Origin of the sequence: Arthrobacter humicola (assembly GCF_022803015.1) — a bacterium.
Taxonomy (GTDB): Bacteria; Actinomycetota; Actinomycetes; order Actinomycetales; family Micrococcaceae; genus Arthrobacter; species Arthrobacter humicola_A.
Window position 1 is genome coordinate 167,632 of sequence record NZ_JAFKON010000002.1, and the last position, 230,686, is coordinate 398,317.

Here is a 230,686-nt window from a genome sequence, read left to right on the forward strand (position 1 = left end):
GGTGTCATGCAATGCCCGGCCGCCGGAACGGAGGCAGGGCGCAGCACAGACTTCAATAGCTTAGTGCATGCGGGCCGGAATCCGCGATTCCGTGCCTCCACCGTACGGCCCCGCGGCCTGGCCGGGAAGAGCGCCGGCCGCCATGTGGATAACCGCCACACGGCCAGCGGTCAGTCGGGGGGCGCATCGGCTGTGCCATGATCTGAAAATGCACACCAACCCCTCGTCAGCCGTGCCGCCGCCGCTCCGCCGCAGCCGTCTCCGCTTCGCCGCCATGGTGCTGTTGGGGCTGCTCGCCGCCGGGGCGGCCGGAATGTCAGGGCACTGGGTGCAGGCTCCCACGATTGGCTGGTGCGCCGCCGCCTTGACCTACGTCGTCTGGGTCTGGCTGGTTATCGGCCGCCTCGACCCTGCGGACACCCGGTTGCACGCCACAACGGAAGACCCGGCCCGGAGCACGACGGACCTGCTTATCCTGGCCGCCAACGCCGCCAGCCTGGCGGCGGCGGGAGCGGTCATCGTGGATTCGCACAACAACACTGACACCCTCTCCAGGATTGCCGGCGGGCTGCTCGCGGTAGTCTCGGTGGCGCTGTCCTGGACCCTGGTCCAGACGCTGTTCACACTGCGGTACGCGGAGCTGTACTACGGCACGGGCACGAGGGCAGGCTCCCGGGTGGGCGGCATCGACTTCAACCAGAGCAGCCCGCCGCAGTACACAGATTTCGCCTACTTAGCCACAAGTCTGGGCATGACATACCAGGTATCGGACACCGCGCTGCAGAACCATGGCATCCGGGCCGAGGCCCTCAAGCACAGCCTGCTCTCGTACCTCTTTGGGACCATCATTCTGGCAACCACCATCAACCTCGTAGTCGGCGTCGCCGCGTAGGGCGCCGCAAGCGTCAGGCCGCCGTCCGGAAGAACGTCCGGGTCACCGCGGTCAGCCGGTGCGGGTCCTCGACGCCGCAGAGCTCGCGTGCCGAGTGCATCGACAGCAGGGCGACGCCGACGTCGACCGTCCGGATTCCCAGCCGGGTGGCGGTCAGCGGGCCGATCGTCGACCCGCACGGCATCACGTTGTTGGAGACGAATTCCTGGTAAGGAATACCGGCGTCGGTGCACAGCCGGGCCCAGAGCGCGGCGCCGGCGGCGTCGGTGGCATAGCGCTGGTTGGCATTGATCTTCAGCAGCGGGCCACCGTTGAGGACCGGCCGGTTGGCGGGATCGTGCCGCTCGGGATAGTTCGGGTGCACGGCGTGGCCGGCGTCCGCGGAGACGCAGAACGACGCCGCGAAGGCCTGCCGCCGCTGGCTTGCAGAGGCGCCGAGTCCGTCCGAGATCCGCACGAGGACATCTTCGAGGATGGGTCCGCACGCCCCGGAGCGGGACGCCGAGCCGACTTCCTCGTGGTCGAAGGCGGCCAACACGGCAATCGGCGCACCGTCCGGCACGGGCGTGCCGGCGTGCGCCACCAGCGCCGTGAGCCCGGCGTGCGTCGCGGAGAGGTTGTCGAGCCGGCCGGAGGCGAAGAATTCGCCCCTGGCGCCGAACACCGCCGGGGCCTGGGTGTCTGCGATGACGACGTCGTACCCGCCGATCTGCGCCGGATCCACCTCGGCATCGGCAACGCGGTCCGCGAGGAGTCCGAGCAGGTCCTCGCCGGCTGGGTCGCCCAGGCCAAAGACCGGATTCATGTGCTGCTGCTTGTCCAGGGCCAGGCCCTCATTGACGGCCCGGTCCAGGTGGATGGCGAGCTGCGGGAAGCGCAGCAGCGGGCCGGTGGCCGTGAGGTGCTGCGTGCCGTCGCGCATGACGAGCCGGCCGGCGAGCTGGAGTTCGCGGTCCAGCCAGGAGTTCAGGAGGGGTCCGCCATAGACCTCGACGCCGGCCTGCAGCCAGCCGAACTTGCCGGTGGTGGGCTTCGGCTTGAGTTTGAAGGAGGGCGAGTCCGTGTGCGCGCCAAGGATGTTGAAACCGGTGGTCGGTCCGGCGCCTGCCGGGACCACCCAGGCGATGAGGGCGCCGTCGCGGATCACGTAGAACTTGCCGGCGGCGGCCGCGGGCTCCGGCCAGGGCTGCAGTTCGTCCAGACCGGTGAAGCCCGCCGTGTCCAGCCGGCGCGCGGCCTCGTGGACGGCGTGGAAGCTCGACGGCGACGCGCTGACGTACGCGCCGAGGTCCTGGATGTGCTCTGCGGCAGTGCTCGGTGTGGGCATGGCTCCGAGTCTAGCCCGGCCCGCACGGGCCCCGGGGGCCGGGGTGCCGGGCGACGCCGCGCCTAGACGGTGACGTTGAGACCGGCGGCGTAGCCCGCGGCCACCGAGCCGGTGATGGTGGCCAGCTGGTAGATGCCGCCGTCGTTGCCGAACACGTTGTCGGACTTCAGCGTGGTGCGGGGGAAGTTCTGCGCGCTGGATTCGTACCCGGCCGACGCGTAAACCTGCTTGCATGCGGCCTCGGTCAGCGCGATCTGTGACACCGCCAGGACCTGGCCGGCCGCCGTCGCATTGTTCATGGACTCGAACACTTCGAAGTGGATGTGCGGCCAGCGGCCGTTGTAGGCGCCGGGGTAGATGGTCTTGAACGTCACCTGGCCGTTCGCGTCGGCCTCCTGGACGCCGCGGAGGTAGTTCTCGTTCTGAAGCCCGGAATCGTACATGGAGTATTTGCCCTCGCGGTCACAGTGCCAGGCGTACACCGCGGCACCGGCCAGCGGGGTGCAGCCGTTGGCGTTGTCCAGAAGGGTCAGCGTGACGGTCAGCGGTACGCCCTCGGCTGTGCTGGTGGAGGTCCCGAAGCTGGAGGTGATGTCCTGACGGACCACGCCGGATGCCTCGAGGACGTTGGGTCCGTTGGAACCGTCACCGGGGTAGGGGCCGGCGGTTTCCTGCGGGATTTCGACCCCGCACTCGGCGATCGCCCGGGTCAGCGTCGGAGTGGCCGAGGCCGACGTCGCCGCGGCCGAGGGCGCAGCGGCTGTTGCCGCCGGGGTCCCGGCGGCCGACGTCGAACTGCTGCCGGTGCCGCTGGTGCCGCCCGGGCTGCAGGCCGCAAGGGCTGCGGCCGTTCCCGCGCCGAGGAACATGCCCAGCGATCGGCGGCTGACGAGGGTGGAGAGATCGAATTCCAGGCCGCGGTCGTGGTTGGGGTGCGGCTCGTGCGGGGGCTGCGGCATTTTTGTCATGACCCCATCGAACCCGGCAGCGCTATGGGCTGGCTAGTCCCTTCCTGTGACGCGGCTGTGCTCCGGCACGCAGGCACATGCCCTCCCCTCGGCCCGGGGACTGGGCATGTCCCCCCGGCACGCATGGATATGCCCTCCCCTCGCGCCGGGCAGTGGACATGATGGCGCTATGTCCAGTGGTGGGCGCAGGGGGAGGGCATGTCCGGCGGTGCGGGACCGCCGCGGGGGCTTTCCGGGGCTACGACACCGGGCGGGCGCCCACCGTGGCGTCTTCAGCGCCAGGCTCGGCGTCAACCGGGGTGGCGTCGGCAGGAGCCTCGCCGGCACCTGTTGCGGGAACAGCGGCCTTGGCACCGTTCCTGCGGTAGCGGATGACCCCGATCCCCACGACGACGGCGGCGAGAGCCAGCGAGAGCAGCAGCGATTCCCGTGTGGATTCCAGGATCACCATGCCGATCAGCAGGGCCACGATGCTCACGATCGACACCCAGGTCAGGTACGGGAAGAGCCACATTTTCAGCTGGAGGTCCTTGGCGGCGGCGCCCATGCGGCGGCGCAGGATCAGCTGGGAGGTCGCGATGACGAGCCACACGAACAGCGCGATGGCGCCGGAGGTGTTGACCAGGAACAGGAAGACCGTGTCCGGGGCGACGTAGTTCAGTCCGACGGTGACGAAGCCGACCACGGTGGAGGCCAGTACCGCGGCAGCGGGCACGCCGCGCTTGGAAATCCGCATCCACGACTTGGGGGCGTCGCCGCGGCGGGACAGCGAGAACAGCATGCGGCTGGCGGTGTAGAGCCCGGAGTTCAGGCAGGAGAGCACCGAGGTCAGGACCACAATGTCCATGATGGTTCCGGCGCCGGGGATGCCGAACAGCTCAATGACGGCGACGTAGGGGCTCTTGGCGACGGAAGCGGAGTTCCAGGGCAGCAGGGTGACCACAATGGCGATGGAGCCGATGTAGAACACGAGGATGCGCCAGACGGTGGACTTCACGGCCTTCTTGACCGCATCGACCGGGTTCTCGGATTCGCCGGCGGCGATGGTGGCAATTTCCGCGCCGAAGAACGAGAACACCACCACGAGGATGCCGGCCAGGACGGCGCCGGGGCCGTTGGGCATGAACCCGCCGTTGCCGATCAGGTTGTCCAGGCCGGGCGCCGGAACGCCGGGGATGAGGCCCAGGATGGCGGCGACGCCGAAGAGCAGGAAGAGCACGATTGCCGCGACCTTGATGGAAGCGAACCAGAACTCGAATTCGCCGAACGACTTAACGGACCCGAGGTTGGTCAGCGTCAGCAGCACCATCAGGGCAAGCGCCCACACCCACTGGTCAATGCCGGGGACCCAGCGGTGCATGATCGCTGCCCCAGCCGTTGCCTCGATGCCGAGGACAATGATCCAGAACCATGCGTAGAGCCAGCCGATGCTGAACCCGGCCCAGCGGCCCAGGGCCTTGTCCGCGTAGGTGGAAAATGAGCCGGTTTCCGGGTTGGCCGCGGCCATCTCGCCCAGCATCCGCATGACGAGGATGACGACGAGTCCCGCCGCGGCATAGGCAACCAGGATGCCGGGGCCGGCCTGCTGGATCGCCGCACCCGAACCGACAAACAGTCCGGCGCCGATCACGCCGGCGATGGCAATCATGGACAGATGCCTGGGTTTCAGGGATTTTGAAAGCTGCTGGTCAGCGGGCATGGAAGCGCCGTCCTTCGTGGGGGGTTCAGGCCCGCTCGTTGCCGGCACGGAATCGAATCCATGCTGTGCGGCGGACCACAATGTCGTTTCACACTAGACCGCGCGGCGGACCGTCCGTCTTGTGCAGTCCCACAAATGACGGCGCGTCAGACCGGGCCATCACCCAACGCGAGGGCCACGGAGTCAACCAAAGTTGCCTCACGGGCAATTCGGCAATGTGCCTGAAACCACTGCTTCAGGTACTACCTGCCGGTAACCTGCCTTGCGGCGGCCGGGGGGCGGCCGTCAGTAGTCCGCGTTGCTGGGCACCACGAGGCCGGTCTCATATGCGTACACCACGGCCTGGACGCGGTCGCGGAGGTGGAGCTTGGTCAGGATCCGGCGCACATGCGTCTTGACGGTGGCCTCGGACAGGAAGTACCGGTGCGCGATTTCGGCGTTGGAGAGTCCCTCCGCCATCGCCCCGAGCATCTCGTTTTCGCGGGGTGTCAGGTCCTCCAGCAACGGATCCCGCGCCGGGCGTGCGGGGCTGCCGGCCTGCTGGCCGCCCTCGTCCGCCCCGGCGTGCTGGCCGGCGGCGCCGCCTGTCCCTGCAGGATCCATGCCGCCGGCACCACGGACATAGGTCTCCAGCAGCCGCTGCGTAACACGGGGTGCCACCACGGCGTCGCCGCTGGCCACCACCCGCACCGCGCTGACCAGTTCTGCCGGCGCCACGTCCTTGAGCAGGAACGCAGAGGCCCCTGCCCGCAGTGCTGCAAAGGCGTATTCATCGAGGTCAAAGGTGGTCAGGATGATGATTTTGGCGTCGGAGCCCGAGGCGGCGATCGCCCGGGTGGCCTCGATCCCGTCCAGCACCGGCATCCGCACATCCATCAGGACGACGTCGGGCGCGAGCTCCCAGACGTGGCGGACCGCTTCGGCGCCGTTGGACGCCTCGCCCACGATGCACAAATCGTCTTCACCCTCCAGGATGAGGCGGAAACCCATCCGTAGCAGCGGCTGGTCATCCACCAGCAGGACGCGTACCGGCGTGTTGTCGGACATTGTTCCCCCTTGATTCCGTGGCATTCTCGCCGTTGCAGTTCAGTTCCGCGTGCACGCGCCAGCCGCGGTCACCGGCGCGCCCGGCGTACACGGTGCCAGCGTAGATCCTGGCCCGCTCCCGCATCCCGGCTATTCCATGCCCGGTGCCGAAGGAGTCCAGTGCGTCAGGCTTCGCCTGCGCGCCGGTCCCGGGAGCCCCCGGGTCAACGGTGCCCCTGCCGTCGTCGAGCACTTCAATGGTGACGCGGGAGCCGTTCCGGACAATGCTGACCTCCACCCGGCTGAGCGCGCGGCCGTAGCGCAGCACGTTGGTCAGCGACTCCTGCACAATTCTGTAGACGGTCAGCTGAAACGCCGCATCGTCGGGCAGGGACGGGCCGGTGTGCGTGTAGTGCAGCGGCAGTCCCGCGGTGCGGAAGCCCTCGAGCAGTTTGGCCAGGCTGCCCCCGGCCACCAGCGGCTCGCGCGGGGCATGTCCCGTGGCGGCGTCCTCGCGCAGCACGCCAAGGACGCGCCGCATGTCGGCCAGCGCGGTGCGTCCGGTCCGGGAGAGTTCGGCCAGGACGCCGGCGGCGCGCTCCGGATCCTTCTTGACCACGACGGAGGCGCCGTCCGACAGGCTGATCATGACCGTCAGCGAGTGCGCCACGACGTCGTGCATTTCGCGCGCGATCCGGTTCCGTTCCGTGACCGAGCCCAGCTGCTGGGCCCGGGCGGCCCAGGCAGCGATCTCGTGCTCGTGCTCGCGCCGCTGCCGCACCGAGATACCGATCCCCGTGGCGATCACATTCGAGAGCGCGATGCCGATGCCCGCCGCGATGCCCGTCAGCAGCTGGAAATTCTCCGGTGTGCGGACGGCCATGTCCGGGAGCCGGCCGTCCAGCGGGCCGACGGCCAGCAGGAAGTACAGGAGCAGCAGCGGGGCGGTGGTCAGGGCCAGGGCGGCGAGGGCGAACCGCCGGGTGCGGACGACGGCGACGGCGTACAGCGAAAACCAGAGCCCGGCGGAGACGTTGGACCCCCAGGGATGCAGGAAGGTGACCGCCAGTTCCAGGGCCCCCACAACCGCCGCCACCCGCACCGGATACGCCCGCCGGAAGAGCAGGACCGGCGCGGCCGCGGCGAGCAACACGGCCACCGGCCAGTCGCCGTGGATGACCGATTCGACCGCCGTGGGCGTGACCAGGACCAGATAGCAGAGCACCACCAGGACGTCCATGACCCGAGGATTGGCCAGCAGGTAGCGCCGGAGCCGGCCGCGGCGGCGGGCCGTGAGTTCAGCAAGGGACGCGTCGGCCGGTCCGGCCGGCGCGTCCCTGACAGGTACCGCATCGATCATGCTCTGAGCCTAGACTCTGGGGCCCGTGGCGCCGGCCTAGACGTCCCGCCTCTTGAGCAGGACGGCGGCCAGGAGCACCGGGATGACAACCCAGGCGCCCAGCACCAGGGCGGCCTGCCAGGCTTCGAGGGTGTCCGGGAGGTGCTCCACCGCGGTCAGCGGATCCACGGTGTTGCCGGGCAGGTACTTGCGGGCCTCCACGAAGAAGTCGCCCGGAATGAGCTGGAAGGCGATGGGTGCCACGAAGAACAGGCCCACCAGGCTCATGATGCCGCCCGCCGAGTTGCGGATCAGCGTGCCCAGCGCCATGCCGATGGCCGCGACCGCCGCCACGTAAATGCTGTTGACAAGGAGCAGCTTGACCGACTGCGGGCTGCCCAGGTCCAGGCCCAGGCCGTAGTTGTCCAGGATCGGCACGGATACGAATCCGGCGGCCAGGGTGGATGCGGCGGTGACGACGAAGGAGGTCACCACCACCACCACGAGCTTGGCCGCGAAGGCGGGGATGCGTTTGGGCACCGCCGCGAACGTGGACCGGGCCATGCCCGTGGTGAACTCGGAGCTCATCAGCAGCACGCCGAGGGAGCCCAGGATCAGCTGGGCGAACGCGATGCCGGAGGTGGGCACGCTGACGGCGATGTCGCCGCCCTGGGCCGCGAGCCTGGCGCCGACCTCCGGGTCCCGGGCAGCGGCCTCGGAGAACTGGCCCGTCCCCCAGGCCGAAAGCGCCCCGAACCCCACCATGACCACCACTGTGGAGCCAAGCAGGATCAGAGTGGAGAGCAGGGTGCGGAACTTGATGAATTCGGAGTTGAGGACCCGCAGGAAGCTGGGGCCGGGACCGGAACTGCTGCCGTTTCCGGACCGCTGTGCGTCGGCGCCGCGGCGCGAGGGCGTGGATTCAACGGTTGTGGAGCTCATGGCTTAGTTGCCTCCGGCTTCGACGGGAACGGCGCCCGTGGTGATCAGCGAGTGGTATTCGACTTCATCCTTGGTCAGTTCCATGTAGGCCTCCTCGAGGCTGGCCTGCAGCGGGGTGAGTTCGTAGATCATGACGTGGTTCTCCAGCGCCGCAGTGGCGATCTGGCGCGGGTCCAGGCCTGTGACTTCGAGGAGTTCGCGCTCCTGGACCTCCACCGAGACCCCGGTCCCGGCCAGCAGCTGCATGAGCCGGTCCGGCTGGTCGGTGCGGACCCGCGTCCGGCCCTGGCCCTTGCCGGTGATGATCTCCTGGATCGGGGCGTCCGCAATGATCCTCCCGCGGCCGATCACGATCAGGTGGTCCGCCGTGACGGCCATCTCGCTCATGAGGTGGCTGGAGAGGAAGACCGTGCGGCCCTCGGAGGCCAGGTATTTCACCAGGTTGCGGACCCACACCACGCCCTCCGGGTCAAGGCCGTTGACGGGCTCGTCCAGGATGACGGTCTGCGGGTCGCCCAGGAGGGCGGCGGCGATGCCCAGCCGCTGGCCCATGCCGAGCGAGAAGCCGCCGACCTTCTTCCTGGCCACCTCGGCCAGTCCGGTCATCTCAATGACTTCGTGGACCCGTTTCTTCGGGATGCTGTGGGTCGCCGCCATGGCCAGCAGGTGGTTGTAGGCGGAGCGGCTCGTGTGGACTGCCTTGGCATCGAGCAGGGCGCCGACGTCGCGCAGCGGTGCGGCGTGCCCGGTCAGCGGGGACCCGTTGACGGTCACCGAGCCCGACGTCGGCCGGTCCAGCCCCATGATCATGCGCATCGTGGTGGATTTTCCGGCCCCGTTCGGACCCAGGAAGCCGGTGACCCGGCCGGCTTCGACGGTGAAGTTGACGCCGGCGACGGCGGTCTTGTCGCCGTAAACCTTGGTCAGGCCTCGTGCTTCGATCATGGAAGCGTTCCTTTGCGTAGCGGGAGATGATCCGGGGCACCGCAGTCACGGGCCCGTCTGCACACCACGCTACCGAGGCAAGCTGCGTATTTCGCCGGTCTCAGGGATGATTCAGGGGCTAATCAGGGTAGTCCGGGAGGATGACAGGGGTTTGGACGACGGGGTCGGGCGACAGGGTTCAGCCGAGGGGCGAATAGTAGGTCAGCGCGCCGGGGCGGACCGTGAATTCCACCCGCCGCACCCCGGGCACGACCTCTCCGTCGACGGCGAGGACCATGGGCCCGTTCCCGGGTTCCACCGTGATCCGGTCCGTTTCGCTCAGATGGGTAATCCCGGACGTGGCCACGGTGCCCGTGAGCACGGCCCAGAGCAGCCGCAAGCGGGCGAACGGCTCATCGGCGGTGATCATCCGCAGATCCAGGACGCCGTCCGCGAGTACCGGGCGAACCAGCGGCGCGTGGTCGCGGGGGTAATAGCGGCCGCGGCCGATGTACAGGATCCAGAGCCGGTGCCGCACCCCGTTGACGATCAGCGTGGTGGGGGTGCCGGCCGCGAAGGTCCGGAGCATGGCCACCACTCCGGCCAGGGGTTTGCCCAGTGCCGGCTGGAGCTGCTCCCGCCGGCGGACCAGGTTCGGGTAGAGGCCGATGCTGGCCGTGTTGAGCATGATCAGCTCGAGGTGCTCCGGGCTGTCGGGGAGCCCGCGCTCGACACTCACGTGGCCGACGTCGGCGACGGCGGCCTCGCCGCGCGACGCCGCCTGCACGGCGTCCGCCAGGGTGGGGGTTCCGGCGTCGCGGGCGAAATGGTTCAGCGTGCCGCCGGGGAGCACCAGCAGCGGGAGGGAACGTTCGACGGCGGCGGCCGCCGCGGCGCCCACGGTCCCGTCGCCGCCCCAGACGCCCAGGGCCGCAATGCCCGGCCGGGTCGCGACCTGGGCGATGCCCGCGTCGACGGACTCATCGGGCCCGATTTCCTTTATATACGCCTTAGGGAATACTTTTTGCAGGGCGTCGGCAGTCTCGTCAGCATAGGACCCGCCGAGTGTGTTGACCGCGATGCCGAGCCCCTGGCCGTCCGGGAGTTCCGCGGCCGGGGCAGCGCCGCGGCGGGTTTCCGGGAACGGTGGCCGGACGGGCCACCACTTCCGCGTCACCATGGCCGCGCCGGCGCCGATCGCGGACCCGAACAGCACATCCGAGGGCCAGTGGGCCCCGGTGTGGACCCGGGAGTAGGCCACTCCGGCCGCGAGGGGGGCAAGCGCCGCACCGAGGGCCGGGCGGACCATGCCGACCCCGAGTGCGAAAGCCACCGCGGAGGCGGAGTGTCCCGACGGCATCGACGAACTCGTCGGCTGCGGGTTCACGAAGCGGAAGACCGGAAGGTGTTCGGGCAGGGGGCGGGCCCGGGGCAGGAGGGTCTTGAACACGACGTTGGTCACCGCCGAGGCGGCGCCTTGCGCGATGAGTCCGTGCACTGCTGCCCGGCGCGTCTTGCCGGGCACCAGGGCCATGGCTCCGGCAACGCCGAACCAGAGTTTGCCCTTGTTGGCGGCGGCGGACAGACGGCGGAAGAAGTCGTCATGGCCTCCTCCCGGCAGATTGGAGACGGCGCCCACCAGTTTGCGGTCGAATTTCGACAGGCGGCCGGGGGCCTTCCTCAGCATGGTTCGCATTGGACCACCATACTGCTACCTCGCGGGCAGCGGCTTCGCGGCTCCGGCCAGGACCAGCGCCACCACAATCGGAATCCCGATCGCCAGCAGGGCGGTCCTGATACCGGTCACATCGCCCAGGTAGCCCAACAGGGGCGGCCCGGCGAGGAATGCAATGTACCCCAGCGTGGACACGACGGACACCCGGGCGGCCGCCTTCCTGGGGTCGTCCGCCGCGGCGGACATCCCGATCGGGAACGCGAGGGCGGCCCCCACGCCCCACAGCACGGCACCGGCCGCGGCCAGCCAGATGGTGCCGGCGAACACGAAGAGGCAGAGGCCCGCCGTTGCCGCTGCCATGCTGGCGCGCAGCACGGCCACGCGGCCGTAGACATCGATCGCGCGGCCACCAAAGAAGCGCATGGCCGTCATGGCCAGCACGAAGGCGGCGAACTGGAGCGCCCCCGTGGATTGTTCAGCGCCCAGGCCGTCAACCGAGGCCTTGGCAATCCAGTCGTTGCCGGCGCCTTCAGTCAGGGTGGCGCCGAGGACGACGACGCCGATCAGCAGGGTGCGGCCGTCCCGCCAGGCCGAACCGCCCTTGCCGTGCTCCGCGTCCCCTGGAGCGGGTGCCTCGGCAGGCAGATGGGGCAGGAAATACCGGGGGGCCACCGTGGTCAGTACGGCGACGACGGCGGCGATGACCAGCAGGTGCTCCGGGAGCCCGACCCCCAGGGTGGACAGTCCGGCCCCGATCAGGGCGCCGACGAACGCGCCGCCGCTGAAGGCTGCGTGGAACTGCGGCATGATGGTGCGCCCGAGCCGGTGTTCGACGTCGGCACCTTCAATGTTCTGCGAAACATCCCACAAGCCGACGCCGATGCCGAAGAAGAACAGGGCCATCGCCGTCCCCGGGACGGAGGCCGCCATCAGGGACAGCGCCACGCCGACGCCGGCCGCCGCTGCCACCAGTCCGGCGCCGCGGACGGTGTTGGCGGTGCCGATCCGGCCGACGACGAACCCGGCCGTCGGCAGGGCGATCAGCGAACCGACCGCCAAGCACAGCAGCAGGGTTCCCATCTGGCCCGCGGTGATGTGCAGGATCTCCGTCACCGCGGGGATCCGGGCTGCCCAACTGGCGAAGACCAATCCATTGATCCCGAAGACAAGGAACGTCGCCCCGGTGGCAGCCTTCAGCTGCGGAACGGTTGCGGTACTGGTCATACGATCACTGCTTCCACCGAATGTTGGGCGAGTTGGTCAAGTTCTTCAGGGCTGAACGGCCGGTCGGTCACGATGGCGTCCACGGCGTCCAGGGAGGCGACGAGGGCTACGGCGCTGGCGTTCCATTTGGCTCCGGCACAGGCGACAATCACCCGGGCCGCGGATTCCAGGCCGGCGCGCTTTACGGCAGCGTCGTCGAGGTCGTGGGCCAACAGCCCGTCCTTGAGATTCAGGGCGCAGGGCGTGACGACGGCGGCGTCGAAGCGCAGCGAGCGGATGTTGGATTCCGTCATGGGACCGCGGAAGGAAAGTTCACCGGGGACGAGGCTGCCGCCGGGCATCAGGAGCTCGGGGCGGCGCCCGGCCGGAGCATCGTCCGGGGACAGCGCGGTGACGGCCCGCAGCGACATCGGCATGATCGTCATCTCACGCTGGCGCAACTGGCGGGCGATCTCCGTGGCCGTGGTGCCGCTGTCCAGCCAGACGTGTCCGCGGTCCGGAAGCATGGCCGCCACCCCGGCAGCGATCCGCACCTTGGCGGTGTGGTCCTCCAGCTCGCGTTGGCCGTATTCCGGGTTTTCACCGCCGAAAACCAGGCTCCTGGCTCCGCCGTGGACCCGTCGCAGCACGCCGTGCAGGGCCAGGATGTCGAGGTCGCGTCGGACGGTCGCACCGGAGGCGCCGCAGGCGGCGATGAGCTCCTCCACCGTCACGTGCTCCCGGTCGCGCAGCAGTCCGCCGATCAGGCGGTGCCGCTCATCAGTGTTCATGCTCAAATGCTAGCGGTTTGTGATCATTTAATCATTTATTGCGCAAATGCACGGCTGCGCGGGGTCACGTGGCGCCCATAATCCCCTCGGGACCGGCGCCAAGTGACCCCGCGCTGCTTGGGTTAGCGGGCACGCTCGACGCGCTTTTCGTCCCAGACCGGTTCGGCGGACTCGTAGACCCTGCCGTCGGAGCCGAAGACCAGGAAGCGGTCGAAGGTGCGGGCGAACCAGCGGTCGTGGGTGACCGCCAGGACGGTGCCTTCGAAGTGGTCGATCGCCCGTTCCAGGGCCTCGGCCGAGTGCAGGTCCAGGTTGTCCGTGGGCTCGTCGAGCAGCAGCAGCGTGGCGCCGGAGAGCTGCAGCAGCAGGATCTGGAACCGGGCCTGCTGGCCGCCGGAGAGGGATTCGTACTTCTGCTCGGACTGCCCCGCCAGCCCATAGCCGTCCAGCGCCCCGGCGGCGGCTTCGCGGCCCATGCCCGAGCGGTGCTCGTCGCCCCGGTGCAGGATTTCGAGCAGGGTCTTGCCCAGCAGGTCGGGCCGGACATGGGTCTGGGCGAAGAAGCCGGGCCGGATCCTGGCGCCGAGTTTCACGGTGCCCTCGTGCGGCACCTCCGCGATCTCGACGTCGGACACCGGCAGGTGCTCCCGCTCCGGATCCGTGCCGCCGGTGGCGAGCAGGCGCAGGAAGTGGCTCTTGCCCGAACCGTTGGAGCCGAGGACGCCCACCCGGTCGCCGAACCAGATCTCGGTGGAGAACGGCTTCATCAGGCCGGTCAGTTCCAGTTTCTCCGCCACGACGGCCCGCTTGGCGGTGCGACCGCCCTTGAGCCGCATCTGCACGTTCTGCTCGATCGGCAGGGCCTCGGGCGGGCCGGCCTCGAGGAACTTCGCGAGCCGGGTCTGCGCCGCGTGATAGCGGTTGGCCATGTCGGAACGGAACGCGGCCTTGTTCTTGTACATGTTGACGAGTTCCTTGAGCTTGACGTGCTCCTCGTCCCAGCGTTTGCGCAGCTCTTCGAAGCGCGCGTTCCGGTCGGCCCGGGCCTCGACGTAGGAGCCGAAGCCGCCGCCGTGGATCCACGCGCCGGCGCCGTTGATGCCCGGTTCCAGGGTGACGATGCGGCCGGCGGCGTTGTTGAGCAGTTCACGGTCGTGGCTGATGAAGAACACGGTCTTCTTCGACTCATTCAGCTTGGCCTCGAGCCAGCGCTTGCCCGGAACATCGAGGTAGTTGTCCGGCTCGTCCAGGAGCAGCAGTTCGTCGGGGCCGGCGAAGAGGGCCTCGAGGACCAGACGCTTCTGCTCGCCGCCGGAGAGGCTCGACGCCGGGCGGTGCTGCGCCCGGTCGAACGGCAGGCCGAGGGCGGCCATGCAGACCTCGTCCCAGACGGTCTCGACGTCGTAGCCGCCGGCATCCCCCCAGTCCACGATCGCCTGGGCATAGGCCATCTGGGTGGGCTCGTCGTCGTGCTCCAGCATGGCGAGCTCTGCCTCATCGACGGTACGCGCGGCGGCGGCCAGGGCAGGCGGGGCGGCGGAGACCAGCAGGTCGCGGACCGTGGACTCGTCCCGGACCTGGCCCACGAACTGGCGCATGATGCCCATGTTGCCGGACCGGCCGATCACGCCTTCGTCCGGGACGAGGTCGCCGGAAATGATCCGGAACAGCGTGGTCTTGCCGGTCCCGTTGGGCCCGATCAGCGCTGTCTTGGTGCCGTCCGGGACCTTGAAGGTCACCCCGTTGAGCAGCTGGGTGCCGTCGGAGAGGAAGTAGTCGATGCCGGATACGTCAATATGAGCCACGCGTTCAATCTTCCCACGGCCGGACCGGCCGTGGCCCGGGCGCCTGGCTGTTTACCAGGAGGTCCGGTCGGAGCCCTGCCCAGGGCCGCACCGCCTCCACGGCGGCGCCCACGGTGAAGACTGTAGCGTCCTCGAACGGATGGCCCACGATCTGCACACCCGTGGGGATGCCGCAGTCGGCCATGCCGCTCGGCACGGCAAGGACGGGGCAGCGGTTGCTGATGTTGAAGGGCGCCGTCATGTGCCCCTGCCAGTAGTGCCCGAGCCGCTGGCCCCCGGCGTCGATCCCGTCAAGGTACATGCCGTCCGCATCCAGGGCGGCCACGGCCGAGGCCGGACAGAGAAGGGCGTCGAAGCCGGACATCGCCGCGGCAAGCTCGGCCTGGATGCGGGTTTCCGCCTGGATGCCGTCGACGAACCGGTTTTCCGCGGCGGCTTTCCGGGCGTCGGCCATGAACCGCCGTGTGTACGGGGCCAGCAGCTCGGGAGACTCTGCGGTCGCGTCCTCCATAGCCGGCCCGAGGAGGTAGCCGAAATGTGTGAACATAGTCCGGCTGATGTCCTCGGTGGTCCAGGGCAGCTCGATCTCTTCCACCACGGCGCCGGCATCACGCAGGGCCGCTGCCACGCCGCGCGTATTGGCCTCAACATCAGCGGCGACGGGATAGTTCCCCAGCCGGATGCAGAGAGCGATGCGCATGCCGGCCACTGCCGAGCCGGCGTCAGCACCCGGCGGGCAGGACAGCGCCGGACTCCCGGCGAGGGAGCTGTGGTCGCCCGGATGACGGCCCGCCATAACGTTCGCCAGCAGGGCTGCGTCCGCCACGGTCCGTGCCATTGGGCCGTCGCCGCGGTAGTGGTCCGCGGAGAGCGGGGCCAGGCCGGGAATCCTTCCGTAGGGTGCCTTGTAGCCGACGGTCCCGGTGAACGACGCCGGCAAACGGGTTGACCCGGCGATGTCGGAGGCGGTGGCGAGCGGCGCCAGCCCGGCGGCCAGTGCCGCCCCGGAACCGCCGGAGGAGCCGCCCGGGGAATACTGCCGGTTCCAGGGATTGCGCGTGACCCCCCACAGGGGACTGTGGGTGACGGTTGCGCAGCTGTATTCGGGCGTGGTGGTGCGGGCATGGATGATGCCGCCGGCACGCCGGATTCGGTCGATGACGGGATGGTCCGCGTGCGCGAGCTCCCCCTTGCGGGCTACGAGCCCCTGCGAAAGGGTGCGTCCCCGGAGCCCGTGCTTTTCCTTGGCGGCCACCGGCAGCCCCAGCAGGGGTGTGAGGTCCCGCCCCCGCGCATACCGTGCGGCGGCCTGCCGTGCTGCCGGGACCGCCTCTTCGAACAGGGTTTCCGTCAGGGCGTTGATTCCGCCGTTGACGGCCTCGGTCCTGGTGATCACCGCTTCCATGAGCTCCACCGGCGAGAGCTCCCGGGAGCGGAAGAGCCGCAGGGCCGTGCCGGCGTCGAGGTAGTGCAGCTCGGTCATGCCCGGGCCGCTGCCGGCTGGGAGGAGGCTTCGGCGAGGGCGCCGGCAACCAGCTCCCGGGCTACCCCGGTGAGCATGTCCACGCCGGCAACCATGTCCTCGTCGGTGCTGAATTCCCGTTCGCAGTGCGAGACGCCGTCCACGCTGGGGATGAAGAGCATGACCGACGGCGCCACCGTGTTCATGGCAACGGAGTCGTGGCCGGCCATGGTCTGGATCCGCCGCGCGGAAAGGCCCAGGTTCGCAGCCACCTTGTCCGCGAGTTCAAGCCCGCCTTCGGGGAAGCGGCGGATCGGCCGGATGTCGAAGTCCTTAACATTGACTTTGATGTCGTGTTCGCGTGCCAGCGCATCGATGTCCTCGATAAGTTTGGCGCGGGCCGCCTTTACGATGTCCGGATCGCCGGAGCGGAGGTCGGCGACGAGGTGGACCCTGCGGGCCACCACAATGGGCGAGTTCGGTTCGAGGGTCAGCTGGCCCACGGATGAGACGAGGGCCTCCTCGGCGAACTCAGCGGTGACGTCGTGCACCATAAGAATGATCTTGGAGGCTGCCACCAGGGCGTCGTGCCGGTCTGCCATGGCCGTCGCTCCGGTGTGCGACTGTTCGCCCAGCACTTCGATGTCCAGTTTCTGGGTGTACCAGCTGCTGTCCACCAGCCCGATGGAGATGCCCTCGCGTTCCAGGATCCTGCCCTGCTCGATGTGGATCTCGGCGTAGCCGGCCGCCTCGGGCCCGTCAGACGTGCCGAGGTACCCGATGCCGTCCAACGCCTCACGGACTGTGATGCCTTGCAGGTCCGCCACATCCAGCATCTGTTCCCGCTGCAGGAGTCCCGCAAACACCGAACTTCCCATGATGCTCGGCGCGAACCGGCCGCCCTCCTCGTTGAACCAGTTCACCACCGCCAGGTTGAACCGCTGCGCGGCCCCGCCCTCCGCAACCTCGGCGTCCAGACGCCGGGCCGCGTGCAGGGCGGCGACGACACCGTACGCGCCGTCGAACCGGCCCCCGAGCGGCTGGCTGTCCAGATGGGATCCGATCAGCACATAGGGCGCCCCCGGCGTCCACTCCAGCAGCCCGAACATGTTGCCGATCCCGTCCACCCGGAGTTCCCATCCGGCCTCACGCACCCACCCAGCGAACCAGTGGCGTGTCTGCGCGTCCTCCGGGGTTGCGGCCTGGCGGTCGACGCCATTGTCGGGGGTGGCGCCGATGGTGGCCACGTGGTGGAAGTCTTCGAGGAAAGCTGCTGAAGTCATGGGAAATCCTTTGTAGGTTGCGGTGGAGAGGGTGGGGCTGCGGGCTTAGCCCATGCGGCCGCGCGTCTCGGGAACCTTGGTGAAGAGCACCAGGAGGAGCACGACGGCGGCGGCTGCGGCCATGTAGAAACCGGGCGCGTGAGGCACTCCGGTGCCGCCGACGAGGGCGGTCCCGATGAACGGTGCGGTGCCGCCGAAGAGCGCGTAGGCGCCGTTGTAGCTGATTGCCGCCGACGTGAAGCGGGTGCGGGTGGTGAAGATTTCAACGAAGAAGGTGTAGCAGCCTCCGCCGTAGATACAGAGCGCCACCACGAAAAGGGACTGGCCCAGGAGGGCGAGAGGGAGGCTTCCGCTGGTCACCAGCATGAAGCTCGGCACTGAAAGCAGGGCCAGCGCGGCTGAACCGGCGATGAGCATTGGCTTGCGGCCGAAGCGGTCGCCCAGCCGGCCACCGAGAGGAAGCAGGACGGCGTAAAGGGCGAGGGCGGCGGCGTTGACCAGGAGGGACTGCTCACGGCTCAAGTGGCCCGTGGTCTGGACATACGAGACGAAATAGGCCGAGAGGAAGTAGAAGCCCATTGCGGTGAGGCCCATGACAAAGATGACCTGGACCATGCGGAGCCGGTTTTCGCGGAAGGCTTCGCGGACCGGGCTGAATTCCTTGGTCCGGGCAGCCTTGGCCTCATTGAATGCATCGCTTTCCACCGTCCGGCTGCGGATCCAAACGCCGAAGAGGGCGAGCGGCAGGGCGAGCAGGAACGGCAGGCGCCAGCCCCACGCCATGAAGGCCTCGTTGGGCATTGACTGGCTCAGGATGAGGATCATCGAACCGGCGACGACAGAGGGCAGCGCAGTGGCGGCGATGGTGATATTGAGCCAGAACCCGCGGCGGCTGACCGGGGCATGCTCGAAGACAAACGATGGCGCTCCCACCGATTCGCCGCCGGCGGAGAAGCCCTGGATCAGCCGGCAGAGGACCAGCAAAACGGGTGCCCAGGCGCCGATCTGGCCGTAGGTCGGCAGCAGCCCCATCAGGGCGGTGGCCCCGCCGATGGCGACGAGCGTGATGGTCAGGACCCGGCGGCGGCCGATCCGGTCGCCAAGCGCGCCGAAGAACAGGCCGCCGACGGGACGGACTACGAAGGCGACGCCGAAGGTGGCGAACGTCGCAAGCATGGCCGTGACCGGGTCGCTGCCGGGGAAGAACAGTTGGGAGAAGATGACCGCGGTGAGGCCGTAGAGGGTGAAATCGTAGAATTCAATGAACTGCCCGATGCTGCCCCCTGTGAGGACTCGCTTCTGCATCTTGGTGATGCCAAAGGGGCCGGACCGCGAAGTGTCCTTGTCCAGGGCCGGGGCAGACGCTGTGGTCTGGGAAGCGGACGCCGGCTGGTCCGTGATGTCGTTGATCGTCATGACAGCCACGCTAGAGGCGCCGTGTTTCCGAAGTTCCCTGCCGTGTTACGGACCCGGGAAATGAAATCTGCTGATGTTGCCGCCGTGTTGCCGGCAAGGCACGGCCCGGACATAAGTCGGACACCTGGGGCGTGAATCGGAACCATTGAATCTCCTTTGATCAACATGGTTGTCGCGCTTCGGGACTCGGCCAAGGGCCGTCATTGCGCGGGATTTGCCATTGGACTCCCGCCGGCACCACCGCACTGGACCAACTGTGTGTGATCCGGTTCACATCTGTCCAATTGATTGTTTTGGCCGAATCGATAGATTTTACCGATGCCAATTACGCCGGATTCCGCAGTCATCGTCGCCGAGAAGCCAGCGGAATTCCCCGTGCTACTGCCGGGCGGCACCGTAGAGACGGATGCAGGTCTCCTCAAAGGCCAGTGCCCGACGGGTGGGTTGCACCCCCTCGGGGCGGACCAGCATCACCTCGATCGGCGGGAAGTCGTCCGTCAGGGTCAGGGCCACCACCCTGCCGCCGGAATACGTCAGGTCGCTGTGGAGCCGCTGGTTCAGCACTGCGTACCCGTGCCCCTTCGCCACAAACGAGCGGACCGTCTCATACCCGGCAAAGCGGTGCCGGACGTTCGGAACGACGCCCGCGATCGCGTACAGCTGCTCGTAGTAGTCCCGGCTATGCGGGAGATCCAGCACCACCGCGGGTTCGCCGTCCAGATCCTTCAGCGCGATGCTCCGCTCAGGCCGGGATGCCGCAGGGTGTTCAGCATGGACCAGCACATGAGGGGGCACCCGCTCGAGGACCGTGTGTGTAAAGCCCCGGCCCAGGCCGAGACCATACATCAGCGCGACATCGCATTGCCCTTCGAGGAGGGCGGTCTGCAGGCTCGCCAGATCGGCCTCCAGAAAGGAGACCTCGACCCCCGGATGCTGAACTTCGAAGGTCTGCAGGATTGCGGGAAGCCTGAAGGGTGCCAGCGGCGAAAACACGCCCACCTTGAGCTCTCCGACCAGGCTTGTCGCAAGCCCCCGGGCCGACTCGTACAGCGAATCCGCATGCTCCAGCAGCACCTTGATGTCCTGGGCAAGCTGCCGGCCGGACGGCGTCAGCCGCAGGCCGCGGGTCCTGAGCCGGACAAACAGCTGAGTCGACAAGCTTGCTTCTAGCTGGGCCATGGCCGTGGACAGGGTGGACTGGGTCACGAGCAGCCTTTCGGCGGCCGACGTCATGTTTTCGAGCTCGGCCACCACCGCGAAATACCGCAGCTGGGTCAAGGTAAAGGGCTTCGCCATTCGTCAATGCTCGCATTCTGCGCGGATCCGCGCTCACAGGCCCCGGAGCCGGTGCAGGAGAAGTGCGACGTGCAGCGAGGTCCGGGATTCTGGGTCGTCGAGGTCCACGCCGAGGAGCTCCTCCAGTTTGGCCAGCCGCGCATAGAGCGTAGGACGGCTCAGGTAGCCGCTGCGGGCCATCGCCGCTTTGTTGCCCCCGGACTCGAGGTACCGGCCCAGCAGCTCCAGGTGCCCGCCGCCGTCCCGGGCGTCGGCCTGCAGGACACCCTCCAGTTCTGACTCCGCGAACTGCTGCACGCGCGGATCCTTGCGCAGCAGGGCCAGCAGCCCCCGAAGCCGGACGTCCGTCGCCCGGTAGAACGGCTTCCGATCACCCCGCAGCGTCGCCGCGGTTTCGGCGACGTGGGCGGCTTCGTCAATGCCCGCCGCCGCTTCGAGCAAGGAACCCCTCAGGCGCCCCACGCCGATGCTCCATGTCGCCTCCGCCGGATTGCCGGCCCAGCCTCTGCCGGGGCGGTCTCCGCCGAAGGGTGGCACGGGCCGCATGTCGCTGCCCGCGAGGGCATCGGCGAGACGCTGGAGGGTCGGATCCTCCAATTGCTTCGCAGGAATGGCCAGGATCATGCCCACCGATCCGGACCGGATGCTCGCGGTCAAAGCGCTGCCTGACACGGCTTTGAGGGCCCTGGCGAGCTGCTCCAGCAGGGCACGTTCCTCCTGTTGCCCGGCCAGTGGATCGATGCCGCCTCCCGCTGCCCCAGCTGAGGGGCCATAGGCTGGTCCGCCGCTCCGGAACACAACCGGCAGGTAGAACGGCGACCGCCTGAGTCCCAGCGCCGCGGCGCGGGCCTCCGCCTCGTCCTCGCCCAGCCCGCGGGGCTGACGCAGGGCGTTGAGAAGCCCCGCCTGCGCCTGGTGGCTCAGCTCTCGCCGGTCCCGTTCGGCGAGCCGGTTGATCGCCAGGGTCTGGGCCGCACGTTCCAGCACCATGGCCGCCGCGCCGTCGTCGTCGAGGGGGACCGGCACCACCAGCCGCCCCCAGACGTTCCCGCGCACGCCAACCGGCGTCTGCAGCCAGGCCTCGGGCCCGGCGCGGCTCGTCTCGGGCGGCGACGGCGTGGTCCGCGACCGCCGCTCCCAGTCCTCCAGCAGTTCGGTGGTCCGCAGCGGCCGGGCCGAGTATGCGAGAACGAGGTGCGAGAGGTCCTCCAGGACCACCGGGGCGCCGATCATGACCGCTGCCTGCTCCACGACCTGCCCGGTCCCGGCGCTTTCCAGGCTCAGCACCGTGAAGGCTTCGTGGACGTCGCGGGCGCGTTCCACCCGTTCCAGCTGCTCGGCGACGATGATCCGGTGCACAATTTCGGTGATCTGGACGAACCGCACCCGGCGTTCCACCACGATCACGGGCATGGCCGCGGCCAGTGCGGCCCCGCGCAGCGCTTCCATACTGCGCTTCCTATCGCCGACGAGTTCAACAATCAGGCCGGACGCTGCCGCCTTTTCCAAGGATCTGATGAACGACGCCGTAAGCCCGGGTTCCTTTTCCAGCTCCAGTCCCGTGGTGAGCACCAACTCCCCGCCCGACAGCAGCCCGGAAATGTCGAGCAATTCGCTCACGTGGACCCAGCGCACGGGGTTGTCGAGGGCCCCGGCGCCGCCGAGCAGGAGCGGAGCGGCCTCGCGGAGAACGGGAAGGTCAAGGATCGAGCCGACGGTGGGCAACATTTACACAGTGTAAACCAACCTCCAATTCTCCTTACACACTGGCACTTATGGTGCCGTCTCCCGGTGGGGACACTGGAGGCAACGAACCCCAATACCGCATGAGGAGAAACCTTGAACATCATCGAGCACTGGATCAACGGCAGCTACGTCCCCGCCGGGGCGCGCACGGCCCCGGTGACCAATCCGGCCACGGGCAAGGTCACCGGCCAGGTTTCCCTGGCGAGCCAGGACGAGAGCCACGCCGCCATTGCCGCCGCCAAGGCCGCGTTCCCCGCGTGGCGCGACACCTCGATTGCCCGCCGCACCCAGGTCCTCTTCGCCTTTCGCGAACTGCTCAACTCCCGCAAAGGCGAACTCGCCGCCATCATCACCTCCGAGCACGGAAAAGTCCTGGACGATGCCCTCGGGGAAGTCACCCGGGGCCAGGAGGTCGTCGAGTTCGCCTGCGGCATCCCCCATCTGCTCAAGGGCAGCTACACCGAGAACGCGTCGACCAACGTGGACGTCCATTCCATCCGCCAGGCCCTGGGGCCGGTCGCAGTCATCAGCCCGTTCAACTTCCCGGCCATGGTGCCGATGTGGTTCTTCCCGCTTGCCATCGCCGCCGGCAACACGGTCGTCGTCAAGCCCAGCGAAAAGGACCCCACGGCCGTGAACTGGATGGCCGAACTCTGGAAAGAAGCCGGCCTGCCGGACGGCGTCTTCAACGTCCTGCACGGCGACAAGGTGGCCGTTGACGCCTTGCTCAACCACCCGGACATCAAAGCCGTCTCCTTCGTCGGCTCCACCCCGATCGCCAAGTACGTCTATCAGACCGCGACGGCCAACGGAAAGCGCGTCCAGGCCCTTGGCGGAGCAAAGAACCACATGATCGTGCTGCCCGACGCCGATCTTGACCTGGCCGCCGACGCCGCCATCAATGCCGGATTCGGATCGGCGGGCGAACGGTGCATGGCCATCTCTGCCTTGCTCGCGGTGGGCGAAATCGCTGATGAACTGGTGGACAAGATTGCCCAACGTGCGGCTTCCCTGCGCACCGGCGACGGGCTGCGCGGCTGCGACATGGGCCCGCTGGTGACGGCCCAGCACCGGGACAAGGTTGCCGGCTACATTGATGCCGGCGAAGCTGCCGGGGCCCAACTCGTCGTCGACGGCCGCAACATCGCCGCCGACGCGGAAGGTGACGGGTTCTTCGTCGGACCCACGCTTTTCGACAAGGTGACTCCGGACATGTCCATCTATCAGGACGAGATCTTCGGTCCGGTCCTGTCCGTGCTTCGCGTTGACAGCTACGACGAGGCGCTCGAGATGATCAACGGCAACCCATACGGCAACGGCACCGCCATCTTCACCAACGACGGCGGCGCGGCGCGGCGCTTCGAGAACGAAGTGGAGGTGGGCATGGTGGGCATCAACGTCCCCGTTCCGGTCCCCATGGCCTACTACTCCTTCGGCGGCTGGAAAAACTCGCTGTTCGGGGATACCCACGCCCACGGCGCCGAGGGCGTCGGTTTCTTCACCCGCGGCAAGGCGGTCACCTCCCGCTGGCTGGATCCAAGCCACGGCGGCATCAACCTCGGCTTCCCGCAGAACGCCTAAGCCACCCGAATCCGAAAGGCAGCTGTCATGACCTCGACCCTTGAAAACGTAACCCTCCCGCAGCAGGAGGCCGCCGAGTGCGCCCGCCGCGCCTATGAACTGGACCGCAAGCACGTCTTCCACTCCTGGTCCGCCCAGGACCTCATCGATCCCATGGTCATCTCCGCGGCCGAGGGCTCCCACGTCTGGGACGGCGACGGCAACAAGTACCTGGACTTCTCCTCGCAGCTGGTCAACACTAACATCGGCCACCAGCACCCCGCCGTCGTGTCCGCCATCGCAGCACAGGCCACCAAGCTGTGCACGATCGCCCCGAGTTACGTCAACGACGCGCGCTCCGAAGCTGCACGCCTGATTGCCGGGCGCACCCCCGGCGAACTAAACAAGATCTTCTTCACCAACGGCGGGGCCGACGCCAACGAGCACGCCATCCGCATGGCCCGTCTGCACACGGGCCGCCACAAGGTGCTCTCCGCCTACCGTTCGTACCACGGCGGCACCCAGCTGGCAATCAACGTCACCGGCGACCCCCGGCGCTGGCCCAGCGACACCGCCAGCACCGGCACCGTCCACTTCTTCCCGCCGTACCTGTACCGCACCGCCTTCCATTCCACCACCGAGGAGGAGGAAAGCCAGCGCGCCCTCGAACACTTGGAACAGCTGATCAGCTTCGAAGGCCCGTCCACCATCGCCGCCCTCATCCTGGAAAGCATCCCGGGCACGGCCGGGATCTACGTGCCGCCTCCGGGATACCTGCAGGGCGTCCGCGAGCTCTGCACCCGGCACGGCATCGTCTTCATCGCCGACGAAGTTATGTCCGGCTTCGGCCGCACCGGAACCTGGTTCGCCGTCGAGCACTTCGACGTCGTTCCGGACCTGCTGACCTTCGCCAAGGGCGTGAACTCCGGCTATGTTCCGATGGGCGGAGTGGCAATCAGTCCGGAGATCGCAGCCACGTTCGGCAAGCGTGTCTACCCCGGCGGCCTGACCTATTCTGGCCACCCGCTCGCGGCGGCTGCCGCCGTCGCGACCATCAACGCGATGGAGAATGAACAGATCGTCCAGCACGCGGCAGCCCTCGGCGAGAAGGTAATCGGCCCGGCCCTGCGTGGATTCACCGAGCGCCACCGCTCCGTTGGTGAAGTCCGCGGCAAGGGCGTCTTCTGGGCGATCGAACTCGTCAAGGACCGGAAGACCCGCGAGCCCCTGGCCCCGTACGGCGGCTCAAGCCCGGAAATGAACCAGCTGGTGGCGGCCTGCAAGTCCCGCGGGCTGCTCCCGTTCGCGAACTTCAACCGAATCCATGTTGTCCCGCCGTGCAACACCAGCGTGGAAGACACCCAGAAGGGCTTGGCGGTACTGGACGCCGTGTTGGACATCGCGGACGGCTTTGCCGCCTGAGGCGCTCCCGCACTCTTGACATCGAAAGACGGATGCTCCCCCGCACAACGCGGGGGAGCATCCGCCATTTCGGCGCAGAATTTCCGGCGACTCGGACTTTTCCCGTCCGCTCAGCCGGCCCGGGTCAGGAACTCCTTGAGCAGCGGCCCGGACGTGGTGGCCCCGAGTCCGCCGTCCTCGACGAACACGGCGACGGCGAGGTCACCGTGCACGGACACGATCCAGGCGTGGGTCTTGGGCGGGGTGTCGTTGCCGAACTCGGCCGTTCCGGTCTTCGCCCCGACGGGCTCGCCCGGGACGGAGGCCAGGAACCCGGCATGTCCGCTGGTGACGACGGCCCGCATCATGTCAGCCAGCGCCGCGGCTTCCGCTGCAGTCACCGGCTTTTCGACGGCCGTGGCCGGTGCGGGGCCCGACGGTGTCGCGTCACCAGAGGCCGGGGCAGCCGGCGACGTGCCGGCGGTAGCCGTTCCTGTGGGGGCGGCGCCTTGGGCATCTGGAGGACTGGCGCCCTCGTTCGGATTCAATACCAGCTGGGCGGCCACCGGGGCTCCCTTGGCCACCGAGCCGGCCATGACGGCGGCGGCCAGGGGGGACAGGAGCACTTTGCCCTGGCCGATCATGGAGGCGGCATGTTCGGTTCCTTCGGCATCCCCGGGGACGGAGCCGAGGAATGCGGCCGCGCCGAGCGCGGGTGCTTCAACTGCCACGCCCAGCGAGGTCGCGGCGGATTCGAGCTGTGCCTGGGTGACGGTGTCGCGGGCGTTGATGAACGCGGTGTTGCAGGAGTGCGCAAAGGCGTCGCGCAGCGTCACGGACCCCAGGGAGGACTCAGGGTATCCCTCGGCGTTCTTGAAGGTGCGGCCGTCCACCGTGAGGGTGGGCGGGCAGTCCACCTTGGAGTCGGGCGTCATGCCGTTGCGGAACATGGCCAGGGAATCGACCATCTTGAAGATCGATCCAGGGGCATACTGTCCCAGCATCGCGGTGTCGTAGCCGTTGCTGCCCGGCCCGGAGGCGGCTGCCAGGACGGCGCCGCTGGAGGGCCGGAGCGCCACAATGGCCGACGCCGGGCCGACCTTGCCGAGGACGTCTTCCGCGAGCTGCTGCAGCTTCGGGTCCAGGGTGGTTTTCAGCGGGGTGCCTTCTTTTATCTCAGTTTGAAAAAGTACGCGGCGTCCCGCATTGGGCAGAGCCTGCTTCTCTGCGGCGGTGAGGCCTGCCTTCTCGGCGAAGACCTGAATGCCGTCGCTGCCGCGAAGCTGCGCGTCGTATTGCTGTTGCAGGCCACCGGTGCCCGTGGTGTCCCCGGCTTTGAGTACCCCGTTCGATTTTTCGATCTGTTCTGCATTCGCCTCCGCTGCGGTGCCCAGCAGGGCGCGGGCGAAGGTGCGGTTTGGTGCCAGCGGAAGGGAGTCCCGGATGGCGCGGGCGCCGGGAATCTCGCCGATCTGAGCATCGGTGATGGTCCGTCCTTCTTCACGCAAAGTGATGGCGGCAACGAACGCCTCGGGGCCGGCCGCCGCGACCTGCTGCCCGTACGCCGCCGAGTCGACCCCCACCAGTTGGGCAAGCTTGGTGGCGGAATCGGCGGCGTCTGCACCGCCGAGCGCCGGCTTGTCGATGCCAACATTGACCACGGGCCGGTACGTGACCAGCGGGACCCCGCCGGCGCCCAGGATGTCGGCGCGCGACGGCGAATGGGTTGCCGAGCCGACGAGCTCGCCTTCGGCCAGCTCGGGGACCAGGGTGGCCGGGTTCCAGACCGTCAGCCACTTGTCGCCAGACTTCTTGAACTCGGCGAAGGTGGTGTACTTCCACTCTTCGGAGCCGATCTTCCAGCGGTAGTTGAGCGGGACCGTGGCCTTATCGGCCTCCAGCGTCAGTTGGCCGCTTTCCACTGCAGGGCGGGCCGGGTCAAGCCCCTTGAATATTTCCTTGAGCTGGTCTTTAGCGGCACCGGAGTCCTTGCCCTCAAAGGCAACGGATCCGACGTCGAGCGCGGACACCGCGGAGGCGAGCTGTTTGGCAGCGCTTTCGGCGCCCTCACGGCCGTCGCCGCAGGCGACCAGCGAGCCGCCAAGAACAAGGCCCACAAGGGCCAGTGCAAGTTTTGATGAGTTCCCCATGACGCCCATTATGCCCCGGGCCACCGACAAGTCCGTTGTCACATAACACCGTCACTTAGCACCGTCACCCGCCCCCCGGCTTCACTTCGGGTGCCGGGAACGCCTAGGGCCGCCGGATGATCCTGCGCTGCGCTGCCACGGCGATCGCGGCGGTGCGGTTGTCCACGCCGAGTTTGCCGTAGATGTGCACCAGGTGCGTCTTGACCGTGGCCTCGGAAATGAACAGCTGCTTCGCGATCGCCCGGTTTCCCATCCCGGTGGCCAGCAATCCGAGCAACTGGACCTCGCGGGCGGACAGGGCAGGCTCCGGATTCCTGATCCGGCCCATCAGCCGGGCCGCGACCTCGGGGGCCAGCGCGGTGCCGCCGGCCGCGGCAGAGAGCACCGCCTGGCGGATCTGCTCGGGCGGGGCATCCTTGAGCATGTAGCCGCTGGCGCCGGCCTCGACGGCGGCCAGGATGTCGGCGTCGGAGTCATAGGTGGTCAGGATGAGCACCGGCGGCGGCGGCTCGCCGGCCTCTCCTGCCTTGATCCGGCCGGTGGCCGTGACGCCGTCCATGCCCGCGCCCATCTGCAGGTCCATGAGCACCACGTCCGCGGGCTCACCCAGGGTGTGGAGCCTGGCCAGTCCGGCCAGCGCGGCGCCGCCGTCGGCGGCCTCGGCCACCACCGTGATGCCCTCCAGATCACCCAGCATTGCCCGCAGACCGGCCCGGACCACCGGGTGGTCGTCCACCAGGAACACCCGGATGTTGTTCATTTCCGGTCCTCGCGGACCGGCGCCGGCGCGGCGTTGGAACCGGGCGCTTGGCCCAGTGGCAGCCGGATGGCCACCACGGTTCCCTCACCCGGGGCAGACTCGATGTCCAGCTGCCCGTGGAGGGCGGCCACGCGGTCCCGCAACGACGTCAGCCCATAGCCGGACCCGTCCGGACGGGCCGGCAAGGCCGAGGGGTCGAATCCGGCGCCGTCGTCGTAGATGTCCATGGCCACCTCCGGGCCCAGGAAGGAAAGGGTGACGACGGCGGTGCCCGCCTGCGCATGCGCCCGCACGTTGGCCAGGCTCGCCTGGGCGGCCCGGAGCAGGACCGTCTGGTGGGCGCCGGGGAGTTCCACCGGCACGCCTTCGACGTCGAGGCGGCACCGCAGCCCGGCACCCCGCGCCGCGGTCTCCGCTTCGGTCTTTTCGCACAGCCGGAGAAGTCCGGCCACGAGGGAGCCGTCCTCGAGATCGGGGGACTGCAGGGCCCGGACGAAGTTGCGGGCCTCTGCCAGGTTGGCGGCGGCCGTGTCCCGGACAATCCGCAGCCTGTCCCGTGCCACGGCGGGTTCGCCGTCGTCCAGGGCCTTCTCGGCCGCGCGCCCCATCAGCACGATGCTGGACAGGCCTTGGGCGAGAGTGTCATGGATTTCCCGGGCCAGCCGGGTGCGCTCGGCCAGGGTGCCGGCATTGTGCTGGGTCCGGGCGAGTTCGGCACGGGTGCGGCGCAGCTCTTCGGCCGCCAGCCGCTGGTTTTCCGCCTCCAGGAACAGCGCCCGGTAGGCCAGTCCGGTGACCACAGCGAAGGCTGCGCCGAAAACGGGCCCGAGCACCATGGGCAGCTGCAGCCCCACGCTGGCCGGATCCGCAGTGGCCAGATCGGGAGACGCGCTACCGCCGTTGTGGAACCAGAGCGCCGCAATAACAAACCCGGTACTCAATGCGATCGCCGGCAGCGCCAGCCGGCGCCGGAGCACGTGCAACTGCAGGAAGAACAGCGGGAAGGCCAGCCAGACGAAGTCGGCACTGGCCCAGACCAGCAGCAGCCAGAGGAGGCAGACGCCGCCCAGCCACCAGGCCGAGTAGGGCCGCGGATCGAACCGGGTCCGGCGGGCGGCGTGCCGTTTCTCCAGCACGGTGCCCACGAGGTAGAAGGCGGCGAGCAGCACGGCCAGCAACAGGGTGATCCACTCCTGCCCAGTGATGCCGCCGGCCAGGAGCCGGAGCAGCGCCACCAGGAGCAGCACCGCAAAGCCGACGTGCAGGCTCACGCGAAGGACGCGCAGAATGACGGCCGCCCCGGTGGGCTCCGGCGCGTGCGGTGCGCCGGCATGCCCGGCGCCGGCGTGCGGTGCGCCCCTGGGTCCTGTGCCGTTGTGGACCGTGTTGCCGGCGTCGCCCTCCATGCTTCCAGCGTAGTGCCGGTGCGGCGGGGCTCCTGCGGAAAACGGCCCGCCCCCGGCGGAATCAACCTTTTGGTTGATCGCAGGGCCGTCCGACCGGTGGCGGCGGTCCAACCGGGCGGCCGATGCCCTGGAGCCCGGCGGAGGGAAGGCTGGAAGCAACGCCACAAGCGCCTCAAACGACACCAAGAAGGACAACATGTATCTCGCCATCCGCGATATCCGCTTTGCCAAGGGACGGTTCGCCCTGATGGGCGCGGTCGTCGCCCTCATCACCCTCCTGCTCGTCATGCTTTCCGGGCTGACGGCCGGACTCGGAAACCAGTCGACGTCGGCCCTCGCCGCCCTCCCGGCCGACCAGCTGGTCTTCGGCGCCCCGGCCGGGAGCGCACCCAAGGCCTCGTTTACCGAATCCGAAGTCACGCGCGCCCAACAGAGCCTGTGGTCGGCGCGCGACGGCGTCGCCCGAGCCGACGCCGTCGGGATCAGCCAGAGCCGCTTCCAGGCACTCGGCGCCGAAGGCGTGCCGGCACGCACGGCAAGCGTTGCGGTCTTCGGCACCGAGCCCGGCGCAGGCCTGGCTCCTGCCCCGCTGACAGAGGGAACCATCGCCGTCGGAGCCGGACTGGCGGAGGACCTGGAGCTCAGCATCGGCAGCCACGCCTCGGTGGGCGGCGCCGACCTCGTTGTGACGGCCGTCGTGCCGGAGCAGTGGTATTCCCACACCGGCGTCGTGTGGACCACGCTGGCCGACTGGCAGAAGCTGGCCCATATCCAAGACGCGGACGCCGCGACGGTGCTGGCCGTGACATTCGACTCCACCGCCGGAACAGGGGTGGATCTCGGTGCCGCCAACACCGCCGCGGGAACCGTCAGCACCACGATCGACGGGTCCTTCCAGGCCCTCGGCTCCTACAAGAGCGAGAACGGCTCGCTGCTGCTCATGCAGGCCTTCCTCTACGGCATCTCAGCCCTCGTGATTGTTGCCTTCCTGACGGTCTGGACGGTCCAGCGCACCCGGGACATCGCCGTTCTGAAGGCACTGGGCGGGTCCGCCCGCTACATCCTCCGGGACGCCATGGCGCAGGCGGCCCTGGTCCTGCTGGCCGGCGCGGTGGCCGGGGGGCTGGCCGGTGTGGCCGGCGGAGTCCTCGCGTCGCAGGCGGCACCGTTCCTCCTCACGCCCTGGACAACGCTGCTGCCCATCGCCGGAATCGTGCTCCTGGGCCTGGCCGGCGCAGCCCTCGCGGTCCGCAGCGTCGCCCGCGTCGATCCGCTCATCGCCCTCGGCGGCAACTGAGCAGCCCCGGCCCGCCCCATATATTCCTAGAAAGGCATATCTCATGAACTCAACCCTGAACAACACCGCCCTGAACCTCGTCAACGTCACCCTGGAGTACCCGGACGGAGACGGCACCCTCAAGGCCCTGGACTCCGTGAGCCTCAAGGTGCACGCAGGCGAATTCGTGTCCCTGATCGGCCCCTCGGGGTCCGGCAAGTCGTCCCTGCTGGCCGTCGCCGCCACCCTGGTCCGGCCCACCGCCGGCCTGGTGGTGGTCGACGGCGAGGACGCCGGCGGATTGCCCGACTCCGGCCGCACCGCACTGCGGCGGGACAAGATCGGCATCATCTTCCAGCAGCCCAACCTCCTGCCCTCCCTCACCGCGGTGGAGCAGCTCGTGATCACCCAGCGCCTGCGCGGCGGGACAGCGCGGGCGGCCGGGGAACGCGCCGCGGCTCTGATGGACCTTGTCGGCCTCGGGCATGCCCTGGCGAAACGGCCGCACCAACTCTCCGGCGGACAGCGCCAGCGCGTCAACATTGCCCGGGCACTCATGGGCAACCCTGCCGTGCTGCTGGTGGACGAGCCGACGGCCGCCCTTGACCACCAGCGCAGCGAAGCGATCATCCGGCTGCTGCGGCAGGTCACCGACGAATTCAGCGTGGCAACGGTCATGGTCACCCACGACACCGATTTCGTGCCGCTCACCGACGCCGTCGCGAGCATGCGCGACGGACGGCTGTCCGCCAGGGTGGCGACGGCGGCCGCTGCGGCGCCGCGGCAGGGCTAGGGGCTAGGGGACCAGGTATCCGAGGTCCGGGACGCCGAGACCGAACATGTCCTTGAGGGCATGCCGGGCGGCGTGGAAGCCGGGCATGCCGGTGACGCCGGGACCGGGCGGGGTCGACGACGAGCACAAGTACACCCCTGGCAGCGGCGTCCGCCAGGGCACCGGGCTCAGCACCGGCCGCCGCAACATGCCCCAAAGGTCCATGCGGCCTGCGCCGAAGTCCCCACCGACGAAGTTCTCGTCGTACGCCGCCAGCCCTGCGGCCGTGGTCACCTTGAACTGCACCACCACATCCCGGAACCCGGGCGCGAAGCGCTCCAGTTGCGCCATGACCGCATCGCTCATGTCCGCGGTGGAACCGGCCGGAACGTGGCAATAGGTCCACAGGATGTGCCGGCCGGCCGGCGCGCGGCCGGCATCAAAACGCGAGGGCTGGGATACCAGCACGTAGGGCCGGTCCGGATGCCGTCCCGAGGCGACCAGGCGCTCCGCTTCGGCGGTTTCCGCCCTGGTGCCGCCCACGTGCACCGTCCCGGCATCGGCGAGGCTTTCCGCCGCCCACGGCACCGGGCCGGAGAGGATGAAATCGACCTTGCAGGAAGCGTTCCCGAAGCGGAAGGACGCCAGGGCGCTCCTATAGCGCGACGGGAGCCGGCCCTCCGCCAGGTGTAGCAGCGCGGGGGGCGCCACATCCAGCAGCGTGGCCCGGGCCGGCGGCAGCTCCGCGAGCGATGTGATCCGCCTGCCGGTCTCGACCACCCCGCCATGGGCCTCGATGTCAGCGGTCAGCGCCTGGGCAATCGCGGCCGATCCGCCGCGCGGAACCGGCCAGCCGCCGGCATGGCCCAGGGCGCCCAGCATCAGCCCGGCGCCGGCGGCGGTGATCGAGGGCAGCGGCGCCACGGTATGCGCGGCGACGCCGCTCAGCAGTGCGGGAGCCGGGTCCTGGCTGAACCTCGCATTCCACAGCGTCGAGCCTTGTTCGAGCGCCCGGAGGCCGAACGCGGCGGCGGCCAGGGGATCTGCCGGAATCCGCAGCAGCTGGTTCAGGGTGAGGTCCGCGACGCCCTCCACCCGCCGCACGAGGGGCTCCATGAGCTGGCGGTAGGCGGCGCCGTCCCGCCCGAGTTCCGCAACGGTGCGGTCCAGGGAACGATAGGCCAGCGCCGCGCGGCCGCCGTCGAGCGGGGATCCGTACGAGAGCTCGGGCACCTCCAGGGGCACGCGCCTGGACAGCTCGAACCGGCGGAAAAAGGGTGAGGCCAGAACCATGGGGTGCACGGCCGAACAGACGTCGTGGAAGTGGCCCGGTTCCATCAGTTCGGCGGTGCGCAGTCCGCCGCCGGGTGTGGCGGCCGCCTCGAACACGTGGACTTTGAGTCCGGCCCGCGCCATGGTCACCGCCGCGGCCAGCCCGTTGGGGCCGGAACCGACGACGGCGACGTCAGTCATGCGCTGTGGCTTTCCGCCACGGCACTCTTCCGCCACGGCACCAGGGACGCCGCGGGCCGGCGCAGATCAATCCGCAGCCAGTCCGGGGCACCGTCGAAGGGGCCGCCATGCGGATCATCGATGCGGTGGCGGCGGATCACGTCGCAGGACGGATCCCAGATGTCCCAGACGACACGGGCCATCAGGTATGCGGTGGCGAGCATGTGGGCAACCACGGCCAGGACGTAGTAGGGCATGTCGATGTTGTGCTGGGTCGAGCCGCCGCTGGTTGCCTGCCCCAGGTACATCCAGATGGCGCCCCAGTGCAGCGCTTCGATGGCTTGCCAGATGACGAAGTCACGCCAGCGGGGCCGGGCGAGGGCGATCAGGGGGATCAGCCACAACACGAACTGGGGGGAGTACACCTTGTTGGTCAGGATGAACGCGGCCACGATCAGGAACGCCAGCTGCGCGATCCTCGGCCGGCGGGGTGCCGTCAGTGCAAGGACCGCAATCAGGATGCAGGCCAGGAGAAACAGGTCCAGTGCCAGGGAGTTGATGGCCGCGGCCTCAAGCGGATTCCAGCCCAGCCGGGCGGCCACCAGGTTGTAGGCGAACCAGGGTGAGCTGTAGCCCGCCGGCCGCTCCTGCGTGAACTGGTAGAAGTACTTCCAGCCTTCCGGATTTGCCGCGGCTACCGGGACGTTGACCGCCAGCCAGGCCGCGGTTGCGGCACCGGCCGTGATCAGCAGCGCCCGGATACGCCCGCTCCGGAGCGCCAGCAGCAGGACGGCGCCGAGGATCAACAGCGGGTAGAGCTTGGTGGCCGTGCCCAGACCGATGAAGATCCCGGCGAGGACGAGCTTGTTCCGCGCAAAGAAGTACATGCCAAGAGCCAGCATGCACACGGCCCACATGTCCCAGTTAATGACGCCCGCCAGGACAATGCCGGGGGCGAGGGCAACCATCGCCGCGTCCCAGGACCGCCGGCGGTTCGTCCGTGCCGTGGCCAGCACGGTGATGATCCAGACGGCGGCGATCAGGGTGGCGTTGACGTCGAAGTAGCCAAGGACGCGGGGATCGTCGGTGCCGGCGCCGGGCACCAGAAGTGCGGTGGCACCCGCGATCAACCCCATCAGCACGGGGTACTCGAAGAGGCTTCCCGGGGTAATGAAGGGGAAGGCGCCATCGCCGAGGCCGCGGTTGCGGAACAGCTCCGGAAAGTCCGAGTAGCACGTGGCGTAGAACTGCCCGGGTGTTTCCCAGCCGTTGGTGCGGCAGAAGTTCTTGAGCAAGATCCCGGCCAGGGCGGCGAGGACAGTGAGGATCACCAGAACACGTTCCACCGTGAAGAATCCCGGCGAAACGATCCCGGGCGCCGAGCGGTGGCCCAAGGGACCGCCTACCAGTTCCGTGAAGTTTCGGAGAAAAGGGTCGCTGCGGCTCGGGATGACCAATCGGACCCGTTTGCGCTCCGGCGGCTTTGTCTCCTGCATGACCTTGAGCTTACCGGGGGACATTGACCCATGCCGCGCCGCGGTCTTCGCTGGCACGTCGTATCGGAGGCCGCCACAACGGCGGGCCATGAAGGGACGCTTAAAAAGGGGGAGCCCGTGCGGCGACGCACGGGCTCCCTGGGATCGGTTCCAATGTCAGTCATCAGGTCCTCCTTCGCTGCGGACAGTCCTGCCGGTAAGGGGCGTCGCCCCTGCACGGGATTAGTCCATGCGCCGGTGGCGGAAGTGTCCGGCCGTCAGCAGATCGGGGCGTCAGCGAATCAGGCCGGCCTGATGCATGGCGAGGAACGTGTCGTCCCGCCTTTGGTCCAGGAGTTGGCCGTTGAAGCGTGTCGACTCCCTGCGGGCCAGCTTTCGGAACAGGACCGTATAGAGCTTGTTCATCATGGTTCTTACCTCCCCTCGGGGACTCGATCGGCGTGCCCGGGTGGCGGGCAGGGCTGTGCGGTGGGCTGGAGCGGTGGTTGCGGTAGTCACAGGGACCTTTCGTTGGTGGGGGATTGCGCCGCCTGGGCTCAATGGGGCGACCTGGAGGCAGCAGGAATGGGCGGATGAAACGGGCGGCCGCATTTTGGGCGCGACAAATAGAGCCCTGGATGCAAGGAATTCGAATAGCCGGTTCCGGGCGTGGCAATTAGCCCGGAAATCCCCGGCCTTAATTTAGGCCGGAATTCCGGATAGGAAAAACTTATTCGATGGAGAATGGCCCCTGGACGCGGTAGCGCCGAAACCCCAACAAGAAGCTGGGTTCCGAACTATGGGGAGGCTGCGCAACCGCGTGGTTCCGCCTGATCAGGCTGCCGTCATTGGGCTTTCCGTTGAGGAAGGCCAACTGCCACGGGCCCCAAGCTGCATTGCCTGGGACGGGAACGCGGTCAGGAAACAGTCAGTCCGACATTTGGGCGCGGCTCAGCGAACGAGGCCGGGTTGGCGGTGGTGGAGTACATCCATCCGCTAGTCAAAGTAATCATCATTTTCCCAACCTCCTTTTCTGTTCTGCCGTGGCTCCGGCTGACTGGCCGGGCGACGCGCGCCGTGACCCCGGCAAGTCGCCTTGGGGTCAGAAATAAAAATACACTACGAATACGGCCGTTGCCTACCGAATTCATAAACTTTCTTTGACTTTGTTTTAAAAACCGGTTTTAGAGTCCCCAGCGCACGATTGCCGGTGTCTTCTTATCCCATCCCAGTGTGCAGACTTTGGCGGTCCCCAATACGAAATGCCGGCCCTCGCGGGGGTCCAACCCGAGCCACCGGGCGGTCAGGATGCGGGAGAAATGCCCGTGCGCGACGATCAGCACATTGTCCAGGCCCGATTCGAGCACCCGGGCCACGATCTTGTCCGCGCGGGCGGCGACGTCGTCGAGCGCTTCACCATTGGGCACGCCGTGCGTCCAGATCAGGTATTCGGGGTTGTCCTTGCGGATGAGGTCCGAGCTGATGCCCTCATAGTCGCCGTAGTCCCATTCCACCGCCAGCGGCTCCAACTGGGCGTCGGGGTAGCCGGCGAGTTCGGCGGTCCGGCGGGCGCGGCGCAGGGGTGAGGTCAGCACGAGGTCGAAGTCGACGGTCTCGAGCACCCTGCGCGCCTCCACGGCCTGCTGCTCGCCTTCCACCGTGAGGGGCATGTCCGTGAGACCGGTGTACTGCCCGCTCTTAGACCACTCTGTTTCACCGTGCCGCAGGATCCACAGTTGGGGGCGGGGGCCGTTGGATGGTGCGATCACTTAGGACTCCTCAGTGGTGGAAAGTTCGGCGCCGGCGGGCGCCGCCTCGGGCTGTGCCGCCCACCAGTCCCGCAGGCGGGATTCGGCGACGGCGGGATCGAGCGGGCCGTGCTCCATGCGTTCTTCCAACAGGAATTTGTAGGCGCGGCCCACCACGGGACCGGGCTTGAGGCCAAGCAGCGCCATAATCTGGCCGCCGTCCAGGTCCGGGCGGACGGCGTCGAGGGACTCCTGCTCCCGCAGCGCCGCAATCCTGTCCTCGAGGTCGTCGTAGGCGAAGGACAGCCGGTCCGCCTTGCGCTGGTTCCGGGTGGTGACGTCGGAGCGGGTGAGCCGGTGCAGGCGCTCCAGGAGGGGACCGGCGTCGGTGATGTAGCGGCGGACCGCGGAATCGCTCCAGCCGGCCTCACCGTAGCCGTAGAAGCGCATGTGCAGCTCCACCAGCCTGGCCACGGCCTTGATGGTGTCGTTGTCGAAGCGCAGCGCCTTCATGCGCTTGGCGGTCAGCTTGGCGCCCACCATGTCGTGGTGGCGGAAGCTCACTGCGCCGCCCGGTTCAAAGCGGCGCGTGGCCGGCTTGCCGACGTCGTGCATGAGGGCCGCGAACCGCAACACAAAGTCCGGGCCCGGAACCGGGCCGTCCGCCTTCGACTCCAGCGCTGCAGCCTGTTCCAGGACCTGCAGCGAGTGCTGGTAGACGTCCTTGTGGCGGTGGTGTTCATCGGATTCCAGGCGCAAGGCCGAGACTTCCGGAAGGACCAGGTCCGCGAGTCCGGTATCGACCAGCAGGTCCACCCCGGCCCGCGGCTGCGCGGCGCAGATGAGCTTGATCAGTTCATCTCGCACGCGTTCGGCCGAGATGATGCTGATCCGTTCCGCCATCCGGACCATGGCCTCGCGGACGTCGGCGTGCAGCGACACCCCCAGTTGCGCCGCGAACCTCGCGGCGCGCATCATGCGCAGGGGGTCGTCGGAGAAGGACGTTTCCGGCGGCCCGGGCGTGTTGAGGATCGAGGCGTGCAGGTCGCGGACGCCGCCGAAAGGATCGACGAGCTCCAGCATGGGCAACCGCAGGGCCATGGCGTTGATCGTGAAGTCCCGCCGCAGCAGGTCATCCGTCAGGGATGTTCCGAAAGCCACTATCGGCTTGCGGGACTCCGGATCGTAGGCGTCGGCCCTGTAGGTGGTGATTTCGATCTGGAAGTCGCCCTTGCGCATGCCGATGGTGCCGAAGGCTCGCCCGATCTCCCAGTAGTTGTCCGCCCATTTCTTGATCAGGGCAACCGTCTGGTCCGGAGTGGCGTCAGTGGTGAAGTCCAGGTCGGGCGAGACCCTGCCAAGAAAAAGGTCACGGACGGGCCCGCCCACGAGGGACAGCTCATGGCCGGCGTCAACGAAGCGCTGCCCGAGCTCCAGAACCACCGGATCCACCTGGAAAGAAACGGTGTGGGAGTCAGTCTTGTGATGTGCGTGCGCCATAGTTACTTAAGCTTGTCAGAAAACCGCGCCAGCACCACACCGGAACCCACAAGGATCCGGCGGGTTCGTCACGATTGCGCACGAACCGCTCAGGGCCGACTTTCCCGGCCGTCTACTTTCCGGCCATGTTTAGGTCATCAACAGCGGGCAAGAGTCGTTAGAGTGGACCTCATGGCCCATCCCGTACCGAGCGCTCCCGGCAGGAGGACAAACGCACCGTTGCCGTCGGCAATCGGTGCCAACGTCGCGCCTGTCCAGCACACGGGCCAGGCCTCCCTGCCCACCGTGGAGGAAATCTCCGCCGGCGGCGTCGTGGTGGACATGTCCGACGCCGACCTGCGGGTAGCGATCATCGCGCGCCTTAACCGCGGCGGACGTCTCGAGTGGTGCCTGCCGAAGGGCCACCCGGAAGGCAAGGAAAGCAACGAGGAAGCCGCGGTCCGCGAGATCGCCGAGGAAACCGGGATCGAAGGCAAGATCCTGGCACCGCTGGGAAGCATCGACTACTGGTTCACCGTGAGCGGGCACCGCGTCCACAAGACCGTGCACCACTACCTGTTGCGGGCCACCGGCGGGGAACTCACCATCGAAAACGATCCGGACAAGGAAGCCGTGGACGTGGCGTGGGTTCCGATCCAGGAGCTGGCGCGCAAGTTGTCCTTCCCCAACGAACGCCGCATCGCGGATCTGGCCAAAGAAGTCCTGCCGGAAGACCGCTGAAGGCCGCCGGTGCGGCCGGTCACGTCCACGGATAGCGACTAATGCCCCGCGCGGGTGAGACGATGAAGACGATGTCATCAGCCAAACCCGCCCCCGTACCCTCCGGCCCCGCCGATTCCAAAGCAGCCCAATCCGGAGAAGCCCGTTCCAGCGCCGTCATGGCCGCCGGAACCCTCGTTTCGCGTTTCCTGGGCTTCGCCAAGACCTGGATGCTGGCCGCCGCCCTGGGCCTGGGCTCGACGGTCAACGACACTTTCATCAACGCCAACAACCTTCCCAACCTGATCTTCCTGCTGGTGGCCGGCGGGGTGTTCAATGCTGTTCTGGTGCCGCAGATCATCAAAGCCAGCAAGGCGCCGGACAAGGGAGCGGACTACATCAGCCGGCTGCTGACGCTGGCGGTGCTGGTGCTGCTCGTTCTCACGCTGCTGGTCACGCTGCTGGCGCCGTCAGTCATTCAGCTGACCACCCAGGGCTACTCGCCGCAGCAGAAGGCCCTCGCGGTGTCGTTCGCGTTCTGGTGCCTTCCGCAGATCTTCTTCTACGGCCTGTACGCCCTGCTGACCCAGGTCCTCAACGCCCATGGGGCCTTTGGACCCGCGATGTGGGCGCCAATCATCAACAACGTCGTGGCGATCGCCGGGCTGGGCATGTTCATCGGCATCATGGGGGCCAACGCCACCAACCCGCACACGATCGACAACTGGGGCCCGTTCCAGACCATCCTCGTCGCCGGGTTCTCCACAATAGGCGTCGCCACCCAGACCGCCGTGCTGCTCATCCCCGTGTTCAGGCTCCGGCTCGGGCTGCGGCCGCGCTTCGGCTGGCGCGGGGTCGGTCTGGGCCATGCCGCGAAGCTGAGCGTCTGGACCCTGGCGACGGCCGCCGTCGGGCAGTTCGCCTTCCTTTACGTCATGCGCATCGCGACGATCCCGGGCGCGGAACGGCTCCGCCTTCAGCAGGCGGGGGACACCGCCGCGGCCGGCAACATTCCGGGCAACGCGGTGCTGGAGGTGGCCAGCCAGCTGTACCTGCTGCCGCACTCCATCATTGCCCTGTCCCTGGCCACCGTGCTGTTCAACCGGATGACCCGGGCGTCCCAGGACGGAGACCGGGCCGCCCTGCGAAACGCGCTCTCCCACGGGCTGCGGACCATGGCCGTGGCAACCGTTTTCGGCGCGCTGGCGCTCTTTGCGCTGGCCGGACCGCTGGGCATGTTCTTCTCGGGCGGGCAGCGCCAGGACGGCGTCATGCTGGCCCAAACCCTCACGATCCTGGCCCTCAGCACCCCGTTCATGAGCGCCAACTTCATGATGTCGCGGGTGTTCTACGCCAATGAGGACGCCCGGACGCCGTTCTTCATCCAGTTGGTCCTGGCGCTGGTCAACCTGGCGGCCGCGTTCGCGATCCAGTTCCTGCCGTTCGATCAGATCATTTTCGCCATCGCGATCCTCTACACGGCCGGCAATATCCTCTCCGTGATAGTCAGCGCGACCTTCCTGCGCCGGCTCCTGGGCCACCTCGACGGGCCCCGCATCGCCAGCTCCTACATCCGCATGGGGTATGCGGCCCTGGGTTCCGCCCTCGCCGGAGCTGTGGCGTTGTGGCTGCTGGGCAGCTACAACCCGGACGGCTACGCCTGGAGCGACCGGATCGCCGCCCTGGTGACAATCGTCGTCGTCGGTCCCGTCATGCTGGCCGCCTATTTCCTGCTGCTGAAGCTCTTCCGGGTCACCGAGCTGCAGGACCTCCTGGCGCCGCTCCTTGGGCGGCTCCGGCGCAGGGCCGCCGCAGGGCCCGGCACGGGGCCGCAGGCAGGCGGCGCGGCGGAGGTCCGGAGGGCACCGGAGCGGGCCACCGTCTCGGTGGATACGGGCCTGATTCCGCGAATTTCCGGCGAGTTCGACGCCGAGTCGTTCCGTGCCGGTCCCGACATCCGGGAAGAGGACTCGTTCCCTTACGGCCGTCCCGCGGGCCCGGAGGGCGGTTACCTGCCGGCAGAAGACCTCCCCAGCACCGCGCAGGGCGGCTTGGGCAAGGGCGATGTTCCCTTGCCGGGCCGCCGCACCTACCAGGGCCCGGCCGGCCACAACCCCTACTTCCCGTTTGGCGGGAAAAAGAAAAAATGATCCCGGCTCCGTTTCGAACTGCCGTGCTCACGCGGCCTGGACAGAGCATCGGCTAGGATCGAAGACTAACAAGGGAAGTTGCGGACCAGCGGTCAACCGGCTTACCGGAGGGCACACGGTCGCTCTCGGAGTGACCACGTCGGCAGGTCCCGGACAGTCTAGGAGGAGCCCGTGTCCCACCCGATCGATGTCGGATCAGTACTCGGTGGCCGCTACAAGGTCACTGCCACCGTACTGACCTCACATGACCAGGATCTGGTGCTGGACGGTGTGGACCAGGTGCTCAACCGCCCCGTGAGCATCCTCGTCGCAGGCCCGGGCAACGCCGATCAGGTGGCCCAGAGCGCCCGTGAAGTGGCCACGGGCGAACGCCCCGGCAACGTGCAGATCCTCGATCTTGGCGTCAGCGATGCCACCACGTACCTGATCACCAACCACACCTCGGCGGCGGATCTGCTGGATCTTGTAGTCTCTTCCAACCCGCCGTACGTCGAACCCTTCTTCACGGACACGCTGGGCAGCGAGATCTTTGGGCAGGCCCGCTCCCACGAACCCGAAACCTACGACGGGCTTTACGACGACGAGGAAGTCGACGCCGGGTACATCAACTATGGCCAGGCCCAGGGCGCAAACGCACAGCCGCCGGTTTCCCCGGCGGCGCCCCCCGCGGGAGTACCGTCGCGGCCCGCGGCCGCTCCTGCTGCCGCGGCAGGCGTCGCGGCAGCAGCCGGGGCGGCCGCCAGGGCACCCAAAGCCCCCACAACCGCACCGCAGGAGACGGCCGCGCATTCAACGGCGCCGCAGCCCGTCCAGAACGGCGGCGCGCCCCGCCAGGCCGAACCGGCAGCGCAGCAGCCGGCAACCGCCTCGGCACCAAAAGTTTCCTTGTGGTCCGACGACGACTACACCGGTGACGATCAGCACGGCGGAGAGCACCACGGCGGCGCAGCCACGGCTGCCGGAGTGGCTGCTGCCGGCTTCGACTCCGCGGATCGGGCTCCGGGCAACTTCCCCGCCTCCGCCCGTGCCGCCGTCGACCAGGATGAAGACGAGTACGAGTACGAAGACGAGGACGAGCCCAACCGGGAGCCGCGTTCCATGCGCTGGCTGGTGGGCGGGCTCCTGGCTGCCGTGCTGGTGGTGGGCCTGATCTTCGCGGTCACCAACCTTGGCAGCCTCTTCAAGAGCAGCCCGCAGACCAACGCCGCAACCTCCGCCTCCTCCAGCGCACCGGAACCGTCCACCGCGCAGCCGTCGTCGACCGCCACCGAGGCGCCGGCGGCCGGACCGCCCGTCATCGAAGACGTGACGCGACTCGGCAACTTCGATTTCGCCGGAAATTACGACTCCGACCTCGTCAAGACCTTTGACGGGAACGGCGCGAGCTTCTGGTCAGACATGGAATTCGCGACGGACGACTGGGGCGGACTCGCCTCCGAAGTTCCGCTCGTGGTCAAGCTGAAGGACCCTTCCAAGGTCTCCTCAGTCACTCTGAGCCAGTTGGGGGCCTCCGGGGGCAACATCAGCGTCTTCACCAATGACAAGCCGACCCTGGACGGTGCAAAGCAGATTGGCAGCAACAGCTTTACGTCACCGGACCTGACCATGCCGCTGTCTGAACCCGTCACGGCGCAGTACGTGATCGTGTCCATCAAGAAGCTTCCGAAGCTGGCCGCACCCAAGACCCGCTATGGGTACGGCCTGCGCCTGGCCGAAATCAAAGTCCAGTAGCGGCCCTGCGCGGCCGCCGTTGCGCTGTAAGGCTGCGGCGTAGGGCTCTGCAGCTGCGCTGTAAGGCCGCGGCTGCGCTCTAAGGCTGCGGTCGTGCGGCGGCGGTCGTGCCCGCCGGCGGGCCGGTAATCCTGGGTCGTCTCCGGCCCCGGCCCCGGCAAACCGGTACCCTGAGTAGTGGTGTTGCTCCGTGACGCCCATTTCGGCCGGAATATTCAATGCCCGGCAATAGTTGTGCCATGTGGCCGGCCATCGAGGCGGGCGCATCGACAAAGGAAGAGGTTCACCGTTCAGTGAGCAACGCAGAAAACACTGCCTCCGAAGTACGTGATGTCATCATCGTCGGCTCCGGCCCGGCGGGCTACACCGCAGCGGTGTACACGGCGCGCGCGAACCTGAAGCCGCTGCTCCTGGCAGGCTCGGTTACGGCCGGCGGCGAACTGATGAATACTACGGACGTGGAGAACTACCCAGGGTTCCCCGACGGCATCATGGGCCCGGACCTGATGGAGAACTTCGAGAAGCAGGCCGCCCGTTTCGGCACGGAGATCCAGTTTGAGGACGTCACCGATTTGGACCTCGACGGCGACGTCAAGACGGTCACCATCGGCACGGGGGAGACCTTTAAGGCCCGTTCTATCATTCTTTCCACCGGCTCGGCCTACCGCGAGCTCGGCTTGCAGAACGAGAAGAGGCTTTCGGGCCACGGTGTGAGCTGGTGTGCAACCTGCGACGGTTTCTTCTTCAAGGATCAGGACATTGCCGTTATCGGCGGCGGCGACTCCGCCATGGAAGAGGCCCTGTTCCTCACCAAGTTCGCCAAGTCCGTCACGGTGGTCCACCGCCGCGATGCCCTCCGCGCTTCAAAGATCATGGCTGACCGCGCCTTGGCCCACGAGAAGATCAACTTTGTGTGGAACACCGGTGTGGAAGACGTGTTGGGACAGGACAAAGTCACCGCATTGCGGTTGAAGAACCTGGTGGACGGCACGGAATCCGAACTGGCCGTAACCGGAGTGTTCGTGGCAATCGGAAACGATCCCCGCACCGATCTGGTTAAGGGCAAACTCGAGCTGACCGCAGAGGGAACCATCGCCGTGGACGGCCGCACCTCGAAGACCAGCGTCCAGGGCGTCTTCGCTGCCGGCGACGTCATTGATCCGACCTACCGCCAGGCCATCACCGCCTCCGGTTCCGGATGTGTGGCGGCCCTCGACGTCGAGCACTACCTCGCAGATTTCCACGCCTAATCGGCGCGCAGCAACCAACGGAAGAGAGACAAAGGTTATGAGCAACGCAAAAGACGTAACGGACGCCAGCTTCAGTACTGATGTACTGGCCTCCGAGAAGCCCGTCATTGTCGATTTCTGGGCCGAATGGTGCGGCCCCTGCCGCAAGCTGGGTCCGATTCTTGACGAGATTTCCGTCGAGTACAGCGAGAAGGTTGACGTGGTCAAGGTGAACGTTGACGACAACCCGGCCATCGCTGCCGAGTACGGCATCACCTCCATCCCTGCCGTCTACCTGTTCCAGGGCGGCGAGGTCAAGGGCACCGTGATCGGCGCCCGGCCCAAGCAGTTCTTCGAGAAGGAATTTGCGGACGTCCTGTCCTAGGCCGACCGAGAGTGGCCCGCGCTTCTGGCGGGGGCCACTTTTTTGTTGTGCTCCAAGGCCATCGGTCGGGAGTAGGACTAGGCGGACACACCATAGATCTGCCGTAACCGTTGTTGCAACCTTGGGTGGCTGTCTATCGGCATTGTTTTTTGCCTGCTGGCTGACAATTCTCTTGGCTGCTGCCGGCTTGTGGAATGGGCCATCATTCGGCCGGCGAACTGCTATTCGTGCTGACACGCACGGAAGGTGTTTGGCCGTTGCGCAGGGGACACCACCGCCTTGTTTCACGTGAAACATGGTGATCGCGACAACCCACTTAGCAGTTGCTGCGGTGTGTACCTGCGCTTGATAGAACGGCTTCCGGTTAGAACACCCACTCGATTTCCGTTGCCTTTGTGATCACCAACGAGACTGTCGCCCATATTCCACCGAAGCGCCATACGAAACGTCGCACAATGATGTTTTACGTGAAACATCCAATTCTCGCAGGGACGGTGAGGGGCTTTCGGGATGAGCCCGGCCGCCAAGTACACTCCATACACTCTTTACCCGTCGCGGGGGAGTCGAGGGTGGAGGTCGCATTCACACCAGGAGCTTGGTCTTCTGACGGGAAGGCATCCGCCGATACTGCCGTTAGGGCTGCGCAATAACCCCCGCTGCTGCGCCGAGATCGGGACGGACCAACGCCCGCCTGTCAGCGCAACACCCCGTGACTACTCCTGGTCGTCCGCCACGGGTTCGGGGAGGGGTCTGGGGGCTATCCGGTTCCGCGGCGAAATAGTCGACTAGGCGACTGATGACCACGACTGCGCTTGGCTGTCACAACGACACCTATTCGTCCACGTTTACCGCGAAAGGCGATCAGGGTTCACTCGTCATTACCGGCCGTAGCCAGCGGCCGGCCGGTTCAGACACTGTTTCACGTGAAACAGGTGTGTACGTCGCAGGCTGCCGAATTTTCCCGCCAACCTCCGGGCTCCCGACGTTTCACGTGAAACTGGAAGGCTCATCACGAGAGCGCCGAATACTTCCACCCACCGGCGCCGCACCAATGTTTCACGTGAAACGCCCTTGGTCCGAACCATAAATCGCAAATGAGGACGAAATGATAGTTGTCTCTTAGATAAACCAATGGGGCCGTCGGCTCAGCTTACCCATTTCCACGTGAATTGGGGCCGGTGTGACGGACGCAAAGATGCGCTCGATGGTCTGCGCCTCCCTGCTGGAAGGGCCAGGCACAACGTTGGCCGAGCGGCCCCAAGGACGGTGGCCCGTGCCCGTGGACGCCAACATTCCTCGCCCAACGCTCGATGCGGCACCGCCGGCTGCGACCACAGTTCCGCACAACAGACGGGATTTCGCGCAGACCACCGGATCCCACCCCGTCCCGGCATCTCCAGAACGCTCGGTTTCACGTGAAACATGTCAGCAGACCAGTAAAAGTCTCCAGCGAGGCAGACCCAGATTCACGTCCGTAGCCCACGATGGGGGAACCGCCGCCAGCCCCTTCAGGCCTCTGCGAGCCGCCGCGTGTGTGGACATGCGAACCTGGGTGCCTATGAAGCGGCGCGCCGTACGCCCCAGAACGGGCGGGGAACTTGCTTGAGCTCAGGCCGGAGCGTGGGGCAGAGTGCTCATGTGCGCTCTGCCCCACGCCTACGACCAAGGGCCTATGTTGTCTGATTTTAGAGCGAACCGACGAACAATTTCGGATCGCTGCGGCAGTCAGTCAGCGAATGAACACGCCCCGCCGCCGTTACCGCCGGCGCAGTTCCCGCACTCTGCGTGGCGTAGGACGCACGGACCGGACCTGCTTTCCATGGGGCAACCGACCAAACACAGGGCCCGGCCCTGAAGCGATTCCACCGGTTAGGCCCCCACTATATTCAATTCATGGCGCGTCTCAACAGTTGCTCCTCTGCGTCTCTGCGCCTCCGGTCCGCGTCCAATTCGCCTTGCCCGAGGCTCCGCTCGTCTTCCCCAGGGTTCCTGTCCATGGACCCTCCGGCGGCTGCCAGGGTCAAACGCGCAGTGCCTGTTCACAGTTCGTGGGCTGATCGGTTCATCAAACACCATCCCCGTTCGGCGCGCGGCATGATCATCTCCCAGCTGAACAATGCCCACGCTCTCCGCCCCGGGCCGCTTCGGTCTCAGGCACCACTCAAGCTACATTAAGCTTGCCCAAACTCCTGTGCTGGCTGCAGCCGGGCGCCCCTATTCCGCTCTAGAGGGGAGCGGATTGAGCCGGCTCCTGTATCCCCGAGGTGGGCCAATTCGATATTCGCGGAACAAGAAGATCGCGCGCCTGTTCTCATGAAGGCTTGTTCTCATCAAGGTTGGGACCCCTGCCCTGCCAGTCGCGGCGCAGCAGGTTCGACTCCATGGCGGCCAGACCAAGGACACCCAGGTCCAGCCACGAACCTGCCCCCGCCCCTGCAGGCGCCGCAACCGCCGCTGCCCTTTATGGATGTGCTTCGAGACCTCGGCATCTGTCCGCAAATCGCCACACTCATGGTGACACCGTGCATGCCTTCCGACTGTCAATACACGAGCCTTCACGACCGGCATCCTGGGCGCTAGGCGAAGGTCAGCGGCGGCCGATACAAGCGCATTCCCGGCCCGTCCAGCGGCCACAGAATCCGGAGCTCACTCGATATCCACGAGTTTCTCCACAGAAGTTATTCACACTGTTATCCACAGGTGCTGAGAGATTATTCACATGCCCTTTCCTAGTGGGCCGCCGAGGGCGGTCGCCCCTCCGAACTGGCTGTCTGACCAGCCACCCACCGTCCCAGAGACATGTCCTGGACCCCGATTAAGAACTCCGACTCGCAATCACGGCGGAGAGCGTATAGCGCCGAAAAATTAACCATAGAACGTCGATTTAGTAGATCTTTGCGAATGCTTCGACCATCGTCGCTGCACACCATGATCATGTTTCACGTGAAACGGACTGGGAACCCTGAAAGGATGTTCAGGGCCGTTGTCACGACAACAGCTCGCCCAAGAATCTGGCGACACGAACGGGCTGCAATCAGTCACTAATCCACAAAGTTATCCACAGCAATATCCACCGCTCTATCCACCGCCCCATCCACCGGCCGCTGGCTAAAATCCGAGCCGGAAACGGCCACACGAATCCCACCTGGATGCACCTTTGACCTGCGGTGAAGTGCTCTCCGGACGTGTCATACCAAGGCGGCCGGGAACTGCAAATCCATGTGGGGCGAACCAAACCCGTCGCGCGCCGAGACCGCCAGCGTGCCATTGCATCGCCCGACGCGCCGCCCGAAGCCAGCTTGTCCCACAGCGCCAGGCGGACCTCAAGAGAACCAGGGGAGCGGAGCCACTGGCCCAAGGAACCCTCCCGTCACACGTCCAGGGGATCGTTTTGCCGGGCCAAGATCCGACGACGGCACCCGCTCAATCGACGGGCTTTGCCGGGCAGCTTACATACTCTGAGCTCGGAGACCTTGGCGGGCCTCACGCCCTCGCAGGGCCTGTCTGGCCGATCATCTTTGCACGCCGGTCCGCGGGCCCGCTGTGTCCGTTGGCCGATGCAGACACGAAGAGGCTCGTCGACCGTGTGTTTGCCATGCGTTGTTTGCATTGGGACAGCACTGGTCCTGTTCCGACTGAAGCATTGCCGGTCAACTTGGGGATTCGCATGAGGGAGCCGCCGGACTGCAAAAAGCGGTCGGCCCGGTCGTGCCGGCACAGTTGACACGCGCAAGCACAAGTCCCGAACCCAATCAGACTGGCCCGGATGTCTGCCTTCCCTTCTTTGCGGTTTGAATCCCTCCGGTTGCTGCACCAACTTACGGGTCCGGCGCGGTCAGCGGATTGGATCCTAAAGGCAACTGCGCCCTGATGCCCGGGGGCGACGAACCTGGCCGCCCGAAACACGCTGGTCCGGGGGAGCGGACCCGGCCCGGGTAGCCGTGTAGTTGGACATGCAGCAGCTCGGCAGCTTCCCTCTGGTGTCGGCTGGATGCCCACACAAGAACCACCCCGACAGTTCCGGCCAGGCTGAATCCGCAGGGAAGGCGTGATTGACGCCTGGGACTGATCGGTACGACCCCGGCCCTACTTCACGTGGGCTCCGCTTCCCTTCTCGCGGGTGCGTCGCGTGGCCTGAGCTCCTGCTGGAGGACTCCTTCCAACCACTCTGCAGCAGGGTCAGCCGATGTGCAGCAGTACAGGACCTGCGCTGCACTCTCATCAAGCGGGTACCGGCAAGCCGGCAGGCGCCGGCAGCGGCAAAGTGTGGGGGGCCCCAGGTGTCCGGTGCGCGATTCCGGATGAGGGGTGCCGTGTCCGGGGTGCCGGGAAAGCCCCACACAGGGCCATCTCGGCCATTGGATAAGGCGTCCGCTCGCCGGAGGAAGCTGAAGAATGCGACAGGAACAGCACGCCCGCCGGGGCCCTCAGGGAGATCAGGCATGCCTCGCACACCGGCATGCCACATGGCGCATGGTTACGGCTGGATGCGGCGACGGGACTGCAGCAGTACGTTGGCGGTCATGGCACCCGGATACCGGGGTGGGGAGGATGCGTGTCAGGGCCCCGGTTCCGGTTGCCCGGGTCCCGGCAAACTGACGGGCACAATCAGTACTGAATGCCGAACCTAGGACGCGGGGGCAACCCAGTGAAAGGGGGGTGAACAGCAAACCGGCGGGGGAGTCGAAGGACGCAGACATCCGCAAAAGGGAGGCAACTCCGGTCAGCTTCCGCTGTCACAGTCCCACAAGAGGCCTCTGCCGCGCGATCGAGACCACCTACTTTCTGCGGCACCGACGCCAGATCACCCTCCCTATCACGGCCCGCGTCCATTCCCGCGCCAAGGTCGGCGTCCGGCCTCCACCGTCGCCCTCGTCCCGATCTGCACGCCAAGCTCGGCGTCAAGGTCTGCACCGTCGCCCTTGTCCCGACCTTCGTCCACGCCCGCATCGATACCTCTGTCCAGGGTCCGTTTCGAGGCGCGTGTCGGACACCGGCTTCAACCGTAACCACCGGAACGGCCTACAAATCCATCGCCGAACCCGACGAAGCACGTAGCTGACCAGCTTGCCGGCCTCTGCACGAACTCAGGGTTCACCCACTTCAATTTTCCTTCACGGAGGGTGCCTTCACGGCCCGTGATCCTAAGCAGCGGGAGAGTGCCGCGGGCCTCTGCCAGGAGCGGACAGTGCCGCATCAGGGCATCTCAAGGCGTGCAAGGCTTCAGCTGCGCTCCAGTCGGCTTCGCCTTCCCTCAGTCAACCACGCGGCCACACAACGCAGCAGCGGCGCCGTATGGCACTTTCAGCGGCGCACAGGAGCGGGTGACCCCGCAGAGACTGGCAACGGTACAACAGTCGCTCCGAGGTTCGGCTGTGGCTGCGGCGAGCTTGCACCGCCGCCAAGCAGCAGCCGCGCCGTAGTGAGTCGCTTCCCCTGCTTCGCACCGGCATGGATGAATGTGGTCGCATAGCGCACCCGCGGCCGGCCCGGCCGCCAGGAAAAGGTGGGCCATAGCTGCGGGCCGACCCCCTTCAAGGGGAGGCTGAACCGTCATGACGCAGACGGTGGACCCTTGGTCGAAACGACGGCATTCGCTCGGCATCCCAGTCCACCGGCATTGCCATGACCATGGACGGGGACGCAGTCCAGCTGCCGGAGTGACGACAGCGCATCGGTCTCCAGCCGGTGGCCGGATTCTTCTGCCCTTTTGCGTCCTCACCTGGGCGACCAGCCAGCAAGGCGTTCGATGGGGCAAGGCGCAGATTCGCGGCCCCGTTTCACGTGAAACATTGATGGACCACTCCATCTCAGCTGTTCATTGAGCTCTGGAAGGTGGCGAAGATGGCTGTCGCTGAAAAGCGCGATCGCAGCGGCATCGACAGGGAGGGGCCCCTTCCGCATAAAGGAGAACTGTATGTACAGCCGCCAATTCTCTCGGCGTAGCCGTTCCATGGAATCAGAAGCTCCACCGACGAAGCGCAACAGAGTGGACGGTACGGCCACCGGAAATCCATCGACTCCACAACAGGATACTCAGCAGGAAGCTCCGTCCCAGTCTGGGATACCGCCTGCCCAGTACCAGCCCGTCGTTCCGCACGTGTCCCTCGGTCTCGCCGAAGCAGTGCCGAGACTGACAATTTCTACAGAAGACTACGGCACTGCGTCGGTCCCACGCCCGCAGCCGCAACCCTCGAGAGCCCCGGGCCAGGACGAAAGCGAGAGAGTTACCCGGAGGTTCTCGGCGCCACCGGTGTCGCAGCTCCGTACTCGTAAACAGTGGCGAACGCCCGCAGCCGCGAACACGACAGCGCCGAACCCGACACCACCGAATCCGCCGGCACCGAATTGGCCGGCACCGGCAGCATCGGTAGAGATAAAAAAGGGAGGGTCTGTTTCACGTGAAACAGACCCTCCCGGAGAACTCAGCGAGTCGCGACCTAGCTTGGCGCTCCCGGCGTGAGGACATCCATGATGCGGTTCAGGTCCTCAACGCTGGCGAACTCAATGCTGACACGCCCCTTGCGGGCACCAAGCGAAATCTTGACATTAGTATCGAGGCGGTCAGACAGCGACGACGCCAGGTAGTCCAGTCGCTCGTGGCGCGCTCCCGCCCGCGGGATGTTGTTCTTGGCCGGCGAGGCGGGGCTCTGATACAGGGTCACGGCTTCTTCGGTCGCTCGGACCGACATGCCCTCTGAAACAATCTTCTGCGCCAGGCGTTCCATGGCCGCGGCGTCAGGAAGTGCCAGGAGTGCTCGGGCATGCCCTGCGGAGATGACATTTGCCGCGACCCGGCGCTGCACCAGCGGGGGCAGCTTCAGCAGGCGCAGGGTGTTGGAAACCTGGGGCCGCGAACGCCCGATCCGGTCCGCCAGCTGCTCGTGCGTGGTGCCGAAGTCCTCGAGCAGCTGCTGGTAGGCCGCCGCCTCTTCGAGCGGATTCAGCTGGCTGCGGTGCAGGTTCTCCAGCAGCGCGTCGCGAAGGAGGTCGTCATCGGTGGTGTCACGGACAATCGCCGGGATAGTTTCCAGGCCCGCGGCCTGTACTGCACGCCATCGTCGCTCACCCATGACGAGCTCATAGGGTTCGCCACCCTCTTCGGTTGAGGTACGGACCACAATTGGCTGGAGGACGCCAATTTCCCGCACGGAGTGCACCAGCTCCGCCATGTCATCTTCATCGAAGACCGAGCGGGGTTGCTTGCGGTTGGGGTGGATGTCAGTAACCGGGATTTCGGCAAACCTGACGCCGGGCACCTCGACGAGGTCAACAGTACCCTCGTCGCCGTGCTCGGGCGAGGAATCAAACGTCAGCTGTTCGCCGGCGTCGGACGCAGTCGCCTTGGCAGCAGCGGGGGCCGGCTTGGAAGCAGCCGACTTTCGGGCGGGAGCTTTCTTGGTGACGGCGGCAGCAGCGCTGCCGGTTTCAGTGGTGTCAACCGTGAGATCAGCGGAATCGTCGGCCTTGAACGGTGTGGACTTCGGCTCCTTGTCCCGTGCGGCAGTGGCGTCCGGGTGCGGCTCGGCGTCGGAGGTCTTTTTTCGGGCTTCAGGGAAGAAGAGGTCCACGGGCCGGGATGGGGCAGCGCCGTTTCCGGAGGCGTTTGCCGCGGCGGAACTTGGAATGAGTGCGCCAAGTCCACGGCCGAGGCCGCGTCGCTTATCGCTCATGGATAAATCCCTCCAGTGGAAGAGCCGGGATTCACCTGGCTCTGGTTAGTGCAATTCTTGAAAGATTCTAACGTTCCGCGATTTCCGCGGCGGCTTCCAGGTAGGACAGGGCACCGCTGGAAGAAGGATCATACGTCATGACAGTTTGCTGGTAGCTCGGCGCCTCGGAAATACGGACCGACCTCGGCACCACAGCGCCGAGCACCTGCTTCGGGAAGTGCTCCCGGACCTCGGCTGCCACCTGGGCGGCGAGGTTGGTGCGGCCGTCATACATGGTCAGCAAAATAGTGGAAACAACCAGGTCAGCGTTCAGGTGCTTCTGGATCATCTCGATGTTCTTCAGGAGCTGGCTGAGGCCTTCGAGGGCGTAGTACTCGCACTGGATCGGGATAAGGACTTCGCCTGCCGCACAGAACGCATTTACCGTCAGGAGCCCGAGGCTCGGCGGGCAGTCGATGAAGATGTAGTCCAGCCGCTCCTCGCCATTCTTGGCGCGCTCCTTGGAGTACACATCGATTGCGCGGCGCAACCGCTGCTCGCGGGCCACCAGGCTAACGAGTTCAATTTCGGCACCGGCAAGGTGGATGGTGGCGGGCGCACAGATCAGGTTGTCGATGTCGGGGCACGGGGCCACGACGTCCTTCAGCGGGACATCATTGATCAGCACATCGTAGATGCTGTCGACATCGGCGTGGTGCTCGATTCCCAGGGCGGTGGAAGCGTTGCCCTGGGGATCGATGTCGATGACGAGCACGTTCAGGCCAGCGGCCGCCAGCGCGGCGGCGATGTTCACGGTCGTCGTGGTCTTGCCGACGCCGCCCTTCTGGTTGGAAACGGTGAAGATCCGGGTTTTCTCCGGTTTGGGGAGCTGCCGGCCGAGCAACCGCTCGCGGCGCTTGTTTTCGTGCGCGAGTTCGCGGGCGATGGGACTGGAATCATCGATGGAATCCAGCACGTTCCCCGTGTGCGGAAGGGATGTTTCACGTGAAACACCGGCCATCCCGGTCGTCTTCGCAACCGAAGCCGTGTGATTTCCGGAGTAGTCGAAAGCTACTGCAGGAGCCGTAAACGCCCGTGCGGACCCCAGGGACACAAACGGCGGGATCCGTTGTGTGGAGGCTTCGCTACTGCTCACTATGACACGCTCACTCTCATTCGGCTCTTACTGCCGGTTACTAGCCTAACCTCTTCCCCTCAGACTCCCCGGGCACCGGGGCCGGTGCTAGGTAATCTTTTGAGGCTTGTTCACTACGATTCGCACAACGGTGGTGGGTTCCTCAAGCAGGTCTTCGCCCACCACCACCACGGACGTCTGAATGCCGCCCAGTTTGCGGATAACCTTGGCGGCTTTTTCGATTTCCTCGCCGGCGCTGCGTCCCTTGATGGCGACGACTTCGCCCTTGCCGGCCAGGAGCGGAATGGTCAGCCCGGCGAGATTGGAAAGCGCGGATACGGCGCGGGCAGTCACGACGTCGGCGTTCACGAGTCCCACTGCGAGTTCCGCGCGGGTGCGCATGATCGTGACGTTCTCGAGGCCAAGATCATCCACTACCTCCTGGAGCCAGATGACGCGGCGCTCCAGTGGTTCGATCAGCGTCAGTTCCAGATCCGGCCGCGCAATGGCCAGGCACAGGCCAGGCAGGCCGGCGCCGCTGCCGACGTCGGCGACATGGCTTCCATGGGCAATCTGGCTCTCGATGACGGCGCAGTTAAGCACGTGCCGGCTCCAAAGCCGGGGCACCTCGCGGGGCCCGATCAGGCCCCGTTCGGTCCCGGACGTCGCCAGGTGCTCGACATAGCGTTTCGCCAGTTCCAGGCGGTCGCCGAAGATGGACTCTGCTGCCTTGAGTTCCGGGGCGGTAATTTCAACCATCAAGCTAGTCAACGGTTCAGTCTGCGGAGACAACGATGTGCCGGTCGGCGCCTTCGCCTTCGGACTCGCTCACGAGTCCCAAATCAGCGACGGCGTCGTGCACGATCTTGCGCTCGTAGGCGCTCATCGGAGCCAGGGCAACTGCCTCACCGGAATCCTTCACAGCAGCGACGGCGTCTTCAGCGATCTTCTGCAGGTCGCCGGCACGCTCGGCACGGTAGCCGTTGATATCCAGCACCAGCCGGGAGCGGTTCTCCGTCGCGGAGAGGACCGCGAGCCGCGTGAGCTCCTGGAGGGCCTCAAGGACTTCGCCGTCACGGCCCACCAGGCTGTCCAGCCCGGCGGCTTCCTCTTCGGCGACGATCGAGATGTACGTGCGGCCGTTGCGGACCTCGATGTCGATGTCGCCATCAATGTCCGCTATATCCAGCAGTTCCTCGAGGTAGTCCGCAGCGACGTCGCCTTCTTCTTCGAGGCGGCTGGCGGAAACACTCTTGCCGGTGCCGGCGTCCGCACCCTGTGGCGAGTCGTCGGCCGCGCTCAGGGCGTCGTCCCGGTCCTCGTCAAACTCGGCGGAAATAGCGTGTTCGGTGCTCTCGGCGGACATTACTTCCTCTTCCTGTTCTTACGTTGCGGCTGGACGCGCTGGGTCTTGGCTTCGACGGCGGCCGCGGCGGAGGCTTCGGCTGCCTCGGCGTCGACCTTCTTGCCGCCCAAAAGGGGCAGGGCGGGCAGGCCCTTGGCTGCCCGGCGCTCGGCGAGAGCCTTGGCCGCCGGAGATCCCGGCGTAGGCATCCGGCGGATCACGAAGAACTGCTGTCCCATGGTCCACAGGTTTGTGGTGGTCCAGTAGATCAGGACGCCGATGGGGAAGTTAATACCGCCCACACCGAAGACGACCGGCAGGATGTAGAGCATCATTTTCTGCTGGCGCATGAACGGGCTGGCCAGGGCCTCTTCGGACATGTTCTTGGCCATAATCTGCTTTTGCGTGATGAACTGCGAGGCCGTCATGGCCAGGATCATCACGATGGAGAGGATCCATACCGACATCTGGTTCCCGCCGCCGCCGTGGAGCAGGGAGGCGGAGAGCGGGGCACCGAAGATGGTGGATTCATCGAACTGCTTGACCTGTTCGGCGCTCATCGCGCCGATGCCATGCCCGCTGGATTTGGCCGAGCTGATGCCGGAGAGCACCTGGAAGAGCGCGAAGAAGAAGGGCATCTGGATCAGCATGGGCAGGCAGGCGGAGAACGGGTTGGTGCCGTGCTTCTTGTACAGCGCCATCTGTTCCTGCGCCATGGCCTGGCGGGAGAGCTGGTCCGTCTTGCCCTTGTACTTGTCCTGCATTTTCTTCAGGTCCGGCTGCAGCAGCTGCATCCCGCGCTGGGCCTTGATCTGCTTGACGAAGACGGGAATCAGGGCGGCGCGGATGACCAGCACCAGCCCGATGATGGCCAGGGTCCAGGTCCAGCCGCTGGCCGCCGACATGCCGATGGCGCTGAGTCCGTCATGGAAGCCGACCATGATGGCTGAGACCAGCCATTTGAACGGGGCCAAAATTGTTTCAAAGATGTCCATACGATTCCCTATTCGTCAGGCCGCAGAGCGGCCTTCTCCATCAGGCTGAGCAGCCAGGTAGATATCCGGATTGTTCAGCACAACAATTGTGGGGGTGCGGCCCGCCGGCCATTCCCGATGCCCGGCGGGGACATGGTCCACACCGCCGGGATTCCATGGATGGCAGCGCAACAGGCGCCTCGCTGCGAGCCAGCTTCCTTTCACCGCGCCGTGGACGGTGATCGCTTCAAGGGCATAGGCCGAGCAGCTGGGGAAAAAGCGGCATACCTGGCCGTAGAGCGGTGAGATCACCTTGCGGTACGCCAGGAGCAACAGGATGAGGACATTGCGCGGCAAGTTCCAGACTGCCCGGGCCAACCATGCTGCTGCGGATTTTGCAGGAGGGACGTCGGCGGCAGTTGAGTTACGCACGCGGGGTCCCTTCCTGTGTCGTCTCGTTAGAACCTCGTGAAGCAGCCTGCGAAAGGCGGTTGCCCAGCCTTTTCATGGTCGTCTCCAAAGCGGCGTCATAGTCGGCGAGCAGCTGGTCCCAGCTGGCTCCCGCCGCGGCGGGCAGGGCCCGGACCACAATGGCGAACCCGCTGCCGTATTTCTGCAACGACAAAGCACCGGCTTCTCTCAGTCTCCTCTTAACGAGGTTCCTGACAACAGCGTTCCCGACACTCTTGGAAACGATGAATCCGATCCGGCTTGGTTCATCGGCAGCGAGAGCTGCCGCATATAACACTACGTTCCGGCGTCCATTGCGGACACCGGAACGTACAGTTGTTGAAAAATCGGTTGATGTCCGCAGACGGTTCCTGGTGGCTAGCACCGTTCAACTCGCACAGGGATATGGACCGACGAGTCAGTTATTTAGGCCGACAGTTCGGTGCGGCCCTTGCCACGACGGGCTGCCAGGATGGCACGGCCGGCACGGGTACGCATACGAAGGCGGAAGCCGTGCTTCTTGGCTCGACGGCGGTTATTCGGCTGAAAAGTCCGCTTGCTCACGTTAGTTACTCCAGTGGATCAAAGGTGCGCCCACCCGATCAAGGGGAAGAACTGGCCGACGCTAAGTTTTGGTATGTGCCGCTTCCCTCGTATCTCACACGACGCGGGGCGTCAGGAAAGATGCAGATGAGGCGAAAAGCGTACACATGGGACTTCACAACGTTAGGGCTTGCCAACCTCCCGAGTCAAACCGGGGACCGCTCCGCAGGCTATCCCCAGCTGTGGCTAACTGCTCCCGCAGCCTGTGGATGAAGTGCGTCACGCGCCCCATTTCAGAACCACAACGGTGTAATTATCCACAGGACTGAACCCAGCTATCTTCTGGCGTTTTCATCCCCTACAGTGTCTCAGTAACCCCTTATCCACGGACTGTGCATAACCCTGTGGATTGAGCCGGCCGGTGGACAGCTCCGGACCGCGTGGATGCACGTAATGCAGGCCAGCAAGTTTGAGGAACTGATTGATGACAGTAGACGAAGCCAACCAAGCCAACACTGTCGGAAGTTCCTGGCGGCGGGTAGTGAGCCTCCTGGAGAACGACCACCGTGTCTCTCCCCGGCAGCGCGGCTTCGTCATCCTCGCCCAAGCGCAGGGGCTCATCGGTTCCACCCTGCTGGTGGCAGTTCCGAATGAGCTCACCCGCGAAGTGCTGCAGACCCAGGTCAAGGAAGCCCTTGACGACGCGCTCCGCAGCGTGTTCTCCGACGAAATCCGCTGCGCGATCGACGTCGACACGGATCTGGTGCCGCTGCACACAGAACCCGAACCCGCCGTCGAACTTTCCCTGGCCGCCGACCCGACCGTGGAGTTGAAGCCGCAGCCGATGCTGCCGAGCACCTCGCACGAATTCGGCCGGCTGAACCCGAAGTACGTCTTCGACACCTTCGTGATCGGTTCCTCCAACCGGTTCGCCCACGCAGCCGCCGTGGCAGTAGCCGAGGCGCCGGCAAAGGCCTACAACCCGCTGTTCATCTACGGCGACTCCGGACTCGGCAAGACCCACCTGCTTCACGCGATCGGCCACTACGCGCGCCGGCTCTACAGCGGGATCCGGGTCCGCTACGTCAATTCCGAGGAATTCACCAACGACTTCATCAACTCCATCCGCGACGATGAAGGCACCAGCTTCAAGACCACGTACCGCAACGTGGATGTGCTGCTGATCGACGACATCCAGTTCCTGGCCGGCAAGGACCGGACGCTGGAGGAGTTCTTCCACACGTTCAACGCCCTGCACAACAACAACAAGCAGGTGGTCATCACCTCGGACCAGCCGCCGAAACTGCTCGCCGGCTTCGAGGACCGGATGAAGTCGCGCTTCGAATGGGGCCTGCTGACCGACATCCAGCCGCCCGAACTCGAGACCCGCATCGCGATCCTCCGGAAGAAGGCCCTCAGCGAGGGCCTTTCCGCACCCGACGATGCGCTCGAATACATCGCCTCCAAGATTTCCAGCAACATCCGCGAACTTGAGGGAGCCCTTATCCGTGTCACGGCGTTCGCCAGCCTGAACCGGCAGCCGGTGGATGTGGCCCTGGCCGAGATGGTGCTCAAGGACCTGATCACCGACGACGGTGCCCAGGAAATCACCTCGGCGCAGATCCTCACCCAGACAGCCGACTACTTCAAGCTCAGCATGGAAGAACTCTGCAGCAAGTCGCGCACCCGCACACTGGTGACCGCCCGGCAGATCGCGATGTACCTGTGCCGGGAGCTGACAGACATGTCCCTGCCCAAGATCGGACAGGAGCTGGGCGGCCGCGACCACACCACCGTGATCCACGCCGACCGCAAGATCCGCGAACTCATGGCCGAGCGCCGGGTCATCTACAACCAGGTGACCGAGCTGACCAACCGGATCAAGCAACAGCAGCGCAATTCCTGAGCCATCGGCCGGCGCACTCTTACCTTATTAACAGGGCCCTGTGGACAACCCTGTGGATAGTTAAGGGGACAACCGCGGTTAATGGGCTTAAAACCCTTAAGGCGCCTGTGGATTGGCCAGTCGGCCAAAAATCTTGTCCCCATCCACACCCTGTTTAAAACCTGCTCCGCCCACAGTCCATGAACAGGGCTTAACCGCGGATTCGCACGGCAGGATCGAGTTATCCACAGTTTCCACAGCAGTTATTAACACTACTAATCCCAAGAAAATGAAATTCCCTCAAACAACAATCTCCTTCCGACCTCCGAGCAGCGCCCAGGCCCGTTCCGGACCGGCGCCGGAGACCGGCCCCGCGAACAACACCGATGTAACCCGGGGATGGGAGAAACGCTCACCTTGGGGCTAAGCTGTCTGCAGTGCGTCCGTCCCGGACATCTTTTGTGGTTCCTACGGGGCCATGGGGCCCGGGTGGGCGGACGATTCCCTTGTTGACGGAATTCGGCGTCCCTGCCGAGGTCCGCCGCAGCTTGAGCAGTTTCAGCGATTTTCAGCACTAACAGCAGCAATGAAAGGCGGCACCCTTCCGTGAAGTTCAGAGTCGAACGGGACGTCCTGGCAGAAGCCGTGACATGGACCGCCCGGTCGTTGTCTCCGCGGCCGCCCGTTCCCGTACTTTCGGGCCTGCTCCTGAAGGCTGAAGCCGGTACCGTCAGCCTGTCGAGTTTCGACTACGAGACCTCCGCAAGGCTCGAAATCCCCGCTGACATCAGCGCCGAGGGCACCATCCTGGTATCGGGACGCCTGCTCGCGGACATCTGCCGCAGCCTGCCGTCCGCCCCCGTCGAGGTCGAAACCGACGGCAACAAAGTGACGCTCACCTGCCGCCGAAGCAGCTTCCACCTGGCCACGATGCCCGAGGCCGAATACCCGCCGCTGCCGGCCCTGCCGACGATCAGTGGCACCGTGCCCGGCGATTCGTTCGCCCAGGCCGTCTCCCAGGTGATCATCGCGGCCAGCAAGGACGACACCCTGCCGATCCTGACCGGCGTGCGGATGGAAATCGAGGACGACCTCATCACCCTCCTGGCCACCGACCGGTACCGCCTGGCGATGCGTGAAGTCCCGTGGAAGCCTGCGACGCCGGGCATCTCCACGAGCGCTCTGGTCAAGGCCAAGACTCTCAACGAAGTGGCAAAGACCCTGGGCAGCAGCGGCGACATCAACATCGCCCTCGCCGACGACGACAGCCGGCTGATCGGCTTCGAGAGCGGCGGCCGGACCACCACCTCACTCCTGGTCGACGGCGACTACCCGAAGATCCGTTCGCTCTTCCCGGATTCGACCCCCATCCACGCCACCGTACAGACCCAGGAACTGGTCGAAGCCGTGCGCCGCGTCTCGCTCGTGGCCGAACGCAACACGCCTGTCCGGCTCGCTTTCACCCAGGGCCAGCTGCACCTGGACGCCGGCACCGGCGAGGACGCCCAGGCCTCCGAGGAGCTCGAAGCCCAGCTGTCCGGTGAAGACATCACCGTGGCCTTCAACCCGCACTACCTGATCGAGGGCCTGAGCGTCATCGAAACCAAGTTCGTGCGCTTCTCCTTCACCACCGCCCCCAAGCCGGCCATGATCACGGCCCAGCAGGACGCCGAGGGCGAGGACCAGGGCGACTACCGCTACCTCGTCATGCCCGTCCGGCTGCCCAACTAGCCCGTCACTGCCGTGCCCCGGACCTCCGGAGCACGGCACCTGCGGGCCATCACGGCCGTCCCCAACGAAGCACCCCAGCGCAGAAAAGAGTTCATCCCCGTGCACATCGGACTAATCGGCCTTGGAAAAATGGGCTTCAACATGCGTGAACGGCTGCGCAACGGCGGGATCGAGGTCACCGGGTTTGACCGCAACCCCGACGTTGCCGACGTCACCACCCTGGACGAACTCATCGCCGCCGTCCCGGCGCCGCGCCTGATCTGGGTCATGGTCCCCTCGGGCGAGATTACCGAGGCCGTGATCACCGAACTGGGCACCAAGCTCGACGCCGGTGACCTCGTGATCGACGGCGGCAACTCCCGGTTCACCGAAGACCAGAAGCACGGTGCCGCGCTGGCCGAAAAGGGAATCCGCTTTGCGGACTGCGGCGTGTCCGGCGGGGTCTGGGGCCTCCAGAACGGTTACGGCCTGATGGCGGGCGGCGATGCCGCGGACATCGAACGGGCACTCCCCGTCTTCGACGCGCTCCGTCCCGCAGGTGAGCGGGCCGACAGCTTTGTGCACGTCGGCGGCGTCGGCGCCGGCCACTACGCCAAAATGGTCCACAACGGGATCGAATATGGCCTGATGCAGGCTTACGCCGAGGGGTACGAGCTCCTGGCCGCCAAGGAGATCGTCGCCGATCTTCCCGGGACATTCCGGGCCTGGCAGAAGGGGACGGTTGTCCGCTCCTGGCTTCTGGACCTCATGGTCAAGGCCCTTGACGAGGATCCCGGACTGGAATCGATCTCCGACTACGTCGAGGATTCGGGCGAAGGCCGCTGGACCGTCGAGGAGGCCATTGCCAACGCGGTGCCGGCCCCGGCGATCACGGCTGCTTTGTTCGCCAGGTTCTCTTCCCGCGAGGACAATTCGCCGGCCATGAAGATGGTCTCGGCGCTGCGCCACCAGTTCGGCGGCCACGCGACCCGGCCGGCCAAATAATCCTGCCCCGGCCACTTGATCCTGCCTGTGAAGTCCTGAATCCCGCGTGTACCTAGAAAAACTCTCGCTCACCGATTTCCGCAGCTACGCCCAGGTCGATCTCAGCCTTGAGCCCGGAGTCACCGTCCTGGTGGGTTCCAACGGGATCGGCAAGACCAATCTGATGGAAGCGATCGGGTATCTGGCCACGCTCACCTCGCACCGGGTCAGCACGGACGCGCCGCTGTTGCGGTTTGGTGCCGAGCGGGCCATGATCCGGGCCAAGCTGGTCCGTGGAGAGCAGTCCACCGTGCTGGAGCTGGAAATCAACGCGGGCCGGGCCAACCGCGGACGGATCAACCGGAGCAACCCGGTCCGTGCCCGGGACCTGCTCGGGATCTGCCAGACGGTGCTCTTCGCGCCGGAGGACCTGGCGCTGGTCAAGGGCGATCCGTCCAGCCGCCGCCGGTTCCTGGATGAGCTCCTGGTCAGCCTCATGCCGCGGCACGCCGCGACCAGGAGCGACTATGACCGGGTCCTGAAGCAGCGCAACGCGCTGCTCAAGTCGGCCCGCGCCGGAAAATTCAGCACGGGCCACGAGGCAACGCTCGATGTCTGGGACCAGCACATGGCCCGGGCCGGGGCTGAGCTGCTGCACGCGCGCCTGGAGCTGGTGGACCGGCTGCAACCGCACCTGAAAAACGCCTACGCGCAGCTGACCGATGGCTCCAAGTTGGCCACTGCGGTGTACCGTTCCACGCTGCAGGACAGCCTGGACGACGACGGCGGCACCTCAAGACCAGCGGATTCCAGACCTGCGGACGGAACTGCTGCCGATGAGGCCGCGCCGGCGGAAGACCTGCGCCTGCTCTCCGTCGAGCAGCTCACCGACCGCTACATCCAGGCCTTCGCCGCAGCCCGGCGCAAGGAACTGGAACGGGGAATCTCGCTGGTCGGGCCACACCGCGACGAACTTGAGCTCGTGCTTGGGTCGGCGCCGGCCAAGGGCTACGCCTCCCACGGGGAAACCTGGTCCATGTGCCTGTCCCTGCGCCTGGCCTCCTACTACGTCATGCTCGACGATGCCCGCACGGGTGGCTCGCCCCCGATCCTGATTCTGGACGATGTCTTTGCCGAACTCGACGTCCAGCGGCGGCGTAAACTGGCGGCAATAGTATCCGGCGCCGAGCAAGTGCTGGTCACTGCCGCCGTCGAGGACGATATCCCGGCGGAGCTGACCGGACGGCGGGTGAAGGTCATCCCGGGAGGAATCGATGAGCAGGAAAATCGATGAATAAGGATACCGACGGCGGCCTGCAGCCCGGCCGTGACCCCGACGATATCGATGCCGCGCAGGCCGCCTTGAACCGGATGCGCGACGCCGCCGCGGCCCGGGGCGAAATCCGGCGGGCGGTCCCGCGCTCCGGTGCCGCCAGCCAAAAACCCGCCCGCGCGGCCCGGGGAACCCGCGGGTTCTCCCAATTCCACGGCACCGGCAGGGATCCGCTGGGCCTCGGAAAAGTCGTGGGACGCCTCGTGGCCGAACGCGGCTGGAGCTCGCCGGTGGCCGTCGGCTCCGTCATGGCGCAGTGGGCCGTGCTGGTGGGCCCGGAGATCTCGGCGCACTGCACTCCCGAGAGTTTTACCGACACCACCTTGCATGTGCGGACCGATTCCACGGCTTGGGCAACCCAGCTGCGGCTGCTCAGCAGCAGCCTGCTGGAAAAATTCCGGACCGAGCTTGGCGATGGCGTCGTCACCAGCATCCAGGTGCTCGGACCCGCCGCCCCGAGCTGGCGCAAGGGCCTCCGGACGGTCAACGGCCGGGGTCCCCGCGACACGTACGGATAGCCCCGGCCCCTGGCGGGCACCGGATCTGAAGCACTTCTTGCAAAAGCCCTTGAAAAATCCGCAAGCGGCGTGTAGGGCGCTTGAACCTCCCGGAGTCGTATAGGAACCCTAGGGCTGGACCCCGAATGCCTTGCAGGGGGAGCCAGCGCCCTCCCAGCGGCACTTTCCCGCCCGTTTGGCGCCCTGGAATGCAGGTTTGGCCCCTATAACACGATAGAATCGGTGTAGATAACTGGGCGCCGGTGAAGCGTTGACTGAGTCCGTTTCCGACGCAATTTCAGCGTGCGGCGGACGGGATCCCCAAGTCAACGGAAACACCCGGCGTCGTCAGTGACGTGCCTGTTGGCAGGAGCCTTTTCCACGGAAGGGGCAACCGCCGGCCTTCAACGAACATAGAGGAGTCGAAAGCGCCTGTGGCTAACGACAATGCAGAGATCCCGGCAGTGGAAGACGTAGCGGAAGCGGTGGAACAAGAGGCTGCGGCAGCGGCGCCGTCGGGGACCGCGACATCGCGCGAATACGGCGCCAGCGACATCACCGTACTTGAAGGCCTGGAAGCTGTCCGGAAACGTCCCGGCATGTACATCGGCTCCACCGGCCCCCGCGGGTTGCACCACCTCGTCTATGAAGTGGTGGACAACTCGGTGGACGAGGCCCTGGCCGGCTACTGCACGCACATCGAAATCGTGCTGCAGGCCGACGGCGGGGTCAAGGTGGTCGACAACGGCCGCGGCATCCCCGTGGACATGCACCCCACCGAGCACAAGCCCACCGTGGAAGTCGTCATGACGATCCTGCACGCCGGCGGCAAGTTCGGCGGCGGCGGATATGCCGTCTCCGGCGGCCTGCACGGCGTCGGCATTTCGGTGGTCAACGCACTCTCCAGCCGGGTCGACACAGAGGTCCGCCGCCAGGGACACGTCTGGCGGATGTCTTTCGCCGACGGCGGCAAGCCGCAAGGCGGCCTGATCCAGGGCGAGGAAACCACCGAGACCGGCACCACCCAGACGTTCTACCCCGATGCCAGCATCTTCGAGAGCACCGACTTCGACTTCGAAACACTGCGGGCCCGCTTCCAGCAGATGGCATTCCTCAACAAGGGCCTGCGCATCACGTTGACGGACGAGCGCCGCGCTCCGGGGGAATCGTCCGAGGACGACGACCTGGACCTGGACACCGTCCCCACCGAAGGTGAGATCGCCGCGGAATTCCACACAGTGGTCTACCAGTACGACGACGGCCTGCTGGACTACGTCAAGCACCTGAACTCCGGCAAGAAGGTTGATGTGGTCCACGAGGACGTCATCGCCTTCGAAACCGAGGACACGGAACGGCACATTGCCCTGGAAATGGCGATGCAGTGGACCAACGCGTACTCCGAAAGTGTCCACACCTACGCCAACACGATCAACACGCACGAGGGCGGCACCCACGAAGAGGGTTTCCGCGCCGCGATGACTTCACTCATCAACCGCTATGCGCGGGAGAAGAACATCATCAAGGAAAAGGAAGACAACCTCACCGGGGACGACATCCGCGAGGGCCTGACGGCAGTCATTTCCGTGAAGCTCTCGGAGCCGCAGTTCGAGGGCCAGACCAAGACCAAGCTCGGCAACTCCGAGGTCAAGGGCTTTGTCCAGCGCGTTGTCACCGACGGCCTGGGCGACTGGCTCGAGCGCAACCCCGGTCCCGCCCGGGACGTCATCCGCAAGGCGATCTCCGCAGCCCAGGCGCGCATGGCCGCCCGAAAGGCCCGGGACAACGCCCGCCGCAAGAGCCCGCTGGAATCCTTCGGCATGCCCGGCAAGCTGTCCGACTGCTCCTCGAAGAACCCGGAGAGGTGCGAGGTCTACATCGTGGAGGGTGACTCGGCCGGCGGTTCCGCCAAGCGCGGCCGCAACCCGGAGACCCAGGCCATCCTGCCGCTGCGCGGCAAGATCCTGAACGTCGAGCGTGCCCGGCTGGACAAGGCGCTCGGCAATGCCGAGGTCCAGTCCATGATCACCGCCTTCGGCACCGGCATTGGCGAGGACTTCGACATCGCGAAGCTGCGCTACCACAAGATCGTGCTCATGGCCGATGCCGACGTCGACGGCCAGCACATCACGACGCTGCTGATGACGCTGCTGTTCCGCTACATGCGCCCGCTGATCGAAAACGGCTACGTCTACCTCGCACAGCCGCCGCTGTACCGGATCAAGTGGTCCAATGCCCCGCACGACTACGTCTACAGCGACCGGGAACGCGACGCGAAGCTGGTCTCGGGCCAGGCCGCCGGCCGCCGCATCCCCAAGGACAACGGCATCCAACGCTACAAGGGCCTTGGTGAAATGGACTACACGGAACTGTGGGACACCACTATGGACCCGGACCACCGGACGCTGCTGCAGGTGACGATGGACGATGCCCTGGCGGCGGACCAGATCTTCTCGGTCCTGATGGGCGAGGACGTTGAATCGCGCCGAAACTTCATTCAGCAGAACGCCAAGGACGTTCGGTTCCTGGACATCTAGAGGGCAGCCAAGCCCCGAATATGCCCGGACTGATATATACCTGAAACGGAAAATATAGATAATGAGTGACGAAACACCAGAGGTGCCGGCCGGCTCCGAGCCCGTCCTTGAAGGCGCCATCCTCGATGGCGACGTACTGACCGACCGCGTCGAGCAGGTGGACCTGCAGACCGAAATGCAACGCTCCTACCTCGATTACGCCATGGCCGTGATCGTGGGCCGTGCCCTGCCGGATGTCCGCGACGGCCTCAAGCCCGTCCACCGCCGCGTGCTCTACGCGATGTTCGACGGCGGCTACCGCCCGGAACGCTCCTTCAACAAGTGTGCCCGCGTGGTGGGCGAAGTCATGGGCCAGTACCACCCGCACGGCGACACCGCTATCTACGACGCCCTGGTCCGCCTGATCCAGGACTGGACCATGCGCTACCCGCTGGCGCTGGGCCAGGGCAACTTCGGCTCGCCCGGCAACGACGGCGCCGCGGCTCCGCGGTATACCGAAACCAAGATGGCGCCGCTGGCCATGGAAATGGTCCGGGACATCGACGAGGAAACCGTCGACTTCCAGGACAACTACGACGGCAAGAACCAGGAACCGACCATCCTGCCGGCGCGGTTCCCGAACCTCCTGGTGAACGGGTCCTCCGGCATCGCCGTCGGCATGGCCACCAACATCCCGCCTCACAACCTCCGCGAGGTCGCTGACGGTGTGCAGTGGTACTTGGCCAACCCGACCGCCAGCCGCGAAGAGCTGCTCGAAGAGCTGATCCAGCGCGTCAAGGGACCGGACTTCCCGACCGGCGCCACGATTCTGGGCCACAAGGGCATCGAGGACGCCTACCGCACGGGCCGTGGCTCCATCACGATGCGCGCCGTGGTCAACGTCGAGGAACTCCAGGGCCGCACGTGCCTGGTGGTCACCGAGCTGCCTTACCAGGCCAACCCGGACAACCTGGCCATCAAGATCGCCGAACTCGTCAAGGACGGCAAGATCTCCGGCATCGCCGACCTCCGCGACGAGACCTCGGGCCGCACCGGCCAGCGACTGGTGATCGTGCTCAAGCGCGACGCCGTGGCCAAGGTGGTGCTGAACAACCTCTACAAGCACACCCAGCTGCAGGACAACTTCGCCGCCAACATGCTCGCGATCGTCGACGGGGTGCCGCGCACGCTCAGTCTCGATGCCTTCATCCGGCACTGGGTCACGCACCAGATGGACGTCATTGCCCGCCGCACCCGGTACCGGCTGCGGAAGGCGGAGGAGGAAGCGCACATCCTGCGGGCCCTTCTCAAGGCGCTGGATGCGCTCGATGAGGTCATTGCCCTGATCCGTGCGTCCACCACCACCGAAGCGGCCCGCGACGGGCTGATGGAGCTGCTGGACATCGACGACGTGCAGGCCCGGGCCATCCTGGACATGCAGCTGCGCCGGCTCGCTGCACTGGAACGCCAGAAGATCCAGGACAAGCACGCCGAACTTGAGGCCCTGATCGTCGAATACAACTCGATCCTGGCCTCGGAGGAGCGCCAGCGCGAGATCATCAGCACCGAACTCTCAGAGATCGTGGCCAAGCACGGCGATGACCGCCGCACCAAGGTCCTGCTGGGCTACGACGGCGACATGTCCATCGAGGATCTGATCCCCGAGGAGGAAATGGTCGTCACCATTACCCGCGGCGGCTACGTCAAGCGCACCCGCAGCGACAACTACCGCTCGCAGCAGCGCGGCGGCAAGGGCATCAAGGGCGCGCAGCTGCGCGGCGACGACGTCGTCGAACACTTCTTCGTCACCACCACCCACCACTGGCTGCTCTTCTTCACCAACCTGGGCCGGGTCTACCGCGCCAAGGCGTACGAGCTCGTGGAAGCCGGCCGCGACGCCAAGGGCCAGCACGTGGCAAACCTGATGGCGTTCCAGCCGGACGAGCACATCGCCCAGGTGCTGGACCTGCGCGACTACCAGCACGCCCCTTACCTGGTGCTCGCCACCAAACGCGGCCTCGTCAAAAAGACCCGTCTGGAGGACTACGACACCAACCGGTCCGCCGGCGTCATCGCCATCAACCTGCGCGACGGCGATGAGCTTGTCTCGGCCCAGCTGGTGTCCGAGACCGATGACCTCATGCTGGTCTCCCGCAAGGGCCAGTCCGTCCGCTTCACCGCGACGGACGATGCGCTGCGCCCGATGGGCCGTGCCACCTCGGGCGTGACCGGCATGAAGTTCCGCGAGGACGACGAACTGCTGGCGGCCGACGTCGTGCAGGACGGTTCGTTTGTCTTCATTGTCACCGAAGGCGGCTTCGCCAAGCGGACCGCAGTGGAGGAATACCGCCTCCAGGGCCGCGGCGGCCTTGGCATCAAGGTGGGCAAGTACCAGGAAGAACGTGGCCACCTCGTCGGAGCCCTCATTGTCAACGAGGAAGACGAAGTCCTGGTGGTCATGGAAGGCGGCAAGGTGGTCCGCTCGTCGGTCAGCGGCGTGCCGGCCAAGGGCCGCGACACCATGGGCGTGATCTTTGCCAAGCCGGACAAGAACGACCGCATCATCGCCGTCGCGCGCAACAGCGAACGCGGGCTCGAAGTCGAGGAACCGGCCGAAGGTCAAGATGCCGGTGAAGACACCGGTGAAAATGCCGGAGACCTGGCCGAAAATCGGGCATCCACGCCCGATGACGTAACGTTGGCTGAAGATGGCGGACTGCATGAGGAGTCCGCAGCGGCAGAATCAGTACCGGCCCCGGAGTCAGATGAGTCATCAGGCAATGCCGAGCTGGACGAAGACAATACCGGAGGTAACGAGTGAGTAATTCCGACTCATATCCCAAGCCGAGCAGCGGCGTGCCGAGCGGAGTGCGGCAGCCCGCCGCCGCACCACGCGTAGGCGCCCCCTCGCGTCCGCAGCAGCGCCCCGGGGTGTCCGGCGCAGCCACGGGAACGGGCCAGCGGCCCGCCGCACCCGGCCAGCGCCCCACGGTCCCCGGACAGCGCCCCGCCGTCCCGGGTCAGCGCCCCGCCCAGTCCGGCGGGCAAGGCACTGCCGGGCTGATCAAGCCCGCTCCCAAGGCCAAGGTGCGCCGTGCCAGGCTGCTGGTCAGCAAGGTTGACCCCTGGTCCGTGCTGAAAATGGCCTTCCTGCTCTCCGTGGCGCTGGGAATCGTCACCGTCGTGGCGGCGATCGTGCTCTGGACCGTCCTGGACCTGACCGGGATCTTTGACCAGGTGGACAGCCTGCTCGGGACCCTCGCCGGCTCCGAAGGCGGCGGCTTCGAGTTGAAGAAGGTGGCATCCTTGGGTCAGGTGGCCTCATTTGCCACCATCATCGCCGTAATCAATGTGGTGCTGCTGACGGCGCTGTCGATGCTTTCGGCGGTGCTCTACAACATTGCCGCGACGCTCGTCGGCGGCATCGGCGTGACCCTCACGGACGACTAATGCCCTTACTTTTCCGCGGATTCCCGCGGCAAAAGGCCTCGATTTGAGATCGGGCCGGGATGTGCTGTACAGTCATATCTCGGCCCGATGAGGCATCGGGGCGTATAGCTCAGGCGGTTAGAGCGCTTCGCTGATAACGAAGAGGTCCCAGGTTCAAGTCCTGGTACGCCCACGGAACCTGTACTGGTTCTGGCAGAGGTTAGTGAAGGTTCGTCCATGACAGAACCGGAACGGGGTGCATGTGAAGAAGTTGCTGGTTATCGCAGCCACGGTCGCAGGCGTCCTCCTCTACAGGAAAGTGCAGGAATCCGAAGCCCGGAAAGTGATCTGGAGCAATTCAACCGATACGGTTGACTAGCCCGGAACCCGGGGATGGAAGCTGGAAATCAGCTCTCCGGACCTAGGGTATGATTGTCGGGTTGCTTCTTATGGGGGCATGGCGCAATTGGTAGCGCACCTGCTTTGCAAGCAGGGGGTTCGGGGTTCGAGTCCCCGTGCCTCCACCATAGGAAAAGCCCCGGACAGCGGAAACGCTGTCCGGGGCTTTTTTCATGCCTTCCCCACTCACTCCTTCGGCTTGGCGTAGTCCGCCATCCCTTGCCAGTCGATATACACGTAGGGCTCGTCGCCGAGCACCCAGGCGTCGTGGCCCGGCGGAATCACACCGAAGTCGCCGGGCCCGAATTCGAGTTCTTCGCCGTCGTCCATGACGACTTTGATGCGGCCGGAAATCGTGTAGCCGGTATGGCTGGCCATGCAGCTGTCAGTTTTGGCGATCGGCTTGACGTGGTCTGACCACTTCCAGCCCGGAAGGAAGGTGGCCCGTCCAACCGGGCCGGCCTCGAGGTTGACGAGCTCCACCTGACCCATGCCCTCGGCAACGGGGCGCGTCTCTTCGGGATTGTCCAGGCTCTTGCGGATCATTGACGCCATGATGGTCTCCTTCTTCGATGATGGCGAGACCGGAACGTGAGACCGCGCCTTAAGGTTGGCACCGCGGTATGCACCCGTCAAGGAGCAGCGGCCGTAAGGGCCCCTGCTGTCCGTCCCATTAGTGTTGGAGCGTGAACTTCTTACTTGCGGCCGTAGGTGTGCTGGGTGTGGCCTCGTCGGGGCCCCTTATTGCCGCCACGCTGGGCGCCACGTCGGTCAGTGCCCTCGCCATCGCTTTCTGGCGCAACGCCATTGGAGCAGTCGTGATGGCCGGTCCGGTTGTGGTCCGCAACCCCCGTCAGTTCGGAAAGGTGACCGGAGCCGAGTTCCGCTGGTCGCTCGCCGCTGCCGTCGCCCTGGCCCTGCACTTCGCGTGTTTCATTACCTCCCTGCAGCTGACGTCGGTCGCGGCGGCGACTGCGCTGGTGTGCCTTCAGTCAGGCTGGATCGCGATCTTCCAGCTCTTCCGGGGAGTCCGGCTCCGCTGGCCGGTCCTGGTAGGGCTGGGGCTCGCCTTCGGCGGTGTGGTGACAATCACCGGTTTTGATATGGGCTCCTCGCCCGAGGCGCTTGTGGGCGATCTCCTGGCCGTCGCCGGCGGCGCCCTGGCGGGCATCTACACGCTCGCCGGAGGCAAGGCGCGGCAGAGCATGGGCACCGGCGTCTATACGACCCTGTGCTACGGCATGTGCGCCGCGATTGTGGCGGGGATGGCGCTGTTGGCCGGACAGCCGCTGGCAGGGTTCGAAGCCACCGGCTGGCTGGGGATCCTCGCCATTACCGTGTGCGCACAGCTGGTGGGGCACACCGCGTTCAACTATCTGCTGGCGACCATGAGCCCGCTGCTGGTGTCCATGATCATCCTGCTGGAAATCCCCGGAGCGGCGCTCCTGGCCGCAGCCTTCCTGGACGAGACGCTGCCGGCCGGGACCTACGTGGGGCTGGCGATGATCCTGGTGGGGCTCGCCGTCGTGGTCCTGGGGCAGCGAGGCTCACGCTCCGCCCGGAGAACGGGCGAGGGAGCCGGTGAAGAGCGGCTGGCGGAGCTCGGCACCGACTAGGCCGCTCCCGGCGGCCGCATCTCCCGGCGGCCGCGTGGCCGCCGCCATTGGCCGCTATTGGCCGCCGCGGCGGGCCGGCTGGGCAACGTTGACCGTGTGGATGGCACGGAGCAATTTCGCCGGGAAGTAGACCGAGAAGAAGACCACCATGGGCGCCTTCAGTGCCATCTTCTTGACGTTGTGGGCCTTGTAGGTGCGGTCAAAGCGCGTCACGTAGTAGCGGTAATCCCGCGGCGAGTCCTCCAGCCGCCGGGCCGACATGCCCGAGATCATCTGCGGCCAGTACTGGATCCGGAGCTCGTGGTCGGCCAGGTGCAGCGACAGATCAATGTCCTCGTGCATCTCGTCCCGCTCGTCGCGGCAGGCTTCTGTGCGGATGGTCTCCCAGGCCGAGCGGCGCAGTGCCATGTTGGACCCGAAGAGGAAATGATACTGGTGCTTGGCAAGCCTGAGCATCAGTTGGCGCATCTTGTCGTCGGCCTTGAGCCCGAACCGGCGCATGGGCATGTCGTAATAGACCACCGGACCCGTCGCAGCGTGCACAGACTCGTCGGCGAAGGCTTTCTGCACCTGCTCCACCCAGTCCGGTTCCAGCACGGAATCGGCGTCGATCCGGCCGAGGATATCGCCCGTGGCGTGGTCCAGACCGAAGTTGCGTGTGGGAATGAGCCCCTGGTCGCGGTCCTGGCTGAGCAGGATGATCGGGCTCTCCGGATACTCCAGTTGCATCTGCCGCACGATTTCCGCCGTGCGGTCCGTGGACAGGTTGTCCACCACAATGATTTCGTGGGCGGGCACCGACTGGTAGACCGCGGCGATCAGACACTGCCGGATGACGCTTTCCTCGTTGTACGCCGGGATGACGATAGACACAGCCGGCGGTGGAGCAAGGAGCAAGGCATCCTGGGGTGATCTATGGGGTGACATCACCACAAATTTAGCATCAAGCCTGGCGTTTGAAGCCGGACCGTGACGTGCCTGCGGAGCCCGCGTCAAACAAAAGGAGGGATCCCGCACTGTGGCGGAATCCCTCCTTGGGAGAGTGCAGGACACCTGCCGGCAGCCGGACTGCCCGGCGCAGGGTCTCGACTCAGCCGGCCTGTGCCGGCCAGGTTCTACTTGCCGGGCTTGTCTGTGCCGTTGTTCAGGCTGGCCGCGATGTTGCGTACGGCCGTTTTGGCGTCGGTGGCAACCTTGTCGGCGGCGTCAGCGGCGTTGCCGGCGGCGTCCTTGGCCGTTTCCGTGGCTTTGTCCGCCGCGGTGGTTGCGGAATCGGAAGCCTCCTTGGATGCCTCAGCCGCGGAGTCCGCTGCCGCTACAGTCGCGGAACCGGCCTTGTCGGCGGCGTCCTTCAGCGATTCGCCGGCCGGGGCGGCCGTGGGGGCGGGCTTTACCGGCGTCGGTACCTTCCAAGGGTCCTCCACCGGCCTGGACGCCCGCCAGGCGGCGACACCGGCTGCAACGGCGGCAGCGATGATGCCGAAGATCAGCAGGCCGCGGTGCTTGGGCTTCTGCTGCTTGGCGAGCTTGGCATTAGCCGTCTTGGTGACCTCGGTGGCGGCCGCTTTGATGTTCTTGCTGGCGTTCTTGTCTGCCTTCTTGGCGTGTCCCTTGACGGCCTGGGCCTGCGTCTGAACGCCGGTGACAACACCGGAATCAACAAGCTTCTGTGCGACGGCGTCCACGTGGGCCGGGGCGTTTTCCAACGTGCGGTGGACGACCACGGAAGCCTGCCCGATCTGGTCGGAAAGCCTGGGCAGGTACTCGACAACAACCCGGTCGCGTGCATTGGCGATGACCGGGGCTGCCTTGTCCACAGCTTCGTGCAGGCGCGGGGTCGCGCTGTCCGCGGCATCGTGGATCCTCGGCGCCAGCTGGGCCAGGCCATCCTGAAGGCGGGGAGTGACAGTGGCAACGCCGCCGGCCAGATTGTGGGCCGCCGACTTGAGGCCCTCCTGGATCTTGGGAGAGGCGGTGTCCAGTCCGTGCTGCAGGCGGGGAACAGCCCAGTTCACGGCAGCCTCAACCCGCGGGGCCGCCCAATCCTTGGCGCTGTCTACTCCGGTGCTTACTGACTGCTCCAGGTCACGGGCAATACGATCCGTTTTCTTCACAACTACCTCCCGATTAATGTGACGGTTCTGCAGTTAGCCTACGTGTCTATGAACGCACCGGCTATTCTTCAGGCCGATTTCCAGTGGATTTCACCCAGCGCGGAACTGACTGTGCGGCCCTATGCGGGCGGAGCCGTCATGGAAGAATGGGCCCTATGACTGCCAACGCAACCGCAAAAGCCACTATCCACACGAGCCTCGGCGACATCGTCGTCAACCTCTTTGGCAACCACGCGCCGAAGACCGTCGACAACTTCGTCGGGCTGGCCACCGGTGAGAAGGCCTGGACCCACCCGGAAACGGGCGAGGACAAGACCGGCACGCCGCTCTACAACGGCACCATCTTCCACCGCATCATCAAGGACTTCATGATCCAGGCCGGCGATCCCCTGGGCCGCGGCACCGGTGGACCGGGCTACAAATTCGACGATGAGATCCACCCGGAACTGACTTTCAACGAGCCGTACAAGCTGGCCATGGCCAACGCCGGCGTCCAGATGGGCCGCGGCACCAACGGTTCGCAGTTCTTCATCACCACCATCCCCACCGGCTGGCTGCAGGGCAAGCACAGCATCTTCGGTGAGGTCGCCGATGACGAATCCAAGAAGGTCGTCGACGCGATCGAAGGCGTCCGCACCGGCATGGGCGACCGCCCCGTCGAGGATGTCACCATCAACAGCATTGACATCGAAAAGCTCTAACCCACCACCATGAGCTACGGAATTCCGGCGGCAGAGCCGTCCGCAGAGGTCCCGGTATGCCCCAGACACCCGGACCGGCCCGCCTATGTGCGTTGCCAGCGGTGCGGGCGCCCTGCGTGCCCCGACTGCCAGCGGGCGGCCGCCGTCGGATTCCAATGCGTTGACTGTGTCAACGAAACCAAGCGCACGACGCCGGCCGTCAGGACCGTCTACGGCGGCGCCGTGACCGCCGGCAAACCCGTGGTCACTTACGTGATCATCGCGCTGTGTGCCCTTGTCTATGCGCTGCAGTGGATTGTCCCCAACGACGGGATTTACCAGCAACTGGCCTACGCTCCCGCCCTGACCGGCGTTGAACCGTGGCGGATGCTCACTTCGGCGTTCCTGCACTCGCAGGGATTCCTGCTCCACATCGTCCTGAACATGTACACGCTGTGGATATTCGGCCAGATCCTTGAGCCGCTGCTGGGCCACGCCCGCTTCCTGGCCATCTACCTGCTCTCGGCCGTCGGCGGCTCCGTCGGCTTCCTCCTGCTGACCCCGGTGTATCCGGTGAACGGCCCAGTGGGCCTCGTCGGCGCCTCCGGCGCCATCTTTGGCCTGTTCGGCGCCCTGCTGGTGGTCCAGCGCCAGCGCGGCGGCGAAGTCCGCCAGCTCCTGGTCCTTATTGCAATCAACGGCGTCATCGGCTTCATGGTCCCGCAGATCGCCTGGCAGGCCCATCTCGGCGGCCTCGTCACCGGCGCCCTGAGCGCCGCTGTCATTGCCTACACCCCCCGCGGCCCGCGGCAGACCCTGCTGCAGGCCATCGGCCTCGCCGTGGTCCTGGCCTTGGTGACCGCCGTGTCCGTCGTGCGGATGACCGGCGCCAGCGCTTAGCCCGCTCCTGCCGAAGCCCCGGCCGCAATCGCCCGCAATTCGGCCGCATTCGGCCGTAATTGAACGCATTTAGCGCCCGGCCCCCTTCACTCTTTACCAGTGTTTCTCTCGCTGGGGTTCCTTGGCTGTTCCCTCCATTTTATGGACCTTTCCCCCTGTACCCCCGGGCCGAGCCCCCGCACCTGAATTCACAGGTGCGGATCCGAGAGTTTTCCACAGCGGTTATCCACATTGTTAATAACTTACAAGCGTGTAGTTCACTGTGACGACCCGGCTCTGGCCGCCCGGGCTGGCGATTATCCAGCTTGCAGGCGATGCTGCCGACCTGATCTCCACACCTGTGGATAACTTCTGTGGGTTGCCCTGTGAGTAAGTGGACAACTTTGCCCGCGCAGGCCCTGTTGCCTGGCGCCGGGCGGCACCAGCCCTGTCCCGGCCCTATGCAGGCCCTGCGCCGCGGGCACTCCAGAGAGTACTCCACAGAACGGTGCCGCGGGCACGCCGGGGACCGGTACCTCAGGACCTCCAGGCGGCGCCGCGTCACCACGCCGCACTCCCAGCGCCGTCGCCCCCCACTGGCCCCGCCCGCGTCGGCGGCAGGTCACGACGGGCCGTGGGACGGCCGCGGTGCGTGTTTCAACAGGGTTATTCACAGTGTTAATAACTTGATGGTCTGAGCATCCGCGGGATTCAACCCGGCTCATGGCCCGGCAGAGGGGGTTGCGGCTCCTATCGACCGGCTGTTATCCCCAGCTGTGGATAACTTGTGGGTAGTGGCCTGTTGTTAAGTGGATAACTTGCTCGTTGCAGCTGTTGTCGGGACGGACAACAACGTCGGGCGGCCGGCTGGCCCCAAGGCGGCCCCGAGGCTGCCGTGAGCCGGCCGTGCGGCGGAACCGCGGTGCCATCCGCGGCCTGTTGCGGGGTCAGGGAACTTGTCCACAGGAAATCCACAGTGTTAATAACTTACAGCTGTGTAATTCAGGGTAGGCCGGGGATCTCATCAGTGGCATTGCGCCCCGCTGTGGCCGCTGAACCCGGCTGAACCGCATGAAGACCCGGAAACTTATAAACAGTGTGGATAAGTTTCCCCAGACTTGTGCACAGCTGTGGATAAGGAGGCGGGACCTCGCCGGGTCACCGTCGGGTCACTGCGACCAGACGCCCGATGACCCGCGCCGGTGGCTGTCCAGCAGATGGGTGTCCACCATTCCGATGGCCTCCATGAGCGCGAACATCGTGGTGGGCCCCACGAAGGCGAAGCCCTTCTTGCGCAGCGCCTTGGAAAGCGCGACGGACTCGGCCGAGGTAGTAGGGACCTCATCGAGGGAGTCCGGCCGGGGTGTGACGGCCGGCTGGAACGCCCATACGAAGTCAACCAGGCCGCCGTCGTCCCTCAACGCCAGAGTAGCGCGGGCATTGGTGATGGTTGCCTGGATCTTCAGCCGGTTCCGGACGATCCCGGCATCGAGCATGAGCCGCTCCACATCGGCGTCCGTGAAGCGGGCCACCAGTTCCGGGTCGAAGTCCTTGAACGCCGCGCGGAAAGCGGGCCGCTTACGCAGGATCGTCGCCCATGAAAGCCCCGCCTGGAATCCCTCGAGGCTGATGCGTTCGTAGAGGCCCTGTTCGTCCCGGACGGGCATGCCCCACTCGGAGTCGTAATACTCGCGCAGCATGGGATCCACGGAGGCCCACACAGGCCGCGCCAGTCCATCGTCGCCAATGGTCGAGCCGTTTACTGCCGGGGTCATCTGGATTCCTTCGCTGGGCCGGGATTAATGCTGTGGATTAACGGCGGCGGGCCGGCACACTGTGTGTACCGGCCCGTCAGGGATGTGCGCCGCGCCGGCCTGGTGTCAGGAACGCCAGCGTGTGGTCATCAGGAAGCCGATGATCGCGATTCCGAAGCCGGCGACGATGTTCAACGAGCCCCAAGCCTGAACCGGGAAGGCGCCCTCGGTGATGTAGAACGTGATGATCCACAGCAGGCCAATGATCATCAGGCCAAACATGACGGGCTTGAACCAGACCGGATTGGGTTTGTAGGCCTCCGCGGCAGAAGTCTGCGGGGCCACAGGGGCAGTCCTTTTACGCGGCTTCGACTCGGGCACTGATCCTCCTTGGCGGGCTGGAACAAGAGCGGCCAACGTGGCTTGGTATCCTGCAGGAAGCGAGCCCCTGCCGGCCAACGTGCTCTTGGTCGAGCTTGAATTCTTGTGTCGCACAATTCTAGCTGTAGTTCCGGCCACGCCGTGGACCCCCGCAACCGTCTTGGAGGAGAACCCGCAGTGCTGGAGTTGGAGCAGGGATCCGGCCGGACGGCCCGCAGCCGCCGCGGGCTGCTCCAGCGCACCATCCACGTCGCGGGCGAGCTGCTTCTGACCGCGGGCGTCATTGTCCTGCTCTTTGTGGCCTGGCAGTTGTGGTGGACGAATGTGGCCTCCGACGCCCGGCAGCGCGAGGCGGTGCACGACTTTGCCCGCGGGATTGGAACCGCCGCTCCCGCAGCGCCGCCTCTGCCGTCGTCGGCTGTTGCCCCGGAACCCGCCGTCGCGCCCTCGGCCATCGGCATCCTGTACGTTCCCCGTTTCGGCGCCGGATACACGCGTCCAATGGTTCAGGGAACCACTCCGGCGGTGTTGGACACTCTGGGCATCGGGCACTATCAGGGCACGGCCATGCCGGGGGCTGCGGGAAACTTCGCCGTGGCAGGGCACCGGCAGTCCCACGGCGCCGTCGTGGACCATATCGACGCCCTGGTGCCCGGGGACCGGATCTACGTCCAGACCCGTGAGGGCTACTATGTCTACGTGTTCCGGAACAGCCAGACAGTCCTTCCCTCGCGGACCGATGTGCTGTTGCCGGTGCCGATGCTGCCGGGCGCCGCGCCGACGCAGAGCTACCTGACCATGACGAGCTGCAACCCGCGGTTTGGCTCCGAGGAACGCTTTGTGGCCTACGCCCTGCTGGAGCGGTGGCAGTCTCTTTCGGCTGGACCGCCGGCTGAAATTTCCCGGGCGGCCCGCGCGGCCGGGGAAAGCTGACGAATGTATGGCTGGCTTTTCCGCCGCCTTCCCGGGCCCTTGTGGCTCAGGATTGCGACCGCGCTGGTGCTGGCGGCCGGAGCACTGGTATTGATGGTTCAGTTCCTTTTTCCCTGGCTGGCGCAATTCACCCAGTTAACAGATTCAACGATTGGTTCAGCAAGGCACCCATGAGCACAACCAAGATCCTGGTCGTAGACAACTACGACAGCTTTGTCTACACCCTGGTCGGCTATCTCCAGGAGCTCGGTGCGGAGACCACCGTAGTCCGCAACGACGACGTCACGCTTGCCGAGGCGATCGAAATGGCCGAGGCGAGGGACGGGGTCCTCATCTCTCCCGGTCCGGGGAATCCAGCCGGGGCCGGCGTCTGCATTGAGCTGATCAAGTGGTGCGGCAGCCACGACAAGCCCATGCTGGGTGTCTGCCTGGGGCACCAGGCGCTGGCGGAGGCCTACGGCGGAACCGTGACGCACGCTCCCGAACTGATGCACGGCAAGACTTCCCTCGTCGAACACCATGGAACCAGCGTCTTTGCGGGGCTCCCCTCGCCCCTCACGGCCACCCGCTACCATTCGCTGGCCGCTGTCCGCGAGAGCATCCCGGAGGTATTGGAGATCACCGCGGAGACGGGCACCGGTGTGGTGATGGGCCTGCAGCACCGTACCGCCCCGCTGTGCGGCGTCCAGTTCCACCCGGAATCCGTCCTGACCGAAGGCGGCTACCAGATGCTAGGCAACTGGCTGGAGTCACTGGGCATGGCGGGCGCTGCCGAACGGGCAGCAGACCTGAGCCCGCTCATCAAGCACTGACCCGCCAGGCGTTGAATGCGCCGGCGCGGCGGCAGCCGGCACCCTGGGTTTTTCCCGACTGGGTTAGGGGAACAGGCCGCCCAGGGCCGCGTCCTCTTTGGACGCGCTCTTGGTCGGCGTCGGCGTGGGCGTGGGCGTGGGCGACGGCGGGGGCGGCGGCGGAGCCGGTGCCTTCGCCACGGTCACGGTGATGGTCTTGCCCTGTTCGACGAGCGAATCCGCGGCATCGGCCTGGCCTGTCACCTTGCCCGGAGCCACCTGGGTGTTCTCCACTTCGGTGGCCTTGAGCACCAGGCCCTGTTCCTTCAGTTTCGCCTCCGCCTCCGCCAGCGGCAGCCCGATCAGCTGCGGCACAGCCACCTTGCCGGTGGAGACGACGATTTCGACCGCGTCCGCCACGGCCACAACCTGGCCCGGGGCCGGGTTGGTGGTGATGACAATGCCGACCGGAACCGTGGGGTTGTTGGACATCTTGGTGGTGAGGGCGCCAGTCAGCCCCGTTTGGTGGAGAAGATCGCGGGCTGCCGCCTCGGTCCGGCCGGGCAGGTCCGTCGGGATGGTAATCGCGCTGGGGCCCTCGGAGATGTTGAGGATGATGTCCGAGTTGGCGGCCATGGAACTCCCCGACGTCGGCACGGTGCCAATCGCGGTGCCTTTGGGAATGCTCTCGTGCTGCAGCCGTTGGAGCTGTGGCTTGAAACCTGCGTTGTACAGCCTTTGCAGGGCCTCTGATTCCGTCAGGGACGTGACAGTGGGAACCAGTACCTTGGTTGCCTGTGGCGGGGCCTGATTCATGAGGTTGTACAGCCAGAGGCCGCCGCCGGCCAGCACCAGCAGTGTGAGGACTACGAGCGTTGCGATCCAGGTGCGGCGGCGCGTCTTCTGGCGCGGGGTGTGCTCGCGTTCGACCGGCAGCGCCAGCGGCAGGCTGCCGGTGTCCGCAATGCCATAGAGTTCGGTGCCCGCCGGCTGCAGCACTTCCTCGTCGTCGGGTGCTTCTTCGGCGGGCCGCAGCCGGCCCCCGGGGGAATCGTCGAGGAACTTGGCACCGGTCAGGGAGAAAGCTGCCGTGGCCGCCAGGGGGTCGTGCCGGGGAACCTCGTTGGTGGGGTCGGTGGGGGCCTCGCTGGCGGAAGGCGCCGTGACCGGAACGCCGCTGCGCGCGGCCCGCAGGGCGCGGCGGAAGGCGGCGGCGTCCTGGAAACGGTCGGCGCGGTTCTTCTGCAGGGCCTTCATCAACACGCTGTCCAGCGCGGCGGAGACGTCGGGATTGAGGCTGCTGGCGGGCTCGGGGATCTCACGAACGTGCTGGTAGGCCACGGAGACGGGGCTGTCGCCGATGAACGGCGGCCGGCCGGTCAGCATCTCGTAGAGAAGGCATCCGGCGGAGTACAGGTCGCTGCGCGCGTCGACGGCTTCGCCCCGGGCCTGTTCCGGGGACAGGTACTGCGCCGTGCCGACGACGGCCTGCGTCTGCGTCATGGTGGCGGACGAATCCGCAATGGCGCGGGCGATTCCGAAGTCCATGACCTTGACGCTGTTTGAATCGGGGCAAAACATCACGTTGGCGGGCTTGATGTCGCGGTGCACGATCCCGGCCTTGTGGCTGTAATCGAGCGCGGACAGCACGCCCAGGGTGAAGTCGATCGCCTGGTCGATGGTGACGTCCTTGGCCCGCACCATGTCGCGGATGGTCTTGCCGGAAACGAACTCCATCACGATGTAGGGCACCCGGACGCTGTCGTCGTGGTCACCGGGGACCGCGTGGTCCCCGGTGTCGAAGACAGCCACGATCGAGGGGTGGTTGAGTGCCGCGACAGCCTGGGCCTCGCGCTTGAAGCGGGCCTGGAACTGCGGATCCCGGGCCAGGTCCGGGCGCAGCAGCTTGACGGCCACGGTACGTCCCAGCCGGGTATCGAGGCCGCGGAAAACATCCGCCATGCCGCCACGGCCGATCAGCTCACCCAGCTCATAGCGCCCGCTGAGGACGCGCTGCGTGTTCGCCGGGCGTTCCTCCCTGTGCGACGGAGTGCGGGGTGTATTGCTCATGATCGTTTAGGGTCCGGACTTGGTAGGTGACGGTGAAGGGGATGTGGCCGTGGCCTTGGCGAGGTGGTAGGTCACGACGCTTCCGGCGGTCACTTTGGACCCGGAAGGAGGCTGCGAGCTCACGAACGTGCCCGGATCTTCGTTCTTGTTCGTGGGACTGACGTCGGCTCCCTTGGCCCAGCGCAGCCCGGCGTCCTGGATGGCCTGCTGGGCTTCAGCCTCGCTGACGCCCGCCTTGATGGACGGGACCTCGACCATTTCCGGGCCCTTGGAGTAGCTGACGGTGATGGTGGTGCCCGGCTGGACCGCACCGGAGGGATCGATGTTGGTGACGGTGCCTGGCGTCGCGTCGTTGACGACCTCGACACCGGTGACTTGCAGCCCCTTGCCAATCAGCTCGTTGCGGACATCGTTGTACGGCCGCCCCAGGTAGGCATCCGGGATCAGGTTGACCGCTGCCGGGGTGGATTCGGTGGGTTTCGCGGAGCTGGGCGTGGGGGTGGGCGTCTCGGTCGGGGTAGCCGACGACGCCGACGGCGTGGCACTGCTCGGTTTCGCGATGCTGGACGTGGCACTGCTCGTGGCCGGACCCTGCGAGGGGAAGAGACTGCCGGCCTGGCTCAGGACCACACCGACCAGGACGAACACCACCAGCAGGATCAACGCAATCAGCGGCCAGGTCCACGGGCTTCGTCCGCGGCGCTTCGGCTCCTCCTCCGGCTCGTCGTAGTCTTCTTCCTCCTCTTCCTGCACCCAGCTTCGCTCGGCCGCCAGGGCGTCGGCGCGGTTGAGGGCGTTGCGGGCGCCGTAGCCGCTGGCTGCGGCAGCGCCGGCTGCCAGGCCGGCGGCTGCACCTGCACCGGCGGCGCCCACGACGGGCAGCGCGGACGTCGCCGACGTCGACTTGTCCTCCGCGGCGCTGGAGCCAATGACGCTGGTGGCCGCTGTGGGGACGTCGACGGGGGCCGTGATGGGCCCGGTGGCTGCCTCGAAAAGCAGCATGCCCGGTACGGCTGCGTGTGCGGCGGCGATATCACCGTTGCGGATGGCCTCGGCCGCCTCGGACAGCTTGATGGCGTCGGCCGGGCGGTTCTTCGGATCCTTGGCCAGCATGGACATCAGCAGGGCGCGGACGGGCCTGGGCAGTGTGTCCGGCAGCGGCGGAGGCGCGTCGTTGACCTGGGCCAGCGCGATGGCGATCTGGGATTCCCCGGAGAACGGCCGGTGGCCCGTGAGGCACTCGTAGCCGATCACGCCGAGGGAGTAGATGTCCGAGGCTCCAGTGGCAGTCTGCCCCGTGGCCTGTTCGGGTGCCAGGTACTGGGCGGTGCCCATCACCTGGCCGGTCTGGGTCAGCGGAACCTGGTCGGCCAGGCGGGCGATGCCGAAGTCGGTGACCTTGACGCGGCCGTCGGGGGTGATGAGCAGGTTCCCCGGCTTGACGTCGCGGTGCACGAGGCCCTGCGCGTGCGCGACGGCCAGGGCCCGCGCCGTCTGCGCGATCATCGAAAGCGTGCGGTCCGGGGACAGCACCTGTTCGTGCTCGATGATGCTGCTCAGCGGCTGCCCCGGAACCAGTTCCATGACCAGGTAGGCGGAACCCTCTTCCTCGCCGTAATCGAAGACGTTGGCGATGCCCACGTGGTTCAGCAGGGCGGTATGGCGTGCCTCGGCGCGGAAGCGCTGCAGGAATCCGGGGTCGCCCGTGTATTCCTCCTTGAGCACCTTGATGGCGACGATGCGGCCAAGGATCAGGTCTTTGGCTTTCCAGACTTCTCCCATGCCGCCGATCGCAATGCGCGTGGTCAGCTGGAATCTGCCGCCGAGGGTGATTCCCGAAGTAGGCCTCACTTATTCAACACCGCCTCAAAAATCTTCTTCGCGTTCGGACTGGTTAGATTTGCGCCAGTGGTGATGTCTACGCCTTCCATGACGATGGTGACGGCCACTTGCGGGTCATTTGCCGGGGCGAACCCGGTAAACCAAGAATTGTTCAGGCCGTTGCCGAGTTCTGCGGTACCGGTCTTGCCGGCCACCTGGACACCGGGCACGGCCGCACGGTGTGCGATGCCGTCGTCGACGACGCTGACCATCCACTCGTTGACCTGCCGTGCGATCTCCGGACTCGTGGCGGTGCGCAGGGCCTGGGGTTTCGGTTCGCTGATCGTCCGCAGGTCAGGGGCGCGTACGGCCTTGATCAGGTTCGGCTGCATCTGTACTCCGTCGTTGGCGATCGCCGCCGTCATGGTGTTGATCTGCAGCGGTGTGGCGCGGACGTCGCGCTGGCCGATCGAGGACTGCGCCAGCCCGGCGTCGTCCAGCGGTTCGCTCGGGAAGAAGCTTGGGGCGCTGTCCAGCTTGAGCTGGTCGCCGAAGTCCTGGCCGAAGCCGAATTTCTCCGCCTCGTCCCCGATGGCCTTCTGCCCCAGGTCCAGTGCGATACTGGCGAACGGTGTGTTGCAGGACTGCTGCAGGGCAAACGCGAACGACGCCGTCGTGCGCGTGTAGCAGTTGCCGCCCGCGTAGTTGGGCAGCTTGTAGTCGATGCCCGGGAAGGACATCTCGGCCGGGTTGGGCAGGTCGCTGTCCTTGTTGTACTTGCCCGATTTCAGCGCCGCAGATGTGTCAATGAGCTTGAACACCGATCCCGGTGCCAGCAGCTCGCCCGTGGGTCCAGAGACGTTCTGGTTCAGGTTGATCCCGGGGACCTGGTTCAGCTCGGTGTAATTGGCCTGTTCGGCGGCCGGGTCCTGGGTGGCAATCAGGTTGGGGTCATAGGACGGTTTGGACACCATGGCCAGGACCGCGCCGGTCTTCGGGTTGGTGACCACGATGTGCCCGCGAATGCCGTCCGGGATGAGGTCGTAGGCAAGCTTCTGGAGTTTGGGGTCCAGGGTCAGCTCCACGGACGCGCCCTTGGGCTGGTTGCCGAGGAACAACTGGCCCACCCGGTCCAGGAACTGCTGGTCCGAACTGCCGGCCAGGACATCGTTCATCGACTTCTCGAGTCCGGTGAGGCCGTAGTTCTTGGAGAAGTAGCCGGTGACGCCCGCGTAGAGCTCGGGCTGGGAGTAGGTCCGCTGGAATTTGCAGCTCTCCGTGGCGGGCACGGACTCTGCCACCGGGGTGCCGCCGACAATGATCGCACCGCGGTCGTTGCAGTAGTTCTGCAGGATGGCGCGCCTGTTCCAGGCGTTGGCCTTAAGCTCGTCGGCGCCAACCACCTGCACATAGCTGAGCGCGCCGAAGACCAGCACGAACATCGCGATGGCGGCAATCCATGAATTGCGGATGGCCTGGTTCACAGCTGTTTCACCGCCTCGGTGGGTGCGTCGGGACTGTTTCGGGGATCCGGCGCCGGTTTGGCAGGCAGCACGGGGAAGTTCTTGCGCGCACCGGGTTCCTGGCCGGGCGGCAGTGGCGTTGTATCCACCGGGCCGCGCGCGGAGTGCGAAATCATGAGCAGCAGACCCACAATGATCCAGTTCGCCAGGAGCGAGGACCCGCCGGCGGCGAGGAACGGCGTCGTAAGTCCGGTCAGCGGGATCAGGCGCGTCACGCCGCCGATCACCACAAAGCACTGCAGCGCGATCGCGAAGGAGAGCCCGGTGGCGAGCAGTTTGCCGAACGCGTCGCGGGTGCCCAGCGCGGCGCGGAAGCCCCGGGTGAACAGCAGCAGGTACATCAGGACGATCGCGAAGACGCCGATCAGGCCCAGTTCCTCACCAAAGGAGGCAATGATCATGTCGCTGTTGGCGAAGGGGACGAGGTTGGGCCGGCCCTGGCCGAGGCCGGTGCCGACCAGTCCGCCGTTGGCCATGCCGAACAAGCCCTCGACAATTTGAAGGCTGCCGCCGAACTGCCGGCCGTAGACCTCATCGGTGAACGCGTTGAGCCAGCCGTCGATCCGCAGGGCCACGTGCGAGAACACGCGGGCAGCGACGAAGCCGCCGACGGCAATCAACACAAGGCCGATGATCACCCAGCTGATGCGGCTCGTGGCGACGTAGATCATGACGAGGAACAGGCCGAAGAACAGGATCGAGGATCCGAGGTCACGCTGGAAGACCAGCACGCCGATGCTCACGAGCCAGGCGGTGATCATGGGGCCCATGTCCTTGAACCGTGGGAACTGCACCGGGCCGATCTTGCGGCCAGCCAGCAGGATCAGGTCCCGGTTCGACGACAGATAGCCGGCAAAGAAGATGGCCAGCGTGATCTTGGCGATTTCACCCGGCTGGAAGGTCATGGAACCGATCTTGATCCAGACGCTGGCACCCAGGACCTCTCCGGCGGAGATGCCGGGAACCAGCGGCAGGATGAGGAGCACGGCGCTGATGGCCAGGGAGATATAGGTGAAGCGGCGCAGGATCCGGTGGTCCTTGAGGAACCAAATGACCGCGATCGCGACCGCCATGGCCACCAGGGTCCAGCGCAGCTGGTTGTTGCCGGTGTCTTCGCCTACCCTGTCCAGCCGGTGGATCATGGCCAGGCCCAGCCCGTTAAGGGCGACCACGAGCGGAAGTATTACCGGGTCGGCATATTTTGCGCGGAGCCGCAGCACCACATGGAAGGCGAGGGCGGCCAACGCCAGGAGTCCGGACTGAAACCAGAAGTCGGTGTCGAACGCTTTTTGCCGGTCCACGCCCACGAGCGCCTGGGCACCAATCCCTACGGCGAGGGCGAGGACCAGGAGGACCAGCTCCACGTTTCGTCGTGGCCTGGGCACGGGGTCGATGGGTGTCATTTGGCCCCCTCGCAATTCGTAGTCGGGGTGGCGGATGGCGACGGCTTGGCCGCTCCAGGGGAGGCTGTGGCACTTGGCGACGCCGTGGAGCCCGGCTTGGCCGTGCTGCCGGGGGAGGGGGTGGCACCGGCGGCCGTCGCTGCGGGGGACGGGGTGAGGCATTCATCGGCCGGGGCGGTCGTGCCGGTGCGTTCCAGGTTTTTGACGATTCGCTGCGCGTCGTAGAGGTCGCGGGCGGGCACAGTCAGGCGCACCCGCTGCTGCGAAAATTCGGGAAGGTCGGACATCTTGATATCGGTTACCGCTTCGAGAGTGGAAAGCTGGATGGGCCCGAGACGCTGGGAGACGCCGTTGAAGATGGCCACATGCTGATCGTGTTCGCCGATGTAGTAGCGCGTCTGGGTCCAGGCGTAGCCAAGCCAGAGTCCGACGGCGAGCAGCGCGACGATCGCGGCGGCAATGGATACGGTGAGCCACCGGCGCGGCCGTCCGGCGGGCCTGAAGTCGTCGGCCTCCTCGCGGTCCTGTTCGGACTTGTGCGTGAGGACCGTGGCCGCGCGGCGGGCCACGGTGCGTCCGGCGATGGAAGGAATGGAACCTGATTCCGCCGCTGCGGCGGCGGCCCCGACAAGTTCGTGCGGGCGCATGGAGAGTTCTTCCCGCAGGACTTCGGCCGAGAGATGTTCACCCAGATGCGGGTCGGTGGTGGTCTCGGGCTCCTTGCCCTCGGCAGCCTTCTGTGCGGCGGCGCCCGGCGGCTTGCCGTCGGCCGGGGACCCTGGGGCGGGGTCGGCCGGCGGCGGCCCTGAGGCTCCTGCCGCGGTGGCCAGCGCGGCGGACCCGGTGTCTTGGGCGGAGTTGTCCTTCTTTACGGACCCGCCGGGGGTTTTCGCGGCACCAACGGTGCTGCCGGCCAGGGACCCGGCCAGGGTTCCGGCCGGGGCCGCGGGCGCTGACGTCCCGGCGGCCGCTGCGGGCGCGGGCACGACGTCGACGACGGCGGTCCGGACGTCATCACGGGTCGGCTCGGCAATGTCGAGTACCACCACGGTCACGTTGTCCGGGGCGCCGGCCTCCAGCGTGAGTTCAACCAGCAGTTCGGCGCATTCGCCCAGGTCCTTCGTCTCCCGGACGGTGCGCTCCACGACGTGGCCGGCCACATAGTTCAGGCCGTCCGAGCAGAGCAGCCATCGTTCCCCGGCCTGGACAGCCAGTGTGTCAAGATCCAGCTCCGGGCTGGCATCGACGTCCCCCAGCACGCGCATGAGGACGTTCTTGTGCGGATGCGTTTCGGCCTCTTCGGGGCGGAGCCGGCCCTCATCGATGAGCCGCTGGACAAAGGTGTGGTCGACGCTGACCTGTTCGAACTCGCCGTCACGCAGCCGGTAGGCCCGGGAGTCGCCGATGTGGGCGAAGTGGAGCTTTCCTTCGGCGAGGAGCAGGGCCGTCACCGTGGTACCCATCCCGGCAAGCTTGGGATTCATGTGGACCAGTTCGGACAGCAGGGAGTTGGCCGTCTGGATTTCGTCGGCGAGGACGGTGCCGGGGTCGCCGTCGTAGTCGTCATGGTCCAGATGGATCATGTCCAGGACGGTCGCGGCAGAGGCGACGTCGCCGCCGGCATGGCCACCCATGCCGTCGGCAACGACGGCGAGGTGCCGGCCGACGTAGGCGGAGTCGTCATTCTTGGCGCGTATGCGGCCGACGTCTGAGCGCGCGGCGTAGCGCATGATCAGCGGCCGCTTCGGGGCAGTTGTCTTGCCTTCGGCCCTGTCTGCGGGAAATTCCGGGGCAGCCACGGCTACGGCCTCAATTCGATGACCGTCTTGCCGATTCTCACGGGGACGCCCAGCTCCACCGGGAGGGCCCGGGTCAGCTGCTGGTCTGCCAGATACGTGCCATTAGTGGAGCCGAGGTCCTCGATGAACCAGCGGCTGCCCTGCGGGAACAGGCGGGCATGGCGGCCCGAGGCGTAGTCGTCCTCCAGGACCAGGGTGGCTTCCTGTGCCCGGCCCAGGAGGATGGGGCTCGCCGCGAGGGCGATGGTGGTGCCCTTCAACGGTCCCTCGGTCACGATCAGCTGGCGGGCCTGCTGTTTGACGGGGGCCGGCGGCGGTTCGGCAAGGGAAGGATTCTTGCGCACCTGGCGTGCCGTGGGGGCACCGGCCGCCGCCTTGCGGCCGATCATCAGGTCGCGGCGCATGGCCGAGACAATACTGAAGATCAGCACCCACAGGAGGATGAGGAACCCGAAACGCAGGGCCGTGATGGTCAATTCGCTCATGCGCGGCCGCCTGGGTGGGCGGGCAGTAGGCGGAAGATGATTTTGGTTCGTCCCATCATGATCGTGGCGCCGTCAGCAAGCTCCGAACTGCCTACGATCTTTTGGCCGTTGACGTAGCTGCCGTTCGTGGAGCCGAGATCGATCGCCTGAGCCGTGCCAGGCCCAGTCCGGATTTCCAGGTGGCGGCGCGAAACGCCGGTGTCGTCAATAAGGATGTCTGCTTCGGAGGACCGTCCGAGGACGATTGAGGGCGCGTTCAGCGAATAGCGCTGGCCGTCGATGTCCAGTACAGGCTGAAGCTGTGCAGGCTGGCGTGTCGGAGCCGCGGGTACATTGCCGTGAATACCCGGCTGAGCCGGGACGGAAGGGGCGGAGGCTTTCTCGGTCCGCGAGGTGATGTCGAAATTCCCGGCGCGGTGCTCCTCATCGCGGCGGAAACTGATCCGGACCGGGCCCTGGAGGGTGTACCCCTGGCTGCGGACATGGTTGATGACGACGTCGCACAGCTCCTCCGCGAGCGGTGTGCCCCATTCCTGGGCGCGCTGGAAGTCATCGCTGCTGAGGAGTACGTCAAAAACGTTAGGGGCCAGGGTGCGTCCCGCGGCAATCGTGATGGCCTTGTTGTCCACCTCGGTGCGGAGGCGGCTCGCGATCTCGACAGGCTCAACCTGGGCGCGGGAACCGGTGGAGAAGACTCCGCGGACGGCCTTTTCGATGCCGCGCTCGACTTTGTCCAGCAATCCCATGGTCCTTCTCCTTTCCTGGTGGCTGCGGGGCAGCGTTCGTTCCGGAACTCGGTTTCCAACTTTTGCGAGCCCGCGCTCAGCGGACACTCCTACATCAGATACTACTGGGCGTGTCTGGGAATGGCCTCAACGGACGCCGCCGGGGCGACGTCAAAATGAGTGCCCGCCGCGCCCTGACGTGCGCGGACACCGCCGCCGGGACGGCCGCGGCGGGGTCCCCGCGTGACGCCCGGCGGCGGGGCAAACGTGGCCGGCAAACGACCCCAATCAGGGGGCTCTGGGGCTCGATTGGTGTTTTCCGGCAGTTGTCCGTTATGCTTGATCTCGCTGCTTTTACGAGGTTGGCGGTCCGGGAAACCGGCCCTATCCGAGTGGAAGAAGTTGCGCGCGAGTGGCGGAACGGCAGACGCGCTGGCTTCAGGTGCCAGTGTCCGAAAGGGCGTGGGGGTTCAAATCCCCCCTCGCGCACGCAATCGAAAGAACCCCGGTCTTGGACCGGGGTTCTTTTGTTTAACCCACGCGGGAGAACCGGCGTCGGGGTTTTCCGGTTTCCCCACATTCGAAGGCTTCCTCCGGCGTGTTGCGCCGACCCGCCGGTGTGGTGCGGCGCCGGTCTGTCAAAAGTGGGGAAACTCCGCGGTGGACTACTGCTGCTGGACCGCTAGGCTGCCCGCAGCGCCCCGAGCCCGGCGAGAAGTGCCTCAAGTCCCAGCCGGAAAGCGACGTCGGCCGGTTTCTCATGGCCTTCCCCGGCCAGCCGCTGGACGGCGGCGGTGAAATGCGGTGTCGACGCGGCCATGGTGCCGGAATCGAAGATGTCCGCGGGTGCCGTGACGTCGTAGGCGGAGCCAAAGATGAACGATTCGATCGCGACAATGGCCGGGACAATGCGCTCCTGCGGAAAGCCTGCGCGGCTGAAACCGGCACTGACGGCCTCGTACATGGCCAGTGTCTTGGGCGCGTCGGTCACGGGCAGTACGGCAATGACGGGAATCAGCGGGGTGTGCTTGGAAAATACATCGCGGTAGCTCCAGGCCCAATCCCTCACGGCCTGTTCCCAGTCCCCGGCCTCGAAGGCGGTGACGTCCACGAACGAGGTCAAGTGGTCCTGGACGAGGACCAGCACGTCCCGTTTGGACGAGACATGGTTGTACAGCGCCGAGGGAGCCACGTTGAGGGTCCGCGCCAGGGCAGCCATGGTGAACCCGTCGTAGCCGCTCTTGCCAATCAGCTCCAGGGCCGCCACGGTGATGCCGTGCTGGTCCAGCACGGCCGCGGCGGGCCGTCCCGCGCGGCGGCGGGGCCCGGCGGCGGGGCCGTGCGCATCGGCGGGGGCGCTGGTTGCTGCCGTCATTCCGGCCCTTTCTTCTCTGCTTGGCTTCTCGGTTTGGCTGGCGGGTTGGGGGTGAGCCCGTTCTGCCCCTACTTTACGGGCGAAATTCATTAGGCGGAGGGTCTTCCCCGAAGCGTGTGGACCGTCTATCATTCTAAATGAACGTCATTCATTTTGTGGTCCGCATCACTCTAGCGGCCACGGGGAGGAACATCATGCTGGAACTTGACCGCGACGTCGTCATCGTAGGAGCCGGCCCGTCAGGCTTGACCGCCGCCCGCGAGCTGAAAAGGGCCGGACTCAGTGTGGCGGTGCTCGAGGCGCGGGACCGCGTGGGCGGCCGGACCTGGACCGACACGGTTGACGGGGCCATGCTCGAGATCGGCGGCCAGTGGGTCTCGCCGGACCAGACCGGGCTCCTGGGGCTCCTGGATGAGCTCGGACTGCAGACCTATTCCCGCTACCGCGACGGCGAATCCGTCTACATTGGCGCGGACGGCAAGCGCACCCTGTACACCGGTGACACCTTCCCGGTCAGCGAAACCACCGCCGTCGAAATGGACAAGCTCACGGCATTGCTGGACTCCCTGGCCGCGGAGATGGCTCCCGAGGAGCCGTGGGCCCACCCCAAGGCCCGCGAGCTGGACACCATCTCCTTTCACCACTGGCTGCGGCAGAACTCAACAGATGAGGAAGCCTGCAACAACATCGGCCTGTTCATCGCCGGCGGCATGCTGACCAAACCGGCCCACGCCTTCTCCGCCCTGCAGGCCGTCCTCATGGCTGCCTCGGCGGGGTCCTTCACCAACCTCACGGATGAGGACTTCATCCTGGACAAGCGGGTTGTCGGCGGGATGCAGCAGGTTTCGCTGCTGCAGGCCGCGGAACTGGGCGACGACGTCGTCCTCGGCAGCCCGGTCCGCACCATCAACTGGGCCGATGACGCGAGCGGCGGCTACCGTGTCACTGCTGTCTCCGACCGGGCCACGGTGAACGCACGTTTCGTCATCATGGCCGTGCCGCCGAACCTCTACACCCGGGTGTCCTTCAACCCGCCGTTGCCCCGCCGCCAGCACCAGATGCACCAGCACCAGTCACTTGGCCTGGTCATTAAGGTCCACGCCGTCTACAGCAGCCCGTTCTGGCGCGAAGACGGCCTGTCCGGAACCGCCTTCGGCGCCGGCGCCATTGTGCAGGAGGTCTACGACAACACCAACCACGAGGACCCGCGCGGCACTCTGGTGGGCTTTGTCTCGGATGAGAAGGCCGACGCCATGTTCGAGCTCAGCGCGGAGGACCGCCGCCGCACCATCCTCGAATCGATTGCGTCCTTCCTCGGCGAAAAGGCCCTGGAGCCCGAGGTCTACTACGAGTCCGACTGGGGTTCGGAGGAATGGACCAGGGGGGCCTACGCCGCCAGCTACGATCTTGGCGGACTGCACCGCTACGGCAAGGACCAGTTGACGCCGGTCGGACCGATCTACTGGTCCTGCTCGGACCTTGCGGCCGAGGGCTACCAGCATGTTGACGGCGCCGTCCGGATGGGGCAGCTCACGGCGGCCCGGATCGTCGCTGCTGCGGACCGCGCGTCCGTCGCCTCTTAGAAAATCCCAACAATTCAGTTGAATGCAGTCCAGATCAGTTAGGAGAGCGGCCAGATGCGTTACGTAGTGGGGTATTCAGCCAATGCCAGGGGCCATGATGCGGTCAATCTGGCCGTCTCCCTGGCGCTCGGGCGTGGAGCGAGCCTGGACCTTGTGCTGGTGGTGCCCGAAGTGCAGCAGTCCGGGCATGCCCTCGCACCGAAGGCGGGCTTCGAAAATCTGCTCACCGAGCAGGCCCAGGAGTGGCTCGACCAGGCCCTGGCGCTGGTTCCATCCAGTGTCCCGGCGCAGGCCCACATCCGCAGCCATGATTCCGACGCGCACGCACTGATCGAGGCGGCCGAGGAACTGGGCGCGGACATGCTCATCATCGGGGCCACCAGCACCGGGCTCTTCAAACGGTTCACGATCGGGTCGGTGGCCAGTGCACTGCTCCACGCCTCGCCCGTTCCGGTGGCCCTGGCACCGCACGGCTACCACCGCCAGGAGGCCTTGACCCGGATCAGCTGCGGGCTCGGAACCCGGGCCGGCGCGGAGAAGCTGCTCGAATTCGCCCTGGGCATGGCGGCGAACCGGGACGTGCCGCTGCGCGTGGTGTCGCTTCTGGCCCTCGACGGCGATGCGGCCGATTCAGCCGACGCGGCCCGGGAGTATGCGGCCAAGTGCCTTGCCGACGCACTGGCTGCCGGCGGGCCGGCAGTCCCGGGGGAGGCGAAGGCAGAGGTCCCGGGGGAGGCCAAGACGGAAGCCCAGGTAGAGGCGAAGACGGAAATCGTCGTCGCCCACGGGCGCAGCATCGAGGAAGCCGTGGACCGCCTGGACTGGGAAGACGGCGAGGTCCTGTTGATCGGATCCAGCCGGCTTGCCAAGGGCCGGTCCATCTTCCTCGGCAGCACAGCGGGCCGCATTCTGCGCGCCCTGCCGGTGCCGATGATCGTGGTCCCCAGCGACTATGAACTCAAGCACCTCAATCATTCAGCGTCGAGTGACACCCCCCGAGAGGCACAACAATGAGCGCAGACCATGCGATGTCCAAGCCGTCGCAGACAGGACAGCAGACAGGACAGCACACCGGATCGCAGACCGAACAGCAGCACGGACTGAGTGAAAAGGGCCTGAAAGCCGGATCGGTGGGGCTCATTGGCGCCGTCGTCATCGGCATTTCCTGTATCGCCCCGGCATACACCCTCACGGCCGCCCTGGGTCCCACCGTGGCCGAGGTCGGCGTGCAACTGCCGGCGATCTTCCTGGTGGGCTTTGTCCCCATGCTGCTGGTGGCCTTCGGCTACCGGGAGCTGAACAACGCAATGCCCGACGCCGGGACCTCCTTCACCTGGGCCTCGCGTGCGTTCGGACCCTGGATTGGCTGGATGGGCGGCTGGGGACTCATCGCCGCCACCATCATCGTGCTCTCGAACCTGGCCGCCGTCGCGGTGGACTTCTTCTACCTCATGCTGGCGCAGATCTTCGGCAATCCCGAACTCGCCGACCTCACTACCAACCTGCCGCTGAATATCGCGACCACGCTGGTGTTTATCGCCCTCGCGTGCTGGATCTCCTACCGCGGCATGGAAACCACCAAGACCGTCCAGTACGTTCTCGTGGGATTTCAGTTGCTGGTCCTCGCCTGGTTCTCGGTCTCAGCGTTCAGCCATGTCGCCAACGGAACCGCCTTTGACGCCACGGCCATCTCCCCGGACTGGTTTAACCCGTTCGCCGTGGGATCCTTCTCCGCCTTCGCCGCCGGCGTTTCGCTGTCCATCTTCATCTACTGGGGCTGGGACGTCACGCTGACCATGAACGAGGAGACCAAGAACCCGGAGAAAACGCCGGGACGTGCCGCCACCATCACCGTGCTGGTCATCGTGATCATCTACATGACGGTTGCACTGGCCACGCTGAGCTACGCCGGCGTCGGCGACACGGGGCTGGGCGCCGGAAATCCGGAGAACCAGGGCAGTATCTTCGCCGTCCTGGCGGGACCGGTGATGGGCCCGTTCGCCATCCTGATGTCCCTGGCCATCCTGAGCAGCTCCGCCGCGTCCCTGCAGTCCACATTTGTCTCGCCGGCGCGCACCCTGCTGTCCATGGGCCATTACCGGGCGCTGCCGCAGAAGTTCGGCAGGATCAGCCCCACATACAAGTCGCCGAGCTATGCCACGATCGCCTCGGCCGTCGCGGCCGCCGCGTTCTATGTCATCACCCGGACCACGTCGGAAAACGCACTGTGGGACACCATCACGGCCCTGGGCATGATGATCTGCTTCTACTACGGCATCACCGCGTTGGCCTGTGTCTGGTTTTTCCGCGCCGAGGCGTTCAGCGGAGCGAGGGCCTTCTTCTTCAAGTTCCTCGCGCCACTCCTGGGCGGCGTCATCCTGCTGGTCATGTTCGTCAAGACCGCCTACGACTCCATGGATCCCGCGTACGGATCAGGGTCGTCGATCGGCGGTGTGGGGCTGGTCTTCATCCTGGGCATGGGCGTCATCCTGCTGGGCGTGGTGCTCATGCTGGTCATGGCCAAGCTCCGCCCCGAGTTCTTCAGGGGCCAGGTCCTGACCCGCGGGCACTGAGCCCACTGCCGGTTCAGGGAAGATCCCGGGAAGGTCTCCGGCCGGCAGCCATTGGAAAGTAAGCACACTTACCAATAGGCTGTCCGGAGGGGGACCTTCCTCCGTCGGAACCAGAACGAGGTGAGAGCATGTCGGATGCCGAAAGCATCAGCAAGGTCACGGACATCATCAACGATTCGCACATCGGAATGTTCACCACCATCAATGAGGCAGGCGCGCTCGTCAGCCGGCCACTGGCCGTCCAGGAGGTCAAGGACGACGGCGACATGTGGTTTTTCACGTCGGCGACCACCTCTCAGGTGGCCCACATCCGCGCCAACCCGGCGGTGAACGTCTCCTTCGGCAAGCGCACCGAGTGGGTTTCGGTGGCCGGGACCGCTGAAGTGGTCACTGACCGGCAACTGATCCACGACATGTGGAATCAGGTGGTGGAGGCCTGGTTCCCGGACGGCCCGGACACCCCTGAGGTGGTCCTGCTCCACGTCGACTCGGACTCCGCCGAGTACTGGACCAGCCCGGGCGGCACGGCGGCGACCGTGTTGCAGTGGATCAAGTCCAAGGTGACCAACAGCCGGATGAGCGTCGGCGACAGCGGCACGGTCGAGCTGTAGCGCGCTGAACCGCGCCACCGTCCGGTCTCACCGGTGGATATAGCCGCTTGATATCACCGCTCCGTATGATCGCTCAGTATCACCGCTCTGGGCCGATGACGGCCGGTCGGGACCGGACTGCTCCTAGTCGGTGATTTTCAGGCCGGTGCCCCAGTTAAAGGTTGGATACGCAGGGCTAACCTGCAGCGCCATGACCAGCAGCATGAAGCCCTCGAGTTCGCGGGCGTGGCGCAGTCCGCCCACCTGGAGCGGACGCAGCCCGGCGGCTTCGGCGAAGACCGCAACCTCGTTGCGGGCCTCTTCGGAGTCCGAGGCGATGAAGACATCCATCGGCTGGCCACCGGCTTCCCCGGACCCGAGCGGGCCGGCGAAGGTGGTGTTGAAGGCTTTCACCACCCGTGCGCCCGGGAGCAGTGCGGCGATTTCCTCCGCCGCCGACGTCCCCGGGTCGACCACCAGCGAGTCGAAGGTTTCGGTGTCGATCGGATTGCTGATGTCCACCACCGTCTTGCCGCTGAGCGTGTCGCCGAAATGCGTGGCAACTTCCTTGGCCGGGCCGAAGTACAGCGCGAGGATGACGATGTCGCCCTCGGGAACCTCGCTCAGGCCGCCGGAGTTGGGGGTGCCGCCAAGTTCAGCAGCGAGCTTGGCGGCATTCTCCGGCGTCCGGTCCAGGATCTGGACGGAGCGCCCGGCGGCGACAGCCCGGGTCCCGATCGCCCGTGCCATGTTGCCGCTGCCGATGATCGTGATGTCAGTCATGATGGAACCTTTCCAAGGTGGCCGCGAACTGCCGGATCGGCAATTCCGGGGAATCAGCCGTGCGCGTGGTCCGGGCCACGCGGCCCGGCGGCGCTGACGCCGGCCGCGCGTTCGGCGGCAGCCAGGGCATGTTCCAGCCGTTCCACGGCCGGGGCGTAGGCGGCATCGGTGCAGGCGCGGTCCGTACGGCCGCCGAGGCCCTCGGCGGCCTTGATCGCCCGGATCAGTGCCGCGGTTTCCGGTTGCCGGGTATCGCTCATCGCGGGATAGTCAATCGAGAATCCCGGATCCAGTTCGTACCGCTGCCACCGGGCGAGGGCGCTCCGGTGCCGTGCGGCGGCCGCCTCGTTCAAGAGCCGGGTTTCCCGGCTGGCCCGGCGGGCTTCCTGCCGGCGGAGCAGCCGGGGTGCCGCAGCCACGGCCGCCAGGGCAGCCCCCGCGGCCAGCATCCCGAGGGCCAGGCCGGCCCAAGGCCATGTGGAGGAGGCCAGGACGATGGCGGGGACAATGACGGCGAGTCCGGCGAATGCGTCCCAAAACGCGCCGTCCGCGCCTTCGGAAGGCCCGTCGTCGGCCGCCAGGTGCTTGCGGGCGAAATAGACCGCGGCGAACGCTGCCCCGGCAACCAAAATGGCGAGGGCCAGGAACTGCCAGGCCGCGAGGGCGCCGGATAGTGAAAGCGTCATTGCACACCTCCCCGGAACGGTCCCGGGCGGGCGCTGTTCCGCTAGTTCCATTGGAATCCCTGGCGGCGGGGCCGTCAATGCCTGCCGGGCCGGGGCAATGCCCGGCGCCAGCGTGGACGCAAACCCAGGCGCCAAGGCCCCGTGCGGAGGCCGCGTCGCGGTTCCTACGCCGAGCCTCCCGGCGTAGCCTAGGGGCCATGCGACTGAAAATGTGCAGTATCCACGTCAAGGATCCAGCCTCGGCCCATGAGTTCTACACCGGCACGCTGGGCTTCGAAACGCTGATGGCCATGCCGGAGCACAACCTCTACATCATCAAGGATCCGGATGGTGACGGAGGCGCCGGACTGCTGCTGGAACCCAGTGACAACCCGATCGGAGCGGCCTACATGAACGGTCTTCACGACGCCGGAATACCCGCAATCGTCTTTGGCGTGCCGGACGTGCGCGTCGAATACGACCGGCTGGCGGCCAAGGGCGTGATGTTCCAGGGGGAACCGTCCGAAGGGCCCGGCGGAACCAGTGTGGTGTTGGATGACGGCTGCGGGAACTTCGTGCAGCTGCACCAGGACTAGATGCCGGACCACCGCGCCCTGACTCTGCCTAACGGCTCGTCTTGTCCTTGTCCGGGTGCTCGTCGCCGATATGGCCCGGTGCGTTGGCGGCCAGGACCCGCGCCACGAAGGAGGCATACTCCTCCATGTAGTGGCGCAGCAACCCGGCCGTAGCCTCGTCCTTGACCTCGCCGTCCTCGCCGTAGGCCTCCGGGACGAAGCGGATGTATGCCTCCGGCGCATTCAGCTGCGGGGCGTCGAGGAAGCTCAGCACGCTGCGGAACGAGGACTGCATCACGGCCGTCCCAATGCCGCCGGGGGAGGCGCCGATAATCCCGGTGGGCTTGCGGGCGAAGGAGTTGGTGCCCCACGGCCGGGATCCCCAGTCGATGGCGTTTTTGAGCGCTCCGGGGATGGACCGGTTGTATTCGGGCGAGACGAACAGGATGCCGTCGGAAGCCGAGATGGCATCTTTGAGGGCCTGCCCAACGGGTGGGAAAGCGGCATCAAAATCCGGGCTGTACAACGGCAGATCCCTGATGGGGATCTCCGTGAACTCCAGTTCCGCAGGCGCAAGCCGGATCAGCGCCCTGGACAAAGTGCGGTTGATGGAATTGCTCGAGAGGCTCCCGACAAAATATCCGATCTTGAAGGCCATGGCCTTGTTCCTTCCCGATACGCCGCCGGTGGCAGGTGAATTGGGATACGGACGGGATCGGACCGGCGGCCCCGACCCATTCCGCGAGCGTAGTCCTGTGTCCGCGGGATGAAAAGTGGGGCCGGGAGAAAGCGCGTGCCGCTATTCGGCCTTGGCGCGGGCTTTCTTGGCGTCCTTCTTGGCGGCCTCGTCCTTGACCCGCTGGGCCTCGGCGCGGACGGCGGCGTGGGTGGCGCGCTCGGCCACCAGCCAGGCCGGGGGAGCCTGGAGCAGTGCGGTGATTTCCGCCGTCGTCAGCGCTTCCTCAACACCACCGCGGGCCAGGCCGGCGATGGAGACGTTGAGCTTCTGCGCCACCACGGGGCGCGGGTGCGGGCCGTTGCGGCGCAGTTCCGCGAGCCACTCCGGCGGGTTGGCCTGGAGATCGGCAAAATCAGCGCGGGTAATGGTTGAATCCTGGAACTCCTGGGGTGTCGCCGGCAGGTAGATGCCAAGCTTCTTGGCAACGGTGGCCGGTTTCATGGACTGGGAGTCTGCAGAGGTCATAGTCCAAGGGTATCTGCCGGGATGCCCGCAGGGCACCAACCCAGTACCAACCCAGTACCGGATCAGCGCGGTGCCGCCATCGAAACGGACCCCCGCGCCACCCCGGGCGGTACTGTGAACATGTGTCCGCAGCAGAAGAACCATCCCAGACCCTCGACGAAACCGCCGTCGTCCCAGCCGTCGCAGTCGGGCGGGAGCTGCGCTTCGCGTACGTGGCCGGTGTGACACCGGGAAAATGGATCCGCCGCTGGGAGGAACGGATGCCCGATGTTCCGCTGCACTCCTTTATGTCCGACGACGGCGCGCAGCTGTCCGTGCTCCGCGACGGTACCGCGGACCTGAGTTTCGTCCGGCTCCCGGTGGAACGCGAGGGCCTCAGCGTGATCCCGCTCTACGAGGAGCAGCCGGTGGTGGTGGCACCGAAGGGGCACGAGGTCTCCTTGTTTGAAGAAGTGGACCTGGCGGACCTGTCTGCCGAGACGTTTCTCGATGTGCAGGAGCTCGGCGGACCCGCGATGGCCCTGCAAGTGGTGGCCTCCGGTGCCGGGCTGGTGATCCTGCCGATGTCCGTGGCCCGGCACTTCAACGTCAAGGACACCGTGGCGCGGAAGCTCACGGGCGCGCCCGGCACGGAGATTGCCCTGGCCTGGCCGAGCGACGCCACGGACGAGGTCATCGAGGAATTCATCGGTATTGTCCGCGGACGCACCGCGGCGAGCTCGCGCCAGCCCTCGGCGCAGCAGGAGAAACCCAAACGCGAGCCCAAGCCGGACCGGCGCGGCACCGGAGCCGCCAAGAAGCCCAAGGTGGCGCAGCGTTATGCGCCCAACCCGGACAAGGGCCGCGGCAAGGGATCCCGGAAAAAGGGGAAACGCTAGGCCTGCGGAGTTGGACGCTCCTGGCGGCGTTCTGTGATCGCTGGGTGTCTCCTTCCGGGAGGACGCGCCGAGCGGCTGGTTGGTGAGTGGTGGTGGATGTACTTCCCCGACCGCGCGGAGGAATCGCGCTCAGCCCCTCGTCTCGTACCTGGTCAGGACCACGCCGCCGGGAAACGTCCGCGTCTCCACCAGGTTCAGGTTCACCCAGCTGTCCAGCGAGGTGAAGAACGGAGTGCCGCCACCCACCAGAACCGGATGGGTGACTAGCGCGTATTCGTCGATCAGCCCGGCCCGCATGGCCGCCCCGGCGAGCGTTGCGCCGCCGACGCTCATCGGGCCGCCGTCGCCGGCCTTGAGCCGGCGGATCTCGGCGATCGCGTCGCCGGTGACCAGGCGGGTGTTCCAGTCGACGTTGTCGATCGTCGAGGAGAACACCACCTTTGGCGTGTCCCGCCAGTTCCGCGCGAACTCGATCTCCGCCGGGGTGGCGTTGGGCTGGTGGTCGCCGGTCGGCCAGTAGGACCTCATTGTCTCCCAGAGCTTGCGGCCGTACAGTGACAGGCTGCTAGCCCGCTCCTGGTCGAGCCACCACTGGAACAGTTCGTCGCTCGGCGCGCTCCAGCCGATGTCGTCGCCGGCTGCGGCGATGTAGCCGTCCAGGGTCAGATTCATGCCGTAGATCAGTTTTCGCACGGCGCCAGCCTTCCGTTTTGTCGTGGTCGAGGGGCGTCATTGAACTCTGTCGTCCCGCATATGATCGGCAGCATCCTGTCCCTCATGGAGCCACCGTAACTGCCCATGATCTGGTTGCCATAGCCTTCGGTCCGCGATTCAACTGAGCTGCCCGGTGAAGGATCCCCTATCGGACTGCCGCACCCTCGGCACGGCCGGAAAGTTTTTTGCGCATCGGTAGGCTAAACCCATGGCATTAGGGGATGCGGTGCAACCGCCGACAGTTCGGTCACACGGAGTGGTCCTCGATGCTTACGCGTTCATCAAGGGTTGGCTCATCGCCACCTCGCTCTGGGTCGGCGTGCTACTTCTCCTGGTGGCGGCAGGCTATGGTGTGCCCGCCTGGCGGGACGGCACCGACGCCGGCCACGTATGGGGCTTTTTGGGCATGGTGATTCTGTATGGCTTCGGAGTTTCCCTGGTGTTTGCGGCGCCACTGGCCTGGGTGTTGGCCTATCTTTTGCGCCCGGTCCGGAATCAATGGATCCACATCGGAGCCTTTTTCGCGGTGCCCACCCTCGTGTTCTGGCTGCTGGGAAGCGTCCTGGGCCTCGGCTGGCAGCCCTGGCTACTGATTCCCTGGGCCACCGTTGGCGCAGCGGCAGCCATCGCGCGTTGGGCAATCCGCAATGACGTCCTTGCCTCGAATTCTGCAGCTGACCCGACCTGACCGCCCGCTGCACGATCGGTTTGCGGCTACTTTCTGTCTCCTCGTTTGCCGGGGCAGGCACCCCATGTGAGGCGGCCCTAAACCGGTATCAGGTCGATGTGAATCAGAGCTGTCCCCTGGCCTTCCGTACCAGCTCCGCGATGAGTCAAGGCACAGTGTCCGACGGCTCAGGCCCCACTCATCCTTAGACGCGGGGGCTGGCCTGTGGGCTGGCAGGTGCCGCCGCACTGGTCCTTATAGCCAGACGGAGCAGTCGTTCGAGAGCTGCCGAGGATCTCGCAACTTCAATTACACCGGCGGAGGATCTCGAATGAATTCGAGTCCTCTCGGATCAACAGCAGGGCTGAGAGTTCTGCGAATGAAGGGCTGCCGCGGTGGGGGATATCTCACGGCACGCGAATTGAGTCCTCAGTCCTGATTCTCGGGAAACGGAGGAGGGCCGACGATTTCGATGCCACCGTTTATCCGCCCTGATTCGCGAATGCGCTCAAAGTCCACAACGCCCGGCTTATTGCTCGAGCCGAGGGGTTCGCTGGCGCCGTCGTAGAACGCCTGCGCGCTGCCGGGGGTGTGGAGGCACAAAACACGGGTCCCGTCCTGAAGGACTTTGAACGCGTGGGGGACGCCGCGTGGTGCGATGGTTACCCCGCCCGTAGTGACCCGGTGCTCCTCTCCGTCAATGTTCATCAAGATCTCTCCGGCCAGGATGTACATGGTTTCATCCGAGTCCGGATGGGTGTGCATCGGTGTTACCTTGTCGAGAGCCATCTCGTCCTCAAACATGAGGAACGCTCCGCCGGTTTCGTCTTCCGTCGCCTTCCATGTGTGTATCCCTCCACCGAAGAACCAGCGCCTGGCCCCTTCCCCGGGTTGCAGGACGAGTGCTGATGCGGTCTTATTCGTCTCCATGGTGCTCGCCTCGATGAGTGGTAGGAAGACTTATGGGACACCTGTCCCATAACAAGACTCATGTATCATGAAGATCATGTCAAGGGCTTACGCGGACGTTGGTCGGATCGGGCAGAAGCGCCGCACGCTGGACGCTTTGGTCGGGGCGGCGCGCTCTTTGGTCGCGTCCGGCGTTTCGCCGACGGTGGATGATGCGGCGCAGGCTGCGGGCATTGCGCGGAGTACTGCCTACAGGTATTTCCCCGGCCAGCGGGAGCTACTGGCGGCCGCCCACCCGGAAACGGCACGCATGTCGCTGCTGCCGGAGTCTCCGCCTCCGGGTGCGGCAGAGCGGCTGGACGCTGTGGTGGCCGAGTTCACCAGGATCATTGTTGATACCGAAGCCCAGCAGCGCACCATGCTGCGGCTTTCGCTGGAGCAGGCAGGCGGTGAAGTATCTGGCCTTCCCCTCCGGCAGGGACGGGCGATTGTTTGGATCGCTGAGGCGCTTGCGCCACTGCAGGGACAAATGACGGATCAGGACATTCATCAACTGGCCCTTGCCATCCGAAGTGCCATAGGGATCGAGTCCCTGGCATGGCTGACAGACGTTGGAGGTCTCAGTCGGGAAGAGGCCATCGACTCCATGCGATGGACGGCCCGGGCCCTTTTGGCCCACGCTCTGACGGCCGGACTTCCAACCCGCGAATAGGTTCCCGCCCTGCCAAGTCCGTTTCAGCCGTCATTGTCCCAGTTATCCGTTCGCCCGGTGGTGGCCTCGAAACCTATGCCATGCAAGACGGCACCTGCCGCCGGAAACTGCGACCTCGAGCGATCACAGTTCGCCGCCACATAGCGCCGGACTCCACACGCTGGGCCGCAACCCGCTCCCAGCGTGGTCTGCTACTTGGCGCAGGCGTCCTGAACGGCCTTGACGGATTCGGCCGGAACCTGGTCGCCGGAGTCGGCGATCTGGCGCAGCGGGGTGGTGATCTCAGCGGGTGCACCCGCGGCTTTCGCCCTGCTGACAAGACCGCCCAGCAGTTCCTTGTCGCTGGCGCTGACCAGGCCGTTCTTCACGATGGCGCAGGCCTGCTTCTTCACTTCATTGCCGGCCGCCGCCGCAACCTGTGACGCCCCGTCGTTGACGGCCTTTTCAGTAGCATCCTGCACTTGCCCACAGCCGGTAAGCCCGATCAAGAAGGCGGCAGCGGCAAGGGCGGCGAGACGTCGTTTCATCCACCCACCCTAACAAGCGCGGCTTGTGCCGGCCTGAGGAAAAAGGGCAAACGCCAGGCCGTAGCCCTGTGGGCACCGGCGCGCATAGGCTCGGTGAGTGGACATCGTCGAGTTCCTGACCGCACGCATTAGAGAAGACGAAGCCGCCGCCCTGAAGCTGCTCGGCGACCCCACACTTGCCGTCTCCGGCGAGTGGTATGAACGCCGCCTGCTCCGTGAGTGCGAGGCCAAGCGCCAGCTCATCGGCATCATTGAATCCGCACGCCAGTCCGTGCTGGCCACGTTGGTCAGCCAGGAACCCGCCGACGCCGGATGGGTGCCGGACGTCATCGAATGGACCACGCTCTCCCTGCACACCCTCGCGCTGCCGTATGCGGACCACCCCGAATTCCAGGCGCACTGGCGGATCGCCGGATAGGCCCGTCAGCGGTCAGCTCCTGAGAGGCTGACGGGTCCCGGAAACCTGCAGGAAATCTCCGCGGCCTACTCTGGTCACACCGCGGCTTCTGCGGTCCGCCAGCCGGTTCGGTTCTTGAAGGGATACCGTCATGCACCTCTTGCCCCGTGAGCAGGAAAAGCTCATGATCGTGGTCGCGGCGGATCTCGCCCGCCGCCGCCAGGCACGCGGACTGAAGCTGAACTTCCCCGAGGCCGTCGCGGTGATCAGCTACGAACTGATCGAGGGCGCCCGGGACGGCCGGACCGTTCCGGAGCTCATGAGCTACGGAACCACCATCCTTGGCCGCGACGAGGTGATGGAGGGCGTGCCGGAAATGATCCACGACGTCCAGATCGAAGCAACCTTCCCGGACGGCACCAAGCTCGTCACCGTCCACGACCCGATCCGTTAGGAGCTTCGATGATTCCGGGAGAATACGTTCTCAGTTCCGCGCCGCTGGTCATCAACGCCGGCCGTGAGGCGGTGGACGTCGCGGTGACCAACACCGGAGACCGGCCCGTCCAGGTGGGCTCGCATTATCACTTTGCCGAAGCCAACTCCGCGCTGCAGTTTGACCGGGCGGCCGCCTACGGCCGCCGGCTGGACATCCCGGCCGGCACGGCCGCTCGGTTCGAACCCGGGGACAGCAGGACCGTCCGGCTGATCGAGCTCGCGGGCAGCCGGGAAGTGTACGGCCTCAGCAACGCAGTCAACGGCACACTCCGCAAGACCGGACTCCCTGTTTCCGAACTCCACGTTTCCGAACTCCACGTTTCCGAAGGGGAAGGTGACGCACAGTGAGTTTCGAGCTATCCCGCAGGCAGTATGCGGACCTCTACGGCCCGACGACGGGCGACGCCATCCGCCTGGCCGACACGGATCTGTTTCTTGAGATCGAGAAGGACCTCACCGTTTACGGCGAGGAAGTGGTGTTCGGCGGCGGCAAGGTGATCCGCGACGGCATGGGCCAGAACGGCCAGCTGACCCGTGATGAGGACATTCCGGACACCGTGATCACCAACGTCGTGGTGCTGGACTACACCGGCATCTACAAGGCCGACGTCGCGCTCCGGGACGGCCACATCTTCCGGATCGGCAAGGCCGGCAACCCGCAGATCACCGACGGCGTGGACATCGTGATCGGCGCGAGCACCGAGATCATTGCGGGCGAGCGGAAAATCCTGACCGCCGGCGGGGTGGACTCGCACATCCACTTCATCTCCCCGGACCAGGTCCCCGCCGCCCTGTGCAGCGGCGTGACCACGATGGTCGGCGGCGGCACCGGTCCCGCCGAAGGCACCAAAGCCACCACGGTCACCCCCGGAAAATGGCACATCCAGCGGATGCTGCAGGCCGCCGAAGGGCTGCCCATCAACATCGGCCTGTTCGGCAAGGGCCACGCGTCCGCCGTCGAACCCCTGGCCGAGCAGATCCGCGCCGGCGCGATCGGGCTGAAAGTCCATGAGGACTGGGGCTCCACCACGTCCTCGATCGACACGTCGCTGCAGGTAGCGGACCAGTACGACGTCCAGGTGGCCATCCACACCGACACCCTGAACGAGTGCGGCTTCGTGGAGGACACCATCCGGGCCATCGACGGCCGCGTGATCCACACCTTCCACACCGAAGGCGCCGGCGGCGGCCACGCCCCGGACATCATCAAAATCGCCGGGTTGCCCAATGTCCTGCCGGCGTCCACCAACCCGACCCTGCCGTACACTCGCAACACCATCGAAGAGCACCTGGACATGCTCATGGTCTGCCACCATCTGAACCCGGACATCCCGGAGGACGTGGCATTCGCGGACTCCCGCATCCGCGCCGAGACCATCGCCGCCGAGGACGTCCTGCAGGACCTGGGCATCTTCGCGATCACGTCCTCGGACTCCCAGGCCATGGGCCGGGTGGGCGAGGTGATCATCCGCACCTGGCAGGTGGCGGACAAGATGAAGAAACAGCGCGGCGTCCTCAAAGACCCCCAGAGGGACGACACAGGGGATAGCGCAGCCGGCAGCCACGGCGCCCCTTCCGGCCTCGGCGCGGAGAGCGACAACTTCCGGATCAAGCGCTACGTGGCGAAATACACCATCAACCCCGCCATCGCGCAGGGCATGGCAGACTCCATCGGCTCCGTGGAGGTCGGCAAATTCGCAGACCTGGTGCTCTGGGATCCCGCGTTCTTCGGGGTGAAGCCGGACCTTGTGCTCAAGGGCGGCCAGATCGCCTACGCCCTCATGGGTGACGCCAACGCCTCCATTCCCACCCCGCAGCCGCGCACCATGCGGCCGATGTTCGCCGCCTATGGCAAGGCGCTGCAGCAGTCCTCCATCACCTTCCTCTCCCAGGCCGCCATCGACGCCGGGGTCCCGGCGGAGCTCGGACTGGAGAAGGTCATCCGGCCGGTGTCCGGAATCAGGAACCTCACCAAGGCGGACCTCAAGCACAACGGCGCCACCCCTGATATCGAGGTGGACCCGGAAACGTATCAGGTGAGCGTCGACGGCGAGGACGTCACCTGCGAGCCCTCAGACGTGCTGCCCATGGCGCAGCGCTACTTCCTTTTCTAGGCTTCCAGAGGAGACCACCATGATCATCGAAAAGGTCCTCGGCAACACCCACGACCTCCCTCCCGGTCCGGACCCCTACTTTGGGCTCCATCGGGAGAAGGTGGTGCTGCCCAGCGCCCAGCTGGTCAAACGCATCCAGCGCGTCACCACCGACCACGGGAAGGAACTCGGCATCCGCCTCCCCGCCGGTTCCGGGGACCTGCGCGACGGCGACATCCTGCACGTGGCCGACACCAACATGATCGTGGTGTCGGTGTTGCCCACTGACGTCCTGGTGATCGCCCCGCGCTCCATCCACGAGATGGGGATGGTGGCCCACTCCCTGGGCAACCGGCACCTGCAGGCCCAGTTCTTCGACGCGTCCTCGGAGTACGGGGCGGAGGTGATGGTCTGCCAGTACGACCACACCGTGGAGGACTATCTCAAACACGTCGGAGCGCCCCACGACCGCCAGGAGCGCGTGATGCCCATACCCTTCCGCCATGCCGAACACTCGCACTAGTTTTCTCTTCCGCGGCTGGGGCGCCGCCAGCGCTGCGGCGGGTGATAGGGGTCGTGCCCGCTTCGCGGTGCCCGCCACGCCGCGACCCCTATCACCCGCCTTCGCAGGTTCGACTGCTTGCCTTGCGTCGTGGAGCCCGTTATGACTTACCAGTTGGCGTTGCAGCAGCTGACGGATTCCGCTTTGCCTACCGGGGCGTTTGCTCACTCGCTGGGGTTTGAGACGTATGTGGAGCGCGGGCTGGTGCACGATGAGGAGTCCTTTGGGGTGTGGCTGGCGGCGTTCATTTCGCAGCAGCTGACGTACTCGGACGCCCTGGCAATCCGGTTCCTCTATGAGGACGTTCCGGTTGCCGAACTGGATGCGTTGTTGACCGCCCAGTTGTTGCCCCGGCAGTTGCGCGAGGCCAGTACCAAGATGGGCGGACGTCTACTGGAGATCGGCGCCGAGATCTTTCCGTCCGCAGATCTGGCGGAGTACCGGAAGCTGGTGGGTTCCGGCCGTGCCGCCGGGCATCAGCCGCTGGCGTTCGCCGTCGTCGCACGGTCCCTGAACGTACCGCTCCCCGAGGCCCTTGCCGCTTACCTGTTCGCCGCGGTGACGTCGTTGACGCAGAACGCCGTCCGGGCGATCCCGCTGGGGCAGAACGCCGGCCAGCGGATCCTGCGGAAGGCCGCCGACGGCGTCGCCGCCGCTATCGAGCGGATCAGTCACCTCACGCCTGATGACTTTGGGGCCGTCAGCCCGGGGCTGGAAATTTCGCAAATGCGGCACGAACGCCAGCGCGCCCGCATGTTCATGAGTTAACCGAGCTACACACGAAATATGTCTGGAGAAGAATATGTCTGAGCCCGTCAAGATCGGCATCGGCGGCCCGGTGGGTGCCGGCAAGACCCAGCTCGTGGAGCGGCTCACCCGTCACATGAGCCGGGCGATCTCCATGGCGGCCATCACCAACGACATCTACACCATCGAGGACGCCAAGATTCTCGCCGCCAACGGGATCCTGCCGATCGACCGGATCATCGGCGTTGAAACCGGCGGCTGCCCGCACACCGCCATCCGCGAAGACACGTCCATGAATACCGCCGCCATCGAGGAACTGAAGCAGCGGCACCCTGACCTGCAGGTGATCTTCGTGGAATCCGGCGGCGACAACCTCTCCGCAACGTTCAGCCCCGAACTGGTGGACTTTTCCATCTACATCATCGACGTGGCCCAGGGTGAGAAGATCCCGCGCAAGGCCGGCCAGGGCATGATCAAGTCCGATCTGTTCATCATCAACAAGACCGACCTCGCCCCCCACGTGGGCGCGGACCTGGCCGTCATGGAGCGGGACTCCAAGGAATTCCGGGGCGAGAAGCCGTTCTGCTTCACCAACCTCAAGACCGACGAGGGGCTGGACCGCGTCATCGACTGGGTGCGGCGGGACGTCCTAATGCTCGACCTGGCGCCGTGAGTGCTCCCGGGGTCAGTCCCGGCGAGCTAACCGCTGAGGCGGCGAGGCCGGATTTTGGGGCCGCGGCGTGGCGGGCACCGCGAAGCGGGCACGGCCCCAAATCCGGCGAAGCCGCTGGAGCCAACCAGAGCGCCCGGGAACCGATGGGTCAGCTCGAACTCGTGGTGGCCGAGCGTGGGCGACGTTCTGTCGCCACGCACCAGTTCCATCGGGGGGCTTTGAGGGTTTTGCGGCCGCATTACTTGGATGGCAGCGGGCAGGTTTGTTATGTGCTCGTCAATCCGGGCGGGGCGTATTTGGGGGCTGACCTGTATGTGATTGACGTGGAGGTGGCCGATGGGGCGAAGCTGCTGCTCGCCACGCAGTCGGCCACCAAGATCTACAGAACTCCGGGATCCTTTGCCGAACAGCGGATGCGGTTGCGGCTCGGGGAGGGGGCTCGGCTGGAGCTCGCCCCGGATCAGGTGATCGCCTACCGGGAGGCCAGCTACCGGCAGAATACGCACGTGACGGTGCGGCCGTCGTCGAGCCTCATCATGGCCGAAATTGTGACCCCGGGGTGGTCGCCGGACGGGGCCTCGTTCCGGTACGAGGAGCTGCGGTTGCGGACCGAGATCCGGGTCGAGTCGGAGGCGTCCGTCGGGGAGGCGGGCGGGCTGCTGGCCCTGGACAACGTGCTCATCCGGCCGCCCCTGGGCGATGTAACGGGCCTGGCGTTCATGGAGGGCTTCAGCCATCTGGGGTCGCTGATCGTCGTGGACCCGCGGGTGGACCAAGCCCTTGCCGACGAACTCCACGAGATCACGGCCGGGCTCGGCGCCCATACCGGCATCTCGCTCACCGCCGCCGTGCTGGGAACGGCCGGGCTGGTGCTGAGGTCCCTCTCGAACAGCACGGAGGAGCTGCGGCGTGTTCTGGGAGCCGCCACCGCCCTGCTGCGCAAGCCCTGGTACGGCCAGGACCCGCTGGATCTGAGGAAGTACTGATGGCCGGGACCCAGCAGAGAGCCGCGCAGCCCCGGCTTCGGCCGCTGACCACCCGCCGGCGGCCTGATCACAGCCGGCGCGCCCCCTCTGCCGGCAGGACGGCGAAGACATCGGGTGCCTGCAGCCTCCGGACGGCGAAGCCGGCCAGGACCGCGGACCGGACCTGATCGGCGTCGTCCACTGGAACCAGGGCGATGGCGGAGCCGCCGAACCCGCCGCCGGTCATCCGGGCCCCGATGGCCCCGTTGGCGCGCGCGGTGTCAACGGCCAGGTTCAGTTCCGGGCAGGAGATTTCGAAGTCGTCCCGCATGGAGCGGTGGCTGGCGTCCAGCAGGTCTCCGATTGCCAGCGGCCCATGGGTCGTGAGCAGTTCCGCGGTCCGGGCGACCCGTTCGTTCTCGGTGACGATGTGCCGGACCCGGCGGAACGTCACGTCGTCGAGGATGCGCGCGGCCCGCGGCAGATCGGCGGCGTCGAGGTCGCGGAGGGCGCCGACGCCCAGGACCCGGGCGCCCCGGACGCAGGAGGCCCGGCGTTCGGCGTACCCGCCGGTGGCATGGGCGTGCGAGACCTTGGTGTCGATCACGAGGCAGAGAAGCCCGGACTCCGCCAGGCCGAGCGGCACCGGGTGCGAGCTGAGGTCGCGGCAGTCCAGGTAGACGGCGCAATCCCGGGTGCCGAGCATCGACGCGGACTGGTCCATGATCCCGGTGGGGGCGCCGACGACGTTGTTTTCGGCCCGCCGCCCGATGTCCGCCAGTTCGGCTCGGCCCAGGCCCGCTCCGGTGAGGTCGGACAGGGCCAACGCGACGGCGCATTCCAGGGCAGCGGAGGAGGACAGCCCGGCGCCGACCGGGACATCGGAGGTCACGTACAGGTCAAAGCCCTGCACCGTGATGCCGGCCCTTTCCAGCTCCCAGGCCACGCCGGCCGGGTACGCGGACCAGCCGGCCGCCTGGTCCGGAGCGAAGGTATCGAGATCGAATTCGACCGGGTCAGCGGCCGCGAACGCCGAGGCCAGCCGCACGGTGCGGTCCGCCCGGGCCGACACGGCCACGGTGGTGGAGCGGTTGATGGCGAACGGCAGGACAAGGCCGTCGTTGTAGTCCGTGTGCTCGCCGATCAGGTTGACCCGTCCCGGCGCCTGCCACACGCCGTCGGCGTCATGGCCGAAGTGGCCGGCGAAGGCGCGGGTCAGCGTGTCCGCCAGGGCCGTTCCTGCGGTGTCGGTGGTGGTCATGCCGTTCCTGTCCTGGCGTCCCGGAGCCGGGCTGCGACCTCTTCGGGAGTGGTGTCGTTGATGAAGGCGCCCATGGCGGCCTCGGAGCCGGCCAGGAACTTGAGTTTATCCGCGGCCCGCCGGGGGGAGGTGAGCTGCAGGTGCAGGTACCCGGACCGGCGCAGCACCGGGTCAAGGGGGGCCTGGTGCCAGGCGCTGATATACGGCGTCGGGCTGCCGTAGAGCCTGTCGAGGCGGCCCAGCAGGTCCGGATAGAGGACGGCGAGCTCATCACGCTCGGCGCCGGTCAGCGCGGCGAGGTCCGGAACCTGGCGGTGCGGGACCAGATGGATTTCCAGCGGCCAGCGTGCCGCGAAGGGCACGTAGGCGCTGAAGAATTCGCCCTCGAGCACCATCCGGGCGCCGTCGGCACGTTCACTCGCTAAAATCGCCCCGGTCAGGGTGGCCGTCCCGCACGCCGCCTCATGGAACTGCCGGGCGGCCGCGGCCATCACCGCGCTCCTCGGCGTGACGTAGGGGTAGGCGTAGATCTGGCCGTGCGGATGGTGCAGTGTCACGCCGATGTCCTGGCCGCGGTTCTCGAAACAGAACACCTGCGCGACGCCGGGCAGCGCGCTCAGGGCCTCGGTGCGGTGTGCCCAGGCGTCGATCACGGTGCGCACCCTCCGGGTGCTGAGTGCGGCGAACGTCCCGGTGTGCTCGGGCGTGAAGGCTACGACCTCGCACCGGCCGCCGGCGGTCCCGCGGGTACCCCAGCCCGGCGCTGCCGGGGCGGCGGCGAGATCCGGACCGAGCGAGGGGAAGCGGTTTTCAAACACGGCGACGTCGTAATCCGCCGGGATCTCCGAGGGCCGCGCGTCGGTGCTCGGGCACAGCGGGCACTCGTCCGCCGGCGGAAGATGCGTCCTGTGTTGCCGGTGCGCGGCGACCGCCACCCATTCCCCGGTCAGCGCGTCGTACCGGATTTCCCCGGACGGGCCACGCTCGGGAAGGTCGCGGCGGTCCCTCGACGGGCGCTGCAGGGGATGGGAAGTATCGTCGAAATACAGGAGTTCACGCCCATCGGCGAGGCGCGTACTGGTCACCGCGGACACCGACGCCGGGGCGTCGCTGCGGCTGATGATGCTGGTCATGGGGTTCCTTCGAAAGTGAGGGGACGTGCGGTGCCCGGCCCGGAAGCAGGGGGCGGGACCGGACGGTCAGAGGGCCTGGACGTGGAGGAGCAGGGCGTGCTCCGGGTTCAGGACCGGCAGGGGCAGGCCGACGTGCTGCAGGAAGGCCCCGGTGGCAACCGCCCCGTCGTCCAGCCAGGCCGGCGGCCGGATCTGGGAGAAGGTGTGCGCGTAGTCACCGTCGAGAAGGGTAGGCAGTTCGGCCCGGACGCGGTAGTTCCGCTTCGGGTCAAGGCCCGGCAGTGAGGCCAGTCCGGGGACCTCAGCCGGGGCGGAGGCCAGGGACACGGCAGCGAACAGGGCCTCGCCGGCGTCGTGCGCAACTACACCGTGGACGCTCAGGGTGGGCTCGGCGGTGTCCGCGTTGACGCGCTTGCCGGAGTGGAGCAGTGCGCGGTGGCGCTTGTAGAGCGCGATGGCGCGGCGCAGCGTGGCCCGTTCCTCGTCCGTGGCTGCGCGGATGTCCCACTCCATGCCGAAATGGCCAAAGAGGGCGGTGATGGCGCGGAAGGAGATGTCGTGGGTGCGGGCCGTGGTGTGGCTCGTGGTGGGGCCGACATGTGATCCGACGAGTTCGGGTGGGAGGACGGCCTGGGTCCAGCGCTGGATTGTCTGGCGCTCCAGGGCATCGTTGCAGTCCGAGGCCCACACCCGGTCGGTTCGCTGCAGGATGCCGAGGTCCACGCGGGCCCCGCCGGAGGAGCAGCTTTCAATCTCCACGTCCGGGTGGGCTGCCTTGAGCGCGTCGAAGAGACGGTACGCGGCCAGCGTCTGCTCGTGGACGGACGGCCGGCCGCCGCGGCCGTGCTCGGTTAGGTCGCGGTTCTGGTCCCATTTGAGGTAGGCTATGTTGTTCTCGCGCAACAGGGCATCGAGGCGTCCGTAGATGTATTGCCAGGCCTCCGGGTTGGCGAGGTCCAGGACGTGCTGATGGCGCCAGGCGTGCGGAAGCCGGCCGCCGTCCTTGTGGGAAAGCAGCGACGGGCCCACGATCCAGTCCGGGTGCTCGCGGGCGACGTCGGAGTCCAGGTTGACCATTTCGGGTTCGACCCAGAGTCCGAATTCCATGCCGTGGCCGGTGACCGCGTCGATCAGCGGCGTGAGGCCCTCGGGCCACAGACCCTCGTCGACGTACCAGTCGCCAAGGCCCGCGTGATCGTCGCGGCGGCCGCGGAACCAGCCGTCGTCGAGGACAAAGCGTTCCACGCCGAGCCCGGCGGCCGCTTCGGCGAGTTCGAGCAGGGGCTCGAGGCTGTGGTCGAAGTAGACGGCCTCCCAGGTGTTCAGCACCACCGGGCGGACCCGGCCGGAGGTGGTGTCCACATGCTGCGGCCGGGCACGGAACCAGTGGTAGAAGGCCTCGGTGATGCCGTCCAGGCCGCGGCCGGAGTAGGCGGCGTAGAGCGACGGCGTCCGGTAGCTGCCGCCGGGGCGCAGCACCACTTCGGCGGAGCCGAGCAGCTCGGCGGCACCGAGCATGCGCCGGCCGTCCGCGAGGCTGTCGAGGTACTGCTCGTGGTTGCCGCTCCAGCCCAGGTGCGTGGCCCAGACCTGGCCTGTGCGGTTGGCGAAGCCGGCGGTCCCGGCTGCCACCAGCAGGGACGAGTCGTGGCCGGTCCGGCCGTGCCGGCCGGTGCGGACCCAGGTGCCCTGCTGGACGGCGTGCCGCTGCGGGTGGTTTTCGCGGCACCAGCGTCCGGTGAGATCGAGCAGTTCTGTGGCGTCCCGCGGCACCGGCAGCACCGTGGCGAGTTCGTCGAGCTGGTATTCGGCCGTGCCGCTGTTGGTCAGCGTGTGAGCCAGCTCCAGGAGGCCGCCGGGGTGCAGGGTGAGTTCGGAACTGACCTCGAGTCCGGCCTCGGAGTCCCGGTGGATGATCACCACCGTGCGCCCGCCGTCCTGCATCTGGGCGGCAACCACCCGCAGGGCCGGCGAGAAGTCCAGGCCGGGGCCGCCGTCGGCGTTCCGGTGCCCGCGCAGGCCCGGCCGCCCGGCCCAGCCGGAGGAGGCCTGCGGGAGCAGTCCGGCGGCGACGGGGATGTCGAGGGCGGAGTGCGGGACCGGCCCGCGGAGGATCGCCAGATCGGGGAGGTGTTCGCCGAGGTCGGCGCCCCAGTGGACGATCTCGGCCTCGCCGGAGTCGAAGGCCAGCAGGACGCTGGTGCCGGCAGAACGCAGGTGCACGGGGTGCATGGGGATTCGCTTTCGGTAGTGCGGAAGTCAGGTGCTGGTGCGCGGGATTCCGGCTCGGGGATCCCGCGCACCGGGCGCCGCCGTGGCGGGCGGCTGTGGCTTCGAACGCTTACTTGTTGAAGAGGGCGTTGACCTGGTTGTTGGCTTCGGTGAGGGAGCTGGCAGGCTTCTTGCCGGAGAGGACGGCGTCCATGGCCGGCTTCATGATGCCGTCCACCTTGGCTGCCTTATCCGCGATCGGGAACAGGAACGTGGTTCCTTCCTTGACGTGGGTGGTGAAGGCGGAGACGTCGGTGCCCTTGGCCTTGAATGCTTCGGCTGCCTTGTCGGAGGAGCTGGTGAGAGCCGGGAACACGACGCCCTTGGAGGCTACGACGTCCTGGCAGGCGGTGGAGGCGAGGTATTCGACCCACTTGATCGAGGCTGCCGGGTTCTTGGTGCCGGCCCAGACGGAATCGGCCAGGCCGTTGAACATGCTGGCGCGTTTGCCTTCGGGGCCCTTCGGGGTGGGGGCGAACGCGGTCTTCACGCCCTTGTAGCTCTTGTACTGGCCGATCAGCCAGTCACCCGTGGTGTTGATGGCAGCCTTGCCGGCGCCGAAGTTGTCCGCCAGGCTGGCGCCGACGGTGGTCTCGAGCTTGGGCATGTAGCCCTTCTCGGTCAGTCCGGCCCACCAGGCGATGGTCTCCTGGAACTTGGGGTCGTCGTAGTTGAACTTGGTGCCCCAGGGGTTCTTGTCCGTGGCGCTCCAGCCGGTGGTGGCGCTGAGGAAGCTCCACTCGGTCTGGCCCTGCCCGGAGCCGCTGCCGGCCAGGCCGAGTCCGTAGACGGCCACCTTGTTCTTGTCGAAACCTGCCTCGTCGCCGCGCACGCCGTTTTTGTCCACGGTCAGGTGCGCGATTGCCTTCTCATAGCTGCCGCCGTCCTGCGGGTTCCATTCCAGGTTGGCCATCTGCTCGGCGGTCAGGCCGGCGGAGTCCGTCATGGCCGTGTTGTAGAAGAGGCCCACGGTGTCCCAGTCCTTGGGCAGTCCGTAGCGCTTGCCGTCCTGGCCCACCCAGAGCTCGGCGAGTCCCTTGGTGTAGCTCTCCAGCTTGATGCCGTCCTTGGCCACCGCCTCGTCGAGGGAGAGCAGCTGCTTTTTCGCGGCGTATTCGGGGTACTTCGAGAGGTGGTTGGTGAAGACGTCGGGGGCGGTGCCGGCGACGAAGCCGTTGGTCAGTGTGGTCCAGTAGTCATCCCAGCCGCGCTGGGTGATCTTGACCTTGATGTCTGGGTTGGCCTTGTGGAAGTCATCGGCGCACTGTTGGTAGGCCGGGAGCTGGTTGGCGTCCCACAGCCAGTAGTTGATGTCGCCCTTGGCCTCGGTGGAGGCCGGGGCGGACCCCCCGCAGGCGGAGAGGGAGATGGCGATGGCTGCAGCGGCAGCGACGGCGCCGAGGGTCTTCTTCATGGTGGACCTTTCATGGAAGTGCTTCTTTGAGGGGAATGCTTGTTGACGGGCAGTGCTTTGAAGGGCACTGCGGGTTGGGCCGGGGTTACTTGATGCCGGAGAAGCCGATGGAGTTGACCACCCGCTTGCCGAAGGCGATGAAGAGCAGGAGGACGGGCAGGGCCGCGATCAGGGTGGCGGCCATCAGGCCGGACCAGTCGGGGGCGCCCTGCGGAGACTGGGACTTGAAGACGCCCAGGCCCACGGTGAGGACGCGGACGCTTTCGTCCTGGCCCACCAGCAGCGGCCAGAAGTACTCGTTCCACTGGCCGATGAAGGTCAGCAGCGCCAGGGTGGCCAGGGGGGCCGCGGCGTTCGGGAGCACGATCTGGAAGAAGATCCGCACGTGTTTGGCGCCGTCGAGCATGGCGGCCTCTTCCACCTCGCGGGACATGGAGAGGAAGAACTGGCGCAGGAAGAAGATGGCGAAAGGGGTCATGAACAGGAACGGCAGGGCCAGGCCGGCGAAGGTGTTGAGCAGGCCGAGGTTCTTGATCATCAGGAAGTTGGGCAGGGCTGTGAAGATCGGCGGAACCATCATGGTGGCCAGGAACAGGCCGAACACCACGTTCCGGCCCGGCCAGCGCAGCCGGGAGAAGGCGTAGGCGGCCATCGCGCTGAAGAAGACCTGCCCGGCGGTGGTGACGGTGGCGAAGATGACGGAGTTCCGCAGATACAGCCAGAAATTGATGGCGGCGCCGGAGCCGCCCTCGGCGATTGCTTCCTCGGGGCTCTGCAGCCCCAGGACCCGCTTGAAGGCGCCGAGGCTGAAGTCGGCCGGCAGCAGGTTGCTGGCGTTCGAGGCCAGGGAGGCATTGCTGGACAGTGCGGTGCGGAGCATCCAGTGGAACGGCGCGATCGTCACGACGACGGCGATGGCGACGAGGGTCCAGGCACCGACGCGGCGCCAGTTGACCGGTTTCCTGGGAGGGGGGACGCTGGAGACGGGCTTCTTACGGGAAGGGGCGGACGTAGTCATGGCTGGGGTTCCTTAGTCCAGATCCGATTCGTTGCCCTTGAGGAACTTCATCTGGACGAAGGCCACAAGAGCGAGAATGACGAAGAGAATGACGGACAGGGCCGAGGCGTAGCCGAAGTCGGATTCACCGAAGGCCTTCTGGTAGATGTACATCTGGATCACGCGGGAAGCATTGATCGGGCCGCCGCCCGTGGTCACAGCCACGGTGTCGAAGACCTGGAAGGAGCCGATCACGGTGACCACCAGGACCAGCACCAGCACTGGGCGCAGGAGCGGCATCGTTATGCTCCAGAAAGTCCGGGTCGGGGAGGCGCCGTCGAGCGAGGCGACCTCGTACACGTGGTTGGGAATGGACTGCAGGCCGGCGAAGATCAGCAGGGCGGTGTAGCCCATGTGGCGCCAGACGTTGACGCCGGCGATGGTGGGGATGGCCCATTGCTCGCTGCCGAAGAAGGCGATGCGCGGCAGGCCCATCCAGTTGATGATTTCGTTGACGATACCGAGTTGGTAGTCGAGCATCCAGAACCACAACAGCGCGACGATCACGTTCGCCACAAGGAAGGGCAGCAGCAGGGCGCCGCGGATAAGCGTGGACTTGGCGACGTTGTGCATCAGCAGGGCAAGTCCGAGCGCGATGGCGGTCTGGAAGCCGATGTTCAGTGCCACGTACTGGACCGTCACGGCCATGGCGTTCCAGAAGAGATCGTCCGCGAAGATCGCTGTGTAGTTTTTGGTGCCGATCCAGGTGGGATCCCCCAAGACGCTGTACTCGGTGAAGCTGAGGTAGACGCCGCGGATGCTCGGCACCAGGTAGAAGGCAACGAAGCCGAGCAAGGCCGGGGCGATGAAGAAGAGGGCGACCCTCAGGTCGCTCCGGGGTCGGCGCCGGCGGCGGGGGGCAGCGTTGCCCGTTCCCGGGCCGGTCGCCTTGCGGGCCAGGGCGGCTCCGCGGGCAGTTGTGGTGGTCATTGGTGGTTCCTCCGCAGTTACGTGGATGCTGTGACGTGGATTACAACTGAGGCTTGAATCTACACGAGTAACTTTCCAATGCGCAACCGTTTCTTTCATGTTTCCGGGCGGAAAATTTCTGCTCATTGTCTGCTATTGACTCGAGTAGAAACTGGTGTGAAACTTGCGTGCATGACTTTCTCACTAGGCATCGTCGGCGCCGGACAGTTTGCAGGCGCCTTCGCCAAACTCTTCGACGCCCATCCCGCGATTTCAGAAGTCCATGTCACCGACGTCCTGCCGGAACGGGCCGAGGCCCTCCGTGAGCGGCTCGGCCTGGCGGGGACCTATCCCAGCTTTGAGGCCATGCTCGACGGCGGCCTCGACGCTGTGGCGATCTTCACCCAGCGCTGGACGCACGGCCCGCTGGTGCTGCAGGCGCTCCGGGCGGGCAAGCATGTGTATTCGGCAGTGCCGATGGCCATCAGCGAGGACGAGATCGCCCGGATCATCGAGGCCGTCCGGGAGACGGGCCTGACCTACATGATGGGCGAGACAAGCTACTACAACCCCGCCACCGTCTATGCCCGCAAGCGCAAGGCTGAAGGCGCCTTTGGCCGCATCTTCTACGCCGAGGGCGACTACGTCCACGACATGGATCTCGGCTTCTACGAGGCCTACCAGTACAGCGGCGGGGAGGACTGGAAGAGCACCGCCAGCTACCCGCCCATGCTGTACCCGACCCACTCCACCGGCGGGGTGCTGGGCGCGATCGGCGGCCATGCCGTCAGCGTCAGCTGCATTGGCGTCCCCGACGAGCGCGGAGACGGTGTGTTCGACAAGGACGTCAGCATGTTCGGCAACGACTTCTCCAATGCCACCGCGCTGTTCGAGCTTTCAACCGGCGGGTCCATGCGCATCAATGAGATGCGCCGCGTCGGCTACCCCTCCCACCTGCGCGAAAGCCGCTTCCGTTTCTTCGGCACCGAAGCCAGCTTCGAGCAGCTGGCCCTGGTCAGTGTGTGGCAGGACAAGGAGTCCGTGACCGATGTCAGCGAGGAACTGGCCACCCGGGCCACGCTCGCCGCGGACGATCCGGCGCTGGCCGGCGTCGCACCGGCCCTGCGCGACGCCTTCAGCTCCGGGCTGGCCGCCGTGCACGACGCCGGCCGGCTTCCGGCCGAGTTCCGCGGACTTCACAACGGGCACGAGGGCAGCCACCACTTCCTGGTGGACGACTTCGCCACGGCCGTCGACACGGGGACGCTCCCGCCCGTCAACGCCTGGGAAGCCGCCCGCTACACGCTGCCGGGGATCGTGGCGCACGAGTCCGCCCTCCGCGGCGGGGAGCGGTTGCCCGTGCCGGACCACGGCGACGCCCCCGTCCGGCTGCCTGCGCAGGGAATCAATGAGGAAGGCTTTGCCCGGGAACTCCGGCGGTAGCATGGTCACTGTGCCACACTCGCCCGCCTCCGCCAGGCCCACGATCACCCGAAAAGACGTGGCCAGGCTGGCGGGCGTCAGCACCGCCGTCGTCAGCTATGTGGTGAACGGCGGCCCCAAGCGGGTCTCCCCGGTGACTGCTGCGAAAGTCCGCGAGGCCATCAGCGCCCTGGGGTACCGTCCGAACGCCGCGGCGAGGGCACTGAAACTTGGCTCCAGCGAGATGCTCGGCATGGTGGTCCCGGACACCACCAACCCCTTCTTCGCCACTTTGGCCCGCGCCGTGGAGGAAGCCGCGGCGGCGCGCGGCTATGCCCTGCTGCTGGCGAACTCGGGCGGATCGGCGGCCAATGAGCGCCGCCAGGTCAGGAACCTCGCGAGCCGCCGCGTTGACGGGGTCTTCCTCTCCAGCGTGCTGTTCGAACCCGACCTGACCGAGCTGGAGCATTCGGAGATCCCCGCCGTGCTGCTCAACCACAGCACCGAGGTGCCGGGCTTCAACTCGGTCGGCGTGGAGCTGCTGGAAGGCTCCCGGCGTGCCGTCGAGCACCTGGTGGGCCACGGCCACCGCAACATCGCACTGGTCATGGGCATGAACGCCGGCAATGATCTCGATGCCCGCGAGGTCGGGTGGCAGCAGGGGCTCGCGGAGGCCGGTCTCCCGGAGGGACCCATCCTGCGCTGTGACTTCGACCGGCAGGGCGGCTACCGGGCCGGGCAGCGGCTGCTTGCGGCCGCGGACCGACCCACCGCCGTGTTCGTCAGTTCCGACCTGCAGGCCGTCGGCCTGCTGCGAGCCGTGTCCGAGGCCGGGCTTCGGGTCCCCGAGGACCTGGCGGTCTTCTCCTTCGACGGCTCGGCTGAGGCGGAGTTCAGCTGGCCGCCGTTGAGCACGGTCGCGCAGCCCGTCCAGGCCATGGCCGAGGCCGCCGTCGAAGCGCTCATTGGCTTTGACGGCGTGTCTCCCACCCGGAACAGGATCTTCCCCGTGGACCTGGTCCTGCGCGCGTCCTGCGGCTGCTCGCCGGTACCCGCCGCGCCCGGGCCCGCCGCGCCGGTAGCGGCCCAGCCGGGCACGTAAGTTCCCCGCCGCGCACGTCGTTGCGGTTCCCGGCGTCGTTCCCTGCGGGCGTCACACCAGGGTCCAAATGGACTATGGTTAGCGCTAACAGGAGCCGGGGGGCGGCCGACCAGCGGGCGCCCCGTGCCCTCCTATCGTTTGATTTCACAATTTGATTCAAGCCGGTGGACGGCATCGGAGCGAAAGGGGCCTCGCATGGGGAACAACAATGACCGGCGGCAGCCGCGGCTCGAAGACGTCGCAGCGCTGGCCAAGGTTTCCCACCAGACCGTCTCACGGGTGATCAACAACCACCCGAATGTCAGCACGGGAACAAAGTCCCGGGTCGAGGCGGCGATTGCCGAACTCGGCTACCGGCGCAACACGGCCGCCCGGAGCCTGGTGACCCGGCGCACCCAGACCATCGGTGTCCTCGCCTCCGAGCTCGGGCAATACGGCCCGGCGAATACCCTGCTGGGGGTCCAGCAAGCCGCCAGGGAAGCAGGGTATTTCGTGAGTATTGCCGCGATTAAGGGGGCCGCGGCGAAGGCCATTTGCGATGCGGTGCGGCACCTGACGGACCAGGGCGCGGACGGATTGATTGTGATCGTGCCGCACGACGGGACACTTCAGGTGCTCGAGGACCTGAACCTGGATCTCCCGGTGATCGTCGTCGGCGGAGCCGGAGAAGGGCGGTTGAGCGGCGCGATGGTCGACCAGAAGCTCGGCGCGCGGCTGGCCGTCGCCCATCTGATCAGCCTTGGCCACGAGCGGATCGGCCATGTCTCCGGACCGCTCGACTGGGTGGACGGCAAAGCCCGGGTTGACGGATGGCGCGAGGAGTTGGCGGAAGCCGGCCTCTCCGACGAGCTTCTGGTCGAGGGGGACTGGAGTGCGGACAGCGGGTACCGGATCGGGCAGCAGCTGGCAGAACAGCGCAGCGCCACCGCAGTGTTCGTCAGCAACGACCAGATGGCGCTCGGGCTGCTGCGGGCGTTTGGCGAGAAGGGCATCCGGGTTCCGGAAGACGTCTCCGTGGTTGGCTTTGACGACCAGCCCGAATCCGCCTACTTCATGCCGCCGCTGACCACTGTGCGACAGGACTTCGAGGAACTCGGAAAGCGCTGTATGGACCTGATACGCGCCCAGGTCGAGGGTGATGCCGCCAGTGGCGCCCTGGTGGTCAAACCTGCGCTCGTGGTGCGCGCCAGCACCGCACCCCGTCCCCGTCTCTCCTAAGGGCCGAAGCCCTCCGTTCCGGCAATACGTGCCAGGCTTCTTGACAGCATGTTTGTTAGCGCTAACAATAGGGGGGTTCGCAATGTTGCGGAACCTATTGGAGGATTTGATGGACTTCTCAGTGGACGGAACCGAAAACTTTGTCATCGGCGTGGACTACGGCACGCTTTCCGGGCGGGCCGTCGTCGTCCGGGTCCGGGACGGCAAGGAACTGGGCAGCGGGGTCTTTGAGTACCCGCATGCCGTGGTCACCGGCGAGCTTCCGAAAGACACGGCTGGGGTCGCCGGCATCCGGCTTCCGGGCGAATGGGCCCTGCAGGTGCCCAACGACTACCGCGACGTGCTCCGCCGGGCTGTGCCCGCGGCCGTCGCCGACGCCGGGATCGACCCGGCCGCCGTGGTGGGCATCGCCACCGACTTCACGGCCTGCACCATGGTCCCCGTCAAGGGCGACGGCACACCGCTGAACGAACTTCCCGGATTCGCCAACCGCCCGCACGCCTACGTGAAGCTGTGGCGCCACCATGCCGCCCAGCCGCAGGCGGACCGCATCAACGCCCTGGCTGCGGAACTCGGCGAAAACTGGCTGCCGCGCTACGGCGGACTCATCTCCTCCGAATGGGAGTTCGCCAAGGGCCTGCAGTTGCTGGAGGAGGACCCGGAAAGCTACGCCGCGATGGACCGCTGGGTGGAAGCGGCTGACTGGATCGTCTGGCAGCTGTGCGGTAACTACGTCCGCAACGCCTGCACGGCCGGCTACAAAGGGATCTACCAGGACGGCCGCTACCCATCCAAGGAATTCCTGTCCGCCCTGAACCCGGACTTCAAGGATTTCGTCAGCGCCAAGCTGGCGCACACCATCGGCCGGCTCGGCGATGCAGCCGGCTATCTGACGGCCGAGGCCGCCGCCTGGACCGGACTGCCGGAAGGCATCGCCGTCGCAGTGGGCAACGTGGACGCCCACGTCACGGCGCCCGCAGCGAAGGCAGTTGAGCCCGGGCAGCTGGTGGCCATCATGGGAACCTCCACCTGCCACGTTATGAACGGTGCCGAACTGCGGGAAGTCCCGGGCATGTGCGGCGTGGTGGACGGCGGAATCGTCGACGGACTTTGGGGCTACGAAGCTGGCCAAAGCGGAGTGGGCGACATCTTCGGCTGGTTCACGAACAATGGCGTCCCGCCCGAGTACCACCAGGCAGCGGAAGCGGCAGGCCTGGGCATCCACGAATACCTCACGGAACTGGCCTCCCGCCAAGCCATCGGCGAACACGGCCTCATTGCCCTGGACTGGCACTCCGGCAACCGTTCCGTGCTGGTGGACCACGAACTCTCCGGCGTCGTGGTGGGTCAGACCCTCGCCACCAGGCCCGAAGACACCTACCGGGCCTTGCTGGAAGCCACGGCCTTCGGCACGCGCACCATCGTGGACGCCTTCCGCGACTCGGGAGTGCCGGTCAGGGAATTCATCGTGGCCGGCGGCCTGCTGAAGAACAAGCTGCTCATGCAGATCTACGCGGATATCACCGGCTTGCCGCTCTCCACCATCGGCTCAACCCAGGGGCCCGCCCTGGGGTCGGCCATCCACGCCGCCGTGGCCGCAGGTGAATACGCGGATATCCGTGCCGCTGCGGCTGCCATGGGATCGGAGCCCGGCAGCATCTATATTCCCATTCCGGAAAATGTTGCCGCCTACGAAAAACTCTTCCAGGAGTACCGGACGCTGCACGACTATTTCGGCCGCGGCACCAACAGCGTGATGCACCGCCTCAAGGCGATCCAGCGTGCGGCCAGGCCCTCGTTTGCTGCCACTGCGGGCGCTCCGCAGCAGAACGCCGTCCCCGCCGTCCCCGCCGGCCCGGTCGCAGAGGAAGTGTCCGCATGAGCAACCTGCTGGAAAGCATCGCGGAGGTCCGTCGCGAGGTCTGCGAACTGCACGCCGAACTCACGCGCTACGAACTGGTGGTGTGGACGGCCGGCAACGTCTCCGCCCGCGTCCCCGGCCATGACCTGATGGTCATCAAGCCGTCCGGAGTCTCCTACGCGGACCTCACGCCCGGGAGCATGGTTGTCACGGACCTCTACGGCACGCCCGCGGAGGGCGACTGGAGCAACCCCGCGCTGTCACCGTCCTCGGACACCGCGGCGCACGCCTACGTTTACCGGCACATGCCGGAGGTCGGCGGCGTGGTGCACACGCATTCGACCTACGCCACGGCCTGGGCCGCGCGCGGAGAGGAGATCCCCTGCGTGCTGACCATGATGGGTGACGAGTTCGGTGGGACGATCCCGGTGGGCCCGTTCGCGCTGATCGGGGATGACTCGATCGGCCGCGGCATCGTGGACACCCTGGCCCAATCCAGCTCGCCGGCCGTGCTGATGCAGAACCACGGGCCCTTCACCGTGGGCAAGGATGCCCGCTCGGCGGTCAAAGCCGCCGTCATGTGCGAGGAAGTGGCACGGACCGTCCATATTTCCCGGCAACTCGGTGAACCACTGCCGATCGACCCGGCCCAGATCGACTCGCTTTATGCCCGCTACCAGAACGTCTACGGCCGCTAGGCCCACAACCAGGCCGCTAGGCCCACAACCAGGCCCCGAAGCCGCGTCGCCCCCAAACCATCCGCAGGAGAAAACATGTCCAACGCCAACAACACGTCCCTTGAGCAGTACGAGGTCTGGTTCCTTACCGGCAGCCAGCACCTCTATGGCGAGGACGTCCTCAAGCAGGTCGCCGCCCAGTCCCAAGACATCGCTGACGCGCTGAACGCCTCCGCCGACGTCCCGGTGAAAATCGTCTGGAAGCCCGTGCTCACGGACTCGGACGCCATCCGCCGCACCGCCCTGGATGCCAACTCGGACGACGCCGTGATCGGCGTGACCGCGTGGATGCACACCTTCTCCCCGGCCAAGATGTGGATCCAGGGCCTGGACCTGCTCCGGAAGCCGCTCCTGCACTTGCACACCCAGGCCAACGTCGAACTGCCGTGGGCGGACATCGACTTCGACTTCATGAACCTGAACCAGGCCGCGCATGGCGACCGCGAGTTCGGCTACATCCAGTCCCGCCTCGGCATCCCGCGCAAAACCGTCGTCGGCCACGTGTCCAACCCCGAGGTGTCCCGCCAGGTCGGATCCTGGCAGCGCGCCTCGGCGGGTTGGGCGGCCGTCCGGACCCTCAAGCTGACCCGTTTCGGCGACAACATGCGCAATGTCGCCGTCACCGAAGGGGACAAAACCGAGGCAGAGTTGCGCTTCGGCGTCTCGGTCAACACTTGGTCCGTCAATGAACTCGCCGACGCCGTGCACGGCGCGGCAGAGTCCGACGTCGACTCCCTCGTCGCCGAATACGAGCGGCTCTACGACGTGGCCCCCGAACTCCGCACCGGCGGCCCGCGCCACGAGTCGCTGCGCTACAGCGCCCGGATCGAGCTTGGGCTCCGCAGCTTCCTGGAGGCCAACGGCTCGGCCGCCTTCACCACGTCCTTCGAAGACCTCGGCGCACTGCGCCAGCTGCCGGGCATGGCCGTCCAGCGCCTCATGGCCGACGGTTACGGATTCGGCGCCGAGGGTGACTGGAAGACTGCCATCCTGGTCCGGGCAGCCAAAGTCATGGGCGCCGGGCTCCCCGGCGGCGCCTCGCTCATGGAGGACTACACCTACCACCTCGTCCCGGGCCAGGAGAAAATCCTGGGCGCGCACATGCTGGAGGTCTGCCCGTCCCTGACCGCCGCCAAGCCGCGCGTGGAAATCCACCCGCTGGGCATCGGCGGCAAGGAAGATCCCGTCCGCATGGTCTTCGACACCGATGCCGGCCCCGGCGTCGTGGTGGCGCTGTCCGACATGCGCGACCGCTTCCGCCTCGTGGCCAACGCCGTCGACGTCGTGGACCTTGAACAGCCGCTGCCCAACCTGCCGGTGGCCCGTGCCCTCTGGTCGCCCAAGCCGGACTTCGCCACCTCCGCTGCTGCCTGGCTGACCGCCGGAGCCGCCCACCACACTGTGCTTTCCACCGCCGTCGGCATGGACGTCTTCGAGGACTTCGCCGAGATCGCCCAAACCGAACTGTTGACCATTGACGACGGCACCACCATCAGGGGCTTCAAGAAGGAACTCGCCTGGAACGCCGCCTACTACAAGCTTGCCGGCGGTCTGTGACCGGGGACGAATACGGGCTCCGGCACGGGGAGTACACCGCCGTCGTCGCCGCCCGCGGTGCAGCGGTGCGAACGCTGCAGTTCCGCGGGCGGGACCTGATCGTCCCGTTCCCGGCCGGCGGGCCCAACCCGGACTTCCGCGGCGTCATCGTGGCACCCTGGCCGAACCGGATTCCCGACGGGACGTACACCTTTGGCGGTGCGGACTACGAGCTCCCGGTCAACGAACCCGACCGGCAATGCGCCCTGCACGGCTTCACCCCGGGGCTGGAGTGGAGGCTGGAGTCCCGGACGGATTCCGCCGTGGAGTTCTCCTGCGCCATCGGGCCGGTGCCGGGCTACCCCTTCGCGTTGTCGATCACCGCCAGCTACCGGCTGGCCAGCGGGGGCCTGCACACTGACGTCACAGCAGCCAATGTGGGGCAGCGGTCCGCACCCTACGGGGTCTGTCCCCACCCGTATCTGCTGGCCGGGCCGGCGCCGCTGGACCAATGGAGCCTGGAGGTGCCGGCACGGACGTTCCTCGAGGTCACGCCGGACCGGCTGCTGCCGATCGCCACCCGGTCCGTTGAAGGACACGGATATGACTTCCGCGCGGCCCGCGTCATCGGTTCTACCAAGTTCGACCATGCCTTCACCGACATGGTGTTCGACGGTGACGGGCAGGCACACGTCGTGGTCCGGGACCCGGGCGGGACCGGCGTCGGCATGGCCTGGGACCGCAGCTGCGCCTGGCTGCAGCTCTACACCGGGGATGCTGAACCGCCGCTGCCCGGCCGGCTCGGACTCGCCGTGGAACCCATGACCTGTCCGCCGGACGCCTTCAACACCGGCACGGACCTCGTGCGGCTCGGACCCGGAGCCTCGCACCGCGCGGCCTGGCGCATCTTCGCCGTGTGAGGGTCCGGCGGCGGTCCGAAGGAGATTGGCGCCGAATGTGCGTTGACTCACATGTTTCAAGAAGCTATCTTTGACCATATTGTTAGCGATAACAATCAGCCGCAGTTCCCTTGGTGGCTGAACCCCCGTTCCATTCAGACCTCCGCAATCCTCCCGCTGTTACCGCCCCGCAGGGGCACGATGACGTGCAGGACTGCGATCAGGAGCAACTTCGCGGACTATGGGTCCGCGGAAGGAGAAAATTGTGAAGATCAGGAAACTCCTGGGCGCCGTCGCGGTTGTCCTCGCTGTGACCGTAGGGGCCACAGGCTGCGGCAGCAGGCCCGGCACGGCCGCCCCGGCCGCCAGCGCCGACGCCGCCGGTTCCCTCGTCGGTATCTCGATGCCGACGCAGACCTCGGAGCGGTGGATCGCCGACGGCAAGAACGTCTCGGAATCCTTGACGAAGCTCGGCTACAAAGCCGACCTGCAGTACGCCAATGATGACATCCCCACCCAGGTGTCCCAGATCGAGAACATGCTCACCAAGGGTGCCAAAGCCCTCATCGTCGCGGCCATCGACGGCACCACGCTGACCGATGTCCTCGCCAAGGCGAAGGAGCAGAACGTCAAGGTTATCGCGTACGACCGGCTCATCAACGGCACGCCGAACGTCGACTTCTACACCACCTTCGACAACTACACGGTGGGCGTCCAGCAGGCCACGTCGTTGCTGACCGGCCTGGGCCTTGTTGACGCCAGCGGCAAAAAGGTCGAAGGCAAGGGCCCGTTCAATGTGGAGCTCTTCGCCGGCAGCCCGGATGACAACAACGCCAACTTCTTCTGGACCGGCGCCATGGACACCCTCAAGCCGTACCTGGACGCCGGAACCCTGAAGGTGCCCAGCGGCCAGACCAAGTTTGAGCAGGCTGCGATCCTGCGCTGGCAGGCCCCCGTGGCCCAGAAGCGCATGGAGGACATCCTCACGGCCGCCTACAGTTCCGGCACCAAGCTCAATGGCGTCCTCTCCCCGTATGACGGCCTCTCCATCGGCATCATTTCGGCCCTGACGAGCACCGGCGGCTACGCCAAGGGAAGCCTGCCGATCGTCACCGGCCAGGACGCCGAAAAGGGTTCGGTGAAGTCCATCACCGCCGGCGAGCAGTACTCCACGATCTTCAAGGACACCCGCCAGCTGGGAGCCCAGGCTGTGAAGATGGTCGACGGCCTCCTGAAGGGTCAGGAACCCGAGGTCAACGACACCAAGACCTACAACAACAAGGTCAAGGTCGTCCCTGCGTACCTGCTCAAGTCCGTCATCATCACGAATGAGAACTACAAGAAGGAACTCATCGACTCCGGTTACTACACGGCGGCCGACGTCAAGTAGCCACGTCGAGGGTGGCGGGCCGCCGTCGAGTCCGGGCCGCCACCCTTTCCCGCAGACTCCTGCAGCCGCAGGACGTCTCAGGTACTACCAGTCAGTGAGAATTGGCGATGAACACACCCATTCTTCAAATGCGAGGAATCACCAAGACCTTCCCGGGCGTGAAGGCCCTCCAGGACGTCACCCTGCAGGTGAACCGCGGCGAAGTCCACGCCATCTGCGGTGAAAACGGCGCAGGGAAATCCACCCTGATGAAGGTCCTGTCCGGCGTCTACCCGCACAGCTCCTTCGACGGCGACATCCTCTTCGAAAACGAACCCTGCAACTTCTCCAGCATCAGCGACAGCGAGAAGCGCGGAATCGTGATCATCCACCAGGAGCTGGCACTGAGCCCTTACCTGTCCATCGCCGAGAACATCTACCTCGGCAATGAACAGGCCAACCGCGGCTGGGTGAACTGGCGCAAGACCAACCTGGAGGCCGCGAAACTCCTGGCCCGGGTGGGCCTGAGCGAAAACCCGGTCACCCCCGTCCAGCACATCAGCGTGGGCAAGCAGCAGCTCGTGGAAATCGCCAAGGCACTCTCGAAGGAGGTCAAGCTCCTTATCCTCGATGAACCGACGGCGGCCCTCAACGACGAGGACTCGAGCCACCTGCTGGACTTGATCCTGCACCTGAAGGGCCAGGGTGTCACCAGCATCATCATCAGCCACAAGCTCAACGAAATCCGCAAGGTTGCGGACGCCGTCACCATCATCCGCGACGGCAAGACGATCGAGACCCTCCGCCTGGGCGACGGCGAGATCACTCAGGAACGCATTATCCGCGGAATGGTGGGCCGGGACCTGGAAAGCCTGTATCCGGACCGGGAACCACAGATTGGCGAGGAAGTCCTGCGGATCGAGGACTGGTCCGTCCGGCACCCGCAGGACTACAGCCGGGTGGTGGTCAACAACGCCAGCCTCAACGTCCGCAAGGGGGAAGTGGTGGGGCTGGCAGGACTGATGGGTGCCGGCAGGACGGAGCTGGCCATGAGCGTCTTTGGACGGAGCTACGGCACCGCCACCTCGGGGAAGGTGTTCAAACACGGCACGGAAATCAACACTTCCACCGTCTCCGACGCCATCAGGCACGGCATCGCCTACGCCACTGAGGACCGCAAGCTCTACGGTTTGAACCTCATCGAGGACATCAAGCGGAACGTATCCATGGCGGCGCTGCGCAAGCTGGTCAAGGGCGGCTGGGTGGACAAGAACCAGGAAACCGTGGTGGCCAACGACTACCGGAAGAGCATGAATATCAAGGCCCCCTCGGTTGCCGCCGTCACGGGCAAGTTGTCCGGCGGCAACCAGCAGAAAGTGGTGCTGAGCAAGTGGATGTACTCCGATCCGGACGTGCTGATCCTCGACGAACCCACCCGCGGCATCGACGTCGGCGCGAAGTTTGAGATCTACACGATCATCGCGAAGCTGGCCGCGGAAGGAAAGGCGGTCATTGTGATCTCCTCCGAACTTCCCGAACTGCTGGGCATCTGCGACAGGATCTACACCCTCTCTGCCGGGCACATCACCGGCGAGGTCCCGATCGCCGAAGCATCACAGGAAACCCTCATGCACTACATGACCAAAGAGAAGGAATAGCGAACATGTCCGCCCTCCGAGAATCCCTGGGCTTCCTGACAAGCCGCCTCCGCCAGGTTGGCATCTTTGTCGCCCTGATCCTGATCGTCCTGCTGTTCCAGATCCTGACGGACGGGATCCTGCTGGAGCCGCAGAACGTCACCAACCTGGTGGTCCAGAACAGCTATATCCTGATCCTGGCCATCGGCATGGTGATGGTGATCATCGCCGGCCACATCGACCTGTCCGTCGGTTCGGTCGCCGGCTTCATCGGCGCCTGTGCCGGTGTCATGATCGTGCACTGGGGCTGGGAGTGGTGGCTTGCTATTCCGGCCTGCCTGCTGATCGGCGCGCTGGTGGGTGCCTGGCAGGGCTACTGGATCGCGTACGTCGGCATTCCCGCCTTCATCGTCACCCTCGCCGGGATGCTGATTTTCCGCGGCCTGACACTGATCGTTCTCAAAAACCAGCAGATCACGCCGTTCCCCGGCGAACTGCGGGCGCTGGGCGGCGGCTTCCTGCCGGACATTTCCGGCGGCACGTCGGTGCTGGAGTGGCTGACGGTCATCCTTGGCGTCGGCGCCACCCTGGCGCTGGTGATCCAGGCGGTCAAGGAACGCCGGATCCGCAAGAAGTTCGAACTCGAGAACGAACCGGTGGCCTGGTTCGCCACCAAGACCGCGTTCATTGCCCTGCTCATGCTGACCATCACATTCCTGCTCGCCAGCTACCGGGGCACCCCAATCGTCCTGATCGTGCTGGCGGTCCTGGTGATCGTCTACACGGCCCTGATGAACAACAGCGTCTTCGGCCGGCACACCTACGCACTCGGCGGCAACCTGCACGCGGCTGAGCTGTCCGGCATCAAAACCAAGGTGGTCACCTTCCGGCTGTTCGTGAACATGGGCGTCCTTGCCGCACTGGCCGGCCTCGTGTTCACGGCCCGGCTGAACTCCGCCCAGCCGGCCGGCGGCACGGGCTTCGAACTGGACGCCATCGCGGCGGCGTTCATCGGCGGCGCCGCAGTCACAGGCGGCATCGGAACCGTGGCAGGGGCCATGATCGGCGGTCTCATCATGGGTGTCCTCAACAACGGCATGTCGATCCTGGGCCTCGGCACCGACTACCAGCAGCTCATCAAGGGCCTGGTGCTGCTCCTCGCCGTCGGCTTCGACATCTTCAACAAGAACCGCAGCGGCAAGGGCGGTGGGATCTCGATCATCGAGCGTCTCAAGCTGAAAACCCCGCCCGCGGCTGATGTTGACACCGGGAAGCCGGCGGCAGAGCATCCGGTCCCGGTAGCGGCCGGAAAGTAGCACGGGATACTCCAGACTGCTGCGACCGGGGCCGGCCCCCAAGAGGCCGGCCCCGGTCGGGCGTTTATTGCGGGTCTTTGCTGGGCCGCTACCGGGCCGCCGATTGCGCCGTCTGGTCCTCCGCGGCGGCGCCCGGTTTGCCGGCGATGATGGCGTCGACTTCAGCCTTCTCCTTGGCCCCCCAGGTTTCGCGGGTGTTCAGCCGGCGTGGTCGTTGCCGAGTGCGATTTTCATGGGTCTCCTTCGTGCGGGACTGAGTGAGGGACGTTCAGGCGGGGTGTTGCGGGTTTGGCTATGCCGGTACTTCATCGCGCCATGGAATCGATTCCATGGCGCCGGGGCGCGTCACGGCGACAGCGGAGGCATGGGTGGCGTGGAGCATTGCCGCAGGCAGCTCGCGGTCGCTGCCGGCGAGTGATGCGGCGAGGTAGCCCACGAACGTGTCGCCGGCTCCGGTGGTGTCCCTGACGTCCACTTTCGTCGCCGGCACATGCACGGGACTGCCGTCAACGACGGTGAAGGATCCTTCCGCGGCGGCGGTGCACACGATGGCCGGCCTCAGGAAGGGCGGGAGCGACGTGACCAGGTCCCGGTGGTTTCCTTGGATTCCGGCCAGGCCGGTGAGGCCGGCGAGAACCTGGATTTCCTGTTCGTTCACCACCAGGAGGTCGACGTCCTCGAGCAGCGCCTCGATCTGCCGGGGGGCCGGGGCGGCGTTGAGGATGACGAATGCCCCGCGATTCTTCGCGGTCCGAGCGGCCTGCCGGACCAGCGCGGTCGGGATTTCCAGCTGCAGGACCAGGACGTCGCCGGCCTGGACGGCGGCGAGTCCCGCTTCGACGTCGGCGGCGGTAAGCCCGGCGTTTGCACCCGGACTCACGATGATCTGGTTTTCGCCCTGGTCATCGACCGCGATGACCGCCGTTCCGGTGGCGGCGGTGCCGCTGACCCGAACGTAGTCGGCATCGATGCCGGCCTCGGCGAGGACCTCAAGAATCCGCCGGCCATGGGCGTCGTCGCCGACGGCGCCGGTGAACGTCACCGCGGCGCCGGCCCGGACAAGGGGCGGAATTGAGGGGCGCTGCCGTCACGATGACGTTGGTCCCGGTGGAACGGAGCGCGCGCGCCTGGGCGTTGGGGTGGAAGTCCAGCTGGGTGACGGCGGCGGCCACCCTCTGGCGGGACTCGGCGGAGGTTGCCGGGTTTCCGGAGAGCACCCTGGACGCCGTGGCGGGGGAGGCGCCGGCCAGTGCCGCCACGTCCTTGATGGTGATGGATGGTCCCGTCACTGCTGCCGCCTCTCGCGCTCAAACCAAATCATGGAATCGATTCCATGGAATCGTTCACTCGCCGTGGACGGCGGCCTGGCGCTCCTCGGACCGGTTCAAATAGGCCAGCAGCAGCGCGCCGGCTTGTTCCAGGTCTCCGGCTTCCAGGGCGGTGCAGATTTCCTCGTTGTCCGGCAGGTAGCCCCGGTAGAAGTGCGCGTCAACGGTGGCCTTGTGGAAGAACAGCCGCATCTCGGCCAGCACCTGGGACATGATCGTGTCCAGGCGCCGGCTGCCCGCCAGGGCCACGATCGCGCCATGGAAATGCTGGTTGGCGCTGCCCAGGCCCTCCTCGTCATTGGCGGCGGCGGCGGCTTTGCCCTCTTCAACGGCAGCGCGGACCGCGGCCACGCGCTCCGGGCTCCCGCCGCCGCGGATCGCACTGACTTCAATGGCGCGGCGCACGGTGTAGACGTCGTGGATGTCGCCGGCCTCGAGTCTGGCCACGAAGACGCCGCGGTTGGGGTGCCGGACCACCAGGCGCTCGGCCGCCAGTTCGGCGAAGGCCTCGCGGACCGTGTTGCGGGAGACGCCCAGCTCTTCGGCGATGGTCGACTCCGTGAGCCGGGCTCCCGGCAGGAGCAGGCCCTCCGCCAGTTGCAGGCGCAGCTCGGCCGCCACCCGGTCCGCCACGGACGGGACGGCCACGCGCAGCCGCGCCGCAGCTGCGCCGAGGGCGGAGCCGGCAGCTGCATCGGGAGTGGTCATAGTGCCGAATCTACACGATTGTCCCAATGTTGAATCGTCGGATTGTTGAACAATCCGTGAAATTGATGCATCCTAGTAGGGGGCTATCATGAGACGAGGATCACAAATGGCAACCATTGACCTGAACAGCGACGTCGGCGAGTCCTTCGGCCGCTGGACCCTGGGCGACGACTCGGCGATGTTCCGCTCGGTCTCCAGCGCCAACGTGGCGTGCGGATTCCATGCGGGCGACCCGAGCGTCATCCGCCGGACCTGCCGCGAGGCGATTGGCGCCGGCGTCGTGATCGGCGCCCACGTCGGCTACCGCGATCTCGCCGGCTTCGGCCGCCGCTTCCTGGACATCGACCCGATCGAACTGGCCGACGACGTCGTCTACCAGATCGGTGCCCTGCAGGCGCTGGCCGCCGTCGAGGGCGGCACGGTTAAGTACGTCAAGCCGCACGGCGGCCTCTACAACGCGATCGTCTCGCACACCGCCCAGGCGAAGGCCGTTGTCGACGCCGTGAAATCCGTTGACCCGAACCTGCCCATCCTGGGCCTGCCGGGCTCGGAAGTGCTGCGCCTGGCCGAGGCCGCCGGCCTCCGCGCGGTGACCGAAGCCTTCGCGGACCGGGCCTACAACCCGGACGGCACCCTCGTGTCCCGCACGCTCCCCGGAGCCGTGCTGGAGGACCCCGCTCTCGTCACTGAGCATGTCCTCCGGATGGCCACCGATTCCGCCATCCGCACCATCGACGGCTCCATCCTGAAAATCCGCGCCGAAAGCATCTGCGTGCACGGTGACTCCCCGGGGGCCGTCGCCATGGCCGCTGCCGTCCGCGAAGCGCTCAACGCCGCGAACATCACCACCGCCGCCTTCGTCTAGGCCGCAGCTTCACCGCTTCACACCCCGGTTCCGCCGGTACCACCCGCACTTAAACCCAAGCAACAGGCAGCACCCCGCACACCTGGAGGAAACCATGACTGCAGCACCGCATCAGGCCACCCCGGCCGCCGGCAAGAGGAAGCTCCCGCCCGGCGCCCTCAAGGCCTACGTCGCGAGCCTCACCGGCACCTCGCTGGAGTACTACGACTTCGCGATCTACTCCGTGGCCTCGGCCCTGGTGTTCCCCAAAGTCTTCTTCCCGGGCAACGACGAATTCGTCGGGCTGCTGCTGTCCTTCTCGACCTTTGCCGTGGGCTACCTCGCCCGTCCCATCGGTGGCGTGATCTTCGGGCGGCTCGGTGACAAGATCGGCCGCAAGAACGTCCTCGTGACCACCCTGCTGCTCATCGGCATCGCAACCGTGCTGATCGGCGTGCTGCCCGGCTACGCCGCCATCGGCCTGGCCGCTCCCACCATCCTGGTGCTCCTGCGCCTGGCGCAGGGAATCGGCGTTGGCGGCGAATGGGGCGGAGCCGTGCTGCTCTCGAGCGAATTCGGCGACCCCCGCAAGCGCGGCTTCTGGTCCTCCGCCGCGCAGATCGGTCCGCCCGCCGGCAACCTGATGGCCAACGGCGTCCTTGCCGTGCTGGCCGCGACGCTCAGCAACGAAGACTTCCTCTCCTGGGGCTGGCGTGTAGCCTTCCTCGCCTCGGCCATCCTGGTGGTCTTCGGCCTGCTGATCCGGCTGAAGCTCGAGGAAACGCCCGTCTTCAAGGCCATCAAGGCCCACGGCGAACAGGCCAAGGCCCCCATCAAGGATGTCTTCACCAAGGAACCGCGCGCCCTCGTCTCGGCCGCCCTGTGCCGTGTCGGCCCGGACGTGCTGTACTCCCTGCTCACCGTCTTCATGGCCGTCTACGCCACCAAAGAGCTGGGCATGACCACCAGCAACGTCCTCAGCGCCATCCTGATCGGCTCCGCATTCCAGCTGGTCCTGATCCCGGCGGCGGGCGCCCTCACGGACCGCGTCAACCGCCGCCTCGTTTACGGCGTCGCCGCCGTCGGAACGGCCGCATACATCCCGCTGTTCTTCCTCATGATCCAGGGCAAGTCGGTCTTCATGCTGACCGTCGGCATTGTGATCGGACTGGCGTTCCACGCCTTCATGTACGGCCCGCAGGCTGCCTACATCACCGAACAGTTCCCGGCCCGGTTGCGCTATGCCGGCAGCTCGCTGGCCTACACCCTGGCCGGCGTGATCGGCGGCGCCGTCGCACCGCTGGTCTTCACCGCCCTCTTCGCCGTCAGCGGCAACTGGTTCCTGATCGCCGGCTACCTCGCGGTCGCCTCGATTGTGACGGTGATCGGACTGGCCATTGGGCGCAACCCGCAGCCCGAGGAAGAAGAGCGGCTCCTGCAAGATGCCCGCGCCTGAGCGGCGCGGATCCTGTTCACCGGCACAATGATTGAGGCAACTCGTGATTGAGACAGCAGGGGAACCCCTGAAGGTACAAGCCGCCGCAGCAGGCGAAACCGCAGTTCACAAGGTCCGCTCCGTGCGGGCCGTGGGGACGCGCGCGGTCCTCGCTGAGCTCTCCGGCACCCAGGACGTGCTCGCCCTGCAGGCACTGCTCCTCGAGAAACCGCTGCCGGGCCAGCAGGACATCCTGGCCGCGGCCGAGACCGTCCTGGTCAAGGCCGAGTCCCCGGCCTCGGCCCGGCGCATCGCCGCCCGCCTGATGCAGCTCGACCTCACCGCACCCGTGCAACGCGACGGTGAGCTGGTGTTCATTGACACCGTGTACGACGGCGAGGACCTCGCCGAAGTCGGACGGCTCACCGGCCTGGGAACCGACGGCGTGATCGCCGCCCACTCCGGGCAGATCTGGACCGTGGCCTTCGCCGGCTTCGCCCCCGGATTCGGGTACATGATCGGGGAGAACCAGCAGCTGGAAGTGCCGCGCCGCAGCTCGCCCCGCACCGCAGTTCCCGCGGGGTCCGTGGCGCTGGCCGGCAACTACTCGGCCGTGTACCCGCGGCGTTCCCCGGGCGGCTGGCAGCTGATCGGGCGCACCAACGCCAAGATGTGGGACCTGGACCGGGAGCCGCCCGCCCTGGCCGCCCCCGGCCACCGGGTGCAGTTCCGTCCGGTCCGGGATGCACTCGCGCTAGCGGCCGAGCCAGTAGCGGAGCCCGCTGTCGAGCCGGCCGCGGCGCCTGCGGCCGAGGGCACCGCGCCGGAACCGGTTGCCGGGCAGGATGTCATGGCCGGGATCCGGATCGTTTCACCGGGCCTTCAGAGCCTGATCCAGGACCTCGGCCGGGACGGCCACTCCGGGCTGGGCGTCTCCGCCGCCGGCGCGCTGGACCGGGCCTCGCTGCGCCGGGCCAACCGCCTCGTCGGCAACGCCCCCGGCGCAGCCGGCATCGAGACCGTCGCGGGCGGACTCAAGGTCCAGGCCGTGGGGGACCAGGTCCTCGCCGTCGCCGGGGCGCCGTCGGAACTGAGTATCGCGTCCGCTCCGGACGACGCCGGCGATACGTGGCAGCGCACCGTGCCGGTGGCGACTCCCTTTGCGCTGCTCGACGGCGAAACGCTCAGCATCGGTGCGCCGCACAGCGGCTTCCGCAGCTACCTCGCGGTCCGCGGCGGGGTGGATGCCGCCCCGGTACTGGGCAGCCGCTCCACGGACACCATGTCCGGGATCGGTCCTGCGCCCCTGGCCGCCGGGCAGCAACTGGGCGCCGGCGGAGAAGCCGAGACGGGCGTCGTCGGAAATCCCGAACTGCAGCCGGACTACCCGGCCGCCGGGGTGACCGTCCTCGACGTCGTCCCCGGCCCCCGCGCCGACTGGTTCGATCAGGCGGCACTGGACTCCTTCACCGCCCAGGACTGGGCCGTGCTGCCGCAGTCCAACCGCGTCGGCATGCGGCTGGACGGTACGCCGCTGCAGCGCAGCCGCCAGGGCGAACTGCCCAGCGAAGGCACCGTCGCCGGCGCCCTGCAGGTCCCGCCGGAGGGCTTGCCCGTGCTCTTCCTGGCCGACCATCCGATCACCGGCGGCTACCCGGTGATCGCCGTGGTGGTCGACTCCCAGCTGGACCTCGCCGCCCAGGTCCCGATCGGCGGCAGGATCCGCTTCCGCTGGGCCGAATCCGCCACCACCGAGCACCCCACCGAACACGGCACTACTGAACACGCCACCACCACAGAAGAAGCGAGTAACTGATGCGCAAGGTCCTGATCGCCAACCGTGGAGAAATCGCGGTCCGCATAGCCCGGGCCTGCGACGACGCGCAGCTGGCGTCCGTCGCTGTCTACGCCGACATCGATGCCGACGCCCTGCACGTCTCGGCCGCGGATGAGGCGTTCAGCCTGGACGGCAACTCGCCCGCGGACACGTACCTGAACATCCCCAAGCTCCTCGCCGTGGCGGCCCAGTCCGGTGCGGACGCCGTCCACCCCGGCTACGGCTTCCTCTCCGAGAACGCCGACTTTGCCCAGGCCGTCCTCGACGCCGGGCTGACCTGGATCGGTCCGACGCCGGACGCGATCCGGCTGCTCGGCAACAAGATCACGGCCCGCGACGCGGCCGTCCGGGCCGGCGCACCCCTGGTGGCCGGCAGCGACGGTCCCGTCGACACGGCGGCCGAGGCCCGCGCTTTCGCCGAAGAGCATGGCCTGCCGATCGCCATCAAGGCCGCCTTCGGCGGCGGCGGCCGCGGCATGAAGGTGGTCCGGGTCATCGACGAGGTCGAGGAAGCCTTCGACTCCGCCGTCCGGGAAGCCGTTGCCGCCTTCGGGCGGGGCGAGTGCTTCGTGGAGCGCTACCTGGACCGTCCGCGCCACGTCGAGGCGCAGGTCCTGGCGGACGCGCACGGCAACGTCGTGGTCGTCGGAACCCGCGACTGCTCCCTGCAGCGCCGGCACCAGAAGCTCCTGGAAGAGGCCCCCGCGCCGTTCCTGACCGACGAGCAGACCGCCCTGATCTACGACGCCGCCAAGGCCGTCTGCCGGGAAGCGGGCTACTCCGGCGCCGGCACAGTGGAATTCCTCGTCGCGGCGGACGGCACCGTGGCCTTCCTGGAGGTCAATACCCGGCTCCAGGTGGAGCACCCCATCACCGAGGAAACCACGGGGATCGACCTCGTCCAGGAACAGTTCCGGATCGCCGCGGGCGAGCCGCTGCGCCTGGTCGAAGACCCGGCACCGCGCGGACACGCCTTCGAGTTCCGGCTTAACGCCGAGGACGTGGGCCGCGGCTTCCTGCCCTCGCCCGGCACCATCGGCGAATTCGCCGGCCCCACCGGCCCGGGCATCCGCCTCGACACCGGCGTCCGCTCCGGGTCCTTCGTCGCGCCGCAGTTCGATTCCCTGCTCGCGAAGCTGATCGTCACCGGCGCGGACCGCCAGCAGGCCCTGCGCCGTGCCCGCCGGGCCCTCGCCGAAATGCGGATCACCGGCGTCGCCACCGTGCTGCCCTTCCACCGGGCCGTGCTGGAATCCCCGGACTTCACCTCCGAGGACGGCCTCGGGATCCACACCCGCTGGATCGAAACCGACTTCGCGGACAGCATCCCTGCCGATCCCGACTACAGCACCACCGCGCCCGACGGCGAACGCCGCACCATCACTGTCGACGTGGACGGCAGGCGCCTCGCCGTCGGCCTTCCGGCCGATCTGCTGGACGCCTGGGCCCGCTCGGGCAGTTCAGCGCCCGCCGGGGTGTCGGTAGCGTCCGACGGCGGTGCCGCCGCCGGCGACCCGGGGGAGCTGCGCGCGGACATGGCAGGGACAGTCGTGAAATGGCTCGTCGAGCCGGGAGCCGAAGTCTCGGCCGGGGACCCGGTGGTGGTCCTTGAGGCCATGAAGATGGAAACCCAGGTCTCCGCGCACCGGGACGGCACCGTCACCGACGTCCGCACCAAAGCGGGCGGGGTTGTCACGGCCGGCGCGGTGCTCGCGCTGATCGGGTAGCCGTTTTCCGGCAGTGTTGGGGCCGTTTCCGCCGGCGGAAGCGGCCCTTTTTCCCTGCGTGTTTGGCTATCTGGGCCGCGCCGCCAGGGCGGACGCCAGAGCGGTGGCGGAGCCGGGACTGCTGTCGATCCGCCAGTCTGTTTCCTTGTTGAAGTTGAACCAGACCACTGCTGTGACATCGGGCTGGGCAGCCAGATAGCTGATCAAGGCAGTGTTCCAGTCGGCTTTGGACCCGCCTTGTTCGGCCGATGAAGTCTCTGCCACGAGCACGTGTTTGCCTGGGGCAAGCCGTCTCAGTTCGGACAGGCCCGGGCCGAAGAGCTCCGATGGCCAAAGCCAGCTGCTCCAGGCTGCTGATGTACCCCAGTTGTAACCGTCGAGGGCCACTTCATCCACGTAAGCGGAGCCCGGATACAGCCCGTCGAGCGGGGTTGACCCCCAATACGGAACGTTGGGATTCCAGACCCAAGAGATGTTGGAGGCGCCGGTAGCAGCAACGACGTCATGGACGTGCCGCCACGCCGCAGCGTAATCGCCGGGTCCGTTACCGTTGACTCCCTCAGACCAGGGGTACCAGTTGCCGTTCATTTCGTGCCCGAAGCGCACCATCACTGGATGCCCCCAGGCTGCCAGCGCCTGGCCCCACTGCCGCAAGTAGGGGTCGAAGTTGCCGGCCGTAATGCGGTCCAGGGCATAGGCCGGCTGATCGGCTCCGCCGCCCCAAGCCCAGGGCTCCCAGGTCAGCAGGGCTACGGCGCCTCGGCTGCGAACAGCATCCAGCTCCGTGATGGGCGGGCCTTGATTGAAGTCCTTGTAGGACAGAATGACCGACGGCGCCTCCCCGGCGAGGGACGCGGCCCCGTCCAATTCCGCTTGGGCCAGCGGCCCGCCGGGGGTGCCGACGCCGAAGCGCAGCGGCGAGCTGCTGATGACGGGGGGCAAAGGTTCCGCCACCGGCGCGGCCGCCACGACCGCAAAGCCCGTCGACGCCTTGACGGTGCCGGATACGGCTTGGACGTCAAGGACCGGCTGGGACGTTTGCGGGATAACGACGTCGGCGGTGAAGCCTCCAGAGGCACTGACCTTGAAGGCGACGGAACTGGCCCCGGCGCTCACAGTTCCGGAGCCCTTCTTGGGAAAACCGGTGCCGGTGACGATGACCGCGGTTCCGGCCGGGCCCTCGGCCGGGCTGAGGCTAAGGGACGGGGAGGCGGCCTGGGCGGGTACCGCCGCGAGGGACAGGCTGAACGCCATGAGGACAAGAACGCAGGCCAGGCTTAGCAGCGGCTTCATCGTGGCTCCTTGGCCGGGCCCCGGCCAAGCGGGGCATCCTGACGGAACGCGGCTTGCCTACGGAAGCCACAATATCCAGTATCCGTCAGGACGGTTCCGCTCCGGGGTCAAACGAAGCAGGAAATCCCGAGGATTGTCCAAGGATTCCGCTCAGTCGCGCAGCGGGGACTTTGACAGGATCCAGGTGTTCGTCCCGTCCTGGCGCTTGAATGTCACGGTGGTGACCAGGGCCCGAATAAGGGCGAGCCCGCGCCCTGATTCAGCCTCGCCGTCGGGCATGGCGGCGTCAGTGTCAATGGGGTCGGGGCAGACGGCATTGAAGGCACTGACCCGGGCCTCCAGCCTGACGGACGTAGCGCTGATGTCGACCCCGAGTTCCACGGGCTTCGTGGATTCGGGAACGGCGTGCTGCACCACATTGCTGGCAGCTTCGATCACGGCCGTGGCGAACGTCATGCGGTCCAGGTCCGGAACGAAGGAAGCGTCATCCCACAGTTTGTCGAGCTCGGTATGCACGGCCTCAATGGCTTCCGGAAGTGCCGTCTGGCGGAGCGTCCGCCGGGCGAGAATGTCAGTCATCCCCGAAAGCTTCAGCCGCGGAGGGGTACGACGTCAGGACTTTGTCCATGCTCGTAAGGCCCAGGACCATTTGAACCTGGGGCTGGACGGCCGCGATCCGAAGGTCGCCACCGGCTTGCCGCGCGGCCTTGAGGCACCCGATGAGCGCTCCAAGCCCGGACGAGTCCATGAACCCTGTCGCTTCGAGGTTGATCACGATCCGGGCCGAGCCCGAAGCGACAACTTCCGCCACCATTTCCCGCAGTTTCGGCGCCGACACCATGTTGAGCCGGCCGGCGGCTGTTATCTCGGCGTAGCTGTCTTTCACTTCATAGCTCAGGTCCACGGAGGGCCCTTTCGGTGGAGGTCTCGTTACTGGTGTCGGGGTCATCGCCGGAACCGCCGGCAGAGTATCCGCGGTACAGGACGGCCCGCACCAGGATGCTCATGACGATCAGGTCAAACACCACCCAGAATACGTTGACGAGTGTGCCGATCGGCTCGGACATTCCGGCAACGAGCCGCCCAATCCCAACAACCGACGCGATGAACAGTACGACCGACACGGCGATCTGTGGGCGGATCAGGCCCCATCGTGGACCTCCAGACTGGCGGTCCTTCGGCGTGACGGCGAAGCCGAGGGGATGCCCGAACCAGACGTTCCGGGCCGCCGTCGTACATGCTTTGATCCAGGTGGGGAACAGGGCGAGGCTGTACTGCTGACCGCGCCAGGTGGGGATGCCTCTGCCGGCAACGGCAAAGAGGAGCTGGTTGACCACCATGAACGGAATGAATCTCAGGAAGAAGTCGGCGCTCAGGCTGGTGACGGGCAGGATCCCGAAGAGCAGGTAAATGATCGGCGCGGCGAAGTAGACGACGGCGGCGAAGCCGCTGAGGTAGGTCCACATCGTTGCGAAGTACATAAGCCGCTGGCCCAGCTTCAGCCCGCGCTGAAGGAGCGGGTTCTCCCGCAGAAACACCTGGATGGTGCCCTGGGCCCAGCGCAGGCGCTGGGTCAGCATGGTGCCGATGTCTTCCGGTGCCAGCCCGTAGGCCAGGACCTCGTGGTGGTAGACGCTTTGCCATCCCATGGCGTGCATGCGCATGGAAGTCGCCATGTCCTCCGTCACGGAAATCGTGGCCAGCGGCATGACCGGCTGGGCCTCGTCGGTCCGTTCCACCGATAACGCGTCCAGCACCGCCTGCACGGACTCGATTGCCCCAAGGGGAGACCAGTCCCTGGCCGCCATGCGCTGCACAGCATCATCGGTCACCACGGGCACTCCGGCGTCACCGACCTCCACCGGCGCCATCGCGGCAATTTCCTTCAGGTCGGCCTGAAGGGCGGACACATCGGCCAGCACCAGCGCCTGGACGGCCTGGTCCACCCGGCGTCGTGCCCGGTACGTGATTTCGCTGAGTGAGTCGCCGGCGTCGAGCCGGCGGCGGGCCTCTTCGGTTGCCGCTTCGACCTCGTCGAGGGTGTGCTGAATCAGCAAGGATTCGCCGGTTGACGCTTTGCGTGCCTTGCGGATAGCCGCCCGGGATGCGCTGAGGGCGCGCCGGATACTCTTCTCGGTTTCCTTGACGTACCCCGACAGTCCCAGCTGCATGAGGGCCTCCCTGCGGAGGATGGCGTTGGAGCCGCAAAAAAAGGCAGCGTTCCAGCCGTCCTTGCCCTGCTGGATGGGGCCGTAGAACAAGGGCGCCTGGCTGCCCAGGGGATCGTCGGCCGGGACGTTGCTGAAATATTGGGGCGTCTGGACGAGGGCGACTTTGCGGTTGTTGAAGTAGCCCAGGGTCTTGTCCAGAATGTCCGGTTCGGGGATCTGATCCGCGTCGAGAATGAGCAGGAACTCGCCCTCGGTTTGCATCAGGGCGTTGTTCAGATTCCCCGCTTTCGCGTGCCGGGGCATCCCGCTCCATTCCGCGCTTCGGGTCACGTACCCCAGTCCGCTCGCCGCGGCCAGTTGCCGGAGCGCGGGCCTGTCACCATCGTCAAGTATCCAGGTGCTGTGCGGGTGCCGGATCTTTTGGGCGGCAAGCGCCGTCGTCATCACCAGCTCCAGCGGCTCGTTGTACGTCGTAATGAAAACGTCAACCGTGGCGTCCGCGGGGGCCGGTGCCGGCGTAGTGCGGGACTTTAGCCGCCAGACTGTCATTCCGAAGAGCAGCACGTCGATCAGGCTGTAGGTCTCGGCGGCGACCAGCGGCACGGCGATCCACCACGCGTCCCAGTTCAGTGACGCCAGCCAGCGCCAGGCCACGTAGTTGACGCCGGCCAGCAACGTCAGGAGCACGAGGAGCCGTACCCCGAAGAGCTGCACGGCGCTCCCGGAGCGTTGCTGTGGCGCGTCGGCGCCGTCCGGGTCTGGGCAGCGCGGCGTCTCGGTCACGCGAGCGTCCTTTCGCGAGGGGTGAGTGGGCATCCTGCCGGGCCTCGGTGCGGCACCCAGGGCAGGCGCACTTAGTCGGATTCTGCTTCGCGCTGGAGCAGGACCGCAGTGATGTCGTCCAGGATGCCGTGTTTTCCCCGCCGGTCGCAGAGTTTCTTCACGGCGGTGTCCGGATGATCCTGCGCCTGGCGGCTGTCCAGGGCTGCGGCGAGACGGCCGAGGTCACCGCCGTGCAGGTCCAGGAGGCCGTCCGTCGGAACCAGGAGGGCATCGCCCGGGGCGAGCCGGAAGGTGTGCGTTTCCCAGCTTTGCCCGGGTATCAGGCCCAGTGGCGGCCCCGTCGGGGACAGGCGTTCAATCGTGAAGTCGGAACGGAGGATATAGCTCAGTCCCTGGCCGGCGTCCGCATAGTGGCCTGTGCCGGTTGCAGGGTCGATCAGCGCGTGGAACGCCGTGGCATAGGAGCCCACACGGGCCAAGGTATCGTCGAGGCTCCCCGACACGTCCTCCAAGATTCGGGACGGCCCGGCTTCCCAGCCGGTGTGGGCGAAGGCGGACCGGACGGTGCCGGCCACGATTCCCGGACCGATGCCTTTGCCCATGGCGTCGCCGACGGTAATGCGGAACTGGCCGGCCGCGGTCATGCCGAGCTCGTAGAAGTCACCGCTAAGCCCGGAGGCAGGGTAAAAGCAGGTGCCCAGCGAGTAGCCGGCCGGTGCAGGGGGAGTGGGCGCAAGCAGGGCCCGTTGCACCCGGGCTCCGTTGTCGATGTCCCACGAAAGGTTCATTTCGCGCTGGATGATCTCAGTGAGGTCCTCGAGGATCTTCTGCTGCTCTGCGCTGAATACCCGGGGCGCCTGGTCAATGATGCAGAACGTTCCGACATGCGTGCCGCCGGGCCCGGTGAGGGGATGGCCCGCGTAGAACTGGATATGGGGATTGCCGGTCACGAGCGGGCTCTGCCGGAAGCGTTCGTCGGTGAGGGCGTTCTCCACGATCATGGTTCCCGAGGACTTGATCGCCTCGGTGCAGAACGTGTCACGCCGCTCCGACTCGCGGGCGAGCGGACCGACGAAAGATTTCAGGAATTGCCGGTCCTCGGCGATCAAGGAAATGCTGGCCGCACTGACACCGAAAAGCCCCTGAGCGAGCCGCGTGATCCGGTCGAAGCGCTCCTCCGAGGGTGTGTCCAGAAGGCGGGTTCTGGAAAGGTCCTCCAGCCGCGCCCACTCCGGGGCTTCAGCCCCGCTGAGGCGCGATTCGGATTGGTAGCCCGTGCTTGTCATACGTCCTTCACACATCTGAGGCGATTGAGCCCAACGAGGCCTGTACGGCCGTTCGACGTGGGCGTCCGCTGTCCTCGCGGCGGGCTCCCACCCTTCGATCGAGCTTCCCGCCAGCCAGCGGGACCCGGTCACGGCAACCCTACCGTCGATCCGTGTTCAGGGCGTTGTCACGTCTTAAACGAGCCCGGATAAGGCAGTCTCCGGCCGGACAACCTCCACAACGGGAACGGCCGGGCACGCTGGGGAGCGTGCCCGGCCGTGTGTCCGGTGTTTGTGGTTGTTGCCCGGTCAGGTCCGTGACTCTGAGAGGGCCGGAGCGGCCTGGACCTGGTGGGCGGGTGGCTGGGCGCGGCGGTTGAGCCACATTTCGAAGACGTCGCTGGTGTGCCACTCGAAGGAGGCGAGCACCGGGGTGCCGTTGATGTCGTAGTCGACCTCGTCGAAGTAGAGCAGCGGGACGCCTTCGTTGACCTGGAGCTGTGCGGCCTCAGGGGGTCCGGCGAGGACGGGGAGCAGCTTGGCCCGCCCGTTCCGGACGCCGTAGTTGAGGGTCTCGAGCAGGTCGAACAGGGACGGGCCGAGGTTGGACCGGGCCGCTTGGGGCACGAGGGCCAGAGGGACGCGGTCGAGGCTGTAGACGACGGGCCGGGCATCGGCGAACCGGACCCGTTCGACGATGACGACCTCAGCCCCGCGGTCCAGGCGGAGCCGGGCCCGGTCGCCGTCATCGGCGGGTACCACGCGCTGGGAGATGATCCGGATGCTGGGGGTGAACCCGGCGGCCTGAATCATCGCGGTGTAGCTGACGTTCAGGTCCAGCGCGTGGCGCTGCGGCACCCTGGTGACGTAGGTGCCTTTGCCATGGAGGCGGGAAAGGTACCCGGCGTCGATCAATGCCCGGTAGCCTTCGCGGACCGTGGCGCGGCTCACCGCGAACTTCACCGACATTTCGTCCTCGTTGGGGAGCCGGTCGCCGACGTTATACGTGCCGTTGCTGATGAGCTCGGTGAGTTCATCTCGAACCTGTTCTGCAAGATTTGGCCGGCGACCTGACATGGTGTCCTCCCTGGGGCAATAAATCCAGTGTACTGGCGGTGAGGGTTCTGGTTAGACGCGGGCGCCGGCGGCGGCGTCGGCGTAGGACAGGGCGGTGCGGACCTGGGACACGACGTCCTTTTCACCGGGGAGCTTGCCGTCGAAGATGGCCGCGCCGATGGTGAAGCCCCAGACGCCGGCTTCGGCGAGACCGCGGATCTGGTCCTCGTTGACGACCGAGCCGGCAGCGATGGTGGGCCCATCGACAACGCGGGCGACGGCGGCGGTGAGTTCCAGCGGATCGACGGTGGCGTGGCGGTAGGCGAGCAGGTCCACGCCGTGGACGCCCTCGAGCTTGGAGAGTTCGGCGGCGTGCGCGGTGATCTCCTCGATGGTGCCGAGCAGTGCGCTGGGGTGCCCGGCGACGCGGCCGGGGAAGGGGGCGAACTTGATTCCGGTGCCGGCGAGCTTCTCGACGGCCTCGGCGGCGAACTTGCCGCCCACGATCCAGTCCACGCCGGCGGCGATGGCGGCGTCGATGGAATCCATCTCGTCAGCCTTGTCGACCGAGACCACCTCGAGGTAGACCACCAGGTCCGCGGCGTGCGCGGCGGCGGTCAGCTCACGTGCCTTCTCGGCGGTGGCGCCGACGTCCTTGAAGCCTATGTGGCGCAGCCCGGTGTCCTTGACCTGCTCGAGGACCTCCAGGGCGTTGTCGACGGTGCGGTCGTTGTGGGTGAGCATGAAGATGAATTCAGACATTGTTCTTGTTCTTTCGCTTGTGGTGGGTGCTGCTGGTGGGTGGTGCCAGGTGGGTGCTGCTGCTGGTGGGGTGGGGCGTGTGTGGGTCAGGCGGGGAGGAGTCCGCGGACGTCGTCCAGGACGTGGGTGGGCAGGATGCCGGAGGCGGCGAGGTGGTCATCGGTGGTCGCCCCGGACATCACCAGGGCCGAGGCCATGCCTGCATTCAGGCCCATGGCGACGTCGGTCAGGAGCCGGTCCCCGACCATCACGGCCTCGTGGGCCGGGACGCCGAGGCGGTGCAGGAAGGCGTTGGCCATGTGGACGCTGGGTTTGCCGACGATCGCTTCGGCGCGTCCGCCGGTGCAGGCCTCGATGGCCGCAAGCATCGCGGCACAGTCGGGCAGGCCGCCGTCGGGGGTGGGGCAGTACGGGTCGGGATTGGTGGCCACGATCACGGCGCCGGCCTTCACGGCCTGGTAGGCGCGGGTGAGTTTGTCGTAGTCGAAGGTCCGGTCGAAGGAGACCACCACGACGTCGGTCTGGGCCGGGTCCTCGGTCAGGGTGAACCCGGCGCCGCGCAGCGATTCGATCAGGACCGGTTCGCCCACGGCCAGGACACGGGCCCCGGGGTGGCGGCCGGCGAGGTACAGGGTGAGCGCGTCGAGTGCGGAGATTACGTCCTGGGCCTGGGCCGGGATGCCGAGCCGGGTCAGCTTCGCGGCGTAGGCCTCGGCGGTCTCGAGCGGCTTGTTGGTCACGAAGACCACCCGGGCCCCGGAGTCGCGCAGCGCCGCCACGACGGTGTCCGCGCCCTCGATCAGGTCATCGCCCAGATACAGCGTGCCATCCAGGTCGAAGGCGTAGCCCCGGTAGAGCGGGGCCGCTTCGCGGCGGCCGGTTTCTTTGGCCAGTAGTTCAACGGGCATCGTTGCCCTCCTTTCGGCCCCTTGCGGGGCACAATACAAGTCTAACGTTAGACGTCTAACGACTCAAGTCGATGATGGAATCTTTGGAAGAAAGTTTCGCGGTGTGGTGCCGGTGGTGCTGGTGCCGGGCGGGGGCTGCCGGGTCGCGGCGCCCCCGCCGGGCGGTAGGCCAGATCAGCCTGGCGGGCTGGCCGGGCTGTCGGGCTTTTTGGTGGGGCTGGGTTGGTCAGGCGTCCGCGGTGAGGGCCTGGTCGGTGAGGGCGAGTTCTTCTTCGGCGGTGTAGTTGCCGACGCGCTTGCGGCCGACGGCGAAGTAGTAGGCCATGAACAGGGCCACCATGATCACGGCGATGACGAACGCGAGGGGGAAGCTGACCAGGGCTGCGGGGATCAGGATCCCGGCCAGGATCAGTGCGATCCACATCGTGACGCGTCCACCGCGTGCCTTGTAGGGGCGGTGCAGGTCGGGGCGCTTCTTCCGCAGCACCAGGGCTGCGGCCATCATCAGCATGTAGGACACGGCCGCGACGAGCACGGAGAGAGTGACCAGGACCGGGATGGCGTCCGGGAGGATGGTGGCGCCCAGGATGACGAAGACGAAGCCGATGACGCCGGGCACGATCAGCGAGCCGACCGGAGCGTGATGCTTGTTGAGCTTGGACAGTGATGCCGGCAGGTAGCCTGCACGGGACAGGGCGAAGGTCTGGCGTGAGTAGGCGATCACGATCGCGTGGAACGAAGCGACCAGGGCGGCGAGGCTGAAGATCGCGATCACCGGGACGATCCAGGTCTGGGATCCCACGACGTTGGACAGGGCCACGGTCAGCGGGGCCGCTGCGCCGGGGAAGTCGGACCCGCCGACGCCGGCGGCGACGGTGAGGGTGCCGAGGCCGATCACGGCGAGGGTGATGAAGGCCATGATCAGGGCCTTGGGGATGTCCTTGGCCGGGTTCTTGGTCTCTTCGGCAGCCATCGGGAGGCTTTCGATGGCGAAGAAGAACCATGCGGCGAGCGGGAGGGTGGCCCAGAGGCCGCCGATGCCGTTGGGCAGGATGGCTCCGCCCGAGTAGGCGTTCAGGTTATCCAGTGACATCTTCGGCGCACCGATCACCATGAAGACAATGAGGCCGACGACCGCGACGGCGGTGAACACGAATTCGATCTTCATCGAGTTGCCGGCGCCCAGGAGATGGACCACGGTCGAGCCGATGTAGAGGACTGCGGCGCTGACCAGGACCGGCACGTCGGGGAAGAGGACCTGCACGTAGGCGCCGACGGTCAGCGCCACCGCCACCGGGGCAAACACGAATTCCAGAAGGACGCTGACTCCGGCGAGGTAGCCCCAGACCCGGCCCAGTGCTGTGCGGACGTAGGCGTAGGCTCCACCGGCGTGGGGTACTGCTGCGGACAGTTCGCCGATCACGGTTGAGAGGCCGGCGTAGAGCAGGCCCATGATCGCGATTGCGATTAGGTAACCCCAGTAGCCAGTGAGGCCCAGGCCCGCGTTCCAGCCGTAGTAATCACCGGAGATCACGGCGCCGACGCCGATGCCCCAGAGCAGGACGGGCCCTGCAACCTTGTGAAGATTCTTCTTCTTGTGCTCCGCCTGCACTGGCGAAATTGTGGCTTGTGACACTGACCTGCTCCTTTGCGGGTTGTATCCATCATCGGCGCCACGGGAGGTGGGCCGTCTGATGTTTGACGAGGAAGCCGCGGGATTGCTCCGGTGGCTGGGTGCCGGGCTGAAATCAGCGCTCCGGGACCGGGTGTTACGAAGGGGTGTTACGAACGGCCGCCGCGGGGGCGACGGGCCTGGCTTTTCTCTGGCGTCATCGGCAGGGAAAATGTCCGGAAGGGGCTTTCGCGACCTTGTTCATCAAGCATACCAAGTCGTTAGACGTCTGACAAGAGTAAGTTTGTGTTGTTTTCCGGGACGGTTAGGCGTGCAGGCCGGCCGCCGCGCGGGCGGCAGGAACTGCCCTTTTCATGACAGCATCTGCAGAGGCGTCATCGGGTACAGAGATCGCTTCCCGCTGGAGGCGCACGAATTCCTGATAGCGCTCCAGTTCGTCGTCGACGTCTTGCGCAGTCCAGTCCAGGGCCGGGGCCACGGCCCTGGCAACCTCGGACGCGGCTTCTTCCCCGAAGTCCTTGGATTCAATGGAAATACGCAGGCGGCGCTCAAGGACGTCCTCCAAATGCAGGGCCCCCTCGTGCGTCACCGCGTACAGCGCTTCAGCCAGAAAGGCGCCGCCGCCGCCGCAGATCTCCAGCCCGAGCACCCTGTTCTCGGCCACAGGCTTCAAGACTTCAGTGGCCATGTTTCCGTATCGACCGACCAGGCGGGCAGCGTGGCTGGACGGCAGTCCGAGGGTTTCGAGCATGTAGGCGCAGACGCTTTCAATCTCGGCGGCAACGAAGTTTTCGCCACCGAGGAGGGGCAGGTCCAGTGTTTGTGAGGGGCGGGCAGTGCTTCGCCCCTGTGTCGCGGCGTCCACAGCGTCCTTTGCCATGACCCTGTAGGTGGTGAGTTTGCCGCCGGCGATCACCGCGATGCCCTCGTGGGGCACGTCAACGACGTGTTCCCTGCTCAGCTGCGCGGTCGAGCCTGCCTTGCCTTTCACGAGCGGGCGGAGTCCGGCGTAGACACCGAGGATATCGTCGTGGACGATCGGGACCTCGAGCACCTTGTTGACGTGGTCGAGCAGGTACTGGACGTCCGCGGAGGTGGCGGAGGGATTCGTTTTTCCCAGGTCCCATGGCGTGTCGGTGGTGCCGATGATCCAGTAGTTGCCCCAGGGGATGACGAAAAGGACACTTGCCCCTGCCCGCAGGATCAATCCCATGGTGGACGGGAAGCGATCACGGTCAACGAGGATATGAACCCCCTTGGACATGGTGACTTCGACTGCCGAGTCGACGCCGATCATGGTTTGCGATTCTGCGGTCCACACACCCGTTGCGTTGATGATGGAGCGGGCCCGCACCTCGAACCGCTCACCCGTCTCTTCATCCGAGACGAGTACTGTGTGGTCCGCGCTGCCGGTGCCGGGCATGATCTCCACTGCGCCGGCGCGATTCATCGCATGGGCGCCCCGTGACACCGCAGTGCGCACGATCGTTGCGACCAGCCTGGCGTCATCGACCTGGGCATCAAAGTAGCTGATGCCCCCACGGCATGCAGCACGGTTCAGGCCGGGCAGTTCAGCCCTGACGCGCTTGCGGCTGAGGTGGCGGTGCAGTCCGACGCCCGGGTGGCGGCCGCCGGCATAGCTGAACAGGTCATACAGGGCCATCCCGGCCCCCACATAAAACCGCTCAGCCAGCGGCGCGGTGACGGGGTAGAGGAACGAGACAGGCCTGACGAGGTGGGGTGCGATTGTGCGCAGGAGAAGGCCGCGCTCCACAAGGGCCTCCTTGACCAGCTTGAAGTTGAGCTGCTCAAGGTAGCGGATTCCGCCGTGCACCAGCTTGGAGGACCGGCTGGAAGTGCCGCTGGCCCAGTCGCTCTTCTCGATAATGCCAACCGTAAGTCCCCGCGATGCCGCATCGAGGGCAGCGCCGGCGCCGACAACGCCGCCGCCAATAACAAGCACGTCGAGTACTTGCGACTTCATCGCAGCGCGGGCTGCTTCGCGTTGCGCAGTGTTGAGTCGCCCGGTTCCGGGGGAAGTGGCGGTCTTGCTCATTGTGGCCTCCATGGGTCTGCCTGCCTTTCGTGGCCAGGCTTCATCAGCATCAAATGTCATTAGACGTCTGACGAATAAAAGTTGGTGTTGTTTGTTTGGGAATTGGTTTCGCGTGCGGTGAGGCCCGGCTTTTACAGTCCGGCGCCGATCCGTTCCGCTTCGGCGAGGGCGGCCAGGACGTCGGTCTTCGTCCACGCTCCGGTGAGGTAGGCGAGGTCGGCGATGTTGAAGCGGTTGCGCATGAGGTGGCAGTTCGTGAGCGCCCAGATGACGTCGTCTTCCTTGCTGGGGTTTTCCAGTTCGGAGAAACGGGTGGGCGCGCCGGCGGCGCGGAGCGCCGCGACGATTGCTTCCGGTTCGCCCAGCAGGCCCGAGAGCACCTCGGCGTGCGCCGGCCAGGTTGCGGCGGCGTCGCGGATTTTGGCGCCGGCGTCGACGGTACGGAGGTGTTCGAGTTTCTTGGAGTAGTCGGACCAGCACTCGTTGCTCGTGGAGCCGGCCTCGTCCATCCAGTCGAAGGCCTCCCGGACGGTGCGTTCGGCGTCGTCCGGCTCGGGGAGCCGGACGGTGCCGAGGCTTCCGGTGCGGAGCTTCTCGTTCATGTTCCGCCAGAGGATCGCGACGACGACGGTCGCGACGCCGACCTGGGCGCCGTGGTGGGCGGTTGCGGTGCCGCGGGCGGTGTTGGCCATGTCCAGCAGGTGGCTGATGACGTGTTCCATGCCGGAGGACGGGGAGGTTTGTCCCGCGACGCCCATCGAAATGCCCGACAGGGTCACGAACTTGGCCAGCGTCGACAAGGACTCCGGGTCAGAGGTCCCCACGCCGGGGGCTAGGCCCAGGAGTTCGCCGCCGTGGCGGCGGGTCATGGTCGCGGCCTCGGCGGAATAGCCGCGGTCCATCTCGACGAGGGAGGACAGGTACCAGTCCGCGGGGGCGGTGAACATCGAGATCATGTCGCCGAGTCCGGAGCGGTTCAGCAGTGCCGGCGCCCCTTCCAGGACGTTGCTGTCGACCACGAGTGCGCTGGGCCAGCCGGAGTGGGCGGTGCGCTTGACGCCGTTGATCAGCAGCACGGACTGGTCATCGGCGAAGCCGTTGACGGAGGCGGCGCTTTGCACGACGACGTGCGGCCGGGTCCCGGCGGCGACCTTGCCGATGTCGCACAGGGTGCCGGAGCCGATGGTGACGATGACGTCCGCGCCGGCACAGCCGGCGGTCGCAGCGTTCACGGTGGTCTCGTCGGCGTGGACGTGGCCCGGGAGGGCCACGGTGGTGACCGTGCCGAGGGTTTCCAGGAGGGCCGTGACGGCGGGCTTGAGGTAGGTACCCGAGCCGGTGGTGTAGACGTCCTCGTCGGTCAGGACGGCGATGCTGTTATGGGCCGGGAGGGCGGCGACGATGTCGTGGACGGAGTCCAGCACGTCGGCGCCGATGACGACCTGGTCGAGGCCGACCAGGGGGTGGGAGAGGTAGCGGTCGAGGTCAGACGAGAGCGTCATGGCGTGTCACTTTCTGCGGGATGGATTCGACGGCGTCGAAGAGGGAGCGGTAGTCCTGGTAGGCCATTTCAAGGGCGTCGGCATGGGCAGGGTCGGGGTTGATGCTGACCGGGTCGAGTTCGACCACGGCATCGACGGCGGATTCGAGGCTGGCGAAGGTGCCGGCGGCGACGGCGGCGAGCAGTGCCCCGCCGGTGGCGCTGGTCTCCTCGGTGAGCACCTTCTGGATCGGGGTATTGCAGAGCGTGGCCTTCGCCGAGAGCCACAGCGCGGAGCGGGCCCCGCCGCCGACGACCCGGACCGACTGGGCCAGGCCCATCGCATCAATCCGGTCGTAGATGTCACGGAACGCGAAGCAGTTCGCCTCGATGATCGCCCGGGCCATGTCGGTGGAGTCGTGGTTCATCGACAGCCCGGCGAACGTCCCGCGCAGGGAGTCGTTCCACCGGGGCGCCATGGAGCCGGTCAGTGCCGGGATGAAGCGGACCCCTCGGGCGCCGGGCTCTGAGCGGGCGGCGCGGTCGAAGAACTCCTGCTGGCTGACGCCGAGGACGTTCTGGGCAAACCACAGCGTGTTGCCGCCCGAGACGAAGCCGGGGTTCTCGATCAGGTAGGTGCCGTCCACGGCGTGCGCGTGGGTCTCGACGAGTTTGGTCTCGTCGAAGACCGGGACGGCGCTGGAGACGCCGACCGGTTCGGCCGTGCCGAGGATATCGACGACCACCCCGGGCCGGACCCCGCCGGCGCCCAGGCATGCGGCGTGGTCATCGCCGGTGCTGACCACAACGGCGCAGCCCGTGGTCAGCCCCAGCGCCGCAGCCGCCTCCGCGGTCAGGGTCCCGGCGACGTCGGTGGCGCGGCCGATCTCCGGAAGCTTGGCCCGGTCCAGCCCGGCGGCGTCGATGAGTTCATCGCTCCAGTCCCGGGTCACTACGTCATAGAGCAGCGAGGACGAGGAATTCGCGTGGTCCTGGATCGAACGGCCGGTCATCCATGCGACAGCGTAGCCCCCGACCGAGGGCAGCGACGCGGCCCGCCGGTACACCTCGGGCTCGTTGTCGGCCAGCCACATCAGCTTTGGTCCGGTGTGGCTGGCGTCCAGGTTCAGCCCCGTCCGGGCGAACAGCCAGTCCGGATCGATCGCGTTCCCGAGCCGGGCAACCTGTTCGGTGGCGCGCCGGTCCAGCCAGATAATGGCCGGCCGCAGCGGGCGCATGTCGGCGTCCACCGGCACGACGCCGTCCACCTGGCTCGAGAGCCCGATATGGGTCACCTCGCCCGGCTTCACGCCGGTCCGGGCCAGCACGGCCCGGACGCTGGAGGCAATCCCGTGCCGGTAGTGCGCCGGATCCTGCTCTGCCCAGCCGCTGTGCGGGTGCGCCATCGCATACCCGCTGCTTGCGGTCGCGACGATCACGCCCTCCGGCGACATCAGCACCGCCTTCGCGCTCTGCGAGCCAAGATCACAGCCAATTACATATCCCAATGAAATACTCCTTTGTATCCCAGCGGCCTTCCCCCGAAGCCATCACCATCTGCGTAAGTCGTCAGACGTCTAATAACTAGATTACGGGTGCGGCTCCCGGCCGTCAACCCCCTCCGATGTCCTTCCGGCACGGGCACCCCCGTCGAGGTCCCCGGCCTCACTGGCGTCACGAGCCGCTGGCCCGGGGTGCAGCCGTCAAGGACGTTGTCAAGGGCCGGCCGCGGTCTGGTCGCCGATTGGCGCAGAGCCTAGAATCGGGCTAGGCGCACCGGGCCAAGGCACCGGCCGGACACGCCCGCCGGAGATCACGTCCATGTTCCAGCGGTGCCGATAGGGGAGGCCCGCCATGGCGGTCATCAACAGGCCCAACAGTTCGCTGCCGCGGGAACGCGCGTCCGGTGGGGGGTCCTGACCGCTATGGACACCACGGGAAAGCTTGAAATGGAACAAAAGTACGACGCCGGGACCTCTGCGGCGCTGCCGGATCTGCAGGAAATCGAAGGTGTGGACCACGTCGCGGAGCCTGTGACGGATCAGCTTGAGGCTGTGTACTTCGATACCCCGGCCCTGGTCCTCGCGGCGCGGCGCATTACCCTGCGGCGCCGCACGGGCGGGGCGGACGAGGGCTGGCACCTCAAGCTTCCCGCCGGGGCCGACCAGCGGGAGGAGATCCATGCGCCGCTGGGGCAGCCGGAGACCGTTCCGGAAGAACTGTCCGACCATCTGCAGGTCCTCATCCGGGGCGACGAACTCGAGCCCGTCGCCCGGCTGAGTACGCGGCGCACCACCTACCGGCTTTACGGGCCGGGCGGTGAGCATTTGGCCGACTTCGCCGACGACCACGTTCATGCCGAGGCCCTGCGGCCGCAGGGGCCGGCCGTCGACTGGCGTGAATGGGAGCTCGAACTCGTCCACGGCACAGCGGAGCTCTTTGAGGCTGCCGCCGCAACTCTGACGTCTACCGGAGCCGGCCACTCCGCTTTTCCTTCCAAGATCGCCCGTGCCCTGGGCGATGCCTGGCCGGCCGAGTTCAGTCCCCGGACTCCAAAGCCCCGGAAGAAGGGACCGGCAGTCGACGTCGTGACCGCCTATTTAGACGCGCGGATTGGCGACTTCATCGCCAATGATCCGGGTGTGCGGATGGGCACGCCGGATGCCGTCCACAAGATGCGGTCCGCGACCCGCCGGGCGCGCTCCGCCCTGGCCACCTACCGCAAACTCTTCAACCGCTCAGCGGTGCGGGAACTCCAGGCTGAACTGAAGTGGCTGGGCCAGATCCTGGGGCCGGCCCGCGATGCCGAAGTCATGCTGGAGCGGCTTCGCCAGCACATCCTGGAGCTCCCGGAAGAACAGAGGTCCGGCCTCTTGGCCCAGATGATCGATCAGGAGCTGGTCGCAGCCCACGACGCGGGCTACAGAAACGTCCTGGAGACCCTCCGGACTGGCCGCTACTTCCGTCTCCTGGGCTCCCTGGAGGACTTCCGGGACAACCCGCCTGCCAAGCCACGCGCCTTCCGGCCCGCGCGCAAGGTGACGGCCAAGCTGGTCAACAAGGCCGCGAAGCGGGTGGAGCGTGCCCGGAAGGCCGTCAAAGGCTCGGCCGACAGGGCCGCGCGCGACACAGCGCTGCACGAGGTCCGAAAAGACGCCAAGCGCCTCCGCCACGCGGGTGAGTCGGTCCTGGAGATCCACGGCAAGCGCGCCGCCAAACTCACCAAAGCGGCCGGACGGCTCCAGACAGTACTCGGCGACCATCAGGACAGCGTCATGGCGACCGACCTCCTGCGCAGACTCGCGGCCACCCCGGACCGGCCCGCCGATGCCGACCTCGGCTTCGAGGGTTTGCTGGAGATGGAAGAACGCATTGCCCGGAAGACGGAGAACAAAGCCCGCAAGGCAGGGAAGAAGCTTCGCCGCTTGCGGCTGCGACCCTGATCCTGGACGCGTCGAGCGTCGGGTTAATGGCCGGACAGGCTGCCGGCCATTGCGGAAACTCTGCCGCGATCCCTGCGGTACATGGCGGAGTGCTCGAGGAAATCCTCCCGTCCGGTGGCCGCAGCGCGGCCGTCCGTCAGCTCTGCCAGTTCGTCCAGCCTGGCCGCGAGGGTTTGGAACACTTGCACGTGTCCGAAGCTGACACCGTACGCGTCAATGAGGGCATCCAGGCGGGACAGCCGCTGCTGCTCTTCGGGAGCCCCGGGGCCGCCGTTTTCCCCCAGCGGCACGAGCCGGTACGCGAGGTAGGCAAAGTCCCAGATTCGTGGTCCCGGCGAGGCCGTGTCGAAGTCGATGAGCGCGGTTAGCCGCCCATCGGCAAACACCATGTTGTACGGCGCGGCGTCGTTGTGGCACACGACTTCTGCGGGTTGGTGAGTGGGCAGTTGCCACGAGAGATCCGCCCGGGCCAGTCCGACGCTGGCGTCGTGAATGCGGCGGAGCAGGGCTCCGGCGTCGCGCAGAACGGAAGGATCCCAAATCCAGTCGGGCAACGGGTATTGTGCTGCATCGCCGTCGATGAAGCTGAGGACCTCGCGGCCATGGTCGTCCATGCCCAGTGCCTGGGGGACCTCAGTGACGCCAGCATGCCGAAGGGCTTCGAGGAGCGAATGGACGGCCGGCGTCCACGGCCCCGCGGTCCGGCGCACCGTTCGGCCGACCCGCGTGACGAGAGTCGAATTACCTCCGGTCAGAACTTCTTCTTCGTCCATCCGCCCAAATCTACCCCCGTCGACCTTTGCCCAGGACCGGGGGAGCGGAAGACCCGTCCGGTCTCCAACGGCCTGGACGGTGGCGTCGACTGCGTCACTTTGTGCCCCTCCGAAGTTGGACCGTGACGTTCCACCGCCAGCGGGCGCATCCGTGTCAGGATCAGTCATGACCGACCGCCTGATGCTCCTCGACACCGCGTCGCTGTACTTTCGCGCGTTCTACGGCGTGCCCGACACGATCCGCCGCGCCGACGGCACCCCGGTGAACGCTGTTCGCGGGCTGCTCGACATGATCGCACGGCTCACCACCGACTACGGTGCGACGCATCTCGTCGCGTGCTGGGACGACGATTGGCGCCCGCAGTGGCGGGTAGACCTCATCCCGAGCTACAAATCGCATCGGGTCGCCGAGGAGGTGGCAGGCGCCCCCGATGTGGAGGTGGTGCCGGACGCGCTCGAGGCGCAGATTCCGATGATCCGCCGCGTGCTCGAGCTCGCCGGCATCGCCGTCGTCGGGGCTGCCGACCACGAGGCCGACGACGTCATCGGCACCTACGCCAGCCACGCCGACCTTCCGGTCGACGTGGTGACGGGCGACCGCGACCTCTTCCAGATTGTCGACGACGCCCGTCAGGTGCGGGTGGTCTACACCGCGCGCGGCATGAGGAACCTCGAAGTCCTGACCGACGCCGACGTCGTCGGCAAGTACCGTGTGCTGCCCATGCAGTATGCCGACTACGCGACCCTGCGCGGCGACACCTCCGACGGGCTGCCAGGCGTCGCCGGCATCGGCGAGAAGACTGCCGCGTCGCTGCTCGGTGAGTACGGCACGCTCGATGCGCTGCTCGCGGCTGCCGCGGATGCAGGGAGCGGGCTGTCCACCGCAGTGCGGTCGAAACTCGCCGCGGCGGCGGATTACCTCACGGTCGCGCCCACCGTCGTGAAGATCGTGAGGGACCTGGAACTGCCGACGCTCGAGGAGGCCGGCGCGCGGCTGCACCCTGTCTCCGGCGGTTCGCGGGCCGAGCTTGAGCGTCTCGCCACAGAATGGAACCTCGGCGGTTCGGTCGGCCGGCTCCTTGAGGCATTCGACCTGCGTCGTTAGGGAAGTCCCCGGGGCGTGTGGGCAAATGCCGGGGCGGAGGTGCGATCCGGACCGCACCTCCGCCCGCCGGCGGCCTGTTTTCAGTGTTTCTTGAAGGCGTCCTTGACCTTTTCGCCGGCCTGCTTCAGGTCTGCCTTGACCTGATGGCTTTTGCCCTCGGCCTTCATCTTGTCGTCGCCGGTGGCTTTGCCGGCCGCCTCTTTGCCTTTGCCGTGGAGTTTCTCGGCGGCGTTGTGGATCTTGTCACCCAGGCCCATGATGAACCTCCTTAGTTATGTCGCCCCCGCGACGTGAATGCCATGGAGGCCACACTTAATTGTAGGGACGGAACCGTGGAAAGCGGGGGCCATTTGGTGCGGTCCGGGCCATTCCCGGCTCCGGGACAACAATCCAGGTCAGGCGGTCACGGTTCCAGAATACAAATGCCGCCAGCCGAAGTTATTCGGGCAGGGACCCTTGGCAGCGGTGGCAGTGCGCCGGCCGAAGCGGCGGTGTTAGTCGGCAAGAATGCGGTAGAGCGCGCGGCGGGTGTCATCGATTACCGTCATTGCGGCATTGCGTTGTTCCTCGGTTGCCGAGAAGCGGAATTGGTGGATGACTCCCATGAGTTTTCCGACGCTTTGGTGGAACGCCGGCCCGGATCCCTCCGGGTCGGTGTTCCAGGCGTTCCCCAGCTCCTCGGCGTGATCGGCCACGTAGGCCTTGCCCGCATCGGTGAGGGTGAACTCGGTGCGCCGGCCATCACCTACGGGCGCAATGAGCTCTTCATCAACGAGCTGCTGGAGCGTCGGGTAGACGGACCCCGGGCTCGGACGCCAGGCGCCCGAGGTTTTTTCTGCAATGGTCTTGATCAGCCCGTAGCCGTTGGACGGTGATTCGGCCAAGAGGGAGAGAATCGCCGAACGAACATCGCCCCTGCTGGCCCGCCGCGACCCGCCGGGGCCAAAACCCGGTCCGAAGCCCGGTCCGAAGCCCGGTCCAAACCCGCGGCCCGGGCCGAAACCACCGTGTCCGTGGGGTCCGCGGCGGCTCCTGCCGCGCCCGAAACGTGCCTGGGCGGGTCCACCGTCCGTGAATTTGTCGTCATGCATGCCTTTCATAGCGGCATCGACCTTTCTCAATCAGTTGTGATCAATGATGGTCGCCGATTGTTCGGCGATAATTAACGATATATCGGTGAGTATCGGCGGTCAAGAGTCGATTTACTCCGGCATCCGCTGACTCGCGGACGCTGCCAGCCGCTGCCGTACAGGTCACGGATACAGCAGGTCATCGAGCAGCCGTTGCACATGCTCCGGCCGCTCGATGTTCGCGAAGTGGCCGCAATGCGGGAGTGTCACCGTCTGGACGCGTGGGATTATCTCGGCCAGTCGGAGCAGGTCAGAGGGTGGTGTGAACACATCGCTGTCCCCGCGGATCGCCAGCACCGGACACAGAATGCCCCGCCACTGGCCAAAATCGTAGTGCGCCGCGGCCCGGGCTGCCGCGGAGAAACAGGCCGGCCGGGCGTCCTCGCCAAGCCCTCGAAGAACCCCCGCGGAGATGGATGCGGGTTCTGCAAAAAACGGGAACAACAGCGGCCGCATCACGGCGGTGGACCCGATTGCACGGACCAGCGCGGGCCCTGCCGGGCCGAGGGCTGCCGCGGCGCGCATGGCCAGCAGCATGCCCAGAAACATCGGGAACCGGAACAGGCTGCGCAGTGGCTTGTCGGCCGCTTCGGACACGCCGAAGGTGGTCGCCGAAATCGCGGTCACGCTGGCGGTCCGCCCGGGCCACGCCGCGGCGATGTGCAATGCCAGGAAGCCTCCCATGGAGTGGCCCACCAGGTTCCACCGCCGGTAGCCGAGCGAGGTCAAAGTACCGGTGACGGCGCGTGCCATCGCTTCGATGCTCAAATTCGCCATCCGGGCGTCCTGCGTGGACTCGCCCCAGCCCGGCAGGTCTATCAGCACCCGGTCATGTGCCGCTGCCGGGTGAAGAAGCTCCCGGAAGGACGTCCAGGAGCCCGCGGCGCCGTGGAGGTAGACATCCGCCGTCCCGGATACGGCGTGCGGGCCCCCGGTGCCTTCCTGGACATGCACCGTGCAGGGGCCCAGCTCCGTGGCAAGGGTGCGCCGCCGCAGCGTGGCAGCCCCCGTACTTGCGGTTTCCTGCTGAACACCCATGGTCACCTTCTGTTCGTGGTCTTTGAAGGTGATTCGGAGCGGCGGGGGTGCAGGACCGGACGCGAGGCTCGAGGCGGTGGAGGCCGGTGCGGATCAGGGCCTCCGAGGCCGCCGTTATCCGCGGCTCGGGGGAGGCGGTGGTCCGGCCGTCGCGGCCGGGCCGAACGTGGGGACCGTTGTCACGGAGCCCACGTTCGGGAGTGCGTGGCGGGTGGCGTGGTCGATTTCGTCGTGGATTGTGGCAAGTTCGCCCACGTCGGTGATCGTGGTCAGGGGGATGGAGACCTCGACGTGAAGCCGGTGGCCGGACCAGCGCAGCCGGGATGTTGCGCCCGCGGGGGCGTGGGCAGTGACAACCGCCGCCAGGCGTTCCGTAAGGTTCGGGTCCACGCCGTCCATCAGCCTGCGCCCGATGTCGCGAATGGTTCCCCAGAGGAGCACGGCGATGGCTGCGGAGATGAGCAGGCCCACGATCGGATCTGCAAGCGGAAATCCGAGCCATATGCCGATGACTCCGGCGACGACGGCCAGCGAGGTGAAGCCGTCGGTGCGGGCATGAATACCATCGGCGACGAGCGCGGCGGACCCGATCCGCCGTCCCACGCGGATCCTGTAGATCGCGACTAGTTCGTTGCCGGCAAAGCCCACGAGCCCGGCGGTGAGCACCCAGCCCAGGTTCTGGACGGGTTGGGGTTCAAAGAAACGCCGGATGGATTCGACGGCGGCCACCACGGCGGAGAGCGCGATCATCGCCACGATGAACAGCCCTGCGAGGTCCTCGGCGCGGCCGAATCCGTAGGTGTACGTCCGGGTCGCGCGGCGGCGTCCGAGCAGAAAGGCGATCCACAGCGGAACGGCGGTCAGGGCATCGGAAAAATTGTGGACCGTGTCCGCCAGCAGTGCCACGGAGCCGCTGATGAGGACGATGACCAGCTGGAACAGCGACGTGGCCCCCAGTCCGAGCAGGGAGACCTTGACGGCGCGAATGCCTTGGGAACTTGTCTCCAGGACGGAGTCGATTGAGTCGGCCGAGTCATGGGAGTGGGGCACGAAGAGCTCCTGCAGCCAGCCCTTGAACCCGGTCGCGTGGACATGGCCGTGCGGGCCGTGGTCGTGGTGATGGGCGTCGTCGTTAGCATGTCCGTGCGGGTGCGGGTGGACATCGTGGCCGGGATGCATTGGCCGGTTCATGCGCCGGCCTCCCTTGTGAGGCTGTGCGGGGCTGTGCTGTGATGCGGGGCCGTGCCGAGGGTGTGTTCGGCCTGGTGGATGGCGTCGGCCACGAGCTGCCAGGCGTGCCCGTCCTGCAGGCGGTAGTAGACCTTAGTGCCTTCCTGGCGGGTGGCGACCATGCGCGCCAGCCGCATCTTGGCCAAATGCTGGGAGACCGCGGCCGCCGATTTCCCGGCCTTTTCGGCCAGTACGTTGACGGGCAGTTCACCGTGGCGCAGGGCCAGGATGAGCCTGACGCGGGTGGCGTCAGCCAGCATGGCAAACACCTCCACGGCCAGCTCGACGTACTGGCTGTCCGCGGTGAGCGTGCAAGCCTTGTTATCTGCATTCATACGCAGATACTTACATATAACCACGCTCCACTCAAGACGGCCGACTCAACGGGATACCGTTAGTGGCCATCAGAACGATTCCGGTGCGTCCGGATTCCGAAGGCTCAGCTGCCTGGCGTGGAAGTCGAAATGAAGCGTGGGGTAGGCGTAGACATCGCTGAGTGTCATCAGCGGCGTGAAGAAGGGGTCCCACCTGTCAGGAAACGGCATTGACCTGGCAAGGGTCTGCGGGTTCTCGTGTTCGAGCCGGCGGGAGAGCGCGGCGATGGTTCTATCCAGTTTCCGGCTCATCCTGCGCCTGTTGTAGACGCGGGCGGCGGCCCGGGAACCCCAGTAGTTCACCACATCAAAAGGACCGGTGCCCGCGTTGAGGACAGCAGCGAATGCCCGGCCCGCCGGGCGGGGGAGCCGGCTGACGACGTGGACCAGCGGAAGCAGGGCGCGGACCACCATGTAGCCGAAGACCATGTGGAAGAGCAGTTCCTCGTTGGTCCAGCGGGTGCCCGTACTTTTGCGGCCGAGGTCATTGGGCGCCGCGTCCTGCAGCAGGGCGTCGAGGTGGCGGCGGGCGCGGCTGTACCCGGCCAGGATTTCGTCCATCGTCGGCTCCACAATGTGCCCTTCGCCGTCTCACGCCTTCAGTCGTGCCCTTATTATGTCCCGTGTCTATCAGCCTCAGGGGCAGCGGGTCTCTTAGCTGGTTCTGGAGGGCCTGAGCTGCCGCACGCCTCCGGCAGCGGCGAGAATGGCGGCCGTGGCGGCTGCCGCGGTCATGGCGTACGCCATGACCGTGTATGTCCCGAGCCAGGCGGCCAGCACGGGTCCCGCCGCCGGGGCGACGGCCGTGACAGCTGTGAGCGGTGCCGCGAACAGTCCCTGCAAAGTGCCAAGATTCTGGGTTCCCCAGCGGTCAGCCATGATGGTGGCCTGCAGCAGTGTCTGGCACCCGCGGACCGCGCCGGCGAGCATACCCGCCGCGATCAGCGCCGGCATCGGGCCGGGCAGTGCCGCGAGCAGGAAGACGGCGCAGGCCGCCGTGCCGGCGATGACCTGCAGCCGGGCGCCGGACGGGATGGCTGCGAACAGCAGCCGGCCGCCGACCTGACCGGCGCCCACAAGACCGAGCCCGAGCGCGGCCGTGGCATAGTCGGCGCCTTTCTCTACGAGCAGCGGAATGATGTTCAGCGTCACGGTGTAGAGCCCGAGGCAGAGCAGGACCATCAGCGCCTGCAGACCCAGGAATTCCGGGCTTCGCCGCACGGCCCGCACCATCACCTGGTGGTCCGGGGCCGGGATTCCGGGGGCAGCCGGGGCCCAGTTCCGGTTCAGGTACCGGGCGTGCAGCGGCACGGAGATGATTCCCATGATCCCGGCGAGGATGAGGAAGGCGCCGCGCCAGCCGAACGCGGATATCAGGGCTGCGGTGAGCGGGGCGAAAATGGTGGATGCGAACCCGGCGACAAGGGTCAGGACGGTCAGAGGCCGTACCCGGGCGCGTCCGTACCAGCGGCTGATCACCGTGAAGGCCGGCTGGTACAGCACCGTGGCCTGCGCGGTCCCGGCGACGAGCCAGGCCGCAAAGAACACTGGCAGATTAGGGGCCAGTCCCACCGCGACCAGGGCCAGCACTCCGAGCAGGGATCCGCCGATCATCAGCGCACGCGGCCCGGTCCTGTCCAGCCTCCTGCCGACGGCGATCCCGGCCGCAGCGGAGACCAGCAGGCCGGCGGAAAAGGCTCCCGTCACTAGCGCCGGGTCCCAGCCGGTGTCCTCGCTGATGGGCCGGACCGCCGCGATCAACGAGTAGTAGAGCACGCCCCACCCGGTCGTCTGGGTGATACACAGCGCGGCCAGGCCGCCGCGCGGTGCACCCTCCGCGACCACTGTCCGGGACAACGCCGGGGCGGGCATGGCCTAGTCCCCGGTCAGCTCCGCATGCAGTTTCCGGACCCGGGCCTTGATGTCGTCCCGGACCAGGCGCATGCGTTCCATGCCTTCGATGCCGCGTTCGGAGGGCTCGTCCGTATCCCAGAACTCGAGCCGCTGGCCCTCGCGGGGCTCGACCTTAGCCTGGTTGCCCAAGACGATGACGACGTCGGCCGTGTCCAGGGCCTCGTCGGTGACGGGCTTGGGGTATTCGCCGGTGATGCCGATGCCGAGTTCATTCAGAGACTCCACGGCCTGGGGGTTCAGCGACTGACCGGGCTTGGTCCCGGCGGAGTGCACCGTGACGCTCCCATCGGCGAGATGGTTCATCAAACCTGCGGCGAGCTGGGACTTTCCGCCATTCTTGCTGCAGACGAACAGGACGCTGGGCGTTTTCGTGGTCTCGGTCATGCGTTTGATTCTTCCTTCTCTGGGCTGGGTTCGTGGAGCAGTGATACTGCCGGTTGATCTTCGCCGGAGCGTCCGTGGGACAGTCCGGTGGGGAAGCCGACGAGCACCGGCTCGGGAGCGGCGCAGCACGAGGACTCTGATGCGACGGCGACGACCGCCGGAACGTCGCAGCTGGTGCCAGCGTCGGCGGAGCAGACACCGGTTTCGGGGAGTTCGAGCTGGACGGTGTCCGCGGCCTCGCGGTCGCCGGCCAGGGCGGCGGCGACGGAGCGGACCTGTTCGTAGCCGGTGGCGAGCAGGAAGGTTGGCGCACGGCCGTAGGACTTCATGCCGACGATGTAGAAGTCCTTGTCCGGGTGGGCCAGGAGCTTGGCGCCGTGCGGTGCAACAGTGCCGCAGGAGTGGAACTCCGGGTCGATGAGCGGGCCGAGCTCCACGGGTGCTTCGACGGCCGGGTCAAGGTTCAGGCGGAGCTCACGCAGGATGTCCAGGTCCGGGCGGAAGCCCGTGCAGGGGACGACGACGTCGGCCTCGAGGGTGCGTCCGTCAACGGATTCCACAGTCACGCCGGAATCCAAGGCTTTGAGGGAAGCAATGCCGAAGCCGGTATGCAGTTCGATGGTCCCGGCCTCGACGAGGCGGCGCAGGCGGGCACCGAGCTGGCCGCGTGCGGGCAGCCCGTCGGCGTCGCCGCCGCCGTAGACTTTCTCGGCGGACGCGCCGCGGACCGCCCAGAGGATCCGGGTGCCCGGTTCGTCCTTGGCCAGGTCCGCGAGACTGATCAGGGTGTTGGCGGCGGAGTGGCCGGCGCCGACGACCAGGACACGGCGTCCGGCGAAAGCGCCACGGTCACGGCCCGTGACGTCAGGGAGCGGCGAGGAGATCCGGTCTGCGGCGGAGTCCTCGCCGATGGCGGGAAGCCCGGAGGTCCCCAGCGGGTTGCGGGTGGACCAGGTACCGGAGGCGTCAATGACCCCGGCCACGGTGTGGTCGCGGGTTTCCCCGTCCTGGTGCTGGACGCGGACGACGAACGGTGTGATCTCGCGGTTACGGGTGTGGGTCTTGTCCATGCCTGCGCGGGTGACGGCGATGACTCTGGCGCCGGTCTGCAGCCGGGAGCTGATGACCGGGAGCGCGGCCAGCGGGGCCAGGTACCGATCGATGAGTTCCCCGCCGTAGGGCAGCGCGGTGGGCCGGGGCGCCTCCCAGCCGGCGGCTTCGAGCAGGCGAACGGCGGCGGCATCGATGTTGAACCGCCACGGGGAGAACAGCCGGATGTGGCGCCACTGCTCGATCGCGGCGCCGGCGGAGGGGCCGGCTTCGAAGATCAGCGGTTCGAGTCCGCGTTCGATCAGGTGGGCCGCGGCGGCCAGGCCCACGGGGCCGGCGCCGATCACGGCAACGGGAAGGTTCTTCGCTGAATCCATTGGTGTCCTCTTTCATCCGTTGTGGTGTTGCGGTTGTTTTCGGTTGGCCCTGCCGGCCGGGGTTGGGCCGGCAGACGCCGGGGTTGGGTTAGCAGCAGTCCTGATCCTCGTCGTCGCAGCATCCGTCGTCGTAGCATCCGGTGTTCATTCAGCTCACCCCCTCTCCGTCCTCTGTCAGACGTGTGGTGCTGCCCCTTACTTGGCGGCAGGGGTCAGGGACTCGATCAGGTCCTCGATGCGGGTCTTGATCTCGTCGCGGATCGGGCGGACGGCTTCCACACCCTGGCCTGCCGGGTCCTCCAGGACCCAGTCTTCGTAGCGCTTGCCGGGGAAGTAGGGGCATTCGTCGCCGCAGCCCATCGTGATCACGACGTCGGATTCCTGCACGGCCTCGGTGGTGAGGATCTTGGGGATTTCGGCGGACATGTCGATGCCGAGTTCGGCCATGGCCTCCACGGCTGCCGGGTTGACCTTGTCGGCGGGCTGGGAGCCGGCGGAACGGACCTCGATCCGCCCCTCACCGAGGGTGGTCAGGAAGGCTGCGGCCATCTGGGAACGGCCGGCGTTGTGGACGCAAACGAACAGGACGGACGGCTTCTTGGCGGTTTCTGTGCTCACGGGGTTTCTCCTGGAATCAATGAGGTGAGTGGGCGATACAGTCTGGAGTCTTGCGCCCGGCTTGAAACTCTCAACCGAACATTGATGATGATCGATATAGAGAGTATCGGGCTATAGATTGATGAATGCCAATATTTGCTGTCGGTGGATTTCTGCGACGGACCTAGACGGCGGTTACGCGGGGTGCAAGGTCATTGATGCGGCGGGTGATGTCGTTGAACGCCATGTCGAAAGCTTCTTTGGTGCCCGGGCGCAGCGGGTCCGGCACGGACCAGTGGATTCCACCCAGTCCGGGCAGTTCCTCGTGGGCCTTGTCGCAGACGGTCACGATGAAGTCGCCCTCGTCTGCCACCTGGATCAGGGTGCGCGGGGGAAGGTCCGCAAGGTCCAGGCCATGACGGCGGGCGACGTCGATAGCGCCTTGGGCGATGCGGTCTGCGGGGTGCGTTCCCGCCGACGTCGAGGGAATTTCACTGACCTGCTGCCAGAGAGCGGCGGCCAGCTGGGACCTGGCGCTGTTCCGTGTGCAGACAAACAGGACGCGGCTCGCCCCGTGTTCGGCCCCCGGCACCAGGCCCTCCAGGGCGCCGGCAGCAAGCCGGATATAGCTGCGGCGCCTGTCGGCTTCGGAGCGGTGCCGGGTTGCCAGCCCGGCATCTTCCAGCGTGCGCAGATGGTGGGACAGCAGATTCGACGGCATCCCCAGCTCGGCCTGCAGCTCCGTCGGGGAGAAGTCCCCCAGGGTCAGCAGATCAACGATGCGCAGCCGCGCAGGATCGCCGAGGGCTGCGTGCTTGGCTACCCGCACCCGAAAGCCTTCTGCTGCCTCAATATTCATTGGTTCAATTTTGACTGACTTAGTTCTTTGGATCAAGCTGTTGCCATGACTTCCAACCAGCCGCCGCTGTGGCGCCGCGCCATCGCCGAACTGCTCGGTACCAGCCTGCTCGTGGCCATCGTCGTCGGCTCCGGGATCGCCGCGCAGCAGCTCTCACCCAGTGACGTTGGCCTGCAGCTGCTGCAGAACAGCACCGCCACAGTGCTGGGGCTGACGGTGCTGATCCTGATGCTCGGGCCTGTGAGCGGCGCGCATTTCAACCCCGTGGTCTCCCTCGCCGACTGGATCCTGGGCCGACGCGCCGGTACCGGCTTGACCCTGCCGGAGCTGGGCACCTATGTGGTTGCCCAGACCGTGGGTGCGGTCAGCGGCAGTATGGTCGCGAACGCCATGTTTGAGGTGGGCACCTCCATCTCGTCCAAGGAGCGCGCAACGCCGGGGCATCTCCTGGGTGAAGTTGTCGCCACTGCGGGGCTGGTCCTGCTGATCTTCGCCTTGGCTGCCACCTCCCGCGGCGTCCTTGCCGCGCCGGCGGTGGGCGCCTACATCGGAGCCGCGTACTGGTTCACGTCCTCGACCTCGTTCGCGAATCCGGCAGTGACGGTGGGCCGCATCTTCAGCGACACCTTCGCCGGCATCGCACCGGCCTCAGTTCCCGGCTACGTTCTGGCGCAGCTGATCGGCGCAGCAATAGGAATTGGCCTTCTCCTCATCCTGTTCCCCTCCGCGGCCCGCACCGCGGACGGCGTCGTCCTGGCGCACAGTGCCGAAACCGCCCGCTCCTAGCCTTGGCCGGCGGCCGAACAATGCCGCCTCCACACAAAACAGATCTGCGCCAGGTCGCCCGACCCGAGCTCTTGCGCCCATACATTGATGTATATCAATATCAGGGCATAATGGGTACATGAAGTTGTTGCCTGTACTCGAGCCGGCCACGGATGAATCCTGCTGCACCCCGGCAGGGCCCCCTGCCCTGGGTCCCGAGGAAGCCCAGCAGAGGGCCCTGGTTTTCAAGGCGCTGGCCGACCCGAACCGGCTCCGGCTGCTCTCCATCGTCAAGGCCGGCGAGTCAGGGGAGGCATGCGTCTGCGACCTCACCGAGCCGCTGGACCTGGGCCAGCCCACGGTCTCCCACCACCTGAAGGTCCTGGTCGAGGCCGGGCTGCTGCACCGTGAAAAGCGCGGCACGTGGGCCTACTACTCCCTGGTGCCCGGGGCGCTCGAGCAGACGGCCGGGCTCCTGGCGACGCTGTGACCGCGCAACAGTCCGCGGTGACGATCCGCTCCATGCGCGAGGACGACTGGCCGGCCGTCCGGGGAATCTACCGTGAAGGAATCGCCACCGGCCACGCCACCTTTGAGGCGGAAGTGCCGGACTGGGAACGCTTCACCAGTTCCCGGCTTCCCGCGCACCGCCTCGTCGCCGAGGCTCCCGAGGGCGGGATCCTTGGCTGGGCGGCTGTCTCCGCGGTGTCGGCGCGGCCCGTTTATGCCGGCGTGGTCGAACACTCCGTCTACGTCGCCGCGGAAGCCCGCGGCAAGGGAGTCGGGGCCGCGCTGCTTCAGGCCTTGGCCGCATCGACCGAACGGTGCGGGATCTGGACGATCCAGGCCAGTGTCTTCCCCGAAAACGAAGCAAGCCTGAAGCTCCACCTCGCGAACGGATTTGCCGTCGTCGGCCGGCGGAACCGCATTGCCCGCATGAGCTACGGCCCCAGCGAGGGGCAATGGCGGGATACGGTGCTGATCGAGCGGCGCTCCCCGGTCGTCTAGGACTCCGCCTCGCCAAACCGCTGGAAGGATGCGCTTTGCTGGGCAAGCCGGCGCATGGCCAGGAGTACCGGTTCCATCAGGAGTGTCCCAAGAACCACGTGCCTCATGGCGGCCTCGGCCGAATCCGTGGGGACACTTTCGACGTCGGCCGCCGCGATGTCCCGCATTGCCGCGGCGTAGCGGTCCAAGAGTGCGGCCGGCGCATCGAACCCGGCATCTGAGAGCCCGTGCAGGGCGTCCACCAGGGCGGCCTGAGTATCGCGGTCGCATGTCTCTGCGCCCCATCCCCAGCGGTCCAGGAGCCGCTGTGCCGGGGAGAGATCGACGTCGTCCGGTGCGGTCCGAGTGACCGCGTGGTGCGCAATTCCGAGCAGGTCGTGGCCTGACTCCGGCGGGTTCTCCAGGCCAAGCAGTACCTGGCGGGTGGCGCTGATGCTGAGCCCGGCGGTCCCAATGAGTGCCCGGATGAGCTTCAGCCGCCGAACATGCGAGTCGTCGTAGCGGGCCTGCGTCGCGGACGTCAGCACGCCCTCATGAAGCAATTTCTCCCGAAGGTAGTACTTGATGGTGGCCACCGGAATCTCAGTAGCAGCGGCCAGCTGTGAGATGCGCAAAGTTTCTCCTTGACTTGGATAGTCGCACTCGCCAATATTGGGGAGTAGCGGTATCCAGTTAGGAGAAAAGTATGGCACGCATCAATGCTGGGCGTTTCGCTCACCGCCATTCCGGTGATTTGGTGGTCTTCCTCATCGGCATGCGCATCAACAGGCCCTGGCGTCCGGATCTCTGGCTGCCGGTGTTCCTTGCGATGCCCCGGATGCTGACCGAACTCTTCCGGGAGCCGGGTTCCGGGCTCCTTGGTTGCCGGTTTGCCCTCGGAGCCGGCGGGCCGGTCATTGTGCAGTACTGGGACTCGGTGGACAAGCTGTATGCCTACGCCAGCGCGCCCCAGTCCGAGCACAGACCCGCCTGGGCTGCCTTCAACCGCCAGGCAAGGAAGGCCCCAAAAGCTGTCGGCATCTGGCATGAGACCTTCCAGGTAAGCAGGGCCGAGAGCATGTATGTTTCTATGCCTACCGAAGGTCTCGCGCAGGCCACAGAGCTTCTGCCCGTGGGGCCCGGAAGGCATCAGGCCAAGGACCGGCTGTCCAGCCCGGGCTGAGATGGCCGGTGCCTTTCCAGGGGAAATTCCGGATCAGGGTTCGGTCGGGGAGTCCGGCAGCGGGAGGCGGCCCGCGAGCCCCGAGAGCAGGATGGTGATCCCCTCATCCAGTTCGGCCATCCCGTCGTAGTCGGCGAGGACCGGGGCGAGGGCGCGGAGTCGGGGGAAGTCTTTCGGCGGCAGGCGGTGCAGGCCCAGCCGGAGAAGGGCCTCGTTTTCCTCGGGGTCGACGACGAATTCCTGCAGTTCGTTGAGGATGTGCCCGTAGAGGTATCCGTAGTAGGCGCGGTAGACGTGCAATGCGTCAACGGGGGCGAATCCGGCGTCGATCAGCAGGGACAGGATCTGCTCCAGCGGACGCAATGTTCCCAGCGGCCGCAGGCCCAGGGGCGTTGACAGGGGGCGGGTCACGAGGAGGGGCACGACGTTGGGGTGCCGGAGCGCCAGGAGCCGCAGGTCGTGGGCAATGCGCCGGAGCTGCGACTGCCAGTCGGGATCATCGGGAATGATGGCCAGTTCATCCAGCACGAGTTCTGAGACGCCGTCCAGCAGGGCTGCGCGGTTGGCGGCGTAGCGGTACAGACTCATGGGGTCCCGGCCGAGCTCCTGCCCGAGCCTGCGCATGGTGAGGGCGTCGAGTCCTTCGGCGTCCACCAGTGCCAGTGCCGTCGACAGGACAATCTCCCGGCTGAGGCGAGCTTTCTTGCCGGGAGCCGCAGGGGGCGCCGGGTGCTCTTCGGGCGACATGGTTTTCCGTTCGGGTCGATACAGAGTGGTTGCATTTCCGGGATGAAAAGCCGGTTGCTTAATGTGTAGTCTACGCCTACAGTCTACATTGTAGAGAAGTTGCATTGGCTGGTTTCCGGAGGATGTGGACCGCCAGCCCAGTAACGCTTTATCCCCGGATCTGCGGTGACGCAGCAGTGCGGGATCTTGCTTCATCGCCCCGTGCATGGCCTTGACGCTCAGCTGCTGTAGCCACACGGCGGCACAAAATGCACCGCGAAGAAACGAGCCACTCATGGCAACTTCCCAATACGACCAATTCCTGCAGGAAGCCACCACCCGGGACCCTGCATCCGACCACGCCCTGGGCCGGGACTGCCTTTACGGGCTCTACACCAGCTGGTGCTTCCTGCGCCAGACCGCGCCCCGCACCGAAGATGCCTTCTGGGCGGCAATGAAAGAAAAGCAGATCCATCCCAAGCGCAACGGCCTCCGCATGAAAGGACCAGCCGCGGCGGACTACATCCTGGCCAGCTACCCCGGCCTGGTCTGACCCGGATGACAATCACGTCCAGCACGTACTTGCCCCGGGATGCCCACCAGCCCCGAGGGCGCCGGCCTTGGTGTGCGACATGTGAGACCGACCGGCACCTGCTCCTGGACTCTGTCGCCACCTTGAATCCGCAGCAGGAAACCCTCGCGGCCGCCATCAGCTGCACCAACTGCGGCAGCTCGCACGTGGTAGCAACGACTGCGGCGTTTCTCGCAATCATCCCGGCGCGGAACGGGAACAGCGGCGGCGCCATGCACCGGGAGGACGCCTACCGCCACTGCCAGGAGCCGATGTCCGCAGTGGACCCCGAGCGGCGAAGTGCCCACCGGGCGGTTTCCACACACGCCGGGAGCCCGGATGTTCTGGGCGACTATCTTCGGACGCGCGTTCTCCGGTGCCGGTGCGGGTTCCAGATGGAAATACCCCGCCCGTGACAGGCAGCACCCTCCGGGGCCTGTATCCAACAAAGTATTAGGGGCACACCGTTTCCAACCACAGCACTGCCACCACCGGAGCCTCCGCGGCCCACAATCAACGACCCGCGCTGATGGACATGGATCTGTCCCCGCAGGGACTCGCGGATGCCCCGGAGAACGAAGTCGACCCGGACAGCCTCGTCTACACCGGCAACAGCTAAGGGGCTGCACCCATGGGCCCCTCCGGCCAGTACCCCGCGCCGGACCCGCATCGACGCACTTTCACCGGCCGCAGCCAGTATCGCTGAGGCCCACGTAGGAGAAAAACATGAAGATCCCTGACGCGCGCGGACCCATAAGCGGCGCCCTGTTCCGGCTTCTGGCCGACGGGACCGGAGCTGATTCCGCAGCCCAGGGCACGCTGCTCGATCTCACCGAGGGGCAGCTGGCACTCGCCGATGACCTCATCGACGACGGCGATGTGCAATTGACCCTGTTCTGCCTCTACGAGCTGCATTACGGCGGCCTGGACGGGGTGGACGACCGCTGGGAATGGAACCCCGGGCTGGTCACACTCCGGCAGCTGCTGGAGGAACCCTTCGAGCTGGCGCTGCGGTCTGCGGCCCGCTCGTCCGCCGGATCAGTCCAGCCTGCTCCTGCCGCCGGCCTGGACAGCGACGCGGTGGCGGACATTCTGTTCGGGCTCGCGGGCCAGGACGGTGGACCGGACATGTCCCGCCATGTGGCGAAGAAGGCCACCCTCGGGCAGCTCCGTGAATTCCTGGTCCACAAATCGATCTATCAGCTCAAGGAAGCCGATCCGCACACCTGGGCGATCCCGAGGCTGACCGGGCGGGCCAAGGCTGCACTGGTGGAGATCCAGGCTGACGAGTACGGCGGAGGCCGCCCGGACCGCATGCACAGCGCACTTTTCGCCCGGACCATGCGAGGGCTGGGGCTGGACGATGTCTACGGCGCTTATGTGGACGCCGTCCCGGCCATCTCCCTCGCCGCGGTCAACATGATGTCCCTTTTCGGGCTGAACCGCAGACTGCGGGGAGCCATCGCAGGGCATCTGGCGATTTATGAGATGACCTCCTCCCGGCCGAACCAGCAGTACGGCAACGGTTTCCGGCGTCTCGGACTCGGGGCCGATGTGACCGCGTACTTCGACGAGCATGTCGAAGCCGACGCCGTCCACGAACAAATCGCGGGCCGGGATCTCGCCGGAGGGCTCGTGGAGGCAGAACCGGACCTTTTTCCGGACGTCCTGTTCGGCGCGACGGCGGCGCTTGCCATCGACGCCCGGCTCACCGCGCACATCATCGGGGCGTGGCAGAACGGCACGTCGTCGCTGAAGCCGCCCGTCCCCGCCGGGGTCTGACCCGGGCACGAACCCAGCCAGGGAGCATCTATGAACCAGAGCCCGCAAGAATCGTCCAACGACGCCGCCATTGTTATGTGTCCCGACGGACCGATCCTGGTCCGCGGTGAGTTTGAGATCGTCACCCCGTCCGGGGGAGCAGTGCCGCGGACGCGCAAAACAGTGGCCCTGTGCCGCTGCGGCGCGTCCGCGATCAAACCCTACTGCGACGGCACCCACAAATTGATCGGGTTCCGGACCGAATTCCCCGCCACCCCGGGGACGAAAGAAGCGACGTGAGGCACCCGGGAATGGTTGGGGATCTGTGGCACCTATCGCCGGATTCGTGGCCCCCGGTGACCGGAGTACCAACGCTTTAGGCAGCCCGGTGCCTTACTCAAGGCGCCGGCGTCGGACTCAGCAGTGCTGGGCTGGGTGATGGACGGCCGCGGGGCAACGAACGGGTAAACGGCGGGCGACGTGAAAAAGAAAGCATATTTTTTAGGAAATATTTGACTGAATCTTAGAGTCGTGGCACGCGCGCGGAGAGATTGTGCAAGCGCTTACATCGACCGGGGTGTGAGCCGTTTTGGTGTCTGAAATGTGGTTTTGAATCCTCGCCAGCACTGTCTACGGTGATGAACGTCCAGGAGGTCAGCACCCTCCCGGGCCACCGACGGGGCCCTACCGAGGTCCCGTCCCCTCGACACGATGGCGTCCTCGATGACGCCTGTGGTGTCATCGGGGCTGCCGGAGTTTCGGGGAATGAGGGCATATGCCCGTCTTCCACGAATGGTCTCAACTCCGCGAGAAGAGCAAAAATGCACGAGCACCCCAATACACACCGGAAGCTGCGGTGGCGTTCTGTCGCCGCGGCACTGGCGGCGGCCGTGGCGGCCTCCGTCTTCCTTGCCGTTCCGTCAGCCCAGGCAAACACGCCCTCGGATCCGCCGAGCGGCGGCCAGATGCCGGCTCCGACCCCCGGCTTCCCCCTGCCCACGAAGCACACCCAGCAGGCGTTCGATCCGGCCGCGGCCTTCACCTCCAAGTGGACGCGTGCCGATGCCAAGCAGATTATGGCCCAAAGCAGCACAAGCGTAACCCCGGGCCAGAACTCCATGAGCCCGAACGTCACCATGCCGGAAATCCCCCAGGACTTCCCGGCCATGAACGACGACGTCTGGGTTTGGGACACTTGGTCCCTGACCGATGAGAACGCAAACCAGATCAGCTACAAGGGCTGGGACGTGATCTTCTCACTCGTTGCCGACCGCCACGCCGGCTACGGCTTCGACCAGCGGCACTGGAACGCCCGGATCGGCTATTTCTTCCGCAAGACCAACGCCGATCCGGCCAAGGACAAGTGGAACTACGGCGGACACCTGTTCCTGGACAACACCTCCGTCGGCAACACCGAATGGTCCGGTTCGACCCGCCTCATGCAGGGGAACCACGTCAACGTCTTCTACACCGCAACGACGTTCTACGACGTTGCCGAGCGCAACGCCGGCGGCGGCGGAATCGCCCCGGATGCCGTGATTGCCAAGGCGCTGGGCAACATCCACGCTGACAAGAACGGCGTGAGCTTCGACGGCTTCGAGCACACCAAACTCCTTGAGCCGGACGGCGTCATGTACCAGAACAAGGCCCAGAACCCAGGGTTCGCCTTCCGGGACCCCTACACGTTCGCGGACCCGGCGCACCCGGGCAAGACCTTCATGGTCTTCGAAGGCAACACCGGTGGCCAGCGGGGCGATTACAAGTGCACGGACCAGGACCTGGGCTACCAGCCCGGGGACGCCAACGCCGAATCCGCGAACACCGTCAACGCCACCACCGGTGCATGGTTCCAGACCGCCAACGTGGGCCTGGCCGTGGCGGACAACAAAGACCTGACCAAGTGGCACTTCCTGCCGCCGGTCCTGTCCGCCAACTGCGTCAACGACCAGACCGAGCGTCCGCAGATCTTCATCCAGAACGAGGGCGGCAAGAACAAGTACTACCTGTTCACCATCAGCCACCAGTTCACCTATGCGGATGGAATGCGCGGCCCCGACGGCGTGTACGGCTTTGTTGGCGACGGCGTCCGTTCCGACTACCAGCCCATGAACAACAGCGGCCTGACGCTGGCATCCCCCACGGACCTGAACATGCCGGCCAATGCCCCCGAAGGACCGGACCCCCGCCAGAACGGCCGCCAGTTCCAGGCCTACTCGCACTACGTTCAGCCGGGCGGGCTGGTGCAGTCCTTTATCGACAACGTGAACGGTGTACGCGGCGGTTCCCTCTCGCCCACCGTGAAGATCAACTTCCGCAACGGAGTTTCGGCCGTTGACCGCACTTTCGGCCAGAACGGTCTGGGCCCGTTCGGGTACCTGCCCACGAACCTCAACGTCGGCGGTGCCGGCCTCTACAAGTAGTGCAGTAGGCAGTCATGAGGCGGAAGCGCCCGGAATCCCGGGTGCTTCCGTCCCACTGCAGGCCCCAGGCCGACGGGCCATAGATGGGCGGGATGGCTTCCACCAAGATCAGGAATGTTGAATCATGAAAAACCATTGGACGATCTGGATAGTGGCCGCCGCGGCCGCGGCCGTTCTGATCGCAGTGGCGCTGGTCCCATCGCCGGGATCCCGCCCGGGCTCCCAGAGCCACGCCGGGCAGGCGCAGTCAGCCTTCGACCGGCCCGAGGGGGCATCCGAGTTCCGGCCGAGCTATCACATAACGCCCGGGAAGAACTGGATGAATGATCCGCAGCGTCCCATCCTGCTCGACGGCGTGTGGCACTACTACTACCTCTACAACGCCGGGTACCCGAAGGAGAACGGCACCGAGTGGTACCACCTAACCAGCACGGACCTGGTGCACTGGAAGGAGGAGGGAGTGGCGATCACCAAGTACAAAAACGGGCTGGGCGACATCGAGACCGGAAGCGCCGTGGTGGACCACGACAATTCGGCCGGCTTCGGCAAGGGAGCCGTCATCGCGGTCATGACGCAGCAGGACCAGGGCATCCAGCGCCAATCCTTGTTCTATTCCACCGACCACGGATACTCATTCACCGCCTATGCGGAGAATCCGGTCATGGAAAATCCTGGCGAACCGGACTGGCGGGACCCTAAGATCATCCGCGATGAAGCCCACGGCCAATGGGTGATGGCCCTGGCCGAAGGCAGCAAAATCGGCATGTATACCTCGCCGGACCTGAAGAATTGGCACTACGCCTCGGGCATCGAACGCAAAGGTCTGGGCGTCCTGGAATGCCCGGACCTCTTCCAGCTGGATCTCGACGGTGATCCAGCCAAACGGACCTGGGTCCTTGCCGCCAGCGCCAACGGGAGCGAAGAGGGCTTCACCACGGGCGTCGCCTACTGGACTGGCGAATGGGACGGAACCCGATTCACCCCGTCTGACGGGCCGCACCAGTGGCTCGACGCCGGCTCCGACTTCTACGCCGCCGTGACGTGGGATGATCCCAGGCTCACCGAAAGCCAGCGGATGTCCTCGCGGCACGCCATCGGGTGGATGAACAACTGGCAATACGCCCGGCAGTTGCCCACTCAGGACTGGCACGGCGGAGCCGACTCCATAGTGAGGGACATACGACTGGAGACAATCGCCGGAAAGCCAACGCTGGTGTCGAGCCCCACGACCGCCATGAAGGCCCTTGAAGGCCCGGCGGCAACCACCGGGGAACGTCGACTGACACCGGATGGCGCAGGACAACTGCCGGTCCCGGAAGGCGGGGCGTACCGGCTCGATGTGACTCTTGAGCGGACAGCGCAGGACGACGGTTCCGTTGCCAGGATCGAGCTCGGAAGCGACGGCGGAACGTTCGCGACCGTCGGATACGACTTCGCCACCGAGTCAGCATTCATCTCCCGGGAGTCCGACGCTGCCGCCACCGGCAAGGCCGAACTCAGTCCGGACTACCGGGCATCGCGGCGGGCAGTCAGCCCAGCGCGAGACGGGAAAGTGGAGCTGTCGATTTTCGTCGACTACAGCTCGGTGGAGGTTTTCATCAACGGCGGAGAAAAGACCATGACGTCACTGGTCTTCCCCACCGCGGGGACGCCGAACATCAAGGCCGTCACGGCGGGGGGCACGCTGACGCTGAAGTCCTTCAGCTCCAGGCAGCTGGCCGCCACACACTGACCAGCACCCGTTTGGAGGATCACAGATATCCACGTCGATGAGATGAAATCCCGCTCCATCGCTACCGGCAAGAGGCCTGGGCCTCGTTCCATGGGAACGAGGCTACGAGTTTTTAGTTTTGTCATGTTGACGGACGGTTCATTCGAACCTGGAACACGTAGGGTTGTCAGCATCGGCGGTCAATATCCAGTCAGCCCGATGGCATCGCACGTATTCCCCTGTCAGCAAAAGCCCGACAGGTTTGTCGTTGAACCGATGCCTGAGAGGCAGCAGTGACTAACATGCACATCAAGGAACAATGGAACCGGCTCGATCCGACCACCCAGCAGTGGCTGATGGACAACCCTGGATGCATGGTGCTGCCCCGCACCCTGACGGCAATTTTCAACAAGGAAACGGGCGAAAACGCCGACATCGACACCCATGGCGAAGCCGTGCTTAGCGACGAGGACAGGGAGTTCATCCAGGGCAAGGCACGCGAAGCCGCCGGCGGCCTTTCGGATGACCGCTTTCTTTGATTCCGCCCAACCCTAACCCCGTCTCCGGGGGGTCCTGCGTGGGCGAGCTGTCCTTGGCGCCCAATCGGCCGCGACGGGAAAGAGAACCCTCTATTGGAGATAATCGGGCGCCGCTTCCAGACCGAAGTACTTCTCAAGGGTGGCAATCCCGGTGCTTTGCATATCCTCGGCGATAACCTTTCCCACATAGCGCAGATGCCATGGCTCGTAGGTGTAGCCGGTAGTGGCCTCGGCCCCGGCCGGATATCGGATGATGAATCCGTACTCCCAGCCGTGCTCGGCCGCCCACCGCCCTGCCGGGGTATTGGCGAAGCAGGCTTGCAGGGCGCAGGTTCCGCTGGCATTGCCGATGTCCATCGACAGGCCGGTCTGGTGTTCGCTGTAGCCGGGCCGGGCAGCAAGGGTGTCCGCCGTCGCCTGTCCGTACTGGCGCACGTAGCTGTCATAGAGGCTGGCCTGCTCGCTGAACGAACGGTAGCCGCTGATCGGCATGACGTTCACGCCGGCCGCCTTGGCGGCTTTGGCAAACTGCTTGTAGGCGTCCGCGGCCGGCGCCCGCAACCGTTCCGCTTGGACCCTGACCAGCTGCCCCGGTACATAAGCGGCCGGGTTCAGCTGCCGGTGCTTGTTGACCACCACCTGCAGGCTGGAGGCAGAATCAAAGTCGTAGCCCGCCGCGGCCACTGCCGTCACGGACGGTGCGATCATGCCGAGCGAAAGCACCAGCCCTGCCACAGCACCCGTCATCCTGCTGATTCCTCTAAGCACGGTGGCCTCCTAGAAGTGTCCGGAACAGATTCGGGAACTCTACCGGCCTGCAGGGTCCGTGGTCGAGAGGGATCCGGAACAACTACGCGCCCACGGCGGTCCGCACGGGACCGTCAGCACTTGACCTCGGTCCTGAGGTCCCGGATCGCGGCCTCGACGTTGGAGGCTTCGTCCCGGAGGGAATCAGCTGCTTGAGTCAACGTGGCGTTGTCAGGCACCGCGGCGACGGCGGCATTGAACTTGGCTTCGGCGGCCATCACCGCCTCCGCCCGTTGCTGGGCGAGGTTCTCGCTTGCCTTGGCCAGCTCTTCATAGGTCTTGGAGACTTGGTCTTGGGCCGCGCGCACCTGCTCGATTGTGGCGTCCGGCTTGAGCGTGGCCTTGAAATTCGCCAGGGCCGCGGCATGGGCATCGGCAGCAGCGCAGATTTCCGACACGCTCGCAGGCGGGCTCGAGATGGCCGCGGTGGGGCTTGGGGTGGCAGCCGGCGGACTCGTGGGGCTGCATCCGGTGAGCAGTACGAAGGCGGTCGCAAGCGCGATGGATCCCACGGTGATTGCGTGCGGTCTTGACATTTGAGGGCTCCTCTCCCAGCTGGGATCGCCCCCGAGCAGTGGGGCATCGAAGGGCATATCCATCGTCTGCCCGGACGCGGGTGCGGACCTCATCCGCCGGGGGTGAAATGGGCGGTAGTGCCCTGCCGACCCGCACGGGCCCAAAGGCCCTTTTGGGACCGGCGGAACGCGGGTATTAATGGTTGTGCCACGGCGGGACGGGTCCTCCGCGACTGGTGTTGAAGCCGGGGCGGGCGGTCCAGGGCGGATGTTGAATGCCTCCCTGGGCCGCCGCGGCGCTGAAGCGGATTTCCCGCTGTCACGGGAACAGCTCAGCGGAACAGCTGCCGGAACAGCTGAGGAACAGTTCATCGAAACAGGTCGCCGGGACAGCCCGGAACCATACCAATGCGACAGAGGCCCTGGCTCTGACAAATGGGAGGCGCGGCGGTGTCCGCCCGGACGTATGCTGTTTTCATCGGTTCAGCAGTGAGCTGCGTGCTTTGATCTCGAGCGTGGAACATGACCCAAGGAATTGCAAGAGACGGCCGGCAGGATCGTTATGCCTCCTTCTGGGAGCTGCACTTCAACGACCCGGATGTCGGTGCCTTCCTCAGCGAAGCCGTGAGTGAGTTTGTCGACGACATCGGTGGTCCCGGCCGTGGGATCAGCTGGGCAGTGACACTGGTCGGGTCCGCGGAGGCACTCACGCTGACCGCGGGCAGCGCACCGGCACGGGCCGCCGACGAGGCGCAGCGTTCCTTCGACGACGGGCCCGCCCGCACGGCGGTCCGAACCGGCGAATATGTGTTCGTGGGCGACACTTCCCTGGAGCGGCGCTGGCCCGGATACGCCAGCGCCGCCGCAGCCTTCGGGGTCCGGTCCCTCGTATCCGTTCCACTGGCACCACAAGCGGTCTTCCATGCCGCCGTGAACCTGTACGCCGCGTGGCCGCACGTCTTCACCAGCGCAGACATCATCGCAGCGGCTCGGCTGGCCCGCTACATCTCCCGTGCACTGCGATTGGTCCAGGAGTTGGCGCTGAGGTCCGGCGGCGGCGCAGACCTCTCCTCGGCGCAGCTCTCCCGGGCACTGGCCGGGCTGGCGCTGCGGACGCTGGTGCGGGAGTACGGGTTCAGCGAAGAAGGCGCCCTTGACTACCTGCGCAGCGTCGCAGGCGGAGCCGCGCGGGAATCATCCGGCGGCACGGTCCACGTCCTGGTGCCCGATTCCGTTCCGGGCCAGAACGTGCCCCAGCCCAGTCCCTATGCCGCGGCGCCACACGGCGGAGACACGCCCCCCGTTCGTCGGCGGCGGCGCAGGACGGGGACTCCGGCGTAGGCGGACACCGGCATGCGCCGGGACGGCAATCCGGGCTCAGCCTGGGCAGCGGTCACGCCGCGCTGGCGTCTTCTGTTCCGTGGGCATGGCCTGGCCGGAGGACCTTCAGCGCGCCGGACCACGCGATCACCTGGTCAAACAGGATCTGCAGGCTCTTTTCCGCGGCCGCCGTCGGGATGAAAGTGCGGTAATTCGCGAATTCCGTGGCCAGGGGCAGCGCCACCTGGGCCCGGACGTCGGCCATCTGCAGCTCCGCGGACACTCCGCGGAAGTGTTCGACGGCGCGGATGCCGCCGCTGCTTCCGTAGCTGACAAACCCGGCCGCCTTGTTGTTCCACTCCTTGTAGAGGTAGTCCACAGCGTTTTTCAGTGCGCCGGGAATCGAGTGGTTGTACTCGCCCGTGACGAAGATGTAGCCGTCGAATCCGTCGACAGCTTCGGACCAGGCCTTGGTGTAGGGCTGGCTGTACCGGCCGAGGGAGGGTGGCAGCGGCTCGTCCAGCAGCGGAAGATCAAAATCGGCGACGTCGAGGACGTCAAAGGTGGCATCGCCGCGTTCTGATGCCCGGGCACTTACCCAGTCGGCGACGGCCTTTCCGAGGCGACCGGGCCGGGTGCTCCCGAGCACGATAGCGATGCGGATCATGGCGGGCTCCTTTCCGGAAGTAATGTTTGCCCACACTCAGAACAACAAAACGAGGGGCTCGAAACTTCCGCGCCGCCGTGGGCCCCGCGGGTTCAGGGGCTAACGCTCGGCACGTCGATGGTCCGGCAGGATCCGTCCGCCGCGCAGCACGGCCACGAGGTCGAAACCCGGGTCGACGGCGATGATATCCGCGCGCATTCCCGCCCGGAGGGCGCCGATCTCGGCCTCCAGGCCCAGGACACGGGCCGGGACCAGGGTGGCCGCCGCTACGGCGTCGGCCGGACTCACTCCCGCCGCGATGGTGGCGCGGACAACCTCCAACAGGGTCGCCGTTCCCCCGGCAAGGGCGCCGTTGCTCCGCAGGGTGGCCACGCCGTCGTGCACCACCACATCCGCGGGGCCGAGTTCGTAGTCGCCGTCGGGCAGCCCGGTCGCCGCCATGGAGTCCGTCACCAGCGCGATGCCCCAGGCTCCGACCAGGTCAAAGACCATCCGGACCGTCTCCGGGTCGAGGTGGACGCCGTCGCCGACGAGCTCGACGACGACCGTGCCGGCGGCCGCCAGCCGCAGGCACGCGGCCGCCGGTCCGGGACTCCTGTGGTGCAGGGGAGGCATGCCGTTGAACAGATGGGTCACCGTGGGCCGGGCGCGCGGCCCGAAGGCCCCGGAAGCCGCGCCCCCGCGGATGAGGTCCGCGGCCTCCGCCAGTGAGGCCGCGGCCACGGGGGCAGCGGCATCGGTATGGCCCAGCGAGGGGATCACCCCGTGGTCAGTGAGGATCCGGAGGAGCTCACCCGCGCCGGGCAGTTCGGGGGCGTACGTCATGGTCCGCAGGGCTCCGCCGGCCGCCGCCACCAGCCGCCGGAGCAGCGCAGGGTCGGGGGCGCGGAGCCAGTGCGGGTCCTGCGCGCCGGAGCGGGCGGCGGAGAGGAAGGGTCCCTCGCAGTGCACGCCGGCGATCAGTCCCTCGGCCGCCAGGACCTTGAGTACGCCGAGCGACCCCACCAGCTCATCTTCCGGGGCCGTGACGAGGCTGGCCAGGAGGCTGGTGGTCCCGTTGCGGTGCAGGAAGTCCACGGCGGCCCGGCAGGCCCGGTCGTTGCCGGCCGGGAATCCGCCGCCCGCGGCGCCGTGGCAATGGAGGTCGACAAGCCCGGGAAGCAGGGAGCTGCCGGGCGGCAGCGGGAGCTCCTCCGCACCCGGGAAATGTGCGGCGTCAAAGCCGTCGCCGGGTCCCGCGTAGGCGATCAGGCCGCCGTTCACCGCCACCACGCAGCCCGGTGTGCAGTCGCCGTCCGTGATGAGGGCACCCCGCAGGATGTAGGCAGGGGCGGCGGCTTCGCGGTCCTCGAGGGGCAGGATCATGCTGCCAAACCTAGCGCAGCACGACCGTCCTGTTGCCCTGGAGGATGACGCGTCCCTCGCAGTGCCAGCGGACGGCGTTGGAGAGCGCCTTGCACTCGGTGTCGCGTCCGGCGGCCACGAGGTCCTCGGGCCCGAAGGTGTGGTCTACTTCCACCACCTGCTGGGCGATGATCGGCCCCTCGTCCAGTTCGGCGTTGACATAGTGGGCTGTGGCGCCGACCGTCTTCACGCCCCGGGCGTGCGCCTGGTGGTAGGGCTTCGCGCCCTTGAAGCTGGGCAGGAAGGAGTGGTGGATGTTGATGGCGCGGCCATCCAGCTGGCGGGTGAGGTTGTCGCTGAGGACCTGCATGTAGCGGGCCAGGACCACCAGTTCAACGTCCATCCGGTCGATCAGTTCCAGGAGCCGCTGCTCGGCCGCGGGCTTGGTGTCCGGGGTGATGGGCACATGGAAGAACGGGATTCCGTGCCATTCGACGGTCCGCCGGTGATCGGGATGGTTCGAGACGACGCCGACGATCTCGATGGGCAGTTCACCGGTGCGGGCCCGGTACAGCAGATCGTTGAGGCAGTGCTCGAACTTCGAGACCATGATCAGGACCCGCCGTTTGCTGCCGTGCCGCCGCAGGTCCCAGCGCATGCCGAATTTGTCGGCGACCGGAACGAAGGCTTCCCGAAGCGTGTCCAGGGTTGTTTGGTCCCCGGTCGAGGCGAAGTGGAGCCGCATGAAGAAATGGCCGTCCAGTTGTGAGTCGAACTGTTTGCTTTCCAGGATGTCGCAGCCCTGGTCCAGCAGGAAGCCGGAAACGGCGTGGACGATCCCGCGCGTTTCCGGGCAGTCCAGGGTCAGGATGTGCTCCACGGTTTCGGTGCTCTGGTTCTCGGCCATGGTCAGCACTCCACGACATTCACGGCGAGGCCTCCGCGGGAGGTTTCCTTGTACTTGGTTTTCATGTCTGCTCCTGTTTCGCGCATGGTCTTAATGGCCTTGTCCAGCGAGACTTTATGGCTGCCGTCCCCGTGCAGGCACAGGCGGGCGGCGTTGATGGCTTTGACGCTGGCAATGGCGTTGCGTTCGATGCAGGGGATCTGCACCAGCCCGCCGACGGGGTCGCAGGTCAGACCGAGGTTGTGTTCGATCCCGACTTCGGCAGCGTTTTCCACCTGTTCCGGGGTGCCGCCCAGCACTTCGCAGAGCCCCGCCGCCGCCATGGAGCACGCCGATCCGACTTCACCCTGGCAGCCGACCTCTGCCCCGGAGATGGAGGCATTGATCTTGAACAGTATCCCGACGGCGGCCGCGGCCAGCAGGAAGCGCACCACGCCGTCGTCGTTGGCGCCGGGGACGAACTTGACGTAATAGTGCAGCACGGCCGGCACAATGCCCGCGGCACCGTTGGTGGGCGCCGTGACGATCCGGCCCCCCGCGGCGTTTTCCTCGTTGACGGCCAGCGCGAAGAGGTTTACCCATTCCATGGCGAGCAGCGGGTCGGCAGGGACCTGGACCGGCGATGGGTTCCGGGCGTCCGCCTCGGCGCTGACGGCGGATGCTGCCAGCGTCCGAAACAACGACGGGGCGCGCCGTTTGACGTTCAGCCCACCGGGCAGGATTCCCTCGGCAGCGCAGCCGTTTTCCACGCACTGGCGCATGACCGCCCACAGGGCCAAGAGCTTCTCCCGGAGGTCGGCTTCGGTGCGCCAGACGAGTTCGTTGGCCAGCATGACGTCGGAGACGGACATATTCTCTCGATGGCATATTTCGAGGAGTCCGTCAGCTGTTGTGAACGGGTAGGGCAGCACCGTGTCGTCGGCCACCACGTGGTCGGCGCCTTGTGCATTGCCATCGACGACAAAGCCGCCCCCAATCGAATAGAAGCTCCGTTCGCTGAGGACGTCGCCGGCGCGGTCAAGGGCCCGGAAGGTCATGCCGTTCGGATGGGCGGGCAGCGACTTGCGGCGGTGCAGGACCACGTCCTCATCCCAGTTGAAATCCACCCGGTGATGGCCGGCGAGCTGCAGTTCCGCATCCAGGGCAGCGGCTGCCACCTGGTCATCCGCCGTAGCGGTGTCCACTGTCTCGGGGTCCTGGCCCTGGAGGCCCAGGACGACAGCCTTGTCCGAACCGTGGCCCCGGCCGGTGGCGCCGAGGGAACCGAACAGCTCGGCCTGCACCCTCGCCGTGGAACTCAGTTGCCCGTCGCTCTTGAGCCCGTCGGCGAACCGCTTGGCCGCCCGCATCGGGCCGACCGTGTGGGAGGAGGACGGCCCGATGCCAACAGAAAACAGGTCGAGGACGCTGAGCGCCATCAGGGGACCTCGGTGGAGGCATATTCGCGCATGGCGTCGAGGAGCCAGCGGCCGAGGAACTCCGCGAAGGATGCCCGCGGGAAGATCCGGTAGGTCTCGTCCCCGGTCTTCCACAGAACGACGGGGATGCCGCCGATTTCCGTGGAGAGGGCCGTTCCGGGCTGGAAGACGCGGGGGTGCAGGTCCAGGGCGCAGCCCTTCTCCAGCACGGCACTGGCCCGGGGTCCGGAGAGCTCGAGCGTGGTGCGGTTGGCGGAGAGATCGACCACCTGGCCCTGGCCGTCACCCAGTGCTGCGATGAGCGTCCGGGGGAGCTCACCGCCCAGGCTTTCGTGGGATTCGGCGGGGGCCACGAGCAGGAATTCTGCCGGGCCCAGCCACAGCACTGCGGTGTCGCCGCTGCCGCGGACTTCCCCGGAAGCGGAGGGCAGGCCACCTGTGAGGGCGCCCAGCCGCTGCCCTGCGTCGCCGGCAGGATCGACCCGGAGCCCTGCCATGGTCAGGAACGGCACCTCGCGCAGCTCCACGGTGCCCGCAACGGATCCCGCTTCAAAAGCCGTTCTCAGGAGCGACGCCGGACTCTTCCTGAGGGTCTGGATCTTCTTGGAATTTTCGAGTGCTGCAGTGTCAGCCATCTTTGCGGGCCCCTTCAGAGTCAAATAGTACGGTTTCTGCGACGATTACGTCCACGAGTTGGTCGCCGGCGGCGGCCACCAGGGTCTCGCCAATGCGGTTGCGGCCGTTCTTGATCAGGGCCAGGGCAAACGACCTGCCCAGCGCCGCACTGTGGTAGCTCGAGGTCACGAATCCCTGCATGGGCACGCGGCCGTAGGCGGGGTTGACGGTGATGCCCTGTTCCACCAGTTGGGTGCCTTCGGGGAGCCGGATGGTGCCGTCCACGGGGAGGACGCTGACCAGGTGTTTCCGGTCGGTGCGGCCGGCGTCCTTGCGGGTGTAGGAGCGTTTGCCGATGAAGTCCTTGACCTTGGACACGACCCATTCCATGCCGGCGTCCTGCGGTGTCACGGTCCCGTCAGTGTCCTGGCCGACGATCGGGTACCCCTTCTCCGCGCGCAGCACGTGCATGGTCTCGGTACCGTACGGGGTGATGTTGAACTCCGCGCCGGCCGCCGCCACGGCTTCCCAGGTGCTCAGCCCGTACCAGGACGGGATGTTGATTTCGTAGGCCAGTTCGCCGGAGAACGAGATCCGGCAGACCCGGGCCTGGACACCGGAGGCCAGGGTGGTCTCCCGGAATGTCATGAACGGGAAGGCCTCGGCGTCCAGGCCGCCGTCGGCTGCCAGTTCCGGAGCCACTTTGGCGAGAACGGCGCGGGATTTCGGACCGACGACGGCGATCGTGGACCACTGCTCCGTGACGGAGGTGCAGTGCACATCCAGTTCCGGCCATTCGGTCTGCAGCCATTCCTCCAGCCAGTCCAGCACCTTGGCCGCGCCGCCGGTGGTGGTGGTCATGAAGAAGCGGTCCTCGTCCAGGCGCAGGGTGACGCCATCGTCGAAGATCATCCCGTCCGGGGTGCCCATGACGCCGTAGCGGGCCGAACCCGGAGCCAGCTTCTTGAACGCGTTGGTGTAGATGCGGTTCAGGAACTCGCCGGCGTCCTTGCCGCGGATCTCGATCTTGCCCAGGGTGGTGGCGTCCATGAACCCCACGGATTCCCGGACGGCGGCGCATTCACGGAGCACCGCGGCGTCCATGTCCTCGCCGTCCTGCGGGTAGTACCACGGCCGCTTCCACTGCCCGACGTCTTCGAAGAGGGCTCCCTGGGCGACATGCCAGGGGTGGATGGAAGTGAGGCGGGCGGGGTCGAAGAGTTCGCCACGCTGGCGTCCGGCCAGGGCGGCAAACGCCACGGGGGTGAAGGGAGCACGGTAGGTGGTGGTGCCAATGTCGCCGATCCCACGGGACGCTTCGCCGGCTGTCCGGAGCGCGGCGGCGATGACGCCGATCGCGTTCACCCCGGAGGTCTTGCCCTGGTCGTTCGCGGTGCTGATCGAGGTGTAGCGCTTGATGTGCTCCACGGACCGCATGCCGGCACCGGTGGAGCGGAGGACATCGGCCACGGACTGGTCGCGCTGGAAATCCACGAAGTGGTGGTGCCAGTCATCCGGGCCGCCGTCCTGCCCGGGTACCAGCCAGAGCTGGCGGGTGGGGGCGGCGGCCTTCGGCTCGCCAAGTACTGACGGTTCGACGGCGGACTCGAAGCCCGCGGCGATGACCGCCGCGGCCCCGGCGGAGATGCCTTCGGCCACGCAGTCGTCGAGGTCGAAGCTGCCGCGTCCGGATCCGGCCACCTGCTGGTTGGGGACCACGCTGTTGGGGACGAAGGCGGCGAGGTCTTCGTCCCAGCGGAGCCTGCCCTGGCGCTGGGAGTGCAGGTGCACCACCGGTGACCAGCCGCCGGAGACGGCCAGCAGGTCGCAGGCGAGGTGTTCGATGCCCGAGGTGAGTTCGCCGGCGTCGTTGATGCTCCGGACGGTGACGCCGAGGAGCCGGCCGTCGCCGGAGTCAGCAGCGGTGGTGTTGGCGACGGCGCTGCCGATCAGCACCCGCGTTCCCGCGGCCGCAGCTGCGGAAGCGGTTTCGCTTAGCTGTGCACGGGCGTCTACGACGGCTTCGACCCGGATGCCCGCGGCGCGGAGGTCGGCGGCCAGGGCGTAGGCGCTGTCGTTCGTGGTGCTGATGACCACCCGGGAACCTGCGGCGACGGCGTAGCGGTTGAGGTAGGTGCGGACTGCGGACGCGAGCATGATGCCGGGGCGGTCGTTGTTTTCGAAGACCAGCGGGCGTTCGTGGGCGCCCGGGGCCAGGATGACCTGGGCGGCCCGGATGTGCCAGATCCGCTGGCGGGAAATACCGGGGGCGGCCGGGGTCAGGAGGTGGTCGGTCCGGTTCTGGGCCGCAATGACGTAGTTGGAGTCGTAGGAGCCGAAGGCGCTGGTGCGGTTCAGCACCGTGCATTCGGCCGCGGAGATCAGTTCGGCTTCAACATTGGCCACCCATTCCAGGGCGGGCTGCCCTTCGATGCTCTCGACGAGGGCCGGATCCGTGGAGCCGGACAACAGCGAGCCGCCCAGTTCGGGCTGGTCGTCGATAAGGATGACCCGGGCGCCGGAGCGGACGGCCTCGCGGGCCGCGGCCAGGCCTGCCGGGCCGCCACCGACCACCAGGACGTCGGTGTGGACATACTTCTTGTCGTATTCGGCGTGGTCCTCGGCCGGGTCCAGCTTGCCCAGCCCGCTGAGCACTTCGGCGCTGAGGCCGTCCACCAGGGACACCGTGGTGGCGGGGAGCATGGATTCGGCCACGTGGCCCGGGAACCGGGCCGCGACCTTGACCAGGGCGTTGGATTCCTCGACGCCGGCGGACATGATGCCGCGGGGCCGGCTCTCATACAGGGAGTCACCCGCGCGGAGCCGGCCGTTGGCCAGCAGGGCGGAGGCGAGGGTGTCGCCGGGGTGGCCAGTGTATTCACGGCCGTCCAGGGTGAAGCGCCACGTGACGCTGCGGTCGATGCGTCCGCCGGTGCTAAGACGCGCGGGCTGCGGCTGAGCGGTCATTTGACTGCTCCTTCCGGGGAGACGGGGCTGGTGACGGTGGGGGCTGTGGGGCCTGTGGCGGGCCGGAGCTGACCCATCGGGTAGACGGCCTGGATGTCGTAGGTGACGGTGTCGCGGAGCATGTTGAACCATTGCCGGCAGCCGGTGCTGTGCAGCCAGCGTTCGGCGAAGGCACCCTTGGTGTTGTCGCGGTAGAACAGGTACTCGGCCCATTCGCGGTCCGTGAGCTCTGCCGGGTTTTCGGGGTAGGCCACGTGGGCCTGTCCGCCGTAGTGGAATTCGGTCTCGTCGCGGGGACCGCAGTTGGGGCAGGGAATCAGGAGCATGTCCTTACCTCTTTCTAGTGGGCCACGGCGGCGGCGCCGTGTTCGTCGATCAGGGCGCCGGTTTCGAAGCGCTCGAGTGCAAAGGGCTTGTTGAGTTTGTGCGGTTCTCCGGTGGCGATCGTGTGGGCGAACGTCAGCCCGGCCGCCGGTGTGCCCTTGAATCCGCCGGTGCCCCAGCCGCAGTTGACGAACATGTTTTCCACCGGGGTGGTGCCTACGATCGGGGAGGCATCCAGGGTGGTGTCAACGATCCCGCCCCAGGTCCGGAGCACGTGGGCCCGGGCGAAGATCGGGAAGAGTTCGACGGCGGCTGCCATCTGGTGCTCGATCACGTGGAAGGATCCGCGCTGGCCGTAGCCGTTGTAGGAGTCCACGCCGGCGCCCATGACCAGTTCGCCCTTGTGCGCCTGGGAGACGTAGACGTGGACGTGGTTGGACATGACGACGGTGGGGTGGACGGGCTCGTGGAGCTCGGACACGAGTGCCTGGAGGGGGTGGGACTGGATGGGGAGCCGGAATCCGGCCATTTCGGCAAGCACCGAGCTGTGCCCGGCGGCGCAGAGTCCGACCTTTTCGGTGTTGATGGTGCCGCGGGTGGTCTTGACCCCGGTGACGCGGTTGCCGTCCTTGATGAAGCCGGTGACCTCGCAGTTCTGGATGATGTCCACGCCGAGCTCGTCGCATTTGCGGGCGAACGCCCAGGCGACGTGGTCGTGCTTGGCGATGCCGGCGCGCGGCTGGTAGGTGGCGCCCATGACCGGGTAGCGGATGTTGTCGTTGATGTTCAGGATGGGGCAGAGTTCCTTGACCTGCTGCGGGTCCAGCCACTCGGCGTCGACGCCGTTGAGTTTGTTGGCCCCGACGCGGCGGACGCTTTCGCGGACGTCGCCCAGGGTGTGGGCCAGGTTCATGACCCCGCGCTGGCTGAACAGGAAGTCGTATTCGAGTTCTTCGGGCAGGATCTCCCAGAGTTTCAGGGCGTGCTCGTAGATCGCCGCACTCTCGTCCCAGAGGTAGTTGGAGCGGATGATGGTGGTGTTCCGGGCCATGTTCCCGCCGGCCAGCCAGCCTTTTTCCAGGATGGCGATGTTGGTCATCCCGTGGTTCTTGGCCAGGTAATACGCCGTCGCCAGTCCATGTCCGCCGCCGCCCACAATCACGGCGTCGTAGCTCTTCTTGGGGTCCGGGTTGCGCCAGAGGAAGTCCGGGTGCTCCGGCAGGTGTTCGGTGGTCATTGTGCTGCTCCAATCAGTTCTGCCTCAAGCCCGGTCGCCGGCGTGCCGGTGCCGAGATGCGGGTAAAGGGGGAACCGGTCCGCGAGGGCGCTGACGCGTCCACGCAGTTCAGCGGCGGTTTGGTCGCTGAGTTCGTCCCCGGGCGCCTGCGAGATGAGGGCGGAGGCGATGATGTCCGCCACCTCGGTGAACTCCGCGGCACCGAAGCCGCGGGTGGCCAGGGCGGGGGTGCCGATCCGCAGCCCGGAGGACACCATGGGCGGGCGGGGATCGAAGGGGACGGCGTTGCGGTTGACGGTGATGCCGATCCGGTGGAGCCGGTCTTCGGCCTGCTGCCCGTCCAGTTCCGAGTCCCGCAGGTCCACCAGGACCAGGTGCACATCGGTGCCGCCGTTGACCACGGAGATCCCGGCCGCCGCGACGTCGTCCTTCAGGAGCCGGGACGCGAGGATCCCGGCGCCTTCGAGCGTGCGCTCCTGGCGTTCCTTGAACTCCGGTGACGCCGCGATCTTGAAGGCCACGGCCTTGGCCGCGATCACGTGTTCCAGCGGGCCGCCCTGCTGGCCGGGGAACACAGCGCTGTTGATCTTGCGTGCGTACTCCTCCTTGGCCAGGATCACGCCGCCGCGCGGTCCGCCGAGGGTCTTGTGCGTGGTGGTGGTGACGACGTCGGCGTAGGGGACCGGGTTCGGGTGAAGCCCGGCGGCCACGAGGCCGGCGAAGTGTGCCATGTCCACCATGAGGTAGGCGCCCACGAGATCGGCGATGCGCCGGAACTCGGCGAAGTCCAGCTGCCGGGAGTAGGCGGACCAGCCGGCCACGATCATCTTGGGCCGGTGTTCAAGGGCCAGGGCCTCCACTTCGGCCATGTCCACCAGGTGGTTGTGCTCGCTCACGTGGTACGGGACCACGTTGTAGAGCTTGCCGGAGAAGTTGATCTTCATCCCGTGGGTGAGGTGGCCGCCGTGGGCCAGGGCCAGTCCCATGATGGTGTCGCCCGGTTCCAGGAGGGCAAACATGGCGGCGGCGTTGGCCTGCGCGCCGGAGTGCGGCTGGACGTTGGCGTACTCGGCGCCGAACAGGGCCTTGACCCGGTCGATCGCGAGCTGTTCGATCACGTCGACGTGCTCGCAGCCGCCGTAGTAGCGCTTGCCCGGGTAGCCCTCGGCGTACTTGTTGGTCAGCACCGAACCCTGTGCCTCCATGACCCCGGCGGGGGCGAAGTTCTCGGACGCAATCATTTCCAGGGTGGACTGCTGGCGCTTCAGTTCGTGCGCCACGGCCTCTTCGACCTCGGGATCGACTACGGAAAGTCGCTCGTTCAACTGCTCAACCACGGTTGCTCCTTTGAAATACCACTATTGCTATGACTGATATATCAGTGTGAGAACAATGGTATGATTGCGATCACACCAGAGTCAATAGCTGGAAGCCAAGTGGAACCAGGCTTCCGGTTGAAATCCAGAAACGTTGAAATCCAGAAACGGAGCCGAGCTGTGAATGCACTCACCGTCCTGCCGCCCGCAGAGGACGAAGCCATCTCCCAGGCGGAGGCCGCGTACAGGCAGTTGCGCGACAAGCTGATCATGCTCGAAATCCGGCCGGGCGAACCCATCAATGACGGGCAGCTCGCCGCCGAGCTCGGGTTCGGCCGTACTCCAGTGCGCGAAGCGATCAAGCGGCTGGAAGTGGACCACCTGGTGGTTTCATACCCGCGAAGGGGAACCTTTGCCACCACCGTGGACTTCACGGAACTGGCCGATGTCTCGGAAATCCGGGAACTGCTGGAACCCCTGGCGGCGCGGCGGGCGGCAACGCGGGCCAACGCCGCCATGCGCCGCGAACTGCTGGATGTCGCCAAGACCATTGCAGAACTGGCCCCGAGCCCAGCAGAGTCCCGGGAGCTGATGCGCTACGACCTGACGGTGCACCGCCTGATCTACCGGGCCGCAGCCAACCCGCACCTGGAGGATACGCTGATCCGCTACGACAATCTGGCCACGCGCATCTGGTGCCTGGTCCTGGACAAGGTCCCCTCGGTCAGCGGCCACATTAGCGAGCACGTGGAGCTGCTCAAGGCGGTGGCCGAGGGCGACGCGGACAGGGCCGGCGAACTCGCCCTGCACCACGTCACCAGCTTCGAGGAGACCATCCGCAAGGTCCTCTAGGTCCGGACGGGGGACCCTCCCGCCGAGGTCGCCGGAAGCGTGCGGGCTCGCCTTAAGCTTCCGGCGAGCCCGCACGTGACCGGCGACTTCGACCACGACGGGCGCCCGAGTCGCCGCCGCAGTGGATTAGAGTTCCGGAACTTCAGCCGTTTTTCTTCCAGCGCTTCGGCCACTTCACGTTCATCAGGAGCAGCCCCAGCAGGAGCGAATCAACGGTCATGATTGCGGCCATGAGATAGGCCCACCCGGCCATCATGGCTCGACCGCCGACCGGCGGCCTGAAGTGCGCGTACGTACCAGAATGCCCATGACGATCTCCTGACGTGGATCCCCCCAGTCACTCGATAGTCCACTTAGTGTGCCATCGCGCCGGACTGGGCGGAACCGCGGCGCCGCCCGGCTCAAGCTTTCCCCAAGTTGACGGACACGTCGCGCAATTTATGCAACACCGTTTCGTTCATTGCAACTATTGTTGTGCGGTCCGGCTGGGTGCCCGCGGCGCTGTCTTGGTGTCTCATCCAGATTGATCCGCGTAAGAGAAATCACAAAAAGCATTGACTGTGTCATGCGTCACGCCTAATCTGGTGCAACAGCGTTGCACTGATTGCAACTCCCAAAACTCTTTGGTGGACACATGAGTAACGAAAATTTCTCCCCGTCGACACTTGCGGGGTCGAGCAGCCCAGAGTCGAATAGCGGGCATGGCAGTACTTCCTCCGGACAGGCCACGGTGAGCGGCCGGGCGGCCCCGGGCGGGCACGATCCCGCAGTCAGCAAGGAAACCCGACGGCGGGTGGTCGCCGCAAGTTTCATCGGAAACTTCGTCGAATGGTTCGACTACGCCGTCTACGGCTACCTGGCCGCAACCATCGCCGCGGTCTTCTTCCCCGAGTCCAATCCCCAGACCGCGCTTCTGCTGACTTTCGCCCTCTTCGCCATCTCGTTCCTGGTGCGGCCGCTCGGCGGCTTTGTTTGGGGCCACATCGGTGACCGGGTGGGGCGCCGGACCGCGCTTTCCCTGTCAATCCTGATCATGTCCGGAGCGACCTTCTGCATCGCCCTCATCCCGGGGTACAACTCCATCGGCATCTGGGCGCCGATCCTTCTCCTGGTGGTGCGCGTCGTCCAGGGCTTCTCCGCCTCGGGCGAATACGCCGGCGCGTCCGCCTTCCTGGTGGAGTATGCCCCGGCCAACAAGCGCGGCCTCTACGCAGCGGTGGTTCCGGCCAGCACGGCCGCGGGCCTGCTGCTGGGTTCCCTGCTCGCGGGCCTTTTGACCATCCTGCTCACCGCCGAGGCGATGCAGAGCTGGGGGTGGCGCCTGCCGTTCCTGCTCGCCGCCCCGATGGGCCTGATCGGACGCTACATCCGCACCAAGCTCGAAGACACCCCGGTGTTCCGCGAACTGGCAGAGGAGGATCATGCCATCAAGGCCCCGGTATCCAGCCTCTTCCGGAACCACTGGCGGTTGCTGCTGAAGGCCGTCGGAGCAGTGCTGCTCAACGCCGTCGGGTTCTACGTGATCCTCAGTTACATGCCGACCTACCTGTCCTCGGAACTGGGACTCGGCGCTGCCGAATCTTTCCTGGCCACCACCATCGCACTCGTGACGTACATCGGGTTCATCTTCCTGACCGGAATGCTCTCGGACCGCTACGGCCGCAAAAAGGTCCTCATTGCCGCCTCCTTGAGCTTCATCGTGCTGACCGTGCCGGCCTTCGCCCTGCTGGGCACCGGGAACTTCCTGGTGATCGTCCTGGTCCAGATCCTGCTGGGCGGCATGCTCACGCTCAATGACGGCACGCTTCCGAGCTTCCTGGCGGAAATGTTCCCCACCCGCGTCCGCTACAGCGGCTTCGCCGTCAGTTTCAATCTCTCCAACGCGCTCTTCGGCGGCACCGCGCCGTTCATGGCGACCCTCCTGATCGCCGCGACGGCCAATGCCCTGGCGCCTGCCTGGTACCTCGCCGGCGCCGCGGTCATCTCCTTGATCGCCGTCATCCTCTCTCGTGAAACCAGCAAGGAACCGCTGCGCCACGAGTAGTCCCGGCCGACGCCCACATTTTCCCTCCTAAGAAATCAAACCGCAGAAAGGCACCACCATCATGACCATCGCAACGTCCAACAACGCTTCGTCCATCGCCGAACTGGAGCGACTGAAAGTCCTGCACAACGGGCAGAAGGAAGAGCTGACCTTTTCCAACGCCGAATTTGAGCGCCGGCTCGGCGGACTGCGCCGCATCATGGCCGATAAGGACCTGGACGCCGTCGTCCTGACCAGCTACCACTCCATTAAGTACTACTCCGACTTCCTCTTTACCTACTTCGGCCGGTCCTACGCCATGGTGGTCACGAAGGACGACACCGTGACCGTCACGGCCAACATCGACGCCGGCATGCCGTGGCGGCGCAGCTATGGCGACAACGTGGTGTACACGGACTGGCGCCGGGACAACTACATCTTCGCCATCCAGGAGGCGCTGCGCACCCGCGGCATCAACCCCCGCCGGCTCGGCGTCGAAGACGATTCGCTCCCGCTGGATAACCGCAACAAGATCCAGGCGGCCTTCGCGGGAGCCACCCTGGTGGACGTCGCCCAGGCGGCGATGCGCCAGCGGATGATCAAGTCGGCCGAAGAGATCGAGGTGATCAAGCACGGGGCCCGCATCGGTGACCTGGGCGGCGAAGCCATCCGCAACGCCATCACCGCCGGCATCACCGAATATGAGGTCGCCCTGATCGGCACCGAAGCCATGGTCCACGAAATCGCGCGGACGTTCCCGGACTCGGAAATCCGTGACACCTGGGTGTGGTTCCAGTCCGGCATCAACACCGACGGCGCCCACAACTGGGCCACCACGCGCAAGATCCAGGAACACGACATCCTGTCCCTGAACTGCTTCCCCATGACCTCCGGCTACTACACCGCGCTGGAGCGCACATTGTTCTTCGGCGAACCCGACGCCCGCTCCCTTGAGCTGTGGAACATCAACGTGGAAGTCCACAAGCGCGGCCTCGAGCTCATCAAGCCCGGAGCTGTCTGCAAGGACATCGCCGCCGAGCTGAACGAGATCTACGTCAGCCACGGACTTCTCGCCAACCGGACGTTCGGCTACGGACACTCCTTCGGCGTCCTGAGCCACTACTACGGCCGCGAAGCCGGACTGGAACTCCGCGAGGACATCGACACCGTGCTCGAGCCCGGCATGGTGGTCTCCATGGAACCCATGATCACCGTCCTGGACGGCCAGCCCGGCGCAGGCGGCTACCGTGAGCACGACATCCTGGTGGTCGGCGAAGACGGAGCCGAGAACATCACGAAGTTCCCGTTCGGCCCCGAATACAACATCATCGGAGCCTGAGGCGCCCAGACCCCCTGAAGGCAGGACCCAGAAGCGGCGCCACGTCCACCGTGGCGCCGCTTTTGGGCCCTCATGCGGAATGATGGTAGACACCATGACCCCAGCAGAATCTCCCGGGACCACCGGAAACGGCGACACCAAGGGCACCTCCGTCATCGTCAACGCCATCGCCGTGCTGCGAACCTTCACGGCGGACGAACCGTTGCTCGGAGTCACCGAGATCGCCAACCGGGTGGGCCTGCACAAGAGCACGGTTTCCCGGATCCTGGCCACGTTCGAACAGGAACACCTGGTGGAACGTGATCCGGAAACCCGCCGCTTCCGGCTGGGGCTGGGACTGATCGCCGTCGCCGGGCCGTTGCTGGCCGAACTGGAAGAACGGCGGGTGGCGTATCCCGTCCTGCGTGAACTCACCGAACAGACCGGCGAAACCAGCGCCCTCATGGTGTGGAACGGCGCAGAGTCAATGTGCGTGGAGCAGATCGCCAGCCACCACCAGATCAAGCACACCACCCCGCTGGGAGCCCGGTACACCGACGCCATGAGCGCCTCCGTGCAGGTCTTCCTTGCCGCAGCGCCCGTCGAACGCGTCCGTGTGCTCCTGCGCAGCGGGGCGATCAGCTACCCGGGACTCGATGATGCGGGCCTGGATGGCTACCAGATCAAGCTCAAGGACGTGACGGCCCGGGGCTGGGCCATCAACTACGGCGAATCCTCCATCGATGAAGTGGGCGTCGCCGCTCCCGTCCACGACCACCGCGGCGACATCGTGGCGGCCGTCCTGATCTCGGCGCCCCGGTTCCGCGTCTCACGCGAGGCTCTGCAGAGCCTGGGCGAAGCGTGCGCTGCTGCGGCCGACAAAATCACCAGCCGGCTGGGCGGGCGCGCGTCCAGCAACGGCTAGCGCGGCCCGCGCCCTAGCGCGGCGCACAAACTTCAGCTGAGCCGGGCCAGCCGCGCGGCCAAATGCAACGCCGCGAGCCGGCCCGTCCGCCGGGGGTCGCCGCCGCACAGCTCGAAGATCCGCTGCAGCCGTTGATGCATCGATTGCCGCTCCACGTGCAGTTCCCTCGCCGCCTGGGCCGTGTTGCAGCCGGAATCCAACCACATGGCCAGGGTGCCAAGCAGCCGGGAATTGCGTTGCTCATCATAATCCAAGAGAGCCCCCAGCTGCTGGCGCACGAAGTTCCGCCGTTGGCCAGGGTCCAGGCTTCCCACGGCAAGGCGTTCGACGGCGAATGCCTCGCAATCGATCACGGGACTGTGCGGACCTTGGGTTCCCGTATGTGGTTGCCCCAGCGCGCCCGCCAATTCCAGGGTCAGCCTGGCCTCCGACAAGGACCAGGGGGCTTCCGAAATCCCGACGGCCACCGGGCCGACGGCAACCAGCGTGTCTGATGGGGCCGGTAGCGCCCGCAGGCCAGCCAGAAGTGCGTCCCTGCTGTCCAGCGGACTATCGCCCGGGAGGACCACCACCGCCAGCAGCTCGGCATTATCGACATAGGTTGCGCTGGGCTGCGCCCGCCGGGCCAAGAGCTGCTCCACAGAAGCGCGGAGGTGTTGGAGCATGCCGGAGCGGACCATGATGGCCACGATTGTGGCACCCGGCGGAATCCCGGCCGCGGAAGCCAATTGCTGGAGCCGCCAGGCCTGGCTGCCGGAATCAATCGCGCGAAGCAGGGCCGCCCCTGCGACTTCCTTGAGCCCGGGGGACATTCGCTGCAGCAACGCCAGGGCCAGGATGTCGACAGAACGATTTCCGGCCGTCCGGGCCAGGTTTTGGTCCTCGTCCGCCGGGACCCGCAGCAACAGCTGAGCCGCAAGGATGCCGCGGATCGGCACGTCGATGTGAATCAGGCGTGCCTGCTCCTGCGGCCCACCGGTGGAGGCATCGGGGTCGGCGGCCTCGGCCCGCCCCGGGCTTGCGCTGGCCAGGGTCGCGCCGGCTATGGACGTCAGCGTCACCTCGGCATTGATGATGCCGGCCAGCACGGCGAGGATCCGGTCCAGGCCGCCGCCGTGCGCCAGTTCGACAGCCATCGCGTGACTGGCCTCATCGGCCCGCCGCAATTGGGACACCGAGTCACTGACCAGCATCGAATTAATGGCCTGCGTGACTCCGACGAACGGCACCACCCCGCGAAGTTCGATCAGCGGAAGGCCGGCTGCTTCGGCGGCCGCCACCATTGAGGACGGCAGGGACGGCAGGGCGGACCCGGTTTCGATAGCTACGGCGGCAACGCCCCGCTCCGCCAGTTGGCGGATGTAGTTGACCTGCCGCTCCTCCGAGGCGAGGGCCAGGGCTTCTCCGCCCGTCAGCAGAAGTTCCCCGCCGGCCAGCAGGGGCGCGATATCAATGATTTCACTGGAGTGGATCCACCGCAGCTGCGCCCGGGCGGCGGCCCTGGCCGCGGCGCGGACAATGGGGTCGGCGGCCGCCATGGTCGGATGTTTCAGGACGTCTTGAAGAAGGATGGACATTACACTCCGTCGCGTTGCTCTGGGTATATTTAGACACATTGTATATAGTCGCATGTGGCCCACGACACATAATCTTGAGGAATCCCACACATCCTCGGAGGCTCCACATGCGTCAAAAATCCCCAGCGGCCCCTGCCGGCACCGCGCCGGAAGCGAGCGTAGACCACGAAGCGTGGCTCCAGCCCATCCCCGAATCACAACGGACCCGCAAGGTCTCCGGCCAGTTCTGGATCTGGGCCGGCGCCAATCTCGCCCCGATCAACTGGGTGCTCGGAGCGCTCGGCATCCAGCTTGGCCTGGGATTCGCGGACACCGTCACGGTTCTTGTCCTCGGAAACCTGATCGGGATGCTGCTCTTCGGCTGCTTCGTCCTGCTGGGCCAAAAGACCGGAGCGACCGGCATGGTGCTGGCCCGCGCCGCCTTCGGCCGGCGCGGCAACTACCTGCCCGCCGGCATCCAGGCTCTCCTGGTGATCGGCTGGTGTGCGGTCAACACCTGGATCATCCTGGATCTGGTCATGGCGCTGTTCGGAACGCTCGGCTGGGTTGACCCGGAGGCCAAGAACTACGCCTGGAAGATTGGCATCGCCACCTTCATCATGGCTGTACAGGTAGCCATCGCCTGGTTCGGCTATAAAGCCATCGCCGCCTTCGAGAAGTGGACCGTGCCGCCCACCATCATCATCTTGACCGTGATGTCGGCAGTGGCCTGGTTCGGCATGAAGATCAACTGGACCTACGCCGGCCCGGCGGGGCACATCCTGGAAGGCTCGGAACGCATCGCCGCGATGAGCGCGGTCATGACGGCCATCGGCATCGGCTGGGGCATCACCTGGTTCACCTACGCTGCGGATTACTCCCGCTTTGTCAGCACCACGGTGCCCAAGCGCAAGGTCTACCTCGCCTCGGTGCTGGGCCAGTTCATCCCGGTCGTCTGGCTGGGCATCCTGGGGGCCAGCCTGGCGACCAACACGGGTGAAATTGATCCCGGCAAACTCATCGTCCAGAACTTCGGCGCGCTGGCCCTTCCTGTGCTGCTCATGGTGCTGCACGGCCCGATCGCGACCAACATCTTGAACATCTACACCTTTTCCGTCGCCACGCAGGCCCTGGACATCTCCATCAGCCGGCGCAAGTTGAACCTGTTCGTCGGCGTCTTCTCCCTCGCGGCCGTGATCTTCTTCATCTTCCAGGAGGATTTCGCCTCCGTGCTGGACGCCTGGCTGATTGGGCTGGTCGCCTGGGTGGCTGCCTGGGGCGGAGTCATGCTGGTCCATTACTTCTGGATCGAGAAGCGCTGGCCCGGCGACCCGTCCCGGCTCTTTGACGCCGTCGGCACCAAACGCCTGCCGGGCGTGAATCCGGCCGGTGTCGCTTCACTGCTCATCGGCATCTTCGCCACCTGGCTGTTCATGTACGGACTGGTGCCGGCCATGCAGGGCCCCATCGCCGTCGCCCTGGGCGGGTGGGATCTGTCCTGGCTCGCCGGGGGACTGGCCAGCGCCGCGGCTTACGCCGTCCTCGGTCCGCGGTTCCACAGGAAGTTCCTGGATGTCCCCACCCCCAGCGAACAGACCGCAGATTCACCTGAGGCAACCGGCCTTCCGGTCACATCAACCACGCCCGCCGCCCTCTAGCAGGAGATCAACCCCGTGAACTTCCCCGCTTTCGCCGACACCGCCCATCCCATCACCTGGCCCGAAGGCAATCGTGCCGCGGCGTCCTTCACCTTCGACGTCGACGCCGAATCCTGCACCATCGCCCATGATCCGCAGAGCACCAGGCGCATGTCCCTCATGACGCACCAGTCCTACGGGCCCAAGGTCGCCGTCCCGCGGATCCTGCAGATCCTTGAGCGCCAGCAGATCCAGGCGACGTTCTTCGTCCCGGGATTCACCGCCGAATGCTACCCGGACGTGGTCCGCCGGATAGCCGACGGCGGCCACGAGATTGCACACCACGGGTACCTGCACGAACCCATGCAAGGCATCGACGCCGCCACGGAGGCGCGGTACCTGGACCGGGGCCTGGATGCCCTGGCCAAGGCCGCCGGCGTCCGGCCGACCGGCTACCGGGCACCATGGTGGGAGCTCAACTGGCATTCCCCCGCCCTCCTTGCCGACCGCGGGTTCCTGTATGACTCAAGCCTGCTCGACGGCGACGCGCCGTACCGCTTCAGCGTTGCCGAGGCAGACCCCCGCGATCTCGTTGAAATCCCTGTCGACTGGGCCCTGGACGACTGGGAGCAGTATGCCTTCTACCCGGGCGTCACCGGAAGCGGCGTCATCGAAAGCCCGGCCAAGGTCCTCGAAATGTGGACGCTGGAGGCCGAAGCCCACCACGCTGCCGGGAGCTGCTTCGTCCTGACCAACCACCCCTTCATTTCCGGCCGGCCGTCCAAGGCCGTGGCCCTGGAACAGCTGATGGACCGGGTCAAATCCATGGACGGCATGTGGGTCACCACCATGGAGAAGATCGCGCAGCACACGCGCGACTCCGTCGAAGAGATCCACACCCACGCGCGCATTGCCGTGCCCGGATTCCCGGACACCGGTGCACAGTTCACGCCGGCCGACGTGCGGCAGCCCCAAGGAGCCACGGCGCGGCGCAGGGCCGGAATCTAGGGCACAAATCCGGCCCTGGCAAGCACAGGTCCCCGGCGCGGCCCCTCGTCAGAGGGTGGCTGGGCCGGGGACCTTCCTGCGGGGCGGCCCGGAGCCGGCGGCGAAGCTGGTGTTTAGCCGGTCTTGGCCATCGCGTAGGCCACGGTGCCGTAGGCCAGGGCGCCGGACATTTCGGTGAGCAGTTCCGGGTTGGTGTTGGCGATCGTGTCGCACGCCTCGTGGTAGCAGGGATCGAGGTCCTTGCCGGCCACACCGCCGTAGGCCTGGGCCTGGGCCTGGGTCTTCCTCTTCTCATCGCCGGTGAACAGCCCGCCGCCGGGAATGCCGGCCGAGAGGAAGGCGTCGTAGTCCGAGCCGCCGTCAAAGGGCGTGGTCTCGGCCGGCAGCGCGTTCTCCTGGAAATAGCGGAAGAAGACGTCCTCTATCGCCTTGGACCCGGCCGGGCCGGCATGGCCGAAGTCCGTGCCGTCCCCGTCATGGACCGAGCGGACCCCGTTGGGCGAGGCCACCATGTCCACGTTCAGGTTCGCCGCGGTCTGGCCGATCTCGGCCGGGCTGAGTTCGTCGACGTAGTGCTGGGACCCGTACAGCCCGTCCTCCTCGCCGCCCCAGAACGCGAACCGGACCCGGTTAACCGGCGTGATCCCGGCCTCCTTCATCCACCGCGCGGTCTCCAGGACCGCCGCGACCCCGCTGCCGTTGTCATCAATGCCCGGGCCCTCCTGCACGGAGTCCAGATGCGCGCCCACCACCACGGTGTGCCCGGCACTGCCCCCGGTGTCGGCCAGGATGTTAAAGGACTCCACCGTCTTGCCGCGCCGGCCGTCCTCTTTGAACGTGAAGCTCTGCCGCACCGGCGAGTACCCGGCCGCGCGCAGCTGTTCCTCGACGTAGCGGGCCGACTCCTCATACCCCGAGGTCCCCGAGGCCCGGTTCCCGCCGTTGGCATCCGCCACCCGCTGCAGCGCCTGCAGGTGCCCCACCATGTCCCGGGACTTGAACGCCGCCAGCACCGCACGCGCATCCACCGTGCTCGCCGGGGTCAGCTGCGGAACCGCAGCACTCGGACTGGCAGACTCGGCGGGTGCGGCGGATTGGCTCGTGCCGCCGCCTGATTTGCCCGTGGCGCCACCTGAGGGTGTGCCGGATGGTGTGCCACCGGACGGAATGCCGGCCGACGGGATGTCAGCCGCGACCCCGGAGGTACAGGCCGACGTCGAGAGCAGGACCAGGGCGAGGAGCGAGGGAAATACGTGCTTGCGGAGAGTGATCATGCCGGGAGCCCATCACTAGTCGGTACAAGTTCGCTTGCTCCGGCTCGATCGGTCAGGACGCTCGCCACTGACGCTCCAGTAAGACGCGGCCACCATCGCCCGGCAAATACTCCTATCAGGTCGAACCATTGTCGGCCCCGCGGCTGTAACTTCAATAGCGCCTCGCTGTGAATCTGCTGTGCAATTGGGTTGCATCAACCAAGGACCACCAGACCGGTCCGGTGCTTAACCGGGAGGGGGCGCCGCAGACAGGCTCTGCGGCGCCCCCTCCCGTGGCGGCCCTAACTGGCGGGGGTGGCCGTTAAGCGAGCAGTCCCTCCACATCCGCCGCTTTCGGGTACGCCGTTTGCGTCCCCTTCCTGGTCGCTGCCAAGGCCGCGGCAACGGACGCGAAGGCGGCAGCGGCCGGAAGTGAATCGCCGGCGGCAAGGCGCGCAGCCACGGCCCCGGTGAATGCATCGCCTGCGCCGGTGGTGTCCTTGGCGTCGACCCTGGTGGGTTCAATGCGGGTGATGCGGCCCTCGGCGCCGGCTCCGGAGTCCAGGACGACGGAGCCGTTCGCCCCCAAAGTGACCACAACGCGGTGCAGTCCGCGATCGGCGAACTTGTCCCGGACCGGCGCCCACGCCGCGGCGTCAGCCCCGGCGTCGGGCACGGCGGCGCCGCCCAGGAACAGCGACGCCTCATGCGCGTTCACCAGCAGGATGTCGCAGAGTGCGGCCAAGCTCGCCGGGATCTCGGCGTAGGGCGACAGGTTGAGCAGAACTGTCGCCCCGGCGTCGTGGCCCAAGCGGGCCGCGGCCTCAACGGTGTCCAGACCGACCTCGAGGCACAGGCACATCACGGACGCGCCCTCGAACAATTCGGCGGAAGCGGCAACATCCCCGGGCGCCAGTGTGCCGTTGGCTCCGGCCGAGATGATGATGTTGTTCTCACCGTGGGCGTCGACGGAAATGACGGCGACGCCGGTCGCAGCATCAGGCGTGCGGCGGACGCGGGAAATGTCCACCCCGGCCCCGGCGGTGGAGGCCAGAAGCATGGTCCCGTTGGTGTCGTCGCCCACCGCACCGATCAGCACGACCCGGCTTCCGAGTTTGGCCGCCGCGACCGCCTGGTTGGCGCTCTTGCCGCCGGGATTGACCGCAAAGCCATTCCCGTGCACCGTTTCGCCGGGGAGGGGGAGCCTGTCGCAGTAGATGGTCAGGTCCGCATTCAGTGAACCGACGACGACGATCCGGCCAGAGTCCGGGCGGGTCATTTCGCCTCAGCTTCCAAGGGCTTGGGAATCAGGAGTGAAGCGGCGAAAGCCGCCACGGTGATGATCAGGCCCACCGTGATCGCGGTCAAGTAGGATGCCTGGGCATCGCCCAGTGCAGAAGAGGCCACCAGCGCTGCCGGCAGGACCAGGAAGCTCAGGCCGGCGCCCAGGTTGAACGCGCCGGCGTTCATGCCGGGGAGAAAGCCGGGGTTGCCAGCTGGGGAGAGGACAACGCCAAGGCCGTTCAGCATGATGTTGACCGTACCCGCGTACATGATGCCCAGCAACGCTGTTCCGGCAATCATCATGGGCAGGCTGCTGAGGCCGAAGAAGGCGATGATCGCCAGGGCCACGACGCTGCCGGCCATGCCGATCCGCAAAACTTTGGTGTAGCCGAAAACCGGGGCCAAACGGCCGCTGATGGGTCCGACAACCCAGCCCAGGAGGGCGTAGGGAGTCAGGATGATGAGTGACATTTCGGTCGGTCCCACGCCGAAGCCGGGAGCCGTGGCCTGCACGTAGGCGGGAACGATGCCGTTGATGACCGCGAAGACGCCGGTCATGGTCAGGATTGTGGTCAGCAACGGCGCCCAAGTGGAGCGCTGGCGCAGGTGGGCGGTCTCCACCATGGGCTGCCGGGAGCGCTTTTCCACCGTCCAGAACCCGAAGAAGGCGATCACTGCAACGGCGATGAGGGCAGTCGCCAGTGCGAGGGTGCCGGGGGAGAATCCGCTGACCAGTTTGGAGGCCTCGTTGAGGGCTGTGAGCAGGGCGCCGACCGCGATCACGATGAAGAAGACGCCGGGCCAGTCCATCTTGGTGCCCACCGCCGGCTTGCTCTCACCGGCCAGAACGGCGACCAGGCCCGCCGCCACGACGGCCAGCACCACCATGAGCCAGAAGATGCTGCGGAATCCGTAATGCTCGGCGAAATAACCGCCGACAAAGGAGTCGACGCCGGCAACCCCGCCGTTGACGGCGGTGATGAGGCCCATGAGGGCACCGTACTTCCGCGGGTCACTGACGGCGGAGCGCAGCATGATCAGGCACAGCGGGACCGTGGGGCCGCTGACGCCCTGGATGATGCGTCCGACGAAGAGCCAGGTGATATCGGGAGCCATGGCCGCGATCACCGAGCCGACAGCCATCATCAACATCATGCCCAGCAGGATCTTCTTGCGCCCCACAATGTCGCTCAGGCGCGGCAGGAAGAGGGAAAACAGTGCTGCCGCGGTGAAGAACCAGGTCTGGGACAGGCCGATCACGGCCTGATCGGTGTGGAGTTCGTTGCCCATCGTGACCAGGGCGGGGCTGAGCATCGATGCGTTGAGCTGGAAGGCAATGCAGGCCGTCAACAGGGCCGCCGTGAGTGCAGCGACGCTTCGTCCCGTTGTCTTGGATTCGTAAGTCAGAGTGCTCATGAGTTGGCTCCGTTTCCTGCGCCGATGCTGACGGCGGCGGACGGGTCCACGTCGCCGATGCGCACCAGGGCGTCTGTGACGAGGTTCCAGAACTTCGCGTGATCGAGGTCCACAGCAACAGACGTGTGGCAGTCCTCCGGTGCCGGGGCGCGGAAATCGGCGACGGTCATGCCGAGCGTCAGTTGGCCCTGCAGTTCGATGTTCACGGGGACTTTGCGGGTGGTCATCACCGTGGGATCGATGACGTAGGCCACCGCGCAGGGGTCGTGGACGGGCGGGTAATCGAAGCCCTGGGCGTCCTTGTACGTCTTGGTGAAGAACTCCATCAGCTCCAGCACGAACTGGGCGGGCTTGGTACCCACGGCGGCGATTTTTTCCACGACTTCGGGGGTCGCGAGGGCCTGGTGCGTGAGGTCCAAGCCCACCATGACCACCGGCCACGGCTCGTTGAACACAATATGTGCGGCCTCGGGGTCGATGATGATGTTGAATTCGGAAACGGCGCTCCAGTTGCCTACGTGGTACCCGCCGCCCATGAGCACAACTTCTTTCACGCGCTCCACGATGCGCGGCTCCTTGCGGGCCGCCATGGCAATGTTGGTCAGTCCTGCCGTGGGCACCAGCGTCACAGTGCCAGGCTCGTGCGCCATAACAGTGTCGATGATGAGGTCGACGGCGTGGCGCGGGTCCAGTTCGATGCTGGATTCGGGCTGGGCGGGGCCGTCCATGCCGCTCTCACCGTGGATGTCGGGGGCGGTTTCGATGCTGCGGACCAAGGGCCGATCGCAGCCGGCGGCGAAGGGGACGCCGGTGATGCCGGCAATCGTGCCCACCGACAGGGCGTTGCGGGTGACCCTTTCGAGGGTCTGGTTGCCGACGACCGTTGTGACCGCGAGCAGCTCAATGTACGGATTGCCGTGAGCCAGCAGCATGGCCACGGCGTCGTCATGGCCTGGGTCGCAGTCCAGGATGATCTTCCTGCGTTCCGGTTTCAGGGTGATGGGATCCACGTAAATATCTCCACGTCGTTGGGGGTCCGCCGGGGCGGTGCGATAAAGCGTTCAGAGTGAGTTTGGCACTGTCAAGCGTCAAGCGTCAAGCGCTTAACGTAAGTGACGTCAAGCGCTTGATGTCTTGCGGCAGGTGCGATGCGTCACTCCCGGCTACGATCGAGGTATGGAATCCGGCGAACAAGTACACGAGCTTCGGGGGCGCACCCCGCGCGTCACTGCGGCGATGGTGGCCGCGCGGGCCGGGGTCTCCACCGCAACGGTCTCCCTTGTGGCCAACGGAAAGACCCAGGGGCGGGTCTCGGAGGACAACATTTCGCGGGTCCGGGAAGCCATTGCGGAACTCGGCTATGTGGTGGACAGTATTGGCAGTTCGCTAGCCAAGGGCATCAGTTCGATCGTCATTCTCGTGGCGCCGGACATCTCCAACCCTTTCTTCGCCAACGTCATTGCAGGTGTCCGCGGCGCGCTCGGCGCCGAATACCAGCTGCTGCTCTCCGTCACGGACGCCGGGGAGTTCCCGCGCGTCGACGACGTCCGCAGGCTCCTGGCTTTGCGGCCGGCCGGGCTGCTCGTAGATGCGCCCAGCGCGGAGTTCCTGGAGGATCTTTCCGTCGCTGGGCCTCTCGTTCTGCTGGACGCCCCCGGCTTGGAGTCCTTCGCCCCCTCGGTGAATCTCGACGTCGGACACGGCGCCCGCCTGCTGGCCCGGCACCTGGCGGACGCCGGACATAAACAAGCGGCGTACATGGACAGTGTGACCGGCACGGCGACCTTCGATATCCGGCGGGCGGCATTCCTAGAGGAGTCCGCGGCGCTGGGCATCACCGTGGCCACGGACCATGTCATCGGCACCACCATTGACGTCGGCGCCGCCGCCGGCGCGTTCGCCGCGGCGTGGCCGGATTGGCAGCGGGACGGTGTCACCGCCGTCGTCTGCGCCACCGATACCCATGCCTACGGCGTGCTGCAGGAAGCCAGGGTGGCCGGCGTCCGCATTCCGCAGGAACTGGCCGTGGCAGGCTTCGATGACCTGCCCTATTCGGCCACGTCCAACCCGGGCCTGACCAGCGTCCACCTTCCGGGCGACGCCCTCGGGGCCAGGGCCGGCGAACAGCTCCGCAGGGTCATGGAGGGCAAGGGCTTGGAACAGCACCAGCTGATCCTCCAGGGTTCACTGATGGTCCGCGGTTCCACGGAACCGGCCAGCACCTAGAAAACCGGACCGAGCCCACCCACGAACATCTCACCCGAGGAGTTGTCAGCATGACCAACGCAGACGCCCTGACCATCCACAATGCCCGGATCTTTGACGGACATTCGCCCGAGCTGGCGAGCGGATCCATCCTGTTCCGGGACGGGATCATCCAGGAGACCGGCGACGTCATCCCCGAAGGTGAGGTGATCGACGCCGGCGGCCGCGTCGTGGTGCCAGGGCTCATCGATGCCCACTTTCACGCGTACGCCGTGGGCTTGGGCGGCCTTGAGGTTGAGCGCTCGCTCCTGAGCTACACCGCACTGGTGGGGGCGCGCCGCTTGGGCGCCGCCGTGCGGCGGGGATTCACGACCGTCCGCGATGTGGCCGGCGGGGACGGCGGGCTGGCCCGCGCCATCCGCAGCGGCCTGGTCACGGCTCCGAGATACTACTACACGGGTCCGGCCCTCAGCCAAACCGGTGGCCATGGCGATCCCCGGTCCGCGGATCTGGATGTCTGCTTCGATCACGGTCACATGTGCGCCGTGGTGGACGGGGTGGACAACCTGCGCCGGGCAGTTCGTGATCGGTTCCGCACGGGAAGCCACGCCATCAAGATCATGACTTCCGGAGGCGTGGTCTCCCTGACAGATCCCATCCGGCTGCCGCAGTATTCAGCGGAAGAAGTCCGGGCGGTGGTGGACGAGGCCACCCGGCGCAAGAGTTACGTGGCGGCCCATGCGTATTCACCCGAGGCAATCAGGCATTCCGTGGAAAACGGGGTACGTTCCATAGAACACGGGAACCTCTTGGACCGGGACACGGCGCAGATGATGGCCGAGCACGGGAGCTTCCTCGTGCCGACGCTTGCCGCCTACGACGCCATGAGCCGAAGGGGAGCTGCAATGGGCCTGAACCCCGTTTCCCAGGCCAAGAACGCCGAGGTGCTTGAGGCCGGCAAAATTGCTGTGGAACTGGCCCTGCAGGCCGGAGTCAAGGTGGGCTTCGGATCCGACCTGATGGGGGACCTTGAGGATGATCAGCTTGTCGGCATTCGGCTGCAGATCGAGGCGGCAGGCGTCTTGGAGACGCTGAGATCCCTTACCTCAGTAAACGCAGAGCTCCTTCAGGACCCAAGCATCGGGAGCATCGGCGCTGGAATGGCGGGCGATGCCGTGATTCTGGACGGCGACCCCTTTGTGGACCCGGCAGTTCTCTGGGACCACACCAGGTCGAGGACTGTTATCCACGACGGGCGCATCATTCCGTGACCCTGGAGATGCCCGGGCGGGCTCAGGAGGGCCGGCGTTAGGGGAGCTCGCGAGGCAGAAATCTCGTTGTTTCTTAAAGCAATACAACTGTTGACTAGTGAGCAACTTCACAGTTACAGTTGCGAAACCGAAAAGCCGCCGGAAGGCGGACTCGAGATCTCCAGGTGGAATGGATGGCGCGCGCGAACCGCGGCTGTCACCTCTCCTTCTCTCTTCACTTCTTCTCCTTCACTGCGCCACACGCAATCACACGCACCGCACCCCGCTACGCCCGCAATCCTGCACGCCCTCTTTTGGCGTGCCCGCGTCCATGAGAGGCACTTCCCCCATGACAGCATTCCGTTCCACTCCCTTTGACCGCAGGCAGCTCCTCAAAGCGGCAGCGCTGACGCCATTTGCGGGTCTGGCGCTCTCCGGCTGCGCGGCGAAGCCCGCCGAAAGTGCCGCTGCCAACAAGACGGTGACCGTCACGTCCTATGGTGGCTCGTACAACGACCAGCTGACCCAGACAATCCTGGACCCGTTCTCCAAGCAGTCGGGGATCCAGACGACGCTGCTGGCCAACACCTCCCTGGCCGCGCTGAAGGCCCAGGTCCAGTCCGGCGACGTGCAGTGGGACCTCGTGGAAATCACGGCGCCGGAGTATGAGGTGGCCGTGGCCGAGGGGCTGTTAGAGAAGTTCGACTACGACATCATCAGCGACAAGGGCCTGCCCGGATACGCGAAGGCTGAATACGGCATCAAGTACCTGAGCTTCCTGTTTGTCATGGCGTGGGACCAGAAGGTCATTTCCGACGCGCAGGCCCCGAAAGACTGGGCCCAATTCTTCGACCAAGGCAAGTACAACACCAAGCGCTCGGTGTACAACCAGCTCTCCGACAGCTCCGTCCTGGAAGCCGCGCTGCTGGCCGACGGTGTCCCCTTCGACAAGATCTACCCGCTCGACGTCGACCGGGCCCTGAGGGTTCTGGGCCAGCACCCGGGAAAGGACCGGCTGCTGTACCACGCCGCCAACCAGGAGCCCATCCAGCAGCTCACTTCCGGCGAGGTCTCACTCTCCACCAGCTTCAACAACCGCATTAACGCAGCCCGCAACGACGGCGCGAAACTGAACTTCTCCGCCGAAAACGCCGTCCTTGCCGGCGACTACTTCGTGGTTCCGAAGGGCGCCAAGAACAAGGAAGCGGCCTTCAAGCTGATGAACTTCATGTCCAACGACGCCGAGGCCGGCGCGGCGTTCGACAAGGTCACCAACCTGACCCTGGCCAACACGCCGGCGCTGTCCAAGCTGCCGAAGGAAATCGCCGACACGCTTCCCACCAGCCCCCGGCTCGCGGACAAGATCCTGGTCCGCGACGACAAGTGGTGGTCGCAGAACCTGAAGAAGACCGAGCAGCAGTTCAAGCTCTGGCAGGCCAGCTGACATGAGCAACGCAACTCTCGAGCGGCCCCGGCCGCGGGGCCGCGGTGCGCCTGCCTCCGCCGAGGCACCACCACGACGGCGGCGCAGCGGCTGGTGGCTGCTGCTGGCTCCGATCCTTGCCTTCGACGTCGTGCTGTTCCTGACGCCGCTGGGCAAACTGGTCGGCGCAAGCTTCGCCGACAACGCCTACCAGCGGGTCCTTGAGGACCCGCTGGTGATGCGCGCCCTGGTCAACACCCTGACCATCAGCCTGGCCAGCACCATTGTCACCGTGGTGCTCGGCTACATCATCGCCATGGTGCTGTGGCGGGCCGGCAACGTCACCCGGGTGATCCTGTTCGCCGTCGTACTCCTGCCGTTCTGGACCGGCATCCTGGTGAAGAACTTCGCCTGGGCCGTCCTGCTGCAGGACAACGGCATTGTGAACGCCTTCCTGCAGGGAATCGGGCTGACCGGTGCGCCGGTCCCGTTGCTGCACAACCGGTTCGCCGTGATCGTCGGCATGGTGCACTGCCTCCTGCCGTATGCGGTGTTCCCGATCTTCTCCTCGCTGACATCGATCGATGACCGGCTGGGGCTCGCGGCCCGCTCGCTTGGCGCGCGGGAAGGATCCGTCTTCCGCACGATCACGCTGCCGCTGAGCATGCCCGGCATTTCCGCGGCCGGGCTGCTGGTCTTCATCATCAGCACAGGTTTCTTCATCACCCCGGTGGTGATGGGCGGGCCCGGCGACATGATGATCGCCAACCAGATCGACTACTACGCCCGACAGCTGACGGACTTTTCCGGGGCCGCTGCGCTGGCCGTCATCCTGACGGTCATGGTCAGTATCCTCGTGGCCGTCTACCAGCGCGTCCTCAAGGCAGGAGGCCAACATGAAAACAACTAATCCGCAGCACCGGATGCTGGCGCTGCTTTCCATCCCGGCCTTCCTGTTCCTCGTCATTCCGACGGCGATTGTGGTGCCGGTCGCGCTGAACGACAGCCGCTACATCACCTTTCCGCCGGAGGGAATCTCCTTCGCCGCCGTGGCCGGATTCTTCGCCGACCGGGCCTGGACCTCCGCACTGACGGCCAGCCTGCAGTCGGCGGCGATCGCCGTCGTGATCGGCGTGCTGCTGGGCGCCACCGCGGCGATCGGCCTGCACGGGCGCAAGTTTCCCGGCCAGCCCGCCGTGGTGGGTCTGATTCTCGCGCCGATGATCGTGCCGACCGTGGTGCTGGCGCTGGCGTTCTACCAGTTCTTCATCTCGATCGGCATGGTGGGCAGCATCGTCCCCATCGGCCTGGCGCACGCCGTGATCGCGACCCCCTATGTGTACCTGACCACCCGCGCCAGCCTCGCCGGGCTCAACCCGGCCCTGGTCCGGTCGGCGCAGAGCCTCGGGGCCGGACCGCTCTCCGTCCTGCGGCACGTGTATCTGCCCATCATCCTGCCCGGCCTGATCTCCGGGGCGCTCTTCGCGTTCTCGGTCTCCATCGATGAGACGGTGATGTCCCTGTTCATGCAGTCCCCGGGGGCCACCACCTTGCCGGTGAAGATGTTCACGGATATCCAGTTCAACCTGACCCCGAAGATCGCGGTGTCCTCCGCCCTGCTGGTCAGCGTCGCCACCATCGGGCTGCTGCTCCAGGTCTTGTTTGTCCTCAAGCGCCGCTCTTCAACCCGGATGCTGCCGCTGGCCGTGTCCGCACAAACGTAAGGAAAGTCGATGACCGCATCAGTGATTTCCGCGGGGCCCATTCCCGGCACGGGCAGGGCCGCCCAGGGCGCCATTGAGCTCCGCCAGGTCAGCAAGCACTACGGCGACGTCGTTGCCGTGGACGAACTGGACCTGACAGTCCAGCCGGGGGAGTTCGTGACCCTCCTGGGCCCCAGCGGCTCCGGCAAGACGACCACCATGATGATGGTGGCGGGATTTGAAGAACACACCGCCGGAGCCATCCTCATTGACGGCAAACCCGTGGACACGCTGCCGCCCCGGGACCGCAATCTCGGTGTGGTGTTTCAGAACTACGCCCTGTTCCCGCACATGAGCGCGCTGGAAAACGTGGAGTTTGCGCTGCGCATGAGGAAGGTGCCGCGCGCGGAACGCCGCCAGCGCGCCGAGGAAGCCCTCGACCGTGTGGGACTGGGCAAGATGGGCGGGCGCAAGCCGCGCCAGCTCTCGGGCGGACAGCAGCAGCGGGTGGCGCTGGCCCGGGCACTGGTCTTCAACCCGGCGGCCCTGCTGCTGGATGAGCCGATGGCAGCCCTGGACAAGCGCCTTCGCGAGCAGATGCAGGAGGAGATCAAGACCCTGCAGAAGGGCCTGGGCATCTCCGTGCTGTTCGTGACACACGACCAGGACGAGGCCATGGCCATGTCGGACCGGATCGTGGTGATGCGGGACGGGAAGATCGTGCAGTCCGGCCCGCCGGAGGAGGTGTACAACCACCCCATGACCGACTGGGTGGCCAGCTTCCTGGGCGACACCAACCTCATCCCGGGCACCATCGTGGAGCGCAACGGCGAGGAAGCCGTGGTGGACCTCGGCGGACTGGGTATGGCAAAGGTCCGGGACCGCGGGGCAAGCGGTGAGAACTACGCCGTCTCCATCCGCCCGGAGCACCTCAAATTCAGGACACGGGCTACGGCGGGCAACGGATGCGCCGCGACCCTGGTGTCCTCCACGAATCTTGGCGCCACGGTCCGCCACCGCCTCACGGCCGGCGGCCACGACCTCCAGCTCCGTGAGCTGAGCTCCGACAGCGCCGCCCGGATCCGGCCGGATGAGGAGCTGTGGGTGGGCTGGGACGCGGACAAGGCCCAGCTGCTGGTCCTGGAGTCCTGACCGCCGGATGCTGTGACGGCCGGGCCGGTTCCGGCACCCCTCCGCGGGACATGCCCTCCTCCGGCACCCCTCCGCGGGACATGCCCTCCTCCGGCGCCCAGGGATGGACATATGCCCACTATGTCCATCCCTGAGCCGCGCCGGGGGACAAGTCCATTCTGATAAGGGGGCATGTCCACTGCTGAGCGCCGGCAGGGGGCATGCCCTCGGTCGGACACGTTGACTCTGGCCGGTAGTACTCAGCCGAACTCTTTGATGAAGTCCAGGGCGGTTTGGGCGACCTCAGGCCAGCCGTGATCGATCGTGAGAGAGTGGCCGCGGTCCGGCAGCTCCTTGATTGCCGTGTGCGCCGAATTTCTTTTTTGACGCTTGTAGGACGCATTGGCGATGGCCCACGGCACTGTGTGGTCTTTCTCCCCGGAGATGATCAGCAACGGACCCCGATCCGGATTCTTCGTGTCGACCTTGGCCTCGGTGAACGGGTTGAGGTTTGCGGTTGCAGCCTGGAACAGAGGCACGCCAGAGGCCGCGACGTGAAAGGTGTCAAACAATTGACGGGCTTCGTCCTCGTCCAGGGCATTGGCCCAGCCGAAACGGAACTCGTCAAAAGTCAGAGACACTGCACGCTTGGCGTTGGCGGGATTCGCGATCACAGGCGCTGCTGACTTTAAGGCTGAGGCCGGCAGCGGCAGGACTCCCCGGAATGGTGCGGGGTCGATCGCCACCGTGACTGCGGAGGCTCCGGTTCCGGCGATCCTCTGGGCGATGAGTCCGCCGAAGGAATGCCCCACGACAGCGGGCTTGATGGTGAGCCGGCCAATCGCGTCGAGGTAGTGGTCCGTGACTTGCCTGACCATCTTCTTGGCAAAGACCTCCGGGTCGCGTCTTGCCTCATCGACGCTTTCGGGATCATCGGGCCACGTGGGGGCGAGCGTGGTGTAGCCGTTTTCCTCATAGAGGGCCCGCCACCGGTCCCAACTGCTGGACAGGAGCCACAGTCCGTGGACGAAGACGACGGGTTTGAGGCCGGAAGCGTTCGCCCGGTCCACCTGCTGTTGCTCGAGGTTGGTCATATCAGCCATGGCGCTCATCCGTTCGCGTGTGCATCGCGGGCCGTCGGTGGGAGACGCGGGGACGTCCTCCCGCAGGCACGAGTATGCCTGCGGGCCATGGCGAAGGCAATGCCCTTGCTGAATACCGGCACGGGCTGCAGGCCGCATGGGGCATGTCCGTGGCCGGTCGGCGACCCGGAGTGCAGCCATGGTCTGCGGTCCGCCACGCGCACCGGGTCCCAAACCCGTGGCTTGTCAGGACCGGCCCTACAATGGTCTCGATGATGCCAGGACATATAGCAGCTGCTGACGGAAAGAACGTGCTGAGCATCAGTGCGGGCATCATCACATCCGTCTGGCAGCCGGGCACGTTTGTTGATGTCGACGATGCCAGGGACGCGATGCTGGCCGTAGCGCAGATCAGCGGCGGAATACCTATGCCGATGCTCTCCGAAATGACGGACGTGGAGATCAGCGCGGCCGCCAGGTACGAGTTCGCGCAGACAACAGGGGTTCTGGCGATTGCCGTGCTTGGATCCAGCACCGTGGATCGTGTGATCGCGGCGGCCATGAGCCGGCACACCCGCTACCCCCACGAATTCTTCACGTCCCGGGACAAGGCCACGGCCTGGCTGAGCAACTTCACCTCCAGCGGCCAGTCCGGTGGATACACGGACGGCATATCCGCCCTGGCGTGACAGTGCCGGCCTGCCCCGGTCAGGCCTTGTCCACAGTAAAAGCCGCTCCGGCCTCCTTGACCTGCTGGTTGGTCGCGGCCCAGCTGGCCAGCAGCCGCAGCGCATCTTCCGACGCGGAGCCGGGCTCGGCGTTGTAGACCAGCAGGGACAGCCCGGCGTCGGCGGAGACGTCCATTGCCTCGTACATCAGGTGGAGATCCCCGACCACAGGGTGGTGCAAGTGTTTGAGCCCGGTGTAGTGCTGGCGCACGTTATGCGCCGCCCACAGGGTGCGGAACTCCCCGCTCCGCGTCGATAGTTCCCCGACCAGGTCGGTCAGCCCGCGGTCGTAGGGATCCCGGCCGGCCTCGGTGCGCAGGATCGCGACGGTGTCGCTCGCCGCACGGTCCCAGCCCGGGTAGAAGCTGCGCGATCGCGCGTCCAGGAAGATGAACCGGGCATGGTTGGCCGGGCGGGCCGGACCCGCGTACATGTCCGAATACAGGGCATGGCCCAGCGGGTTGGCCGCAAGGATGTCCATGCGGCCGTTCCGCACAAAGGCGGGCGCGTTGGCGATGGCGTTCAACGTCAGCTGAACGCTGCGCCGGACGGACTCCGCGGGACGCGGACGACGGCGGGTCCGGCTGCCCGGGGCCGCTGCCCGGGCCAGATCGAAGAGGTGGGCCCGTTCGGCGTCGTCGAGTTGCAGGGCCCTGGCCACAGCGTCCAGAACTCCCTCCGAAACGCCGGACAGGTTTCCCCGCTCCAGCCTCGTGTAGTACTCGACGCTGACGCCGGCCAGCATGGCGACCTCCCCGCGGCGGAGTCCGGGGACCCGGCGTTTCGCGCCGTAGATCGGCAATCCCGACTCTTCGGGGGTGATCTTGGCCCGGCGCGAGGCAAGGAACTCGCGGGTCGCCTCTCGATTGTCCATGCCATCAACGTTAGGCCTTTGGGCTCTCTGAGGGAGGCCCTGCCAGTACCCCTATCAGCAGGGACTCCCTCCCGGCTGCGTTACCGGGTTTGATGGATGGTGTTCCGTTGAACAACCCCCAACGATCAACAAGCAGGAGATTCATTGCTTACCGTCAACGCTTACGCATCACCGTCCGCGACCGGGCCGCTCGCCCTCACCACCATCGAGCGCCGCGACGTGGGACCCCACGATGTCCTGATCGAGATCAAGTACGCCGGGATCTGCCATTCCGACATCCACACTGTCCGCGGCGACTGGGGCCCGCAGACCTATCCGCTGGTTCCGGGCCATGAAATTGCCGGCATTGTCACCGAGGTGGGCACGGCCGTGACCAAGCACGCCGTCGGTGACCGGGTCGGCGTCGGCTGCATGGTCAATTCCTGCGGTGAGTGCGTCAACTGCCAGGCCGGCGAGGAGCAGTACTGCCTCGCCGGGAACACCGGCACCTATGGCGCCGTCGACCGTGATGGCACCATCACCCAGGGCGGCTACTCCACCCACGTCGTTGTGACCGAAGATTTCGTGGTCACCATTCCCGAGGGCATCGAGCTCGACGTCGCCGCGCCGCTGCTGTGCGCCGGCATCACCACCTACTCGCCGCTGAACCACTGGGGCGCGGGTCCCGGCAAGAAGGTCGCGATCGTCGGCCTCGGCGGACTGGGCCACATGGCCGTCAAGATCGCCCACGCCATGGGCGCCGAGGTCACGGTCCTCTCGCAGTCGCTGAAGAAGCAGGAAGACGGGCTGAAGCTGGGCGCGGACCACTACTACGCCACGAGCGACGAGAACACTTTCACGGACCTTGCCGGCACTTTTGACCTAATCATCAACACGGTCAGTGCCGCGATCGACATCAGCTCCTACCTGCAGCTGCTGACCCTCGACGGCGCACTGGTCAACGTCGGCGCCCCCGCGGAACCGCTCCCGGTGAACGCGTTCGCCCTGATCATGGGCCGCCGTTCCTTCGCCGGTTCGATGATCGGCGGCATCCGCGAAACCCAGGAAATGCTCAACTTCTGCGCCGAGCACGGCCTGGGCGCCGAAATCGAGGTCATCCCGGCCGCGAAGATCAACGACGCCTACGAGCGCGTCCTGGCCTCCGACGTCCGCTACCGCTTCGTGATCGACGCCGCGACCCTGAACTAGGACGCAGCGCACGAAGGACCCTGGGATTGGACGGACGCGGCCTCCCGTCGCGCCCGCCATCCGACAAAACACCCTGGGAGGAAATGACAGTGGAAATCCAAGCCCGGAAGCCAAGCGTCAAAGGGCCGGCGCAGATGTTCACCGGCGACGTCTGGTTTGACGTCCTCGCGGCCCCGCAGCCCGAACCGTCCCGCATGCGCGTCAACGCGGTGCACTTTGCCCCGTGCGCCCGCACGGCCTGGCACTCGCACGCCGTCGGACAGACCCTGCACGTCACCGAAGGTGTCGGCCTGGTCCAGGCCCGCGGCGGCGAAGTGACCGAAATCCGCCCCGGCGACACGATCTACACGCCGCCGGGCGAATGGCACTGGCACGGGGCCGCGCCGGACCATTTCATGACCCACCTCGCGATGTGGGAAGCGCCAGCAGAGGGCGCGGAGTCCGAGTGGGGTGACCTCGTGACCGACGAGGAATACAACGGCGCCAAGTAGCACGACCGCCAGGCAGTTAGCACGGCTGCGCTAAAACATCCGGCGCTGCCGGTGCGGGGCCAGCCCGGGGGACTGGCCCCGCACCGGCATGCCGGGCACCGCGTGGGCTATTGCCCCGGGGCCCGGTACGACGGCGTCTTCTTGGCTGCCGCGTCGAGATCCTCTGCTGACATGAGCGGTTTCATGTGCAGGTTCACGGCGCCGGTGGAATTGATCATCAGTGACAGGGCGACGGCGTCGGCCTGGTCGGGGATATCGAAGACTCCGACAACGTCGGTCTCCCCGAAAGCGTAGTAGAAGCTTTCCAGTGAGCCGTCCACCGATTTGAGGGCTTCGACAACGGCATCACGCCGTTTGGTGCCGCCCTCACGCATGAGTCCCTTGATTCCGTCGCCGACGTAGTTCGCTTCGAACAGATATTTGCTCATCGTTTTTCCTATCCTGTGTTCGCCCAGGACATCGGCATCCGAACGTGTGCCCGCTCCCAACGATGGAAGGTCCGAGGCTGGCCCCGGAGTGGGGGTCTGCCCACATGCTAGGCCTTCCACTTCACCCTTACAACGGTCCATTTGCGGCCACAACCGGGCTCCGGGCGGTCCGGGACTACCGCCGGCCGGAGGACAGGAACATAATCGGCGTATCAACCCGTACGGACAATGGAGGCGATCGACGTGTCTGTTTATACGCTCGGAATCTGGCTGGTGCATCCCGGCCGCGAGAACGATTTTGTGCAGGCCTGGCGGGATCTGGCCAGGAAGACGAAGGAAGACTTTCCCAACGCCAAAGCCGTGCTGATGCACGATCGCGACGTCAAGAACAGGTTCATCAGCACCGGCCCGTGGGAGTCCCTGGAACAGATTGAGCAGTGGCGGGATTCTGCCCTGTTCAAGCAGGGCCTCGAGGCAATGAAGGACATGCTGGAGCATTTCGAGGCGCGCACCCTGGACGAGGCCGCGAGCATCGGGTGGGATGCGACCGATATGTGAATTTACCGGGAACCGGCTCGCCGCCGGCTGCGCGGCGCGCGTTCCCGCCGGCTAAGCGGCGTGCAGCGCCTCGAGTACGGCGGCCAACAGGACATCGTTCCGGCCCCAGACGGGATCGAAGATTTCCACGTACCAGGCATCCGCCAGGACCAGGGCCAAGGTCTCGTTGGTCTCGGCTGCCCAGTCCCTGAGCTGGTCCTCCCCAACGGGCCCCTCGCTGCTGCCGAGCAAGGTCGCGACGTCGTCGTCCTGTACGGTCACCGGGATGGAGACGCTGCTCGCCTCACCAGGGTCGTGGACGACCGTCACCAGGCCGGTCCGTGCGGACAGGGCCAGAAGTGCCGTCGCCGCCTCCGGGCCGCAGAAGGCCGTCACGTAGGCGCGCTGCGCGAGGCCCCCGGCCTGAACGCCCGGCTGCGATTCCTTGGTGAAGAGCCCGTTGCGGTTCAGCCGGGCGAGCTCTCCGGCGATGGCCGCGGTCTCCTCGTCGAACCCGGGCGCGAAGACTCCCGGCTGGTATTGGCTGTTGCCCTCCAGCCAACGGGCGGTCAGTTCGCCTGCCGCCGGGATGGTGGAGGCCTGCCGCCAGACTTCGCGGTCCGCGAGAAGCCGGCCGAAGCTGTCCCGTTCCGTCGTGAACCTGGCCTCTGACATTTAGGCCTCCTGTGCTGTGGGGTGCGGGGTGGACTGCGCCGTGAGATGTGGGGTGGGGTGCGCCTGCGGGGCGTGGTGCTGCAGGAGGACGGACAACCGTTCGCAGCTGATCCGCAGCGCCTCCAGTTCACGCCGGCTGTAGTCCTCGATGATCGCACGGATCCGCTCGGTGAGGTGCTCGTCGTCGACCTCGAACTCGTGGTTCAGCGTGACCACGGAGAGCCCGTCCGCCGGCCGGATCTCCCAGTCGCCGCCGAGCTCCCGGAACGGGGCCTCGAGGTCCAGCTGGTGGAACTGGGCGCGGTGGCTGGCGGTGTCAAAGACGCGCCAGCAGTGGCTTGAACTGAGTGAGCCGTTGGACACCACGGACGTGCGCAGCTCGTGGCCGGCGTCGTCGCCGCTGACGCGCTCCGAGTACACCGTCAGGCCCTCGAGGTAGGGCCAGTGTGAGGCGTCGCGCAGCATGCTGAAGACAAGGTCCGCCGGGGCGTTGATGCCGAGCCGGTGCGTGGTCCGGTGCGTTTGCTGGTGCGTGCTCACTGACAAGTTCACCCCTCCTGTGTCGTGCTGTCACCTTGCAGGTCTTCTATGCAGGCTAGGCCAGTTGCGGCCTGCCGTGAACAATTCCGTCCCGTCGCGTCACGCAGGGCAATCTTCGGTAACACAGGGCGTCCGCAGGCAGCGTCCGCGGACGCCGGATGAACGGGTATTACCGCCTGTATCCCTTGGTTTCACCCGGTTTCACGGCGCTTTGACCGGCTCTCCCGGGCCCCGGATAGTTGCTGGCACCAGCACCATTTCAGTCCACTCTCAAGGGGAGAACATGTCCAGTCTTTCGTTTAAATCAGGCGCCGCGGTCGCGTTGGCGGCCACCACTGTCCTGGGTCTGGCGGCCTGCTCCGATCCCGGCGCCGCTGCTGCCGGCGGCCCGTCGGCGGCGCCGTCGTCGTCCACCGGGGTGAAGCAGTTCAACCTCTCGCCGCAGCAGGACCGCGTCAAGGCCACGGTGGATGCCGCGGCCGCCGCGCTCGTCCCGGAAGCCGTTAAGAAGGACGAGAAGCTGACCGTGGCGGTGAGCCCGTTTGCGGCGCCGCTGGCCGTTTACGCCACCGACAACAAGACCCCGGTGGGCAACGAGGTGGATATCGCCGTCGCTCTGGCCGAGTCCCTGGGCCTGGAGGCAGACATTGTCCCGACGGCCTGGGCCGACTGGCCGCTCGGCGTCGACTCCGGCAAGTACGAGGCTGTGCTGTCCAACGTCACCGTCACGGAGGAGCGCAAGCTCAAGTTCGACTTCGCCAGCTACCGTGAAGACAAGCTCGGCTTCTATGCCAAGGCGGACAGCAGCGTCACCAAGGTCGAATCGGCCCCGGACGTCGCCGGCAAGCGCGTGATCGTCGGTTCCGGCACCAACCAGGAGGCAATCCTGCTGCGCTGGGATGAGGAGAACAAGAAAAACGGCCTCAAGCCCGTGGAGTTCCAGTATTACGACGACGACTCCGCCTCCCAGCTCGCCATCCAGTCCGGACGGGCGGACCTGACGTTCGGCCCCAACGCCACGGCGGCCTACAAGGCGGCCTCCGACGCCAAGACAAAGCTCGTCGGCCTGGTCGACGGCGGTTGGCCGCTGAAGGCCAGCATCGCCGTCACCACCAAGAAGGACAACGGGTTTGCCGCAGCGGCCCAGGCCGGACTGAACCACCTGATCCAGGACGGAAGCTACGCCAAGATCCTGGACCGCTGGGGGTTGTCCGCGGAAGCCGTCGCGAAGTCGGAGCTGAACCCGGCGGGCCTGCCGAAGAAGTAGCCCGCCCGCGTTGGTTGAATGAACGGTACCGAAAGCCAACGAATCCCCGCCGGGAACGTCTCCGGCGGGGATTCGTTGTGGCTGTCTGGTGACCCAGCGGAGATCGTCTAGGCCTGTGCCGTGACGGAACTTGAATCGATGCCGACCTCGACGCTGGCACCTGTGTGGGCCGGGGTGGCCAGGCCGAGGTTCTCCCGCAGCGTGCTGCCCGCGTACTCCGTGGGGTACACGCCGCGCTCCTGCAGTTCCGGCACGAGGTGGTTGACGATGTCGTCGAGGCCGGACGGGATCAGCCACGGCGAGATGTTGAAGCCGTCGACGGCGCCGGTCCGGGCATACTCGCTGAGCCGGTCCGCGACCTCGGTGTACGAGCCGGTGAAGGTGGAGTCGCCCCGGCTGGTCTTGGCCGAGACGAATTGGCGGATGGACAGGCCCTTCTCCGTGGCCTCGGCCCGCCACTGGTCGGCCAGCTGGCGTGCCTTGGCGCCGTGGAAGCCGCTGCCGCGCGTTTCGGAGGTTTCTTCCACCACGGGGTCGATGTCCGGCAGCGGACCGTCGGGATCGTAGCCCTGCAGCTCCCGGCCCCAGAACTGTTCGAGGTACGCGATGGCCTGCTGCGGGCCGATCTGCAGACTGCGGACCCAGGCCTTCTTCTCGAGGGCCTCCCGCGGCGTGGCGGCGAGGATGAACTCGCTGGCGGGCATGATCTTCACGTCCTGGGCGCCGCGGCCGGCCCGGAGGGTGCGCTCCACGATGTCGCGGCGGAACTCCAGGGCGTCATCGAGCTGCGGGTGCGCGGAAAAGATGACGTCCGCCTGCCGGGCGGCGAAGTCCCTGCCCTCGGGCGAATCCCCGGCCTGGAACAGCACCGGCCGGTACTGGGCGCTGCGCGGCAGCCGCGGGGTGACGTCGACGGTGTAGTGCCGGCCGGTGTGGCGCACCCGCCGGACCGAGCCCTCCGCCGACCACCGCTCGGCGGAGGCTGAGCCCGCGACGGCGCCGTCGTCCCACGCGTCCCAGATCCGCTTGGCGGTTTCCACGAAGGCCTCGGCGTGGGTGTACCGGTCGGCGTGGTCCAGATAACCGCCGCGCCGGAAGTTGGCGCCGGTCCAGGCGTTGTCCGTGGTGACGATGTTCCAGGCGGCGCGGCCACCGGACAGCAGGTCCAGCGTGGAGAGCCGGTGCGCCAGGTCTGCGGGGTCGTTGTACGTGGTGTTCTGGGTTGCGACGAGCCCGATCTTGGTGGTCACCGCGGCCAAGGCGGCGAGGGCAGTCTGCGCGTCGGGACGGCCGGCGACGTCGAGCGCGTGCGGACGGCCAAGATGCTCGCGCAGCCGCAGGCCTTCGCCGAGGAAGAACGCCGCGAACAGGCCGCGCTCGGCGGTTTGGGCGATGCGCCGGAACGATTCGAAGTCGGTCTGGGAGCCGGATTCGGCCGCCTTCCAGACGGTTCCGGAGTTGACGCCCTGGAAGAACACGCCCAGCTGGATCTGACCCGAGGGGATGAACCCGGACGCGGTGAATTCAGCGGCGGGGTGGGTGCTGTGGCTCATGGTGGGCTCCTTAGTTTTCCGCGCCGGGGGCGCTGGATGCGGCGGCGTAGCGGCTGGCTGGCCGTGCCAGCCCCAGCTGATCGCGGAATGTGGCGTCCGGGCTGGTGGGGGCGAGGACCCCGCGCCGGCGCAGTTCGGGCAGCACCAGCCGCGTCAGTTCCTCAAGATCCGTGTCCAGCACGGCGGGGTGCAGGCGGACCCCTTCGGCCCAGGCCAGCACCTCGGTGAGCAGATCGGTAAGCCCGGCCGCCGAGCCGATGAACTGTGCGCGCGGGCTCTGCCACGGGGTGTGGCCGTTCAGTCCGGCCAGCCGCTCAGCGGCGGGCTGGCCGCGGGAGTCCAGCACGACGTCGAGCTCGGCGATCAGCGCAGGCCCGTCGCCGCCGGCGGCGAGTCCTGCGCGCGTCGCCGCGAGCTCGGCGGCCAGGAGCCCGGGCGTCGGGGCCGAGACCAGGAGCGCGTCGGCTGCCCCGGCCGCGACGGCCTCCGCGGTGAGGAGCCCGGCCGGGGCCAGTACGGGCAGCTGGCCCTGGGGCGGCCGTGGAATGATCGACGGACCCTTGACGGAATAGCTGCCGTTTTCGACGTCGATGTAATGCAGCTTGTCGACGTCGAGGTAGCGCCCGGTGGGGACGTCGCGGATCACGGCGTTGTCCTCCCAGGAGTCCCAGAGCCTGCGGCTGACCTCGATCGAATCGGCGGCCTCGCGGGAGAGCCGGTCCCCGCGCACGGTGTCGCGTCCGACGGCGGCGGCATCGGCCGCGCTTGATGAAGCGGCTACCAGCCAGCCGGCCCGTCCCCCCGAGACGTAGTCGAGGCTGGCGAGCTGGGTGGAGATGTGGAAGGGCTCGGTGTAGGCGGTGTCCACTTCCGGAATCAGTGCGAGGGAGCGGGTCACGGGGCCGGCGAACGCGGCGCGCTGCAGGGCGTTGAGCCGGGCCGCGGCGTCCGGGTGCCCGGGGGCCGGCATGCCGGGATCGGAAAACGTCGCCGCGTGGAACCCGGCGGACTCGGCGGCGAGCACGGCGCCGCGGAGGTGTTCCGGGCCCAGCACGGCTGCCGGGGCCGTGCGGGAAACCCGCCACGCGGCCGGGTGGCTGCCGGCACCGTCGAGCTCCAGCAGGAGGAGGCCGTGTTCGCGGGGCCCGTCCTGGGCGGAATGGCTGCTCATGATGCGTCCTGTCGTTCGTAGGGGATCTGTTCGCCGGCCTCGATGGGCACCGGCAGGCGGTTCTCCGCCGGCGGCAGCGGGCACGTGGCGAGGTCCGTGTAGGCGCACGGCAGGTTCACCGCCCGGTTGAAGTCGAGCCAGACCGTGCCGTCGGGGCCCGGAGCGGCCACGGTGAGCGAGCGGTTGGCCGCGTAGGTGCTCTTGCCCGAGGTCGCGTCCGTGAAAAGCACGGACAGCGTGCCCGGAGTGTGGCCGTTGAAGGCGGTGAGGCTCAGGTCTTTGCCGCGGAGCCGGAAGCGGATTTCCCCCGGGGCTTCGTAGACGTGGTGGATTCCTTCGACCGCCGCGCCCACGGTGGTGGGCCGCAGTTCGGCGAACGGCACAAATATTCCTGAAATGGCATATTCGATGCTGGGGGCGTAGACGGGGGTGCCGCGGTAGCCGGTGAGCAGCGGGTTCAGGGGATGCCGCGGCCGCACGACATAGCGGCCACCGCGCTTGGCGAGCTCGATCACGGTATGGCCGGCGCCGGCATCCTCCACCCGCAGATTCAGGCCATCGCGCTCGGGAATCGGACCGAGGAACACGGTAGCTCCGGTCCCGTCCGCGTTCAGTTCCTGCCCGTCGCGAAGGACGCGTTCGCCTGCCCCCAAAGCCAGGCGGACGACGTCGTCCTCGACGCTCCAGGTGCCCGGCGCACCGTCCAGCCGGGCGGGTGAGGACTCGAGCCAGTGCAGGTGGGTGACGGCGAGGAAGCCGTGGGGGCTGGCGCGGTGGCGTTCGTGCGCGGCATGCCAGTCCGCCCAGGCGGCTTCGAATTCCAGGTCGGGGTGGCGGTCGGGACGAAGGTCAGGACGGCCGTCGGTGTCAGTGGGCGTGGACATGGGAACTCCCGTGGTGGTTGTGGTCGGCTGTGACGCGGGCGGCGGCGTCGGTCTCAGTAGTGCCGGCGAATGCCGGCCGGCCGGCGTACGGGTCGCCGTCGCCCCAGAGCGTGGTGGGCGCGGCGGCGCGGACGGCCGGAATGACTTCCAGGGCGAAGCGCTCCAGAATTTCCAGCTGCTGGGCGAAGGGCAGCGTGGTGGGCAGCGAGATGGACTGCAGGTCGTGTCCGTAGAGCGCGTGGTAGCTGAGGATCTTGTCGATCACCCGCTCCGGGCTGCCCACCAGAGCCGGACCGTCGGCGACGGCGTGGTCGATGTCCCGGTAGGGGGAGTTGTTGCCGGGAACGTTCCGGCCGGTCGTGAGGGCCTCGTAGACCGGGCCGAACTGCCGCTTGGCCTCCTGCGTGGTGTCCGCGATGAACACCCCGCCCGCGCCCGATCCGGAGCCCAGGTACTGGTGCCGGGGATCGTGGCCGTGCCGTGCGTATTCCTCGCGGTAGTGGTCAATGAGCACCTTGTAGTTTTCCCGCGGCTGGATCGCGTTGGCCGTGAACAGCGGATCGCCCCACTGCGCGGCGAGGGCCGCCGAGGCCAGGCTGGTGGCGGAGCCGTGCCAGACCCGCGGCGCCCCGGCGAACGGCCGCGGCGTCGTGGTGGTGGGCTCCGTCAGCGCGGCCCGGAACCTCCCGGACCACGTGACGTTTTCCTCGGTCCAAAGCCGGCGGAGCAGGGCATATTTCTCTGCGAGGAGCTCCCACTGGTCCGCCAGGTCCAGGCCGAACAACGGGTACTGCAGCACCTCATTGCCTTTGCCGATCACCAGTTCCAGCCGCCCGCGGCTGAGCTGGTCGATCGTGGCGTAGTCTTCCGCGACCCGCACCGGGTCCAGCACGGACAGCACCGTCACACCGCTCTGCAGCCGGATCTTGGTGGTCACCGCGGCGATGGCGGCGAGCACGGTGGTGGGGGAGGAGGAGATGAACTCACCCGCGTGGCGTTCCCCGACGGAGAAGCTGTCGTAGCCGAGCTCCTCCGCCCGGCGCGCGGTCTCCACCACCTGGTTGAGCCGGTCCGCGGTGGAGACGATCTCCCCGGTGACCGGGTTCTTCAGGTGCGGGATGATGTCGAGGACCTGGAACCTCACTGTGTTTTCCCTGTCTGGGTTTTCCCTGTCTGTGCTTTCCCTGAAGGGGCTGTCCCGAAGTTGGCCTCAGTGACGGTCGTGGACTCGGGAAGGGCTTCCTCGGAGAGTCCCCAGCGGTCCAGGACCTTGGCGTAGGAGCCGTCCTTGATGGCGGAGTTCAGGGCGTCCGTGATGGCCGGGGCCAGGCCGTTGCCCTTGAGCGTGGTGGCCGCGACCAGGGTCTCGGACGGCCAGCCGGCGTTGACCTTGCCCACCACCTTGAGGTCGTCGCGGGTGTTTTCCCGGTACGTGACGGACGGGTAGGGCGCGAGGTTCAGGTCAGTGCGGCCGGAGGACAGGGCCAGGATGGTGTCGGCGTCGGAGGAGTAGTACTGCAGCACCGCGGGTGCCTTGCCCTTGGCCTCGAGCTCTTTGTTCCAGGCGATCAGGATCTTCTCCTGGTTGGTGCCCGAGCCCACCGAGATCTTCAGCCCGGAGATGTCGTCGGAGCCCTTGATGTTGTAGCCGGAGCTTTTCTTGGCCTCGAAGCCCATGTACGCGGCGCGGTAGCTGGAGAAGTCGAAGAGCTTCACCCGGGCGGCGTTGATGCCCACATTGGAGAACACGGCCTCGAAGTCACCGGACTGGGTCTTCAACGGCCAGTTCTCCCAGGAGGTCACCTGGACGTCCAGGTCCAGGCCCAGCTTGTCCGCGACCAGCTGGGCCAGGTCCACTTCCACGCCGATCGGGGTCTTGTCGTCCGTGGCGTGGAAGGACAGCGGAATCGCGCCCGCCGTCGTCGCGACGGTCAGCTTGCCGTCCTTGCCGATCAGCGCCGGGACCTTCGCGGCCAGGGCGGCGTCCTTCTCCGCCCGGATCCGCTGCTGGTCCGGCGAGGTGTTGTAGACGACGCCGTTGCGCGCCGCCGTCGTCGCCGGCTGCCCGCCGGAAGCCGCGGAGGCGCCGGGATCCGCGCAGCCACTCAGGGCCAGGGTGCCGGACAGGGTGCCGATGAGGACGACGGCGGGAAGCGCCGCACGCGTCCGCCGGGGACCAGTACTCGCGCGGGCGGTGTGGGGGGCGGAGCTGATTGCCATGGGGTTCCTTAGATGTTGAAAGCGGGTTCGATGACTTTGGAGAAGAAGCTCCGGGTGCGAACTTCGCGCGGGTTGGTGAAAATTTCCTGGGGGGTGCCTTGCTCGACGATCTGGCCCTGGTCCATGAACACCACCGTGTCGGCGACGTCGCGGGCGAAGCCCATTTCATGCGTGACGATGATCAGCGTGGTGCCGGACTTGGCCAGCCCGCGGATGACGTCCAGGACCTCGTTGACCAGTTCCGGGTCCAGGGCCGACGTGGGCTCGTCGAAGAGCAGGATCTTCGGGTCCAGGGCAAGCGCCCGGGCGATCGCGACGCGCTGCTGCTGGCCGCCGGACAGCTGGCGCGGGTAGGCGCCGGCACGGTCCTTCAGGCCCACGCGGTCCAGCAGTTCCAGCCCGCGGTCGCGGGCCTCGGCCTTGGAGAGCCGGGGTTTTCCGGCCCGCGGCGCGACGATCGGTGCCTCGGTGACGTTTTCCAGCGCGGTCAGGTGCGGGAAGAGGTTGAAGTTCTGGAACACCATGCCGATCTCGGTGCGCTGCTTCAGGATTTCCTTTTCGCGCAACTCGTGGAGCCTGCGCCCGCGGACCGCGTAGCCCACCAGCGTGCCGTCGATCGCGATGAACCCGGCGTCGACCTTTTCGAGGTGGTTGATGGTGCGCAGGAGGGTGGATTTGCCGGATCCGGACGGTCCGACGATCACGGCGACACCCCCGGGCTCGACCGTCAGCGTGATGCCCTTGAGGACTTCCGCGGCGCCGAAGGACTTGCGGACCTTCGTGATCTCGACGAGGCCGCGGGTGGTTACGGCGTCCGTGGCAGCGGCCGCGGACGGGGTCTGGGTGGTCGTACGGAGTGCGGTGCTCATCGGGTGCCCCTTTCCTGCTTCGATTCCCGGGCGGCGGGCGTATGGATGGCGAGGAATTTGCGGGCCTTCTGCAGCGGCGTCAGGGGCAGCGTACGGACCGCGCCCTTGGAGTAGTGCCGCTCGATGTAGTACTGGAAGACGCTCAGGACCGAGGTGATGACGACGTACCAGAGCGTGGCCACGAGCAGCAGCGGCAGGACCTGCTGGGTGCGGTTGTAAATGACCTGGACGGTGTAGAACAGCTCGGAATAGGCCAGGACGTAAACGATTGAGGTGCCCTTGACCAGGCCGATCACCTCGTTGAAGGCGGTGGGCAGGATGGCCCGCATGGCCTGGGGCAGGACGATCCTGGTGGAACGCCGCCAGGCCGGAATGCCCAGGGCGGTTGCGGCCTCGAGCTGGCCCTGGTCCACGGACAGGATGCCGCCGCGGATGATCTCGGCGGAGTAGGCGGCCTGGTTCAGGGTCAGGCCGAGGACTGCCGCGGCGAACTGGCCGATCAGGGTGGTGGTCTGCGCCTCAAAGAAGCGCACGTCCGTGAAGGGGAGCCCCAGGCTGATTTTCTCGTAGAGGTAGCCCAGGTTGTACCAGAGCAGCATCTGCACCAGCAGCGGCGTGGAGCGGAAAATCCAGGAGAAGGTCCAGGAGACGGAGACCAGCAGGGGTGACGCCGAGAGCCGCATCAGCGCCAGGATGAACCCCAGGATGAAGCCGAGCGCCCCGGAGATCGCCGTCAGCTTCAGGGTCTCCATCAGGCCGTTCACGATCGACTGCGCGGTAAACCACTGCGCCACCACGCCCCACTCCCAGCGCGGGTTGGTGGCCAGCGACCAGGCAATGCCGGCCACGCCCACGGCGACGACGGCGGTGCCCACCCAGCGCCACGGGTGGCGGGCCGGGACCAGCCGGTAGTCGGCGTAGTCGGTGGCGGCCTTGCGGCCAACCGAACCGGAGCCGACCGTTCCGGCCGGTGCGGTCTCGCCGGCGGGTACGGGTCCTGCGGCCCGGACCTCCGGGGTCTCAGGTGCGGATTCGATGCCGGCGGACGCCGGCTCCGGGGCGGACTGTGCCACCGGGGTTGCTGTTGAACTCATGCGCCACCTCGCTTCTTCCAGTTGCTGTGGGGGTAGTTGGCTGCCAATCTAGGGCCGTGCGAAATCGCGCGGCAAGGCGGCAGGTTGCATACGTTCACGCAGGTTCGCACGGCGTCACACGACGAATTCTTGCCTCGATTTACGCCGCGTTACGCGGGGTGAACGGCCGTGACCGGCGCCTCGACCGGCTCCATTTCGGGTGCCTAGCATGAGGGCTCCGCACCCGAGCCAGGAGACCGTCATGCCAGTGAATGCCCCGTCCGTGGTCCTCATCGGCGGCGGCCCGCGCGCGGCCGGGCTGTTGGAACGCCTCGCCGCCAACCGGCCGGAGCTGCTCGACGGCGCCCTGCAGATCCACGTCGTGGAGCCGCACACCCCGGGTGCCGGCAGGATCTGGCGTTACGAGCAGCATCCCGGGCTGATGCTCAACTCCGCGGCGGCGGACGTCACGATGTTCACGGATGCCTCCGTCCAATGCGAGGGACCCGCGGTCGACGGCCCCGGCCTGGCAAAGTGGGCCGCCGGGGTCCTGGACGGGTCCATCGCGGATGTTCCGGAGCTGCCGGCGGAACTCCGGCGCCAGCTGGCCGACCTCACCGGTGCCACCTTCCCCACCCGGCAGCTGCAGAGTGTCTACCTGGAATGGTTCTTCCGCCGCTCCGTCGCCGCCCTCGGACCGGACACCACCGTCACCGTGCACCGGGACACGGCGTCCGCCGTCGAGCCGGTGCAGCATGTAGCCGAACAGGGTCCGGAACGCTACCGCGTCCGGCTGGCCGGCGGCGCGGTGCTGCACGCCGACGTCGTAATCGCCTCCCTGGGGCACGCGGATTCGCTGCCCGATGCGGAGTCTGCGGCGTGGGCCGGTTTTGCCGCCCGGCACGGCGCGTTCCACGCGGCGCCCAGCTACACCACCGACGTCGACTACTCACCCCTCGCCGCGGGCCAGGACGTGATTGTCTCCGGCATGGGCCTGGCCTTCGTGGACCTGCTGGTCCTGCTCATGGAGGGCCGCGGCGGCAGGTTCGAGGAGCTGCCAGGCGGCGCCCTGCGCTACGTGCCCTCCGGTACCGAGCCGCGGCTGTGGGCCGGCTCCCGCCGCGGCGTGCCCTACCACTCCAAGATCACGTCCGCCCTGCGCGGCGACGCGGCGGGCGAGCCGGCGTTCTTCACGGCCGACGCCGTCGCGGCGCTGCTGGATGCGCCCGGCGAGGTGGACTTCCGCGCCCAGCTGTGGCCCCTGATCGCCAAGGACGCCGGCTACGCGTACTACCGCGAGCTGTTCACCGGTTACCCGGAACGGGTCCGGACCGGCTGGCAGGAATTCGCCGAACGGTTCGCCGCCGCGGACTGGTACAGCCAGGAGCGCCGGCGGCTCGTCGCCGGGTCCGTCCCGGACGCAGGGCTCCACCTGGACCTCGAACGGCTGGACCATCCCTTCGCCGGCCGCGTCTTCGCCGGCCACGCAGACTTCCAGTCGGCGGTGGCAGCGTACATTGGCCGCGACCTTGAGCTGCGCACCGGGCCGGACCATTCGGAAACCCTGGCCCTGTTCACTTCCTTGCTGAAGTCCTACATGGACCTGGGCCGGCTGGTGCCGTCCGAGCGGCTGAACGCGCGGTCGCAGCGGGAGGTCCAGGGCTGGTGGCACGGCTTCTTCAGCTTCGTCGATTCCGGCCCGCCGCCGCGCAGGCTGCGGGAGATGCTGGCGATCCACCGGGCCGGGCTGCTGCAGTTCATTGGCCCGGGGCTGGAGATCGAGGCCGCGGAGCACGCGGGCCGGTTCGTCGCCCGCTCGGCCCAGTCCGGGATCAGCGTGTCAGCGGCGGCCCTGATCGAGGCCCGGCTCCCGGCGCCGTCGGTGGCCCGCTCCGCGAACCCGCTGCTGCGCCAGCTGCACGCCTCCGGGCTCGGCACCGAACAGCAGCTCCTCACTGCCGACGGCACGCACGCGACCGGACGGCTCCTGGTGTCCGCCCACAACGAGCTCATCAGCCCGGTGGGGGAGCGGCGCGAGCGGCTGTTCGGCGTCGGGCCCGGTACTTCCGGCTGGGGCGCCGGCGCCTTCGCCCGGCCCGGCACCAACGCCGCGCCGTTCCGCGAAAACGATGCCCTGGCCCGGCGCGTCCTGAACCTGCTGGCGAAGCCCAACAACGGGCCGGCCGACAGCGGCCTGGCCAACAACGATCAAACGGACGCCGGCCGGGCGGTGCCGCAGGCCGCCGCCGGCGGAAAGGACCCGTCATGACCCCGCCCCCACTACACACCCCACCCGTGGACACCCCGCCCGTGGACACCGCCGCGCTGACGGTCCTCAATCTGCCCATGAGCGATCCCAGGGTCTGTCCGCTCCTGGATGAGCTCGCGCTCGAATACGACACCCGCTACGGCAACCTCTTCGGCCGCGGGGCCGCCGCGGAGGAACTCAACCGCTACCCGGCCGAGGAATTCGCCGCGCCGGGCGGGGCCCTGCTGATTGTGCGCGAGAACGGCGAATCCGTGGCCGGCGGCGCGTTCCGCCGGCACGGCCCGCAGACCGCCGAGTTCAAGCGGATCTGGACGCATTCGGCGCACCGCCGCCGCGGACTGGCCCGGTTTGTCCTTGCCGAGCTGGAGGCGCTGGCCGGCCATCGCGGCTACCGGAAGGTCTACCTGACAACCGGCCCGCGCCAGCCGGAGGCGAAACGCCTTTACCTGAGCACCGGTTACGAGGCACAGTTCGATCTCTCCGCCGACCCGGAAACCATCGGGCCGCTGGCATTCACCAAGGACCTGCCCGCCGCAAACCCCGCCGCAAACCTCGCCGCGCTGCTTGGTCGGCGTGGGCCGGGAACCGGCGCTTCGGGCTAGAGTTCACACGGGGGGTCTGCCCTGAAACAACGTATTAACGAGCCGCCGCGGACCCGGCGGAGAAACAGCCGGGAGTCATCAGTGCGGCCTGGATCCAAGCCCACCATCCGCGATGTCGCGCAGACGGCCGGGGTCTCCCTGACCACCGTCTCCTATGTGCTCTCCGGCCGCTCCGGCGGTACCACCCGGATCAGCGAGGCCACCCAGGACCGGGTGCACGCCGCGGTCCGCGAACTTGGCTATGTGGCCAACAGCGCCGCCCGGGGAATGCGCCGGGGCCGGACGGAGCTGGTGGCCGTGGCCGTACCGGACCTCGAGCAGCCCCGGGACAGGGCCATCGCCACGGTGCTGGCCAGGATCCTGCCGGAGCACGGCTACCAGTCGGTCATCCTGCTGGGCGGGAACTGGCGGCAGTTCATGCTCTCCGGCGGAGCCGACGGCGTGATCCACACCAGCGCACCGGAGGCGGACAACGATTCCGGGGCCACGGCAGAGCTCGCCGGCCGCGGCACGCCCCACGTGCTCATCACGGACGACGCCGGGCCCGGCAGCCCTGGTGTCCAGGGCGGACACGAGGTGGTCCCCGCCGGAACGGACACCCCCGAGATCCTGGCCGGGCGCGCCGTCACTCGGCTGCTGGCACAGTTGCGGGGTTAGGACCCTTTAGGCCTTCAGCGCGGCGGCCGGTGCCGTGTCCCGCGTTGCGGTTTCCTGGGTTGCGGCCTCCCGGAGGGGACGCCGGGCCAGCCACGCGGCCACGATCGCGCCGGAGACGTTGTGCCACAGGGAGAAGACCGCAGACGGCAGCGCCGCCAGCGCGCCGAAGTGCGCGGTGGCGAGGGTGGCGGCCAGGCCGGAATTCTGCATCCCGACCTCGAAGGCGAGGGCCCTGCGCGCCTTGTCATCCAGGCGCCCCAGCTTGCCGGCCAGGTAGCCCAGGCCCAGGCCGAAGCCGTTGTGCAGCACCACGGCGAGGAACACGATGCCGCCCGCGGCGACGATCTTGCTGGCGCTGCCGGCCACGACAATCGCGACGATCAGGGAAATCACGACGGCCGAGGCCCACGGCAGCGCGGGCAGGACCTTGGCCACGAGCTTCTTGAGGAAGAGGCGGGCCAGCAGGCCGGCGATGACCGGCAGGAGGACGGTCTTGACGATGTCCTGGACCATGCCCCCGGCGTCGATGTTCAGGTACGAGCCGGCCAGGAACAGCACCAGCAGCGGCGTCACGATCGGCGCGATCAGGGTGGACACGGAGGCGACGGCCACGGACAGGGCGACGTCGCCCTTGGCGAGGAACGCCATCACGTTGGAGGCGGTGCCCGACGGCGCGCAGCCCACCAGGATCAGGCCCACCGCAAGCTCCGGCTCGAGGTGGAGGCCGACGGCGATCAGCCAGCCGGCCCCCGGCATGATGACGTAGTGCGCCACGATTCCCAGGGCCACGGCCCAGGGGCGCTTGGCCACCGACGCGAAATCGGGCGGCGTCAGCGTCAGGCCCATGCAGAACATGATGATGCCCAGCAGGAAGGGCACGCTGGGGGCGAGGGGTTTGAACGCGCCGGGGAGCAGGAAGCCGGCGAGGCCGGCCACCACCACAAGGACCGGGAAGACCGTCACCGCGATGCGGGCAATCTTTGCCTCGGCGGCGAGGGCGGGATTGGCCGGGACGTCGGCGGCAGTGCCTGCGTCCCGGGCAGTATTCGGAGTTTTAGTTGCCTCAAGCATCCAAGAATGGTGCCACCGGCCTCCACGGGGTGGCCACTTCGTGACCACCTGTCAGACAAATATGTCAGATTTTTAGGCCGCCGTGCGGGCGGGAATCGGACGGGTAGGGTTCATTGCGTGGGTGAGCCCGAAAAGGCGAACTCCCCACCCCGGCGCGACGCAGCGCCCCACCTTCCCTGAATTCTGCACATTCTTTGACATCTGGCGGCCGTTGGGCCTCCTTGACCACGAACGGAGCCAGCGATGGCCACCAGTATCGACGCGCAGGCCCCGGCCGCCACGCCTGCACAACTGCAATCGGTCCGAGGCGCCTTGACGTCCCCGCGACGGCTCAAGACCGAGGTTTTCGGCGGCCTCGTGGTGGCACTGGCGCTGATTCCTGAGGCGATCGCCTTCTCGATCATCGCCGGCGTGGACCCGAGGATCGGGCTCTTCGCGTCCTTCACGATGGCGGTGACCATCGCCTTCGTCGGCGGCCGTCCGGCGATGATTTCGGCGGCCACCGGCGCTGTCGCCCTGGTAATCGCCCCACTGGTGAAGTCCCACGGACTGGATTACCTTGTGGCGGCGGTGATTCTGGCCGGCATTTTCCAGATCGTGCTGGGCCTCTCCGGGGTGGCGAAACTGATGCGGTTCATCCCCCGCCCGGTCATGGTGGGGTTTGTGAACGCCCTGGCCATCCTGATCTTTCTGTCGCAGGTGCCCGAGCTGATCGGCGTACCCTGGCTGGTCTACCCGCTCACCGCGCTGGGCCTGCTGATCGTCTTCGGCCTGCCCAGGCTCACCAAAGCCGTCCCCGCACCCCTCGTGGCCATTGTGGCCCTGACGCTCATCACGGTGACGGCCGCCGTCGTCGTTCCCACTGTGGGGGACAAGGGTGCACTGCCGGACTCGCTGCCCTCTTTGTCACTGCCCAACGTGCCGTTCACGCTCCAAACGTTGCAGGTCATCTTCCCGTTCGCGCTGGCCATGGCCTTCGTGGGCCTGCTCGAATCCCTCATGACCGCGAAGCTCGTGGATGACATCACGGACACGCGTTCAGCCAAGACCCGCGAGGCCTGGGGGCAGGGCGTCGCGAACATCGTCACCGGCATCTTCGGCGGCATGGGCGGCTGCGCCATGATCGGCCAGACCATGATCAACGTCAAAGCCTCCGGCGCCCGGACCCGGATCTCCACCCTTCTGGCCGGCGTCTTCCTGCTCATCCTCGTGGTGGCACTCGGAGACATTGTGTCCCTCATCCCGATGGCCGCGCTCGTGGCCGTCATGATTTTCGTATCAGTCGCCACCTTTGACTGGCACAGCATCCGGCCCGCCACCCTCAAGGCCCTGCCCAAGAGCGAAACCGCCGTCATGGCAGTGACGGTGGCGGTCACAGTTGCCACGCACAATCTGGCAACCGGCGTCGGGGTCGGCGTACTCGTCGCGATGGTCCTGTTCGCCAGGCGGGTGGCCCACTTCGTCACCGTCGAGCGCACCGTGACGGAGCACGACGGCGGCCGGGCCACGTATCGCGTGGACGGCGAGCTGTTCTTCGCCTCCGCGAATGACCTCTACACCCAGTTCGAGTACGCACTGGACCCCGAAAGCGTCGTGATCGACATGCGCGACTCCCACCTGTGGGACACCTCCACGATCGCCGCTTTGGATGCCATCACGGAGAAGTACCGGCAGCACGGCAAGAGCGTCGACGTCGTGGGCCTGAACCAGGCCAGCGCCCTGA

Annotated in this window: 204 protein-coding genes and 3 tRNA genes (1 of these 207 cut by a window edge); 91 read left to right on the forward strand and 116 right to left on the reverse strand. The window is 66.6% G+C overall.

Features of this window, described 5'->3' with window-relative positions; genetic code table 11:
* The first annotated feature begins 208 nt into the window (after positions 1-208).
* Positions 209-892 carry a DUF1345 domain-containing protein gene (locus ARTB_RS05770; RefSeq protein ID WP_243178121.1) on the forward strand — a complete coding sequence of 228 codons (684 nt, stop codon included), beginning with the start codon at positions 209-211 and terminating at the stop codon, positions 890-892.
* A 13-nt stretch (positions 893-905) separates the two neighbouring features.
* Here the strand turns inward: ARTB_RS05770 and ARTB_RS05775 are convergent, their stop codons facing one another.
* The 16 genes from ARTB_RS05775 to ARTB_RS05850 all read right to left on the reverse strand — a co-directional run bounded on the left by ARTB_RS05775 (position 906) and on the right by ARTB_RS05850 (position 21,776).
* Positions 906-2,219 carry a M18 family aminopeptidase gene (locus ARTB_RS05775; protein ID WP_243178122.1) on the reverse strand — a complete coding sequence of 438 codons (1,314 nt, stop codon included), beginning with the start codon at positions 2,217-2,219 and terminating at the stop codon, positions 906-908.
* A gap of 62 nt (positions 2,220-2,281) precedes the next feature.
* Positions 2,282-3,178, reverse strand: a complete 897-nt coding sequence (locus ARTB_RS05780; protein ID WP_439954099.1) for an intradiol ring-cleavage dioxygenase — start codon at positions 3,176-3,178, stop codon at positions 2,282-2,284.
* 247 nt (positions 3,179-3,425) lie between these two features.
* Positions 3,426-4,886 carry an amino acid permease gene (locus ARTB_RS05785; RefSeq protein WP_243178124.1) on the reverse strand — a complete coding sequence of 487 codons (1,461 nt, stop codon included), beginning with the start codon at positions 4,884-4,886 and terminating at the stop codon, positions 3,426-3,428.
* Positions 4,887-5,171: 285 nt separating this feature from the next.
* Entirely contained in the window at positions 5,172-5,933 is a 762-nt protein-coding gene (locus ARTB_RS05790) for a response regulator (RefSeq protein ID WP_243178125.1), read from the reverse strand.
* Complete coding sequence (locus ARTB_RS05795; RefSeq protein ID WP_243178126.1) at positions 5,893-7,272, reverse strand: sensor histidine kinase; 1,380 nt, start codon at positions 7,270-7,272, stop codon at positions 5,893-5,895. Before ARTB_RS05795 ends, ARTB_RS05790 begins: the two co-directional genes overlap by 41 nt.
* A gap of 36 nt (positions 7,273-7,308) precedes the next feature.
* Positions 7,309-8,193, reverse strand: a complete 885-nt coding sequence (locus ARTB_RS05800) for an ABC transporter permease (RefSeq protein ID WP_243178127.1) — start codon at positions 8,191-8,193, stop codon at positions 7,309-7,311.
* A gap of 3 nt (positions 8,194-8,196) precedes the next feature.
* Positions 8,197-9,138 carry an ABC transporter ATP-binding protein gene (locus tag ARTB_RS05805; RefSeq protein WP_223914891.1) on the reverse strand — a complete coding sequence of 314 codons (942 nt, stop codon included), beginning with the start codon at positions 9,136-9,138 and terminating at the stop codon, positions 8,197-8,199.
* 178 nt (positions 9,139-9,316) lie between these two features.
* On the reverse strand, positions 9,317-10,813 hold the full coding sequence (locus ARTB_RS05810) for a bifunctional phosphatase PAP2/diacylglycerol kinase family protein (protein WP_243178128.1): 1,497 nt from the start codon (positions 10,811-10,813) through the stop codon (positions 9,317-9,319).
* 15 nt (positions 10,814-10,828) lie between these two features.
* On the reverse strand, positions 10,829-12,016 hold the full coding sequence (locus ARTB_RS05815; protein ID WP_243178129.1) for an MFS transporter: 1,188 nt from the start codon (positions 12,014-12,016) through the stop codon (positions 10,829-10,831).
* A complete protein-coding gene (locus ARTB_RS05820; RefSeq protein ID WP_243178130.1) occupies positions 12,013-12,786 on the reverse strand; it encodes a DeoR/GlpR family DNA-binding transcription regulator in 774 nt (257 codons plus the stop codon). Before ARTB_RS05820 ends, ARTB_RS05815 begins: the two co-directional genes overlap by 4 nt.
* Positions 12,787-12,908: 122 nt before the next feature.
* On the reverse strand, positions 12,909-14,591 hold the full coding sequence (locus ARTB_RS05825) for an ABC-F family ATP-binding cassette domain-containing protein (RefSeq protein WP_243178131.1): 1,683 nt from the start codon (positions 14,589-14,591) through the stop codon (positions 12,909-12,911).
* 4 nt (positions 14,592-14,595) lie between these two features.
* The gene (locus tag ARTB_RS05830) at positions 14,596-16,074 is read right to left on the reverse strand and encodes an amidase (protein WP_243178132.1); all 1,479 of its coding nucleotides are present in this window, start codon (positions 16,072-16,074) and stop codon (positions 14,596-14,598) included.
* Entirely contained in the window at positions 16,071-17,336 is a 1,266-nt protein-coding gene (locus ARTB_RS05835) for a M20 family metallo-hydrolase (RefSeq protein ID WP_243178133.1), read from the reverse strand. The genes ARTB_RS05830 and ARTB_RS05835 overlap by 4 nt, the downstream gene beginning before the upstream one ends.
* A 45-nt stretch (positions 17,337-17,381) precedes the next feature.
* Positions 17,382-18,752 (reverse strand): MFS transporter, encoded by a 1,371-nt coding sequence (locus ARTB_RS05840; RefSeq protein ID WP_028277649.1) that lies wholly within the window; start codon positions 18,750-18,752, stop codon positions 17,382-17,384.
* Between the two features lie 378 nt (positions 18,753-19,130).
* Positions 19,131-20,048 (reverse strand): LysR family transcriptional regulator, encoded by a 918-nt coding sequence (locus ARTB_RS05845; protein ID WP_243178134.1) that lies wholly within the window; start codon positions 20,046-20,048, stop codon positions 19,131-19,133.
* Positions 20,049-20,081: 33 nt separating this feature from the next.
* A complete protein-coding gene (locus tag ARTB_RS05850; protein WP_243178135.1) occupies positions 20,082-21,776 on the reverse strand; it encodes a PucR family transcriptional regulator in 1,695 nt (564 codons plus the stop codon).
* 111 nt (positions 21,777-21,887) lie between these two features.
* Here ARTB_RS05850 and ARTB_RS05855 point away from each other — a divergent pair, with 111 nt between their 5' ends.
* Complete coding sequence (locus ARTB_RS05855) at positions 21,888-23,375, forward strand: CoA-acylating methylmalonate-semialdehyde dehydrogenase (protein ID WP_243178136.1); 1,488 nt, start codon at positions 21,888-21,890, stop codon at positions 23,373-23,375.
* Positions 23,376-23,402: 27 nt separating this feature from the next.
* Positions 23,403-24,776: an aspartate aminotransferase family protein gene (locus ARTB_RS05860; protein ID WP_243178137.1), complete on the forward strand. Its 1,374-nt coding sequence runs from the start codon at positions 23,403-23,405 to the stop codon at positions 24,774-24,776.
* A 110-nt stretch (positions 24,777-24,886) separates the two neighbouring features.
* On the opposite strand, the gene ARTB_RS05865 is transcribed toward ARTB_RS05860, so the two are convergent.
* From ARTB_RS05865 to ARTB_RS05875, 3 genes are all read right to left on the reverse strand, one after another.
* Positions 24,887-26,905: a penicillin-binding transpeptidase domain-containing protein gene (locus ARTB_RS05865; RefSeq protein ID WP_243178138.1), complete on the reverse strand. Its 2,019-nt coding sequence runs from the start codon at positions 26,903-26,905 to the stop codon at positions 24,887-24,889.
* Positions 26,906-27,008: 103 nt separating this feature from the next.
* Positions 27,009-27,665, reverse strand: coding sequence for a response regulator (locus ARTB_RS05870; RefSeq protein WP_243178139.1), 657 nt, complete (start codon positions 27,663-27,665; stop codon positions 27,009-27,011).
* A complete protein-coding gene (locus ARTB_RS05875) occupies positions 27,662-29,071 on the reverse strand; it encodes a sensor histidine kinase (RefSeq protein ID WP_243178140.1) in 1,410 nt (469 codons plus the stop codon). The genes ARTB_RS05870 and ARTB_RS05875 overlap by 4 nt, the downstream gene beginning before the upstream one ends.
* A gap of 196 nt (positions 29,072-29,267) precedes the next feature.
* On the opposite strand from ARTB_RS05875, the gene ARTB_RS05880 reads away from it, so the two are divergent.
* Positions 29,268-30,368, forward strand: coding sequence for an FtsX-like permease family protein (locus ARTB_RS05880; RefSeq protein ID WP_243178403.1), 1,101 nt, complete (start codon positions 29,268-29,270; stop codon positions 30,366-30,368).
* Positions 30,369-30,411: 43 nt separating this feature from the next.
* Positions 30,412-31,140: an ABC transporter ATP-binding protein gene (locus ARTB_RS05885; protein ID WP_243178141.1), complete on the forward strand. Its 729-nt coding sequence runs from the start codon at positions 30,412-30,414 to the stop codon at positions 31,138-31,140.
* 3 nt (positions 31,141-31,143) lie between these two features.
* Here ARTB_RS05885 and ARTB_RS05890 read toward each other — a convergent pair whose 3' ends face one another.
* The 5 genes from ARTB_RS05890 to ARTB_RS05905 form a co-directional block, all read right to left on the reverse strand.
* A complete protein-coding gene (locus ARTB_RS05890) occupies positions 31,144-32,592 on the reverse strand; it encodes a phytoene desaturase family protein (protein ID WP_243178142.1) in 1,449 nt (482 codons plus the stop codon).
* A complete protein-coding gene (locus tag ARTB_RS05895) occupies positions 32,589-34,067 on the reverse strand; it encodes a glycosyltransferase family 87 protein (RefSeq protein ID WP_243178143.1) in 1,479 nt (492 codons plus the stop codon). The genes ARTB_RS05890 and ARTB_RS05895 overlap by 4 nt, the downstream gene beginning before the upstream one ends.
* Positions 34,068-34,340: 273 nt before the next feature.
* On the reverse strand, positions 34,341-34,475 hold the full coding sequence (locus tag ARTB_RS21560) for a hypothetical protein (protein WP_275450888.1): 135 nt from the start codon (positions 34,473-34,475) through the stop codon (positions 34,341-34,343).
* A gap of 755 nt (positions 34,476-35,230) precedes the next feature.
* Positions 35,231-35,815 (reverse strand): histidine phosphatase family protein, encoded by a 585-nt coding sequence (locus tag ARTB_RS05900; RefSeq protein ID WP_028277661.1) that lies wholly within the window; start codon positions 35,813-35,815, stop codon positions 35,231-35,233.
* Positions 35,816-37,294, reverse strand: coding sequence for a CCA tRNA nucleotidyltransferase (locus tag ARTB_RS05905; RefSeq protein WP_243178144.1), 1,479 nt, complete (start codon positions 37,292-37,294; stop codon positions 35,816-35,818).
* Between the two features lie 171 nt (positions 37,295-37,465).
* On the opposite strand from ARTB_RS05905, the gene ARTB_RS05910 reads away from it, so the two are divergent.
* The 5 genes from ARTB_RS05910 to trxA all read left to right on the forward strand — a co-directional run bounded on the left by ARTB_RS05910 (position 37,466) and on the right by trxA (position 43,488).
* Positions 37,466-38,014: an NUDIX hydrolase gene (locus tag ARTB_RS05910; RefSeq protein WP_243178145.1), complete on the forward strand. Its 549-nt coding sequence runs from the start codon at positions 37,466-37,468 to the stop codon at positions 38,012-38,014.
* Positions 38,015-38,076: 62 nt separating this feature from the next.
* Positions 38,077-40,143, forward strand: coding sequence for a murein biosynthesis integral membrane protein MurJ (gene murJ / locus ARTB_RS05915; RefSeq protein WP_243178146.1), 2,067 nt, complete (start codon positions 38,077-38,079; stop codon positions 40,141-40,143).
* A 171-nt stretch (positions 40,144-40,314) separates the two neighbouring features.
* Positions 40,315-41,874 carry an ABC transporter substrate-binding protein gene (locus ARTB_RS05920; RefSeq protein WP_243178147.1) on the forward strand — a complete coding sequence of 520 codons (1,560 nt, stop codon included), beginning with the start codon at positions 40,315-40,317 and terminating at the stop codon, positions 41,872-41,874.
* 293 nt (positions 41,875-42,167) lie between these two features.
* On the forward strand, positions 42,168-43,124 hold the full coding sequence (gene trxB, locus ARTB_RS05925) for a thioredoxin-disulfide reductase (protein ID WP_243178148.1): 957 nt from the start codon (positions 42,168-42,170) through the stop codon (positions 43,122-43,124).
* Positions 43,125-43,161: 37 nt separating this feature from the next.
* Complete coding sequence (gene trxA, locus ARTB_RS05930; RefSeq protein ID WP_028277979.1) at positions 43,162-43,488, forward strand: thioredoxin; 327 nt, start codon at positions 43,162-43,164, stop codon at positions 43,486-43,488.
* 6,440 nt (positions 43,489-49,928) lie between these two features.
* On the opposite strand, the gene ARTB_RS05935 is transcribed toward trxA, so the two are convergent.
* The 8 genes from ARTB_RS05935 to rpmH all read right to left on the reverse strand — a co-directional run bounded on the left by ARTB_RS05935 (position 49,929) and on the right by rpmH (position 55,608).
* On the reverse strand, positions 49,929-51,161 hold the full coding sequence (locus tag ARTB_RS05935; protein WP_243178149.1) for a ParB/RepB/Spo0J family partition protein: 1,233 nt from the start codon (positions 51,159-51,161) through the stop codon (positions 49,929-49,931).
* A gap of 67 nt (positions 51,162-51,228) precedes the next feature.
* Positions 51,229-52,296: a ParA family protein gene (locus ARTB_RS05940; RefSeq protein WP_275450894.1), complete on the reverse strand. Its 1,068-nt coding sequence runs from the start codon at positions 52,294-52,296 to the stop codon at positions 51,229-51,231.
* A gap of 87 nt (positions 52,297-52,383) precedes the next feature.
* Positions 52,384-53,034 (reverse strand): 16S rRNA (guanine(527)-N(7))-methyltransferase RsmG, encoded by a 651-nt coding sequence (gene rsmG, locus ARTB_RS05945; RefSeq protein WP_018775676.1) that lies wholly within the window; start codon positions 53,032-53,034, stop codon positions 52,384-52,386.
* A 16-nt stretch (positions 53,035-53,050) separates the two neighbouring features.
* Positions 53,051-53,641 (reverse strand): Jag family protein, encoded by a 591-nt coding sequence (locus ARTB_RS05950; protein WP_243178151.1) that lies wholly within the window; start codon positions 53,639-53,641, stop codon positions 53,051-53,053.
* Positions 53,641-54,615: a membrane protein insertase YidC gene (gene yidC / locus ARTB_RS05955; protein WP_243178152.1), complete on the reverse strand. Its 975-nt coding sequence runs from the start codon at positions 54,613-54,615 to the stop codon at positions 53,641-53,643. The genes ARTB_RS05950 and yidC overlap by 1 nt, the downstream gene beginning before the upstream one ends.
* 15 nt (positions 54,616-54,630) lie before the next feature.
* The gene (gene yidD, locus ARTB_RS05960) at positions 54,631-55,026 is read right to left on the reverse strand and encodes a membrane protein insertion efficiency factor YidD (RefSeq protein WP_439954087.1); all 396 of its coding nucleotides are present in this window, start codon (positions 55,024-55,026) and stop codon (positions 54,631-54,633) included.
* Positions 55,019-55,429, reverse strand: coding sequence for a ribonuclease P protein component (rnpA, locus tag ARTB_RS05965; protein WP_028275301.1), 411 nt, complete (start codon positions 55,427-55,429; stop codon positions 55,019-55,021). The genes yidD and rnpA overlap by 8 nt, the downstream gene beginning before the upstream one ends.
* Before the next feature lie 41 nt (positions 55,430-55,470).
* Complete coding sequence (rpmH, locus tag ARTB_RS05970; RefSeq protein WP_003800212.1) at positions 55,471-55,608, reverse strand: 50S ribosomal protein L34; 138 nt, start codon at positions 55,606-55,608, stop codon at positions 55,471-55,473.
* A 463-nt stretch (positions 55,609-56,071) separates the two neighbouring features.
* On the opposite strand from rpmH, the gene dnaA reads away from it, so the two are divergent.
* From dnaA to ARTB_RS06025, 11 genes are all read left to right on the forward strand, one after another.
* Positions 56,072-57,493 (forward strand): chromosomal replication initiator protein DnaA, encoded by a 1,422-nt coding sequence (gene dnaA, locus ARTB_RS05975; protein WP_018775671.1) that lies wholly within the window; start codon positions 56,072-56,074, stop codon positions 57,491-57,493.
* 585 nt (positions 57,494-58,078) lie between these two features.
* On the forward strand, positions 58,079-59,203 hold the full coding sequence (gene dnaN, locus ARTB_RS05980; protein ID WP_018775670.1) for a DNA polymerase III subunit beta: 1,125 nt from the start codon (positions 58,079-58,081) through the stop codon (positions 59,201-59,203).
* A 99-nt stretch (positions 59,204-59,302) separates the two neighbouring features.
* Positions 59,303-60,187, forward strand: a complete 885-nt coding sequence (gnd, locus tag ARTB_RS05985; protein ID WP_243178405.1) for a phosphogluconate dehydrogenase (NAD(+)-dependent, decarboxylating) — start codon at positions 59,303-59,305, stop codon at positions 60,185-60,187.
* A gap of 46 nt (positions 60,188-60,233) precedes the next feature.
* On the forward strand, positions 60,234-61,460 hold the full coding sequence (recF, locus tag ARTB_RS05990) for a DNA replication/repair protein RecF (protein WP_243178154.1): 1,227 nt from the start codon (positions 60,234-60,236) through the stop codon (positions 61,458-61,460).
* Complete coding sequence (locus tag ARTB_RS05995; RefSeq protein ID WP_243178155.1) at positions 61,457-62,017, forward strand: DUF721 domain-containing protein; 561 nt, start codon at positions 61,457-61,459, stop codon at positions 62,015-62,017. The genes recF and ARTB_RS05995 overlap by 4 nt, the downstream gene beginning before the upstream one ends.
* A gap of 413 nt (positions 62,018-62,430) precedes the next feature.
* Entirely contained in the window at positions 62,431-64,530 is a 2,100-nt protein-coding gene (gene gyrB, locus ARTB_RS06000; RefSeq protein ID WP_439954088.1) for a DNA topoisomerase (ATP-hydrolyzing) subunit B, read from the forward strand.
* 61 nt (positions 64,531-64,591) lie between these two features.
* On the forward strand, positions 64,592-67,330 hold the full coding sequence (gene gyrA / locus ARTB_RS06005) for a DNA gyrase subunit A (protein WP_243178156.1): 2,739 nt from the start codon (positions 64,592-64,594) through the stop codon (positions 67,328-67,330).
* Complete coding sequence (locus ARTB_RS06010; RefSeq protein ID WP_243178157.1) at positions 67,327-67,959, forward strand: DUF3566 domain-containing protein; 633 nt, start codon at positions 67,327-67,329, stop codon at positions 67,957-67,959. Before gyrA ends, ARTB_RS06010 begins: the two co-directional genes overlap by 4 nt.
* 98 nt (positions 67,960-68,057) lie before the next feature.
* A tRNA-Ile gene (locus ARTB_RS06015) sits at positions 68,058-68,131 on the forward strand.
* 69 nt (positions 68,132-68,200) lie between these two features.
* Positions 68,201-68,317: a DLW-39 family protein gene (locus tag ARTB_RS06020; RefSeq protein ID WP_216699097.1), complete on the forward strand. Its 117-nt coding sequence runs from the start codon at positions 68,201-68,203 to the stop codon at positions 68,315-68,317.
* A 72-nt stretch (positions 68,318-68,389) separates the two neighbouring features.
* A tRNA-Ala gene (locus tag ARTB_RS06025) sits at positions 68,390-68,465 on the forward strand.
* Positions 68,466-68,523: 58 nt separating this feature from the next.
* Here the strand turns inward: ARTB_RS06025 and ARTB_RS06030 are convergent.
* The gene (locus ARTB_RS06030; protein ID WP_243178158.1) at positions 68,524-68,892 is read right to left on the reverse strand and encodes a cupin domain-containing protein; all 369 of its coding nucleotides are present in this window, start codon (positions 68,890-68,892) and stop codon (positions 68,524-68,526) included.
* Positions 68,893-69,023: 131 nt separating this feature from the next.
* Here ARTB_RS06030 and ARTB_RS06035 point away from each other — a divergent pair, with 131 nt between their 5' ends.
* A complete protein-coding gene (locus ARTB_RS06035; RefSeq protein WP_028275347.1) occupies positions 69,024-69,953 on the forward strand; it encodes a DMT family transporter in 930 nt (309 codons plus the stop codon).
* Between the two features lie 54 nt (positions 69,954-70,007).
* Here the strand turns inward: ARTB_RS06035 and ARTB_RS06040 are convergent, their stop codons facing one another.
* Positions 70,008-70,880 carry a glycosyltransferase gene (locus ARTB_RS06040; RefSeq protein ID WP_243178159.1) on the reverse strand — a complete coding sequence of 291 codons (873 nt, stop codon included), beginning with the start codon at positions 70,878-70,880 and terminating at the stop codon, positions 70,008-70,010.
* Positions 70,881-71,068: 188 nt separating this feature from the next.
* On the reverse strand, positions 71,069-72,067 hold the full coding sequence (locus ARTB_RS06045; protein ID WP_243178160.1) for a hypothetical protein: 999 nt from the start codon (positions 72,065-72,067) through the stop codon (positions 71,069-71,071).
* A 155-nt stretch (positions 72,068-72,222) separates the two neighbouring features.
* Between ARTB_RS06045 and ARTB_RS06050 the strand changes: the two genes are divergently transcribed.
* Positions 72,223-72,768, forward strand: coding sequence for a peptidylprolyl isomerase (locus ARTB_RS06050; protein ID WP_026538031.1), 546 nt, complete (start codon positions 72,223-72,225; stop codon positions 72,766-72,768).
* 9 nt (positions 72,769-72,777) lie between these two features.
* A complete protein-coding gene (locus ARTB_RS06055; RefSeq protein ID WP_243178161.1) occupies positions 72,778-73,647 on the forward strand; it encodes a rhomboid family intramembrane serine protease in 870 nt (289 codons plus the stop codon).
* 1,148 nt (positions 73,648-74,795) lie between these two features.
* Here the strand turns inward: ARTB_RS06055 and ARTB_RS06060 are convergent.
* Together ARTB_RS06060 and ARTB_RS06065 are read right to left on the reverse strand one after the other, a co-directional pair.
* Entirely contained in the window at positions 74,796-75,401 is a 606-nt protein-coding gene (locus ARTB_RS06060; RefSeq protein ID WP_243178162.1) for a DNA-3-methyladenine glycosylase I, read from the reverse strand.
* A 105-nt stretch (positions 75,402-75,506) separates the two neighbouring features.
* Positions 75,507-75,761: a cell division protein CrgA gene (locus tag ARTB_RS06065; RefSeq protein ID WP_243178163.1), complete on the reverse strand. Its 255-nt coding sequence runs from the start codon at positions 75,759-75,761 to the stop codon at positions 75,507-75,509.
* Between the two features lie 177 nt (positions 75,762-75,938).
* Between ARTB_RS06065 and ARTB_RS06070 the strand changes: the two genes are divergently transcribed.
* Together ARTB_RS06070 and ARTB_RS06075 are read left to right on the forward strand one after the other, a co-directional pair.
* Positions 75,939-76,694: a class E sortase gene (locus ARTB_RS06070; protein ID WP_243178164.1), complete on the forward strand. Its 756-nt coding sequence runs from the start codon at positions 75,939-75,941 to the stop codon at positions 76,692-76,694.
* Between the two features lie 170 nt (positions 76,695-76,864).
* Positions 76,865-77,506 carry an anthranilate synthase component II gene (locus ARTB_RS06075; protein WP_028278232.1) on the forward strand — a complete coding sequence of 214 codons (642 nt, stop codon included), beginning with the start codon at positions 76,865-76,867 and terminating at the stop codon, positions 77,504-77,506.
* 63 nt (positions 77,507-77,569) lie between these two features.
* Here ARTB_RS06075 and pknB read toward each other — a convergent pair whose 3' ends face one another.
* The 7 genes from pknB to ARTB_RS06110 are packed head-to-tail and all read right to left on the reverse strand — an operon-like array spanning position 77,570 to position 87,332.
* A complete protein-coding gene (gene pknB / locus ARTB_RS06080) occupies positions 77,570-79,555 on the reverse strand; it encodes a Stk1 family PASTA domain-containing Ser/Thr kinase (protein WP_243178165.1) in 1,986 nt (661 codons plus the stop codon).
* Between the two features lie 6 nt (positions 79,556-79,561).
* Positions 79,562-81,406, reverse strand: coding sequence for a protein kinase domain-containing protein (locus tag ARTB_RS06085; RefSeq protein WP_243178166.1), 1,845 nt, complete (start codon positions 81,404-81,406; stop codon positions 79,562-79,564).
* On the reverse strand, positions 81,403-82,860 hold the full coding sequence (locus tag ARTB_RS06090; protein ID WP_243178167.1) for a peptidoglycan D,D-transpeptidase FtsI family protein: 1,458 nt from the start codon (positions 82,858-82,860) through the stop codon (positions 81,403-81,405). The genes ARTB_RS06085 and ARTB_RS06090 overlap by 4 nt, the downstream gene beginning before the upstream one ends.
* Complete coding sequence (locus ARTB_RS06095; protein ID WP_028278228.1) at positions 82,857-84,302, reverse strand: FtsW/RodA/SpoVE family cell cycle protein; 1,446 nt, start codon at positions 84,300-84,302, stop codon at positions 82,857-82,859. Before ARTB_RS06095 ends, ARTB_RS06090 begins: the two co-directional genes overlap by 4 nt.
* Positions 84,299-86,101: a PP2C family protein-serine/threonine phosphatase gene (locus ARTB_RS06100; RefSeq protein ID WP_243178168.1), complete on the reverse strand. Its 1,803-nt coding sequence runs from the start codon at positions 86,099-86,101 to the stop codon at positions 84,299-84,301. Before ARTB_RS06100 ends, ARTB_RS06095 begins: the two co-directional genes overlap by 4 nt.
* Before the next feature lie 2 nt (positions 86,102-86,103).
* On the reverse strand, positions 86,104-86,586 hold the full coding sequence (locus tag ARTB_RS06105) for an FHA domain-containing protein FhaB/FipA (protein ID WP_018775647.1): 483 nt from the start codon (positions 86,584-86,586) through the stop codon (positions 86,104-86,106).
* Positions 86,583-87,332, reverse strand: coding sequence for an FhaA domain-containing protein (locus tag ARTB_RS06110; protein ID WP_243178169.1), 750 nt, complete (start codon positions 87,330-87,332; stop codon positions 86,583-86,585). The genes ARTB_RS06105 and ARTB_RS06110 overlap by 4 nt, the downstream gene beginning before the upstream one ends.
* A 385-nt stretch (positions 87,333-87,717) precedes the next feature.
* Between ARTB_RS06110 and ARTB_RS06115 the strand changes: the two genes are divergently transcribed.
* Positions 87,718-87,800, forward strand: a tRNA-Leu gene (locus ARTB_RS06115).
* Positions 87,801-87,993: 193 nt separating this feature from the next.
* Here the strand turns inward: ARTB_RS06115 and ARTB_RS06120 are convergent.
* Positions 87,994-88,686, reverse strand: coding sequence for a TetR/AcrR family transcriptional regulator (locus ARTB_RS06120; protein ID WP_243178170.1), 693 nt, complete (start codon positions 88,684-88,686; stop codon positions 87,994-87,996).
* Between the two features lie 194 nt (positions 88,687-88,880).
* Here ARTB_RS06120 and ARTB_RS06125 point away from each other — a divergent pair, with 194 nt between their 5' ends.
* The 4 genes from ARTB_RS06125 (at position 88,881) to ARTB_RS06140 (ending at position 93,453) form a co-directional block, all read left to right on the forward strand.
* On the forward strand, positions 88,881-90,269 hold the full coding sequence (locus ARTB_RS06125) for a flavin monoamine oxidase family protein (RefSeq protein ID WP_243178408.1): 1,389 nt from the start codon (positions 88,881-88,883) through the stop codon (positions 90,267-90,269).
* 54 nt (positions 90,270-90,323) lie between these two features.
* Positions 90,324-91,283, forward strand: coding sequence for a universal stress protein (locus ARTB_RS06130; RefSeq protein WP_243178171.1), 960 nt, complete (start codon positions 90,324-90,326; stop codon positions 91,281-91,283).
* Positions 91,280-92,842: an APC family permease gene (locus tag ARTB_RS06135; RefSeq protein ID WP_243178172.1), complete on the forward strand. Its 1,563-nt coding sequence runs from the start codon at positions 91,280-91,282 to the stop codon at positions 92,840-92,842. Before ARTB_RS06130 ends, ARTB_RS06135 begins: the two co-directional genes overlap by 4 nt.
* A gap of 128 nt (positions 92,843-92,970) precedes the next feature.
* Positions 92,971-93,453: a pyridoxamine 5'-phosphate oxidase family protein gene (locus ARTB_RS06140; protein ID WP_018775641.1), complete on the forward strand. Its 483-nt coding sequence runs from the start codon at positions 92,971-92,973 to the stop codon at positions 93,451-93,453.
* A 123-nt stretch (positions 93,454-93,576) separates the two neighbouring features.
* Here the strand turns inward: ARTB_RS06140 and ARTB_RS06145 are convergent, their stop codons facing one another.
* Positions 93,577-94,215, reverse strand: a complete 639-nt coding sequence (locus tag ARTB_RS06145; RefSeq protein ID WP_243178173.1) for an NADPH-dependent F420 reductase — start codon at positions 94,213-94,215, stop codon at positions 93,577-93,579.
* Positions 94,216-94,268: 53 nt separating this feature from the next.
* Positions 94,269-94,901, reverse strand: coding sequence for a hypothetical protein (locus ARTB_RS06150; RefSeq protein ID WP_243178174.1), 633 nt, complete (start codon positions 94,899-94,901; stop codon positions 94,269-94,271).
* 197 nt (positions 94,902-95,098) lie between these two features.
* Here ARTB_RS06150 and ARTB_RS06155 point away from each other — a divergent pair, with 197 nt between their 5' ends.
* Complete coding sequence (locus tag ARTB_RS06155; protein ID WP_243178175.1) at positions 95,099-95,476, forward strand: VOC family protein; 378 nt, start codon at positions 95,099-95,101, stop codon at positions 95,474-95,476.
* Between the two features lie 28 nt (positions 95,477-95,504).
* On the opposite strand, the gene ARTB_RS06160 is transcribed toward ARTB_RS06155, so the two are convergent.
* Complete coding sequence (locus ARTB_RS06160) at positions 95,505-96,113, reverse strand: NADPH-dependent FMN reductase (protein WP_028278218.1); 609 nt, start codon at positions 96,111-96,113, stop codon at positions 95,505-95,507.
* A gap of 141 nt (positions 96,114-96,254) precedes the next feature.
* Complete coding sequence (locus ARTB_RS06165) at positions 96,255-96,659, reverse strand: DUF5997 family protein (RefSeq protein WP_243178176.1); 405 nt, start codon at positions 96,657-96,659, stop codon at positions 96,255-96,257.
* A gap of 122 nt (positions 96,660-96,781) precedes the next feature.
* Between ARTB_RS06165 and ARTB_RS06170 the strand changes: the two genes are divergently transcribed.
* Positions 96,782-97,537: a LysR family substrate-binding domain-containing protein gene (locus tag ARTB_RS06170; RefSeq protein WP_439954090.1), complete on the forward strand. Its 756-nt coding sequence runs from the start codon at positions 96,782-96,784 to the stop codon at positions 97,535-97,537.
* Between the two features lie 129 nt (positions 97,538-97,666).
* Here ARTB_RS06170 and ARTB_RS06175 read toward each other — a convergent pair whose 3' ends face one another.
* Positions 97,667-98,230, reverse strand: coding sequence for a dihydrofolate reductase family protein (locus ARTB_RS06175; RefSeq protein WP_243178177.1), 564 nt, complete (start codon positions 98,228-98,230; stop codon positions 97,667-97,669).
* 229 nt (positions 98,231-98,459) lie between these two features.
* Between ARTB_RS06175 and ARTB_RS06180 the strand changes: the two genes are divergently transcribed.
* Positions 98,460-98,939: a hypothetical protein gene (locus ARTB_RS06180; RefSeq protein ID WP_156945220.1), complete on the forward strand. Its 480-nt coding sequence runs from the start codon at positions 98,460-98,462 to the stop codon at positions 98,937-98,939.
* A gap of 408 nt (positions 98,940-99,347) precedes the next feature.
* Here ARTB_RS06180 and ARTB_RS06185 read toward each other — a convergent pair whose 3' ends face one another.
* Positions 99,348-99,848, reverse strand: coding sequence for a cupin domain-containing protein (locus ARTB_RS06185; protein WP_028278214.1), 501 nt, complete (start codon positions 99,846-99,848; stop codon positions 99,348-99,350).
* Between the two features lie 67 nt (positions 99,849-99,915).
* On the opposite strand from ARTB_RS06185, the gene ARTB_RS06190 reads away from it, so the two are divergent.
* Positions 99,916-100,539, forward strand: coding sequence for a TetR/AcrR family transcriptional regulator (locus ARTB_RS06190; RefSeq protein ID WP_243178178.1), 624 nt, complete (start codon positions 99,916-99,918; stop codon positions 100,537-100,539).
* A gap of 191 nt (positions 100,540-100,730) precedes the next feature.
* On the opposite strand, the gene ARTB_RS06195 is transcribed toward ARTB_RS06190, so the two are convergent.
* On the reverse strand, positions 100,731-101,066 hold the full coding sequence (locus ARTB_RS06195; protein WP_243178179.1) for a hypothetical protein: 336 nt from the start codon (positions 101,064-101,066) through the stop codon (positions 100,731-100,733).
* Between the two features lie 97 nt (positions 101,067-101,163).
* Between ARTB_RS06195 and ARTB_RS06200 the strand changes: the two genes are divergently transcribed.
* The 8 genes from ARTB_RS06200 to ARTB_RS06235 all read left to right on the forward strand — a co-directional run bounded on the left by ARTB_RS06200 (position 101,164) and on the right by ARTB_RS06235 (position 107,019).
* Positions 101,164-101,484: a DUF6221 family protein gene (locus tag ARTB_RS06200; protein ID WP_028278211.1), complete on the forward strand. Its 321-nt coding sequence runs from the start codon at positions 101,164-101,166 to the stop codon at positions 101,482-101,484.
* A gap of 130 nt (positions 101,485-101,614) precedes the next feature.
* Positions 101,615-101,917, forward strand: a complete 303-nt coding sequence (locus ARTB_RS06205; RefSeq protein ID WP_223914842.1) for an urease subunit gamma — start codon at positions 101,615-101,617, stop codon at positions 101,915-101,917.
* An 8-nt stretch (positions 101,918-101,925) separates the two neighbouring features.
* Positions 101,926-102,306, forward strand: coding sequence for an urease subunit beta (locus tag ARTB_RS06210; protein WP_243178180.1), 381 nt, complete (start codon positions 101,926-101,928; stop codon positions 102,304-102,306).
* On the forward strand, positions 102,303-104,072 hold the full coding sequence (ureC, locus tag ARTB_RS06215) for an urease subunit alpha (RefSeq protein ID WP_243178181.1): 1,770 nt from the start codon (positions 102,303-102,305) through the stop codon (positions 104,070-104,072). Before ARTB_RS06210 ends, ureC begins: the two co-directional genes overlap by 4 nt.
* Before the next feature lie 19 nt (positions 104,073-104,091).
* On the forward strand, positions 104,092-104,574 hold the full coding sequence (gene ureE / locus ARTB_RS06220; RefSeq protein ID WP_243178182.1) for an urease accessory protein UreE: 483 nt from the start codon (positions 104,092-104,094) through the stop codon (positions 104,572-104,574).
* A gap of 141 nt (positions 104,575-104,715) precedes the next feature.
* On the forward strand, positions 104,716-105,381 hold the full coding sequence (locus ARTB_RS06225; protein WP_243178183.1) for an urease accessory protein UreF: 666 nt from the start codon (positions 104,716-104,718) through the stop codon (positions 105,379-105,381).
* A gap of 34 nt (positions 105,382-105,415) precedes the next feature.
* The gene (ureG, locus tag ARTB_RS06230; RefSeq protein ID WP_243178184.1) at positions 105,416-106,033 is read left to right on the forward strand and encodes an urease accessory protein UreG; all 618 of its coding nucleotides are present in this window, start codon (positions 105,416-105,418) and stop codon (positions 106,031-106,033) included.
* Between the two features lie 269 nt (positions 106,034-106,302).
* Positions 106,303-107,019: an urease accessory protein UreD gene (locus tag ARTB_RS06235; protein ID WP_243178185.1), complete on the forward strand. Its 717-nt coding sequence runs from the start codon at positions 106,303-106,305 to the stop codon at positions 107,017-107,019.
* Between the two features lie 67 nt (positions 107,020-107,086).
* Here the strand turns inward: ARTB_RS06235 and galK are convergent, their stop codons facing one another.
* The 6 genes from galK to ARTB_RS06265 form a co-directional block, all read right to left on the reverse strand.
* Positions 107,087-108,259 (reverse strand): galactokinase, encoded by a 1,173-nt coding sequence (gene galK / locus ARTB_RS06240; protein WP_243178186.1) that lies wholly within the window; start codon positions 108,257-108,259, stop codon positions 107,087-107,089.
* Entirely contained in the window at positions 108,256-109,392 is a 1,137-nt protein-coding gene (galT, locus tag ARTB_RS06245; protein ID WP_243178187.1) for a galactose-1-phosphate uridylyltransferase, read from the reverse strand. Before galT ends, galK begins: the two co-directional genes overlap by 4 nt.
* Before the next feature lie 66 nt (positions 109,393-109,458).
* Positions 109,459-111,624, reverse strand: coding sequence for an alpha-galactosidase (locus ARTB_RS06250; RefSeq protein ID WP_243178188.1), 2,166 nt, complete (start codon positions 111,622-111,624; stop codon positions 109,459-109,461).
* Between the two features lie 109 nt (positions 111,625-111,733).
* On the reverse strand, positions 111,734-113,077 hold the full coding sequence (locus ARTB_RS06255) for an ABC transporter substrate-binding protein (protein ID WP_243178189.1): 1,344 nt from the start codon (positions 113,075-113,077) through the stop codon (positions 111,734-111,736).
* 85 nt (positions 113,078-113,162) lie between these two features.
* Positions 113,163-114,095 carry a carbohydrate ABC transporter permease gene (locus tag ARTB_RS06260; RefSeq protein ID WP_243178190.1) on the reverse strand — a complete coding sequence of 311 codons (933 nt, stop codon included), beginning with the start codon at positions 114,093-114,095 and terminating at the stop codon, positions 113,163-113,165.
* A 12-nt stretch (positions 114,096-114,107) separates the two neighbouring features.
* A complete protein-coding gene (locus ARTB_RS06265; RefSeq protein ID WP_243178191.1) occupies positions 114,108-115,064 on the reverse strand; it encodes a carbohydrate ABC transporter permease in 957 nt (318 codons plus the stop codon).
* A gap of 171 nt (positions 115,065-115,235) precedes the next feature.
* On the opposite strand from ARTB_RS06265, the gene ARTB_RS06270 reads away from it, so the two are divergent.
* The 10 genes from ARTB_RS06270 to mmsB all read left to right on the forward strand — a co-directional run bounded on the left by ARTB_RS06270 (position 115,236) and on the right by mmsB (position 128,140).
* Positions 115,236-116,486 (forward strand): Gfo/Idh/MocA family protein, encoded by a 1,251-nt coding sequence (locus ARTB_RS06270; protein ID WP_243178192.1) that lies wholly within the window; start codon positions 115,236-115,238, stop codon positions 116,484-116,486.
* Between the two features lies 1 nt (position 116,487).
* On the forward strand, positions 116,488-117,567 hold the full coding sequence (locus ARTB_RS06275) for a LacI family DNA-binding transcriptional regulator (protein WP_243178193.1): 1,080 nt from the start codon (positions 116,488-116,490) through the stop codon (positions 117,565-117,567).
* A 195-nt stretch (positions 117,568-117,762) separates the two neighbouring features.
* Positions 117,763-118,785, forward strand: coding sequence for a LacI family DNA-binding transcriptional regulator (locus ARTB_RS06280; protein WP_243178194.1), 1,023 nt, complete (start codon positions 117,763-117,765; stop codon positions 118,783-118,785).
* 109 nt (positions 118,786-118,894) lie between these two features.
* Complete coding sequence (gene araB, locus ARTB_RS06285) at positions 118,895-120,667, forward strand: ribulokinase (RefSeq protein ID WP_243178195.1); 1,773 nt, start codon at positions 118,895-118,897, stop codon at positions 120,665-120,667.
* Positions 120,664-121,344, forward strand: coding sequence for an L-ribulose-5-phosphate 4-epimerase (locus tag ARTB_RS06290; protein WP_243178196.1), 681 nt, complete (start codon positions 120,664-120,666; stop codon positions 121,342-121,344). The genes araB and ARTB_RS06290 overlap by 4 nt, the downstream gene beginning before the upstream one ends.
* Positions 121,345-121,419: 75 nt before the next feature.
* Positions 121,420-122,940 carry an L-arabinose isomerase gene (gene araA / locus ARTB_RS06295; RefSeq protein ID WP_243178197.1) on the forward strand — a complete coding sequence of 507 codons (1,521 nt, stop codon included), beginning with the start codon at positions 121,420-121,422 and terminating at the stop codon, positions 122,938-122,940.
* Positions 122,937-123,839, forward strand: coding sequence for an aldose 1-epimerase family protein (locus ARTB_RS06300; RefSeq protein ID WP_243178198.1), 903 nt, complete (start codon positions 122,937-122,939; stop codon positions 123,837-123,839). The genes araA and ARTB_RS06300 overlap by 4 nt, the downstream gene beginning before the upstream one ends.
* A 244-nt stretch (positions 123,840-124,083) precedes the next feature.
* The gene (chvE, locus tag ARTB_RS06305; RefSeq protein WP_368859392.1) at positions 124,084-125,208 is read left to right on the forward strand and encodes a multiple monosaccharide ABC transporter substrate-binding protein; all 1,125 of its coding nucleotides are present in this window, start codon (positions 124,084-124,086) and stop codon (positions 125,206-125,208) included.
* 107 nt (positions 125,209-125,315) lie between these two features.
* Positions 125,316-126,845 carry a multiple monosaccharide ABC transporter ATP-binding protein gene (gene mmsA, locus ARTB_RS06310; protein WP_243178200.1) on the forward strand — a complete coding sequence of 510 codons (1,530 nt, stop codon included), beginning with the start codon at positions 125,316-125,318 and terminating at the stop codon, positions 126,843-126,845.
* A gap of 5 nt (positions 126,846-126,850) precedes the next feature.
* Positions 126,851-128,140: a multiple monosaccharide ABC transporter permease gene (gene mmsB, locus ARTB_RS06315; RefSeq protein ID WP_243178201.1), complete on the forward strand. Its 1,290-nt coding sequence runs from the start codon at positions 126,851-126,853 to the stop codon at positions 128,138-128,140.
* A 292-nt stretch (positions 128,141-128,432) separates the two neighbouring features.
* Here mmsB and ARTB_RS06320 read toward each other — a convergent pair whose 3' ends face one another.
* The 3 genes from ARTB_RS06320 to ARTB_RS06330 are packed head-to-tail and all read right to left on the reverse strand — an operon-like array spanning position 128,433 to position 130,176.
* Positions 128,433-129,182, reverse strand: a complete 750-nt coding sequence (locus ARTB_RS06320) for a ribokinase (protein ID WP_243178202.1) — start codon at positions 129,180-129,182, stop codon at positions 128,433-128,435.
* Positions 129,130-129,429, reverse strand: a complete 300-nt coding sequence (locus ARTB_RS06325) for a LacI family DNA-binding transcriptional regulator (RefSeq protein WP_243178203.1) — start codon at positions 129,427-129,429, stop codon at positions 129,130-129,132. The genes ARTB_RS06320 and ARTB_RS06325 overlap by 53 nt, the downstream gene beginning before the upstream one ends.
* Before the next feature lie 54 nt (positions 129,430-129,483).
* The gene (locus ARTB_RS06330; protein WP_243178204.1) at positions 129,484-130,176 is read right to left on the reverse strand and encodes a GntR family transcriptional regulator; all 693 of its coding nucleotides are present in this window, start codon (positions 130,174-130,176) and stop codon (positions 129,484-129,486) included.
* Between the two features lie 106 nt (positions 130,177-130,282).
* On the opposite strand from ARTB_RS06330, the gene ARTB_RS06335 reads away from it, so the two are divergent.
* The 4 genes from ARTB_RS06335 to ARTB_RS06350 all read left to right on the forward strand — a co-directional run bounded on the left by ARTB_RS06335 (position 130,283) and on the right by ARTB_RS06350 (position 136,019).
* Complete coding sequence (locus ARTB_RS06335) at positions 130,283-131,041, forward strand: LamB/YcsF family protein (RefSeq protein WP_243178205.1); 759 nt, start codon at positions 130,283-130,285, stop codon at positions 131,039-131,041.
* Between the two features lie 94 nt (positions 131,042-131,135).
* On the forward strand, positions 131,136-132,476 hold the full coding sequence (locus ARTB_RS06340) for an MFS transporter (RefSeq protein ID WP_243178206.1): 1,341 nt from the start codon (positions 131,136-131,138) through the stop codon (positions 132,474-132,476).
* 46 nt (positions 132,477-132,522) lie between these two features.
* The gene (locus ARTB_RS06345) at positions 132,523-134,271 is read left to right on the forward strand and encodes a 5-oxoprolinase/urea amidolyase family protein (protein ID WP_439954100.1); all 1,749 of its coding nucleotides are present in this window, start codon (positions 132,523-132,525) and stop codon (positions 134,269-134,271) included.
* A complete protein-coding gene (locus ARTB_RS06350) occupies positions 134,271-136,019 on the forward strand; it encodes an acetyl/propionyl/methylcrotonyl-CoA carboxylase subunit alpha (protein WP_243178207.1) in 1,749 nt (582 codons plus the stop codon). Before ARTB_RS06345 ends, ARTB_RS06350 begins: the two co-directional genes overlap by 1 nt.
* A gap of 66 nt (positions 136,020-136,085) precedes the next feature.
* Here ARTB_RS06350 and ARTB_RS06355 read toward each other — a convergent pair whose 3' ends face one another.
* The 12 genes from ARTB_RS06355 to ARTB_RS06410 form a co-directional block, all read right to left on the reverse strand.
* The gene (locus tag ARTB_RS06355; RefSeq protein ID WP_243178208.1) at positions 136,086-137,312 is read right to left on the reverse strand and encodes a glycoside hydrolase family 26 protein; all 1,227 of its coding nucleotides are present in this window, start codon (positions 137,310-137,312) and stop codon (positions 136,086-136,088) included.
* 150 nt (positions 137,313-137,462) lie between these two features.
* Complete coding sequence (locus ARTB_RS06360; protein ID WP_243178209.1) at positions 137,463-137,891, reverse strand: ATP-binding protein; 429 nt, start codon at positions 137,889-137,891, stop codon at positions 137,463-137,465.
* Positions 137,884-138,216, reverse strand: a complete 333-nt coding sequence (locus ARTB_RS06365) for an STAS domain-containing protein (RefSeq protein ID WP_243178210.1) — start codon at positions 138,214-138,216, stop codon at positions 137,884-137,886. Before ARTB_RS06365 ends, ARTB_RS06360 begins: the two co-directional genes overlap by 8 nt.
* Positions 138,200-140,197: a glycosyltransferase family 2 protein gene (locus tag ARTB_RS06370; RefSeq protein ID WP_243178411.1), complete on the reverse strand. Its 1,998-nt coding sequence runs from the start codon at positions 140,195-140,197 to the stop codon at positions 138,200-138,202. Before ARTB_RS06370 ends, ARTB_RS06365 begins: the two co-directional genes overlap by 17 nt.
* A 140-nt stretch (positions 140,198-140,337) precedes the next feature.
* Complete coding sequence (locus ARTB_RS06375) at positions 140,338-141,552, reverse strand: PP2C family protein-serine/threonine phosphatase (RefSeq protein ID WP_243178211.1); 1,215 nt, start codon at positions 141,550-141,552, stop codon at positions 140,338-140,340.
* Positions 141,553-141,840: 288 nt separating this feature from the next.
* Positions 141,841-142,608 carry a GntR family transcriptional regulator gene (locus tag ARTB_RS06380; protein WP_243178212.1) on the reverse strand — a complete coding sequence of 256 codons (768 nt, stop codon included), beginning with the start codon at positions 142,606-142,608 and terminating at the stop codon, positions 141,841-141,843.
* A 51-nt stretch (positions 142,609-142,659) separates the two neighbouring features.
* Positions 142,660-143,349 carry a hypothetical protein gene (locus ARTB_RS06385; protein WP_230012466.1) on the reverse strand — a complete coding sequence of 230 codons (690 nt, stop codon included), beginning with the start codon at positions 143,347-143,349 and terminating at the stop codon, positions 142,660-142,662.
* An 86-nt stretch (positions 143,350-143,435) separates the two neighbouring features.
* Positions 143,436-144,257 carry an HAD-IIA family hydrolase gene (locus tag ARTB_RS06390; protein WP_043436900.1) on the reverse strand — a complete coding sequence of 274 codons (822 nt, stop codon included), beginning with the start codon at positions 144,255-144,257 and terminating at the stop codon, positions 143,436-143,438.
* Between the two features lie 226 nt (positions 144,258-144,483).
* Positions 144,484-145,893, reverse strand: a complete 1,410-nt coding sequence (gene eat, locus ARTB_RS06395; RefSeq protein ID WP_028278167.1) for an ethanolamine permease — start codon at positions 145,891-145,893, stop codon at positions 144,484-144,486.
* Between the two features lie 301 nt (positions 145,894-146,194).
* On the reverse strand, positions 146,195-147,946 hold the full coding sequence (locus tag ARTB_RS06400; protein ID WP_243178213.1) for a glycerol-3-phosphate dehydrogenase/oxidase: 1,752 nt from the start codon (positions 147,944-147,946) through the stop codon (positions 146,195-146,197).
* A 131-nt stretch (positions 147,947-148,077) separates the two neighbouring features.
* Positions 148,078-149,448 (reverse strand): iron-containing alcohol dehydrogenase, encoded by a 1,371-nt coding sequence (locus ARTB_RS06405; RefSeq protein ID WP_243178214.1) that lies wholly within the window; start codon positions 149,446-149,448, stop codon positions 148,078-148,080.
* Positions 149,432-150,934 (reverse strand): xylulokinase, encoded by a 1,503-nt coding sequence (locus ARTB_RS06410; protein ID WP_243178215.1) that lies wholly within the window; start codon positions 150,932-150,934, stop codon positions 149,432-149,434. The genes ARTB_RS06405 and ARTB_RS06410 overlap by 17 nt, the downstream gene beginning before the upstream one ends.
* A 441-nt stretch (positions 150,935-151,375) precedes the next feature.
* Between ARTB_RS06410 and ARTB_RS06415 the strand changes: the two genes are divergently transcribed.
* Positions 151,376-152,869 (forward strand): CYTH and CHAD domain-containing protein, encoded by a 1,494-nt coding sequence (locus tag ARTB_RS06415; protein ID WP_243178216.1) that lies wholly within the window; start codon positions 151,376-151,378, stop codon positions 152,867-152,869.
* A 23-nt stretch (positions 152,870-152,892) separates the two neighbouring features.
* Here the strand turns inward: ARTB_RS06415 and ARTB_RS06420 are convergent, their stop codons facing one another.
* Positions 152,893-153,642: a phosphotransferase enzyme family protein gene (locus tag ARTB_RS06420; RefSeq protein WP_243178217.1), complete on the reverse strand. Its 750-nt coding sequence runs from the start codon at positions 153,640-153,642 to the stop codon at positions 152,893-152,895.
* Positions 153,643-153,808: 166 nt separating this feature from the next.
* On the opposite strand from ARTB_RS06420, the gene ARTB_RS06425 reads away from it, so the two are divergent.
* The gene (locus tag ARTB_RS06425; RefSeq protein WP_243178218.1) at positions 153,809-154,747 is read left to right on the forward strand and encodes a 5'-3' exonuclease; all 939 of its coding nucleotides are present in this window, start codon (positions 153,809-153,811) and stop codon (positions 154,745-154,747) included.
* 80 nt (positions 154,748-154,827) lie between these two features.
* Here the strand turns inward: ARTB_RS06425 and ARTB_RS06430 are convergent, their stop codons facing one another.
* The 11 genes from ARTB_RS06430 to ARTB_RS06480 form a co-directional block, all read right to left on the reverse strand.
* On the reverse strand, positions 154,828-155,004 hold the full coding sequence (locus tag ARTB_RS06430) for a CsbD family protein (RefSeq protein WP_243178219.1): 177 nt from the start codon (positions 155,002-155,004) through the stop codon (positions 154,828-154,830).
* A 237-nt stretch (positions 155,005-155,241) separates the two neighbouring features.
* The gene (locus ARTB_RS06435) at positions 155,242-155,847 is read right to left on the reverse strand and encodes a PadR family transcriptional regulator (RefSeq protein WP_243178220.1); all 606 of its coding nucleotides are present in this window, start codon (positions 155,845-155,847) and stop codon (positions 155,242-155,244) included.
* Between the two features lie 153 nt (positions 155,848-156,000).
* Complete coding sequence (locus tag ARTB_RS06440; protein ID WP_243178221.1) at positions 156,001-156,915, reverse strand: alpha/beta fold hydrolase; 915 nt, start codon at positions 156,913-156,915, stop codon at positions 156,001-156,003.
* 114 nt (positions 156,916-157,029) lie between these two features.
* On the reverse strand, positions 157,030-158,106 hold the full coding sequence (locus ARTB_RS06445) for a cation diffusion facilitator family transporter (RefSeq protein WP_243178222.1): 1,077 nt from the start codon (positions 158,104-158,106) through the stop codon (positions 157,030-157,032).
* On the reverse strand, positions 158,103-158,480 hold the full coding sequence (locus tag ARTB_RS06450; protein WP_243178223.1) for an ArsR/SmtB family transcription factor: 378 nt from the start codon (positions 158,478-158,480) through the stop codon (positions 158,103-158,105). Before ARTB_RS06450 ends, ARTB_RS06445 begins: the two co-directional genes overlap by 4 nt.
* Positions 158,481-158,549: 69 nt before the next feature.
* A complete protein-coding gene (locus ARTB_RS06455) occupies positions 158,550-159,092 on the reverse strand; it encodes a DinB family protein (RefSeq protein ID WP_243178224.1) in 543 nt (180 codons plus the stop codon).
* Between the two features lie 81 nt (positions 159,093-159,173).
* Positions 159,174-160,391, reverse strand: coding sequence for an MFS transporter (locus ARTB_RS06460; RefSeq protein ID WP_243178225.1), 1,218 nt, complete (start codon positions 160,389-160,391; stop codon positions 159,174-159,176).
* A gap of 3 nt (positions 160,392-160,394) precedes the next feature.
* Complete coding sequence (locus ARTB_RS06465) at positions 160,395-160,817, reverse strand: arsenate-mycothiol transferase ArsC (RefSeq protein WP_243178226.1); 423 nt, start codon at positions 160,815-160,817, stop codon at positions 160,395-160,397.
* The gene (locus ARTB_RS06470) at positions 160,814-162,244 is read right to left on the reverse strand and encodes an FAD-dependent oxidoreductase (protein WP_243178227.1); all 1,431 of its coding nucleotides are present in this window, start codon (positions 162,242-162,244) and stop codon (positions 160,814-160,816) included. Before ARTB_RS06470 ends, ARTB_RS06465 begins: the two co-directional genes overlap by 4 nt.
* A 195-nt stretch (positions 162,245-162,439) precedes the next feature.
* Complete coding sequence (locus ARTB_RS06475; RefSeq protein ID WP_243178228.1) at positions 162,440-162,862, reverse strand: arsenate reductase ArsC; 423 nt, start codon at positions 162,860-162,862, stop codon at positions 162,440-162,442.
* Positions 162,863-163,025: 163 nt separating this feature from the next.
* Complete coding sequence (locus tag ARTB_RS06480) at positions 163,026-163,700, reverse strand: arsenate reductase/protein-tyrosine-phosphatase family protein (protein ID WP_243178229.1); 675 nt, start codon at positions 163,698-163,700, stop codon at positions 163,026-163,028.
* A 45-nt stretch (positions 163,701-163,745) separates the two neighbouring features.
* Here ARTB_RS06480 and ARTB_RS06485 point away from each other — a divergent pair, with 45 nt between their 5' ends.
* From ARTB_RS06485 to ARTB_RS06495, 3 genes are all read left to right on the forward strand, one after another.
* Positions 163,746-164,486, forward strand: a complete 741-nt coding sequence (locus ARTB_RS06485) for an aquaporin (RefSeq protein WP_243178230.1) — start codon at positions 163,746-163,748, stop codon at positions 164,484-164,486.
* A 118-nt stretch (positions 164,487-164,604) separates the two neighbouring features.
* Positions 164,605-164,955, forward strand: a complete 351-nt coding sequence (locus tag ARTB_RS06490; protein WP_243178231.1) for an ArsR/SmtB family transcription factor — start codon at positions 164,605-164,607, stop codon at positions 164,953-164,955.
* A 32-nt stretch (positions 164,956-164,987) separates the two neighbouring features.
* The gene (locus ARTB_RS06495; protein ID WP_043436934.1) at positions 164,988-165,473 is read left to right on the forward strand and encodes a GNAT family N-acetyltransferase; all 486 of its coding nucleotides are present in this window, start codon (positions 164,988-164,990) and stop codon (positions 165,471-165,473) included.
* On the opposite strand, the gene ARTB_RS06500 is transcribed toward ARTB_RS06495, so the two are convergent.
* Complete coding sequence (locus ARTB_RS06500) at positions 165,470-166,087, reverse strand: MerR family transcriptional regulator (RefSeq protein ID WP_243178232.1); 618 nt, start codon at positions 166,085-166,087, stop codon at positions 165,470-165,472. The genes ARTB_RS06495 and ARTB_RS06500 overlap by 4 nt on opposite strands.
* A 71-nt stretch (positions 166,088-166,158) precedes the next feature.
* Here ARTB_RS06500 and ARTB_RS06505 point away from each other — a divergent pair, with 71 nt between their 5' ends.
* On the forward strand, positions 166,159-166,635 hold the full coding sequence (locus tag ARTB_RS06505) for a DUF4188 domain-containing protein (protein ID WP_243178233.1): 477 nt from the start codon (positions 166,159-166,161) through the stop codon (positions 166,633-166,635).
* Between the two features lie 33 nt (positions 166,636-166,668).
* Here ARTB_RS06505 and ARTB_RS06510 read toward each other — a convergent pair whose 3' ends face one another.
* Positions 166,669-167,382: a TetR/AcrR family transcriptional regulator C-terminal domain-containing protein gene (locus tag ARTB_RS06510; RefSeq protein WP_243178234.1), complete on the reverse strand. Its 714-nt coding sequence runs from the start codon at positions 167,380-167,382 to the stop codon at positions 166,669-166,671.
* A 274-nt stretch (positions 167,383-167,656) separates the two neighbouring features.
* On the opposite strand from ARTB_RS06510, the gene ARTB_RS06515 reads away from it, so the two are divergent.
* The 6 genes from ARTB_RS06515 (at position 167,657) to ARTB_RS06540 (ending at position 174,363) form a co-directional block, all read left to right on the forward strand.
* Positions 167,657-167,914, forward strand: a complete 258-nt coding sequence (locus ARTB_RS06515; RefSeq protein WP_243178235.1) for a hypothetical protein — start codon at positions 167,657-167,659, stop codon at positions 167,912-167,914.
* A 744-nt stretch (positions 167,915-168,658) separates the two neighbouring features.
* Entirely contained in the window at positions 168,659-169,714 is a 1,056-nt protein-coding gene (locus tag ARTB_RS06520; protein WP_243178236.1) for an iron-containing redox enzyme family protein, read from the forward strand.
* A gap of 30 nt (positions 169,715-169,744) precedes the next feature.
* Positions 169,745-169,993 (forward strand): CDGSH iron-sulfur domain-containing protein, encoded by a 249-nt coding sequence (locus ARTB_RS06525; protein ID WP_243178237.1) that lies wholly within the window; start codon positions 169,745-169,747, stop codon positions 169,991-169,993.
* A gap of 521 nt (positions 169,994-170,514) precedes the next feature.
* Entirely contained in the window at positions 170,515-172,113 is a 1,599-nt protein-coding gene (locus ARTB_RS06530; protein ID WP_243178238.1) for a glycoside hydrolase family 68 protein, read from the forward strand.
* A gap of 124 nt (positions 172,114-172,237) precedes the next feature.
* Positions 172,238-173,845: a glycoside hydrolase family 32 protein gene (locus ARTB_RS06535; protein WP_243178239.1), complete on the forward strand. Its 1,608-nt coding sequence runs from the start codon at positions 172,238-172,240 to the stop codon at positions 173,843-173,845.
* A gap of 281 nt (positions 173,846-174,126) precedes the next feature.
* Complete coding sequence (locus ARTB_RS06540; RefSeq protein ID WP_028278144.1) at positions 174,127-174,363, forward strand: hypothetical protein; 237 nt, start codon at positions 174,127-174,129, stop codon at positions 174,361-174,363.
* 90 nt (positions 174,364-174,453) lie between these two features.
* On the opposite strand, the gene ARTB_RS06545 is transcribed toward ARTB_RS06540, so the two are convergent.
* Together ARTB_RS06545 and ARTB_RS06550 are read right to left on the reverse strand one after the other, a co-directional pair.
* Positions 174,454-175,110, reverse strand: a complete 657-nt coding sequence (locus ARTB_RS06545) for a M15 family metallopeptidase (RefSeq protein ID WP_243178240.1) — start codon at positions 175,108-175,110, stop codon at positions 174,454-174,456.
* 134 nt (positions 175,111-175,244) lie between these two features.
* Entirely contained in the window at positions 175,245-175,706 is a 462-nt protein-coding gene (locus ARTB_RS06550) for a tektin family protein (protein WP_243178241.1), read from the reverse strand.
* 501 nt (positions 175,707-176,207) lie between these two features.
* Between ARTB_RS06550 and ARTB_RS06555 the strand changes: the two genes are divergently transcribed.
* A complete protein-coding gene (locus ARTB_RS06555) occupies positions 176,208-177,026 on the forward strand; it encodes a GAF domain-containing protein (RefSeq protein WP_243178242.1) in 819 nt (272 codons plus the stop codon).
* A gap of 52 nt (positions 177,027-177,078) precedes the next feature.
* On the opposite strand, the gene ARTB_RS06560 is transcribed toward ARTB_RS06555, so the two are convergent.
* The 9 genes from ARTB_RS06560 to glyA form a co-directional block, all read right to left on the reverse strand.
* On the reverse strand, positions 177,079-177,672 hold the full coding sequence (locus ARTB_RS06560; protein WP_243178243.1) for an NADPH-dependent FMN reductase: 594 nt from the start codon (positions 177,670-177,672) through the stop codon (positions 177,079-177,081).
* 99 nt (positions 177,673-177,771) lie between these two features.
* Positions 177,772-179,037: an N-acetylglucosamine-6-phosphate deacetylase gene (locus tag ARTB_RS06565; protein ID WP_243178244.1), complete on the reverse strand. Its 1,266-nt coding sequence runs from the start codon at positions 179,035-179,037 to the stop codon at positions 177,772-177,774.
* Positions 179,038-179,047: 10 nt separating this feature from the next.
* Entirely contained in the window at positions 179,048-179,923 is an 876-nt protein-coding gene (gene purU, locus ARTB_RS06570; protein ID WP_243178245.1) for a formyltetrahydrofolate deformylase, read from the reverse strand.
* A gap of 2 nt (positions 179,924-179,925) precedes the next feature.
* Positions 179,926-181,341: an L-serine ammonia-lyase gene (locus ARTB_RS06575; RefSeq protein WP_243178246.1), complete on the reverse strand. Its 1,416-nt coding sequence runs from the start codon at positions 181,339-181,341 to the stop codon at positions 179,926-179,928.
* Positions 181,341-181,976 carry a sarcosine oxidase subunit gamma gene (locus tag ARTB_RS06580; RefSeq protein WP_243178247.1) on the reverse strand — a complete coding sequence of 212 codons (636 nt, stop codon included), beginning with the start codon at positions 181,974-181,976 and terminating at the stop codon, positions 181,341-181,343. The genes ARTB_RS06575 and ARTB_RS06580 overlap by 1 nt, the downstream gene beginning before the upstream one ends.
* The gene (locus ARTB_RS06585) at positions 181,969-184,923 is read right to left on the reverse strand and encodes a 2Fe-2S iron-sulfur cluster-binding protein (RefSeq protein WP_243178248.1); all 2,955 of its coding nucleotides are present in this window, start codon (positions 184,921-184,923) and stop codon (positions 181,969-181,971) included. The genes ARTB_RS06580 and ARTB_RS06585 overlap by 8 nt, the downstream gene beginning before the upstream one ends.
* Entirely contained in the window at positions 184,920-185,249 is a 330-nt protein-coding gene (locus tag ARTB_RS06590) for a sarcosine oxidase subunit delta (RefSeq protein WP_028278136.1), read from the reverse strand. The genes ARTB_RS06585 and ARTB_RS06590 overlap by 4 nt, the downstream gene beginning before the upstream one ends.
* Positions 185,250-185,263: 14 nt before the next feature.
* Positions 185,264-186,484 (reverse strand): sarcosine oxidase subunit beta family protein, encoded by a 1,221-nt coding sequence (locus ARTB_RS06595; protein ID WP_243178249.1) that lies wholly within the window; start codon positions 186,482-186,484, stop codon positions 185,264-185,266.
* Positions 186,481-187,821, reverse strand: a complete 1,341-nt coding sequence (gene glyA / locus ARTB_RS06600; protein ID WP_308197223.1) for a serine hydroxymethyltransferase — start codon at positions 187,819-187,821, stop codon at positions 186,481-186,483. Before glyA ends, ARTB_RS06595 begins: the two co-directional genes overlap by 4 nt.
* Before the next feature lie 159 nt (positions 187,822-187,980).
* On the opposite strand from glyA, the gene ARTB_RS06605 reads away from it, so the two are divergent.
* The 4 genes from ARTB_RS06605 to ARTB_RS06620 all read left to right on the forward strand — a co-directional run bounded on the left by ARTB_RS06605 (position 187,981) and on the right by ARTB_RS06620 (position 192,918).
* Positions 187,981-188,652 carry a GntR family transcriptional regulator gene (locus ARTB_RS06605; protein ID WP_223914767.1) on the forward strand — a complete coding sequence of 224 codons (672 nt, stop codon included), beginning with the start codon at positions 187,981-187,983 and terminating at the stop codon, positions 188,650-188,652.
* A gap of 634 nt (positions 188,653-189,286) precedes the next feature.
* Entirely contained in the window at positions 189,287-190,696 is a 1,410-nt protein-coding gene (locus ARTB_RS06610; protein ID WP_243178250.1) for an MFS transporter, read from the forward strand.
* Between the two features lie 61 nt (positions 190,697-190,757).
* Positions 190,758-192,014, forward strand: coding sequence for an aminopeptidase P family protein (locus tag ARTB_RS06615; RefSeq protein ID WP_243178251.1), 1,257 nt, complete (start codon positions 190,758-190,760; stop codon positions 192,012-192,014).
* A 94-nt stretch (positions 192,015-192,108) separates the two neighbouring features.
* The gene (locus tag ARTB_RS06620) at positions 192,109-192,918 is read left to right on the forward strand and encodes an IclR family transcriptional regulator (RefSeq protein WP_243178252.1); all 810 of its coding nucleotides are present in this window, start codon (positions 192,109-192,111) and stop codon (positions 192,916-192,918) included.
* A 32-nt stretch (positions 192,919-192,950) separates the two neighbouring features.
* Here ARTB_RS06620 and ARTB_RS06625 read toward each other — a convergent pair whose 3' ends face one another.
* Positions 192,951-194,495, reverse strand: coding sequence for a PucR family transcriptional regulator (locus tag ARTB_RS06625; protein ID WP_243178253.1), 1,545 nt, complete (start codon positions 194,493-194,495; stop codon positions 192,951-192,953).
* A 107-nt stretch (positions 194,496-194,602) separates the two neighbouring features.
* Here ARTB_RS06625 and ARTB_RS06630 point away from each other — a divergent pair, with 107 nt between their 5' ends.
* Entirely contained in the window at positions 194,603-196,132 is a 1,530-nt protein-coding gene (locus tag ARTB_RS06630) for a purine-cytosine permease family protein (RefSeq protein ID WP_243178254.1), read from the forward strand.
* A gap of 15 nt (positions 196,133-196,147) precedes the next feature.
* Positions 196,148-197,119: a polysaccharide deacetylase family protein gene (locus tag ARTB_RS06635; protein ID WP_243178255.1), complete on the forward strand. Its 972-nt coding sequence runs from the start codon at positions 196,148-196,150 to the stop codon at positions 197,117-197,119.
* A gap of 113 nt (positions 197,120-197,232) precedes the next feature.
* On the opposite strand, the gene ARTB_RS06640 is transcribed toward ARTB_RS06635, so the two are convergent.
* The 4 genes from ARTB_RS06640 to uriH all read right to left on the reverse strand — a co-directional run bounded on the left by ARTB_RS06640 (position 197,233) and on the right by uriH (position 202,082).
* Complete coding sequence (locus ARTB_RS06640; protein WP_243178256.1) at positions 197,233-198,393, reverse strand: M20/M25/M40 family metallo-hydrolase; 1,161 nt, start codon at positions 198,391-198,393, stop codon at positions 197,233-197,235.
* A gap of 301 nt (positions 198,394-198,694) precedes the next feature.
* Positions 198,695-199,651, reverse strand: coding sequence for a ribokinase (locus ARTB_RS06645; RefSeq protein WP_243178257.1), 957 nt, complete (start codon positions 199,649-199,651; stop codon positions 198,695-198,697).
* The gene (uriT, locus tag ARTB_RS06650; protein WP_243178258.1) at positions 199,648-201,072 is read right to left on the reverse strand and encodes a uridine transporter UriT; all 1,425 of its coding nucleotides are present in this window, start codon (positions 201,070-201,072) and stop codon (positions 199,648-199,650) included. The genes ARTB_RS06645 and uriT overlap by 4 nt, the downstream gene beginning before the upstream one ends.
* Positions 201,069-202,082 (reverse strand): uridine-preferring nucleoside hydrolase UriH, encoded by a 1,014-nt coding sequence (gene uriH / locus ARTB_RS06655; protein WP_243178259.1) that lies wholly within the window; start codon positions 202,080-202,082, stop codon positions 201,069-201,071. The genes uriT and uriH overlap by 4 nt, the downstream gene beginning before the upstream one ends.
* A gap of 166 nt (positions 202,083-202,248) precedes the next feature.
* Between uriH and ARTB_RS06660 the strand changes: the two genes are divergently transcribed.
* The 6 genes from ARTB_RS06660 to ARTB_RS06685 all read left to right on the forward strand — a co-directional run bounded on the left by ARTB_RS06660 (position 202,249) and on the right by ARTB_RS06685 (position 208,805).
* Complete coding sequence (locus tag ARTB_RS06660; protein WP_243178260.1) at positions 202,249-203,298, forward strand: LacI family DNA-binding transcriptional regulator; 1,050 nt, start codon at positions 202,249-202,251, stop codon at positions 203,296-203,298.
* A gap of 50 nt (positions 203,299-203,348) precedes the next feature.
* A complete protein-coding gene (locus ARTB_RS06665; RefSeq protein ID WP_243178261.1) occupies positions 203,349-204,548 on the forward strand; it encodes a metal-dependent hydrolase family protein in 1,200 nt (399 codons plus the stop codon).
* A 328-nt stretch (positions 204,549-204,876) separates the two neighbouring features.
* Positions 204,877-205,971, forward strand: coding sequence for an extracellular solute-binding protein (locus ARTB_RS06670; RefSeq protein WP_018775012.1), 1,095 nt, complete (start codon positions 204,877-204,879; stop codon positions 205,969-205,971).
* Position 205,972: 1 nt separating this feature from the next.
* On the forward strand, positions 205,973-206,860 hold the full coding sequence (locus tag ARTB_RS06675; protein ID WP_243178262.1) for an ABC transporter permease: 888 nt from the start codon (positions 205,973-205,975) through the stop codon (positions 206,858-206,860).
* Positions 206,847-207,674, forward strand: coding sequence for an ABC transporter permease (locus ARTB_RS06680; protein WP_028275936.1), 828 nt, complete (start codon positions 206,847-206,849; stop codon positions 207,672-207,674). Before ARTB_RS06675 ends, ARTB_RS06680 begins: the two co-directional genes overlap by 14 nt.
* Positions 207,675-207,683: 9 nt before the next feature.
* Positions 207,684-208,805, forward strand: coding sequence for an ABC transporter ATP-binding protein (locus tag ARTB_RS06685; RefSeq protein WP_243178263.1), 1,122 nt, complete (start codon positions 207,684-207,686; stop codon positions 208,803-208,805).
* Between the two features lie 239 nt (positions 208,806-209,044).
* Here the strand turns inward: ARTB_RS06685 and ARTB_RS06690 are convergent, their stop codons facing one another.
* Positions 209,045-209,887 carry an alpha/beta hydrolase gene (locus ARTB_RS06690; RefSeq protein WP_243178264.1) on the reverse strand — a complete coding sequence of 281 codons (843 nt, stop codon included), beginning with the start codon at positions 209,885-209,887 and terminating at the stop codon, positions 209,045-209,047.
* 251 nt (positions 209,888-210,138) lie between these two features.
* Here ARTB_RS06690 and ARTB_RS06695 point away from each other — a divergent pair, with 251 nt between their 5' ends.
* Positions 210,139-210,555 (forward strand): DUF7793 family protein, encoded by a 417-nt coding sequence (locus tag ARTB_RS06695; RefSeq protein ID WP_164468552.1) that lies wholly within the window; start codon positions 210,139-210,141, stop codon positions 210,553-210,555.
* A gap of 19 nt (positions 210,556-210,574) precedes the next feature.
* On the opposite strand, the gene ARTB_RS06700 is transcribed toward ARTB_RS06695, so the two are convergent.
* The gene (locus ARTB_RS06700; RefSeq protein WP_243178265.1) at positions 210,575-211,468 is read right to left on the reverse strand and encodes a helix-turn-helix transcriptional regulator; all 894 of its coding nucleotides are present in this window, start codon (positions 211,466-211,468) and stop codon (positions 210,575-210,577) included.
* A 144-nt stretch (positions 211,469-211,612) separates the two neighbouring features.
* Here ARTB_RS06700 and ARTB_RS06705 point away from each other — a divergent pair, with 144 nt between their 5' ends.
* Entirely contained in the window at positions 211,613-212,656 is a 1,044-nt protein-coding gene (locus tag ARTB_RS06705) for an NAD(P)-dependent alcohol dehydrogenase (RefSeq protein ID WP_243178266.1), read from the forward strand.
* A gap of 83 nt (positions 212,657-212,739) precedes the next feature.
* On the forward strand, positions 212,740-213,147 hold the full coding sequence (locus ARTB_RS06710) for a (R)-mandelonitrile lyase (RefSeq protein ID WP_216699110.1): 408 nt from the start codon (positions 212,740-212,742) through the stop codon (positions 213,145-213,147).
* Positions 213,148-213,254: 107 nt separating this feature from the next.
* Here the strand turns inward: ARTB_RS06710 and ARTB_RS06715 are convergent, their stop codons facing one another.
* Positions 213,255-213,575 (reverse strand): GYD domain-containing protein, encoded by a 321-nt coding sequence (locus ARTB_RS06715; protein WP_028275942.1) that lies wholly within the window; start codon positions 213,573-213,575, stop codon positions 213,255-213,257.
* 228 nt (positions 213,576-213,803) lie between these two features.
* Between ARTB_RS06715 and ARTB_RS06720 the strand changes: the two genes are divergently transcribed.
* Positions 213,804-214,133: an antibiotic biosynthesis monooxygenase family protein gene (locus ARTB_RS06720; RefSeq protein WP_028275943.1), complete on the forward strand. Its 330-nt coding sequence runs from the start codon at positions 213,804-213,806 to the stop codon at positions 214,131-214,133.
* 51 nt (positions 214,134-214,184) lie between these two features.
* On the opposite strand, the gene ARTB_RS06725 is transcribed toward ARTB_RS06720, so the two are convergent.
* Positions 214,185-214,787, reverse strand: coding sequence for a DUF6919 domain-containing protein (locus ARTB_RS06725; protein WP_028275944.1), 603 nt, complete (start codon positions 214,785-214,787; stop codon positions 214,185-214,187).
* A complete protein-coding gene (locus ARTB_RS06730) occupies positions 214,788-215,327 on the reverse strand; it encodes an SRPBCC family protein (protein ID WP_243178267.1) in 540 nt (179 codons plus the stop codon). It abuts the gene before it with no gap.
* Positions 215,328-215,610: 283 nt separating this feature from the next.
* Between ARTB_RS06730 and ARTB_RS06735 the strand changes: the two genes are divergently transcribed.
* The gene (locus ARTB_RS06735; RefSeq protein WP_243178268.1) at positions 215,611-216,594 is read left to right on the forward strand and encodes an ABC transporter substrate-binding protein; all 984 of its coding nucleotides are present in this window, start codon (positions 215,611-215,613) and stop codon (positions 216,592-216,594) included.
* 107 nt (positions 216,595-216,701) lie between these two features.
* On the opposite strand, the gene ARTB_RS06740 is transcribed toward ARTB_RS06735, so the two are convergent.
* From ARTB_RS06740 to ARTB_RS06770, 7 genes are read right to left on the reverse strand one after another with little or no spacing between them, the layout of a single operon-like run.
* The gene (locus ARTB_RS06740) at positions 216,702-218,147 is read right to left on the reverse strand and encodes an NtaA/DmoA family FMN-dependent monooxygenase (RefSeq protein WP_243178269.1); all 1,446 of its coding nucleotides are present in this window, start codon (positions 218,145-218,147) and stop codon (positions 216,702-216,704) included.
* 10 nt (positions 218,148-218,157) lie between these two features.
* Positions 218,158-219,318, reverse strand: a complete 1,161-nt coding sequence (locus ARTB_RS06745; RefSeq protein WP_243178270.1) for an LLM class flavin-dependent oxidoreductase — start codon at positions 219,316-219,318, stop codon at positions 218,158-218,160.
* The gene (locus ARTB_RS06750) at positions 219,315-220,202 is read right to left on the reverse strand and encodes a DUF1684 domain-containing protein (protein ID WP_243178271.1); all 888 of its coding nucleotides are present in this window, start codon (positions 220,200-220,202) and stop codon (positions 219,315-219,317) included. The genes ARTB_RS06745 and ARTB_RS06750 overlap by 4 nt, the downstream gene beginning before the upstream one ends.
* Positions 220,186-221,346 (reverse strand): LLM class flavin-dependent oxidoreductase, encoded by a 1,161-nt coding sequence (locus ARTB_RS06755; protein ID WP_243178272.1) that lies wholly within the window; start codon positions 221,344-221,346, stop codon positions 220,186-220,188. The genes ARTB_RS06750 and ARTB_RS06755 overlap by 17 nt, the downstream gene beginning before the upstream one ends.
* A complete protein-coding gene (locus ARTB_RS06760) occupies positions 221,343-222,422 on the reverse strand; it encodes an ABC transporter substrate-binding protein (RefSeq protein ID WP_243178273.1) in 1,080 nt (359 codons plus the stop codon). The genes ARTB_RS06755 and ARTB_RS06760 overlap by 4 nt, the downstream gene beginning before the upstream one ends.
* A gap of 8 nt (positions 222,423-222,430) precedes the next feature.
* Positions 222,431-223,291, reverse strand: coding sequence for an amino acid ABC transporter ATP-binding protein (locus ARTB_RS06765; RefSeq protein WP_028275949.1), 861 nt, complete (start codon positions 223,289-223,291; stop codon positions 222,431-222,433).
* The gene (locus tag ARTB_RS06770; RefSeq protein ID WP_243178274.1) at positions 223,288-224,385 is read right to left on the reverse strand and encodes an amino acid ABC transporter permease; all 1,098 of its coding nucleotides are present in this window, start codon (positions 224,383-224,385) and stop codon (positions 223,288-223,290) included. Before ARTB_RS06770 ends, ARTB_RS06765 begins: the two co-directional genes overlap by 4 nt.
* 241 nt (positions 224,386-224,626) lie before the next feature.
* Between ARTB_RS06770 and ARTB_RS06775 the strand changes: the two genes are divergently transcribed.
* The 3 genes from ARTB_RS06775 (at position 224,627) to ARTB_RS06785 (ending at position 227,892) form a co-directional block, all read left to right on the forward strand.
* Entirely contained in the window at positions 224,627-226,633 is a 2,007-nt protein-coding gene (locus ARTB_RS06775; RefSeq protein WP_243178275.1) for an FAD/NAD(P)-binding protein, read from the forward strand.
* Complete coding sequence (locus tag ARTB_RS06780) at positions 226,630-227,235, forward strand: GNAT family N-acetyltransferase (protein WP_243178276.1); 606 nt, start codon at positions 226,630-226,632, stop codon at positions 227,233-227,235. Before ARTB_RS06775 ends, ARTB_RS06780 begins: the two co-directional genes overlap by 4 nt.
* Before the next feature lie 81 nt (positions 227,236-227,316).
* Entirely contained in the window at positions 227,317-227,892 is a 576-nt protein-coding gene (locus tag ARTB_RS06785) for a LacI family DNA-binding transcriptional regulator (RefSeq protein WP_028275951.1), read from the forward strand.
* Positions 227,893-227,898: 6 nt separating this feature from the next.
* On the opposite strand, the gene ARTB_RS06790 is transcribed toward ARTB_RS06785, so the two are convergent.
* Complete coding sequence (locus tag ARTB_RS06790; protein ID WP_028275952.1) at positions 227,899-228,963, reverse strand: bile acid:sodium symporter family protein; 1,065 nt, start codon at positions 228,961-228,963, stop codon at positions 227,899-227,901.
* Between the two features lie 243 nt (positions 228,964-229,206).
* Between ARTB_RS06790 and ARTB_RS06795 the strand changes: the two genes are divergently transcribed.
* On the forward strand, positions 229,207-230,686 hold the 5' portion of the coding sequence (locus ARTB_RS06795; RefSeq protein ID WP_243178277.1) for a SulP family inorganic anion transporter. It continues 41 nt past the right edge of the window; 1,480 of the gene's 1,521 nt are visible here — the first part of the coding sequence; its start codon is at positions 229,207-229,209; its stop codon lies beyond the right edge, outside the window.

Bases quoted from the DNA above. Each gene is read 5' to 3' on its own strand.
- ARTB_RS05770 (WP_243178121.1), top strand. From the start codon at position 209: ATGCACACCAACCCCTCGTCAGCCGTGCCGCCGCCGCTCCGCCGCAGC.
- ARTB_RS05775 (WP_243178122.1), bottom strand. From the start codon at position 2,219: ATGCCCACACCGAGCACTGCCGCAGAGCACATCCAGGACCTCGGCGCG.
- ARTB_RS05780 (WP_439954099.1), bottom strand. From the start codon at position 3,178: ATGCCGCAGCCCCCGCACGAGCCGCACCCCAACCACGACCGCGGCCTG.
- ARTB_RS05785 (WP_243178124.1), bottom strand. From the start codon at position 4,886: ATGCCCGCTGACCAGCAGCTTTCAAAATCCCTGAAACCCAGGCATCTG.
- ARTB_RS05790 (WP_243178125.1), bottom strand. From the start codon at position 5,933: ATGTCCGACAACACGCCGGTACGCGTCCTGCTGGTGGATGACCAGCCG.
- ARTB_RS05795 (WP_243178126.1), bottom strand. From the start codon at position 7,272: ATGATCGATGCGGTACCTGTCAGGGACGCGCCGGCCGGACCGGCCGAC.
- ARTB_RS05800 (WP_243178127.1), bottom strand. From the start codon at position 8,193: ATGAGCTCCACAACCGTTGAATCCACGCCCTCGCGCCGCGGCGCCGAC.
- ARTB_RS05805 (WP_223914891.1), bottom strand. From the start codon at position 9,138: ATGATCGAAGCACGAGGCCTGACCAAGGTTTACGGCGACAAGACCGCC.
- ARTB_RS05810 (WP_243178128.1), bottom strand. From the start codon at position 10,813: ATGCGAACCATGCTGAGGAAGGCCCCCGGCCGCCTGTCGAAATTCGAC.
- ARTB_RS05815 (WP_243178129.1), bottom strand. From the start codon at position 12,016: ATGACCAGTACCGCAACCGTTCCGCAGCTGAAGGCTGCCACCGGGGCG.
- ARTB_RS05820 (WP_243178130.1), bottom strand. From the start codon at position 12,786: ATGAACACTGATGAGCGGCACCGCCTGATCGGCGGACTGCTGCGCGAC.
- ARTB_RS05830 (WP_243178132.1), bottom strand. From the start codon at position 16,074: ATGACCGAGCTGCACTACCTCGACGCCGGCACGGCCCTGCGGCTCTTC.
- ARTB_RS05835 (WP_243178133.1), bottom strand. From the start codon at position 17,336: ATGACTTCAGCAGCTTTCCTCGAAGACTTCCACCACGTGGCCACCATC.
- ARTB_RS05840 (WP_028277649.1), bottom strand. From the start codon at position 18,752: ATGACGATCAACGACATCACGGACCAGCCGGCGTCCGCTTCCCAGACC.
- ARTB_RS05845 (WP_243178134.1), bottom strand. From the start codon at position 20,048: ATGGCGAAGCCCTTTACCTTGACCCAGCTGCGGTATTTCGCGGTGGTG.
- ARTB_RS05850 (WP_243178135.1), bottom strand. From the start codon at position 21,776: ATGTTGCCCACCGTCGGCTCGATCCTTGACCTTCCCGTTCTCCGCGAG.
- ARTB_RS05860 (WP_243178137.1), top strand. From the start codon at position 23,403: ATGACCTCGACCCTTGAAAACGTAACCCTCCCGCAGCAGGAGGCCGCC.
- ARTB_RS05865 (WP_243178138.1), bottom strand. From the start codon at position 26,905: ATGGGGAACTCATCAAAACTTGCACTGGCCCTTGTGGGCCTTGTTCTT.
- ARTB_RS05870 (WP_243178139.1), bottom strand. From the start codon at position 27,665: ATGAACAACATCCGGGTGTTCCTGGTGGACGACCACCCGGTGGTCCGG.
- ARTB_RS05875 (WP_243178140.1), bottom strand. From the start codon at position 29,071: ATGGAGGGCGACGCCGGCAACACGGTCCACAACGGCACAGGACCCAGG.
- ARTB_RS05880 (WP_243178403.1), top strand. From the start codon at position 29,268: ATGTATCTCGCCATCCGCGATATCCGCTTTGCCAAGGGACGGTTCGCC.
- ARTB_RS05885 (WP_243178141.1), top strand. From the start codon at position 30,412: ATGAACTCAACCCTGAACAACACCGCCCTGAACCTCGTCAACGTCACC.
- ARTB_RS05890 (WP_243178142.1), bottom strand. From the start codon at position 32,592: ATGACTGACGTCGCCGTCGTCGGTTCCGGCCCCAACGGGCTGGCCGCG.
- ARTB_RS05895 (WP_243178143.1), bottom strand. From the start codon at position 34,067: ATGCAGGAGACAAAGCCGCCGGAGCGCAAACGGGTCCGATTGGTCATC.
- ARTB_RS21560 (WP_275450888.1), bottom strand. From the start codon at position 34,475: ATGATGAACAAGCTCTATACGGTCCTGTTCCGAAAGCTGGCCCGCAGG.
- ARTB_RS05905 (WP_243178144.1), bottom strand. From the start codon at position 37,294: ATGGCGCACGCACATCACAAGACTGACTCCCACACCGTTTCTTTCCAG.
- ARTB_RS05910 (WP_243178145.1), top strand. From the start codon at position 37,466: ATGGCCCATCCCGTACCGAGCGCTCCCGGCAGGAGGACAAACGCACCG.
- murJ (WP_243178146.1), top strand. From the start codon at position 38,077: ATGAAGACGATGTCATCAGCCAAACCCGCCCCCGTACCCTCCGGCCCC.
- trxA (WP_028277979.1), top strand. From the start codon at position 43,162: ATGAGCAACGCAAAAGACGTAACGGACGCCAGCTTCAGTACTGATGTA.
- ARTB_RS05935 (WP_243178149.1), bottom strand. From the start codon at position 51,161: ATGAGCGATAAGCGACGCGGCCTCGGCCGTGGACTTGGCGCACTCATT.
- rsmG (WP_018775676.1), bottom strand. From the start codon at position 53,034: ATGGTTGAAATTACCGCCCCGGAACTCAAGGCAGCAGAGTCCATCTTC.
- ARTB_RS05950 (WP_243178151.1), bottom strand. From the start codon at position 53,641: ATGTCCGCCGAGAGCACCGAACACGCTATTTCCGCCGAGTTTGACGAG.
- yidC (WP_243178152.1), bottom strand. From the start codon at position 54,615: ATGGACATCTTTGAAACAATTTTGGCCCCGTTCAAATGGCTGGTCTCA.
- dnaA (WP_018775671.1), top strand. From the start codon at position 56,072: ATGACAGTAGACGAAGCCAACCAAGCCAACACTGTCGGAAGTTCCTGG.
- ARTB_RS05995 (WP_243178155.1), top strand. From the start codon at position 61,457: ATGAATAAGGATACCGACGGCGGCCTGCAGCCCGGCCGTGACCCCGAC.
- gyrA (WP_243178156.1), top strand. From the start codon at position 64,592: ATGAGTGACGAAACACCAGAGGTGCCGGCCGGCTCCGAGCCCGTCCTT.
- ARTB_RS06030 (WP_243178158.1), bottom strand. From the start codon at position 68,892: ATGGCGTCAATGATCCGCAAGAGCCTGGACAATCCCGAAGAGACGCGC.
- ARTB_RS06040 (WP_243178159.1), bottom strand. From the start codon at position 70,880: ATGTCACCCCATAGATCACCCCAGGATGCCTTGCTCCTTGCTCCACCG.
- ARTB_RS06050 (WP_026538031.1), top strand. From the start codon at position 72,223: ATGACTGCCAACGCAACCGCAAAAGCCACTATCCACACGAGCCTCGGC.
- ARTB_RS06055 (WP_243178161.1), top strand. From the start codon at position 72,778: ATGAGCTACGGAATTCCGGCGGCAGAGCCGTCCGCAGAGGTCCCGGTA.
- ARTB_RS06060 (WP_243178162.1), bottom strand. From the start codon at position 75,401: ATGACCCCGGCAGTAAACGGCTCGACCATTGGCGACGATGGACTGGCG.
- ARTB_RS06075 (WP_028278232.1), top strand. From the start codon at position 76,865: ATGAGCACAACCAAGATCCTGGTCGTAGACAACTACGACAGCTTTGTC.
- pknB (WP_243178165.1), bottom strand. From the start codon at position 79,555: ATGAGCAATACACCCCGCACTCCGTCGCACAGGGAGGAACGCCCGGCG.
- ARTB_RS06095 (WP_028278228.1), bottom strand. From the start codon at position 84,302: ATGACACCCATCGACCCCGTGCCCAGGCCACGACGAAACGTGGAGCTG.
- ARTB_RS06105 (WP_018775647.1), bottom strand. From the start codon at position 86,586: ATGAGCGAATTGACCATCACGGCCCTGCGTTTCGGGTTCCTCATCCTC.
- ARTB_RS06110 (WP_243178169.1), bottom strand. From the start codon at position 87,332: ATGGGATTGCTGGACAAAGTCGAGCGCGGCATCGAAAAGGCCGTCCGC.
- ARTB_RS06120 (WP_243178170.1), bottom strand. From the start codon at position 88,686: ATGACGGCAGCAACCAGCGCCCCCGCCGATGCGCACGGCCCCGCCGCC.
- ARTB_RS06125 (WP_243178408.1), top strand. From the start codon at position 88,881: ATGCTGGAACTTGACCGCGACGTCGTCATCGTAGGAGCCGGCCCGTCA.
- ARTB_RS06130 (WP_243178171.1), top strand. From the start codon at position 90,324: ATGCGTTACGTAGTGGGGTATTCAGCCAATGCCAGGGGCCATGATGCG.
- ARTB_RS06135 (WP_243178172.1), top strand. From the start codon at position 91,280: ATGAGCGCAGACCATGCGATGTCCAAGCCGTCGCAGACAGGACAGCAG.
- ARTB_RS06140 (WP_018775641.1), top strand. From the start codon at position 92,971: ATGTCGGATGCCGAAAGCATCAGCAAGGTCACGGACATCATCAACGAT.
- ARTB_RS06145 (WP_243178173.1), bottom strand. From the start codon at position 94,215: ATGACTGACATCACGATCATCGGCAGCGGCAACATGGCACGGGCGATC.
- ARTB_RS06150 (WP_243178174.1), bottom strand. From the start codon at position 94,901: ATGACGCTTTCACTATCCGGCGCCCTCGCGGCCTGGCAGTTCCTGGCC.
- ARTB_RS06155 (WP_243178175.1), top strand. From the start codon at position 95,099: ATGCGACTGAAAATGTGCAGTATCCACGTCAAGGATCCAGCCTCGGCC.
- ARTB_RS06160 (WP_028278218.1), bottom strand. From the start codon at position 96,113: ATGGCCTTCAAGATCGGATATTTTGTCGGGAGCCTCTCGAGCAATTCC.
- ARTB_RS06165 (WP_243178176.1), bottom strand. From the start codon at position 96,659: ATGACCTCTGCAGACTCCCAGTCCATGAAACCGGCCACCGTTGCCAAG.
- ARTB_RS06180 (WP_156945220.1), top strand. From the start codon at position 98,460: ATGGCATTAGGGGATGCGGTGCAACCGCCGACAGTTCGGTCACACGGA.
- ARTB_RS06185 (WP_028278214.1), bottom strand. From the start codon at position 99,848: ATGGAGACGAATAAGACCGCATCAGCACTCGTCCTGCAACCCGGGGAA.
- ARTB_RS06190 (WP_243178178.1), top strand. From the start codon at position 99,916: ATGAAGATCATGTCAAGGGCTTACGCGGACGTTGGTCGGATCGGGCAG.
- ARTB_RS06195 (WP_243178179.1), bottom strand. From the start codon at position 101,066: ATGAAACGACGTCTCGCCGCCCTTGCCGCTGCCGCCTTCTTGATCGGG.
- ARTB_RS06205 (WP_223914842.1), top strand. From the start codon at position 101,615: ATGCACCTCTTGCCCCGTGAGCAGGAAAAGCTCATGATCGTGGTCGCG.
- ARTB_RS06210 (WP_243178180.1), top strand. From the start codon at position 101,926: ATGATTCCGGGAGAATACGTTCTCAGTTCCGCGCCGCTGGTCATCAAC.
- ureE (WP_243178182.1), top strand. From the start codon at position 104,092: ATGATCATCGAAAAGGTCCTCGGCAACACCCACGACCTCCCTCCCGGT.
- ARTB_RS06225 (WP_243178183.1), top strand. From the start codon at position 104,716: ATGACTTACCAGTTGGCGTTGCAGCAGCTGACGGATTCCGCTTTGCCT.
- ureG (WP_243178184.1), top strand. From the start codon at position 105,416: ATGTCTGAGCCCGTCAAGATCGGCATCGGCGGCCCGGTGGGTGCCGGC.
- galK (WP_243178186.1), bottom strand. From the start codon at position 108,259: ATGACCACCACCGACACCGCAGGAACGGCCCTGGCGGACACGCTGACC.
- galT (WP_243178187.1), bottom strand. From the start codon at position 109,392: ATGACCAGCATCATCAGCCGCAGCGACGCCCCGGCGTCGGTGTCCGCG.
- ARTB_RS06250 (WP_243178188.1), bottom strand. From the start codon at position 111,624: ATGCACCCCGTGCACCTGCGTTCTGCCGGCACCAGCGTCCTGCTGGCC.
- ARTB_RS06255 (WP_243178189.1), bottom strand. From the start codon at position 113,077: ATGAAGAAGACCCTCGGCGCCGTCGCTGCCGCTGCAGCCATCGCCATC.
- ARTB_RS06260 (WP_243178190.1), bottom strand. From the start codon at position 114,095: ATGACTACGTCCGCCCCTTCCCGTAAGAAGCCCGTCTCCAGCGTCCCC.
- ARTB_RS06265 (WP_243178191.1), bottom strand. From the start codon at position 115,064: ATGACCACCACAACTGCCCGCGGAGCCGCCCTGGCCCGCAAGGCGACC.
- ARTB_RS06270 (WP_243178192.1), top strand. From the start codon at position 115,236: ATGACTTTCTCACTAGGCATCGTCGGCGCCGGACAGTTTGCAGGCGCC.
- ARTB_RS06275 (WP_243178193.1), top strand. From the start codon at position 116,488: ATGGTCACTGTGCCACACTCGCCCGCCTCCGCCAGGCCCACGATCACC.
- ARTB_RS06280 (WP_243178194.1), top strand. From the start codon at position 117,763: ATGGGGAACAACAATGACCGGCGGCAGCCGCGGCTCGAAGACGTCGCA.
- araB (WP_243178195.1), top strand. From the start codon at position 118,895: ATGGACTTCTCAGTGGACGGAACCGAAAACTTTGTCATCGGCGTGGAC.
- ARTB_RS06290 (WP_243178196.1), top strand. From the start codon at position 120,664: ATGAGCAACCTGCTGGAAAGCATCGCGGAGGTCCGTCGCGAGGTCTGC.
- araA (WP_243178197.1), top strand. From the start codon at position 121,420: ATGTCCAACGCCAACAACACGTCCCTTGAGCAGTACGAGGTCTGGTTC.
- mmsA (WP_243178200.1), top strand. From the start codon at position 125,316: ATGAACACACCCATTCTTCAAATGCGAGGAATCACCAAGACCTTCCCG.
- mmsB (WP_243178201.1), top strand. From the start codon at position 126,851: ATGTCCGCCCTCCGAGAATCCCTGGGCTTCCTGACAAGCCGCCTCCGC.
- ARTB_RS06330 (WP_243178204.1), bottom strand. From the start codon at position 130,176: ATGACCACTCCCGATGCAGCTGCCGGCTCCGCCCTCGGCGCAGCTGCG.
- ARTB_RS06335 (WP_243178205.1), top strand. From the start codon at position 130,283: ATGGCAACCATTGACCTGAACAGCGACGTCGGCGAGTCCTTCGGCCGC.
- ARTB_RS06340 (WP_243178206.1), top strand. From the start codon at position 131,136: ATGACTGCAGCACCGCATCAGGCCACCCCGGCCGCCGGCAAGAGGAAG.
- ARTB_RS06350 (WP_243178207.1), top strand. From the start codon at position 134,271: ATGCGCAAGGTCCTGATCGCCAACCGTGGAGAAATCGCGGTCCGCATA.
- ARTB_RS06355 (WP_243178208.1), bottom strand. From the start codon at position 137,312: ATGAAGCCGCTGCTAAGCCTGGCCTGCGTTCTTGTCCTCATGGCGTTC.
- ARTB_RS06360 (WP_243178209.1), bottom strand. From the start codon at position 137,891: ATGACTGACATTCTCGCCCGGCGGACGCTCCGCCAGACGGCACTTCCG.
- ARTB_RS06375 (WP_243178211.1), bottom strand. From the start codon at position 141,552: ATGACAAGCACGGGCTACCAATCCGAATCGCGCCTCAGCGGGGCTGAA.
- ARTB_RS06380 (WP_243178212.1), bottom strand. From the start codon at position 142,608: ATGTCAGGTCGCCGGCCAAATCTTGCAGAACAGGTTCGAGATGAACTC.
- ARTB_RS06385 (WP_230012466.1), bottom strand. From the start codon at position 143,349: ATGTCTGAATTCATCTTCATGCTCACCCACAACGACCGCACCGTCGAC.
- ARTB_RS06390 (WP_043436900.1), bottom strand. From the start codon at position 144,257: ATGCCCGTTGAACTACTGGCCAAAGAAACCGGCCGCCGCGAAGCGGCC.
- ARTB_RS06400 (WP_243178213.1), bottom strand. From the start codon at position 147,946: ATGAGCAAGACCGCCACTTCCCCCGGAACCGGGCGACTCAACACTGCG.
- ARTB_RS06405 (WP_243178214.1), bottom strand. From the start codon at position 149,448: ATGACGCTCTCGTCTGACCTCGACCGCTACCTCTCCCACCCCCTGGTC.
- ARTB_RS06415 (WP_243178216.1), top strand. From the start codon at position 151,376: ATGGAACAAAAGTACGACGCCGGGACCTCTGCGGCGCTGCCGGATCTG.
- ARTB_RS06420 (WP_243178217.1), bottom strand. From the start codon at position 153,642: ATGGACGAAGAAGAAGTTCTGACCGGAGGTAATTCGACTCTCGTCACG.
- ARTB_RS06425 (WP_243178218.1), top strand. From the start codon at position 153,809: ATGACCGACCGCCTGATGCTCCTCGACACCGCGTCGCTGTACTTTCGC.
- ARTB_RS06430 (WP_243178219.1), bottom strand. From the start codon at position 155,004: ATGGGCCTGGGTGACAAGATCCACAACGCCGCCGAGAAACTCCACGGC.
- ARTB_RS06435 (WP_243178220.1), bottom strand. From the start codon at position 155,847: ATGAAAGGCATGCATGACGACAAATTCACGGACGGTGGACCCGCCCAG.
- ARTB_RS06440 (WP_243178221.1), bottom strand. From the start codon at position 156,915: ATGGGTGTTCAGCAGGAAACCGCAAGTACGGGGGCTGCCACGCTGCGG.
- ARTB_RS06445 (WP_243178222.1), bottom strand. From the start codon at position 158,106: ATGAACCGGCCAATGCATCCCGGCCACGATGTCCACCCGCACCCGCAC.
- ARTB_RS06450 (WP_243178223.1), bottom strand. From the start codon at position 158,480: ATGAATGCAGATAACAAGGCTTGCACGCTCACCGCGGACAGCCAGTAC.
- ARTB_RS06460 (WP_243178225.1), bottom strand. From the start codon at position 160,391: ATGCCCGCCCCGGCGTTGTCCCGGACAGTGGTCGCGGAGGGTGCACCG.
- ARTB_RS06465 (WP_243178226.1), bottom strand. From the start codon at position 160,817: ATGACCGAGACCACGAAAACGCCCAGCGTCCTGTTCGTCTGCAGCAAG.
- ARTB_RS06470 (WP_243178227.1), bottom strand. From the start codon at position 162,244: ATGGATTCAGCGAAGAACCTTCCCGTTGCCGTGATCGGCGCCGGCCCC.
- ARTB_RS06480 (WP_243178229.1), bottom strand. From the start codon at position 163,700: ATGAATATTGAGGCAGCAGAAGGCTTTCGGGTGCGGGTAGCCAAGCAC.
- ARTB_RS06485 (WP_243178230.1), top strand. From the start codon at position 163,746: ATGACTTCCAACCAGCCGCCGCTGTGGCGCCGCGCCATCGCCGAACTG.
- ARTB_RS06490 (WP_243178231.1), top strand. From the start codon at position 164,605: ATGAAGTTGTTGCCTGTACTCGAGCCGGCCACGGATGAATCCTGCTGC.
- ARTB_RS06495 (WP_043436934.1), top strand. From the start codon at position 164,988: ATGCGCGAGGACGACTGGCCGGCCGTCCGGGGAATCTACCGTGAAGGA.
- ARTB_RS06505 (WP_243178233.1), top strand. From the start codon at position 166,159: ATGGCACGCATCAATGCTGGGCGTTTCGCTCACCGCCATTCCGGTGAT.
- ARTB_RS06510 (WP_243178234.1), bottom strand. From the start codon at position 167,382: ATGTCGCCCGAAGAGCACCCGGCGCCCCCTGCGGCTCCCGGCAAGAAA.
- ARTB_RS06515 (WP_243178235.1), top strand. From the start codon at position 167,657: ATGGCAACTTCCCAATACGACCAATTCCTGCAGGAAGCCACCACCCGG.
- ARTB_RS06520 (WP_243178236.1), top strand. From the start codon at position 168,659: ATGAAGATCCCTGACGCGCGCGGACCCATAAGCGGCGCCCTGTTCCGG.
- ARTB_RS06525 (WP_243178237.1), top strand. From the start codon at position 169,745: ATGAACCAGAGCCCGCAAGAATCGTCCAACGACGCCGCCATTGTTATG.
- ARTB_RS06530 (WP_243178238.1), top strand. From the start codon at position 170,515: ATGCACGAGCACCCCAATACACACCGGAAGCTGCGGTGGCGTTCTGTC.
- ARTB_RS06535 (WP_243178239.1), top strand. From the start codon at position 172,238: ATGAAAAACCATTGGACGATCTGGATAGTGGCCGCCGCGGCCGCGGCC.
- ARTB_RS06540 (WP_028278144.1), top strand. From the start codon at position 174,127: ATGCACATCAAGGAACAATGGAACCGGCTCGATCCGACCACCCAGCAG.
- ARTB_RS06545 (WP_243178240.1), bottom strand. From the start codon at position 175,110: ATGACGGGTGCTGTGGCAGGGCTGGTGCTTTCGCTCGGCATGATCGCA.
- ARTB_RS06550 (WP_243178241.1), bottom strand. From the start codon at position 175,706: ATGTCAAGACCGCACGCAATCACCGTGGGATCCATCGCGCTTGCGACC.
- ARTB_RS06555 (WP_243178242.1), top strand. From the start codon at position 176,208: ATGACCCAAGGAATTGCAAGAGACGGCCGGCAGGATCGTTATGCCTCC.
- ARTB_RS06560 (WP_243178243.1), bottom strand. From the start codon at position 177,672: ATGATCCGCATCGCTATCGTGCTCGGGAGCACCCGGCCCGGTCGCCTC.
- ARTB_RS06565 (WP_243178244.1), bottom strand. From the start codon at position 179,037: ATGATCCTGCCCCTCGAGGACCGCGAAGCCGCCGCCCCTGCCTACATC.
- purU (WP_243178245.1), bottom strand. From the start codon at position 179,923: ATGGCCGAGAACCAGAGCACCGAAACCGTGGAGCACATCCTGACCCTG.
- ARTB_RS06575 (WP_243178246.1), bottom strand. From the start codon at position 181,341: ATGGCGCTCAGCGTCCTCGACCTGTTTTCTGTTGGCATCGGGCCGTCC.
- ARTB_RS06580 (WP_243178247.1), bottom strand. From the start codon at position 181,976: ATGGCTGACACTGCAGCACTCGAAAATTCCAAGAAGATCCAGACCCTC.
- ARTB_RS06585 (WP_243178248.1), bottom strand. From the start codon at position 184,923: ATGACCGCTCAGCCGCAGCCCGCGCGTCTTAGCACCGGCGGACGCATC.
- ARTB_RS06590 (WP_028278136.1), bottom strand. From the start codon at position 185,249: ATGCTCCTGATTCCCTGCCCCAACTGCGGTCCCCGCGACGAGACCGAA.
- ARTB_RS06595 (WP_243178249.1), bottom strand. From the start codon at position 186,484: ATGACCACCGAACACCTGCCGGAGCACCCGGACTTCCTCTGGCGCAAC.
- ARTB_RS06610 (WP_243178250.1), top strand. From the start codon at position 189,287: ATGAGTAACGAAAATTTCTCCCCGTCGACACTTGCGGGGTCGAGCAGC.
- ARTB_RS06615 (WP_243178251.1), top strand. From the start codon at position 190,758: ATGACCATCGCAACGTCCAACAACGCTTCGTCCATCGCCGAACTGGAG.
- ARTB_RS06620 (WP_243178252.1), top strand. From the start codon at position 192,109: ATGACCCCAGCAGAATCTCCCGGGACCACCGGAAACGGCGACACCAAG.
- ARTB_RS06625 (WP_243178253.1), bottom strand. From the start codon at position 194,495: ATGTCCATCCTTCTTCAAGACGTCCTGAAACATCCGACCATGGCGGCC.
- ARTB_RS06630 (WP_243178254.1), top strand. From the start codon at position 194,603: ATGCGTCAAAAATCCCCAGCGGCCCCTGCCGGCACCGCGCCGGAAGCG.
- ARTB_RS06640 (WP_243178256.1), bottom strand. From the start codon at position 198,393: ATGATCACTCTCCGCAAGCACGTATTTCCCTCGCTCCTCGCCCTGGTC.
- ARTB_RS06645 (WP_243178257.1), bottom strand. From the start codon at position 199,651: ATGACCCGCCCGGACTCTGGCCGGATCGTCGTCGTCGGTTCACTGAAT.
- uriT (WP_243178258.1), bottom strand. From the start codon at position 201,072: ATGAGCACTCTGACTTACGAATCCAAGACAACGGGACGAAGCGTCGCT.
- ARTB_RS06660 (WP_243178260.1), top strand. From the start codon at position 202,249: ATGGAATCCGGCGAACAAGTACACGAGCTTCGGGGGCGCACCCCGCGC.
- ARTB_RS06665 (WP_243178261.1), top strand. From the start codon at position 203,349: ATGACCAACGCAGACGCCCTGACCATCCACAATGCCCGGATCTTTGAC.
- ARTB_RS06670 (WP_018775012.1), top strand. From the start codon at position 204,877: ATGACAGCATTCCGTTCCACTCCCTTTGACCGCAGGCAGCTCCTCAAA.
- ARTB_RS06675 (WP_243178262.1), top strand. From the start codon at position 205,973: ATGAGCAACGCAACTCTCGAGCGGCCCCGGCCGCGGGGCCGCGGTGCG.
- ARTB_RS06680 (WP_028275936.1), top strand. From the start codon at position 206,847: ATGAAAACAACTAATCCGCAGCACCGGATGCTGGCGCTGCTTTCCATC.
- ARTB_RS06685 (WP_243178263.1), top strand. From the start codon at position 207,684: ATGACCGCATCAGTGATTTCCGCGGGGCCCATTCCCGGCACGGGCAGG.
- ARTB_RS06690 (WP_243178264.1), bottom strand. From the start codon at position 209,887: ATGGCTGATATGACCAACCTCGAGCAACAGCAGGTGGACCGGGCGAAC.
- ARTB_RS06695 (WP_164468552.1), top strand. From the start codon at position 210,139: ATGATGCCAGGACATATAGCAGCTGCTGACGGAAAGAACGTGCTGAGC.
- ARTB_RS06700 (WP_243178265.1), bottom strand. From the start codon at position 211,468: ATGGACAATCGAGAGGCGACCCGCGAGTTCCTTGCCTCGCGCCGGGCC.
- ARTB_RS06710 (WP_216699110.1), top strand. From the start codon at position 212,740: ATGACAGTGGAAATCCAAGCCCGGAAGCCAAGCGTCAAAGGGCCGGCG.
- ARTB_RS06715 (WP_028275942.1), bottom strand. From the start codon at position 213,575: ATGAGCAAATATCTGTTCGAAGCGAACTACGTCGGCGACGGAATCAAG.
- ARTB_RS06720 (WP_028275943.1), top strand. From the start codon at position 213,804: ATGGAGGCGATCGACGTGTCTGTTTATACGCTCGGAATCTGGCTGGTG.
- ARTB_RS06725 (WP_028275944.1), bottom strand. From the start codon at position 214,787: ATGTCAGAGGCCAGGTTCACGACGGAACGGGACAGCTTCGGCCGGCTT.
- ARTB_RS06735 (WP_243178268.1), top strand. From the start codon at position 215,611: ATGTCCAGTCTTTCGTTTAAATCAGGCGCCGCGGTCGCGTTGGCGGCC.
- ARTB_RS06740 (WP_243178269.1), bottom strand. From the start codon at position 218,147: ATGAGCCACAGCACCCACCCCGCCGCTGAATTCACCGCGTCCGGGTTC.
- ARTB_RS06745 (WP_243178270.1), bottom strand. From the start codon at position 219,318: ATGAGCAGCCATTCCGCCCAGGACGGGCCCCGCGAACACGGCCTCCTC.
- ARTB_RS06750 (WP_243178271.1), bottom strand. From the start codon at position 220,202: ATGTCCACGCCCACTGACACCGACGGCCGTCCTGACCTTCGTCCCGAC.
- ARTB_RS06760 (WP_243178273.1), bottom strand. From the start codon at position 222,422: ATGGCAATCAGCTCCGCCCCCCACACCGCCCGCGCGAGTACTGGTCCC.
- ARTB_RS06765 (WP_028275949.1), bottom strand. From the start codon at position 223,291: ATGAGCACCGCACTCCGTACGACCACCCAGACCCCGTCCGCGGCCGCT.
- ARTB_RS06770 (WP_243178274.1), bottom strand. From the start codon at position 224,385: ATGAGTTCAACAGCAACCCCGGTGGCACAGTCCGCCCCGGAGCCGGCG.
- ARTB_RS06775 (WP_243178275.1), top strand. From the start codon at position 224,627: ATGCCAGTGAATGCCCCGTCCGTGGTCCTCATCGGCGGCGGCCCGCGC.
- ARTB_RS06780 (WP_243178276.1), top strand. From the start codon at position 226,630: ATGACCCCGCCCCCACTACACACCCCACCCGTGGACACCCCGCCCGTG.
- ARTB_RS06790 (WP_028275952.1), bottom strand. From the start codon at position 228,963: ATGCTTGAGGCAACTAAAACTCCGAATACTGCCCGGGACGCAGGCACT.